The sequence below is a fragment of the Brevibacillus sp. BD137 genome (assembly GCF_041644655.1).
Lineage (GTDB): Bacteria > Bacillota > Bacilli > Brevibacillales > Brevibacillaceae > Brevibacillus > Brevibacillus brevis_D.
In genome coordinates, this window is sequence record NZ_JAOTNO010000004.1 from 288,358 (window position 1) to 519,043 (window position 230,686).

A 230,686-nucleotide genomic window follows, 5' to 3' on the forward strand; every position below is an offset into this window, starting at 1 on the left:
GCGCCAGCTGGGCGATGCTGCTCGTGACGAGGCGAACCGTTATGCGTATGAGCTGCGTGTGAACTCTCCACTCTTGGTAACGACTGTGAAGCCGGAAGGTACGCTGTCTCAAGTAGCTGGTGGTGTCTCCAGCGGTCTGCACTGGTCCCATTCGCCGTACTACATCCGCCGCATTCGCATCAATGCTGAGGATCCATTGGCAAAAGCGGTACAAAATCTTGGCTGGACAGTCAACCCAGAGGTAGGAACACCAGGCGAAACGTATGAAGAGCGCATGGCAAATGCACGTACACTCGTAATCGATTTCCCTGTAGCATCAGGAGCAGAAGAAACGAAGAACGAAGTAAGTGCAAAGCGCCAATTCGATACGTACTTCCGATTCCAGAAAGAATATACGGAGCACAACTCTTCGAACACCATTACGGTACGCAAGGAAGAGTGGGCAGAAGTAGAAGACATCGTTTACGATAACTGGGATAATTTCGTAGGTGTATCCTTCTTGCAATTGGATGGCGGAAACTACCAATTGGCTCCATATGAAGAGTGCACCAAAGAACAGTACGAGGCATTGAAGCAGTCCATGAAGCCATTTGATCCTGCGATTTTGCAGCAGTATGAAACAGGCGGCGAGGCTGACCTGTCCACCGCTGAATCTTGCGAAGGCGGAGCTTGCCCGATTCGTTAAGCGATCTGAATAATAAGAGGCAGACTGAGAAAATCAGTCGGCCTCTGTTTTTTTATGTGGCTGTAGGGGAGAGAAGAATATTTCCAGTCTAGGCTCCAGGCTCCGTCCTGCTGAGGGCTAGGACTGCCCGCTCCGAAGGGATTCGCGGGGAAACGCAAAAGTGGTAGCCGCTACGTCGTATGGGCACGGTTGCGTTTCTTTTACCCGCGAATCCCTTCTCCGCTAAGTAGGACTCCACAAGTCGCTACGTCTGGAAATATTCTTCTCTGTCGTGACTGAGGACATTTCTCCATTCTTTTAAATCTTTAAAAGCCCGTTTAAAAACGGAAAGCTCGTAGAGGAAACAGGAGAAAACAGCGAAGATCTTAGGGACGCCGACCGAGACGCAATGCAAAAAGCGAAACACGCCCTTAAGCGTCCACCTCTGAAAACACATCCTGATAGGACAACTTTGGACGCGGTTTCGCTTTTTGCATGGAGTCGTGCAGTCAATCCCACAGTGGGTGGACCTAGAATCTGAGCGTTTTCTCCTGTTTCCTCCCCACCACTACAGCAACAACTTGATGTTCTTATGTATGTGGCTATGGTGGAGAGAAGAATATTTCCAGTCTAGGCTCCAGGCTCCGTCCTGCTGGGGGTTGGGACTGTCCGCTCCGAAGGGATTCGCGGGGAAACGCAAAAGTGGTAGCCGCTACGTCGTATGGGCACGGTTGCGTTTCTTTTACCCGCGAATCCCTTCTCCGCTAAGTAGGACTCCACAAGTCGCTACGTCTGGAAATATTCTTCTCTGTCGTGACTGAGGACATTTCTCCATTCTTTTAAATCTTTAAAAGCCCGTTTAAAAACGGAAAGCTCGTAGAGGAAACAGGAGAAAACAGCGAAGATCTTAGGGACGCCGACCGAGACGCAATGAAAAAAAGAGAAACAAGCCCTTAGCGTTCACCTCTGAGACACTCCCTGAAAGGACAACTTTGGACGCGGGTTTCGCTTTTTTTCATGGAGTCGTGCAGTCAATCCCCAAGCGGGTGGCCCTAGAATCTGAGCGTTTTCTCCTGTTTCCTCCCACCACTACAGCCACATAGGGGTACTATGGTACAATCATCCTATAGAGAAAGGAGCGATCCAAAATGACTCCGTTTATTCATTCCCACCGATTGCGTGTCCGCTATGGCGAAACCGATCAAATGGGTGTGGTCTACCATACGAATTATTTGAACTGGTTTGAAGTAGGAAGAACAGAACTGATTCGCCATGCGGGAATCACCTATCGTGAGCTCGAGGAAAAAGGCGTACTTCTGCCTGTCACAGATGCGAACATCTCTTACAAACAGCCCGCCCGCTATGACGATGAAGTAGAAATACGGACACGTGTAAAAGAAATCAGTCCTGTCCGTCTCACATTTGCTTACGAGATTGTTAGATTGACTGATCAACAGCTGCTGGTGTTAGGTGAGACGATGCATGTATTTACCAACACAGCTTTGAAGCCGATTCGCTTGTCGCGAACGGTACCTGACATCTATGATTGGTTGGACTCCCAGCATAAAGGAGGGGAATAGGCATGTTCCGCTTTTTTGTCATTCTATTTGTCGTTGCGTTTGGTTTAGAGCTTTGGGGGCTTATTACCATTGGATCATGGATCGGCGGCTGGAATACAGTCGTGCTGGTCATTCTCACGGGGATCTTGGGAGCTTGGCTTGCGAAGCAGCAGGGGATGCAAGTATTCCGCATGGTCCAACACCAGTTGTCGCGTGGCCAAATGCCTACAGATTCGCTCATCGATGGTGTCTTGATCCTGATCGGTGGCATTTTGCTCTTGTTGCCTGGATTCGTCACGGATGTGATTGGACTGGTCTTTCTCATTCCGTACACACGGATGATCATTCGTCATCTATTAAAGCGCTGGCTGTGGAACCTTATCTCGTCTGGTCGTGTTCAATTGTTTTTCCGACGCTAATACAAATATTCCTTATGAAAAAGAACCGCTCCGAGCTACGTACAAGCTGCTCGCAAGCGGTTCTTTTTACATGAGGTCAGGTTTTCCTCCCACGGATGTAGCCCCATACATCTACGAAGACGTTGGCTTTTACCAAAGCGTTGATCATGACGAGTGAAACAGGTCCGATGATCAAGCCCAGGAATCCGAATAGCTGGAGACCAACAAACAGCGCGACTAGCGTGAGGAGCGGGTCGAGACCGACGTTTTCCGCAACGACTTTTGGTTCGATAATTTGACGGAAAATCAAGACGACCCCGTACAAAATGGATAAGCCAATGACCATCGTGTAATTGCCCTTGAAAAACATGTAGATGATCCAAGGAACAAAGACGGTCCCTGTCCCAAGATAAGGCAAGAGATCGACCAAGCCCGTGATCAAGCCAATCGTAATCGCGTACTCGACACGCATGACCAACAGGCCAATGATGACGATGGCAGCGGTTAAGGAGATGAGGGTCAACTGTGCCTTGACGAATCCGAACAAGGCATTGCGCAAATCGATGAAAATTTGATCGAGACGGCTGTTTACCCCAGTTGGCAAAAGACGACGAGCCCGCGCTTCCCAAAGGGCAAAATCTTTAGAGATAAAGAAGGCACCCATGATGGAAATAACGGAAACTGTTGCCATATTAGGGAGTGAGAGAAGCAGGTTTTTCAATCCATCCAGGAATTTGACGATCAAGTTCTGCCCGACATTCGTGATGGTCGAGATTGCACTGCCTACCGTACTGGCGAGCTTCTCTTGATATCCTTGATCAAGCTGAGCATAAAACCACTGAATCTGATTGTACAGTCCCATTAAAAAGTCTTGAGAAATCGTAGTTTGCAAATAATGGGCCAGCTCCTGTGCAACGACTGGCAAACGCTTGGCCAGCTCTCCGATTTCCACGACCGTTTCTGTGATGATCAGTGTGGCCACTCCGCCAGCGAGCAGTATCAAAACCAAGAGCGCGATAATGACCGAAAGCCAGCGGGGAATCCGGAACTTTCTGGTCATAAACGTAACAGGCTTGTTGATGATGAGCGCAATGAGTAAAGCGATTATAAATGGGTACAGTAAAGGTGTTGCGTGTTGGAATACCCAAATCCCTACATAGACAAGCAGGCAGACCCATAACAAGCGAATGATTTGAAAGAGGCGCTCTACCCAGTTTTCCTGATTCAAACGATTTCTCCTTTCCGCCGCGAAGGTGCGAACATAATACTGATGTTTCTATTATGCAGTATGCCTCATAGGTGGAGCAAGAACGCGAAAAAACAAAACTCCGTTTCACCCTTCGAAACATTTTTTCGCTAACCTTATTCACAAAATCGCAATAATCTTTTATAATTGGGTCGTCTTAGTGGATTCTTTTCTCTCGCCTCTCCCCTTGCACGAGCGTCATTTTCATTTACGACCTTGTGAGGATTTGCGTGGATACATTCCCTGTCAAGAGTGGTGGATGAAAGAAACCGCTGCTTACAATTTCATAGATAGGATGTTCAAAAAGTCGTCTATTTTGACTTGATCAGGCCGTTTATCAGTCATGGCGGACAAGCGAAGACTAGATAAGCACTACTACTTGAGTGGAAAAGGAGAGGGAGTTCTATGACAACTACTCGTGGACTTGAAGGCGTTGTTGCCGCTCAATCATCTATCTGTTCGATCGTCGATGGGGTTCTTTGCTATGGCGGGATCAACATCGATGAGCTGGCAGAACATGCAACTTTTGAAGAGGTTGTATATTTGCTCTGGCATGGAGCGTTACCGAAGCGTGATCAGCTGGACGCTTTGAAAAAACAATTGGGTGAAAATGCAGCAGTGGCCAAAGAAGTGCTGGAAAGCATTCGCCACTATCCAAAAGGCGTACACCCAATGGCGGCGTTGCGCACAGCTGTCTCTTCGTTAGCGCTCTACGACACAGAAGCGCAAGATATGTCTCCAGAAGCCAACTATCGGAAATCGATCCGTCTGATGGCACAAACTCCTACCTTGATCGCTGCTTACGAGCGTATGCGTAAAGGTTTGGAGCCAGTAGCTCCACGTGCAGATTTCACGATTGCACAAAACTTCCTCTACATGCTCACAGGCCAGGAGCCAACAGAAACAGCAGTAAAAGCGTTTGACGTTGCTCTGATCCTGCATGCTGACCATGAGTTTAACGCATCTACATTCTCTGCTCGCGTATCTGTTGCGACCCTGACTGATATTTATTCCGGTATCGTGTCTGCAATCGGTACGCTCAAAGGCCCTCTGCATGGTGGCGCTAATGAAGCAGTAGCGAAAATGCTGAACGAAATCGGCGGCATGGCTAACGTAGAATCCTACATCCGCACCAAGCTGGATAACAAGGAAAAAATCATGGGCTTCGGACACCGTGTATACAAAGATGGTGATCCACGTGCGAAATGGCTGAAAGATATGTCCAAAGCACTGACCGCGCAAATCGGTCGCCCTGAGCTGTTTGAGATGTCTGTGAAGATCGATGAAATGATTTCCGGTGAAAAAGGATTGAAGCCAAACGTTGACTTCTACTCCGCATCTGTTTACATTTCACTCGGCCTCGAAACGGACCTGTTCACACCGATTTTTGCTATCAGCCGTATGTCCGGTTGGACAGCACACATCATGGAACAGTATGAAAATAATCGCCTGATCCGTCCTCGCGCGGATTACACCGGTCCGGTCAACCAACACTACGTTCCAATTGACCGCCGCTAAGAACTCGCTATTTTCGAGCGTAGAGGGCAGGTGGTCAGCCAGGCTGATCGCTCCTGAGCGCAAGCTTGAGAACTACCACAAGTGAGTGGTAGTTCTCCTACGTCTGGAAATATTCATAATCACCAAATATATATAACACTGGAGGGATTTTTTGTGTTTAAAAACCTGACGCAACCAACTGTAGGCGAAAAAATTACTGTGGATAACGGTAAATTAGTAGTTCCAAACAATCCAGTCATTCCTTTCATCGAGGGTGACGGTACTGGCCCTGACATTTGGAAAGCTTCTGTTCGCGTTCTGGATGCAGCTGTAGAAAAAGCTTACAAGGGCGAGAAGAAAATCGCTTGGTTCGAAGTATTCGCAGGTGAAAAATCCTTCAACCAATACAGCGAGTGGCTGCCAGAAGATACGCTGACTGCTGTTCGTGAATACCTGATCGCAATCAAAGGTCCTTTGACTACGCCAGTAGGCGGCGGTATCCGTTCTATCAACGTAGCACTGCGTCAAGAGCTGGATCTGTATGCTTGCGTACGTCCTGTTCAATACTTCGATGGTGTTCCATCCCCAGTGAAACATCCTGAATTGACTGACATGGTAATCTTCCGTGAGAACACTGAAGACATCTACGCTGGCGTAGAGTGGGCTGAAGGTACTCCAGAAGTGAAAAAAGTAATCGACTTCCTGCAAAACGAAATGGGCGTGAAGAAAATCCGCTTCCCAGAAACTTCTGGTATCGGTATCAAGCCTGTTTCCAAAGATGGTACAGAGCGTCTGGTTCGTGCAGCGATCAACTATGCGATCGAGAACAACCGCAAATCCGTTACCCTCGTACACAAAGGTAACATCATGAAGTTCACGGAAGGTGCTTTCAAAACTTGGGGATATGCAGTAGCTGAAGCAGAATTCGGCGACAAAGTATTCACTTGGGCACAATACGATCGCATCAAAGCTGAAGGCGGCGACGCTGACAAAGCACAAAAAGAAGCAGAAGCAGCTGGCAAAATCATCGTGAAAGATGTTATTGCTGACGCGTTCCTGCAACAAATCCTGACTCGTCCAGCTGAGTACGATGTAGTAGCAACACTCAACCTGAACGGTGACTATGTATCTGATGCACTGGCTGCACAAGTAGGCGGTATCGGTATCGCTCCAGGTGCAAACATCAACTACCTGACTGGTCATGCGATCTTCGAAGCAACTCATGGTACAGCTCCGAAATACGCTGGTCTGGACAAAGTAAACCCATCCTCCGTGATCCTGTCCGGAGAAATGATGCTGCGTCACCTGGGCTGGAACGAAGCAGCTGATCTGATCATCAACTCCATGGAAAAAACCATCTCTGCGAAAACAGTAACATACGATTTCGCTCGTCTGATGGAAGGCGCAAAAGAACTGAAATGCTCCGAGTTTGCTGACGCTCTGATTCAAAACATGTAAGATAGATTTGGGTACAAATTTTTACACTTACATTTTTGGAGGGGAATAGTTCATGGCATTCAACCGTAAAAAAATCGCTGTTATCGGTAGTGGCTTCACTGGTGCAACAACTGCATTCATTTTGGGGCAAAAAGAACTGGGCGACATCGTATTGGTTGACATTCCGCAACTGGAAAACCCAACAAAAGGTAAAGCGCTCGACATGATGGAATCCGCGCCAGTATTAGGCTTTGATGCAAGCATCACAGGTACTGCGAACTATGAAGACATCAAAGATGCTGATCTCGTCATCATCACAGCTGGTATTGCCCGCAAGCCTGGCATGTCCCGCGATGACTTGGTTAACACGAATGCTGGCATTATGAAATCTGTTGCAGAGCAAGTAAAAACATATGCACCTAACTCTATCGTGCTCGTACTGTCCAACCCAGTTGACGCGATGACGTACACCTTCTTCAAAACGTCCGGCTTCCCGAAAGAGCGCGTAATCGGTCAATCCGGCGTTCTGGACACAGCTCGTTTCCGTACCTTCGTGGCTATGGAGTTGAACGTATCTGTAGAAGACGTAACGGGCTTCGTTCTGGGTGGTCATGGTGATGACATGGTTCCTTTGGTTCGCTACTCTTATGCTGGTGGTATTCCATTGGAAAAATTAATCCCGAAAGACCGTCTGGATGCGATCGTAGAGCGTACCCGCAAGGGCGGCGGCGAGATCGTAAACCTTTTGGGGAACGGTTCCGCTTACTATGCGCCTGCGGCTTCCTTGGTACAAATGGCTGAAGCCATCATCAAGGACAAAAAACGCATTCTGCCATCCATCGCTCTTCTGCAAGGAGAATACGGCTACAACGATCTCTACCTGGGAGTACCGACTCTGCTCGGCACAAACGGGATCGAGAAAGTGATCGAATTGGATCTGACTGCCGAAGAGAAAGCAGCTCTCGACAAATCTGCTGACTCCGTACGCAGCGTAATGGCTGTTTTGAAATAAGATTAATACATGTAAGACGCCTTTCTTTGGGAAGGCGTCTTTTTTATTAAAGTTGCTGTGGTGGTGGAAGAAGCGAATTTCCAGTCTACGCTTCGGCCTACGCCCCGCAAGGGGTATGACTGTCCGCTCCGGAATAAATGGCGGGAGCGCTTCAAACGTAGAAGTTTCGAGGGAGGATTTCATAAAGTGAAGCTGAAATTCCCCGCCATTTTTTCCTACGCTAGGGTGGGCTCCAGAGGCGCTTGGACTGGAAATTCGCTTCTTCTACGTAGCTTTTAGTTTTCTTAAAAAGGGCCAAGGAAAAAAGCGTGTGGTTTTTATCTCTAGAAAACTTCATGAGCCCACTTGAAAAACGTTGTAAAAGCAAGACATACATCCACAGCTGTCCGAAAGCACTGTCACATGTTTGGAAGGAGACCGCCCGAACGCAGAGAGGATACAGGCGACTGGAAAACATGCGGCAGGGCTTCTCCCGACCACTACAGTTTGAAGGCATTTTTAATATAGTACCTTTACCTAAAAGAGGAATACTATTGCCAAGCAACTAAGTTCTATGTACGAACAGCATGTCTTTACAAAAAAATTACTTGTTTTCCGCAATCAGCATTGGCAGACTGAGTATTGTAGAGAGAAGTATTTTTCAGGGGACGTAGGATAGAAAATCGAGCGCAAGCATTGCAACGCTAGGGGGAAACAGACAGATGATTAAAGTATTGGTAGTGGATGACGAAGCTTCTATTGTAAAGCTATTGCAATTTAATCTTGAAAAATCAGGATTTCAGGTCGTAACTGCTTTTGACGGTAAACAGGCCTTGGAAGTGGTTAAAAGCGAGCAGCCTGATTTTATCATTCTTGATTTGATGCTTCCCAAGATGGATGGAATGGACGTATGCAAAACCTTGCGCCAAGAACGCAATAATACGCCGATCTTAATGCTTACAGCGAAAGATGATGAGCTCGACAAGATTTTGGGGCTTGAGCTTGGTGCCGATGATTATTTAACAAAGCCTTTTAGCCCGAGAGAAGTAATTGCCCGCGTGAAAGCCATTCTGCGGCGGTTTCAGAACACGCCAGAAGCGACTACAGGGCCTCAAGAGGTGTTGCTCCAATTCGGAGATATTCGCATTTACCCGGAGAAGTACGAGGTGTTCTGTAAAGACGTTAAGGTCGAGCTGACGCCAAAGGAATTCGAGCTGCTCAACTATTTAGCTAGCCACCAAGGGCGTGTACTGACGCGCGATCAATTGTTGAACGCTGTTTGGAACTACGATTTCATTGGGGACTCTCGAATTGTGGACGTGCATGTCAGCCATTTGCGCGAAAAGCTTGAGGATGACACGAAGAACCCGAAATACATTAAAACAGTTCGCGGATTAGGATACAAACTGGAAGGATAACGGAGGATTTACCTTGACTCGCTTTCGAATCAAACTCACTTTGACTATTTTGGGTTTAATCTCTCTCGTACTATTGGTGATGGGTATGTATTTTGCCAAAGTGCTTGAGAATTCCTACCTCCAATCACTGAATGAGCTATTATCCCGCGAGTCGAAGCTCATCGCTCAGGCGGTCCGATTCCCGGACGTCTTTTCTGATAAGGCGACGTTAGAGGATCGGGTCAAACAAGTAGCGCCAGCAGATGAAGTACGGATCACCATTATCGACAAGGATGGTCAGGTGATGTACGACAACTCCTCCCATTCGGAAGAGATGGAAAACCATCATGACCGACCAGAGATGAAGGCAGCGTTACAAGGAGAAACAGGGATTTCCCGCCGTTTCAGTGAGACGCTCGGCTATGACATGATGTACGTTGCAGTACCTGTTGAACTGAACAACGAAATATTCGGTGTTGTTCGTTCAGCAATGTCGATGAAAGATATTACCGATACGATCCACAAAATGTGGTATAGCTTGCTCACTGGTTTATTGGTTACCTTGGTAGTCGGATCGATTGTCGTTTCCCGCATTTCCTTTTCCATTATTCGTCCGATCGAGGAGATCACCCGGGTAGCCCGCAACATTACACAGCGCCAATATGAGAGCCGTGTGAGAATCAAAGCAAAGGATGAGATCGGTCAGCTTGCAGGCGCGATCAACTTCATGGCATCGAGCCTGGAGCAGCAGATGTACGAAATCTCGGAGAATCAGCAGCGCCTGGCAGGGGTGCTGACTAATATGACGAGTGGCGTGATCTTCATTTCAGAGCAACGTCGGATCATGCTGGTCAATCCAGCCGTTGAAAAGCTGTTGGGGACTGCTGGACATGAGATCGTAGGGAAGCTGCATATCGAGGCAGGCAAAAGCTTTGGGCTTAGCCAATACATCGACAGGTGCCTCGATAGAAGCGAGAAGTTCCGTCAAGAGGTACACATCTATTATCCGCAGGAACGCATTCTTGACGTGAATTTTGCTCCCTATATCAACTTCAAGGGGGAGTCGAGGGGTGTAGTCGTGGTACTGCATGACATCACCGACATTCGCCGCCTGGAGAAGATGCGCAGTGAATTCGTAGCAAACGTATCGCATGAGCTACGTACGCCGATTACCTCGATCAAGGGCTTCACGGAGACCTTGCTTGAAGGCGCGATGCAGGACGAGGAAACATGTCGCAATTTCCTGCAAATCATCTCGGATGAGAGCGAGCGGCTCTACCGAATGATACGCGATATTTTGGATCTCTCCAAAATCGAGCAAAAGCGAATCCCATTGCATCTGGGTCAGGTTCACTTACAGGATTTGATCAGTTCAGCAGTTGCCATCATGCATGACCAGGCACAGCGCAAGGAATTGACGATCACGCTCCCTTCACCGAAGCCAGATATTTGGCTGATGACCGATAAGGATTGCTTGCAGCAGATCATCCTGAATCTGTTGACGAATGCGATCGCCTACACGCAAGAAGGTGGAAAAATCAGCATTAAGACAGAAGCAGACAGCGAAAACATCACTATACAAGTCATGGATACCGGGATTGGCATTCCGGAAAAGGAGCTCACGCGTATCTTTGAGCGGTTTTATCGCGTAGACAAAGCCCGCAGCCGCGATTCAGGTGGAACAGGTTTGGGCCTCGCAATTGTGAAGCATCTCGTGGAAAATTTGCACGGGCATATTAGTGTGGAGAGCAAGGAAGGAAGAGGGACAACCTTCACAGTTACACTCCCCCTTACCTAAAAACAACTGCAAAAAGATTTACACAAACAAAATAGTAGCTTTACTTCTACAATACAATCGCCTTGTACCATTTGACATGTCAGACACAAGAAGGGGGAAGAGGGAAATGTCACGGCATGCTTTTGAAGAACAGCAGGATGTACTGCACCGCAAGCTCATGACGATGGGCACATTGGTGGAAGAAGCCATTCATAAATCGATTAAGAGTCTGGTTGAGCGGGATGCCCAACTGGCTGAACAGGTTATCGCAAGCGATCCTGTAATCAATGAGTTGGAGCAAGAAATACAGAGCGATTGCTTCCGTCTCATTGCATTGCAGCAGCCAGTCGGTGGTGACTTGCGACGCTTGGGAACAATGTTGAAGCTGGTGACGGATTTGGAGCGCATGGGTGATCATGCCGTTTCCATTGCCAAGACGACCCGACGCTTGATGGCGGACCCGTACGTGAAACCCCTCATCGATATTCCGATGATGGCTGATCACGTCAAGGCTATGGTGCGTGATTGTTTAAATGCCTATATTGCACGCAACAAAGAAGCGGCAGAAGAGATTGCCTCACGCGACGACATTGTTGATAAACTGTACTCCACGATTTTCCATGATCTGATTGAATTGATGACGAAAAACAGTCAGGCCATTTCGCAAGGAACGCATTTGCTCTTGGTCGCGCAATATTTGGAACGGATTGCCGATCATGTTACGAACATCTGCGAATGGATTATTTATATGTCTACTGGAAAAATGACGGATTTGAATAAATAATGCCCGAATAACAAAAAGCCGCTGTGAGCTATGAATATTAGCTGGCAGCGGTTTTTTCACGGTTGTAGACAGACGCCTATTTTCCCTTTTGTGCATACAATACATCGATTCAATAGCAGCTAGAAGAAGTACAGGAGGGAAAGGCAATGACCACAAAAGTCCGCCATATATATGCCGCAGGGAATACTGCGCGAGGATACAAGACGTTTTATGACTCCGTATTGGAAGGCTTGGAGCGTGTTTATATTTTGACAGGGACAGTAGAAGGAATTACTTCACCGCTCATAGAGGCGATTGGCAATCAAATAGCACGAGTGACAGATGAAGTGGAGTGGATTCATTCGCCTTTTGTGAACGGGCAGTTTGATGGTGTTATTTTTCCAAAGTATAAAGTGGCGATCATGGATGGAAGCTATCCCCGGATTTGGAGACCCGCTTCTCCGGGTGTAAAGGAAATTCAGGTCAATTTGCAGTCGATGGTCAACATTGATCAGCTGGTGGATGAAAAAGACAAGATTGCCAGTTGGTACGAACAGATTTTTAGGAAGAGTGAAGAGGCATACCAGGCTTTTGGCGAGGCGCTCCGCATCCACGATGAGTGGGAGGCTCCCTACATTGAGCACCTCAACAGAGAAGAAGCCAATAGCGTTACGGAAGAAGTAAAAGCTTTGTTCTTCGGAGGGGAGCAACTGGAAAAGAAAGCAAAGGTAAGGCGTATGTATTTGGGGGCAGCGACGCCGCAAGGGCCCGTAGATCATATCATGAAGCTGACCGATCATTTGGAGAAGCGCTACTTTATCAAGGGCAGACCAGGCTCTGGCAAGTCTACTATGCTGAAAAAGTTGGTGGAGGAAGCCAAAACACGCGGATTTGACGTGGAAGTGTACCACTGTGGACTAGACCCGCACAGCCTTGATATGGTAATTGTTCCTGAGAAGGGCCTCGCTATTTTTGACAGCACCGCACCTCATGAGTATTTTCCAAGCAAAGATACAGATGAGGTTATCGATATGTATGAACGGGCAATTGAACCTGGCACAGATGAGGTATATGAAGAAGAATTAATGGATATTCAGGTCAGATACAAGCAAAAAGTGAAGGAAGCAACGGCGAATCTTCTCGCAGCCAAGGAGCTGCGCGACCAGTTGAACAATGCTTACCAGGAAGCGGTGGACCAGCAGCGTCTCAGGGCAGTTACGCAAGCAATTGTCAGCAGACTGACGAAGATGAGCTAATCGTATTCAAGTCGTAGAATGAAACCCGTTCGACTGCTCATACTACAAGAACGGAAGAGGATCGTTGTTGGAGAATGGAGGTGAGCAGCCGGATGGGTTTTGCTATGACGATGGCTCTGTTACTGTTAATCAATCCCCACGACCCAACGAATTTTTTGCAGGTAGAGATCGAGGGCAAGACAGTAGCTATGCTCAATCGGGCTGATTATGCTCTTCCCTTTGATGGCGTTCCTTTGGTCGATGACAGCAAGCTTGCGCGAATGGTGGAAGAGCTGGCAAAAAAAGCGTACATCGAGCCGATTAATGCAACGATTAATAACGCCGGGGCCATCGTTCCAGAAGCTAAGGGAAGAAAGCTAGATGATCTGGCATTTCACACACGTTTCTACGATTATTTTTACGGTACGGGAGCCGCAAGCATGAATGTCAGCTATAAAGAGATATTCCCGAAGGTAGACAAGGCTCTCATGAGTCAGGTTCGGAAAAAAAGGATCGGGCAATATGCGACCTATTTTAATGCAGGCAACCGGAATCGTGTACACAACATCAAGCTCGCCTCGCAGGCGATTAACAATTACGTGGTGTTACCAGGAGAAGTTTTTTCTTTTAATAAGGTAGTGGGCCAGCGTACGAAAGAAAAAGGGTATTTGCAGGCGCCTATCATCGTTAGAGGAGAGCTGTCGGAAGGCATCGGGGGAGGAATCTGCCAAGTATCGTCTACGTTGTTCAATGCGGTAGATCAGGCTGGTCTGCACATTATTCAGCGCTATTCCCATAGTCGAAACGTAGCGTACGTACCTCCAGGTCGAGATGCAACCGTGAGCTGGTACGGCCCTGATTTTGTGTTTCAAAATAAATACGCTTATCCCGTCTTGATTCGTGCGATCGCGAGCAATGGAAGCATGTACGTGACGGTTCACTCTTTTCCAGAAATGGAGCATGAGCCACGAAATGTACCAAGCGTACGCCGCACGACCCCTGAAGAAGCACCGGATGCTCCATCTATTTTGAATGAAAATGGACCGACAATCCCTTAGAGATGAGAAGGGGTGTCGGTCTTTTGTGTCTTGGGTACGAGGCTGCGGTGGGGAGAAGAATATTTCCAGACTAGGCTCCAGGCTCCGTCCCGCTGGGGGTTGAGACTGACCGCTCCGAAGGGATTCGCGGGGAAACGCAAAAGTGGTAGCCGCTACGTCGCGTGGGCAAGGTTGCGTTTCTTTTGCCCGCGAATCCCTTCTCCGCTTGGTAGGACTCCACAAGTCGCTACGTCTGGAAATATTCTTCTCTGTCGTGACTGAGGACATTTCTTCATTCTTTTAAATCTTTAAAAGCCCGTTTAAACAGGGAAAGCTCGTAGAGGAAACAGGAGAAAAAAGCGAAGCTCTTAGGAACACCGCCCGAGGCGCAATGAAAAAAAGCGAAACATGCCCTTAGCGTCCACCTCTGAGACACCCCCTGAATGGACGACTTTGGACGCGGGTTTCGCTTTTTTTCATGGAGCCGGACAGTCAATCCCCCAGCGGGTGGCCCTAGAAGCTAAGCGTTTTCTCCTGTTTCCTCCCCACCACAGCAGCCCGACCAACACCCGCTTCTAAAAGCTTGCCTAGTTAAAGTTTCACCTAAAGAAATAGTTGCCACGGATAGAAAAACATCGTATAGTTTTCATGTGATAAATTTCGTACACGAAATATTACTTAAGAAAGGAGTGCGTTATGAATAAATCACTGCATATTCGGGACTTGTTAAAACGGTTGAACAAGACTTTTGGCACAATGGCCACAAAAGAACTGTCCCAATATGGTGTGACTGTCCCGCAGCTAATGGTCATTCGAGAAATACATCCTGATCCCAAAACGATCGGTCAGATAAGCAAAGCCGTAGACTTATCCTACAGCACCGTTTCTGGCATCATTGATCGTTTGGAACGAGAACAACTCGTAGAACGTGTACGTGATGAGAATGACCGACGTGTTGTCTGGATTCGTAAAACACCGAAGATTTCCGAGCTGTTCGCAAAAGTTGATTTTTTCTCAGAGAACTTTTACAAGCGTATTTTCCATGGATTTTCCGATGAGGATTTAGACATCATTATTCAGTCGATGGAAACATTGATTGCGAAACTAGAAGAACGAGAAAGTTGAGGAGAAACCATGAAGCGAAAACTGGTTTTGTATGTCATTTTGCTCCTGATCGTGGCAGGTGGTGGAGGAATCGGTTACTACTATTGGTATCAAGGTACACATTATGTGACCACACAAGATGCCCGGATTGCGGGAGACATTTATCGGGTCATGCCCAAAATGACAGGCAAACTGACCGGACTCGCTGTCAAAGAAGGCGACACCGTTATAGCGGATCAAATCGTAGGGCAGCAAGATACAAGCAATGTAGCAACGACAATGCTGGAAAACAGCGTCTTGCGTTCCCCCATTACAGGTACGGTGATTAAAACGCAAGCCAAAGAGGGAGAGATTGTTTCAACAGGGCAATCGGTAGCTCTCGTGATTGACGAAAGCAAATTGTACATCTCCGCCAATTTGGAAGAGACTGAGATCGAACGCTTGAAACTCGGCCAAAAAGTCGATTTTACGATTGACGCTTACCCAGGTAAGAAATTAGGCGGTCATTTGATGGAGATCGGAAAGGCGACGAATTCTACATTTTCCTTGATGCCAGCGGCCAACACGAGCGGGAACTTCACCAAGGTAACCCAGCGCATCCCGATCAAAATCGCCATAGATGACACAGCAGGTCTGGACCTCGTGGCCGGATTGAACGCCGAGATCAAAGTGCACGTGAAGGAGATGTAATGAAGCATGAAAAAGACAGCACAATGGAAAACAATCGCTGCAGTCATGGCAGCCGTTTCGCTTATTGCAGCGGGCTGTAGCGAGACATCTTCAGCAACGCAAACGAGTGAGAACGTCCCTGTTGTGAAGACCTGGAAGGTGACTTCTGGCTCTACGGGTGTCATCGCCAATGGTAAGGTGGCAGCATCTGAGGAGATCCAAGTCGTTTCTAAAGTTTCTGGAAAAGCAGCGAGCGTGAATGTAAAAGAAGGTGCAGTCGTCAAGCAAGGCGATGTTCTGGTCACGCTGGAGGCAGCCGATTATCAGCAGCAGATTAATCAGGCACAGGCAGCCATTGCAGGCGCTCAGGCAAAACTGCGAGATACAAAAGCAGGTGCACGCAATGAGCAACTGACGCAGCTTGGAAGTATTGTCACGCAGGCAGAAGCCAGCCTGAAGGTGGTTGATAGCAACTACAATCGGATGAAAGCACTATTTGATGCAGGCGCATTGTCCCAGGCTGAGTTGGAGAAATCTTCGCTGGAATTGGAAAAGGCACGCACAGGTCTTGAACAGGCGCAAGCCCAATACGATCTGGCAAAAGCAGGTCCAACTGCCGACACCGTAGCGGCTCTGCAAGCAGAAGTGAGCCGTTTGGGCTCCAGTCTCGAACTGGCGAAAAGCAATTATGACAATACCATTATTCGTGCGCCAATCACAGGTATCGTCGCCAAGCGCGCGGTTGACCCGGGAGAAATGGCAGCAGCGGGGACACCTCTCATGGTGCTAGTGAATATGGCAGATGTCAAAGTAGAAGCAAGCGTACCGGAAAACCAAATCAACCAAGTGAAGGTCGGCTCCACTGTTGATGTGAAGGTAGGCAGTCTGGGTGGGAAAGTGCTGAAAGGTACCGTTGAGTTTGTCTCTCCGATTTCGGATACCAACAGCAGTTCGTTCCCAATCAAAGTGAAGGTAAATAATCAGGACGGTTTGCTGCGCGCAGGTATGGTAGCAGAGGTCATGCTCCAAGGACAGGCAACGCCAGGAACAAAATTGCCTACCTCTGCCGTGCTGGAAAAGGAAAGCAAGCATTACATCTATACAGTAGATAACAACGTCGTGCACCAAGTGGAAGTTGCAGTAGAGAACGCAAGCGGCGACTGGACAACTGTCACGAATGGCGTCAAAGACAATGATCAAATTGTGCTGAACCCGACAGACAAACTGTCCGAGGGCAGCAAGGTGATCGCAAACTAACGGGGGTGTTGACACATGGCGGAAGCGGTGGCACACCGAGAGGAGAAAAGCGGGAACGGCGGCATGTGGCTGTCTCTTGTCGCAATCCTCTCAGGAACCTTCGTTGCGATTCTGAACAATAGCTTGATTAACGTTGCCCTGCCTGCCATGGTCAATATTTTTGGTTCGAGTACCGAGACCATGCAGTGGGTATTGACCGGGTATATGCTGGCAAACGCCGTCATGATTCCCATGAGCGGATCGTTGTCTGCTAAATTCGGCGCGAAAAAAATATTTGTACTTTCCTTATCAGCATTTACTTGTTCGTCTATCCTTTGTGCCTTGGCGTGGAGTGACTCTTCGCTGATTGCTTTTCGCGTCGTGCAAGGCGTCAGCGGGGGGATGATTATGCCAATCGGGATGTCGATGATTTACATGATCGTTCCGCGTGAAAAGATCGGAATGGCATTGGGGATATTCGGGATTGCTTCCATGACAGCCCCTGCGCTAGGCCCGACCTTGGGTGGGTATCTCATCGAATTTTTAAGCTGGCAATTTCTTTTTCTGGTCGGTGTACCCTTTGGTATTTTTGCGGTGATCATGAGTATCGTACTGCTCAAGGAAACGCCGAAAAAGCCAGAGTTAAAGTTCGACTTCTTGGGAGCATTTCTTGCCATCGTCGGTTTCGGGACGCTGTTGCTCGCTTTGAGCAAAGGGCAAGCAGAGGGCTGGACCTCCTTTTTCATCGTCAGTTTGTTTTTCATTGCGGTAATGAGCTTGATCCTGTTTGTCTGGGTCGAGCTGGGGAAGGAAAGTCCGCTGCTTGATCTGCGGCTTTTGAAGATTCCTACCTTCACCATCAGTATTTTGACTTCCGGCTTCGTCATGATGGGGATGATGGGCGGTATCTTCCTGATGCCGATTTTCCTCCAAAACATTCAGGGCTTGACGGCTATGGAGTCTGGAATCTTGCTGATGCCGCAATCGATTGCCATGGCGATCATGATGCCAATCAGCGGAAAGCTGATGGATAAATATGGGGTCGGCCCGATTGGATTGGTCGGCTTGACCATTATGAGCATCACGACGTATGAATTGCACAATCTATCTGCTGACAGCATGCATTCGTGGATCGATATGATCCTGACCATTCGCGGGATCGGAATCGGATTGTGTATGATGACGCTGTCCACCGTAGGGATGAACGCCGTTCCACGTACAAGTGTGGGGGATGCCTCTCCGCTGTCCAACGTATTGCGTCAGGTCATGAGTTCGTTTGCCATCGCGATTTTGACAGTGATCATGCAGGCACGTCAAAATTTCCACATGGCCTCAATCTCTGACAACTTGAATACGGATATGGCGACGCAGTTTATCAGTGGCATTTCAGGAATGTATGCACAAGTAGGGGTAGATGCGGCGAATGCGACAGGGGGAGCCAGCGCGATTTTGTACGGAATGATGGCAAAAGAATCGTTGGTCCAAGGCATCGGGGATACTTTCCTCGTCTCAGTAATCCCTATTGTCCTCTCGATTCCACTTCTGTACTTCCTGCATAAAAAGCCGAAGAAAACGCAGCAACAGGTGCCAGCAACCGAGAAGGCAACAGCTTAATAGCAAGGGGCAATTCCGCAAGTCTTATCGAAGACTTCTTTGGAATTGCCCCTTTTCCTGTTAGGACATCATTTTAAATAACCAGTACAAAATCCGTCCTACGATGTAGCCAAGCAGAATTGTCCAGCCAATCTTCGCCCAAATACTCAGTCCCTTGACGAATTCACGCAAGCTTTTGCGCTTCTCCGGTTGCTTGTTCAATGGAGGACACTCCTTTAGCAGGTTGGTTAAAACGAATGAACACATAAATACCGGCGATAATGATCAAGCCGCCGATCCACTGCGGAGGCGTTACCACTTCACCCAAGATGAAGTAAGCGAGAATCGCAGTCCCGATCGGTTCTCCCAAAATCCCCATGGAGATTGTCGTCGTATTGAGCCATTTAATGATCCAGTTAAAAATAGAATGTCCAAGCAAGGTCGGGAACAGGGCGAGACAGAAGAACCAGCCCCAATCCGCCGTAGGGTAACCGACGAGCGAATAACCGAGAGCCAGATCATAGGCGACGAGAATCACGCTGGTTGCCGTATAGACGACGAGTGTATAGGCAAAGGAAGACATATGCTGGCGAACGTACTGCCCGACCAGCCAGTAGCCCGTCACGGTGACAGCTCCCATCAATGCGAGGAAATCCCCCCACAGGGCCATGCCGCCAACTTGAAAATCTCCCCAACCAATCACAAAGCTACCTGCAATCGCCAGAAAGCCGCCGGTTAGAGCAAGAAATCGAACTTTTTCACCAAAAAAGAAGTAGCCGCCGATGAAGGCAAATAATGGCTGTAACGTTACGAGCACAGTAGAACTGGCTACAGATGTGTAGTTCAGTGATTCAAACCACAACAGAAAATGGCTTGCCAAAAAGGTTCCCGATAAAATACAGAGTAGCCACACTTTCTTGGACATTTCTCCAATCTCTGCGAGGGCACCACGATTCCAAAATAAAAAAGGAAGCGTTAAAAGAACGGAAAAAATCAGGCGATACGTAGCAATAATCGGAGCAGGTGCATCCGATAGCTTTACAAAAATCGCAGAAGAGGAAATGGCGATCACCCCGATTAAGAGAGCCAAATACGGGGGGAATAACGGTTTTTCCAAAGATTGATTCATCAGTACACCTTCTTATGCGGGTAAGGTCATGGTTCATTAATTGTAATTGTACAGTCGGATTAAAAAATTCACAATGTTATGTGTACATCACCGCTTGAAAGGTTTCTTTTCAATCCGGTTATCCTACTGGCATGAGAAACTTACAGGCTTTTTTCTGTATAACTGCTTTCATGCTTATCCTCATCTGTATCCCGACGCGAAGTGAGGCATTGCCGCTCACCCCCTTTCATATTTTGATTGATGTTGGACATGGAGGTGTAGATTCGGGAACTTCTTTTGGGGATTTGTACGAAAAAGACATCAATCTGCAAATTGCCAAACGACTTTACCAACAACTCACAGCTGCGGGTTACACCGTGGCTTTGAACCGCCACAAGGATGTTGCCCTGAGTGATGACAATCGTTGGTTGGACAACCGATCCCGCCATATACGTGACCTGGCTCAGCGCAAGAATTTGGCAAAAGAAATTGGCCCGCAGATGATGCTTAGCTTGCATGTAAACTGGTCACCGAGTCCTCGGCGCAGAGGAGCGATTATTTTGCATCAAAACACAGAAGAAAGCTACCTGTTGGCAGGGCTGCTGCAAAACTCGCTGAACAAGCTCTCAGGGTCCAACGAAAAGCCAGTCAAGGGCAAGACGTACTACATGCTCCGACATAACTACTGTCCGTCTGTCATCGTGGAGATGGGGTTTATCAGCAACGCGCAGGACCGCGAAATGTTAACGAATCCCAAAGCACAAGAAAAAATCGCTCAGGCCATTACAGAGGCCGTGAGCGAATACGTAAAGCTATCACAAAATATGAAAACGGAGGCTAGTGTGCAGGAGAGCTGGTGGAGAAAATTAATGAGTAGTTTGCTGGATAAGCTTTGAAATGGTTACAAATTCGGCCTCCTTCTGAATTCGCGGGATGTACTGGCGCAGAAGGGAGGCTGTTTTCTTGCCAGGAGGTCCAACATGACCAATTGCGATACATAGGGGATGGTTATGGATTTTTTTGCAGACGAGCTCCATCTGCTTCGTAATATGTGGGACAGAGTATATGTCATCCAGAAAAATTTGATTCACTGCATGGGGGACGCCCATTTCGGCTGCGACTTTCGCCGCCACGCTTTTATCGGTAGTCTTGCTGTCCAGGTAAAAAAGGCCGCGTTCTTTGACGACCTTCATGATGATGCGCATGATTCGCTCGTCAGCCGTAATTTTTGAGCCCATATGGTTATTCATGCCAATCGCATGTGGCACATCGTCAATCGCTTTCTCCACGCGACTACGAATCTCATCGTCGGACAGGTCAGCCGTAATGGCTCCAGGACCGAGCCAGGAGCGTTTTCCTTTCATTGGCTCCATCGGCATGTGAACGAGTACATCATGACCTTTTTGATGAGCGAGCTCGGCATCCTGCTTTGTGCTGGGCATAAACGGCATGACGGCAACAGTCAGAGGGACTGGCATTGCTAATATTTCCTCCGTCCCTTGCATGTTGTTCCCGAAATCATCAATGACAAATGCCATTAGCTTTTTGACAACGGGTGCAGGGTCTGGGGTGGAGTTAGCAGTCACTGGAATCGCCCCAAGGGAAAGCAAAAGCGTGAGCAAGATCGGAATCAAATTTCTCCCATTCATAAGATCACCTTCCTTGTCCATTTTTTTCATAGTCTGTTCAATCACCTTGTGCTTTACCCGCCATATCTACGGCTTGGCTTTGATGTTTGCCCTATGTTACGATTAAAGATAGTAGTTTTGTAACGAGAGGGGTCGAATTCCTTGAGTCATTTTGTGTTGATTGATGGAAACAGTGTTGCGAACCGGGCGTTTTATGCGCTCCCTTTGTTGTCCACATCGGCAGGACTGCATACGAACGCAGTGCTGGGCTTTACGACTATGCTGTTAAAAGTGTTGGAGGAAATGAAGCCGACGCATATCATGGTTGCTTTTGACGCGGGAAAAGTCGTGTTTCGCCATAGCGAGTATGCCGAGTACAAAGGGGGACGCAGCAAAACTCCGCCGGAGCTGTCTGAACAGTTTCCACTGATTCGGGAGCTGTTGGATGCCTTCTCAATCAAACGCTTCGAGCTGGAAGGCTATGAGGCGGATGACATTATTGGTACGTTGACGAAGCAGGCAGATGAGCAAGCTTGGAAAACGACTGTCATTACCGGAGACAAAGATATGCTGCAGCTCGTGTCCGAGCATGTATCCGTTGCTTTGACGCGCAAGGGAGTTAGCGAAATCGAGATGTACACTCCGGAAGAAATTCACGAAAAGTACGGCCTTAAGCCGCTGCAAATAATTGATCTGAAGGGCTTGATGGGCGATTCGTCTGACAACATTCCAGGTGTTCCTGGTGTCGGGGAAAAAACAGCGCTGAAGCTGCTGCACGAATACGGTTCTGTTGAGCAAGTACTGGAAAACATCGATAAAGTATCAGGTAAAAAGCTGCAAGAGAACCTGCGTGAGAATGTAGACAAGGCGAACATGAGTAAAGCCTTGGCAACCATTTTGCGTGAAGCGCCTGTGGAGCTGGATGTACAAGAGACTGGCTTTGAAGGCTATGATGGCCTACCTGTGAGCGAGTTCTTTAAAAAGATGGAATTCAAATCGCTCTTGTCCAAGATCAAAGTGGCACAGCCAGCAGATGGAAGCGGACAAGCAGACGCCAAGCCATTTTCATTTGAGATGATTTCAGAGGAAAACAAAGCGGCGTACGAGTCCAAGCTGACTTCGCCAATGGCTCTTTACATCGAAATGGACGGGGAAAACTATCATCATGCGCCTTTCCTCGGGATTGGGCTGGCTACGGAAGATACAGTGATGTTCGTGCCGTGGGACGTAGCCAAGGAATGGAAGGTGCTCTGTGAGTGGCTGGCTGATCCGGCAAAGGAAAAGTGGGTATTTGACGGCAAGCGAGATACGGTTGGACTCGCTTGGCATGATTTTGCGATAAAAGGCATCAGCTTTGATGTGTACCTCGCCTCCTACCTGCTAAATGCGGCTGAGAGCAACCCGACCTTGGATAGCATTGCGGCACAATACGCACAGACACGGGTATTGTCAGATGAAGAGGTGTACGGCAAGGGTGCCAAGCGCCTTGTTCCTGAAATGGACGTGCTGAGCGAGCATGTGGCACATAAAGCGGCAGCCATCTGGCAGAGCGTGCCTGTATTGCGCGAGCAGCTGGCGGAAAACGAAATGGAAAAGCTGCTCGGCGAATTGGAAGCACCACTGAGTATGGTATTGGCTCTCATGGAAAAGCAAGGCGTGAAAGTAAACAGTGAGCGTCTCGTGCAAATGGGGGAAGACTTGGATAAAAAGCTCGCGGGTCTGACTGATCAGATTTACGAGCTGGCGGGTGGGGCATTCAACATCAACTCGCCGAAGCAATTGGGTGAAATTTTGTTTGACCGCTTGTCTCTGCCTGTATTGAAAAAGACCAAAACCGGGCCTTCTACCAGTGCAGATGTATTGGAGAAGCTCGCCCCTTATCATCCGATCATCGATGCGATCCTGACCTTCCGTCAGCTCGGTAAGCTCCGTTCTACGTATATTGAAGGTTTAACTAAGGAAATCCATACGAAGACGAGCAAGGTGCATACGCTTTACAACCAAGCGACTACGGCGACAGGACGCCTGTCCAGCACAGACCCGAATCTGCAAAATATCCCGATCCGCATGGAAGAGGGACGAAAGATTCGCGAGGCGTTTATCCCGTCAGAGGATGGCTGGTACATGCTGGCGGCCGACTATTCTCAGATTGAGCTGCGGATTTTGGCCCATATTTCGCAAGACGAAAACTTGATTGACGCCTTCCAAAAAGGAATGGATATTCATACCCGCACCGCGATGGACGTATTTGGTGTGAGTGAGGAAGAAGTGACCTCGCTGATGCGCCGTCAGGCCAAAGCGGTCAACTTCGGGATCGTATACGGCATCAGCGACTACGGACTGTCGCAAAACCTCAATATTACCCGTAAAGAAGCCGGGGACTTTATTGAGCGTTACTTTGATGTCTTCTCCGGTGTGAAGCGCTGGATGGATGAGATCGTTCAGCAGGCGAAGGCGGATGGCCATGTGACGACCTTGTTGAACCGCCGCCGCTACCTGCCTGACATTCGCAGCAGCAACTTTAACCTGCGTTCGTTTGCCGAGCGTACCGCGATGAACACGCCGATCCAGGGGACTGCTGCCGATGTGATCAAGCTGGCGATGATTCGCATGCAGGAAGCGCTAGAGGAGAAAGGTTTGGCTAGCCGCATGCTTTTGCAGGTGCACGATGAGCTTGTATTTGAAGTGCCAGAAAATGAGCTAGAGGTTATGCGCAAGCTGGTACCAGAAGTGATGGAGAGTGCACTGTCCCTCAACGTGCCACTCAAGGTGGACGTCAGTGACGGACGTACTTGGTACGATGCGAAGTAGGCATGCCTAGAACATAAGGATTGATAGACAGCGAGAGGAGGAGGGCATATGCCAGAATTGCCGGAGGTAGAAACCGTCGTACGGACTCTGCGTGGCTTGGTTATGGGAAAAACGATCGAGAGAGTAAGTGTTCATTTGGCGCGTATTGTACGCCAGCCAGATGACGTGGAAGCTTTCAAATCTCTCTTGGTGGGACAAACCATCCAGGATATCCAACGGCGGGCAAAATTCATTCAGTTTTTCTTAAACGAGGACGTGCTCGTGTCCCATCTTCGAATGGAAGGGCGCTATGGCGTGTATCAAGCGGATGATCCCGTTGAGAAGCATACCCATGTCGTCTTCCATTTTACGGACGGAACGGAGCTGCGCTATCGGGATGTTCGCCAGTTTGGGACGATGGATCTGTTCCCCAAGGGGAAGGAAACAACCGTGGGACCTTTGGCAAAACTGGGGGTAGAACCGCTAGATAAGAGTTTTACTCCTGAAGTTTTGGGGAAATTGTTAAAAGGACGGTCAACAAAAATTAAGCCGCTTCTCCTAAACCAGGAATGTATTGTAGGGCTGGGGAATATTTATGTGGACGAGTCACTCTTTAAAGCAGGCATTCATCCGGAGAAACCAGCAGGAAAGCTGACAGATAAAGAAGTTATTCGACTGCACGAAAGCATCGTCTCCACTTTGCAAGAAGCGGTAGAACAAGGTGGTAGCTCCATCAAGTCGTATGTGAACGGACAGGGCGAGATGGGAATGTTCCAGCAATCTCTATTAGTGTATGGACGAAAAGATGAGGCGTGTACGAAGTGCGGAGCCGAAATCATTCGGTTTGTAGTCGGCGGCAGAGGGACGCATATTTGCCCGGACTGCCAAAAGAACCAGTAGTGACCGTTTCTTTTGGCGACCGCAAGCGGTCATTGTATTTTCATGAAAAACTTCGAGAAGTTTTTCACAAAGCAGTTATAACAGTTCGACCAAGGGAGGAGGATGGGCATGATACTAGGGTTAACAGGCGGAATCGCCACTGGGAAAAGCACGGTGACAGGTATGCTTCGAGAGCGTGGAATTCCTGTCATTGACGCTGACCAAATTGCCAGAGAGGTCGTAGAACCAGGTAAACTGGCCTATGAAGCGATCGTGCGCCATTTTGGAAGAGAAATCCTATTGGAAGATGGTCAAATTGATCGAAAAAAACTAGGTGAGATCGTGTTTTCGGACGAGTCCGAGCGTCAAAAGCTGAACGCCATCGTCCATCCCGAGGTACGCCGCGTCATGCGGGAAGAGGCCGAATCAGCGGAAGCGAATGGAGCCGAGATCGTCTTTATGGACATTCCTCTGCTGTATGAGAGCAAGCTTACGCATATGGTAGAAAAAATCGTGGTCGTCTATGCGCCCTACGAGATGCAACTGGCGAGAATGCTGGAGCGCGACGAATTGGAAGAAGAACAAGCACGAAAAAGACTGCGGGCACAGTTTCCCATTGATCAGAAGAAGCAGGGAGCAGACTTTTTGATCGATAATTCTGGTTCGCGTGAAGAAACCGAGCGTCAAGTGGAGGCTGTATTAGCTGCGATTCGATCGGAGCGTCAATCATGAGTTTTGGCAAACGTGCAGCATTGATACTGCTCGTATTGGCGAGTATATTTTTGCTGCTAAACACGCCAGTGGTATGGAAATGGATGTACCCGATCAAATATGAGCAACAGATTGTGACGGCTGCACTGAAATATAAGGTGGACCCTCATTTGGTATTGGCCGTCATTCGTTCCGAGAGTGGATTTGCGACAGATCGCGTTTCGAAAAAAGGTGCGGTCGGGCTCATGCAACTCATGCCGGAAACAGCGCAATGGATTGTCAATGAGGCAGGCTTCCGTCCAAAGGACAGTCAATACTTGTACGACCCTGTCATGAACATCGAGATTGGGACATGGTATCTCGATTTTTTGCTGTCCCGCTATGATGGAGATATCGTCAAAGTCATTGCCGCCTACAACGCTGGTCCGGGAAAAGTAAATGGATGGCTCGCGAGTGAGCAATGGAACGGAACTCGAGACACGGTTGAGGACATTCCATATGGGGAGACCCGTCAATATGTCCAGCGAGTGCTTTATTATCATGATCGTTACAAAAATATATACGACTTTCAATTACGTTAAAAATCATGAAAAGCCGCTTCTCTTACGGGTTAGAGAGCGGCTTTTCCTCTTTTTTTGGGAAGGGTAAATCGTCCAAATATTTATTTTTCAGTAAAACACATTGATAATTGTGTCATACTTATTATAATAAAAGTATCAGATAAGCGTAACTCAATTCGAAAGGGGTTTCTATATATGACAATTAAAATCGGTATTAATGGTTTCGGACGTATTGGCCGCATGGTATTCCGCCGCGCTATCCAGGACCCCAACATTGAAATCGTTGCAATCAACGCCAGCTATCCAGCGGAGACGCTTGCACATTTGTTGAAATATGACACGATCCACGGACGCCTGCAAAATAAAGTGGAAGTCCAAGACAACAAGATTATCGTAGATGGAAAAGCAACAGTTGTACTGTCTGACCGTGATCCGCTGAAGCTGCCTTGGGGTGACCTTGGAGTAGAGATCGTTGTTGAAGCTACAGGTAAGTTCAACAATCGCGAAGGCGCTGGCAAGCACCTGCAAAGCGGTGCGAAGAAAGTTGTGATTACAGCACCAGCGAAAGAAGAAGACGTGACAATCGTAATGGGTGTAAACGAAGGCACCTACGACCACGCCAATCACCACATTATCTCCAATGCTTCCTGCACAACCAACTGTCTCGCACCTGTGGCAAAAGTGCTTAACGATTCATTCGGTATCGAACAAGGTCTCATGACTACCATTCACTCGTTCACAAACGATCAGGTGAATCTCGACAATCCGCATAAAGACCTGCGTCGTGCACGTGCAGCTAGCGAGTCCATCATTCCAACGACGACAGGAGCTGCTCGTGCAGTAGGAATCGTTTTGCCAGAATTGAATGGCAAGCTGAACGGTTTTTCCTTGCGCGTACCGACTCCAAACGTTTCTGTAGTAGACTTGGTGGTCAACACGAAGAAGCCAGTTACATTGGACGAAGTAAACCGCGTCCTGCGTGAAGCGAGCGAAGGCAGCATGAAAGGCTACCTCGAGTTCTGCGACGAGCCGCTTGTATCCAGCGATTTCAATGGCAATGATCACTCCTCGATCATCGATGGTCTGTCTACGATGGTAATGGGAGACAATCAAGTAAAAGTCATTGCTTGGTACGATAATGAGTGGGGCTACTCCTGCCGTGTCGTAGACTTGGTTCGCCACGTATCCGAGCAGCACAATCAAGCTGCAACAAAAGAAGCTGCTGCTGTTGGTGTAAAATAAGGAGCATATACAAAACCCCTTTGCCGATATTTCGAGCAAAGGGGTTTTTCGTTGCTTCGTATTTACGATGAGGGAGGAGAATCTTCTAATGAGTTCACGTTAAATAGATCATCATCTTCAAAGCCGATAATAAACAGTCGGATGTTCGCTTTGAGATCGAGGTCATAAGGACTAGGGACGTCGTTTCCCCGGCCGTCTTTTAACACACGTACAGTAGGACGATGCGAATAATCCGGATCAACCCGACTCACTACCCCAACTTCTCCGGTATTCAAAACGACGCTGCTTCCAATCGGGAAGATAGCAATGTGCTTGATAAAGGCACTTACGAGATGATGCTCGAATAACGTACCGCCAGACCCAAACAGGTATTCCACAGCATCCTGTGGCATGTACCGCTTGCGCCATGGACGTGGGGAAGTCAATGAATCATAAATATCGCAGAGACCGACGATTTGCGCGAATTCGTGAATTTGCTTGCCGGATAATCCCTGTGGATAGCCACTTCCATTTAGCCGTTCATGGTGCTGCAAGCAGACGTGGGCTGACAAAAGCGAGATGTCATGCTGCTTTCGCAACAAATTAAAGCCAAGCATCGTGTGTTGTTTGGCGATTTCCTTCTCTTCGTCTGTCCAACGCTCTGTTTTTTGCAACAGTTCTTCAGGCAGGCTCACTTTGCCGATATCGTGTAGCATGGCCCCTATCCCCAAATTGATGAGCTGTGCGCGATTGTAGCCTAGTGACATGCCGACAGCAGTCGCCAGTACGGCCACATTCACGGAGTGATGGTATAAGGATGGCGAATGAGAAGAGATCGTCGTCAAATGTCCAACCATTTGCTTGTTTTGCATCAGATCGTCCAAGATAGAACTAAAGGCACGCTGAAAATGAAGGCCCATTTCTTTTAAGGAAATTTTCCGGGCCAGCTTGTTTGAGTTTGTAATTTGTTTGATCGTCTTCTCGATGGCTTCCACAGCTACTTGTCTGGTTTGTGGGCGAATCACTTCTTCCACAACGATGTCATTGGTACGGGGATCATCGATATACACCGAATCAACACCAGTTCGCTCTAATCCGGAAATGAGTCGTTCCGTTAATTGCATACCGGTTCCAAGCAGCACCTTTCCATCTTCTGTGAAGACCGTACGTCCCAATTTCATTCCAGGCTGTAGGTGTTTTAAAGATACTAAACGCATGACTATCCCTCCAACAGTACTATAATTGTACTCCATTCGACTTATGCTTTAAATAGGTACAAGGATTGACTTGACTTCTGACAGGAATATGAGGGACACTGTAGACAAGTATTGTCAGTATTGGAGTTGATTCTGATATGCGTTGTCCATTTTGCGAATATAATGGGACTAGAGTCCTGGATTCACGTCCTTTCAATCATAATAAATCCATTCGTCGCCGCCGTGAGTGCGAAGCCTGCGAGCGCCGTTTTACTACCTTTGAAATGGTAGAAGAAACACCTTTGTTAATTGTGAAAAAGGACGGAACACGCGAGGAATTCAGTCGAGACAAGATATTGCGCGGGTTGGTGCGTGCTTGCGAAAAGCGTCCCGTCCCGTTGGAAGTGCTTGAAAATGTAGTGAACGACATTGAAAAAGAATTGCGCAGCTGCGGGCAAGCAGAGATCCCGAGCAATGACGTTGGGGAGAAGGTCATGGAACGTTTATACCATGTTGATGAGGTCGCCTATGTGCGCTTCGCCTCTGTATACCGTCAATTCAAAGATATCAATGTATTTATGAAAGAGCTGGAGGAGCTATTGGCTCAAGCGCGAAACAGCTCGTTTCCGAAAGAATAGATAAGCTTTTTCTGCCAGACTGGCAACTTCTTTCTCGCTCTTGCGGCCAATCCGCCAGGGCTTCTTTGGTTTTCCAACTCATTTTTCCGCGAATGAATGGGTTGTCATGCTATAATAAAAGAATCGAATTTTGTCAGGAAGGAAAGATCTGATGCGTCGTTTAGTTTGGAACGAGTTGTTGCCGAAGGATCGTTATCTGGTGCGGATGGCAAGACCGATTGGCTTTGCCGAAATGGGCTTTGTTACGCAGCTATACTTGCCGATCATCGGTGTCGAATCGTACGCTCTCTACCAACTGCTCGTCCATGGCGTGCAGGAGGTGAGCGGAGCCTCTTCGGAGGGGACCCATCGCAGTTTGATGCTGACGACGTCGCTTTCTCTGGATCGGCTATTGGATGCGCGTGAACGTTTGGAGGCAATCGGGCTAGTCGAGGTGCGCCGCAGGGAAAATCAGCAGCGTGACTATTATTACGAGTATTTGATCAAACCGCCGCTTAGTCCGGCTGAGTTTTTTGCAGACTATGTACTTTCGTTGATGTTGTTAAACAAAATCGAAAACGTTCGCTATTCGCAACTGCGCCAGTATTATGCAGACACGCTTGGCAGTCAGTTGGATCAAGAATACTCCATTGTGGAAAACGTCACGAAAGACTTCCACGATGTGTTCCAGTCGTTGAAACCATCGGAGCTGGAAGTGAAAAAAGGATCGGAGCGGGATCAGTTTTTAACCGAGATGGAGACTAGCTTCCCGCAAGCGCCGATGAAATCTGGCTACGAGGCACAGGTCAACCATTCGCTGAGTGTATCGTCCTTGCGCCTGTACTTGCCGGATAATGCCGACTCGGTCAAAGTGTTGGAAGGCAAGAACATGGAGCTGTTGTTCTCGCTGTGCCATTTCTATCAGCTGGACAGCTGGGGGATGGGGCAGGAGCTGCGTGATTGGACGCTGTACAAATCGGATCGGAGTTTGGACGGAGAAGTTTTGCGCAAGCGTTTGGTACAACGTTACACGGAAGACAAGCTGTACCGGACTACGCCTGCAACTGACCCGACAGAGGATGGATGGGGACCCGGTCGCTTGCCTGAGCCTGGCAGCGAAGCCTTTATTCGTGCTTGTCGCCAGCTATCTCCGGTTACCCTGTTGGAAAAGGTCGTCGGTGGCAGAATTAGCAAGGTGTTTTTGGAACGGGCTGAAACGCTTGTATTTGCGGATGGGATGCAGCCGGATGTCGTCAATGCGCTGCTGCTCCATACGCTAGCCAGCATGCAAATGGAGCTGCCAAAAGCGTACATGGAGACGATTCGTGACAGCTGGAAAGCGAAGCGGATTGCGACAGTGGACGAGGCAGTCAAGCAGATCCTCGAACGTGCGGATCAACGGGCACAAACAGCCGAGAAGGCAAAAACGAGCAAGAAGGAATCTACTCCGGTCAGACGCAACGGTAGAGCGATCTTGCAGGACAAGCTGCCGGCATCTGTCGAGTGGCAGCTGTCACAGGAGAAAACCACATCGGACGCTGAAAAGAAACAGTCCATTCAGGATTTTCCAGACTTGCAGAAAAGACTGGAAACCTTGCGAAAACGGAAATAAGGAGTGTGAGGGAACGTGGAGTCTATCAGTGAGTTTATGCAAGAGCTCGCCAAACGAACACCGCGTCAGTTGCTGACACCGGATCAGCAGTTAGATAAAATGTTCCGTTCGTCAGCGTATTTAAAAGCATTTCAACAAGAGCACCCCGCATTGACCAGGGACGATTACCTACGCTCGCTCTCCAATATCTATACGGCAGTCAAGGAGCAGTATTGGTGTGAGCGTTGTCCGGGTCTTGGCGAATGCCCGAATTTGGTCAAGGGGCATAGCACTCATTTGGAGCTCGCTCACCAGCATATTATCAGCTCGATGACGCCTTGTTCCAAGCAACTGTCTTACGAGGAAGAGATTCGCCGCCGTCGACTGATGCGCAGCTATTACGTTTCCGAAGAGACCTTGAACGCGAGCTTTGAAGGCTTGGTCATTGACTCCGGGAATTTGGCTACCGTAGATGCCGCGATTCAGTTCTGTGAAAAAGTCGGAACAGGCGAGCGGGTAAAAGGGCTTTATTTGCACGGTCCGTTTGGAGTTGGAAAAAGCTACATCATGGGAGCAATCGGTCGCGAGCTCTCGGAGCGCAACGTCGCTTCCTTGCTGGTTTATGTGCCAGACTTTATCCGGGAGATGAAGGACTCTATCTCGGATCAATCGTACGCAGGGAAGCTGGAGCTGCTGAAAGAAGTACCTGTACTGATCCTCGATGATATCGGCGCGGAGAACTTGACGCCATGGGTTCGGGACGAGATTTTGGGCGTTATACTGAATCAGCGGGCAAACAACCATTTGCCTACGCTGTTTACTTCAAACTACGCGCTGAATGAACTGCAAGAGCATATGTCTATCTCCAACGGAAATCGGATCGAACAAACAAAAGCGGCTCGCATCATGGAGCGAATCCGCCATTTTGTCGATGTGTATGAAATTTTACGCGAGAACCACCGTTCCTAGCACGTGTGTAAAGAGGCGAGAGAGCTCCCAGTACGTGAGGGCGAGTACTTCTCTCGCCTTATGATACGGTCCAAACAGGACGTGTGACGTCGTTCCTACAGGCGAGGCGACAATTCCCAGTGAATCAGCCATGACCATGGCACGGGCCAAATGGTAGTCGTGGCTGATGATCAGGGCGTCTTGAATATGATGTTCCTCCAAGACCTGCTGACCGTACAGCAGGTTTTCGTATGTGCTGGTAGACTTGCTTTCTAGCAAAATGTCCTCTTCGGGAATTCCTTTGGCCACCAAGTAATTTCTGCTTACAGCAGCTTCCGTCATCGTTTTGCCTTCACCAAGGCCGCCAGTGACCAACAGCTTCGATACATAACCTTCTTTATACAGGATCGCCGCCTGCTCCAGACGCTCGCGCAGACCAGGACTAGGTCCCTCACCCCAGACAGCTGCACCGAGGACAATGCCGACGGTTGCGTGGCGTGCGTTGGCCTTCTCAATTGTCTGTTCGATGCGGTACCAGTTGTAGCCCGACCATAGTAGACCGAGAAGGATGACAAGCTCCAACAAGATCCATATCCTGCGCCAGTAAGGACGCTGTGCGTTTATCGTTCGATTTTTCATTCTTCGAAATCTCCCTTGTAGTCTCTCTCTATTTAGACGTTTGAAATAAGGTCTAGTTACAAGGTTTGACATCTGCCTGACACGAAAAACTAGTAAATTCTTTCTTGCACTTTGCCGATATAGTAATGGTGGAATGGTTTCGAAGAACAGCAAATTTCATACTTGCGAGGGAGGCTAGCAATGTTCTGGAAAAAAACGATGCTCTTGTTTCTGGCCGTCTTTCTATTAGTGGGGACTGGAAACGCAGGGGTAGGATTGGCTGCCGATGAAATCAGCCGACTCGTTCTGTCCAAGAACGAGGTAACACTGGAAAACGGAGATTCTACTAACCTGACGGCTACCGCTATTTATGTGAGCGGAAAAACGGAAGACGTCACCGTCAAGACAGAATGGACGACACAGGACGCGAATATCGCTACTGTTTATGCCGGACAGATCACAGCCAAATCGGTAGGGAAATCTACCATTACAGCTACTTACATGGGTAAGCCTGTCGTAGTGGGTGTGACTGTAACCAAAAAGGTAAAGGCACTGACAACAGAAGATCAAACGTTGAACGTGAGAATTGGCAGCACGGAAAATGTAAAGCTGACAGCAGTATACAGCGATGGGACAACAGAAGACGTTACCACTAAAGCAGATTGGTCCATCGACAATCCTGCGATTGCGACTGTAGTAAATGGAGCAATCAAAGGTCTAAATTCAGGATCTGGTACAGTGACAGCAAAATTCGGCAGCCAGTCAACAACGATCTCTGTAAACGTCGAGATTGCACACAGATTGGAGCCTAGCAAAAACCAGGTTTCACTCTTGCTGAACGGCGAAGAAACAATCAAACTCAAGGCTATTTTCCCGGATGGAAGTGTAACGGAAGACGTCTCCGACAAGGCTGAATGGTCTTCAGACAATACCGCCGTAGCCGATGCGCTCAAAGGTACGATCAAGGCTTATGGCGCGGGTACAGCAACCATTACGGCGAAGTATGGAACAAAAACAGCGACGATCAAAGTCGATGTGGATACAACGCAAAAGCTGGAACTCAACAAGCAAAACATTTTCATGAATGTAGGCAAGGAAGAAGACATCGAGCTGAAGGCAACCTATGCCAATAATGGCGGTTCCACAGTGGTGAACGATAAGGCCGAATGGTCCTCGGATCGCGAGGATGTTGCTTACTACAGCAACGGAAAAATCCATGCGGTGAAGTCCGGTGAAGCGGTGATTACTGCGAAATACGGAAACAAATCTGTTCAGGTACGTGTAGATGTAGAAGTACCCCGTTCCTTGTATATCAATCCTGCTTTCTTGACGATGAAAAGCGGGGATAAGAAAGACGTAATTGTAAACGCGTCCTTTGCAAACGGTACAAGTGAAGAGGTCACTTCAAAAGTAGAGTGGTCTTCGGATAATGCAGATGTCGTATTTGCAAATGGCAAGACCGTATCCGCGTACAAGTCTGGAACAGCGAATGTAACGGCTAAATACGGCGGAAAAACAGCGACACTGGTTGTCGATGTAGATGTACCGCAAAACTTGACCGCAGATATCACAACAGTAGCAATCCCCGTGGGTGGCGCGAAGCAAGTAACGGTAAAGGCTGCGTATCCAGGTGGAGGCTCTGCTGAAGATGTCACACAAAAAGTCGTTTGGACATCGAGTGCACCTAACGTAGCAAGCGTGCGTCAAGGCTTGATCACGGGTGTGTCCACAGGTTCAGCGACCGTGACCGCTACATACGGAACACGCACAGTGAACATTTCCGTATCCGTTGGCGTCATGCAGACATTGACCGTAGACAAGAAAAAGATCGTGCTCGCCAATGGCAAGTCCGAAACGGTTAAGCTGACTGCAGCTTACGCAGATGGAACGAACAAGGATGTAACAGATACAGCGACATGGAGCACAGCTTCTGCTGCTGTTGCAGAAGTAATGAACGGGAAGATCACGGCGACAGGAGCAGGGAAAACGACCGTAACAGGTACCTTCGATGGCAAGTCGGTTTCAATTGCAGTGGAAGTAGACCAAGCGACGAACCTCTCTGTTGATCCTCGCATGCTGATCTTGAACGTCAATGAATCAAAAGACATCAAGCTGAGCGCAACAAACTCTGCTGGCAATTCGGACAATGTGACCAGCGATGCAGAATGGTCCTCGTCCTCGCTGAAAGTAGCGGATGTGGTAAACGGCCGTGTAACAGGTCTCTCAAACGGCCGTGCGACGATCACCGCGAAATACGGCGGGAAATCGATCAGCATCCCAGTAGAAGTCGGAATCGTGAGCAAGCTGGAGGCAGACAAGCGCTTTGTATCTACGAAGTCGAACAGCAACGTACAAGTAACCTTGACAGCTACCTTCTCTGATGGCCGCACCATGGATGTTACTAATTTGGCTGACTGGAAGACGAGCAACTACAAGGTAGCTGACGTAGCCAAAGGCCTCGTTTCAGGACGTGCTTACGGCAAAACGACAGTTACAGCTAGGTACAACGACAAGAGCGTGTCCATCCCAGTCGATGTTGATATGTTGAAATACTTGAAGACAGATGTCGTTCAGCTCGTGATGAACAAAGGTGAAACGAAGCAAGTGAGCGCCATCGCGACGTACATGGATGGCTCCGAGCAAAATGTCTCCAAGCCAGCTCTCTGGACCACTACTCGCCTGTTGGTAGCCGATGTGAAAGACGGCGTCATCAAGGCCACAGGGTCGGGTAAAGCGACGATTTACGTGCAATATGGTGGGAAGAAGACACCGATTGTGGTGACTGTGAGATAGTGGGTTCGTAGGGAAAAGAGGAAAGCCAATCGGGTGGATCGGTTGGCTTTTTTTCTTTGAGTTTTTTCAGCAGGGACGGGGATTTATCTGATTTTTTCGCTTGCAGTGTACGGCTGGCGTATGCTATACTGATTTCACTGAGGCGGTAAACGCTGGAAGTACCATACATATGGGGCATTAGCTCAGCTGGGAGAGCGCTACACTGGCAGTGTAGAGGTCAGCGGTTCGATCCCGCTATGCTCCACCATAAAAAAAGTTGAAACGCTTGGATTTCCGAGCGTTTTTTGTATTTCTGATAAGAAAATGATTCTTTTGTATTCGGCTGTGGTCACACTGCGTATTTTTTCAGGCTTTTTTGCTCATTATTAGGATATCTATCGACCGATCAGGGATATATAATTTTCGATCATAAAAAAACTCGCTCAGTCCATAATCATGTGACTGAGCGAGTTTTCATGTCATTATCCAAAAAACAAATTGCCAAATTGTTTAGCGGTCTCTTTATGAACAGTTGGTAATACATGAGAATAAGTATTATGGGGTGCACTTGGGGACGGATTGGGGACGAAAGCCACCAATTTCGAACAAACGGCAGCCAAACGGAACCATACGCAAATCGAGAAAACCCTTATAAATCAAGGTTTCAGTTTGCTATGTCAGAGGGGGACCAAATAACCTATGTTCCAGTAGACGTGGCATGTGGAGTGTTGCTCATTAGGGAATAGATATTGAAGCCACATTTACCTGTTTGAAAAAGACTGACTGCCCGAATTCTCTTAAGTTCGGGCTATATTTGTTAGCTTAACCCACGTACTTTAAAGAGCACAAAGTGTCTCCAAAGTTTCAACCCAACAAAAGTAAATGATACTTTGAACGAACATTGGCGAGTAGAGATGGTATCAAGATTAACTTCAACCTGTGGGTCAGTCAATTCGTTTATGTGATGTGGGTTATGGTTGGAGGTCTGGTAGATGGATAAGGTGCTTGTATAAACTATACAATTAAGTCAAGACTCCTAATTGGTAGGAGTCTTTCTATTTGTTTGAATTGGGAAAATTCCGTGGATTTATATTAAGGATTGGACTATCATTATTTTGTAGGTATATTGAACTGTATCACAATCCCTATGCATGGGTTCTCAGTGAGAACGTCACCAGAGCTATTTATACGAAATATTTTTTATATGCCGCAAGCGAGAGAGGCGAAAGGGAGATAAAAATGAGTTTAAAAGCAGACATTGAAAAAATATTTTTAGATAACACCAATTATGCAAATCCTACACAAGCAGTAAACCAAGCAAGTTCACTTAATGCATTATCGGGTGACTTATATACAGATTCAAAGCGATTTATTTATGAACTTTTACAAAATGCAGATGATTCTTCTCAAGAGGGTAAAGAAATTAAAGTATGGATAAAAATATTTGGCGATAACTTAGTCGTTGCTCATTCTGGAAAACCCTTCACTTCTCGTGATCTTCAAGGAATTTGCAATGTAAACAACGGTACGAAAAAATCAGATTTAACGAAAACAGGCTATAAAGGCATTGGTTTTAAATCAGTTTTTGGACAATCTGATAAAGTAATGATATTTACAAAAGATGAATATTTTAGATTTGATTCATCCTATTCATTTGAGTGGAAATGGGAGGAATCAAAGATAATATGGGAAAAAAAAAATGACCGAGAATTTCAATTTCCTTGGCAAATAATCCCGATATATACAGAAAGAAAAGAAGTATCAGAGCCAATTAATCAATTTCTTGAAGATAAAAAGGCAAATGTTGCAACGATAATTCAGATGAAGAGTGTAAGTGAGACAAGTCAAGCTGCACAAAGTCTATCTCAAAACTTAAACATGTTTTTATTTCTTAAAAATATATCGGAAATTAATTTTGATATAACAGAATTAGTTTCTGTTGAAATCAATCGAATAGAAAATGATAGGATAACTTTAAAGAAGGGGAACAGTTCAAAAACCGACTGGATGATAAATACTGTTAGTTTAACTGTTCCTAGAGACGTAAAAGCTGTTCTACAAGATGAACGAAATATTCCAGAGAAATTACTAAATGCTGATTCTATAGAGTTATCGTTAGCTGCCAAATTGGGTAGTAATGGCATTACTAAACTCTCTAGTGAAGAAAACCTTCTATATTCATATTTACCAACTGGTGAGAAAAGGTATCATTTTCCAGTGCTTGTTAACACAAGCTTTCTAACTACTGCAAATCGTGAATCGCTTCATGCTGATTCAAAATGGAACCAATGGATTTTTAAAACAATTGCCATTGAGATTTTCAAATGGATCGCAAATTTAGTGAGTACTAAGGTTCGTTTTCAAGCATATCAATTAATACCTAAAGATACCGCCCTTGACGAGTTGGGGAAAAAATTTAATGAAGGAATTAAAGAAGCTAAAAAAGATATCCCATTTGTTATTTCTAGAGAGGGACACTTAATTAAAATTGAAGAGACAATAGTTGATTTCACCTATTTATCTGAGAAATCCTTTATCGGAGAAGAACCTATTCAAAAATTTATTGATAAGAAAAATACGAAAAAATTCGCTGAAAATTGTAGTTATTTTTCTGAATTAAGAAGTCTTGGTTCTTCATGTTTTGAATGGAAACACCTTGGGTCTTTTTTGTCTTCGACATATTTTACTAATACTCATTCTATATCTTATAATATTGAACTTATAAAACATCTCAAAAAAATTTGTGAATCTGGTCAGGTTAAAGATATTTCAAAAGAAGTGCTCATGAAACTTCCGTTTATTTGGGATCATAAGAATAAGATTAATTACCCATATCAAGTATGCTTTCCAACAGCAGATGATCAAAACTGGGATAATCCTAACAGTGACTTATCATTTTTGCATCGAGATTTGCAGGCTTGGCTCTATGAGGATTCAGAATGTAGGCACTGGCTAGAGAGTTTAGGAGTAAATGAAAAAACAGATATTACTTATATAACTCAGAATATTTTACCAAAAATCGATAATTATATAACACCTGAGAATGCCTTACAAACAGTTCGAGATTTGTTTAGTTTGTATAGAAAGGGAAACCTTAAAGAAGAATTAATAAAACAATTATCGAAAGTAAAACTTCTTACTCAAAGTGATGATCTGTGTCCAGCCCAGGATTGTTTTTTTTCAGATTATTATAAACCAAGGCTAGAAATTGAAGAAATAATAGAAAAAGATATTTTTATAAATGAATCATATTGTGAAAATGTCCTTGAAAAGGATGAATGGAAACGATTTTTTAAGATGCTTGGGGTACGAGAAGGAATTACAACATTACCATACAAAAATAAACTTTCTAAATCAGTATTAATCAATGTGGAGTTTAATAATAAATATTTTGAAACTACGGATAAGAAGTTTACCCCTTGGTATACTACTTTTACAGCGGATGAGTTTAGCAATATAATAACTATGAATTTTATTCAACTAACAGAAAATAACTTTAAATTTGCTTTCAAATTTTGGTCTGATTTTATAGAAAACTATTCACCAAATATAATTAAAGAACCAGCAACGGCATATTGGGGAAATGAGCATAGACCTGGACGAACAAGCGGTGATCCAGTCGAAAACTATGTCCCATGGTTTGTTAACAACATTAAATGTATTCCTACTCTTTCTGGAGAATGTGAAACTGCAGGTTCTGTATTACTTAATACTAAAGAAATCAAAGCAATTTCAGGAAAATATTTGAAAGTATTCAATGGACCGGAATTATCTGCAGATTGGAGAGCTTTTTTTAATTTTCGAACAAACTTCGAGGTATCAGACTACTTAGATTTACTCAGTAAAGTTTCATTAGATATTGACGTTAATGGAAGCATAAAGAATGATAATTCAAAAAAAATCCAAGATGTTTACTCCGCTTTATTGGCACAATGTGCTAATTGGAGCACTGATGATATTTCAAAAGTTGAAGAATGGGCTGATACGGGGCTGTTGTTGAATACGAAAACACAATTCACAGAATGCAACACTCTCAAATATTTCTTAGATGGTAATGAAGCCATTTTTCAAGATCAGTATTGTTTTATCATGCTCAGTGCTGAAAATAAAAAAAATCCTAACCTAGAAAGGTTCTTAAAACACTTTAAAGTACAGTTATTGAGACAAAGTGAATTTGAACTAGTACACACTCAAGAAGAAGTTTGTTCGAACTTGAAAACTCAATTGAAGATTATTATTCCATATTTTAAAATATGGATTGAAAATGAAGATAGTGATATTAATACAAGAGACAGCGTAGAAAACCTACAAGACAAAATTGAAACCTTGAATATCTTTCAGGCTGAAGAACTTAAAATTACCTATAAAGAAATTGAGTTTAGCAAGAACGTCAATATTCATTTTAATGAAACCAGTCTTTATGTAACAAATCCTTGGAATGCTAATAGTGTATTATTAAAGTTATCTGAAGTTTTATGTCGATATTTTAATCTGGTTGGAAATGATAAGAAACTAGACTTTTTACTTAGATCTACTGTTGATGAAATTCAAAAGTACTTTATGCAGGAAGAACTCCACATACCAGAAGAAGTTCTTGAAATAAGACGTAATTTTGAAGTTGAAGCAAAAAATCAAAAAGTAAATTCATTTGCAGATATTGATACTGCAATTAAAGAGAAAAGGATATCCCCTGAATTTTTTCATATGACAAAGCATGATTATAGTCGACGGGAGTATATAAAAGAACTTATTCCAAGAGCGGTAACAAACGTAATAGAACATCTTAAGGGATTACCGGAATACGATTGTTCGCATATTGATGGTATTGCAGAGAGTGTTATCAGTGGTATTAAAAAAAATGGTAATGAAATAACTGTAGTAGCGAGACCCTCTGATGATAATAAAGTATTGATTTTTTATACCTCTGAATTTGATGTTCTTGAATATGTAGATGCTGAACTTTGGTGTGAAGATGGTATCACTCCACCTAAACAAATTACATTTGGGCAACTTCTGAAAATAACTGGCATTAATAGAATTCCTATTAAAAATATTGATGTTAAAGACACCGAACTACAAACATTGCTATGTGAGCCCAAATCTGAAGTATTAGATTTTAATGCTATACCATATGTTCCACAAAAAATAGCAAAAATTATTTCATCTTTTGCTAATACGAATGGAGGAACATTGATTTTTGGACTTAAAGAAATTTCACCTACTTCAAATAAAATCGTTGGACTTAGTGCTGATTTTCAAGTTGCTAAAATTACAAATAAAGCAATTTCCTTACTTTCACCAATACCAACAGTAACTTATGACTGGGTAAAAAGCGGAGAAAAATCCGTTTTTGTAATCCAAACAGAAAAAGCAGTCAATGATATTTTGATAGAAAATCAAAAGTATGTAAGAGAAGGATCAGTTAGTGTCTTAGAAAATAAGTCACTAGCTGATAAAACTACATTAAGTGTGTCTAGTTATAGAAAAACTATAGCAATTATTATTGCAATAGAAAACTATGCACCTAGACAAGAAAATCAAATTTCAAACGTAAAATATGCTATTAATGATGCACGTAAATTTAAAGAAATGTTGATTAACTCGATGAATGTAGATGAAAATGATATTTACATGATTACGGATGAAGAAGCGTTGAAAAGTACTCTAGAGTATGATTTAACTAGTTTATTTTATTCTTTAACAGAGGAAGATCGTTTAGTTTTTTATTATGTTGGACATGGTTTTCATAATGGTATAACGAATTACCTGTCAACTTATGATATGCACCAACACAATATAGCGGAAACTGCGGTTTCATTGCGTAAAATTCTACTAGACCCTTTACGAAAATCTAAATGTAAAAATGCACTTATTTTTATCGATGCTTGTGCCCAAAGCATTCGGGATGAAAATGAGCGTAGTCAAATTACTAATATTAATGATGAGGAGCTAGAATTACTTACTAATGATTTTTCATACTATGCAACATTTCTATCTTGCCAACCAGGACAAAGTTCTTATTCCAGCGATATCTTGAATAATGGAATATGGACTCATCATTTAGTTAATGCAATAAGTGGTGCTGTGTCAGAAGTCATACACAGTAATAAATATATTACAGATAGATTATTGAGGGACTATCTTTCAAGTAGTGTATCTAAATATACAAAAGAAGAACTTGGATATAATCAAAATCCCAAAGCGATTTTAGATGCAAGCCATGAAAATGTAATTGCAGAAATAAAAATTTAATACCTATATATGGAATAGAGTCATAATTTCATCTGTGATAGCCACTCGGGGCATGTTGAGAGTGTTGCGTCCTTGGTTTATAAGGGTTTTGAGTAAGTACAAAGAGTCATTGTGGACGAAAAGGGGACGCGAGCAATTCACGTCCCCTATTTTAATTGTTATTAGGGTGAGCCAGATTAATTTTCATTCGATGCATTTCATTTACCTGTTTTCGGAACGAATACTCATCTCCGCCGATACTGAAGCTTTTTACGAGCTTATCTCCGTTATTGAATTTAATGCCGATCTCAGAGACAGTATCAGAGAATACAAGGGAATGCGCCGCGCCGTTACGAAATAACCCCGAAAAAAGCTCAAATTCTCGACAGAAAGTTTTAGCTTTTTTCATGTCATACACCAAAGATAGCCATTTCTACAAATCAGAATGATCAAGAACTTACCCAGTTTTGATAGAAAGTGATGGTATGGATAAACCCTCCATGTAATATGTTGGGGACGAAAGCAGTCAGTTACTAGCAAATGGCAACCAAACAGAACCAGGCTCGATTGGGGAAGAGCCTTATATATCAAGGTTTAGCCCACCTAGACCGACACGGATCAAATAGGCAATGTACCCGTGGACAGAACATTATCTTGGTCACATTTTTGGTCACACTTTTTCATTTTTGAGCTTCTCGAAAATCTCGATCATAAAAACTACTTAACTTTCGTAAGCCTTGTGGAGCAAGGCTTTCTCCCGCTTTTTCCTTATTTCTCATCCCCACTCTCCCCACACTGGCAGTGTAGAGGTCAGCGGTTCGATCCCGCTATGCTCCACCATATAACGACTTCGGAAACGGCAGAGATGCCGTTTTTTTGTTTTTTAATTGAATTAATCGAGTTCGGCTTACGCTCCTGCTCGTGAGCTTGCTACTATACTCGACCTACAAGTTGAGTGGGACGATCCCAACAGAACTGTAAAGCTGAGCGGAGCTGTTAAATCATGAAAGACTTTCTGAAAAAGCATAAGAAATCTGTGTTGCTTATTATTACGGGAGTGTTAGCTGCTGCGGGTACTTATGTTGGTATCAGCGAGGAAGCACAAATGCAGATTCTAAACGGGATTGAATCTATTCTGCAATAAGTATCTGCATTGCATTTACTTACAAAAGCTTACATAACAGGCGTTTTCGGTAATTGGATTGTAATATTTGGTAAAATAGATATGGGCAATTGAGGGTTGAGGCGTGCCAGTGTGAAACTGGTGCGTCTATTTTTTTGCCTAAAAAACGAACATACGATCTTGTTTGACTGTTTTGTTGTTGTGATCTCAAGTAATTGAAAGCAGGTGAGTGATTGACGAAAGAAGAGTGTAGACAAATACTGCGGCGCATAGCTTGGAACTTGAATTATCGAGAAAGAAAGAGGCTACGTAACGAATGCCCGATTTTGGACGACTTTGGCAAGCAGCAGAGTACAATCGGAAGCGACGATAGTCTCTATGTAGAAGAACTGTTACGGCAACTACCCAATGAAAAAGAAAGATATGTCATCCGCAAGATCATCTTGGAAGGCTTTACAGCAAGAGAGGTTGGGGAAGACCTAGACATCGGGGAAAGAGGCGTGAATCAATGCAAAAATCGGAGTCTAAAGAAACTACACAATTACCTAACCACGCATTCAGTCTAATGGTCGAGCAAGCAAAAAACGGAGACAATGAAGCATTACTCAAAGTCTTGCAGGAAATGCAACCTGAAATTGACTCTTTAGCTGGTTTTCTAAAGCTTCCGAAAGAAGAGGGGATTCAGGAGATTACAGCACAGTTCATCGAGAGAATCAGGGGATGAAAATCTTTTTTAAAATTTTTTAGAAAAGCTGTTCCGTTTTGTCCGTGATTTTTTCCTAGATAGGTGAAAGCGACGATGACCGGTCAGAAAGTCGTTTATCAATTACATTCAAAAAGGAGAAATGTAGAATGGCATATCCATACGGGGAACCATTGGAGAACAAGGGAGATACAAAAGACAAATGGGATTTTAAAGAATTTGAAGGACGAGATAGCGTAGATTTGCTTGCAAGAATGATTTATAGTGAGGCCGAAGACCAAGAGTATGAAGGCAAACAAGGAGTCGCACATGTAGCTAAAAATAGAAAAGCTTATAACAATGGCAAGACTTATGGTAAAACATATGAAGAGGTATTGTTAAAAAGAGGTCAATTTGAAGGTATGACAACGTCAAGGGCACGGAAACCAAAATTAAATTCGCAGGCATGGGAGGATGCACTTTATATCGCGTCGAATTTGGGTACTGAGGATAACCCGATTGGTAATCGGCGATATTTCTTGCCTAATAAACCTAAATCTTCGAAAGCAATAGATATCCTTCAGTTGGGTGACCATTGGTTTTTCAATTATAAATAAAGATAAACACGAGGGAGTGCCCCATACTACTTTTTGTAGTCTGGTGGCACTCCCTTATTGGTTCATATACAGTTGTTTAATTCGTTTGCCATGCTAATTTTGTGAAAATGAAATATTCTTCATTTTGTATTTGCCATCATTAAAATAATATTCAATCGTTATATACCCTATATATTGCAAATAATCACCTTCCACACCAACAGTGGCCTTTATTGTATGATTAAAGATTTCATAATCAATGAAATTTTCATAACTGATTTCAGAAATTTTCTCAGGAGAAGGGGTATTCTTTAAATTTATAGTTGAAATTGTTTCACCTATTTTTATTTCCACTTCAGTATCAGATATTATTTTTGTTGTAACATGGTTTTTCATTATATCTAATGGATTTTCTATAGGATACTCAGTAAAGTTTTCAGGGTTTATAATATGAATGGTTTTGCTAGTAAAACCTGTCCCACGACCTTTACTTAAAAGAATGACCAATTCTTTTTTTTGATCATTATTTAAATCTAAATAAAACAATTCGGGTAAATCTGTAATCATTGCAATGGTTTCCCAATCAAAAACTTTTTTAACCCCATTGATGCTTACAATTAAATCCTTATACATGTTTGTATCTTTATCTTTATTTAAAGCATATAAGTAAATTTCTTCTTCTGGAATAGAAGCGATCATTTTGATATCAGTGTTGATATCAACTGTCTGTTTCTTGTCATCCCAACTTACTTTAGAACCTAGAGATTCCGCCATTAACTTAACTGGTACATACACGCGCCCGTTTATGAATTGGGGATCCCAATCGGTCTTTTGTTTACCATTCAGATAAATAGCTATTTTTTGTTGTACGGCACTACTATCATTCATCCAAAAACTAAAGAAAACGATTGAGAAAAGCGATAAAGCAATAATGAACTTTGTTTTTTTAGGTAACATTCTAGTCCTCCTCTTATTTCTTTGTTCGACTCAACCCATTGAACATGGTGCGTAGCATTATTCCATTCAAGATCTGTAAATTTATGGTACCACTTTTCGTATCCTATTCAAATATCACTTTCTACCTAAAAGGTTTAAGTGAAACGAAAAGACAAAATGTAGGGTTATGGAAGGGAGAATTTGAAAAGGAATATATTTTGGGAGGTGGGAAGGGTGAATAAGTTTGGAATCATTATAAAAAAACTAGTACTGCAGAGGTCTGGGAAAGAGGATGCCACATTAATATTTGATAAGGGGTTAAATGTTGTTGCATGAGCATCTGATCTCGCTTCTATGAAAAACGGAGCGAAAAGATACTCTCCCCCCGCTCCATCCAGCAATCTTCTTCTCCCAAAAACTCACAAATTCATCAACCCCCGAAACGCTTTCATCCTCCCCCTACTAACAGGAATATCCGTCTGACTATCATCATTCATCTTAATCAAATACGTATGATTAAACCACGGAATAATCTCTTTAATATGCTTCACATTCAAAATATAGTTCCGATGACTTCGAAAGAAAGAGCGGGACCGATTCAAAATCTCCTCCAACTCATTTAAGGACAAGTCGCACTTATCGATACCCTCTTTTGTCGCCACATATAAATCTTTCTCCCGCACAAACGCAAAGTAAATCTGCCCTACAGGGATCGGGATGATCTTATTGCTCTTCCGGATGCAGACATGCTCTTCCATCAGGGGAACTGTCGCGATGCGGTCATTCATGGCTGATCGCTTCCTCAGTGTCCTCACTTTTTGGATCACATCGTCCAATTTCGATTCCATGATCGGTTTGGTCAAATAGCCCACAGCCAGCGTGGAAAAAGCCTCCAGAGCGTGTTCATGATAGGCAGTCGAAAAAACGATCAATGGGGGATTGGACATCTGATTCAATGTTTTGGCAAATTCAAGCCCATTCATCCCGGGCATCTGAATATCGAGCATAAGCAAATCAGGCTCGGAATTGATCATATGAGGCAATGCTTCCAGTGGATTGGTATAGATTGCGTCCACCTGGATATCAATATACTTTTTCAGCAAATATTCCAATTCGGAACAAATGGCTGGCTCGTCATCGATGATGATCGTTTTCAGGAGCATCTGGATGCACTTCCTTTTCAAATGCGGATAACGGAGCGACAAAGGATACGACTGTTCCCAAACCAGGCTGGCTTTGAATCGTGAGGCCGTATTTTTTGCCATAAATGGATTGCAGCCGTGAATGGACATTGATAAGGCCGATGCCTTTCAATTGGCTGTTCCAGATTTCGGCCAAACGCTCTTCACTGATTCCAACTCCATTGTCTTCAATGCTGATTTTCACTTCATGGTCGTACGGTTCCACTCGAATCGTGAGCAGACAATCGCTAACTTTTGGAGAAAGTCCATGGTGAATGGCATTTTCCACGATGGGCTGCAAAGTCAGGACGGGCAATTTGCACTCTAGCAGAGATTCGTCGATCTCCATGTTCACCTTTAAACGGTTGCTAAATCTAACCTTCTCGATTTCCAAATACGACTTGATTCCGTCCAGCTCTTCCTGCAAGCTGTGATGATTTTCCTTGCTTTTCAAATTGCGCCTGAAGATGTCGCTTAAATGACCGATTAAGTTTCTCGCTTGATCAGGGTCTGTTCGACAGTAGGACATTATCGTCCCCAAGGTGTTGAACAGAAAATGCGGGTTGATTTGTGCTTGCAGGGCGCTCACTTCAGCCTGCTTCCGCATTTTCGCTTGATGCTCGATCTCCGCCAGTTCAATTTGGACCGACAGGAGTTTAGCTAAGCCGTCCACTAGCTTCTCGTTGGTCTGGGACGTCTTAGAGGAGGAGGTTTTATAGTAGAATTGCAACGTCCCGATTTTCTGGTTTTGATGATACAACGATGCGGCGCTGATCGATTTTAGGCGAGGGGGACGCGGAAGAGCAAAATCTTTGTCGCACCATACCCCAGTAGAGTGGTTCAAAACAGTCTCTGCTACTTGTGCGCACAGCGTCTCTTTCTGCACATGATTCTCCAGTTCATGGCCTTTTGCGCTGAGCAGCTTTTCTCGGTCGGTAATGGCGACTGCATCCACCTTGGCCATTTCACGGATCAGTTCAGCGGTTTTTTTCGCAGAATATTCATTTAGCCCCGTCCGCAGATGAGGCAACGTCTGGCTTGCAATTGACAAGGCAAGGTTTGCCCCCAATGCGCCGGACTGGTCTTGCATCATTTTGAGATTTTGGAAAACGCGCGTGAAGAGCAGCAGACCTGCAATGGTCATGATTGTGGTTGGGATCGCGATTTTTACTTCCAGTTCAAGTGCCGCTGAAAAAGGCTTGGCCATGAGCAGCACCATGACTTTTTGAATGAGCTCGGCTGTAACGCCAATCATTACGATATGCTGCCATTTCAGACGCAGCATATTCATTTTCGTACTGACGATTCCGGCCAAGTAGCCGTTCATTACGGTCGAGATGGCACAGGCGAATGCAGTAAATCCACCGATCGAATAGCGATGAATACCGCCTATAAGGCCAGCAAAAAAACCGACGACAGGCCCCCCGATCAACCCGCCCGCTACGGCACCGACAATGCGCGTATTGGCGAGTGCGTCATTGACCCGTAGCCCATTCTCCGTTCCGATTACCGAGAGGAACCCGAACAGCGTAGAGAGGATCACGATCCGCATCCAGTTGTTTTTCCCGTACATGATGTTCCGAAAGTAATCTAATTGGCCGATGATAAGGGCGATGACTGCAATTACAGAGATGTCTTCAAGCAGTCCCAGAAGCATAGTGATTGTCAAAACAGCCGCCTCCCTATGGAAAAGGGTAGCCCGAACTGGTCGAAAAATCAATGTAACTCAACTGGGTTTTTCGGCAGCTCGGATGCCGTTTTTGCACATCTGGAAGTATTCAATAGATTCTAGCAAAACAAACAACTTAGAATAAAAGCAGTTCTTCGAGAATCCATCCGGGTAAATATGTAAACCCTTTCAAAGCATTGTTTCATTTTGAAAGCGGTTCAACGATCCCAATTGCGAATGGATTCGGGTCAAACATAAGGAGGGGGCAAAACAATGAAGCCATCGAGTGATCGTGAAAATACGCGGCGAATCACAAGCAACATCTTTAAAGGTTCACTGGGGAACCTGATTGAATGGTACGACTGGTATGTCTATGCAGCTTTTGCGGTTTACTTCTCTTCTCAGTTTTTTCCAAAGGGCGACGCTACCAGCCAGTTATTGAATACTGCCGCTGTTTTTGCTATCGGATTTTTAATGAGACCGATCGGGAGCTTGCTCCTGGGCCGATACGCTGACCGTCATGGGCGCCGTGCTGCGCTGACATTGTCTGTTACCATCATGGCGGGTGGTTCTCTGGTGATTGCCGTAACACCAAACTATGAAACGATCGGCGTGTTTGCGCCTATTATTCTCGTTCTTGCCCGTCTGCTTCAAGGTCTTTCGCTTGGCGGGGAATACGGAACATCTGCCACGTACTTGTCCGAGATGGCTTCCAGTGGTCGCCGAGGGTTCTATTCTAGCTTCCAGTACGTCACGCTGATCAGTGGACAATTGCTAGCACTGGGTGTGCAAATTATCCTACAGCAAATGCTTACGGAAGAAGCGATGATGGCATGGGGCTGGCGAATTCCGTTCATCATTGGAGCCTTTGGCGCAGTGGCCGTATTGTGGTTGCGCCGCAGTATGGACGAATCGGAGCAGTATACCAAAATGGAGTCGAAAAACAAGGAGAAGGCGGGTACACTTCGAGAGTTGATGAAGCATCCGAAGGCGGTGCTGGCAGTCGTCGGTCTTACGCTCGGGGGAACCATTGCCTTTAACACCTACACAACCTATTTGCAAAAATTCATGGTGATTACGGTAGGATTGCCGAAAGATATAGTTAGCTGGATTAACTTTACCGCATTGCTCGTATTCGTCGTCTTGCAGCCGCTTGCTGGTATGCTGTCCGACCGAATTGGACGGCGCCCGTTGTTGATTGGTTTCGGTATTCTTGGAACATTGTGGACCGTACCGATGTTTATGCTCCTGGAACAAACCACTAGCCCATATGTTGCTTTCCTGCTGATGCTGTCTGGTCTTATCATTGTTACTGGCTATACGTCCATCAATGCGATCGTGAAAGCCGAGATGTTTCCAACCGCTATTCGGGCTCTGGGTGTAGGCTTTCCATACGGGGTGACCGTTGCGATCTTTGGAGGAACAGCGGAGTTCATCGCGCTATGGTTCAAAAGCATCGGGAACGAGTCTCTCTTCTATTACTATGTAGCAGCTTGTATTGCCATAAGCCTCCTCGTTTACTGGCGCATGGGTGAGTCGTCGAAAAACTCCCAGATCGAAGCAGAGTTGAACACCGAAAAGGACAAGCATGCTTCTAATCAATAGGGAGTGAACTGACATTTTGAAAGCGGTTCGATCCCGTTATGCCCACCTAACTATAAAAAACACGATCCAATGGGTCGTGTTTTTGTATTTGGTAGAGTGCTGAAAAAATCGCCCAAGAGATCTTGTCTCCTGAGCGATTTTTCTCTTTTTAACCCTGCCCAACAATCTTCTTCAAGCGTCCCACCAGCGGGATGACAATAACCGCTGCTACCACCACCTGCAAAACGTTCCCCGGAATAGAGCCAAACGGCTGAATCCAGTTCCCGTAAAGAATAACCTCGACAAAGTAGTAGCCCACGATCTTAATCACCAATGCAGCGACAACTGCGAGTGCGTACACAAATACCCGATTGCCAGGCACCTTTTCGGCGATGAGGCCAGCTACATAGCCCATTGCACCCACGATTACGAAGGTAAACGGTGCCCATGCTGTCCAACCGGAAATAAGGTCAAAGAGGCCCATACCAAAAGCTCCGGCGATAGCTCCTGTTTTTCTGCCATACACAAAGGCTGCGATTAAAAGAGGCACGTTACCGAGATGAATGAGGCCACCGTTACCCATGATCGGGAGTCGTAAATTGATAAACATGGTGGCTGCGAGCGTAAAAGCGATGAAGAGTGCGTTAATAACTAAGGTTTTCGTCTTTGTTGCTTTTCTTGGTGAAAAAGTAGAATCCATATGATAGCCTCTTTCTTATTATTTTTACTATTATCATACTCACAATCAGCTACATAATAAATACACTTTGCACGATTTATTTGCATAGGTAAATCATTCCAATGAATAGATAAGTAAGCGAATAGGAAAAACTCAAGCTGTAATAGGCTTGAGTTTTTGTTTTGTCGCTCTGGTTCGTTTTTTTCATCGTACGCTTAGGCTAGCCTCTCCCCAAGCTGTTTCACTTTCTCCAGCCACTTCTTGCGCTTTTCCTCCGCCGCGGCATTCACCCCACTAATCTCCGTAGTCTTCACTGGCTTAATCCCGCAAAACTTCAAAATGTTGCGTTTCATCACGATATGACCGGCTTGCCAGTAGATCAATCTGTTGTACCAAGATGGGGTATCCATTGTCACAATTACATGGGCGGTTTTGCCTGTTAACAGCTTATCCCAGAGTGACGAACCCTCCCGATATTTATAGGCGAATCCGGATAAAAGGACGCGATCGAAAAACCCCTTCAAGATAGCGGGCATCGTACCCCACCAGGTCGGATAGACAATGACCAGATGATCCGCCCAACGGATGAGGTCCTGCGCTTCTTTTAGGTCATCCTCCAGCTCTGTTCTTTTCCGATATCCGTACTTTAAATTTGGGTCGAAAGCGATTTGGCTCAAATCAATGGTGCGAATCTGTGCTGCTTTGCCTGCGGCTCCTTGCATATAGGCGTGCGCCAACGCGGAGCAATAGCTCTCGGGATCTGGATGTCCGATAATAACGAGAATGTTCATTTTCATATCCCCCTGTAGAGTTGATTCCATAACCGACAGATCGTGGTAAACTGAACTGTATTCAGCATATCGTGTGGAATGGAACAGATGAATGATCGAAGGCGCATAAATGTTGTGGATTCACGCAAAGGAGGTTCCGTACTTGGAAAATGCGCATGGGTTTGCGATTTCGATGGTGTATCCGATTATGAAAACAATTACTCACAAGAAGCTTGATTTTGAGCGTTTTTGTGATCATATTTCTTTCGACAGTAGCTTGCTAAAGGATGTAGAGGCGCGGATTGATGAAGCAGAGCTCGAGCGCTTGATGAAAGAAGCTGCCATTTACACGCAGGATGATCATTTCGGACTGCATCAAGGACAGTTAACGGATATTGCCGATCTGGGCATCCTTGGCTATGTCATGATGCATTCGGAAAAAATCGTCGATGCATGGAAGGCTTATCAGCGGTATCACGTGATTCTTTGCAGCGGGTACGAGCTGGATTGGGAAGAGCGGGGGAAGGATGTTTTCCTGCGGTTTCATAGACAAAGCCCTGGGAGCGTGTCTCGACACTGCATGGAGGATATGGTCAGCTCCTTGTACCACTTAATCGTTCGTATGAGTCATCGCGCTATTCCGTTACAGTCCATACATTTCACACACGACGCTACGGATGATATCGCTCCGTATTTGAAATTGTTCGGGATGGAGCCTCACTTTGGTGAAGAAGAAAATGGGCTCTTGGTAGGCAAGGAAGTTTTGCAATACCCGATCCTGTATTCAGATGTCCGGCTGCGTAAAGCTTTCGAACCAATCGCAGAAGAAATTAGAGAGAGGCTGAACAGGGAGCGGGAATTTTCGGACCGCGTGTTTCAATGGATGATGGGATGTATGCCTGCGGCTTTTCCAACCTTACAGCAGACTGCCGCTGCTTTTCATATGAGTACGAGATCCCTGCAAGCGAAACTAAAGGCAGAGGACACTTCCTATCATGAATTGTCCACGAATGTCCGCAAAGAAATGGCGATGGGGTATTTACAGCAAGCGGAGCATTCCATTGGAGAGATTGCGTATTTGCTGCATTTTTCAGATCCAAGTGCCTTTCAAAATGCTTTCAAGAAATGGACGGGGCTGACACCGGGGCAATATCGGATCAGTCGCCAAGCGCTTGCTATGTAACGGTATGATCGAACACGCTGCGTAAGCGTGTTTTTTTGTGTTGTGGAGCCTCATTGTTTGACAAATTGGAAAATCATGGTGTACACTTTTTTTATTCCGACCGTACAGTATAAATAAACGAGGTAAAATCATGCCCAAATTAGGAATGGAACCAAAGCGCCGAGCAGATGTCATCAATGCGACCCTCACTTGTATTAGCAATCACGGGATTGATGGCATGACGCTGGATAAGGTGGCGGAGTATGCGGACTGCTCAAAGGGTGTCGTCACGTATTACTTTAAGAATAAGGATAATTTGACGAGTGAAGCCTTTCAGGCATTTTTGGCCTATTATGGCTTGAAAATCGAAGCTGACATTGAGAACACCATGACCGCCCAGGAAATGATGGACGTTACGCTTGCGCACATCTTGCCGCCATACGTGAACGACAAGGAAAAACGAATCAATGTTTCGCAGCTGGATGGCATCGCTGAGATGTACATCCCGCATGAAGATCAAGCCAGACTCTTTGTCCAATTCTTCTCCAAAGCCGCATTAGACCCCAAGCTGCAAGAAGTGGTTGCGAAGAGTTATGCGAGAGATTTGCAGGGCATCACCAAGATTTTTGAATACGGCAAGCAAACCGGGCTTATGTCTGTAGAGGATTCACAAAACGCTGCCTATGGACTCATGGCGATGGTTGTAGGCTTGAGCTTCTTTCGAGTGGCGAGCGTTTCGCCAGCAACCGGTGAAGACAACCGATATATTTGTGAGGATTATGTGAGGCAGATGACGACTAAAAGATGAGGAGGATACACATGAATATTACAAAGGTAGAAGCTGGCGGGAAAAATATTGCTATTGTGAGTGGTAGCGAGGTACTTATAGGGGATGTGCAGTCCGCATTGGACCTGATCGCAACGGTACACTATCAAGCAGACAGTGAGCGTATTGTTCTCAACAAATCATTGCTGAACGAAAGCTTTTTCGATTTGAAAACACGCCTAGCTGGTGAAATCCTTCAGAAGTTCATCAATTATCGGGTGAAAGTGGCAATTGTAGGGGATTTTTCGGTGTACACAAGTAAAAGTCTAAAAGACTTCATCTATGAATCGAACAACGGAAACGACATCTTTTTCTTGCCGACCGAAGAGCAGGCGATCGAGAAGTTAAGCCAGGTGAAATAGAGATGGAGCGGCCGTACACCATGGTGAGCATCCCACCAGGGCATATCGAATTACGAGACGATCGAATCAAGGCCAAATGGACAACCGAGGTGAACGCTTTTTACTCGCACCGGTTCCTGTTACGAATGCGTTATACTTCTCGCTTGTACAAAAAGCAGCTGGACCGAGTGACCACCCAGAGGCTCCCGTCGTGAATGTCTCATGGAACGATGCGATTTTGTTTTGCAATCTGCTTTCTCAGCAAGCAGGTCTCACGGAATGTTACTCGATAAGTGAGGATGGTGAGCGTGTTGGTTGGAACGAGGAAGCGGATGGCTATCGTCTGCCGACAGAGGCGGAATGGCAGTACGCTTGCAAAGCAGGGACGGGCGGTTATCGGTACGGCGAGCTGGATGAGATCGCATGGTACCAAGGGAATGCTGAGGGTACAGCACATGCGGTAGGACAAAAGCTGCCGAATGCGTGGGGGCTTTATGACATGCTGGGAAATGTTTGGGAGTGGTGCTGGGATCTTTACGATGTAAACGTCTATGGCTCCTACCGAATTTTTCGCGGTGGCAGCTGGGCAGAAGAGGCCAGAGGTTGTGGGGCGACGTGCCGCAGACGCAGTCACCCCACGTTTCGAATTGATGATCTCGGCTTTCGTCTTGCCAGGGGGGTTGCAAAATCCAAAAAAATCCTTTATATTGATTTTAGTTAGATAATCTAATTATATTCAAGGTGGATTATGAGCAGAAAAAACAAGTGTGAGCATACATCCGATCAATTGCCGAAACTTGGTATTCAGCCATATTTGCATCTGATGGAAACAACTGCTCTGCAAAATACGGATCGCAAATTGGCTCATTTGGGATTATTGATGCTATGGCTGGGGGATAACGCCATAGATGTCATTGATTTGAATTTGGAGAAATTCGGCATAACGGAGTGTAAATGGGACGTATTGCTGTTGCTTACGTTACATAAAGACAGAGAACTTATCACCCCGTCTTCGCTTGCAGACAGGCTGGGGATTCGGCGTGCTTCTGTTACAGCTTTGCTGGACTGGCTGGAAAAAAGGCACTGGATCATCAGGGAGCAAAGCACGCTGGATGGTCGCAAGATTCATGTCAAAATAACACAAGAAGGCAGAGAATTAGTAACCAGCGTACTGCCAGTTTTTTGGTCTGCTTGCTCCTCCATTATGAGCGAATTAGAAGAGGAAGAACGGATGCTGTTGGAAAAAATCTTGATGAAGTTGAATAACAGCATGGAAGAGAAACTGGGGGTGGGAAGATAAGATCATATTTTTTTGTGAATATAATTAGATAATCTAACTAGAATGTGTGTAACTATTTGAAAAAGAGGTGTGCGATGTCACAGCGAAACTACTCACTCATGACGGCAATCCTATGTTGGTCTGGAATCGTCGTCATGTCGAGCTTATACGTTACGATTCCCCTTATGACCCTGTTTGCCGATCTTTTCAATATTACGTTGACACAGGCTGCAGCAGTAGGCAGCGCATTTTCGGTTGGGTTTGCTTTAGGGTGCCTGATTTATGGACCGCTGTCCGAAAAATATGGCCGCAAGAACGTTATTGTGATCGGGATGATTGCCCTGGCTCTCTTTTCATTGTTGCTTGGTAGTGCAAATGATTTCGTATGGATCATTGTACTCAGGGGCTTGCAAGGTGCTGCCGCTGCTACGTTCTCGCCTGTTGCGCTCGCCTATGCTGTGGAAATGTTCCCTGCGGCAAAGCGGGTAACGGCAATCGGATTTATCAGCACAGGATTTTTGGCGGCAGGAATCATTGGTCAAGTGCTCAGCACTGTAATGAGTCAACAATACAGTTGGCACGCCGTATTCTATATGCTTTCTGCTATCTATTTCGTGACGTTGTTTGTGGTGATAAGGTGGCTGCCAAAAGAAGAGAGTTCCCTTGCTACCGTTAATATTTGGGAGCCGATTAAGCGAATTCCCTCCCTGTTCAAACAAAAAAATATCGTCTTGAGCTACATAATCGCTCTTGTATTGCTTATGTCTTTCGTTAATATGTATACAGTCTTGAGCAGTTATTTGGCGGGATCTGATTTTGGGCTTAGCAACAAGGAGATGCTGCTTGTTCGAACGATTGGTGTAGTGGGTATGCTCATTTCTCCGCTGGCGGGCGGGCTAGCAAAACGGTTTGGCTTACGTACCGTGCTCCGCTTCGGGTTAGGTCTGGCAGTGGTCAGTATGGCTTCCCTGGGTATGATATCTAACTTGGCTCTTTTGATTGGTACGAGTGTGCTTTTCGTTGCTGGAATTGCGTTATCCGTTCCTTCCGTGATCTCGCTTGTTGGACAGCTAGGGGGAAAATCGCGGGGAATTGCGGTTTCTGTTTATACGTTTATCCTGTTTTCGGGAACAAGTCTTGGGCCGATATTGTCCATCCGATTAATGAATGTTGGAAGCTATGAACTTACTTTTGTCCTGCTTGCAATCGTACTAGGAATTGGTCTGTTGGCTGCATGCCTGATTCGCAGTGATTCTGCGGTTGAAAGTAGCAGCACAAAACCTCCTTCGCCACTAGCTTAGTGGTTGAGGAGGTTTTGTTGTTAGAAACGATAGCTGCTATTGATTATTTTGTTGATTCAGCAAGCGTTCTCGCCGCTTATGCACGGCAATGAAAGCGGCAAACACGAGCAGGAGACATCCTGTGAACAGAAACCCTTCCTCGATGGAGAAGGGCAGCCAACCTAAAAGGCCTGAGCCGACGACCACACCGAGAGAGAAAAAGGCGTATAGGTAACCGTGTGCTTTCCCCCGCAATTCTTGCGGCGTCGATTGAATGAGCATCGTATTGACAGAAGGAAACAAGAGAGCAAAGCCAATCCCATATAGTACTAAAATGCAGTACAGTGCCAATGTCGTGTTGGATTGACCAATAAGCAGCTGACTCACGCCCATGAAGCCAATTCCGATGGACATCGTTTTGGAAGGGGCCACACGATCAAAAATCTGGTTAGTCGGAAGCACAAAAAGCAAGACGGCAATGATCCCAAAAGTGCTCATTAATGTACCGCTTAATTTCGAATCGTATCCAAGCGATTGCACATGCAAGGGCAAAAGGTAAGCGATCACACCTTGTGAAAACATGAGCAAAAAGGCACCGCCGTAAGCCTTGATTATCCCAGCATTGAAGATCAAGGCTGAGGTCGGAACGTCCTTCTTAAGCTTCTCTTTCTTGCAAGCCTGAGTGGATTTCAGAAAAATGACGGACAGGATGGTTAGGAAAAAGCCCATAACAGCTACACATGTAAAGACAAAAGGCACGGAGGTTTTGCTTGCCATAATGCCGCTGAATGCAGGTCCGATAATCGCTGCGAGTCCCACAAAGGTACCGGTGAAGGCAACCTTTCGTCCTTGCTGCTCATGTGTCGTGTTATTCGCAGAAAAAGTAAAAGCAGCAGGAACGATCAAACCGGCGACAAATCCGTGAATGATTCGCACGATAATCAACAGAAACGGCTGATCGACGATGTGATACAGCAGCAAGGCACAGCTCGATAAAACCAAGCCGATCAACAGTGGTTTGGATGGACCAACCTTATCTGTCAGTATGCCTGAGATAATATTGCCAAAGGTATTGGCTAGCGAATACAGACCGATGACAAACCCTATAACAAATGAGCTGGCACCTACGGAAGCAGCAAATGTACTCATGACCGGCAGTTGCGAGAACAAATCAAAGAACGAGAAAAAAATGATGGCGTATACGAGCAGGGCATTGTTAAACGGCTTCAGAGGATACACATCCTGTGCCGTTTTCAGTCTGCGATCCAGAAAGAAGTTCCCAAACGGTACAAAAGCGGCGATTATTGCAGCAAGAGACCAGAGCAGGCTCCATCTCACGCGAATGGCTGCATAGAGTATCGCCAGAGCATACAAGCAAAATATCCCGCCGTGAATACTCCCTATGATGGTTACCGCTTTGTCTAAGCCCCACACGTATTTCAAGGGCATCGCGATGCCCATCAATACTAATAAAGAAAGGCCATCGAGTAGGCCTGTAAGACGTAAAAAGTAAAGTGGATGTACCCGCACTTGTGACTCTCCTCATTTTTTATGAAGTAATGCCTCTATCCTACCATTTTTTTTGAGGAAGAAAGTGAACAAATTCGGGTCATTCCTGTGTCGATATCATGAGGGCGGTGTATTTCTTTTGCCGTGTTCTTAACTGTAATCTTCAATCAGGGAGACTTTTCCTTCTTTTATCATAAAAATCGATTTCCCTTTTAATTGGAGCGTATCTCCAGCCTTAAGTCCGTTTGGCAAATCAATCGCGAGTGTTCCTTCATAATCAATTTGCACTTCTGCTTTGTCATCCATCACGAGGCAGGCGAGAATCGTCTGACGCCGACTCGAGAAAATTTTCGCAGACTTTTCAGCTAGCTCTCTAAACGCTTCTATTCCTTTTGTTTCTGTGTTCAGTTCACCGTTGGAATAATTCCTGAACACAATATCCTTATGCAAGAGTCTCGCCATACCTTCGACATCAAATAGGAGAACAAACCATCGACGCCCAATCGCGATACTATCGACGTGTTGGTTTTCTGTATAGGAGTGACATTTTATTGGCGATTGTTTACAATTTACTCGTGAAAAGTTCGTCCTAACAAATAGGATTGGCGAGGTGTCCCCGATGAAGAGTCAAAATACCAAATCTAACAAAATCGTTGGTCAAACGGCAGCAACAGGCTTCCAGGTAGGTGTACGCAGGACGATGCCCATTACCCCAGAACAGGCTTGGGCGTTTTTAACCTCGTCCGAAGGGGCGAAGTTATGGCTTGGACATGTATCGAACCTTACCTTTAGCGAGGGAGAGACCTTTACTTCCAGCGATGGAATATCGGGTCAATTTCGTGTTGTGAAGCCGTTTCAGCAGTTTCGTTTAAAGTGGTCGATGAAGGAATGGGAAAAGCCATCCACATTGCAAATCCGGTTGATATCCGACAAGCCTGATCGAACGACCATTAGTTTTCATCAAGAGAACTTGGATCACATGAACACAAGGGAGCAAATGAAGCTTCATTGGGAAGAAGTTCTGAATGAAATCAGGCAAAATGTCTCCATGATGGAGAGGGAATAAGCTAATAAACTGCATCTCCCGTTTCTATGTTTCACAATGGGGTGCAGTTTTTTTGTGATCCTCTATGATGAAAATACAAACCGAATTTTCCTTTTATTGGTATAATCAGGGTAAATATAAAAATCAGGGTGAGATGATGAAATGTTCTCTTTTCATAAAATCAGCAACAATGTTAACAATCATGTGCTGTTATTTTTCCGGCGTACCAACGATGAATGAAAGAACAGGTATCGTGACAACTGCATTTGCATCGGAACCTTCTTCTTATCTTACAAAGGAACAGGCTATCTCACTCATGAAAAAGATACCTATCGATACGAATGGTTACGTTGTGGAAGATATTTATCTTAACGAGACAGTCGCTTTTGGTCAAAACGGAGCGGCTTGGACGAGCTATTGGGTCAAAGATAAAGGCGGGAATGAAAGTCTATTCATAGATGTAGACGCAACAACAGGCAAGTTGGTCCGGTTTACAAAATCTACGGATGATAAGCCCCAGAAAAAGGCTGCTGACTTCATTTCAGAGGAAGAGGCTTTGAAAAGGGCAGAAGCATTCGTAAATATGGTTGCCCCTGAAGTGCAAGGGCATATTTCCAAGGCAGACGAATATCAGGTTGACGATTCCCTTCCTCCGCAGGTAATGGATCATGTTTTTCATTTTGTTCGCGTAGAAAATGATATTCCATTCTTGGAGAACTATCTTCAGGTAATCGTCGATTCTCAAGGTGAAATCGGTTCTTACAGTCGCCAATGGTACAATGGAGAGCTGCCATCTCCTGTTCCAGCCATATCAGCGGAGGAGGCAAATAGACGGTGGGACGAGGCGGTGGAGCCAGCCCTTCATTATGTGTATACAGGGGAGCAGATCGGAAAATATGGATTGTCCCATAGAAAAATGATTTTGGCATATGCTTACGATGAAAAAGCATCGGTCTTCATCGATGCGATGACGAATCAACCCATGACGATTTTGGGGGAGAGTAGTCAGCGGTCGCGAATCCCACTAGGAACATCAACCAGAACATTGGGCCAGGAACGAAAAAGGCTGATGGATGATGAAAAGAGAGAGAAAGCCGACGAGATTGCACGTACGATGTTCCAAGCCATACCTGATCGTCAAACAAAGGTTGGGGGCAGTGCTGGGATATCATGGAATAGATTTGGAGAGGTTAGTTCCAGTAGTGCAAAGTCTTTCTATTATGCTCGTCCAGCCCAAGGAAAAGAAAAGGCAATGAAGTTCCAGTTAGGAATGGATGATTACGGAGAGGTTACGATTTTTTCGGTGGAGGAAGAACATTCTGAAATAGAGGATCGAATCTATCCCAATCCCATTCCTTACGAAAAAGCAGAAGCAGCTGCAATCGATTTTATGAAGAAGCTCTATCCTGATCGACAAGGAGAGCTGTATGCGATCCATCTTCCGCCAACAGAAGAGAGCAAGAAATGGCTGTTTCAGCGAAATGGCGGCTACTACATTACTTTTGGTTGGTTAAAGCAAGGAATACCTATCCAAGGCCTCGAAACGGGGGTAATGGTAGATCCTGTAAATGGAGAGGTAAAGGGGATGCACACTTTTCCAGCCTATCAACCACTCGAGATGATTCAGGTACAAAAACCTAGAATCGATGAACAAAAAGCAAAGCAGGTAGAAAAGGAAAACAAGGAGCTTCGACTCACCTATTTCATGCCATATCCAGAATGGCGACAGGGAACCTATCTGGTTAGTCGTGAGCCAAAGCTGGTTTACAGAATGGTAGGAGACGATGGTGTGGTTGATGCGGATTCTGGAGAATGGGTGAGCTATACGGCTTACAAGCAATCAAAAATTCCAAAGGATATTGCTGCGCACCCTCACTATTTGGCGCTTTTGTATGCTGTGAAAGACGGTTATTTCCCTGTCACAAACAGCAAGCTTGATCCTGATCATCCTGTCTCCCGTGGAGAGTTTCTACGCATTCTGCTCAAAGCCCAGGAGTCCTACGACTTCTTTCCAGACTATTATGAAGTAGCGGGGGAGGAGCAGTTTTTTACGGATATCGATAAAGGTCATCCCCTCTATGAAACCGTGAAAGATGCGATAGAAAGAGGTTTGATACAAGCTGCCACCAACAATAAGCAATTCGATCCAGATCGCAATCTCACAAACGCGGAAGCAAACGAGATGATTGCCGGGTTGCTACAAGGGAATAGAGAAAAGAAAGGCGTTCTGCCAGTAGTCACAACTGGGCAGCCTACTAAGATTTTGACAAAGGCTGATGTAGCGCGTTTATTGATGCAACTGAATTCCTATGCGAAAAGGATAGATAAAGAGTAAGGAGAAATTCATAGAGTATTTTGGAAGAAAGCTCGGTATCGTTACCTGATTCCGAGCTTATTCATTCCTTTGTTCATAATTGGCAAGAGAATGCACATAGCTTATCAGTAGCGAGCGCATAAGTCCTTGCAGGTGAATGAGGTGGGGGGAGACAAATGAGCAATGAATTGATAAGGAGTGAGATAGAGGGCGACCTGAAGGCAAAAGTAGCTTCTGATCCACAACTGCACAATGTCTATCTGTTAATCCACTCCGATAAGCTGGATATCCACTGGCCAATGGCGGCTGGCAGTACAGATGGAGGGACAGCCAACCCGAATCAGCCCTATCACACAGCTAGTGTGGGCAAGGCTTTTACAGCTGTTATCGTATCGATCCTAGCAGAAAAAGGTCTCGTTACGTTTGACGACCCCATTGCCAACTATCTACCCACAGAGATTCGAAAAGATCTCCACATCTGGAAAGGAAAAGATTACACAAACGAAATTCAGATCAAGCATTTACTCAACAATACTTCTGGATTACCAGATTTCTTTGAAGAAAAGCCGAAGCGGGGGAAAGCATTCCTAGAAGAGATTCTTGAGGATTCCTCACGCTATTGGACGCCGCAAGAAACCATACAATGGTCGAAAAAGCACTTACAGCCGCGCTTTGAGCCCGGGAAACGCGTTCATTATACAGACACAGGGTACAATCTGTTGGGGCTCGTTATTGAAAAGGTGACTACGAAACCCTACCCCAAAATTCTCCATGACTACATTTTTAAACCCCTTCAAATGAATCACTCTTATTTATCTCAGTATTCCAATCCCGTCATCAAAAGCGAGCATCCGGTAGCCCATCTCTATTTGGATGGGATAAAAATAGACGTAGAAAACTACCGCAGCTTCAGCAGTTTTTACGCGGGAGGGCAAACTGTAAGTACAATGGAAGATCAGTTGCGTTTCATGAAAGCACTCGTTCACCATCAGATGATCAAAAGAGAAACGCTCGAGACCATGCAGCAGTGGAACAATATGCGGATCGGCATGGATTATGGCTATGGACTCATGCGAATGCGTTTTCTTCCGTTCACGCAAAAGTATACGGGGTGGGGACATTTAGGGGCGAGTGGCAGCTACATGCTTTATTTTCCTAACTTGGAGGTATATCTGATTGGGAGCTTCAATCAGACTTCGTATCAAGCAAAAGGGATGAACTATCTCTTTTTTCATGTGCTGCGCAATTTAGCGAAGGCAAAACCCCGTGAAGGACCCAAAATTGACTAGTAATCTTTACGGAACTGTTTCTGTTTGCTTTTTGTTCATTTCCCCTCTATCTGGAAATTGAAGTAAAATAAATGAGTAATCCTATGATTTGCACAAACCAACAGAAAAAAGAGGTGTGACGATGGTAGAAGAGTTGTCGAATTACCTAAAAGAATGTGACATAAAAGTGGTTGCTGCGGAGGATTTCACGGTACCTGCTACAAAGGAAGATAAGCACAGCATTTTGGTTCTGCCAAGCTATAATATACTAGAGATGATAGAAGAAGCAGTGGACGAAGAGGGATCACTCTCTGATTATGTACATAAACAGCTAGAGGAGGTTCACGGCTTATCTGTGGAGGATGTCTTTCGGCGAATTGTAAAATCTCGCCTTTTGTATACAGACATTGAATCCGAGTTGAAAAGTTTGGAAGGAAAGAACTTTGAAGGCATCTATCAGGCATATTCACTGATATGGGAAGGGGACGAGCTGCTCAATGAACAACTCAGTGAAACAGAGACGGAGTCCTTCCTCATAAGTGAAAAATGGGTGCAGGATCGATTACAAGATGACGCCCTGATTGTCCTAGAATTGCCGAAAGCATCCGGCTATGAAGCACCGTTGTGGGTCCCGATGGGCGGCTATAATGAATGCCCACTGCCCGTTTACCAGTCCGTTATCGTAAAGCACTGGCAGGAGGCTTATGGGATCAAGATTCTCGCTGTGACAGAGGATACGTGGATTTTTCAAGCCGGTTCAAGACCGCAGACCTACGAGGAGGCAATTAAGCTGGCAAAAGAGCATTTCATCTTTTGTCAGTACGTCTTGGATGAGTTTCCTTCATTAGGGCATTACGCGGATTATTTAATGAAAGAGGATGTTTGGCATTTTTGGTGGGATTAACCCGCCATATTCCTGAAATATCTCCCGTGTTCCGACAATAAACATAACAAGATACCAAAGAACACTGGGGGGAGGAATGAGCAAATCATGCCTCAAGGAATACATGATGTGGAGCTGAACCAGCCCATCGGGGCGGTATGGCAGTTTGTGAGTATAGTGGAGAATTGGGTTCCACTGGTACCTGGCTACATCAGCCACGAGGTAATCAATGAACGTCGTGTCGCTTGGACGTTTACAGGCGATATCGGCATCATGAAGAAGACCATCAGCCTGCAAGTGGATATCACCGAATGGACGCCTCCGACCGAGGTGAGGTTTACCTTGACCGGGATTAGTGGGAATTTTACCGGTCATGGCTACTTCAAAGCGAAGGCATTGGGTGAGGCACGGACGAAAATGACGGGGTGTCTGGATATCACCGCACACGGTGTGAAGGGTCCTATGATTAATTCGATTTTAAAATCCAATCTGCCGAAGACAACGAGAGAGCTCGTGGAGGCTATTGGAAAACGTATAACCAAATAGCATCCTTGCCACCAAAACGAAACGAAACACGCCAGCGCGGCGTGTTTTTTTGTGTCATGCACGATTGGGAGATAATAAAGGCATTCACCTCTGATCGAGAAAGGAGACTCCTCCATGAAAGAAACCAAAGTCACGTATGCGTCCATCGATGAATATATTTCGACGTTTGCTCCCGAGGTTCAGGAGATTTTGCAAACGCTCAGGGAAGTAATAAAGGAGATGGCGCCGGATGCGAAGGAAAAGATCAGCTACCAGATGCCTACCTTTGCGCTCCATGGAAATTTGGTGCATTTTGCTGCTTTCAAAAATCATATCGGTTTTTATCCATCCCCAGGTGGCATAGAGGAATTCAAAGAGGAAGTGAAGGAATATCACAAGTCGAAAGGGACATTGCAGTTTCCGATCGATCAGCCCTTACCTTATGATCTGATTAGAAAAATCGTCCAATACCGTGTAGCGAGCAACTTGAAAAAAGCAGAGAGTAAATCAAAAAGTCGGCGGAGTTGACGCTTAGAGACAGCGGTACATATAATTTCTTTATGACGATTCCAATTGTAACCACCAAACTGTATATGCCTCCGCCACGGTTGAAGACCGTTACCCGTCATCGACTAATCGAGCAGTTAAACGAGGGCCTAAATCGTAAGCTGACGGTCATTTCAGCACCAGCAGGCTCCGGGAAAACAACACTTGTCAGTGATTGGCTCGCTAGCGGTGATCGACCCTTCGCCTGGATTTCCTTGGATGAAGGGGATAACGACCCTGCGCGTTTTTTTACATACCTCTTTACAGCGCTGCAAAATATTGGCCCGAATATTGGATCGGGCATATATCCTTTGCTCCATTCTCCTCAACCTCTACCAAACGAATGGATAATCTCGACTCTGCTTCATGAAATAATCGCAATACCCAACCCTTTTGTTCTTGTCTTCGATGATTACCACGTTTTGAAAACGGGGCCGCTTGATGATGCTATCTCATTCCTGCTTGAACGCATGCCACCGCAGATGCATCTGGTAATTGTGACCCGTGAGGAACCACGACAGCCTATTGCCCGCCTACGAGTACGGAACCAATTGAATGAAGTCCGCGCATCCGATTTGCGCTTCACCTATTCGGAAGCAGCTGAATTTCTGGAGAAGGTGATGGAGGTAGAGTTGTCACCGGAAAACATCGCCCTGCTCGAAGCCCGCACAGAAGGCTGGATTGCCGGTCTACAGTTAGCTGCTCTTTCCATGAAAGAACAAATAGATGTCGCAGCCTTCCTTCCATCTTTTTCTGGGAGTCATCCTTTTATTCTCGACTATCTGGTTGAAGAAGTGCTAACCCAGCAATCGGCAAGCACTCAAGCATTCTTGCTGCATACATCCATCCTCGATCGATTATCCGGTCCTCTTTGTGACGCCGTTTTTAGTCAAAATGATATGTGCTCAGGTTCAGGCCAGGAAACGTTAGAATTCCTCGAACGCGCCAATTTGTTTATCGTCCCGTTGGACAGCGAACGGCGTTGGTACCGCTATCACCACCTTTTTGCTGATTTGCTGAGGCAGAGGCTCCGGCAGCGTTTTTCATCGACAATAGGAGAGTGCGAACGAATTCTCGCAGACTTACACACCCGTGCAAGCATTTGGTATGAAGACAATGGATTTGAAATGGAAGCTTTTCACCATGCCGTAGCAGCCAATGATACATCGCGAGCAGCACGACTGGTGGAGGGAGAGAGGATGCCGCTGCTCTTTCGTGGAGGGGTAGTCCCTGTACTGAACTGGCTGGAGTTGTTACCACGCGAGGAGCTGGATGTAAGGCCAGCGCTGTGGGTGATGTACGCCTCGGCTTTGCTGATGACTGGTCAAATAACTGGTGTTGAGCCGAAATTGCTAGCCGCTGAAAAAGCAATGCAAGGTATGGGCCAAGATTCAGGTGCTAGAGATACTCTTGGGCATATCGCTGCTATACGTGCCACATTGGCTGTGAGCATGCATCAAGTAGAGGAAATCATGGCTGAGGCTAAGCGAGCCTTAGCGTACCTGCACCCCGACAACTTGCCTGTCCGCACAGCCACTACATGGTCGCTGGGGTATGCTTATTACCTCCAAGGGAATCGTACCGCAGCCACCAAGGCTTACCAGGAGGCATTATCGATCAGTAAGAAGATTGGCCATGTTGTGATCACCATGATGGCTACGCTTGGACTAGCGAAGCTACAGGAGGCAGATAATCAGCTCCATATGGCGGCTGAGACTTATCAGCATGTACAAAAATTGGCGGGTTCTCCACCATTACCAGCTGCTTGTGAAGCGCATCTGGGTTTGGCCCGGATTTTTTATGAATGGAACGACCTGCATACAGCGGAGCAACATGGTCAACAGTCCATTCAATTAGCACGTCAGCTGGAACAGACGGACAGAGTCGTAGCAGCGCAGGTGTTTCTCGCAAGACTGAAGCTAGCACAGGGAGACGTTAGCGGAGCGGCTACCATGCTTGCAAATGCTGAGTATGTGGCTCGCAAGCAAGGCTTTGTCATGCAGATGCCTCCTATTGCCGAAGTACAAGTCCGTATTTTGCTTCAGCAGGACAACCTGACAGCGGCAGCTCGATTGGCACTGAGGCACGACCTTCCCATACTCCAAGCCCGTGTTCTTCTGGCACAGGGAGAAACGTCCGCAGCACTTGCGGTGCTCGAGCCATTACTCGTGCACGCGGAGGCAAAACAGTTAGAGGATGAACGACTCAAGATCATGCTTTTGTTAGCCGTTGTTCAGCATGCGCATGGTGATCTAGCAAAAGCTGCGCAAATGGTGAAAGATGCTTTGGTACTAGCGGAGCCGGGTGGATTCATTCGCACTTTTGTCGACGAAGCTATCCCGATGAAAAGGTTATTGTGTGATGCGGCAGTTCATGGAAGGATGCCACGCTATATAGAAAAGCTGCTTGCGGAATTCAAGCCCCACTATGTTAATTCCCTGATTGAGCCGCTTAGTGAGCGAGAGCTTGAAATTTTGCAGCTCATCGAAAAAGGATTATCGAATCGTGACATTGCTCAACAGCTGTTCCTCGCACTCAGCACGGTGAAAGGGCATAACCGGAATATCTTTGACAAGCTGCAGGTACAGCGGCGTACGGAAGCAGTCGCACGGGCTCGCCAGTTGGGCTTGTTGTAAATTCCAAAACAATACTTAAGTATCTGTATACCAAACCATGCTCCCGCTATACTCATGGCAAAGTGGATGGGGGAGATGCCAATGAGAGCCGTGATATGTACAAAATACGGATCGCCAGATGTTTTGGAGCTAAGAGAAGTAGAAAAGCCTATGCCTAAGAAGAATGAAATCCTGATAAAAGTTCATGCAACAACGGTTACTTCTGGAGACTGTCGAATACGCGCCTTCAAAAGTCCGTTTTTGCTCTGGATTCCCATCCGCCTCGTGCTCGGCCTCACCAAACCGAGAAATCCGATTCTTGGTGTGATGCTATCTGGAGAAGTCGAAGCGATCGGCAAACAGGTAAAACGATTTAAAATAGGCGACCAAGTCTATGCATTAACCGGGATGCGATGCGGTGCGCACGCGGAGTACATCTGTCTGCAAGAAAACGCAATCGTGGGCTTAAAGCCGACAAAAGTAACACATGAAGAAGCCGCTGCGATTCCTTTTGGGGGAACGACTGCCTTGCATTTTTTTCGAAAAGGAAAGCTGCAAAAGGGACAGAAAGTGCTGATCTACGGAGCTTCTGGGTCAGTAGGGACCTCAGCGGTACAGCTTGCCAAGTATTTTGGGGCTGAGGTGACAGCGGTATGTAGCTCCGCCAATTTCGATTTGGTGAAATCGTTGGGGGCCGATACCGTCATCGATTACACGAAAGAGGATTTTACGAAAAAAGAAGAGCGGTATGACGTTATATTTGATGCGGTTGGGAAAGCAACGAAGTCCCATTGTGTAAAAGCATTGGTGCCCAACGGGATATTCCTGACAGTGGATGGGCTAGGGATTGCGAAGGTGCGGACGGAGGATTTGGTTTTCCTTAAAGAGTTGATGGAGGCAGGACAGATAAAAGCGGTTATTGATAGACGCTATTCGCTGGAACAAGTACCGGAGGCTCACAGATATGTGGAGACAGGGCGGAAGAAGGGGAATGTAGTGATCCAGGTTGGAACATGATGAAATGGTGTCAAAATGACATACAAAAGGGGCAGCTCTTTGCCGAAAAATCGGCGAGTGAGACTGCCCCATTTAACTGCTACTCATTCCGCCAAGCCAGCGCCAACGTCCCCATCCCAGCATGCGCCCCAATCGTAGAACTGATCGGCCCAACCAACACCTCGACATCGGCGTACTTGCTCTGAATTTTCTCTTTCAGTTCCAGCGCTTTGTCCAAGACGTTGCCATGCAAAATCTGCACGTGCTTCACGGAGTAATTCTGTTTGGCGTTCTCCAACTGCTCCAGCATGCGCTTGACCGCTTTACCTTCTGTCCGAACCTTTTCATATACTTCAAACAGTCCGTCTTTTATTTGGAAAATCGGCTTGATCTGAAGCAGATTACCGATGAAATATTGCAAACCGGTCATTCGGCCGCCCTTGTAAAACTGGTCGAGACTGCCGACCAGGATATAGTTCTCGAAAGATTTGTATTCTTCGCGCAAGGAAGCAGCAATCTCTTGGTAGCCTTTTCCTGCCTTGGCTTGTTCGATTCCGTTTAAGATAATCGAGGTAATCGGGTACGACATCAGCTTGGAATCTACCGACTCGACAGGGAAGTCTACCATCTTGGCTGCTGTTGCGCTTGTATTGTAGGTCCCACTCAGATCAGAGGAGAGGTGGACAGCAATCGCGCATTCATACTCTTCCTTTAATCGTTCGTAGAGAGACACAAATTTTCCTAAGCAAGGCTGCGACGTTTTGGGAGCATGATTGGCCTGCATAATTTTTTGATAAAGCTGTTCAGGAGCTAAATCAATGCCGTCTTCATAAGTGCCATCTTCAAAGATAATCTCCAGTGGAACGACGTAGATGTCATGCTCTTCCATGACGTGTTCAGGTATGAGCGCGGTACTGTCTGTAACCCAGGCAATTTTTTTCTTCAAGGAAACATGTCCTCCCCCAATTTAGTAGAAACCTTGCTATCTCTTTACTCTCGAAAGTTTTGTGTCATGGTTGTCCGAACCTGACGATGTATAAGTAAACTCGCATATATGTATCATAATACGGAAACTGTCGTTTTTTGTCGTAAATAGAAGAAGTTTTCTTGAACAAATGAAAAATCCCATGTTTCTTCGAGAGGAAGAGACATGGGATTTAGGATTTGTATCGTCTACTCAACTAACGGCTTGATTTTGGGAAACACCTTCAATGCTGTCTTGTAAAACACATCCTCGTGATATTCCGCTGGGATCAGGTCCTGTACAAACTGGATATACGACTTCACTGGTGCCAACGGCCAGTCTGTTCCGAACAAAAACTTGTCGTAATGATCACAGTAGGTGATCGCGTGGCGCAGATGGGAGAAGAAGAGAGGAGATTCCGCGAGTCGCTTGCAATTGGCTGCGTCACCGACCATTAAGCCGGAGAGATCTGCAAACATATTGCGGTTTTTATAAACAACTTCTGCCCCATCGAGTACCCACGGATCGCCAAAATGGGCCATCATGAAGTTGACGTCTCGATGTTTCACTGCCACTTCGTCCAGTGTGAGAGGGTGGGAGTATTTTAATAGTCCACGCTCTGAGTACGTATCGCCGGTGTGAAAGACGACAGGCACCTGGTATTTGGCAGCGAGTGCATAGACGGGATCGTAGACGCTATCATAGGCGTAGAAGGGATAGTAGCCCAAATAGATTTTTAACCCGACCACATTGGGCTTTTGCAAATCAGCTTCCAAGCGTGCCACTGCTGCTTCATCCAGCTTGAACGGATTGATTCCCAGGCAATAGACGAACTGTGGAGGCACCTCGTCTGTCAGGTCTAGTCCCATGGGAGTGATAGCTTCCACATCGGGAAAGCCGTCTGGCTGAGTCTCTGTCAAGCCCATGCCAATCCCAAGGACCACGCCATTTTCGGCATATTCCTGCAAGAGACCAGCGACAGAGTAATCGACAAACGATTTTTCAGCTGCCGTCCGCTTGAATTCCTCGATATGGGATAAATGCATGTGCGCATCAATGATTTTCATTGTGAAGCCCTCCCTTATTTGGAAAAGCGAATCGCCCGTAAGTCAGATAAGGCATTGGATGGAAGCATGTTGTCGGCAAACAGGAAAAAGACAGGCGGAGTAAAGGTCGTGCTGTTGTTTGGCAGATTCAGTTCGCGTATGACAGAAGCTACGGCCACTTCTTTGTTTGCGTATACTTGGAGGTCCGCGGTTTCGAGGTCAGTTACGATATGCATCTGATCCTTGCTGTTAGCTCGCCCCAGAACATAATCGGAGTCTTCAAGGACATCCAATTCACCTTGTGCCAGCGTGTAGTTGAGCTCCTCGCCGTTTGTACCGACGGTTTTCAGCCATACTGCCTCGTCCTCGGTTCCTGTCTGCAAAAAGATGTCAGTGGCCAATTCTTTGCCAGCAAAGTACGTTCCGGTATTCTGCTCAATTTCTACGGTATGACAGAGGACAGGTACTCCTGGCAGCAGCAAGTAATACTGGTGGCAAGTCAACCCGCGATACTTCTCCTGCTTTTTCACATGGTAGCTCACCTTGATTCCCTGCCACGCATTTTGCTTGTTGTCGATTAGCTCGACAAAGGAAGCCGTACGCTCTTCTTTAACCAATGAAAACGCGCTTAACTCCTCCATATAGTTGCCGATTCCACCTGTCCATGGATTCCACCAAGATTTCGGCTTCCGTTCAGGGAAGGCGCTGTCCAGCCACTCCTGCCCATTGCTTGTGAGCGAGTAGAGTGTGGAGGCAAAATCTGGAGCGGCTTTGATCCGCAATCGTCCATTGTCGGCGATATAGACCTGCTGTCCCTCTTCCACTGTTTGCTCCTGGATGACCTTGCCTTGACCGATTGGGAAAATTGCGCTTTGCAAATGAGACACATGCGTAGCAAAACGTCCCTCTACTTGCACGAGGTCATATGGTTTTTCCGGCGTCTTGAAGGAGAAGCCAGATTCCGTCTCTTCCTCATCTTCTGTAAAGCTCTGTGTTTGTCCGGAAGCTGACTCACTCATAAGAGATGCCATCAGTTCTCCTTCCAAGTACTGCTGCTTGTACTCTTTCACCTGTACATCCAGGTCCGTGCTTGAGACAAACGGATTCTGCCCATTGGCACTCAACTCCAGGTGAGAGGTCAAGATCAGGTCTGCTGGCATAGGTTCCTTACGGGCAAAGGCGCGGAACTCTTTCCAGTCGTTATAGCCACCATGCGAGAAGTGGATCGGGCCGAACGATTTTTTTTCATGTGGGGCAAGCATGCCGAGATTGGTTTCCAGTGTGACGTACCAGCCTTGAATGTCAAAACGGTATTCAGGAGGCCAGCACATTCCCCATGGGGCCGTTTCATCTTGTGTAAACAGCCAGTTTTCACTGACTAACTCAGCATCCCAATAATCCATATCGCTACCATAGGAGGATGCTGTTTCAACATAACGGCCTTGGTACGGCACAATGGGGCGAAGAAAACTGTGATGAAAGCCTTGGTTAAGCCAAAGCTCAGCAGCCAGCTTGTCAGCCGAGTGGTTTTCTATCTCCAATCCGTGTTCTACAGTGCCATCTCCGAACAGGAGCGTTTTGCTAACCAACGCTATTTGCGGGTAGGCACTGGAGTGATACGTCGCAAGGATTCCGATCGCTCCCTTTTCAGCGATAAATGCAACTTTCTCGGCACGTTTCTTCGAGAACTCGCTGGAAAACGGTTTGCCGAGCTTGGGATAGTAGAGAGTAGTTGGGTCTCCGCCTGTCCCGCCGACAACGGTCATCTCATTATCTTCTTTGTTCAAGTAGAGCGAATGGCGGCCATGGTGAACTTGCCAAGCTTGTTCCGTTTCTCCCGACACCATCGCGCCAAGCCCCGTAAAGGCAGCTCCGATTTTTTTAGCAAAAGAAATCGTTCTGCCATCTGCGAGCTTTGTCTCCACCTGTACGTTGGCTTCGTAAAAGCCGTGTTCATACAGGTCAGCGTTAAGCGGAAGCGAAATGCGCTCTTTGCCGGACAGTTTCAGTATGTGAAGGTGCTCTTGTAAGCTGAAAAATGAGCAAGCGGGCAGGTTGAATGAAAATTCCGCTTCTTCCGCAAAGTTGTTTTCCACGTCCAAATAAAACAGTTTTGTCTGTCCCGGATAGGAGATGCCAGGTACATGCAAGGAAAGGGTAGCAGGAAACTTGGGAAGGATTCCTACCTCAAACAGCGCTGCCTTGCCGTTGATCAGCAGGTGGGTGCAGACACGCGGATGCGTGCGCCAGATGCTTTGCTCTTCTGTGATTGGATCGACAAAAAAGGTTGCAGACAGCGTGGTTTCCCCTGTCACAGCCAGCTCGTGCTGATAATCAAAGCGGATCGTGTCGCTCGGTTGCCCGTTTAACGAAATCTGTAACGGCTTACCTGATTTGTTGATGATCCGGTAGTGAATCTGATACTCCCGTCCAAAGACCAGCTCCAGCTTTTCCACTTCGGCGGACACGAGATAATCTTCCGTCTCGATGAGGCGCATGCCTCGACCACGCCGCTCAAACTCCACGCGCAAGCGCTGTTCTCCTTTTGCCCAGGAGTATGTGAAGTAATCGAAACCGTTTTCCTTGCGTCCATCTGGCTCTACGACGATCTCCCGCGTGGAGTCCTGATACCAGTCAAGCTCTTCGAAATAATAGGCGATTGCTTCGGTTCGGAGCACAGAAGGAATCATGTTCATCAGATGGGTGGCGTCGTCCCGGTCTTCCCAGAAAAAGCCGAACTTTTTATACAACGGAACAGCCTTCGTGTTTCCTGCCCACGTATACAGATCAAGTCTCGGCCAGCCGAGCTCAATCGTTTTTTCCAGTGCGCATGAGAGTAGCATCCGGCCAACTTTTTTTCCGTGATAGTCGGGACGTACATTGAGCAACGGGATGTAGAGGGCGCCGGTATCTTCCCGATATTCGGCCAGGCTGCAATAACCAACGACCGTTTCACCTTCCATTGCGAGATAGACAGTGATAGCGTCAGAGGCTGCCTCTTCTTGTCTGATTTGTTCGGCTGTCGTAATCGAATTTCCGCCTCCCCAGCTATCTCGACTGGCATTCCACATATCTGCGACCGCTGCGGCTAGCTCAGGGCGGTAGGTGACAATTGAGATTGATGCTTCCATGCTTGTTCACACCTCGATTACATTGTTAAATGATGGATCTTATAAGAGTTGTACGTATGATCGACAAAATTGTTGCTAGTTTTCGGAAAAAGAATCTGAATATGGGATAATAAGAGTAAGCAGGAAGGAGATAGCTATGAAACGGAAACTTATTATTGGTGATATCCATGGATATTTTCATGTACTTAAGCAGCTACTGGAAAAAGTAAATTATAGGCCTATACAGGACCAAGTTATTTTTATTGGAGATTATATAAGTCGAGGACCTGAATCCCTAAAAGTTGTTTCAGAGATAAAAAGAATGGTGGAGGAAGAAGATGCAATTGCGTTAATGGGGAATCATGAATATTCTTTGATTGAATTTTTAGACTCTCGGAACCCTTCCTTTGATTTATTTTTTCTACATCAAATGGGTGGTATGAACGCAATAGATAGTTTTCTTCAAGGTGTGGATGATACAGTTTTTAACGACATAGAGCTTGTTAAAAGAACAATCAAAGTAGAGCACAAAGAAGAAATTCATTTTATAAATCATTTGCCTTATTACTTTGAAGATGAAGGGCATATTTTTGTACACGCAGGAGTTTCTTCAAGGAATTGGCAAGAAACAACACCTTCTGATTTTGTCTGGATAGGTGAGGATTTTATCGAAAGTCCAACAGGCATTGATAAAGTTGTGGTATTTGGACACACCCCAACTTCGAGAATAAAATCGAATCCAGAACCCAATCAAATTTGGTATTCAACAGAAGGTGATAAAATAGGAATAGATGGCGGGTGTGGCTATTCTGGCGGACAACTAAATGCGTTGGAAATCAATACGGAGGGATACAGGAACCACTTTGTCAAATGTTAAAATACACAGCCCCTACCCTCGTTAAAAGGTGGGGGCTGTTTGACGCTTGCCAACGAAACGACCATTTCCTTACTTTACAATTCCTTTCAAGTGGGGCAGGAGGCATTGGTTTGCTTCAAGTTGGACAAGGTGCAATTGCCGGCGGTAGTAGCTTTTAGGGAAAAATTGGTATACTTGCAGAGAAACCATACAAGGTTTATGATGCGATGTTATATGTGGAGGAATGACTATGAATTACATCATCTTTGATCTGGAAGCTACGTGCTGGGAAAACGACAGGACGAAACAAAATGAAATCATAGAAATTGGAGCGGTAAAGCTGAATGAGAACCTTGCCGTGATGGATGAGTTTCAAACTTTTATCAAGCCAAAGCTAAACCCTATTCTCTCAGACTTTTGCAAAAAATTAACATCCATTTCTCAAAAAGAGGTGGATCAAGCACCGAGCTTTGGTGAAGCAATCAGCCACTTTCAAAACTGGATAGGCAGTGAGTATCACCTTTGTTCATGGGGTTTCTACGATAAAAAGCAATTGAAAATGGATTGTGAATTACACAATGTGCCGTCAAGCTGGATTCGTCACCATATCAGCATCAAGCACCAACACGGTAAAATGATTGGAGCCGAGCGAGGTGTCGGGATGGGGAAGGCATTGCAGATGTTGAATATCCCTCTCGAAGGTACGCATCATCGTGGAATGGATGATGCCAGAAACATCGCCAAAATATTCGTCGAAATATTTGATCGGTTGAAGTTCTCCTGATCGTCTATCATACGCAAGTTACGATAAATGTAAAATTAAGGTAACGGTAAGGCGTGATTTAGAAGCCATTAAGCTTAGCTCGTTACAATCAGGTTTGAGGTGATTGTCATGGAGCTAAAGCAGAACCGCGTTCGCATCATCGATGGCTTGCGGGGATTTAGTTTAGTAGGGATTTTGATGGCGAATATGCTGATTTTCCAGTATGGGATTTGGGGAAGCCAAGAAATGGATTTGTACGCCCTCCCCGATTATGAAATGACTGCTTATCAGCTTGTGAAAATATTTGTGGAAGGCAGCTTTATGCCGATTTTTGCCTTCATGTTTGGTTTTGGCATGATCAAGATGCAGCAAAGCCTGGCTGCCAAAGGCTTGAGACAAAAACGCTACCTTACCCGCAGGTTTTTGATGCTGATCGGACTTGGTCTCCTTCATTCGTACTTCCTGTGGGAAGGGGATATCTTGGGGTTTTATGGCATGATGGGCTTCTTTTTGTTACTGTTCATTAACCGGAAACCGAAAACTCTGCTCATTTGGGGGATTGTCTTACTCTGCCTCGTTAGTTTAATGGGGCTTGCTCCAGATGATCCGAATGATCCTGCGAGTATTACCGATTCAGCCCGTATGGAAGCCTATGTGGTCAAAACCATGACCGTCTACGGCACGGGAACATACGAGGAGATCGTGCATCACAGAAGCAACGAAGATCCGCTTGATTTGCCAGAATACATGATGGTTGTTTTCCTGTTGATCGCGCCGCTTATGAGCGCACCGATGTTTCTTTTTGGGATGTATGCTGCGAAGCGCAGGTGGTTCGAAAAGCCAGAGCAAGAGCGAACCTCGTATCTCCGAAACATGCTGATCTTCTTGCCAGCGGGACTTCTGTTAAAAGCGCTACATGTGTATCTGCCGGGAGCTTGGTGGAGTGGCGTCGGTGATATAACGGGGGAAAGCATCCTTGCCATCGGTTACATTTTCGCCTTTGTTTGGTTCTTTTCCAGAGGCACGGAATCAACTTGGCTGCCAAGATTTGAAGCTGTGGGGAAACTCTCTTTAACCAATTACCTATTGCAAACCGTCATTTGTACGACGATCTTCTATGGATATGGACTCGGATGGTTCGGAAAGATCGGGATATTGGCTGGTTGTGGATTAGCGATCGTGATTTATGTGGCACAGCTTTTCTTAAGCTCACTGTATCTAAAACGATTCCGTTATGGTCCAGTGGAACGACTATTGCGTATGTGGACGAATTTTTCGTTTTCCGGCAAGACAAAGCAACGCCCGGAAAAACCTATTTCTGCATAGCATCAAAAATAAAAACCAAGCAGCTGCTCTATTGGCTACTTGGTTTTTTGTTTGTTTTTTGGCCTCTAAAAATATGAATCCTCTTATCGGTCTCCATCATACAATGTAAATGGTTGGAAAAAAGATGACCAGATAGGTCATCGGAAAGAACGGAGGATGGGAATTGGGACGTTTTCACAGAGCCGTAACGAGTCTGGTTTTCTTTAGCCTCTTTTGCTTGATCTTCCAAGCATCCATATTCGTGCCTGTAAGCCAAGCAGCAAGTGCAGAGGAAACACCTGCCGCGGTAGAAGCCACTGTAGATCTTCGTCACTTACAAGGAAAAGTCAATGAAATTAACGCCGAGAACTTAATCCAGGAAAAATATACGCCAGGCAGTTGGAGCAAGCTTGTGTATGCGTTGGATGCTGCAAAAGCGGTACTGACGAAGCCAAACGTCACCCAAGCAGAAATCGATGGTGCCTTGTCCGTGTTAGTCATAGCAAGAGACGGGCTAAAGAAGCAGGAAGGTACAGTTGACAAGAGTAAACTGCAAACGAAAGTAGAGGAAATTGCAGTAGAAAAGCTGCAAGAAAAAGATTACACGAGGACCAGCTGGAAAGAGCTACAGAATCGACTAGAGAATGCTTACCTTGTGCTGGATGATCCGCAAGCGAGCCAGATTGTCGTAGATGTTGCCCTTGAGAAACTGATCAAAGCAAGACAAGATTTAAAGAAGCAGGATGACGCGGTCTATAAAAGAGAATTGAGAGCCAAAGTCGAAGAGATCGAGGATAAAGACTTGGATAAAGACGACTACACCAGATCAAGCTGGCGTGATTTGGAAGATGCACTCAATCATGCATGGGATGTCATCGACGATCCACATGCCACGCAGTCGGAGGTAGACGATGCTCTGTACGATTTGAAGAAAGCATGGAGAGATCTAGAGGATGACAAACATCGGGACAGAGACCGGGATCGGGACAAAGGCCGTAAAAAAGGTTCCTATACCACGCCGACAAACAGCTTTTTTACTGGAGGCAGCTCCACAGATAAGAAAGAGGAACGCCCGTCAACCAATAAGAAAAGTAAGAGCCAACGTGGCTATATCAACGGCTATCCAAACGGAACGTTTCAACCGGATCGCACGGTGACACGTGCGGAGGTGGCGGCCATTTTACTGAATGCCGGAATGGTGAGCCAGTCTTCTGTGAATACGGGAAGGTTCTTCGATGTAGCCGACAACTACTGGGCAGTAAATCCGATTCATCAAGCAAGTGCGGCGGGTATGATGAGCGGCTACACCGATGGCACATTCCGCCCATCGGCCAACATTACCCGGGCGGAAATAGCCGCGGTCATCTATAAATACAAGGCCTTGCAAGGTGGAGGAGGGGGCACTGCCTTCTTTGATGTGAGGGGAGATCACTGGTCATCTCCAATCATTGCAGCGGTTGTTGCGAAAGGCTACATGACAGGTTACCCCGATGGCACCTTCCAGCCAGAGAAAGCGCTGACTCGTGCCGAAGCCGTAACGATTCTCAATCGCGTGCTGAATCGCGTCCCAGAGAACCAAGCTGGTCCGCAAAGATGGCCGGATGTCGCACCTGGTCATTGGGCGTATAAAGAAATTGAAGAAGCATCTATTCAGTAACGATTTCGAAAAAGGACTCACCCTTCTGTAAAATAGAGGGTGAGTTTTTTTGTGGTGATGAACATGATCCTGACGATCAGAGTGGCTGCTTTTTATGTATAGTGAAAAAGGCCCTGTTTTCTATTCTTTTCTATCATTCGGTTATCTCTTCCAGAAGATTGTGGTATAATCTACCACTAAGATGGAATGGCATAAAATCATTCAGCTTAGAATCGAGAGGAGAAAGTTTCATGAAATTAAACAAACGCTGGAGCAAACTGACTCGCTGGGCAGGTACAGGTGCACTCAGTTTGGCGCTTTTGCTAGGGTATGTGCTTCCGGTTCACGGGCAAGCTCCCGTAATCAGCCCTTGGTCGGTGAACACGTTGAACGAAGGGGAGAAATACGGAATTTTTCCACTGGCGTGGTATGAAGACGGTTCATTTCAACAATCGATTCCTGCTGACAAATTTATTTCGTTGATGGAAGGAACGGCGAAAAAGCTGGATCTTCTGGGACTGAAGAAAAAGAACGCTTCCTTATCCTTTCCGACTGATAAGGTCATTACGAGAGAAGCAGTCATTACTTCTCTGTACAAACTCCTGGCGAACTACGAATTGCCAGCCACATTCGAAATGACCGGGGATAACCCGATTGACTATATGAAGAAAAAAGGCTTGGTCAAAGGAACAACCGCAGGTCTGGAGCTGAACCAGCCAAGCACGCTTGAACAAGCGACGGTGATGGCGAGCCGACTGGTCGAGTTCGCATTCGATACGGTGGGCGGCGGTGCCGAAGGTCTCATGTGGAAAGTGACTAATGGCAAAAATACTATGTACTTACTCGGTTCGATCCACATGGGGATCGCAGATATGTACCCGATGCAAAAAGACATCCGGGAAGCGTATGAAGAATCGGATGAACTGTGGGTCGAAGCCGATATTATCAACGGTGACAATGACTATTTAACACAAAAGATGGTATACACGGATGGCACCACACTGAAGGATCACGTATCCGCTGAGACGTACCAAAAGGTGCAAAAATTGCTTGCAAAGCTGCAACTGCCAGCCAATTCTTTTGATGCCTACAAGCCATTTGCTATTGCGTTGTCTGTGCCAACGCTTGGCTACGCAGACGGTGAAGCGGATCTTCAGTTCGCGATGCTGACTGGCATCGACAGGTACTTCCTGACGAAGGCGATGCTGGATGAGAAGCCGATCAAGGAGCTGGAAGGCATTAAGCTGCAAGCGGACTTGCTGTCAGGTGTACCGGCAGAGCAGCAGGAGAAAGAATTGAACATTATTTTAGATAGTGCGATGACCGAAAAAGGGCTGGAGGAAGGCACAAAGCTCTTAAAAGATATGCAGACGGAATGGGTAGAAGGCGATCTCAATGGCTTTACCCAGATCATGACGACGAATGGCGATTTCGGTGAAGGCGAAGTGAACCAGCGCCTGCTCGGTGAGCGAGACAAAAACATGGCTATTAAACTGGCAGAAGTGTTGGAGAAAAAAGGGGAAACGACTTCTTTTGTCGTGGTCGGTGCTGCCCACTTCTCCATGAAAGGCATGGTTATTGATCATTTGAAAGCCAAAGGCTATCAGGTGCAACAATTGCAATAAGAGCTGGAATAGGAAGTGTCGGCGCGCAGGCTGGCACTTCTTTTTATTGCTCGAAAAACCAGGTTTCAGAGTGAACATTTCCCCAAAAGAGCAATTCAGAAGAAATCTCTGCGCTTAGAATGTGCTACGATCTGCTTAGGAAAAAAATGAAAGGTGGGACCCCCATGCGGAGTCAAATTTCGAAAACACGTCTGTGGATTGCACGGATTATGAGCGGACTTGTCATTCTTTTTATGCTTTTTGACGGTGTATTTAAACTCATCCAGCCTGCTCCTGTAGTAGAGGGAACCCTCGTACTCGGCTATGCGCAGCATCACATTGGTGTGATTGGAATTCTCGCCCTTGTATCAACGGTGTTGTATGCGATCCCCCGGACAGCAGTTTTGGGTGCGCTTCTGTTGACTGGATTTTTCGGTGGGGTCATTGCGACCCAGATCCGTGTCGACGCGCCTCTTTTTACGCATACACTGTTTGCTGTCTACCTCGCGATTTTAATGTGGGGCGGATTGTGGCTGCGGGATGAGCGGGTGCGAAAGCTGCTTTTCGCTGCCAAAGAATAAAAATGACAGCTACGAACAACCGTTGAAACTGCCAATCGTTGACAGATGAAAAAGCATGTGGTAGGATGGGCACAACTTATCAAGAACGGAGGGTTACGTGTGGCAAATTAATTTTTCGATACTTTATTCGCACAACACAATCGATGATATAGCGTAAAAAGGCTATGTTGTGTGCATACGAATCGAAAAATGGATTGCCGCTACGGTAACCCAATTGAATCATGGGCAAATGGGAGTGAGGAAGGCAAGCGTGATGCCCCCCCTCTATTTGCATGATCTGCAAAGAGAATGGAACCCATCTTGTACATCAGATGCGGGTATTTGATGTTCATGGTTTCCGTTTCTCTTTCCTTTTTCGATGACGTAAGCACAGGCAGCCTAGCCTGTGTTTTTTTATTTCAGTTCGTTGAGGGGGAAAACTTACAATGGCAGAACAGATCCTAAAAGTAAACGGTGTGGAAATATGCGCGGAAAGCTTTGGGAAGCCCACAGATCCGGCGATTTTGCTGATTATGGGAGCCCAGATGTCCATGCTTTGGTGGGAGGAAGAATTTTGTCAGCGAATAGCTGACGCTGGACGATATGTTATTCGTTTTGATAATCGGGATGTCGGGCGCTCAACGACGTACGAGGTTGGCCAACCAGGTTATACGTTTGAAGATATGGCGGATGACGCTGTTCACGTCCTGGATGCATTCGGTGTACAGCAGGCACACTTCGTTGGTATGTCGATGGGCGGAATGTTGACACAAATGATTGCATTGCGACATCCCGAAAGAGTTCGCACGATCACATTGCACGCAACGTCGAATTTTGCTCCTGGCCTACCACCAATCGATGAGAAGCTGATGGAGTTTTTCAGCAAGATGGGGGAGATCAATTGGCAGGATGAGAAGGAGGCGTTAGAGGCGGCGGTTGCGAGTTGGAAAGTGCTCAGTGGTTCCAAACATCCTTTTGACGAGAAGCGCGTTCGTGAATTGGCCAAAATCGATATCGCCAGAAGCAACCACTATGCGAGTAGAAACAACCACGCCTTCGTGACGGCCAGTGAACCGTATTTGTTGCGGACAGCGGAAATCGCTGTACCAGCTCTCGTGATTCACGGTACAGAAGACTTGCTCATTCCTTTCGCGCATGCATTACATCTTGCGGACACCATTCCGGGAGCAGTCTTGCTCACGTTGGAAGGGACAGGGCATGAGCTTCCATATGGGGATTGGGATGTCGTCATCGAAGCGATCTTGAAGCATACGCAAGAAAAGGAAGCGTAATGAGACTTCCTCTTCTTTGCAGAGCGCAAGGTTACAAATCGAAGAGGGTAACAAGAAAAAACGGAGCGGAAAACAGGAATGACCCCTGCTTTCTCTCCGTTTTTTTGTAGCGGAATAGCGTATTTCCTTATGTGGAAGGAAACAGCACGATATTTATGGAATCGTTTTCGATTATGCTCTCGGGCTAACGAGAATTTTTACCTGGTTTTTCTCTTTCAGCAGCGCTTCAAAACCATTCTCCATGATGTCGTCGAGCTTGATGCGCTGGGTAACCAGCTTGTCTGCCGGGAAGAAGCCCTTTTCCATTAGGCTGATGACGGCAGGGAATACGTCGCGGTAGCCAATGATGCCTGTCATGTTGCGCTCTTTCATCACGATGTGATTTGGCTTGATTGAAGCTTCTCTTTCGAAGATGCTGACGATCATGATTTGTCCAGCGATTTTGGTAGATTCGATGGCTTGCGTGAGGACAGGAGGCACGCCTGTGACTTCAAAGGCGATATCTGCACCGCCGTTTGTCCGGTTGTGAATTTCCTGGACTACGTCGTATTCTTTTGGATCGATGACGATAGCTCCCAGCTCAGCGGCCTTGTTTTTACGTTCGGGGGACAGCTCCACTGCATAAATCTCAGCTGCACCAGCTGCTTTCAGTGCTTCGATGACAAGCAAGCCGATAGGACCGGCGCCGAAAACGACAGCTTTGTCACCAGCTTTCAACTGACTTGAACGAACGGCATAAAGGGCTACGGCAGATGGCTCCACAAGAGCACCTTGCTCATAGGAGAGACTGTCTGGGATTTTGTGGACCATATGCTCATCGCAAGCCACGTATTCCGAGAATCCGCCACCACCGCCTGCAAGACCGAGGAAGCCCATTTTTTCACAAAGATTGTATTTGCCTTGTCTGCACGCGGCGCATGTTCCGCAAGCGAAAACTGGCTCGACGACGACGCGATCGCCAACCTTGATAGTAGTTACGCCTTCGCCGATTTCCACTACTTGTCCGGAAAATTCATGCCCCATTACGATCGGGGCTTTTTCGCCTGTAAGTGGATGTTCAGCTCCCTGTGGGATGAAGATCGGGCCAGCCACGTACTCGTGCAAGTCGCTTCCGCAAATCCCGCACCACTCGACTCTGATTTTCACTTTACCTTTGGTCGCAACCGGTTCCGAAATGGTTTCCAAACGGAGGTCCTTCAAACCGTGCCAACGTAATGCTTTCATATCTGCCATCTCCTCGTTCGATTTGGGTTCTATATGAAATTCAGCAAGTAAAATAGGAAACGTTTCCGAAAAATAATATGTCATAAGTTCAGCGTCTTGTCAATTTGATTTCCTAGGCAAGAGTCTGTTATGTTTTGCTCACGCCTCGTTACCATTACTTTTGTGTATGCTATAATTGCGGTAGGAAAACACATTTTAGCTAGGAAACATAGAAAACGATTCCGGTATGGAAAGGAAAGCAAGGCGTTGGATACAAAAAAGAAAGTGACAATAGAAGACGTGGCGAAGAAGGCTGGTGTAGGAATCGCAACCGTATCGAGGGCCATCAATGACAGCGGGGGGATCAGTCCGAAGACGAAAGCGTTGATTTTGGACGTGATTGATGAGCTAGGCTTTATTCCGAACACTTCCGCGCAAAGTCTAAAGGTACGGCAAACCTATCAAATCGCATTGGCTGTCCCTGACATTCGCAATGCGATCATTCCAGATATCGCCTGGTCAGTTGAGCAAGCGGCCAAGCAGCATGGCTACCGTGTCGTACAAATTAATACAGCAGGAAATGCCCGAATGGAGCTTGAGACTGTGCGTGAGGTCAAAAAGCTGCATGTAGATGGGTTGATTATCATGCCGCTCGCCTATCCGAAGACGTTGGTCCAGATGATTAACAAAGCGAGTGTTCCCGTTTCGATTATTAACTATGGAAAAAAGCTTGAAGATAGTGTGAAAGCAGATGTGGTCAGCATGGCCCGTCAAGAAGGGCGACTCGTCATGGAGCATCTGATCAAAATTGGCCGTACGCGAATCGCATACGCTGGTGCGCCGAAGGACAAGATCGAGGAGCGGTATTTTGCCTATGAGGCGTCACTTCAGCACGTCGATCCTTCGCTGGTGTATTTTGGTGAGGACTTCTCGTTTGAGACGGGCCTTCGTGCTGCCGATTACTTTTTTAGCCTGAAAAACATGCCGGACGCTATCTATGCGGTCAATGACATGGTGGCAATCGGGATTGTGAATCGGTTCAAGGAGCTCGGCGTCCGCGTACCAGAAGATGTCGCGGTCGTGGGAATTGACAACAATGTGTGGACGACGATTACGACTCCGCAGATCAGTTCTGTTTCGATCATGGGGGAAGAGGTGGCACGGCTGGCGACTGAGCTTTTGCTGAAACGGATTCGTGAGCAGGGGGCAGGAGCGTACGAACGCGTACAGTTCGAGCCCCGGCTGATTGTAAGGGAGTCCAGTGTGGCGGTTATCCGTAAATCGTCATTGGATACGTAGGGCATTTTCAGCTGAAAAGCCGAGTGAAAGACAGGTGATCGGTGATGATACCTGGCGTTTCCTCGGCTTTTGATTTAAGGCAATATGGCAAACGAACGAACCGGAAACCCGGAGGCTTTTTCAGGCTTCGGTGTAATGTTTACTATGACAGCGCCTTTTGCTGGTAGCTTATCGAGATTTTTGAGCAGCTCTACTTGATAGGTGTCTTGATCGAGGACGAAATACTCACCCAGAAGCGCTCCGTTTTTTCGGTAATCAATCGTCGCATCTGTATCAAAGGTTTCGTGACCGACTGCTTTGATTTGTCTTTCCGCGAACAAAAATTGTAAAGCCTCCAAGGACCAGCCAGGAGCGTGGTTGTTTCCATCTGCATCCTTATTGTTGAAGGCCTCCACATCTGGCCAGCGCTTGCTCCAATCTGTGCGCAAGGCGACGAAGGAGCCGTTCTCGATTTGACCATGCTCGTTTTCAAAATGCAAAATGTCTTCCACGGAAAGCGAATAGTCGTTGTTGGCTTCGGCTTCTTTTGATTTGTCGATGACGACGAGCGGCAATACGAGTTCTTTTAGTTCGATTTCGTCCAAGTAACGCTTGTTGCGCACGAAGTGAATGGGTGCATCCAAGTGCGTACCGTACTGCCCAGGAAAAGAGAAGCGCTGGGCAAAGAAGCCGTCGTCATGTGTGAACAGTGTTTGGAATTCGGCGGCGTCAAAGGCGTGGAAGTGCGGAGATTCCGGACTGAATGTGTGCGTGAGATCGACCCATTCTTTTTGTTTTAACAGGGTAATTGCTTGAATCAAATCGTTTGCCATGTGCCCACCTCGTTACTATTTTTAGAATTTTCGCGCTTGTGAAACCGAGTTTATCCATACTTTATCGCTTCTAATTCCGAGTGTCAATATCGGAAATAATATGGATGAATGATTTAACAAAAAATAGCAATCGAGAAGAAGCGTTCGAGCATGATTCTGCTATGCTTTAAAGGAGAAGAATGAGTATCATCCAAACAAAACGCGAAGGAGAAATTCCCATGACAAAAGAGCTTTGGATCAATTTGCCCGTCAAGAACCTCGAAAAGTCCAAATCATTTTTTGCCGCACTCGGATTCTCTTTTCATCCTCGCCATGAGAATAGCAAAGAGATGGCGGGCTTGGTAATCGGCGAAAAAAACATGCTCATCATGTTGTTCCCAGAGGCTACTTTCCAAACCTTTACGCAAAATGAACTGGCAGATACGAAGCGCGGAACGGAAGTGTTGTTTTCGATCGATGCCGAGAGCAGGGAAGAAGTGAATGAATTGGTGAATCAGGTGAAAGAGGCTGGGGGCACTGTTTTCAGTGAGCCGCGGGAGCATGGTCCGGGGATGTACGGGGCAGGCTTCGCTGATTTGGATGGTCATCGGTGGAATGTGTTGTATATGAATATGGGACAGATATCGAGAGAATAGAGGAGCTTGCCCCTGAGAAATCAGGGGTTTTTGCATGAACAAGCAAAAAATTCATGTTCTATTAAGGTTGTATAGAAATACGATTAAGACTGATTGTGTATTCTTCTAGAGAAGGAAATAAGGGTAAAGGAGAGGAGCAATCTTATGAAAATGTTTTCGAAGTTACAGACATTAATGGCGACTGTAATTGTAACTACTATGAGTGTCAGCCTTGTAAGCGGAGTTGTTTCTCCAACCAAAGTGTTCGCATCTTCTGTATCTGGGCCGGATGATCCGAGAGAGGTAGAGCAATTTGCAGATGAATTTTTTAACCAGTCAGAAATTAAGAACAACATGGCAGGAGCTACGTTTGTAGTTGTAAAAGGAGACAAGGTCCTTTTTAAAAAAGGGTATGGATATGCGGATGTAGAGAAGAAGATTCCGGTCGATCCTGATCGAACTGTATTCCGTGTAGCGTCAGTATCCAAGGTTATTACAGCTACAGCCGTTATGCAATTGGCGGAGCAAGGAAAAATAGATTTGAACAAAGATGTATCCGCATATATGGGGGGTGCCCGGATTCCGAATAAGACAGGCGCTCCTCTTACTATGAAACATCTGTTAACGAACTCCACTGGATTTGACTTTGGAGACACTTCTGACAGTTCAACAACCGACTTGAAACGGGAGGTTTCTTTAAAGAAATACGTTATGGACAATCTCCCAAATGTCATTCGCAAGCCAGGAGAGTTTTACAGATATGACAATCTCGGCTTCGACATTCAAGGTTATGTTGTGGAACAAGTAGCAGGAAAACCATTTGGTAAATACGTGAAGGAACGCATCTTTAAGCCGCTTGGCATGAAAAATAGTGATTTTCGACTGACGCCATCAATAGTCAAAGGGTTGGCTGTGCCTTATAATATTATCGGACAGCCGATCCCGACTTATGCAATGGTACCAACTGAGCTTCCTGATGGTGGAATGCTCTCAACTGGTTCTGATATGGCTAAATTCATGATTGCTCATCTCAATAAAGGAAAGCTTGGGAATGCGACGATTATGGAAGAAGAAACGGCGGCAGAAATGCACAGACCTCATCTTTCCGTGCATCCAAAGCTGAATAACATGGCGCTTGGTTTCGAATATGGCAACCAGCAAAATTACAATGGACAATATGTTATTGAAAAAGGAGGGGATTTACAAGGATACCATACCGGGATGTGGTTGATCCCGGAAGAAAAAGTGGGAGTATTCGTTACAGTCAATAAGGACTACGAAATTCGTATACCTTTGATTAAAGCGTTTATGGATCATTACTACCCGGAAAATGAGAAGAAAAAGGAAGCGTTTGAGTTAGAGAAACAAGAACTCACGAAGTTTGAAGGGACATACAGCGATTTGCGAAACCGGATGTGGACGACTCGTATACGTGCTGAAGGCGGCAAACTCATTGTAAAAGACTCGCTGGGAGAACATGTCCTATATGAGGTGGAGCCACTCTTATTCCAGGATGAACAAGGTAGTAAAGCTGCTTTTAAGCTGAACGATCACGGAGATGTGCAGGCTTTCTATTACGAGTTAAAAACAGATAGTTGGGCAGAAAAAATGCCTGAGCCGCAACGTTATCAGGATGTGGAGAATGACCATCCATATGCGTCCTATATTTATCACCTGAGACAGATCGGTGTCTTTGCTGATATGGAAGGAGACAATCTCTTTTCGCCTGAACAACAGATAACAAAAGGAGAGTTTGTTGGCTGGTTCATCAAGTGGAGTGGCGTTGCCCCATCAAAGCATAAACTGATTTACACGGATATTTCAGGTAACAAGTATGCGCGGGAAATTCAAGCAGCTTACGAGTTAGGTTTACTAAGAGCATCTGCTGGTGGCAAATTTTATCCGAACGAGCCATTGACGCGTCAAGAAGCAGCAAACATCGTATGGCGCATGGCATTTGGCTATTTTCATGCAGAGCCGAAAAAAGCCAATTTGAGTGGTAGGACAGATGCTTGGGCTTTAGAGGGAGTCCATTTCGTAGTGGCAAAAGGATTATACGGACCAGAAGTGGTGAAAGACAAAGATGGCAGTCTCGATTATAAATCAGAGCAGCCGATGCTAAGGAAAGAAGCGGCTGCGTTACTATCTCGGTTTGCAGACCAATTATTTTAGTGTACAACAAGCCGTGACTTCTTGTTTGTGCTTCGTTGCGACATGAGGCGATGGAGGGAAGTACAATCAAAACGATATTGATCATCGACGATGAAGTACAAATTCGTGAACTACTCAGTATTTATTTGAAAAATTACGGGTTTGCTACTTATGAAGCAGGTAATGGGGTTGATGCGCTGGCTGTATTCTCAAACGTGCAAATCGATCTGGTTATTGCTGATATTATGATGCCGATGATGGATGGATACGAGTTATTAAAAAAGATGCGACATATTTCCGAAGTTCCGTTTTTGTTCCTGTCCGCGAAATCGGACGATATGGATAAAATTATTGGACTGCAGCTTGGCGCTGACGACTATGTGGGGAAGCCTTTTAACCCCATAGAAGTCGTCAGCAGAGTTCAAGCGTTATTCAGGAGAATGGATGTATTTTCCAAAGGTGAAAAGCAGAACCATGAAATCATACAAATTGGCGATGTCATGCTCGATTTGGTGAGCTGTAAGCTGTACAAAAATGGACAGCAGAAAGAAGTGACATCGTACGAGTTCAAGATTTTGTCTTTACTGATGAAGCATGTGGGGAGAGTTTTTACAAAAGCATCCATTTACGAGCATGTTTGGGGGCAGGAATACATAGGGGATGAAAACCTCATCATGGTCTATATCAGCAAACTCAGGGAGAAGATTGAGGATAACCCAAGAAAGCCAGTTTATCTTATTACGATCAGGGGGTTAGGCTACCGTTTTGAAAAAAAATGAGAGCATCCCCGACAAGCGGCCGTTAAAACAACTTTTTTTTCGGCATTATGTTGTGATAAGCGGTTTGTTCTCATGTGTGATTATGGTTGCTCTTTTGGGGACAGACCTGTTGATGGACAACTTTTTTAATAAAACGCCCGATTTGACCCAAGTGGATGTCAGTAAAATATACCAGTACCCTTTTGAAAAGATTGATGGTCGGTTGTTAGACGAGTACGGCGGCTGGTTCGAGATCGTGGATGAATCGGGGACAGTCATCTATGTAAAAGGCAACAAGGAAGACAATATCATGACATATAGCGATGGAATGCTGTACGCTAAAGTGGACATACTGCGAAATGATGATTCAATTTTCTACCATGCCTATCAAGCGCAAGGGCCAGAGGGTGAAAACTATGTTCTGTTATGGAAATTTCCTGAGCGGTCGGAAATTATATCATTGACGTTTGGAATCTTAATAGCGTTGTTTGTCGTTCTGTTGTTCATCGCCCTTTATTTCTACACCCGGTACTCCGTCTTGAAGATGAAGACGCCTCTCCGGCAAATTGTAGAGGGCATTAAAGAGATGGAAGGCTTCAACTATCAGAAGAGGCTTACATTTTCGGCTGAAATGGAATTTGCAGAAATCCGAGAAGCATTTAACGGAATGGCAGAACGACTACAGCAGACCTCTGCAGAGAAAGAAGCGGTAGCGAACAACAAAAGAAACATGCTGTTGCATTTGTCTCATGATCTGAAAACGCCAATTACCTCTGTATTCGGGTATTCTCAGTTGTTACTGGATAGGCCGGAGCTAGAAGAAGAGCAAAGGCGTCAGTATGTTCAATATATTAACGACAAATCGTCTTATATGGCCCATTTGATTCAAAATTTGTTCGAACTGGCAAAGCTGGAAGACCAGCACGTGAGACTGGATCAAGAAAAGGTCAATATTAGTAAATGGTTTATGCAGCTTGTTGCGGAATTTTATCCGGAAATAGAAGATAGGGGATTTCAGTTGGAAGTGAAAATTCCAGAGGAGCCGCTGTTTGTCATGTTCGACAAAATGCATATGAACCGCGTTATTACGAATTTGATCGGTAACTCGCTAAAACATAATCCGCCGGGAACGCAGCTATTCGTTTCATGCGAGAAAATAGAGACCGGCGTTGTTCTGTGGTTGGGTGATAACGGTATAGGTGTTCAAAAGGATGTTAGGGAACACATTTTTGAAGAGTTCATAAAAGGGAGCAATCCTGTGAAAGATAGCACCGGACTCGGTCTAGCCATTTGTAAAAAAATTATAACGTTACATCAGGGGACCATTCATTTGGAAAGAAATCAACGGTATACGACTCTATTTAAAATAACTTTGCCTCTTGAATGAGCGGTACTGTCCGGGAATGTATGGAGTGGGTTCGCTGATTTGGATGGTCATCGCTGAAATCTGCTTGTATATGGATATGAGCAAAATGCAGATGGAGTACAAGGTGCAATTGCTAAAAAGGAGCCTTCCAAATGGGAGGGCTCCTTTTTCGAAATGAGAGTTTTGGAGAGGGTTATTTACTCGTATAAGTTGAGAGAGAACCGTCTGCCAATAAGACGTTGTAAGTACGGTGTAGCATCACCACAGCCTCCGCTCGTGTGAGGGGATCGTGTATTTCCAATTCGTTTCCCCACGTACTCATGATGTTATTGCCCACAAGCCATGCAAGTGCGTAAGCTTTTAATGCGTCGATGTCACCGTTGGCAAAACTTATTTCTCCAGTGTCGAGGTGACTATAGCTAATTGTGAATTCGTCGTCAGGAATAGCTTTTGAACCAGGATAAGGTGACCGATAGTTAGGTGAATCGATTGACTGTACGGTAATGTCGTCAATTCGAGCGAGGATTTGGAAAACTTGATCGGCGGGCATTTGATACATCTTTTGAGAGAAAAATGTTTGGAAGAAGTACATCGCTTCCCAACGTGTTACTTTTTTTTCGGGATAGATGTAAACTTTGTCCCAGTCCCAATCTACAACACCAAATGAGTTTGCGTCGTACATTTCCATCAATGGCTGATAGGCCCAATGGTTTTTGGGGACATCTTCAAACTTCTGTATTTTCTGTTCGGAGGATTCTTTGTTAAGATTCGGACGAAGCTTATTAAACAGTTTATGAAACATAACGGTGAGCTCAGCTCTGTCAATCGTCTCATTCGGTCTGAAGGCTCCATTGGAATAGCCGCTTAATACACCTTTTTTTACCATGAAATCAACCGATTCCCGAGCCCAATGCCCCTCAGGGATATCGCTAAACTGACTGGCTTGTACATTCATGGGAGTTGAAAAAAGAATAGAAGTGAAAAGAGCTAAGCATAAAATGATATTTTTCATCATGTTCCTCCTTTGCCATCCCTTTCCTTTTCCCATCCATATTTCTGCTTAAACATTGTAGCTATGCACAGGCTGATGTCAGAAAGAGACGCAAATGGTATGCTAGAGGGGTGAAGAAGGGAATGGTGTTATGAAAAGGGCACGCAGAATCACCTCCTAAAATCAGCATGTTTTCTATTTTAGGAGGGATATCCAATGAAGTTTCAGCGAATCGATCTAGATAATTGGAGCAGAAGGTCTTATTTCGAGCATTATCTGAACCGAGTGAATTGCACCTTCAGTATGACTGCCAATATTGATATAACGGAATTGCTCCCCGCTCTACGGAAAAAGGAGCTGAAGCTGTACCCGGCTTTTCTGTATATGGTGACAAACGTTGTCAATGCACACCGTGAATTTCGGACTTCCTTTCATGCGGATGGTGAGTTGGGCTATTGGGAGAGAATGATACCCAGCTATACTTTTTTTCATCAGGACGATCAAACTTTTTCTACGATGTGGACGGAATTCGCAGACGAGTTCCCTGTGTTTTATCAAAATTATGTAGCGGATATGAAACAGTACGGGGACAACAAAGGTCTTGTGGCAAAAGAGTTGGAACCGCCTTATACGTTCCCTGTCTCGTGTATTCCCTGGGTTAGCTTTAGTGGGTTTAATCTGAATATTTCGGGAGATGGGCGATATTTGCTGCCGATCATTACGAGCGGAAAGTATTTCGAGCAAGAAGGCAAAACGTTATTGCCTGTTTCTTTGCAGGTCCATCATGCGGTTTGTGATGGCTATCACGCAAGCCTGTTCATTAATGATCTGCAAAAATGGGCAACAAACTATAAGGAATGGTTAGGTGTCGAGTGAATTGGCTCGTTTGGTATGCTTCTCCTTCCTAATCTCTTCCAATCATTTATAATAACGGTAGGAGAACTGGGAGGAGAAGGAATGAATAAAGAATTGGTAGGAAAAGTCTTCGGCTGTATGGTTTTGGGTGCGATCATTACTGTGATCGGAGTCGTGGCGATGGTAATGACTGCCTTGAACGCACAGGGAAGAGTTTATTCCCTACTTGTCGCTGTCACGACAGTCGTTTTTATCCTTTACATCATCGGGCAAATGTTCGCCCCGCAAAAGAGTCGGTTATGGAACAGAGCCCTCTTTGTCTATTTTCTCTTTTGTACGCTGCCAGTTGCAGGATATGAGATCAGCAGCTATTACCATAATAGCATTCCTATTGTCAGTGAGGCAGAGGTTGATCTGGAACAATATAAACCGTTTCGTACAGGCTCCAAAATTAAAAAGCTTGATCAACCTGCGACACTGTCATTTCAGTCTGATTTGCCCAAAATAGATGGGGCGACCGCCTTGTATCCTCTTTACGCTTCCTTTGTGCAGGCTGTTTATCCCAAGAAGGATTACGACCTTGACGACAGCGAAGTCATGGTAAGCAAAACGCCAAATGCGTATGAAAACTTATTGGATGGCAAAGTCGATGTCATCTTTGCGGCAGCTCCTTCCGAGGAACAGCTCCTAGCAGCCAAAGAAAAAGGCGTTGAGCTTAAGCTGACCCCGATTGGAAGGGAAGCTTTTGTCTTTTTTGTCCATGCAGAGAATTCTGTTCAGGGACTCACTACCCAGCAGATTCAGGACATTTATGCGGGAGACATCAATTCCTGGGATCAAGTCGGGGGCGGGTATGAGTTTATTCGATCCTTTCAGCGTCCTGAAAATAGCGGAAGTCAGACGATGCTCAAGAAGATCATGGGAGGTAAAGAGCTCATGAAAGCACCTCAAGAAGACGTGGTAACAGGAATGGGTGAAATCATCGAGCAAACAGCCAACTACAGAAATTATTCGAATGCCATCGGTTACTCGTTCTTGTTTTATGCCACGGAGATGGTGCAAAACGGAAACATTCGTCTACTCGCAATTGATGGGGTAAAGCCTAATAAGGAAACGATAAAAAACAGAACGTATCCATTTGCAGCGGAGTTTTACGCAGTGACAGCAGGGACGGACAACCCAAATGCGGAGAAACTGATCGAATGGATTTTGTCTCCGCAGGGACAAGAATTAGTAGAAAAAACGGGTTATATTCCGGTGAAATAATAAGTAGCAAGTAAAGGAGACCCTTGGGCAATTGACCCGAGGGTTTCTTCTTCGCTTTTGTGGTTCGTAACGGTAGGAGGGGCGGCACCTCGTCACAGATGGACGCACAGACTGGCAGGTTCATATTGACAGGAAAATCTAAGGCTGTTATAAAAATAGTAAATAGCACTCGTGAGGTGAGAGTGCTAATATTGAAAAAGGAATACATAAGAAGTCCGGAAGGGTGGGTATTTTTTCATGGAAAAAAAGCAGTTTCAAGCAGAATCTACACGTCTGTTGGAAATGATGATCCATTCAATTTACACACAAAAGGAAATCTTTTTGCGCGAATTGATCTCTAATTCCAGTGACGCGATTGACAAAATTTACTACAAATCGCTCGTCGATGATCAATTGGTGTTTGATAAAGAGAACTATTTTATCAAAATAGCGGTTAACAAGGATACCAGAACTTTGACCCTGACAGATACCGGGATCGGCATGACGCAGGATGAACTGGAAAATAATCTGGGTGTCATTGCGAAGAGCGGTTCGTTGGCGTTCAAAAAAGAAAACGACGCAAAGGATGGCTACAACATCATTGGTCAATTCGGCGTAGGCTTCTACTCGGCCTTCATGGTTGCCGACAAGGTTACGGTCATCAGTAAAGCACTGGGCAGCGACACGGGCTACAAATGGGAGTCCAGCGGTGCGGATGGCTACACGATCGAGCCTTGTCACAAAGATTTGGTCGGGACCGAAATCATTCTCGAAATCAAGGAGAATACAGAAGAAGAGAACTACGACGAGTTTTTGGAAGAGTACCGTTTAAAAGCGATTATCAAAAAGTACTCCGACTTCATTCGTTACCCGATCAAAATGGACATTACCCAGCATAAGCCAAAAGAGGGCAGCGAAAACGAATATGAACAAGTGACGGAAGAACAAATCGTGAACAGCATGGTTCCGATTTGGCGTAAAAATAAAAGCGAGCTGACGACTGAGGATTACGAGCAGTTTTATGCGAGCAAGCATTACGGCTTCGACAAGCCGCTGGGACACATCCACATTAATGCAGATGGAGCCGTTGTTTATCAGGCGATTTTGTACATCCCGGAGAGCATGCCATTTGATTACTACTCGAAGGAGTACGAAAAAGGTTTGGAGCTGTATGCGAACGGCGTACTGATCATGAACAAATGCGCGGACCTGCTTCCAGACTACTTCAGCTTTGTGAAAGGGATGGTTGACTCCGAGAGCCTGTCGCTCAACATTTCTCGTGAGATGCTCCAGCATGATCGTCAATTGAAGCTGATTGCGAAAAACATCACGAGCAAAATCAAAAGCCAGCTCCAAAGCTTGCTGAAAACAGAGCGGGAAAAATACGAGCTGTTCTACAAGTCATTTGGCAGACAGTTGAAATACGGCATGTACAGCGACTACGGAACGCATAAAGAAACATTGCAAGACCTGCTGATGTTCTACTCTTCCAAAGAGAAAAAGCTGGTGACGCTACAAGAGTACGTAGAGAGAATGCCAGAAGATCAAAAGTACATCTACTACGCGTCCGGCGAGTCGATCGAGCGAATCGAGAAGCTGCCGCAAACTGAGCTCGTATCCGAGAAAGGCTACGAAATCCTGTACTTCACAGATGACGTCGATGAGTTCGCAATCAAAATGATGATGAACTACAAGGAAAAGGAATTCAAATCCGTATCGAGCGGGGATTTGGGAATCGAACCGGGCGAAGAAGAAAAAGCAGCCGAAGCCGAAAACGAGAACAACAAAGAGCTGTTCGACTATATGGCATCGCTGCTCGAAGGAAAAGTTAAAGCCGTAAAAGCTTCCAAGCGCTTGAAGTCACACCCTGTCTGCTTGTCGACAGAGGGTGAAGTGACGATTGAAATGGAAAAAATCCTGAATGCGATGCCGAACAATCCGAGTGTGAAGGCAGACAAGGTACTGGAGATTAATGTGAACCATGCGGTGTTCCAGTCGTTGAAGGGTGCATTTGACACAGACAAGGAAAAGGTCAATTTGTATACGGCACTTCTGTACAATCAGGCTCTCTTAATCGAAGGCTTGCCGATTCAAGACCCGGTTGAGTTTACGAACGATATTTGCAAAGTAATGGTGTAATCACAAAAAAGGGGATGAGACTTGCTCATCCTCTTTTTTATGCGGAAAACGTCTAGGAGTGACAAAAAACTAGTTGCTTGGCCTCGGTACATACGTGAAGAGTGGATCTCTTAGCTCGAACTCATATGTTGCTCCATTCACGATTCCAACGATCTTCTCACTGTCATATAAATCGAGCAAGAAACCGGCCATTTGTTTAGCTGTATGGAACTTAGGAACTGCACCAGCATATTCAAAGTGATCCATATCAAAGGAACGCTTTGCAAATTCGGTCTCTGTGGCAGCAGGTGCCAACACTTTTGCTTGCATGGCTGCACCGTTTTCCCTCAATTCTTGTGCCAGACCTTCCGTAAAGGCACTAACATAGAACTTCGTCGCGCAATAGGTCACGGCGTTAGCGATGATTCTGTAACCTCCGCCTGAAGAAATATTGATGATTTGCGTTCCTTTCACATGTGCATAGTCACGAGCATAACGAGAAGATAGAATCGTAAGTGCTTCAATATTCAAGTGAAGCATGGACTCAATTTTATTCAAATCTTGTTCCCCGACAGAAGCAAAGTTTCCGAACCCCGCATTGTTAATCCAGGTCTCAATCTCATAAGCCTTTAGACTGTCGTAAAAGTCATGAACGTTTTCACCTACACTTAAGTCAACTGTTCGAATGACCACATCCAATTTTGCGTTGATGTCAGCCACTTTTGCTTGTAGCTTTTCTAATTCCTCCGTTCGACGAGCTGCTAAAATTAAGTTTTTTCCACGAGCAGCAAAAGCCAAAGCAGTTTCAAAACCAATTCCTGAACTTGCTCCCGTAATGACCGTATAATTCATGGATATCCCTCCTGAATTTATTCAATAGCTTCCATTGAGATGGAATGTTTCATTGAGTATACAGATTAGAGTAAACTCTAAGTCAAGGGTGTAAAAACTATTCGGAGGTTTCTATGCGCAAGATTGGTGAAGTGGCACATCTATTAGGGATAAGCACACATACGCTGCGGTATTATGAAAAGGAAAAAATAATGATTCCGGATCGCGATGAAAGCGGTGACAGGCGATATAGCGATTCGCATATTCAATGGCTGCGATTTGTTATCAAGTTAAAAGAAACGCAAATGCCTATCTCGAAAATCAAGAAGTACGCTTCCCTGTTTTTAGAAGGAGAACATACTGCCTCAGCTCGATTGAGTCTTTTAGAAGATCATAAACACTATATTGAGCAACAAATAAAAACTTTAATCGATGTGGATGGTATGCTAGAACGTAAAATTGCTGGTTACAAAGACTACATCAGTAACAGACATTGATTTTCCATTCACAAGTGCCATGTGCGTAATTGTGATTTAAGGGATTCAAATTTGCGTTTCATCCAAAAGCTATCTAGATAAAGTCCAAAGGTTGTATCATGTTTATGAGAGAACTTTAAAATAAAGGTAATGGAACGAGGGTACAACATTTATGTATAGAGTGGCTATTTGCGATGATGAGGAGAAACACAGAGAGTTTGTTAAAAGCATTCTAATTACTTTGTCAATAAAGACAAATATTGAATTTGTAATCGAATCATTCGACTCGGGAGAGCAGTTGGTATCTTATTATGAGCGCCAAGAAACTCCATTCCATATTTTAATTTTGGACATTGAAATGGGTGGAATGAACGGAATTCAAACAGCCCGAACAATAAGAGGGTTAAATAACCTGGATGAACAAATTATTTTTCTGACAAGTTACCCAAAATATATGGTGGAAAGTTTTGACGTCATGACATATCAGTACTTGATAAAACCCATTTCACCTTCGATCTTGGAGGAGAAAATCATCAAGCTACACCAATACTTTCAAGCACTTGATAAAAAGTATATGGTCATCAAGACAGGCTATGAAGAAGTCGTATTAAAATATGATGAACTTATTAGTATTGAAGCTGCCAAAAGCTTAACCATAAAAAGCAAGCTGCATTTTACGACCACGAATCAAACCTATGAAAGCAAAGGCATCATTTCTGATTATGCTCTGGCCTTAAAGGACTGTAACTTCATACAAATCCATCGTTCCATTATTATTAATCTGCTTCATGTGAAGAAATTTGCTAGCGGAGTGGTTCTCATGTCCAATGGGAAGGAATTGCCTATAGGTCGTTCTAAAATGAAAGAGGTTAAAGATACTTACACCAAATTTATGATTATGAAGGTCGATTGATATGATTCAAAATAATTTGATTGTCTTTTGCATTATACTTCTGATGGGTGTGCAAGTTAATTTTTTCTTCAATTCGGTATTTGATAAATCAGCTAAAAAACAAAACCGATTCATTTACTTCATTATCTTTGGGTTGCTCGATTACCTATATCTAGTTATACCAACCTCTCTTATTTTATCTTCGATGCTATCTCTTCTTGTGATATTTAGTTTTGCGCAATCTTATAGAGTAGAATTTAAAACGAAGTTTACTTTTTCTATACTTTACTGTGTTTTAGTATCTCTCTCTAATTTTATATCGCTATATTTATTTTATTCCCTAGATTCAGTAGACTTTAGCGTTAACTCTATAAATGAACAAGATCAAATAGCCAATACGAAAGTTATTTTACTCAGTTCCATGATCATGTTTGCGATCATTCAGATCATACGACTACTTGCAAAACGTAGAAATTTCTCTTTGGATAATCGTTACTACGCATTATTCTTGGTTATTCCTGTCGTAAGTATATACCAGCTGAGTATTCTAACTTATAAGGACGTTTATTCTTTCATTTCCGTCATTGGATTTCTTCTCTTAAACGTTATTCTTTTCTATATTTTTGATAATATCGTTGATAAATTTCAATTTATGCATGAGAATTCGCAATTGCAACACCAAATGGACTATCAAGATGCGAATTACGAAAAAACAGTTCACAGCTTCAAATCGATTAAACGAATCATTCATGATACGAACCAACAGCTTTTGTACATCGAAGAATGTATTAAGCGAAATGAGTTAGAAGCGGCAATGGAACATATCAAGACTACATTAAATAAAGTCGAAGGAGCCTATCATCGCGTTAATACGGGGAATTTGGTTATAGATGCCCTTGTCACAAACACGCTTAATATTGGACAAGCCAATGGCATAAGAATAGATACGAAGATCAACTTATATTCACAGGAAGTTAATATTGACCGTTATGACTTATGTGTAGCTCTAGGAAATATGCTAGATAACGCAATGGAAGCTTCTAAACGAGTAAAAATCGCAGAAGATAGGTACATTCTAATCAAAATATATTCTACCGAGTCTACCCTTCTCATTCACATTTTGAATCATATGGAGAATGAAGTTGCCTATTTGCACAGCCAAAAATCAAACGCGGAATTTCATGGTATCGGATTAACAAACATAGCGAGAATTTGTGACAAGTACGGTGGTCATATGACCATTGAAACGAAACATAAAGAATTTAATAATATGGTCGTACTTCCATATTAAATCAACAATCCTTAGACAACATGTTGTTTAGGGATTGTTTTTTTCGTTTCAGGGTCATTTTTATTCTAGCAGACTTTTTCCTTGTATGATCATTTCAGCCAATCACGAGGAGGAATTAACAATGAAGAAGGTGGTTTCTGTATTCATGACCGCTATTCTTATTGCAATACCGGTCACCCCTGCTTTTGCTCTAACGAATCCTGATACTGTTGAAGAAAAGGCACAGGAGCAGGCTTCGAAGATCGTATCCGAATATGGTGCTAGTGGATTGCAGTATGCAATTAGGGATCATGGATCCATTGTCTTATCAGGCAGTGCTGGTGTATACGATAGAGAGACCAAGAGTCCGATCACCGAAGACACGATGTTTGGAATCGGCTCGGTAAGTAAAATGTACGTGACTGCTGCAACGATGATGCTGGCTGATTCTAAAAAAATTGATATTGATAAGCCGCTAACCACGTATATCAAGGACTTCAAAATGGCAGATAAACGATATAAACAGATTACGCCACGTATGTTGATGAATCATTCTTCAGGAATTTACGGTAGTCAATATGGGAATAGCTTCTTATTTGAAGATAATGATACGAAAAATCATGATGAATTATTGGTAAGATTACAATCAGAAAGCTTAAAGTCAACCCCCGGCGAGTTTTCGGTATATTGCAATGATGGTTTTCAGCTGCTTGAAATATTGATTGAACGAGTGAGCGGTTTACGTTATAGCGAATTTCTTGAAACCTATATTTCTGATCCTCTTCAATTGACCTCTACCAAAACACCACTTGATTCATTTGATAGAGATAGGCTCGCAAAAACTTATTTTTCTGGGTTGGATCAAGCTTTACCCGTTGAGAATACCAATCTCTTAGGGACAGGAGGCCTTTACTCCACGGCTGAAGAAGTAACTGAATTCGCTGAAGTATTAATCGGGAATCGAACGGATATTTTATCTGAGAAGTCAGTAAAGGCTATGCAAAGTCATGAGTATAGAAAAGGCGTGTGGGTACCTGAAGAGACAAACTCGATTAACTATGGTCTTGGTTGGGATGCTGTCCGTTTAGCACCATTTAGTGATTACGGAATAACAGCATTATTTAAAGGTGGAGATACGATTATGTATCACGCTGCTTTGGTGACCTTACCCGAACATGATATTACGATTGCTGTGCTTTCATCGGGAGGCGGTAGTACCTATAATAGTTTAGCTGCATCAAATATTTTATTGGAATATCTAAGAACCAAAGACATCATTAAAGAAATTCTACCTGAAAAAACATTTGAACCTCCAGTGAAAGTGGACATGCCATCCGATATGCTTGCATACTCTGGGTTATACGGTAGTGTAGGTAAAACGGTAAAACTGGAGATAAAGAACGGGGAGATTCACTCACCTGATCTAGCATTTGAAGGGTTACCGCCGCAAAAATATGTATATACCGGCAATGGACAGTTCATAAACAACGATGGGAATGCAACGATAAGCTTTGACCGAGCGAAGAATGGAAAAACCTATTTAAAACTTAACGCTTATATCAATAATCCAGGATTAGGTCAATCGTTTTCGGTATCCTATGAATTGCAAAAGTTAGCTTCCAATCCACTAAAACAGTCAATGAAAACGGTATGGGAAAATAGGGATGGAAAAAAATACTACGCTTTAGATGAAAAGATCACTTCAGTGATGTATCTAAACAATGCGCTTGTGACCAAAACGATATCCGTTGATATCAGCCATGGATACGCTTCAGGCACTAAAATTGTTGACAAGAATAATGCAGTAAATGTAATTCAGATTCCTGCTTTTGCCGGAAGAGACGCTTTTGATTTGAATTTCTATCAAAAGAATCAAAAAGAGTATGTAAAGATCAATGGATTATCCTATATCAGTGAAGATGCTATTCCAACCTTTAATGATGGGAAAGATTCATTATGCATCATACCATCGGATGGTCAGGCTAGATGGTATAAAATCGATGCAAAATCAGCCAACCGAGTCATGAACGTTGCGACTCCGGAAAGCGGCGGATTCGCCGTTTATGACAAGAATGGAATGACTGTGAACTTTTCAAAGGCAAGTAACAAGCATTCGGTAGTACTGCCTGAAAGCGGGATGATCGTTTTTGGTGGGAATGCGGGTGATGTATTTAAAATTAATTTGAAGAATAAATAGATGTAAGCATAAAAGCTCGCATTACTGATAGTATCCTCTTTGAGTAGAAAGTGTAAAAAGCCCGCCCACCTAATGGTGGGGGGTACACTTTACTTGGAGGGGATTTTTCTATGGCTAAAAAAGGTCAAACATTCAAGCGATGTGCCCCGGTCGCGTACCAAAACACACTGGCTGCTTAGGCTTTTTATATTGTGTCTACTTGATAGGGGGAAGACCAAGCTTCAAGGGTTTTTTCGTCCAAACGTGCTAGGCAGGAAGCTGAACCGAGCCACGTATGAGGATTGCCGGCCCAGCACCAGCCTAGCTTCGGTTTATTTTCGCTGATCCACATGGCTGTTATACGTCGGTCGCCACAACGAGAGCCGAGCAGAGAAAAGCCGTTGTTTTTCTTTACCTGATCCGGGAAGTGAGTGATCAGAGCAATCCCTTCCTCCAGCGTGAGCGGAGAACGCTGCTGCTCCAAGAGGATGGGCATCGCGTCATTCGGGGTGACGTTCAGCGTCTCATTTCCTGTATCAATTCCGGTCATCAGGTAAGCCATTCCTGTAGGAATCTCAATGCCCTCGATGGGTGTAAACCGCCGGATTTCTTCTGTATCCATGACACTGAAGCCAGCTTTCTTTTGCCGCTCGATGGCTTGCATCGCTTTTTCTCCGTCGAACCAATCGCCTTTTACCACGAGAACAAAGGGTACGAGGCCCTCTTGCTGCTCGTCTTCTTGAATGGGAAGAGCTTCTGCTAGTGGTTGCAGCGGGGCCAGACTTTTCCTGAACGCTTCTGCTGTCATACCTGCCATTTCAGGATAGCCCTTTTGAATGAGTGTTGTTAGTTGCCGTTCGAATTCAGCTCTGTGCATGGGTTAATGCGCCTCCCTCCACTTTTCACATTCATCTTACAACATTGGTGCTAATTCAAAGGTTTTTCCAAAATAAAAGGAATAAAGCAGATTTGGGTTGAAGTAACTTTACAACTTAGCTTTAATCTTTATGGGAGAAAATCGGGAAGGGGGCTGTCTGCCATACGCCCTATTGATATTGCACGTAAGCTGAAGCTGAGTACAAGCGCCTTGCGAAATTATGAAGCGCATGGGCTGGTTCCACCTGTGGAGCGGTCAACGAGCGGCTACCGGAAGTATACGGAGGAACACGTCGCTTATTTTACTTGTATTCAAGCCATGTCTCCTGGCTTTGGGATGGATGTGACGGCGCAGGTGATGCGGTTGATCCAGGATAAACAGTTGCAGGCTGCTCTGTGGCGTGTGAATGAGGTACAGGCTAATTTGCAGAGGGATAAGCAGTTAGCGGAACGAAATTTGGCGATGCTTGAAGACGGCCGAGCAGGTAAGGTGGAGGAAGCTGGAATTAGCGAATGGATGACGATTGGAGAAGTAGCAACCATGACTTCTTTGCCTAGCTCAACCATCCGCCACTGGGAAAAGGTTGGACTCATTACAACTTCCCGCGATGAGAAAAATGGCTATCGTCTTTTCAATCGCTCGCAAATCCGCAAAATCATGCTGCTTCGTACGCTGCGACCTGCTGTCTATTCTTTATCGGTTGTGGAGTTAAAGGAAGCCATTGCGAGCATGAATGAAGAGGATGTAAAAGAGGCGCGAAACATCGCTTTGGAAACGCTGCGCTATCTGGATCAGATGAATCTTGTACAAATGCGTGGGGTTTTCTATTTCTATCAATTAGGCAAAGTAGTTCAGTTGGTCGATGAATAGGGTAGCGAAATGAGAAAACCCTCTCCTGCACATTCGCAAAAGAGGGGATGTCATCGTTATTCCACAAACAGTGATACTCGCTCAAATCCCGCATCTGAAATGCGAATCAAGCCCGTATCTGATATGTGCAACGTCGGTATGACGACCAGAGCAAGCAAAGACAATGTCATAAAGGCGTAGTTCATCGTGCAGCCCGCCTTCACCAAGGCTTGGCTAATCTCCATGGACTGCTGTACAACTGTTTCATAAGGCTCGGTCGACATCAGTCCAGCTAAACGCAGCGGAAGCTCCACCATTTCGCCGTCTCCAGTCACGACAGCGATACCACCTTGCATGCTGATCACAGCATTGGCTGATTTTGCCATCCGCTCATCGTCGTTTCCAATGACAAGCACGTTATGGCAGTCATGGGCGACAGTCATGGCAATCGCTGCTGGTTGGTTAAATCCGACATTGCCGACAATCCCAATGCCAGAGCCGCCTGTTTTCCCATGGCGTTCGAAAACAGCCATTTTGCACAGCGTGCTCTCAGGTGTAATCTGTAGCTCACTATTTGCGACAGCCACATCGACAAACACTTCGTCCGTCTCCACGTGATTTTCCCGGGCAACAGCCACGCGTGTCTTGATCGTCCCAGACGGAACAGGGGTCTTGATAATGAAGTCAGAGGGAGTGAGCTCAGCCTTGATTTTCACAGAGCTGATGGCAAACGCAGGGTAAGGGAACGGAGAAAGTTCGAGCGTCATTTCACCGTTTTCCGCCACTACTTCACCGCGTGCGATCGTCGTCACGACATTTACATCAGCCAGATTCCCGTCGAGCAAAATGATATCGGCGATGATACCCGGTGCGATCGAACCTACATCTCGTGCGACACCGAATCGTTCTGCTGTATTAATGGTCGCCATCTGGAAGGCAGTCACAGGCTTGACTCCTTGCGAGATCGCATGTCTGACGATGAAGTTCATATGTCCTTCTTCTTTCAACGAATCACAGATGCGGTCATCGGACACGAGCATCATCCGGCGGGAGTCAATGCCCTGTTCGGTGTGTGCTTTGATCGTTGCTGCAACATCGTGCCATGCTGAGCCGCGGCGCATTTTGGCATACATGCCAAGGCGTACACGCTGTGCGACATCTTCGCTGGTCACACACTCATGGTCCCCGGTTACACCCGCAGCGGCATAAGCAGCCAGACGCGGATCACTTGACGGCCATGTATAGTGACCATCCACTACTTTTCCTGCCCGAAGTGTCGCTTGAATCTCTCCAATCATTTTCGGGTCCCCGTACACAACACCAGGGAAATTCATGACTTCTCCGAGCGCGATCATATCGGGTCCCCAGCTCAATGCTTCCGCGACCTCCGCTGGTCCGAATTCTGCCCCAGCCGTTTCAAAAGAAGCATCTGTGGAAGGGACGCAGGAAGCGACCTGCATGTAAGCAGCCATGGGTGTTTGTCTCGCCTCATCCAGCATGATGCGCAAACCAGGTAGACCGAGAACATTCGAGATCTCATGCGCATCGAAAAAGCCGCCTGTGGTACCAAGCGGCAATACCGCATTGGCGAACTGCGTCACGGACAGCATGCTGCTTTCGATATGACAGTGCCCGTCTAACAGTCCTGGTGCCATATACTTTCCTTTTGCATCGATGATCGTGGTTGATTCATCCGTCATTCCTTCCACAAAAGGACCGACATAGGCGATACGGGTGCCAACGACAGCGATGGACATATTCGGCAAGATTTCACCGGAGAGAACATTGACGAGAGTGCCGTTATGGATGAAGAGGGTTGCTTTTTTCTCCCCTCTGGAAAAGGCAACGAGATCAGGAATGCAATCTGCGAGTGGAGGTCTTGCAAAGGACGAATGCTGCTGTGTCATGTTTACTATCACCTCATGCTGGATTTGGTTTTTTACATATCGTACACATCGAAGCCGAAGGAAGCTAGTTTTCTCTTAGAAAAATTTTTGAAAAAGAGGGTGCAGTGGATGACGAGAGTAAAAGTCAAATACCTAAAAATATCGTCCTACCTAAAGCTGTGCGTGGGCGCTGGGGTTTCAATTGGGATTTTGGATGGGGCCTTCCGTTTTCTATTATTACTCGTAATGGGGCAGTTGAGCACTTCGGAAGCATTGCTATTCAGTATGCAGGTTAAAGGATGGGTAGCGGGAATTTTGCAGTTGCTTTTTGTACCGTCGCTGTATGGGGTGGGTGCAGTCTTGTTTGGCTGCGTCTCCTATTTTCCGTTTATGTACTACCTAAAGTGCAAGAAGGGGCTTGTGATCGAAGGGGTATTTGAAAGGGAGCATCACGAGGACATACCAAAATAAAGCACCTCCCATTTTCACCGTTGTTGAAAGTGAAAACAGGAGGCGCCGCTTAGTGTTCTGCTATCTCTATTTCATTTGTCTTTGTTTTCCGCAGTTTGTAAATCGCAACGAGTAAAATAAACCACACAGGTGTGATGAACAAGGCGACTCGTGTATCTTCCGCGAGTGCCAGCACGACCAGAATGAAGGCAAGGAATGCCAGGATCAGGTAGTTGGCAAAAGGATAGAGCGGCATTTTAAACGAATTCGCTTTTGCTAAATCTGGTCTCGTTTTGCGATATTTCAAATGACAGATGACGGTAATACCCCAAATAAAGATAAAGCAAACGGTCGAAACGCTAGTGATCAGTGTAAATACGCCTTCTGGCATGACGTAATTCAAGACAACGGCGATAAGGATAACAATCGTCGAAAAGAGGAGTGCATTTGCCGGAACCTTGTTGGCAGTCAGTTTGGTAAGGGGCACAGGTGCATTCTTTTCTTTAGCAAGGGAGTAGACCATACGGCTTGTACTGAAAATGGCGCTATTACAGGCGGAAGCGGCAGATGTCAGTACGACAAAGTTAACGATACCGGCAGCGGCTGCAATGCCAATCGCTGCGAAGACCTGCACAAACGGACTCTCTAACGGGTTGATCGCGTTCCAAGGATAAATGCTCATGATGACGATGAGTGAGCCAACGTAGAAAATCAAAATCCGAATCGGAATTTGGTTAATCGCTTTTGGAATGACTCGTTTTGGGTCTTCTGTTTCACCGGCTGTTAGACCGACGAGCTCGATTCCAACAAATGCGAACACGACCATCTGGAAGGAGAGAAGGAACCCATTGAAGCCGTTCGGGAACATACCGCCATGACTCCAGAGATTCGTGAAGCTGGACGCACCAGCATTCGTAGAAAAGCCCTTGATGATCATGAAAATACCGACAAAAATCAGAGCGAGAATCGCGATGACCTTAACCAGCGCGAACCAAAATTCCATTTCTCCAAAAAGCTTCACTGTCGCCAGGTTCATGATTAACAAAATCACGAGGGCGATTAAGCCTGGCATCCACTGCGGTATTTCTGGAAACCAAAATTGCGTATAAAGACCAACAGCTGTCAGGTCGGCCATGGCGATGGAAATCCAGCAAAACCAGTACGTCCAGCCCGTGACAAATGCGGCCATATTCCCCAAATAGTCTTTGACGAAATCCACAAAAGAATGGTAGTTCAAATTGCTCAAGAGGAGCTCCCCGAGTGAGCGCATGATTAAAAAGCAGATGATGCCTGTAATCAAGTAAGCAAATAAGATGGATGGGCCGGCCAAATGAATCGATTTTCCTGCGCCCAAAAATAATCCTGTTCCGATTGCTCCGCCGATCGCGATAAGTTGTACGTGTCTGTTTTTCAGACCTCTCTCCAATTTTTGATCCTGCATACGATCCACCTCTCTCTATTTTTAGTTAGTTTTTAATTTTTAGATTTTTACCAAACAGATAATGTTCATATTAACATAACTATTGTTGTTTCACATATGTTTATTTATTTTTATAGAAAAAAAGCTTTTAATTATGAACGAAATAGTAACATTTTGGAAGTGTTGGTTCTTTTAAACAAAGGCCGCACTTTTTTTGTATTTCAGAAAAAAGAAGATATTGACATGAGAATGGAAATCATTTAATTTTGCATTAGGGAAACTTTTTTATACACAACCACATTAGTTTTCTTGGGCAAATATTATTGGTGCAAGACTACATTGTTGTGTGTAGGCATATATGCATAGAGGAATTACCCGTTTCACCATCGTTTTTTGGACGGGATCATACAACGGGCTATGATTTGGAGGGAAGAAGCATGGAATCTGCTATCGCGGTAAGGGACTTGCATGTCTCCTACTTTGGGAACGAAGTTGTTCGGGATGTCTCGTTTGACGTTGAGCTAGGGAGTATGGTTGGAATCATCGGTCCAAACGGGGCAGGGAAGTCAACCTTGATCAAAGCGCTCTTGGACCTCATTCCGAGAGATAAGGGGAATGTGCGGATTTTTGGGAAAGAGACAAATGAATTCCGGAAGAAAATCGCCTATGTACCACAACGGAGCATGATTGATTGGACGTTTCCGATCACCGTCATGGACACCGTACTGATCGGAACCTATCCAAGTGTCGGACTGTTCGAATTTCCGAAAAAAAAGGAAAAAGCGTGGGCGCTGGAATGCTTGAGAAGAGTAGGGCTGGAGGATTTCCGCGACAGGCAGATTGGGGAGCTCTCCGGCGGACAGCAACAGCGTGTCTTCCTGGCAAGGGCACTTGCACAAAAACCGGAGCTACTGCTTCTAGACGAGCCGTTTGTGGGGATTGATGTGGCGAGTGAGGACACCATCATTCGCATTTTGAAAGAGCTGCAATTTCAGGATAAAACAATCGTGGTCGTCCATCATGACTTGTCCAAAGCATATGCGTATTTTGATCAGCTTCTTCTCATGAACAAAGAATTGATCAAGTTCGGTACGGTCGATGAAGTGCTGAATCGAGAAGTCATGTCGAGAGCATATTCCTATCAGCTACCATTTCTCGAAAAGACCGAGGTGCTTGCATAATGGATTTCTTGATGGCAATTGGACAGTATGAGTTTTTGCAAAAAGCATTGTTTACATCTGTAGTGGTTGGGTTAATCTGCGGCGTCATCGGTAGCTTTATCATCTTGCGCGGAATGTCCTTGATGGGGGATGCCATCTCACACGCTGTTTTGCCTGGGGTGGCTCTCTCCTATGCATTTGGGATCAATTTCTTCGTGGGCGCTGTTTTAACGGGTGTACTCACCGCTGTTGGAATTGGCTACGTGAGCCAAAATAGCCGCATCAAGAACGACACGGCGATCGGGATTTTGTTCACGTCTGCCTTTGCGATCGGGATCATCATGGTTACGATGCTGAAAAGCAGTACCGATCTGTATCACATTTTATTCGGGAATGTATTAGCTGTGCGCTCGTCAGATATGTGGGTGACGGTTGGTATCGGGGTCATCGTCATCGTGACAGTCTACGCTTTTTTCAAAGAACTGTTACTGACTTCGTTTGATCCAACCATTGCTGCTGCCTACGGCTTGCGTAACAACCTCATTCATTACTTGCTGATGACCTTGTTGACGATGGTAACGGTCGCTTCCTTGCAAACCGTAGGAATCGTGCTCGTCGTCGCCATGTTGATTACACCGGCTGCTACCGCTTATCTTTTGACGGACCGTTTGTCGATCATGATCTTCTTGGCTGGCGGTTTTGGGATGCTGTCTTCGGTTATCGGCCTTTATTTTAGCTTTACCTATAATTTGGCCTCTGGTGCCACGATTGTCGTGGTTGCAACTGTGCTCTTCTTCCTGGCCTTTCTCTTCTCCCGAAAACACGGGGTGGTATGGAAATCAATCCGAGCTCGGCAAAAACGAATCGAGCTCTTAAAGTAAAGGAGAATTATCGTCATGAAGAAGTGGAATCTGTTTTTCGTTTTCCTACTAGCAACCGTATTAATGGCAGCGTGTGGTGCTCCGCAAAGTGCGAACGAGCCTACGAAATCAGAGAGTGACAAGCTACAGGTCGTAACCACGTATTCGATTCTGTATGACATCGTGAAAAATGTTGGGGGAGATCGGGTAGAGATCCATAGTCTCGCTCCGATTGGCTCCAATCCGCATGAATATGACCCACTGCCTGCTGACGTGCAAAAAACGACGGATGCAGACGCGGTTTTCTACAATGGACTGAATTTGGAAGCAGGTAACTCCTGGTTCGATAAACTGATGACCACAGCAGGCAAAACAGGTCCGGATGCACCCGTGTTCCGTCTTAGTGAAGGCGTAGCAGCCAAGCACTTGACGACCAAAGGCAAGGAGAGCGAAGAAGACCCGCACGCGTGGCTAGATGTACGCAATGGCATCAAGTATGCAGAGAATGCAAAAAATGCCTTGATCAAGGTGGACCCAGCGCACAAGGAAACGTATGAGCAAAACGCCAAAAAGTACATCGAACAGCTGACTGCGCTACACGAGGAAGCGGTTAAGCAGTACAACCAGATTCCGAAAGAACAGCGTTTGCTTGTGACGAGCGAGGGAGCGTTCAAATATTTCAGCGAAGCGTACGATTTTGAAGCGGCATACATTTGGGAAATCAACTCAGAGAACCAAGGAACACCCGAGCAGGTCACACAGGTGGTCGATACAATCCGTGCGAAAAAAATCCCGGCTCTGTTTGTAGAGACGAGTATCGATCCGCGCAGCATGGAGATGGTATCGAATGAAACAGGTGTACCGATTGTCGGGAAAGTATTTACGGACTCGCTCGGAAAGCCCGGAGAAGATGGTGATACGTACATCAAAATGATGGAATGGAATATCAAGACAATTTACGAAGGATTGACCAAGAAATAAGCATCGTAAAAGCAAAGCACAGCTCTCCTAATCAGGGGCTGTGCTTTTAAATTCTTCCACTGCTTAACATCCTTCATCAGATTGAGGTATAATAGGCTAGTGTGCAAAAGGAATCCGGAGTATTCATATTTAATCTGTCATATTGAAAGAGAGTGGGATTATGGGTCGTAAGTGGAACAATATTAAAGAGAAGAAAGCTTCTAAGGACGCGAGCACCAGTCGTATTTACGCAAGGTTCGGGAAGGAAATTTACGTAGCGGCAAAGCAAGGCGAGCCGGACCCAGAGTCCAACCGTGCTCTGAAGGTCGTCCTGGAGCGTGCTAAAACGTACAGCGTACCGAAAGCGATTATCGACCGCGCGATTGATAAAGCAAAGGGCGGCTCTGATGAAACGTTTAGCGATCTGCGCTATGAAGGCTTTGGACCAAACGGTTCCATGATCATCGTGGATGCACTGACCAACAACGTAAACCGAACAGCTCCTGAAGTGCGTGCCGCTTTCAACAAAAACGGCGGTAACATGGGCGTATCCGGTTCGGTAGCTTATATGTTTGACCCAACAGCGGTATTTGGCTTGGAAGGCAAATCCTCTGATGAAGTGCTGGAAATCTTGATGGAAGCGGACGTAGACGTGCGCGACATTTTGGAAGAAGACGGTGCTGTCATCGTTTACGCAGATGCCGAACAGTTCCATGCTGTACAAGAAGCACTTAAAAATGGTGGCGTTTCAGAGTTTACCGTAGCTGAACTGACCATGCTGCCACAAAACGAAGTAACGCTGACAGAAGACGTACAAGCTCAATTCGAAAAGCTGATCGATGCTTTGGAAGACTTGGACGATGTGCAGCAGGTGTACCATAACGTTGATTTAGGTGAATAATGTTTTTAATGGAGAAGACCTTTGTTTTAGGACAAGGGTCTTTTTTATGTGCTGTGTATTGGCTGTGGTGAGGAGAAGAATATTTCCAGTCTAGGCTCCAGGCTCCGTCCTGCTGAGGGTTGAGACTGTCCGCTCCGAAGGGATTTGCGGGGAAACGCAAAAGTGGTAGCCGCTTCGTCGCTTGGGCACGGTTGCGTTTCTTTTGCCCGCAAATCCCTTCTCCGCTCGGCAGGACTCCACAAGTCGCTACGTCTGGAAATATTCTTCTCTGTGGGAACTGAACACGTTCTTCCATCTTTTAAGGATTTTAAAACTCGTTTAACACGAAAAGCTCGTAGAGGAAACAGGAGAAATTAGCGAAGATCTTTGGCACACCGCCCGAGGCGCAATGAAAAAAAGAGAAACAAGCTTTTAGCATCCACCTCTGGGACACTCCCTGAAAGAACTATTTTGGACGCGGGTTTCGCTTTTTTTCATGGAGCCGGGCAGTCAATCCCCCAGCGGGTGGGACCCAAGAAGCTGAGCGTTTTCTCCTGTTTCCTCCCAGCACTACAGCAACTACATAATGTGGCTGCGGTGGAGAGAAGAATATTTCCAGACTAGGCTCCAGGCTCCGTCCTGCTGAGGGTTGGGACTGTCCGCTCCGAAGGGATTTGCGGGGAAACGCAAATGTGGTAGCCGCTACGTCGCTCGGGCACGGTTGCGTTTCTGTTGCCCGCAAATCCCTTCTCCGCTCGGTAGGACTCCACAAGTCGCTACGTCTGGAAATATTCTTCTCTGGCGTAACTGCTTACATTTCATCAATCTTTTAAGGCTTATAAAACCCGTCTTAATCTGGAAAGCTCGTAGAGGAAACAGGTGAAAAAAGCGAAGATCTTTGGCACACCGACCGAGGCGCAATGAAAAAAAGAGAAACAAGCTTTTAGCGTCCACCTCTGAGACACCTCCTGAATGAACGACTTTGGACGCGGGTTTCGCTTTTTTTCATGGAGCCGGGCAGCTTACGCTACCCTGGGGGTGGGACAAGAAGCTGAGAGTTTTCTCCTGTTTCCTCCCCACCACAACAGCCCGATAAACAATTTTTAAAAGAAATAAAAACCGCCTCCATAAAGGAGACGGCATATATCGAGCTCGTTAGTTTTGAGGTGTTACCGATCATCACGTGCGACGCATCTACCTCCAGTATGAAGTTAGAAGCTTAAAGCAGTGTGCGGTTTTCCTTACTCACTAGGTGATCGTGTAAATCATCCATGGCACATCGCCTCCGTAAAGGACTAAGCCTGATTGAGAACACACCACCGAGCTCGATGAGTATAGTATGAGCAAAGCCCATCTTTTTATTCACTCATCTTTAGCATTTGTTTTCGAACAGCATTTAAAAACTGTTGGTTGCTGTAGGCAGTGCCACCAGCTAATCCTGGTTCAACTGCATTCACGTACATTTGATCAGCTTTGACTGCACGTAGATTTTTCCATGCAGGCTGCTCTTGTAACTGCTTGAAAGCGGGCTGGTCTTCTTTTGTGACCATCACAAATAAGTAGTTGGGATCTTCTTTTGCCAAAGCATCCATAGAGAGCGCAGTACGCTCCTTCATATTCGCGACGACATCTGGGACAGGCAGGGCCAAGTCCGTATATAACAGGTTATTGTACCGTTCATCCTTTGGATAGGCGTAAAAGGAGCCTTCTTGGAACCACAGCGTCAGCACTTTCTTTTCCGGGAGTGGAGCGAGCTTGTCGCGGAGTTCCTGTGCATTTTGCTTCACTTTACCTATAAAGGTATCCAAATTGTCATCTCTTCCACGAACATCAGCGAGCAGACGCAAGTTTTCTTGCCAATGAGCTCCGTTCGTGGAGACGGGAATGACGGATGCAGCGGTTTGCAATTTGGCCAAGTCTTCCTTGGAGATCTTGTCAGTTGTCATGATGACGTCAGGTTCAAGGGCAACCAGCTCACTTAGGTTATCTGTTATAGGATAGGGGAGCTGCTTGGCATTTCTGATCATGGCTTGATATTCCGCCGGAAACTTTCCGTTTTTGTCTACCGTAGCAGCGACGGGCGGGATTCCCAGCAAGAAAGAATCTTCGTACGAAGCAGGGAAGCCTACGAAAACAATAGCTTTGGTTCTGGCCGGAATTGTATAAGTGTTGCCTAAGTAAGTGATCGATCTGGTCGGTTTCGATGCCGCTGAATCGCCCGTTTGTCCACCATTTCCGCAGGCTGCCAGGACGAGGAGCAAAGCGGCAATCGGGATAGCTAGTAGCCGTTTATACATACAGGTCACTCCGTTCTTACTTCTTGTGTTATCAGGAAAGTAGCAGGACTCATGTAAATTATAGGCTACCCGATCCATCCGTCGCTGTTACATTCCTGAACATTTTCAAACATTCTGCTGTAACCTTTTTCCTGCTTAAGACACTAATGGGTATCCAAGAAAATTTTCGCATAGGAAAGTAGTCGATCAGCCGACAGCAAGAGAATGGAGGAGCTTCTTTGTATGAAGAAATGAAACATCAGGTCATCATATGGGGGGCTATACAGTTCATTTTGATGTGGACAGGAAACAGGTGATCGGAATCATTCTTCCGTATGCAGAGGATTCTAAACCGCTTCCTAACAAAAGCAAAGCAATGTCACGGGAAGACGCGACTAGTGTATACGTCACCCATCGTCCGCTCCGATTGGTCTACAAGCTGATGGAGAATCCGGCTACATGGCAAAATAGCAATCCATAAGAAGCCTCGGGTAATCCGAAATGCTAGGATATAGACATCAAGGAAAAACAACCCCGAGGAGGAAGTACACATGGCATTGCAATCCAAACAAATTTTCGTTAATTTACCGGTGAAGGACCTCAACAAATCGATCGACTTCTTTACGGCAATCGGCTATGAATTTAACCCGCAATTTACGGATCAAAATGCAGCATGCATGGTGATCGGCGAAAATATTTTTGCCATGCTGCTCGTCGAAGAGTTTTTCCAAACCTTTACGAAAAAAGAGCTGACGGATGCAACCAGAAGTACCGAGGTCATTGTCGCGTTGTCTGCGGACAGCAGAGCGCAAGTCGATGAGATCGTAAACAAAGCATTTGCTGCGGGCGCAACTCCATCGAAAGACCCGGTTGACCATGGCTTCATGTACGGCTGGAGCTTTCAAGATTTGGATGGCCATCTGTGGGAGTTCTTGCATATGGATCAAGGCGCTGTTCCACAGGAATAAAAGACGGAGTATACGAACTAAGGGCAAAAAGCACGGGATCGAAAAAAGATTCCAGCTTTTTGCCCTTTTTTTTCATTCAATACTGGCACATCCCAAGTGGATTCCCGTCTGGGTCAAAAAACGTCAGCACCTTCGTAGACCCAAATCCATCAATCGGGGTTACCCTCACCCCACGCTCTGTTAACAGCTGATGTGCTGCCTCAATGTCCGCGGGAAGAAAATTATAGTATTTGCCTACACCAAATTGATTTTCCGGAAATGTCATCGGCTGATGGTTCTCTACGCGCACGAGACAGATTACGGTGCTTGATTCATCGGAGATCTGCATCGTGACTGCCTCCTCTTCCACAAACAAAGGTCTGCACCCAAGCTTTTCTTCATACCATTTTGCAGAGGCACCGGGGTCCTTCACAGGTATAAAAACCCCTTCCATACCTTTTAACAGTGATTGAGCCATCCTTTCATCTCCCATTCGACCAAAAATCTATCGCCTATCATTTCGACGACAATGGTAGGAAAAACCTGTAAGTTCCACACTTTCATTTTGACAATCACTCGTGACATTTCGCTAGCTAAGCGTTATCTTGTACGTAAGAACACAGATGGGGTGAACGGATGCGCTTCTACAATAAATACATAAAAAAATACGGCGTAGTCGCCGGGATTTCCATGTTTTTCTTAGCGTTGGAGGCGGTATGTGATCTATTGCAGCCGACGATTCTGTCTCACATTATCGATACGGGTATCGCAAACCGGGATATGAACTACGTGCTCAAGACAGGCGGGCTGATGCTGCTCGTTACGGCATTGGGGGCAGTCGCGGCATCGATCCGCAATGTGCTGGCGACATACGTGTCGCAAAACTTCGGTGCGCAGCTGCGCGCAGATTTGTTTTCCAAAGTGCAATCCTTACCCTTTGAAAACCTGAACAAGTTCGATAGAGCCTCACTCGTGACACGTCTGACTAATGACGTCAATCAAGTGCAGATGTTTGTAAACGGCATGATGCGAATATTCGTCAAAGCGCCGTTGATGTGCATTGGTGGGTTGTTTATGGCAACCCAATTGAACGTGGATTTGGCTGTGATTCTCGCTGTTGTCGTGCCCATTGTGGGTCTGTTTATTTTCTTGAATATGAAAATCGGTTTTCCGTTCTTCCTGAAGGTACAGCAGGCGCTTGACCGAGTGAACGGTGCGATGCGTGAGTATTTATCTGGGGTACGAGTCGTTAAGGCATTCAATCGCTTTGATTTTGAGCGTGGCAAGTTTACACGGGCAAACGAAGAGCTGCAGTCCAAATCGGTTTCGGCTACGCGGGTGATGTCCATCTTCAGTCCAGCGATCATGCTGACGATGAACCTCGGAATTGTCGCGGTTCTCTGGCTTGGGGGGCTTGGCGTAGAACAAGGAAGCATCGAGGTCGGTCATATCATCGCGTTTACGAACTACATGACGCAAATCCTGTTTTCACTCATGATGATTTCCCTGGTATTTAATATGTTTGTGCGGGCCAAAGCATCGGCAGGACGCATCGGAGAAGTATTTGCGGAGGAAAACCAAATGAGCTGGAAAGAGGAACAACCTCACGAGCTTCCAGGCAAAAAGGGACGCATCGACTTCGAAGGGGTCAGCTTCTCGTATGATGGAGAAGCCGGTCAGCCAGTACTCAAGCAGATTTCGTTTACTTGTCTGCCGGGGGAGACAGTCGGGATTATCGGGTCGACAGGCTCTGGAAAAAGCAGTTTGGTTGGTTTGATTCCACGGTTTTATGATGTAACGGAAGGCACGATTCGAGTAGATGGCATCGATGTACGCGACATCGAACCGAAGCGATTGCGCGAAAAAATGGCGATTGTGCCGCAAAAAACCATGCTGTTTACGGGCACGGTGATGGAAAACATTCGTTGGGGCAAGGCAGAGGCGACCCACGAGGAGGTCGAGCAAGCGGCACGTATGGCGCAGGCTCACGAGTTCATCTCCGCCACTCCTGAAGGCTATGAGACACGCGTAGGACAGGGAGGAGTCAATTTCTCTGGAGGACAGAAGCAGCGTATTTCCATAGCCAGGGCCATGGTGAAAAAGCCGGAAATCCTCATTCTCGATGACAGTACAAGCGCGGTAGATGTGGCGACAGAAGGGAAAATTAAGGATGCGCTCCGAGCCTATGCGGCTGGCCTTACCTGCATTTTGATCGCCCAGAGAATTACCTCTGTCATGGATGCGGACAAAATCATCGTGCTAGACAATGGAGAAGTTGCGGGCATCGGTACGCATGACGAATTGATGACCTCTTGTCAGGTCTATCAGGAAATCTTTCAGTCACAAATCGGCCGGGAGGTGAAGTAAGGTGAGTCAACAGAAGCAACAACAACCTGTCTTTTCACCGAGACCTGGCCGGGGCTTTGGACATGGTGCTGCCAGAGGTCCAGTCAGTAAGCCCAAAAATTTTTCAGGTACGCTAAAAAGACTCTGGCAAGCTTTTGGCAAAGAAAAGAAGCTGCTGCCGATCGTATTCGCCATTGTATTTGTCGATGCACTCCTCATGCTGTCTGCACCTTATTTGATCGGAAAGTCGATTGATGCGATGACAGGTGGCGAGGAAGCTCTTAGTTTTTTGTCTATCCTCATTCTTGCCTTGCTCGGCTCGTACATCCTCGATGGGGCACTGACGTTTTTGCAAAGCTGGTTGATGGCAGGCATCTCACAACGGATCGTCACGAACCTGAGGCAGGCCCTTTTTGACAAGCTGCAAAAGCTGCCGATTGCTTATTTCGATTCGCGGACGCATGGGGAGTTAATGAGCAGGCTCACGAATGATATCGACAACGTCAGCAGCTCCATTTCCCAATCTACAACGCAATTGATGTCAGGGGGGATCGTGATCCTCGGTTCGCTGGTGATGATGCTCGTCTTGTCTCCGATCCTGACACTCGCATGCCTGATCACAGTGCCACTCGTGTTTCTACTCACACGAACGATTGCCAAACGAACGAGCGTACTGTTCAAAAATCAGCAGATGGAGCTGGGCAAGCTAAACGGGCACATTGAAGAGACGATTTCAGGCATTCAGGTGGTGCAGGCCTTCAATTATGAGCAAAAAGCCATTGAGGACTTTACGACGATCAATGACCGGCTCAGCAAGATCGGGATGAAGGCACAAGTCTGGACGGGCTTTCTCATGCCGATCATGAACGTGATTAACAACCTCGGCTTTGCCATGGTGGCGATTGTCGGAGGTGTTCTCGCTGTCAAAGGATTGATCACAGTCGGTGTGATTGCGAGCTTTCTCAGTTATTCCCGCCAGTTTGTCCGTCCGCTGAACGATCTCGCGAACATTTTCAATGTGCTTCAATCCGGTGTTGCTGGGGCGGAGCGGGTGTTTGAGGTATTGGATGAACAAGAGGAGCCAGTGGATTCTCCGGGTGCCACTGTGCTCGCACAGCCGAAGGGTCACGTTGTTTTCGATCAGGTCAGCTTTGGCTATCGTCCAGATCAGCTGATTTTGAAAAACATCAGCTTCGAGGCACAGGCAGGGAGTACCATCGCGTTAGTCGGACCGACGGGTGCAGGCAAGACCACCATTGTGAATTTACTGACGCGGTTTTATGATGTGACCTCGGGTACGATTTATTTGGACGGAAAAGACATTCGAGAGTATTCGCGGGACAGCTTGCGGCGCAGCTTTGGCTTTGTTTTGCAGGATACGTACTTGTTCTCTGGTACCATCAAGGAAAATATTATGTACGGCAAGCCGGATGCGACAGATACGGAGGTAGTAGCCGCTGCGAAAATGGCAAATGCAGATGTGTTCATCAATCGGCTTCCGATGCGTTATGACACGATGCTGACGGAAAATGGGGGTAACCTGAGTCAGGGACAACGCCAGCTTTTGGCGATTGCCCGCGTCATACTCGCCAAGCCCTCGCTGCTCATACTCGATGAGGCGACAAGCAGCATCGACACACGAACAGAGCTGAATATCCAGGATGCGCTCCTCACCATTATGGATGGGCGTACGAGCTTTGTGATTGCACACAGGCTTAATACTATTCGGGATGCCGACACGATTATGGTCGTGGATCGGGGAGAGATCGTGGAAAAAGGCAGTCACGATGAACTTATTGAGCAAAAAGGTACCTACTATCAATTGTTTTACAACCAGTTTAAAAATCTGGAGGCTTCTGGGGAATAACAGAGCACCCCGTCCAAACACGGAAATGACGTGGAGGACGGGGTGCTTTTTAATAGTTAGGATGCTGTTTTGCTGGCGGCGATCAACAAGAAGATCGGCCGACGGATTTCGTCTGGCATCCCGGGTATATCCAGCATTTCTTCAGGAGGGCCAGGCTCAGCGACTTTTGTAAGGTGAAATCCGGCAGCAAGGAGATCGTTCATATAGCTTGAAAACGTTCGGTGATACTTGACGACTTCATGATCCAGAAAGTTGGTTTGCCGGATGCCCTCCTGCTGATAGTTGTCCACAGGCCAGTGCAAGCGTTCGCCCCTGGGTCCGTAATGCCAGTCCTGTTCAGCCAGAGCAGTGAAGACGGGATGCTCCACGGAGAAAACGAAGGAACCTCCATGAGCAAGACAGTGATAAACACGTTGGCAAAGCAAGTCAAAGCGCTCCACATAATGGATGGCCAAGGAGCTGATAACGACGTCGAATTCCTCTGGAGCAAAATTAATGTCTTCGATCGGAAGATGCAGGTACTCGATGGCGGGATCTGTTGTCGTCTCTTTGGCACGCGCCAGCATTTTTTCGGAAAGGTCCACACCCACAACGGAGCGGGCCTGCTGCTCACGCGCATATCGGCAATGCCAGCCGAAGCCGCAGCCTAGGTCGAGCACTTTTTTCTCGCGAAGGGAAGGCAGTAGCTCTCGAAACGCGTACCATTCTCCCGCGGCGTTCAGTCCCTCAACCGAACGGGCCATTTGACTGTAGGTGGTGAAGAAACTTGGCTCATCGTATTTGTTCTGTTTCATCCGTGCAAAACCTCCTGGGTCGGGTCGTAGGCCTGGAGTAGTTCCCGCAGCGCTTGTTTGACATCCCCCTGAAACGCTCCACCGTGATAGCAAATCAACTGCTCGATGTCATAATCGAGTAAGCGTCGGACAGAGCGAATCGCTTCCTGCATATCCAGCGTATAGGACGGATTGGCGATTTCGAGTCTACCGTTTTCGATGACAACAGCGTCACCGGCAATCAGTGTTTTGCTTGCGATCAAATACAATGAAATATGTCCCGGCATATGTCCAGGTGTATGAATGATCTCGATGCCGCCGCACAAAGGCAGGCGTTCGTGATTCGTTACGGTTCGATCAACCACAGAGGGCTCGATGGACTGCAAAAAGCGAATAAATTCCTCAGCATGCTGCTTTTCACCTGACGCCAGATGGTCCAGTGTTGCTTGCGCCTGTTCCAATCGCAAAGATGTCTTTTGTCCTGCGATGTACGGTGCTTCGGATTCGTAGGCGATGATTTCGAGGTGGGGATAGGTTCTTTTTAACGCTGCCAAAGAACCGATGTGATCCATATCGTGATGCGTCACAATGACCTTCGTAAGGTCGTCGAGCGTAAGCTGTTGCTTGTGTGCGGCCTCCTGAAGCAGTGGCAAAAAGTCCGGATAACCACAGTCCACAAGAATCAGTTCATGCTCATCTTGCAGCAGCACAGGGGTAATGACCTGTGCAGATCCATTGTACATAAACGAAATGGCGAGAAAGTGAATCTGGTTCATACGTTGTCCCTCCTGACTGACTCATCTTAAAAAGGAGTGTAACGCAAGAGTAGAGCAGACACACGGTCGACCTTTTCTCTGTCTCATTTATGTCCACGAATAATGCGCCGAATACTGTGTTCGGTCAAGTAGTGTTTCTGGGCGAGCATTTTGACAGAAGCCCCTTCGCGATAGGCTTGCCAAATCGCTTGATTACGCTCGCTTAGCCATTGCTTTGTGTCTGTGGATGCGCCCCATTGTCGTTTGTTTTCGTGGTGGATCGGGATGTACAAGTAACTTCCTTGTACGTAATGTTGAATTTGCCGCAGCAGATCGTCTGGCAATAGGTCTTGTGCATTTTTGTATCTCATGTGCTGTGCTCCTGTCTATATAGCGTGATGTGCGTATATAGATGAGCAAAGAGATCCTCAACTCAATATGGGAAAGGCTCTGAACCAAGAGAAAGAAGAACTCTTTGCTCAGAGCCGCATTCGGCTCTTCGTACATAAGGGTCTCGCATTTGAATCATCTCCCTTCTTTTCTCTATAGTAGTGAGAAAGGGAAGCTCCTTCAATAAACATCTTTTCCTCGATTGCAAAAGAAAGGGTAAGATGAGAGGGATGCATAGATTGTTTTTGGGATGGAGATGAGAAATAAATGAGTCTTGGCGGCTTTCAAAGCGGCTTTTCCGCTCGCAAGGTATCACGTTCGGAAGTGCGGTGGGGACAGTTTTTAATATGCAATCACGGGTGTGAGGAAGTCATCCAATTGATTTCGCATGTATCTGGTGAAGTCGAATTTGAGCTATGCAAAATTGAGGCAGAGCGCATGGCGCATGTTTTGTTAGAAGCTTCGAAGACAGAGCGCTTATGACATGTACTTTTCATAAATTTCTTGAAACTTATAGCCCCCTCTCTCGTATACATGAATGAGCATGTATAGATAGAGGGAGGACGAGTATGAGCGACAAAAATGTTGTAAAAATGAGTCCCTTTCAAGCAGGAGGAAAGCTGATCGCAACGATTGTGATACTGGTTGCGTTGGTCTTGCTTGGCACGCAATCTTTTACGATTATTTCCGCAGGGCATAGTGGGGTTGTGCTGCAACTGGGAGCGGTACAGCCAAAAGTGTTACAAGAGGGCATGCATTTTAAAATTCCGTTCATTCAAACGGTGGTGCCGATGGAAGTGCGGGTGCAAAAATCAGAAATGAGCCAGACTTCTGCTTCACGTGACCTGCAAACCGTCTCTACGACAATTGCTGTTAACCATCATTTGGATGCAGAAAATGTCAATAAACTGTATCAGCAAGTGGGATTGGAGTACAATAGCCGAATTGTTGATCCTGCCATTGCCGAATCATTTAAAGCCGTGACTGCTCAATACACAGCAGAAGAACTGGTATCCAAGCGTTCCGAGGTCAGCCAAAAGGTAAAAGAAGTCTTGCATAAAAAGCTATCGAATTATAACATCATCCTCGACGAAATCAATATTCGCGAGTTTACTTTCAGTGATGAATTCAACCGCGCCATTGAATCCAAGCAGGTGGCCGAGCAGCAAGCGCTCAAATCGAAGCTGGATTTGGAGCGGATCAAGATCGAGAAAGAGCAAGAAATCACAAGAGCAGAAGCTCAGGCACAAGCGCTGCGTCTGCAAAAGCAAGAGGTTACGCCAGAGCTGATTCAGCTCAGACAGATTGAGGCGCAGCTCGAAGCCATCCGAAAATGGGATGGAAAGCTGCCGAGCGTAACGGGTGGAGCTACTCCGTTTATCAACGTGGGTACTAAGTAACCAAATAAATAAACAAAGCCACTCCCTTGAAGAGGAGTGGCTTTGTTATTAGTTGCGGATGAGATAATCGAAAGCTCCCAAAGCTGCAGTAGCTCCAGATCCCATCGAAATGATGATCTGTTTATAAGCACTGTTCGTGCAATCACCGGCAGCAAAAACACCAGGGATGTTTGTAGAACCATGGCTGTCTACCACGATCTCACCAAAGCGAGTGCGCTCAATCGTTTCGCCCAACCAATCTGTATTCGGTACCAGACCGATCTGTACAAACACACCTTGCAATTCAATGTGCTTGGTTTCACCTGTCTCACGCTCGATGTAAGAAATGCCGTTTACTTTATCCGTACCCGTAATTTCTTTGGTTTGAACGTTTTTGAGTACAGTGACATTTGGCAGACTGTAAAGACGATCTTGCAATACTGCGTCAGCTTTCAGTTCTGGCGAGAATTCCAGAACGGTTACATGTTTCACAATACCTGCGAGATCAATCGCTGCTTCCACACCTGAATTACCACCGCCAACAACTGCGACATCTTTGCCTATGAACAAAGGACCATCGCAGTGAGGGCAATAAGCTACACCCTTGTTCTTGAACTCTGCTTCACCCGGTACACCCAGATTCCGCCAACGAGCACCTGTCGACAAGATGACTGTCTTACTCTTCAGAACAGCGCCGTTTTCGAGTTCGACTTCGATCAGATCCTTCTTCTCCAAACGCTTGGCACGTTGCAGCTTCATGACATCAATGCCATACTCTTTTACTTGCTTTTCCAAGTTGGCTGCGAGCTGAGGACCTTCAATGTATTTCACACTGATGAAGTTCTCAATGCCCAATGTGTCATTGACTTGACCGCCAAGGCGTTCAGCAACGAGACCAGTACGAATCCCTTTGCGTGCTGCATAGATCGCTGCACTAGCACCTGCTGGGCCACCGCCCACAACAAGCACATCATAAGGGTCTTTATTGTCAAACTCGGATGCGTCCGGAGCAGAACCCAGCTTGGCAAGAATTTCTTCCACGGTCATACGGCCGCTTTCGAAAAATTCACCATTGAGGAAAACGCTTGGCACAGCCATCACGTTTTTGCTCTCTACCTCGTCCTTGAATACGGCACCGTCAATCATTGTATGAGTAATACCAGGATTGAAGATACTCATCAAGTTCAGAGCTTGGACAACATCTGGACAATTGTGGCAACTCAAGCTGATGTAAGATTCGAACTTATATTCACCACGAAGGTCTTTGATTTGATCAATGACACTTTGCTCGACCTTTGGAGCTCTTCCGCTAACTTGCAAGAGAGCCAATACCAAGGAAGTAAATTCGTGACCCAGCGGAGTACCGGCAAAAACAACGCCAGTATCTTCGCCGACACGGTTTACGCTAAAGCTAGGTGTGCGAGTGAGTTCTGCTTTCTCCACACTGATCTTCAAAGACATGCTGGCTAGCTCATCAATCAGTGCAAGCATCTCAGCGGATGCCTCATCCGTGCCTGCACTGACTTTGAGTACAATATCGCCTTCCAAGAGCTCGAGATATTGTTCTAGTTGCGCTTTGATTTCTTGGTCAAGGGCCATTTTATATCACACCTTAAATTTTGCCTACGAGATCAAGGCTTGGTTTCAGTGTTTTGCCACCTTCTTGCCATTTAGCTGGGCAAACTTCACCTGGATTGTTGCGAACATATTGTGCTGCTTTGATTTTGTTGATCAGAGCACTTGCATCACGGCCAATGCCACCAGCAGTAATCTCAACAGCTTGGATGACACCGTCTGGGTCGATGATGAATGTACCGCGATCTGCCAGACCATCAGCTTCGATCAATACGTCGAAGTTGCGGGAGATCACATGGGAAGGGTCACCGATCATGATGTATTCTACTTTGCTGATTGCTTCAGAGCTTGCGTGCCATGCTTTATGAGTGAAGTGAGTATCTGTAGAAACGGAGTAGACTTCAACACCGAGTTCTTTCAAAGTTGCATATTGGTTTTGCAGATCTTCGAGTTCAGTAGGGCAAACGAAAGTGAAGTCTGCTGGGTAGAAGCAAACTACGCTCCATTGACCTTTGAAGTTTGCTTCTGTTACTTCGAGGAATTTACCTGTTTGGAATGCTTGTGCTTTAAAAGGCAATACTTCAGTTCCGATGAGTGACATAGTGTTAGCTCCTTTATATGTTTTTTGTATAGTACATATTCAGGACATGCGTAACGAGGCATGCTTGAATATAATTTACAATGATTATTATTTAATAAATGATTCAGTAAGTCAAGTTTTTTATAATGATTATAATGTGATAATTTTTACAAGCCGTTTTCTCCATTATTTAGTATGATTCGAACGGCATAAGAGTATTCGTTTTGCTGCATGAAAAATTGACGATTCGTTCGTAGAAACCAGACGGAATGTTTTACGTATGAAATAAAGGGAGCATGGACAGCGGAATAAACATACAGGAGTGATGATATGCCTTCTCGAATTAGCGCACCACAGAAGAACTTGTCCAAGGATGCGTTCAAAGTACAGCTTATTACTGCGGGGATTACGGTTGTAATCGGGATTGTTATTTTGACCGTTCTTTATTATCTAGATAATCGTTTTGCCTGGAAGGAATGGATGGGATGGTGTTTGCACGGATTGCTCGTTATCGGTGTGATCGCAACGATCTGGTCTTTTGTCGAGCCGTATTTTTTATATAAAAGCTGGCGGTATGATATCGATGAAGATTTCCTGCAAATGAAATTCGGGGTGATCACAGAGAAACATTTCCTTGTTCCCATGACGAAAATTCAAGCAGTCTCAACGAAACAAGGACCAATTTTGCGAAAGTACGGGCTGTACACCATCTCGATTAAAACAATGGGCTCCTCACACGAAATTCCAGGGTTGCCGGGGGATGTCGCTTCTCAATTGAGAGAACAGATTGCACACTACGCCAAATTAAAGGAAGTGGAGTAGTGATGGAAGCAAAACGATACCATCCACTAACGATCCTTTTTGATCTCATCATCCAAGTTAAGCATCTGTTTTTTCCTGCGTTGATTCTGTTTGTGTTCAACCATGACTCGACAAACGCATTCATTACATACGGGAGAATTGTTTTTTACATCTATGTAGGAGGGATGCTGGCCTATCTGCTTATGAAATGGGTTTCGTATAAGTATAGGCTGGATGATACAGCTTTCCATCTTTACGAAGGGATTCTTACGAAGAAAAAGCAAACGATCCCCTTTAGCAAAATCCAAAACGTCAATCGACATACGACGTTGCTGCACCGGATTTTTAAAGTGACTTCTATCCGGTTTGAAACAGGGATGGTTGGCGATGATTCTAGAGTGGAATTCGCGGTGATTTCTGTAAACGAAGCAGATCGACTGGAGGCATTCACGAAACAGGCAGTGCGATTAGAGAAAGAGCCTGAGGCTGAAGGGAAAGCAGGAGTCTCCCCGGAGGAAATCGGTACGCCGTATACCAATCCTGATCGAGTCATTCACTTTACGCCAACGAAGAAAGAGATTATCAAGGCTTCCTTCACTTCTCTCAGCTTCCTCGGGATGATTACGTTACTGATTTGGGCGTACTTCAAACTCACCGAATATATCGACGTGGAGGAGCAAGTAGTAGGTATTTATTCGCTGATTATGAGCTCGTGGATATGGATCACGCTGACAGCCGTTGGACTACTTGTCCTGTCCATCGTATTCGGCATGGTTACGACTTATATTCGTTACGGAAAATACGAGATTTCTTCGGATCATGACCGGATTTACATTGCCAAAGGAGTCATTGAAGAAACGGCTTTTTCGATCGCAAAGGATAGAGTGCAAGCGATTAAAATCAAACAATCCTTGCTAAAGCGCATGTTGGGTCTCGCCGAAGTCAAGCTGACGGTTGTTGGCGGGGACAGTGATTCGGATAAGGATAAACAGGATGTCAGCTCCCTCTATCCATTTCTACCAATAAAACGTGCGTATGAGATGATCGCAGAAATATTGCCTGCGTATGAAGTGACGGAAAAAATGACGAGTCTCCCCAGAAAATCGTTATGGGTTCGCTTGGTCAGATCGAGCTGGATTTGGATGATAGGCACAGGTGCGCTTTTCTATTTCAAGCCGAATATTTTGGGGTGGGAGCAAGCCTGGTGGGTTATATCCATTGCGTTGACACTGATCATCCTAGCCTTCGAAGTCATTGAATTCTACAACACGCGATACACCTTGAATGATCATTTTATTCAGTTCCAAACAGGGAGCCTAACTACAACCTTATATATCTCCAAACGAGAAAAGATTATTGAGGTCAACGTCAAAAGAGGCCTCCTGCAAAAGCAGCTAGGACTTGCTTCGATTAAAACAGTCAATCGTGCCAAACCAGTGAGTCATAGAGGGGTAACAGATGTGCCGATTGAGTTGGCAGAAGGGTTTTATCAGTGGTATATGGGACGTAGAAAAGAGATCAAAGTAAAGTAGAAGAGGGGACGTAGAAGGAAAAGGTGAATCTTTTCCCTCTACGTTCTTGTGCTTTCAAACAGCTCCAGCCACTCCCCATCCGGACCTTTGAAGAACATATAACGTGAGCCGTTCGGCAAGGTGGTTATTTCCTGATCGATAAAGGTTACATGTCGTTGCTTCAAACGGTCGATTTCAGCTTCGAGGTTGTCCACAGCAAACGCCAGGTGGTGGACTTTGCCCTCTGCCGGAAGGGAATCGCTGTATCCATGAATGAGCTCCAGCTCTGTCTCAGTGCTTCCCGGAAATCCAAGAAAAGCAAGCGTAATATCTCCGTTGGAATGAGCGAGCTTTCCTTTTAGCTCCATCCCAATCACTTCGGTGTAAAAGGCAACTGAGGCGTTCAAGTCTTTTACCATCAAGCCCACATGCTCCAGCTTTTTGATCGCCATATCATTTTCATTCCTTTCCATGGGTATGATTTTTTTCTATTGTAGAAGAATTTGTAGGAAATGTCTGTATGCGAAACTGTCATGATAGGTTTTCCAATGATAAACATGGCTATAATTGGGGTATGGTGCAAAATTTCGTCATCCCCGGGGTGGAGCATGGAATCTATTGTGGAAGTAATTGCGAGAGCAGTGCTGGCTTTTGCCATCATGATGATCATTACTCGGATCTTGGGCAAGCAGACGATTGCGCAAATGACGTATCACGATTTTGTCGCGGCGATCACCTTGGGAGCGCTGACGGCAAATCTTGCCTTTAACAACATGGCCAAAATATCGCACATGCTCGTGACATTACTCACTTTTGGTGGTATCGCCTATTTGTTGATGATTCTCTCCCTGAAAAACCGGAAGATGCGAAAATGGTTTTCGGGCCAGCCGACGGTGGTCATCCAGGATGGAAGAATTCTCGAAGATAACATGCGCAAGCAAAAGCTGTCTTTGGATACGCTGAATCAAGAGCTGCGGGAAAGAAACATTTTTAATATCGAAGAAGTTCAATATGCTGTGCTGGAGTTGAATGGGGAGATATCCGTCCTGAGAAAACCGCAATTTTTACCTGTTACTCGCGGGGACTTGAAACTGAAAATGGGGAAGAGACAGATATTCCCGATTGAATTGATCATGGATGGTCAAATCATCCAGAGCAATTTACGTCAACATAGCTTAACCATCGAGTGGCTACTTTCACAGGTGGGCAAAAAAGGCTTGAGTGTCGAGGAAGTGAACTACGCCGTGATTAGCTCCAATGGACAAATTTATTTCGACCCGTATGAGGACCGTATCAGTAACCCGATCGACAAAGAATAAGGTGTCGCAAAAAAACCTCCGTGATGGAGGTTTTTTACTTGCTCGAGTATTGGCGGAGTGTCCCTGTCTGCTTCAAATGGTTATAAAATCTGTGCAAAATAGTGACGGCTTCGGCGCGAGTCAGCATTTCTCCACCCTCGAACTTGCCGTTCCATGCAGTCATGATCCCTGTTCTTTGCAAAAGGGCGAGATTGGTGGCAGTGATTCCGCTAAAGTCATCTGAGAAAAAATATTCATTGCCATCCTGACTGATCAGGATCGGATAAAGAATGTTTGTTCGATCTGACCCATCCTCAGCGTATCGCCCATCCTCCTGTAAAACAGGATTTTCCATCGATTCGTACGGACTAAGAATAAGAGGGATATCTCGCATAGAGGAAAGGATTTGGAAAACTTCCGTGGCAGGCATATCTTGCCTGTCTAACATAAAGACGGGTAGGACGTTAGCTGTACCGATTCGATTGAGTTTGGCGTCCGGGTAAAATTTGTAGCCAGCAGGTGTATAGCTTACGGCATTCCACCAATCTCGTGTAACAATTGAACTGATTTCCTTGTAGGCCCAATGATTTTTCGGTACATCAGAAAAATGTTCGATGTGGTAATTGCTATAGTCCGTCTTCTGATTCGGTTTGTACGGTCTGTATTGATCAAACAGGCGATAGATCATGACGGTCATTTCCGCTTTGTCGACTAATCTTTCAGGCTGAAATCGACCGTCAGGATAACCGCTAACAACCCCCTTATCTACCATAAAGGAGATCGAATTCATGGCCCAGCCGTATTTCTTCGGATCGACATCATGAAATTTCGGTGCAGCATGTGTAACCGCAGGATAAATACCAGATAAACCCAGAATGAGTGCAAGGAATACAGTGATGACTTTCATATACGCTCCTCTTTTTTTTCAATAGAATTGTAAGGATTATCCTTCTAGTATACTATTCGGCGTTTGAAAAGGAAGGTGTTCTGCAAGAATTGATGTGACGATATAGAGCGAGTCAAACTCGCCAGAAGAAGCCGCGATGATCAGCGGTTTAGAAGGAAACAGTTGCTTGTTTATTTCGCGGGAAGAAAGCCCTTGGCTATGCAAACGCAGGATTTCCCCAGACAGATTCTCCAAATGCTCCAGCTTTTGCTGCAAGCGTGTTTTCCCGTCTGGATGATATCCGGAATGGGCACAAAAGATTGATTGGAAGTCACAAGCCAGCACGGTTCGAAGGGAATTCATCAAGGTGGGGATTGATTCTTCTCGTAAAATAACCTTCGTTTTCACACCCATAAAAAGATCGCCACAGAACAAGCGACCGTTCATTTCGTCCAGCAAAACTACATGATCATGGGCATGGCCGGGGGTATCAATCACTTTCCATTCGAGGGAACGAGAGTGATGGACGTCACCCAAAGGGTGGGCCACAAACGGATCGCGAATCCCCCAAGTCAACTGTCGGTAGAATGGGTACAGTGCTTTTTGGGAGCAAATGTTCACGCCTTTATCGTGAATGAAAAGAGGGACCTGCTTGTGCTGGGCAATCCACGAGGCGGTACCGACATGGTCTTCATGACTGTGCGTCAATACGACCGAATCAAACGAGGCTTCCAGAAACCTGTGAATGAGAGCTTGCTCGAGTACTTTCGGGCCCGTATCAACCAGCATGCCATCGGTCATATAAACATAGATTGCCGATTCCCAATCCCCTACGCGAACAATCCCTTCCAGACATGCCACGTCTTCATGGTGATGAATGTGAATCATACCGCACACCTCCCATAGTAATGGCTTCATTATACTATTGAATGATTATTCAGTCATTTTCGTTTACGATCCACACTCATCCTATATTCCTATATCGTGTATGATGAAAAGGGATGATTGCTCGTATGAGGTGAAAACATGAATGCATTGCCGATAAATGAAGTATTGCCCGAGCTGGTAAACACGCTGCGGGAAGAGACAAACGCAGTGTTGGTCGCTGCTCCGGGTGCGGGGAAGACGACGCGGGTACCACTGGCCTTGCGTGAAGAGTCTTGGTTACATAATCGCCGAATTGTGATGCTGGTTCCACGCCGACTGGCCGCACGTCAAGCTGCAGCCTACATGGCTGCCTTGTTGGGGGAAGAAGTTGGACAAACGGTCGGATACCGGGTCAAGCGTGAATCAAGAGTAAGTCCAGGCACACGAATTGAAGTGATGACAGAAGGAATTTTAACGAGAATGCTACAGGATGATCCGGAGCTATCTGATGTTGGTCTTGTTATTTTCGATGAGTTCCATGAACGAAATTTGCACGCGGATTTAGGGCTGGCCCTTACTCTTCAGGCACAAAGCTTGTTTCGAGAGGACCTGCGAATACTCGTGATGTCCGCTACACTCGAGGCAGAGCCCGTGTCAGCCTTGCTGGGGAATGCTCCAATTGTTATTAGTAAAGGCAGGATGTTTCCGGTGGAGACGCACTTTTTGACTTCCCCGATGCAGGGGCGTCTGGAAGAAGCGATTGTCCAGATGATCCTCCAGGCGTTGAGACAAGAACAGGGAGATATGCTTGTCTTTTTACCGGGAGCCAAAGAGATTCACCGAGTGCAAGAGTTGCTTGAACAAAGCGGTGTGGGCACGAACATACGGATTGCGCCTCTTTACGGAAATTTGTCGCAGGAGGAACAAGATAAGGCGATTCAGCCTGGGAAAGCAGGAGAACGTAAAATTGTCCTCGCTACCACGATTGCCGAGACGAGCTTGACTGTCGAAGGTGTGCGAATCGTGATTGATAGTGGATTAAAACGGGTCCCGCGCTTTTCTCCGCGAACAGGGATGACGAGACTGGAGACTGCAAAGGTATCGAGGGCGTCTGCTGACCAACGCCGAGGAAGGGCTGGACGTCTTGCACCCGGGGTCTGCTTTCGATTGTGGACAGAGCAAGAAGATCGCATGCTCATACCACAGCAGGCACCTGAAATCATGGAAGCGGATCTGGTTGTGCTCGCATTAGAGCTGGCTTTGTGGGGAGTCGGGTCGTCGGACGAGCTGGATTGGCTGAATCCCCCGCCGAAGCCAGCGATGGCACAGGCTCAAGAGCTGCTGCTCCAACTGGGTGCATTAGATGAGCGGAAGCAGATCACAGCACATGGACGAGCGCTTGCTGGAATGGCTGTACATCCGAGATTGGGTCACATGATTCAGAAAGCGAATGAGCTGGGGGAAGGTGAGCTAGCTTGCGAGCTTGCTGTTCTCTTGGAAGAAAGAGATATTGTGAGGGGGCGCCAAGCGTCAGCAGATGCGGATATCCGTACGCGTGTTGAACTGCTTCGTCGGGTAGGAAATAAACAGAGTGGTATAACGGAGCTTCCGATTGATGTAGGAGCATGCCAAAGACTTTGGAAGGAGGCGGCTCATTTCAAACGGGTATGGGCAAACAACCAGTCTGCTGGCACTTCCACTCGTACAGAAGCGACGGGAAGACTGCTGGCGTTTGCGTACCCGGACCGGATTGCCCAGCGAAGGGCGGATGGACGTTATTTGCTTCAAAATGGGCGTGGGGCGGCTTTTTCCGTGCAGCAACCACTGGCTGCTTCGCTGTATATTGTGGCAGCAGAACTCGATGATCAAGGTGCAGATAGTCGGATATTACTGGCGGCTAGCGTGGAAGAAAGCGAGCTGTTGAATGATTGTGCGATGCAGATTACTGAACGAATGAACGTATGGTGGGAGCATTCAGTTGGGGCAGTTCGCAGCCGCAAGCAAAAACGGTTGGGCGCGATCCTGTTGGCAGATATGCCTGCGGAGTCTTCTCCAGATGAGGTGTTAACAGCGTTTTTGGACGGAATAAAAGGAGAAGGCTTGGAGATTTTGCCGTGGAATCGGCAGGCGAGACAGTATCGGGAGCGTTTGATTTTTATGCATCGTCTGGAGGAAGGCTGGCCGAATGTGGAAGATGAGGCACTGCTTGCTTCCTTGGAGGAATGGCTCGCTCCCTATGTGTATGGTTTCAAAAGAAAGGAAGACTTACAGTTGCTGTCGGTGACGACGATGCTAGAAAGTATGCTCTCATGGGAGCAGCGCAGACAACTAGACGAGCACGCTCCGACTCATGTGATCGTCCCGAGCGGTTCCAAAATTCCTGTCGATTACAGCGATCCAGCGGCTCCAGTGCTTTCGGTCCGGCTACAGGAGTTGTTTGGTTGGCAAGACTCCCCGCGAATAGGCAGAGGCAGAGTCCCACTGACATTGCACCTGCTTTCGCCAGCACATCGTCCGGTACAAGTGACACGGGACTTGGCGAGCTTTTGGGCACATGCGTATTTTGAGGTGAAAAAGGATTTAAAGGGACGTTATCCCAAGCATTACTGGCCGGATGATCCGCTTGCGGCCATTCCGACAAACCGGACGCGTCCACGCATATAAATCGATTCGCTAGGTATATTCGGGCAGAGAGGAAGAGCTCCGTTTCAGGTGAAATTTCCCATTTTGCTAGTTCGATGTTCGTGAGTCACGTCAATTGTGAAACCTTTCTCGTGTCTGGGCACGTCAGGAAGATACCGTGAATCACGTACTACCCCCTCCATTTCTCTGGGCTGCCTGTGGATCAGGCGGTCTTTTTTTTGTGTGAAAAAAGGGTGCCGCAGTTAGCAGCGCCCTTGCTTTCGTACAGGGTCAAGGCTTACGCTTTATTTCCCCACTGCTCTCGATAAATCAACTGTTGCAGGTCCTCGCGTTGTCTCCATTGGTGCAGCTCCAAGAGTGGACGTTCGGGATAATGATCTGTGTAGCCGATCGACAGCAATGCGACAGGATCGATATGCGGCGGTATGTTCAGGATACGACGTACGTCGGCCTTCTTGTAAAAACTGACCCAGCCCATCGCCAAATCTTCGGCGTAGGCCGCCAGCCACATGTTTTGGATTGCACAGCTGACCGACATAATATCTGTTTCCGGGATGGAATTGCGCCCGAGTACATGGTCTCCGCCACGTGTAGGGTCACAAGTGACACAGATGGTGACAGGCGCTTCCTTGATCCCTTGAATTTTCAACTCCAAAAAGGTCGACTCTCGTCCTGTTCCTTCGTAGTGGATGGCAAGCGCCCGGCGTTCTTTATCCGCACATTCTGCCAGAGCTTGCTTGGTTGCGTCGTCTTCCACCAGGACAAAATTCCAAGGCTGCATAAATCCGACAGAAGGAGCATGGTGGGCAGCGGCCAAGATCATGGCGAGCTTATCCGGGGAGACAGGGTCTTGGCGAAAGGTACGAATATCGCGACGATTGCTGATGGCTTTATACAAACCGTTTTTTTCTTCCGCACTTAAGCGTTTCATGAGAAAAACCTCCCTATTTGCATTCAGGTCTCTTTATTTTACTTACAAAGTATGCTTCGTTCCAGACATCTACTTGACATATTCATGTCCTACGCTAAAGAGAGGATGAGTCCGAGCAGAGGGGAGAGTACGAGCATGCATAACATCTTAATCGTGGAAGACGAACTACCCATCTCTCGGGTATTGAAGGCGTACTTGGAAAAAAACAACTTTCGGGTTGAACAGGCATTTAACGGCGAGGAAGCAGAGCGGAAGTTTGATTCACATAATCCTGCGCTCGTTTTGCTGGATGTGATGCTGCCTGGACGAAGCGGATGGAGTATTCTCGAATATATTCGGGCGAAAAGCTCGTGTCCTGTCATCATGCTGACAGCGTTGGGACAAATCGATAACAAGTTGGCGGGCTTGAACAAAGGCGCCGATGACTATATCACCAAGCCCTTTATTGCCGACGAAGTGGTCGCTCGCGTACATGCAGTATTACGTCGCTCGAAACAATTGATAGAAGGCAATCATGTGAAGCAGTTTGGCAGTCTGAAAGTCGACTTCAAGGCATATTCTGTGATGCTACACGGCATCGAACTGGCGTTTACGCCAAAGGACTTGTGCCTGTTTCTATTTTTGGCGCAGTACAAAAACCAGACTTTCACCAGAGAACAGCTCATCGAGCAGGTGTGGGGGATGGATTACGAAGGAAGTGATCGCGCAGTAGACCTCGCGATCAAGCGCATCCGGCGATCTTTGGAGAATTGGCCGACATCCGAAGGGGAAATCCGTACTTATCGTGGCTTGGGCTACAAGCTGTGCGTATATGAGTGAGAAAAAACGCACCTCTTTGTTTCGCTATTGGACGACGCGATACTTGATCATCTTGTGTATCGGCCTTTTCGTGATCGGGATTGCATCCAGCTACTGGATTTCTTATAGCGAGACTCAAAAACGCCTTGATTTTATGAGACTGATGGCAGCAGAAGTAGCGGATCGGGTCGTTGATATGGAAGGCAAGGTAAAAATGGCTCCGTTCTTGTTTCGTATTGTGGACAGTCGCCAGGAGTCTCTCGGAGTCAATTACAAGCCAATTATGATGATCCTGGATGAACACAAACAACCAGTATTTGGCGTACCCGGTCCTTTTTCTAGTGAACTGAAGCGCCTCGCGCCTGATCTGGTAGACGCGGATGACAGCCTATCACAGTTTGAGCTTGCGCGGGGCGACGAAGTGCTTTTCGTGAAGGAAAGCATTACGGTTGAGGAGCGAGTGGTCGGATGGGTCATGCTGTTCACCCCACAAAAACAGCTGATACGCAGCATGACCGAATTCCAATTGCTTGTGATCATGCTTCTAGGTCTCGGTTTGCTTGGCTGGCTCGTCATTTATTTGCTGACGAAAAAGCTGTCTCAGCCGATTAAGGATGTGGCAGACGCTGCCAAGCAAATCGTAATGGGAAACTACGAGATTCAATTGGATAAAAACAAGCGCGAACAAGAAGTGTATGAACTGATCCATTCCTTTGAAGAAATGGCAGAGCGATTGAAGCAGCTGGAAATGATGCGTACCGAATTGTTGGCAGGGGTAACCCACGAACTCAAAACACCTGTTACGTCCATCAGTGGGCTGGTGCAAGCGGTGAGGGAAGAGGTTGTGAGCGGTGAGGAAGCCAAGGAGTTTTTGGATATTTGCACGAAGGAAACGACACGTCTGATAAAGATGGTAGAGGATTTGCTCGATTTTAACTCTTTTGCAGTCGGTGACATTCGCATTCGCAGGCAACCTCAAAACATGCAGGAGCTAATCCGGGAAATTACGCATCAATGGAGAATTTTGCAAGAAGAAGAGAAGCTCAGCCTGCACATCGAAAGTACCTCTGATCCGATCATGATAGATACCGACCCGTTGCGTGTACAGCAAATCATGTACAATCTCCTAAACAATGCAGCACAAGCGATGGAATCGGAGGGGCGGATCGTCGTGTCACTATCTGCATCAGCAGAGGAGATTCGCATTGACGTGAAGGACAATGGACGTGGGATACCAATAGAAGAACAGTCTTTGATTTTTGAGCGATTCTACCGAGGCGAGGACAAGAAGCACATCGTCCGTGGGCTGGGGCTTGGTTTGTCTTTTAGCAGAATGATTGCCCAAGCGTTAGGAGGTATGTTGATTCTGACGGAGAGTACAGCGTCAGGCAGCACCTTCACGTTGATTTTGCGCAAATAATTCATGCATGATGATCATAAAACGACCTGGTTATCTGGTCGTTTTTTTTGTGTTTCCATCTGACTTTTCCCTGACGTATTCGTTCCGTATAGTGTTCGCAACCATAAAGACAAGTCTTCAATCAAGCAGACAGTAGGAGGACTGAGCGTGACTCACAAGGAGAAAAAGAGAGAGTTGTTTTCGAAGGCAGGAAGCAACAAGAAAAGATGGATCGTTGGGGCTTTGGCTGTCGGGGCCGTGATTGTTTCAGGCGGTATGTTCAGCTATCAGTCGTTTTTTACCGCACAAACGGCGCAGGCCGCTTTTCAAGTGGAGACGGTAAAAAGGGGAGACATCTCAGAAGTCGTGCAGGCATCAGGCACTGTCCAGGCTTCCAAACGCTCGTCTCTCTCGTTTTCTGATGCAGAAGAAGCGAAGGATGCGATCTCTACCATTCAGGTCGGCGTTGGTGATGCTGTGAAGGCAGGACAAGTTCTGGCGACGATGGACGATTCCGTAGCGAGAATCCAGGTGACGAATGCGGAAGCGAATCTATTGTCGGCCCAAGCCAAGCTAGAGGAGGCACAAAAGCGCAAGAGTCCCGCAGAAATCACTTCTTTGCAGGCCGCCGTCAATCAGACCAAGAACGAATGGGAGCTCGCAAAGCAAAACATTGACGGGAAAAAAGCGGCGAATGACGTGGAGAAGGCAAAGGCAAACCTGACGAGTGCCCAGAAGACGTACACTTCCCAGCAGGCCTTGTTAGCGGCCGGTGCGATTGCCAAGAGTGAATTCGACAGTGCCCAGGCCTCGTTGGACCAAGCCCAGCGCGATTACAACTCAGCCGTATTGACAGCCGGACAGACGACAGGGCAGGCCGGTGTGAAGGTAGAGCAAGCACTGGCTGCGTATCAAACAGCGCAAGAAGCGTTACAGGAGGCGAATGAAGGCCCAGATGCTGCCACAGTGTTATCGGCCAAAGCAGCGGTAGAACAGGCAAAAGCGGGGCTGCAACAGGCACAAAAGGCATGGAGGGCAGTCACCTTGAAAGCGCCGATGGATGGAGTGATCGTCCAGGTAAACGGCAATGTAGGCGAAATACCCGGCAATGATTTCATTATCATGGATAATTCCAATAGCGGAGATTTAGAGGTAGTAGCACAAATTAGCCAGAGTGATATCGGAAAAGTGCAGGAAGGCTTGCCTGTGACGTTTACGACGAGTTCTTATGCGGACGAGACGTTCCGTGGAAAAGTAAAGCTGATCTATCCAGAAGCGAGAACCGACGCTGGAGTCACCACTTACGATGTGCTTTTGTCTGTGGCAAATCAGGATAACAAATTGAAGATCGGGATGACGATGAACGTCGCGATCGAACGAGGAACCCATAAAAACGTGCTCGTGGTACCTGCGCAAGCGCTGCAAACGCAAAATGGTAAGGATGGCGTGTATGTGCTACGGGATGCTACTGCACAAAAAGCTGAAGAAGGAGCGGAAGGGAATCAGGCTGAGGCGAAGCAAGCGAATAACCGCACCGGAGGCAAAGCGGGCAGAGCGAATATGCCGTATCGATTTGTTCCGATTAAAATGGGGTACTTCACTGCCGATCAGGTAGAGGTGACGGAGGGGCTTACCGAAGGGGAGCGTGTCGTCATCCTCATGAATACACAGACCTCGTCTGGAACGAGTCAAAATGGAAATCGAATGGGCGGCGGTATGCCAGGATTCGGCGGAATGGGCGGCGTCCAGATAAGGGGACGGTAGGCAGATGAAACCGGTCATTCAAATAGAAGAGCTGAGAAAACAGTACGTCATCGGAGATCAGGAGATTTATGCGCTCAGGGGTGTCAGCTTGTCGATTGAGGAAGGGGATTTCGTGGCAATTATGGGGCCGTCTGGTTCAGGCAAGTCTTCGATGATGAATGTGATTGGCTGCCTGGATAAGCCTACCTCGGGAGAATTTTTTTTAGACGGCTATCCTGTATCACTAGCACATGATGATGAGTTAGCAGTCATCCGCAATCAGAAAATCGGATTTGTTTTTCAAAATTTCAATCTGTTGCCACGTACGACCGCAGTTGAAAATGTAGAGCTGCCCCTTTTATATGGAGGCGCGCCTGCACGGGAACGAAGAGAAAAAGCCATCCGGGCATTAACGAGTGTCGGACTGGCGGAGCGATTGAACAACAAGCCCAATGAGCTGTCAGGTGGACAACAGCAACGGGTGTCGATCGCGCGAGCTCTCGTCAATGATCCTGTCATTCTGCTGGCAGATGAGCCGACAGGAGCGCTGGACACAAGGACGAGTGAAGAGATCATGGGTATTTTTCAAAAGCTGAACGATGCAGGCAAAACGGTTATTTTGGTGACACATGAGCCTGATATTGCGGAGTATGCCAAGAGGATCGTCCGGTTCCGTGATGGGCAAATCATCGCGGATGAAGTGGTGGAGGATCGCAGGAGGGCGTCGATGGAGGGTAGAGCAGATGAGCTTTCTTGAGTGTGTACGCATTTCCTTTCGCAGCATCAGGGCAAATGGCTTGCGCTCTGTTCTCACGATGCTGGGAATTATCATCGGTGTGGCTGCTGTTATTGCGATGGTGGCGATCGGCGAAGGAACTTCCACGTCTGTTGCGTCGCAGATCAATGGTTTAGGGAGCAACCTGTTGATTGTCACACCTGGTCAGGCGACACAAGGCAGGGTAAGCCTTGGGGCTGGCTCTCTGAATACGTTGACGATGGCAGATGCAGAAACCCTGACGCAAAAAGAGTCCATTTCGGGTGTGGCTCCCAGCGTCAATGCGCGGGGGCAGATTGTCTGGGGAAGCAATAACTATTCCAGTATGCTCGAGGGGACGTCAGCCGATTTCCCCCAGGTGAGGAATGTAGAGGTGGGACAAGGGCGCTTCTTTAGCAACTTTGAAGTGAAGATGCAATACAACGTGGCTGTCGTGGGGACAGAGGTGGTTAGCAACCTGTTTAAAGGAGCAAATCCAGTAGGGCAAACCGTTCAGATCAACCGGATTCCGTTTACGATCATCGGCGTATTGCAGAGCCAGGGGAGCTCAGGCATGACAAACAACGACGATCGGATCATCATTCCGATTACCACTGCGATGAACAGGTTGACCGGAGGCAAAAACGTGGGCTCGATCTACGTCTCGGCAGCGTCGTCGGACTTGATGGAGAAGGCGCAACAAGATATTCAGCAAGCCCTTCGTGCCAATCACAAACTACGGCCACAAGCTGCCGATGATTTCCGCATCACGTCCCAGTCAGACATTTTAAGTACAGCACAGTCCGTATCCAGCTCGATGACCGCGCTTTTATCTGGTATTGCCGCGATCTCGCTGATTGTTGGCGGGATCGGCGTGATGAACATCATGCTTGTATCTGTCACGGAACGGACGAGGGAGATCGGAATTCGCAAGGCGATTGGAGCCAAGCGGGGAGATATTCTCCGCCAGTTTTTGATCGAAGCGGTTACGCTTAGTCTGATTGGCGGGGTGATTGGCATTGCCTTAGGGGTTGGGGCTGCGTTTTTGGTTAGCAAGCTCAGTCAGATGGCAACTTCGATTAGTCTGTCGCCGATCATGTATGCGTTTTTGACCTCTACATTGGTTGGTGTCATTTTCGGTGTGTATCCGGCGCGAAAAGCAGCACAGCTCAAACCCATTGACGCACTACGGTATGAGTGAGTGTGTAATTTTACCAATCCGGGGCATACTAGCCGTGAGAGGTGTTGGTGCTGATGGAAAAAAGCGTTCAATTTTCCGTACCATGGCGAGAAGCGACACGCATTGTGCAAAGGATCAAAACAAGCAAATTGCGTTATTTTGTCAGACAACAAGAGGGCAAGACCAGTGTTGCGTTCGTCTTTCCTCGTGTTAGCGTCAGCCAATATGTCTATTTGTATATCATTTTTGGACCAAGAGCTGCTGATGTGCTCAACAACGATAGCAAATAGAATGATCCCTGATGGCCTTAAGCAGGCGTCAGGGGTTTGTAATAATTCACAGGAAAACAAAACCTGACACTTTTCGATAGGACTGTTTCATAGTACAATTCGAATATGAACGAACTTGGGGAAGTTCGGGATGGCGGCACCCAATCTGTGCAGAAGGGCCGCCTCTTTTTTTTACTCATAGGATATAATAGGTACAATTACCTGAATGTACAGCTGGAATGAGTGAGTAGTGGGATATAAAATAAGCTTATTCACGTGAATATAACGTACTACTCTCTCCCAGGATTTGATCTTGGGGCTTTTTTTTGTTCAAAATGCATCAAAAAAAGCCGTTTCTCATGACGGCTCTGTTATCGATAGGGTAGGTTGAAAGCTTCCTTTTAGCAAGGCATCAATCAATTGCTCCTGTGTGAGAGAAATCGTGATGCCCATCCCAGGCAGATCGACAGAAAAAACATTCTCCAGGTACAAATACCAGAGGTTGCCTGTCGGCTCGATGGAATAGACGTGTATATTTTTCTGGGAATGCTGGCCAGCCTTTTGGATTTCCCGCAAAGCTGTAAACAGTTCTCCCCAAATAGGCAGATAAGGCTTCGTTCGGTGCTGCACAATCGCTTGGATCAGTTGGTTTTTCGTGAGAGAAATAGCATCCATGGTTGGGTGGTTCAACGAAAGCATGACCGTTATACTCCTTTTGCATGGCATGGGGCATTAGTCTTTCGTGATGGCGATTTCTGTCGAAGTTATGAATAAGTGTAAAATAGTTAACGGCTCGATGCAAGAGAAGAGAAGGTAGAGATGAGCATTTGGATATTTGACGGTTGCTCTTGATTTGGATAGCATAGGAAAAGCGGTTTTGACAAATGGAAATAGCGAGAAGCGGGAGATGAGATTGTGGCAAAAAAACACCGGTTGATTATCGAGTTTTGCGGTGGATTTGGTCAAGGGTTGGCCTTGCTGTATGCTTTGCGGTCGCCTGATGTTCAAGTGGCAGGAATCATTTGCAGTGACACGCAGTCAAGTTTGGCTAACAAGCTGATTGATTTTGCACAGCCAGGCTATGAAATTCCAATTGTTACAGGTGCCAAGCAGCCCCTTTTCTCAGGAACGATAGAGACGAGCACCTCGGAAGGTGTACGGCTCCTTGCAGAAACGAAGCAGGATGAGGAAAGTGACTTGACGCTCGTGACGTTTGATCGTTTGACGACGTTAGCTTTGGCTGTCACGCGTGATCCACTGTTAGCGCGTAAATTTACGAGAATCGTTGTGCAGGGTGGAGCGATAAGCGTACCAGGAGACGTAACGGCTATTGCCGAAACAAACATGTATCGTGATCCAGAAGCAGCTGCACTCGTTTTGTCGGCCCGCTTGCCACTTGTGCTTGTTCCATTAGATACAACCAGCTCGTTTCGTTTAAAGGAAGAGCAAGTACATACGCTGGGGAGTCTCGCACAAGCAGTTGGCCTGATCGATAGAACGACGATGTCTGACGTGCCATTCGCCGTTTCTGGTGGTGCGCTCCATGCATGGGTAGCGATGTTCGCGGCTCTCTCGCCTGATAAGATACGGACGGAGCAGATGAAGCTCTCAGTCGAGTGCAAAAGCGAATTATCACGCGGTGCCATTTTAGCCGATTTACGGGCAAAACCGAGTGTAGGAACCGATACGGTCGTATGTGTTGAGGTTGAGATGGCAGAGGCAGAGCGCTTTTTGCAAACTGTTTTGGATCAGGGAGGGGTATAAGCGCATGGAAAAAATCATTTTGGATGTAGATACCGGGATTGATGATGCGATGGCGATTGCTTATGCCGTTCACTCGCCTGCGCTTGAAGTGTGTGGAATTACCACGACTTTTGGCAATATCACGGTGGAGGAAGCAACACGCAATACCTTACAGGTGCTCGAGCTGCTGGGTGCGTCTGAGATTCCTGTCTATCAGGGGGCATCGAAGCCGATTGTTCGCGAGCTTACTGGAAAAGCAAGGTTGTTCCACGGTGAAAACGGGTTAGGCAATGTCGTCCTTCCAGATCCATCGACAAAGGCTCAGCCACAGAGTGCCACACAATTTCTCATCTCTACGATAAAGGAAAATCCTCACGAAGTGACACTCGTGACCGTCGGGAGCATGGCCAATTTGGCGCGGGCGATTATGGCTGCTCCAGAAATCGTATCCCTTGTCAAACGAGTGGTTGTGATGGGAGGAGCTGTAACGGTGCCGGGGAATCGCACGCCAGTAGCGGAGGCGAATATTTGCGCTGATCCGGAAGCCGCAGCGTACATCTTCCAGTCTGGTATTCCCGTGACGCTCGTAGGCCTGGATGTGACGATGCAAACGCTGCTTACCCGCGAACACTTGCAGGAATGGAGAGCGAAGGATACCCGCTTAAGTCATTTTTTCGCGGATATGTGTGAGGTGTACATGAATGCCTACGCAACAGTGGGCAATTTGCGCGGCTGCGGTCTGCATGATCCGTTGGCTGTCGGTGTCGTCATTGATCCAACGTTTGTGAAGTCAGTCCCGATGCATGTTGCGGTAGATACATCCGGGGGAGCCAGTGATGCCCGTACGATTGGAGACAGACGGGAACATCCAGCGCAGCAGCCGAATGTGGACGTATGCCTGGAGGTTGATCATGAACGCTTTGTCAGCCATTTTTTACAATATGTTTTAGGTGAGTAAGGAGGAAGTCATTATGTTAAAAGAGTTTAAAGAGTTTGCTTTAAAAGGAAATGTAATGGATCTCGCTGTCGGTGTCGTGATCGGTGGGGCTTTTGGGAAAATTGTTACCTCACTCGTTAATGACATTATTACCCCATTGATCGGATTGCTTCTGGGCAAGGTGGATTTCTCCGGCTTGTTTATAAATTTGAGCGGGGTTCCTTATAAGACGATGGCCGAAGCAAAAGAAGCACATGCTGCGACGCTGAACTACGGGTTGTTCCTCAACTCTGTGATTGATTTTGTCATTATTGCCTTTTCTATTTTTATCGTCATCAAGCAGCTCAACCGTTTCAAACGCAAGCAAGAAGTGGAGCAAGCGCCTGTAACGACCAAAGAGTGCCCGCATTGCATCTCCGCGATTCCGATCAAGGCTACGCGCTGCCCGAACTGCACCTCTATGCTGGAGACAAAAGGAACGACATTGGCACACGAATAAGACATATTCAGGAATCAGACAAACAGAGGAGGGCAATTATGCCTTCCTCTGTTTTCGTTTCAAGCGGTTTTTATACTGATAGTGAAGTCTTTTAATCGTATGATAATAGGTCTTGTCTTTGAGCTTGGCAAACAGTCCATGGGATGGAAAGTCGTAATTGACCTCAATAATGGAGAGGTTTCCAGCTTTATCAATGGCAAAATCGACGCCGATTTGCGCACTGTGCCGATATTTATTAAAGTGGGCACATACACGGTGACTGACTTGGATCAACTGAGAGACGATCCCTTTTATCTTGTCGGGTGTGACAGCTCCAGACTTTTTCAAGGCATGCGGGACTGTGACGGCATATCCGCCGCCGCGAGCGACATTGGTAATAATACTGTCGGCACCAGCTACCTTGGCTAGCATGCCAGCATATTGCCATTTGCCCAAGCCATTGCGCATCATCATGACGCGAATATCAAAGGGACGAGCGTCGATTTCAGCTAAATCCAGCCCTTTTTGTATGACGTAATTTTTTTCTGTGCACTGCGCGGCAAGCCGCTGCTTCAAGTCAGCTAAAGAATTTGCTTGCACAGGCTCTCCGCGCTCCTTTACAAATTGATAGTCCCCACGATCTGTTTTCCAGACACGAATAATGCCTTTCCCCATATGGGTTCTCGTCGGTTTGATATAGACGGTAGAATACTTCGCTAAATACAAGTCCAAGCTTGCGGGTTGATATAAAGCAGTAGGCGGTAGGTAAGGACGAATGTAAGGGCTTTTTGAAAAGAACTGGTGAAGGCTCCACTTGGAGGAGGAGATCACATCATGCACCTCACTTTACGAAAAATCCATTCGTCCCAGCATATGCAGAAGTGTTCGCGACCGTTTTTATTTTGACAGGGGACGTTTTTCAAAAAATGCCAAGGACGTAAGAAGGAGTTAAAGGATTGTGGGGGAATATACGTTCTAATCATAGGAGAAGGATGGCGAAAATCATGCGGCAATTCCGTCCGGTGCAACCTCCGACTCTTCAACGAGCGAGCGCCCAAAATGCCTATCATTATCAGGAGTACATGCCCAGCAAATGTCTGGTGAACGAGATCGCCTGCTACTGGACCTCAGAGTACGACGGTAAAGGGATAGCACCTGCAAGCCGAGTCATACCCGATGGATGCGTCGATATCATTTTCAATCTCGGTGCCACTTCCTATCAGAAGGCGGCATTTCTAACGGGATTGATGAGGACGTATGAGGTAATCCCATTGACTGAACCACAATCCATGATCGGTATTCGTTTTTACGCGGAGGGAGCGGCTCGCTTTTTGCGCTACCCTGTCGCCATGATCAATGGTCATCATCCGAATCTGGAAGACATCTGGGGTAAAGAGGCAGATGAGGTGATAGAAGCCTTGCTCGAAGCTTCCAACACGGCGGAGCGGATCGCTTTGTTGGAGCGGGAGCTTATCAAACGATTGTGGATGGATGATCCAGCAGATCCGTTGCTATTGACCAGCATGAACTATTTATATGAATACAGAGGAAATCTTTCCATGGCAGCACTCGCCGAGAAAGTGAATTACAGCGAGAGAACCTTGCGCAGGACGTTTCAACAACAATTGGGTATGAGCCCGAAGGAACTTGGCCGAATCATTCAGTTTCAAGGGCTGCTGCAAATGCTGGCGAAAGGAATACGCACTTCTTTTACGGATGCCGCCCTCCAGAGTGGCTATTATGATCAGTCGCACTTGATCAAGAGCTTTCATACTTTTTACGGTGTTGCTCCAAGCAAAATGATCTCGCCAGATCGTGCGAATCGATAGTCTTTAAAAGTTGTCCGTTTTTTACAATCTTCTTTTGGTGAGTCCCGTTACCCTAAAGAAAGGATGGTGAATTCATGTGAATGAACAAACATTAGATACATACTGTCGGAAGCAGCCCAGTGTCACCCATGACTATCAGATGGATTGGGAATGCGATCGCTACCATGTCGGTGGCAAAATTTTTGCCATGATCGGAGGCGATTCCAAAGGTGTTCGCATCCTCACCTTGAAATGCGATCCGATGCGTGCAGAGGAATTGCGCGTGACCTACGAAGGGATCGTACCCGGCTATCACATGAACAAGTCCCATTGGAATTCTGTCTACCTGGACGCTGATATTCCCGAAGGCTTATGGGAAAGGATGATCGAGCATGCGTACGAAACAGTGCTCCAAAAACTGCCAAAGCGCGTCCAGCAAGAAATCATGAATAAAAAGGAGTGAGTGATGTGGGAATCAAGCTTGATATGGTAGGGATTGTTGTACAGGACATGAAAAAAGCATTGGATTTCTATCGAGTACTCGGTTTCGATATTCCCGAGGGAGCAAACGAAGAGCCGCATGTGGAGGTAGCGCAGGACGGTGTTCGTCTGGCCTTTGATACAATAGAAGTTGCCAAGGGTGTGTATGGAGGATGGGAAGCACCTGTCGGGCATCGGATTGAGCTGGCATTTTTGTGTGAGAATGCGGAGGCGCTTGATGCGTTGTATACCAAAATCATTTCCCATGGCTACGAGAGTCACCGTGAGCCGTGGGATGCGTTCTGGGGCCAGCGATATGCCATTGTGAAAGACCCGGATGGGAACTTGATCAGTTTGTTTGCGTAATACGATTCTTACATAAGAAGACAAGCCGAGCCTTTCTGAAAGAGGTTCGGCTTGTTTGCGTTTGTAGACAGATTCATTGGCTTCTTAATTATGAAATAAAATTTACTTATAATTAATTGATTTGCGTAATTTTACTGCATATAATAAGGGTGATAAAGGGATTGAATTTTCGGTCAATGAACAAATGGGGGTTTTTGACTATGCATCAACCTCGAAAGAGCATGAAGCTGGAGAACTTGCAAGCATTGACGACCGAAGGAAAAAACGAGAGCAGCAGTGATTTGGATCAATTGAGCGTCCGAGGCATCGTACAAATGATGAACGATGAGGACAAGAAGGTTCCTTATGCGGTAGAGCGCGCCCTCGATCAAGTATCTGACGCGGTAGAGGTCATCACATACGCATTGGAACAGGGCGGAAGACTGTTTTACTTTGGTGCTGGAACGAGTGGACGTTTAGGGATCTTGGATGCGTCCGAGTGCCCGCCGACCTTTGGTACCAGGCCTGAGCTCGTTCAGGGGGTGATTGCAGGCGGACCACCCGCAATGGTACGCGCGGTAGAAGGCGCAGAGGATTCTTTTGAATTAGGTCAAGAAGATGTACATAAATACGGCGTGACCCAAAATGATGTGGTCGTAGGGATCGCAGCCAGTGGACGGACTCCGTATGTACGCGGTGTTTTGGCGGAGGCACAGAAGATCAAGGCCAAGACGATTGCTGTCTCTTGCAACAAGCCTTCGCCCATGAATGAAGGCGTAGATGTAGCAATTAATGTCGTCGTAGGACCGGAAGTATTGACCGGATCGACGAGGCTCAAGGCAGGAACGGCCCAAAAGCTGGTGCTGAACATGCTGACGACAGCGACGATGATTCGTTTGGGCAAAGTGTACGGAAATCTGATGGTCAGCGTGCAGGCGACAAATCTCAAACTAAAGGAACGCGTAAAGCGGATCATCATGGAAGTGACCGGAGCGAGTTACGAGGAGGCGGAGAGGCTGGCTGATCAGGCAGACGGAGATGCGAAGACAGCCATTATCATGAAGCTGACCGGATCAAGCAGGGAAGAGGCCACACGTCTGTTGAATGTTACCAATGGAAGAATCAGGGAAGCCATTCAGCTGTTGGACTAAGACTTTGGGAAAGGGTGGAGAGATTCCATGTTGCCAGCATCCATTCGCGAAGAGCTGCGTGCCATCGTCGGAGCGAAAAACTGTCTCGACAAACAGGAAGCATTAGTCGCCTATTCGTATGACGCGACGCCGATGCAGCAAGCATTACCGGATGTGGTCGTCATGCCGAAGAGCACAGCCGAAATCCAACAGGTCATGCAAGTCGCCGCACGACATCACATCCCGATTGTGACGCGTGGCGCAGGCTCCAATCTATGCGGAGGCACGATACCAGTCGGTGGCGGAATTGTTTTGGTGTTGAGCCGGATGAATCAGATCGTAGAGATTGACGAGCAAAATTTGACGATTACGGTGCAGCCGGGGGTTCGAACAGTCGACATCCATCAGGCGGTAGAGGCACTCGGTTTGTTTTATCCACCAGATCCAGGCAGCATGGTCATCTCCACGATTGGTGGGAATATTGCGCTCAATTCGGGTGGACTGCGCGGGTTGAAGTACGGAACCACCAAGGATTACGTGCTGGGTCTCGAAGCTGTGTTGTCGAACGGAGAGGTCATCCGTACTGGGGGCAAGCTGATGAAGGATGTAGCGGGCTATGATCTGACCAAGCTTTTGGTTGGTAGCGAAGGCACATTGGCGATCATTACCGAGGCGATTCTCAAGCTGATTCCAAAGCCGCAGACACAACGTGTTATGCTCGCGATGTTCGCAGATATGGCACAGGCGGCGAGGTCTGTTTCTGATATCATTGCCAACCGGATTATTCCTGGAACGCTGGAATTTCTCGACCAGGGCACGATCCGTGTTGTCGAGGATTTCAAACAGATCGGGCTTCCAACAGATGTGGCGGCGATCCTCCTGATCGGTCAGGACGGCGAGCCACAGACGGTTGATCGGGATATGGAGCAGATCGCTGCTATTTGCAAGAAGAATGCAGCCGTCCAAATCAAAATAGCGACGACAGCGGAGGAAGCTGATGAGGTGATGACTGCCAGACGCAGTGCGCTCGCCGCATTGTCCCGGATGCGTCCAACGACCATATTGGAGGACGCAACCGTTCCTCGTGCCGCGATTGCGCCCATGGTTGCCGCGATCCAAGAGATTACAGAGCGTTACGGGCTGCAAATTTGCACCTTTGGCCATGCAGGAGACGGCAATTTGCATCCGACCTGCATGACAGACGCTCGCAACACGGAAGAGATCGGGCGTGTCGAGCATGCCTTCGAGGAAATTTTCGCGGCGGCAATCGATTTGGGGGGTACGATTACGGGAGAGCATGGCGTAGGGATCGTCAAGGCACCGTATTTGGAGTGGAAAGTAGGGGCCGCAGGTATGGAGATCATGAAAGGCATCAAGCACGCTTTCGATCCTCACAATCTCCTGAACCCTGACAAAATGTTTGCGAAACAGTCCCGGAACAGAGTGGTGGTCCAGCGTGCTTAAAGAAGCCTTGGTAAAGAAACTCGATTACGATGAACTGTCCAACTGTATGCGCTGTGGCTTCTGTCAGCCAGCCTGTCCGACCTTTCGGGAAACTGGCTATGAGGCGGCTTCTCCACGAGGTCGCATCGCCTTGATGAAAGCCGTAGCGGACGGTGTCATGGAGCCAGACAAGGATTTCGTCGATCAAATGAATCTGTGTCTAGGCTGCCGGGCATGTGAGCCGGTATGTCCAGCAGGTGTGCCGTACGGTCAGCTGATCGAGCAGACGCGAGAAGCGATCGAAGAGGCGCAGGAGCATCCATGGTGGGTCAAAGCCGTCCGCAAGCTCGCGTTTTTCCACCTGTTTCCTCATCAGAAGCGCATGTACCAGCTCGGCGGACTCCTGCGCTTCTATCAGCGCTCAGGTGTGCAAAAAGCCGTTCGCAAGCTGGGGGTGCTGTCCATCCTGCCAAAGCAAATGCGGGAAATGGAAGCGATCATGCCAGAACCAAGCAATAAAGGCATTGTGGACTACTTTGGCGGCACTGTCATTCCGGCCGTTGGAGAGCTCAAGTACCGTGTCGGGATGTTTCACGGCTGCATCATGGATGTCCTGTTTAATGAGACGAATCGCAACACCGTTCGGCTTTTGAGTGAGGCAGGCTGTGAGGTCATTATCGCTCCAGACCAGGTTTGCTGCGGCGCTCTCCATGCACATAGCGGTGAACGTGAACAGGCTCGCCATCTGGCGCGAAAAAATGTGGCTGCTTTTCACAAGGCTGACGTGGATTTCATTGTATCCAATGCAGGTGGTTGCGGGGCGATGCTTCTAGAATACGACCACTTGCTGGCAAGAGATGCCGAGTGGCAGGAGAAAGCACAATGGTTCGCTTCACGAGTAAAGGATATTAGCGAGGTGCTTACACGCCTCGTTGAGCCAAAAGAATGGCAGTCATTGCCGCAACGAATCACCTATCAATCCTCCTGTCACCTGCGCAACGGGATGAAGGTGACCAAAGAGCCAGTGAGCCTCTTGCAAGCCATTCCGGGAGCTACATACGTACAGCTTCGCGAAGGAGATCGCTGCTGCGGCTCTGCGGGTATTTACAATCTGGTGCAGCCTGAGATGGCCGGGAGTCTTTTAGACGAAAAAATGGGTCATGTAGCGGCTACCCAAGCAGACGTTCTTGTGACCTCGAATCCGGGCTGTCTGTTGCAAATGAAAGCAGGCATTCATCGAGCAGGACTAGAAGGAAAGATGGAAGCCGTGCACATCGTCGATTTATTGGCACGTGTGCAGCAGGAAGAAAAGCCCTTGTCGCCCCCTGAGTAAGTGGGGATGACAAAGGCTTTTTCTGCTTAAGAGGGGCTAGCTGTTTTGTCCTTTTTCCTGATCGTAGATATCCAATGCAGCTTGAACGGCGCGCCCAGCGTGTACACGGGCTCCATGCCGAATGAGAACGGCTTCCAACGCCCCTAGCACATGCAAAATGTTTTTCTTCCGGCAGCTGTAGCCCATTGTGCCAATTCGCCAGATTGTTCCTTTTAGCGGCCCAAAGGAACTGGCAATCTCAATATGAAAATCTTCGAGCAGCATAGCACGGACTGACTCTCCGTCGAGCCCGTCCGGAATTTTGATACAGGTCACGACGGGAAGCTTGCAAGCCGGATCGCCATAGAGTTGCAATCCCATTGCCAACACACCAGCGACCAAGGCTTGTTCATGCAAGCGATGTCTGGCAAATCTCGCCTCCAGACCTTCCGTGAGGACGATGCGCACTCCTTCGCGCAAGGCGTACAGCATCGTTGTCGCCTCCGTATGGTGGTTCAGCCGTGCGGGTCCCCAGTAATCCATGAGCTGGCTCAAGTCAAAATAGTTGCTGCGGATCGTTCGGGTTTGAGCAGATTTCGGGGCAGATGGATCAGCGAGTCCACGCTCAATCTTTTTCCGTTGGAGCAAGAGTGCTTCTATACGAGAATTAAACGTGATCGGAGCCATTCCAGAGGGGACCGACAAGCATTTTTGCGTGCCGCCAATACAGGCGTCGATATACCAATCGTCTACCTTCACTTCTGTCCCGCCGATCGAAGCGACAGCATCAACGACAAACAGCACATCCATCCGGCGGCAAGCTTCTCCGATTTCTTTCAAGGGCTGAACACAGCCAGTGGATGTTTCGCCGTGAACCATTGCTACGATTTTGGGCTGAACTCTCTCGATTTCGGCAATGACGTCCTGCGGTTCAAAGACACTTCCCCAGCGCGTTTCCATCGTTATCACATCTGCGCCGTACCTTTCCGCAATCTCCGTGAGCAAGTGCCCGAATCGTCCATAAATGGGTACAAGCACCCGATCTCTTGGTTCAATTATGCTACACAAAACGGCCTCGATGCCCGCACGTGAAGTTCCATCTATAGGGAATGCCCAATGATTGGCTGTCTGAAACAATTTCCGAAGCATTTCCATTGTTTCGTTCATGATGTCTGTGAATTCTGGATCGAATTGTCCCAAAATGGGTGACCCCATCACGCGGAGAACACTAGGCTCGGCCTCGACTGGCCCTGGCGTCATGATTGTCCGTTGTGAGGTGGTCAGTTCTTTGTATGCACACATAAGCTCTCCCCCAGATCTTTCTATATCAACGGCCGCTTTTCCGATTCCATTACCGAAAAACGGCGGTAGCACTACCAAATTCTTTTGTGCCCATCAAAAATCGATTTTGAAATTCAAGAATCCAGCTTTTCTCAGCGCCTCGTAGATAATGACGAGCGCTGGACCAAGTATCAGCCCGAAAAATCCCAGCACCTGAAATCCGAGGAACATGCTGACAAGAGCGGCCAGGGCGCTTATTCCCAGATTAGATGCGAGTATCTTTGGTTCAATAATGCGGCGGACGACCGTAATCACGAGGAAGATGACGATCAGGCCGATTGCCAAAGAAGAGTTACCCATCAAGAAGGTGTAAATAGCCCATGGGACGAGGAACGAGCCTGTGCCTAAGATGGGGAGAATATCGACGAAAACGATCATGAGCGAAATGACGGCTGCATACTTGACCTGCAAAATGAGCAATCCCAATAAGGACAGCGCGAACGTCATCAGACTCAAGATGATTTGGGCACGTAAAAAACCAAGGGTGGCACGGTTCAATTGAGAGATAACCACCTCGACCTTTTCACGAGCAGATACGGTAAACATTCTCATGAACCCAGCACGCAACTTCGGCAAATCGAGACTGATCAAAAACAAGGCAACCAAGTAAATAATCGTGGAGATCAAAAAGCCCGGAATGATGGCTGCCACACCGAGAATCCCTTTGGCAACCATAGAGGCTGAAGTAAGGGCCCAGCTTTTCAGCCCAGCGAAGACACTCTGGATTTCCGATACGGTTTCAGCAGGTAACGACGCATAGTAAGTTTCCCAGCTCATCAAATAGGACTCGACCAACTCAAAAATATGCTGTGAATAAGCCGGTAATCGCTGAGCCAAATCCATTCCCTGAATCACAATCTGCGTACCGATCCAGTACAGTACAATCCCAAAAGAAATGAGAAACAGGAAAAAGGCTGTGATTACCGCACTCATCCGATTCATTCGCAGTCTTTTGATAAGAAACAAGACGAGCGGCTCAACCAGAATTGCAGTTAACAGTGCTAGCAAAAAGGGGACGGAGTAAGGCAAAAGAAACAACCCGACTGCTAGAACTAGTAGCAGGATGATCATTTTCCGAATCGTCATGACTGCGCTCCATTCTGAGTGAAAAGTCGCTGAAAATAGATTCCCTTATTTTATCATTTTTCCAGAAATGAATACAATGAGCCCAATCATATCGCGAAATTGATAGATAATATCAGAAAAAACAAAGAAATGAAAAGAATACAAAAAAGGGGAAAACACAAAAAGTCATGATATGATGCTCACCTATATACCACTCAAGTTTGATGCGTGTAAGCATATCGTCTTGAGAGTCACATCTTAATTCTTTCATAGCGAGGTGTCGGAATGAAGCGGTTTGGATTAGCGATGCAGATTGTCGTCGGTCTCATTCTGGGTATCCTGGTGGGTGCCATTTTTTACGGCAACCCGGCAGTGGCGACCTATTTACAGCCTATCGGTGATATTTTTCTCCGGTTGATTAAAATGATTGTCGTTCCGATCGTTGTTGCCACGCTTATTGTGGGCGTAGCAGGCGTAGGTGACATGAAAAAGCTCGGCAAAATTGGTGGTAAGACAATTCTGTATTTTGAAATCGTTACCACGATTGCCATTATCATTGGTCTTTTGGCAGCCAATATCTTTCAACCGGGTGTCGGCGTGGATCGAACAGTCCTTACCAAGACTGATATCCACAAGTATGTAGACACGGCAGAATCAACACAGAGCCACGGTATGGTGGAAACATTTGTTAAGATTGTACCAACGAATATCTTTGATTCGCTTGCTCGTGGTGATATGTTAGCGATTATTTTCTTCTCCGTTCTGTTTGGACTTGGTGTCGCAGCAGCAGGGGAGAAGGGAAGGCCGGTTCTCAACTTTTTCAATGGAGTCGCGGACGCCATGTTCTGGGTTGTGAACACCATCATGCGTTTCGCTCCGTTTGGTGTTTTTGCACTGATTGGTGTTACCGTTTCCAAATTCGGTTTGTCTTCCTTGATTCCATTGGGGAAACTGGTTATTTTGGTTCACGTTGCCATGTTGTTCTTCATCTTGGTGGTATTGGGCATCATCGCACGTATTAGCGGAATCAAAATCACTTCCCTTCTGCGTGTACTGAAGGACGAGCTGTTGTTGGCTTACTCCACTTCCAGCTCCGAGACTGTACTGCCTAAAATTATGGAAAAAATGGAGAAGATGGGCTGTCCGAAGGCGATCGCGTCCTTTGTTATTCCGACAGGCTACTCCTTCAACTTGGATGGTTCCACACTGTACCAGGCACTGGCTGCTCTGTTCATTGCGCAAATGTATGGTATTCACATGCCAATTAGCACACAGATCACGCTGATGCTCGTACTGATGGTTACGTCCAAAGGGATCGCTGGTGTACCGGGAGTATCGTTCGTAGTACTGTTGGCTACCCTCGGCTCTGTAGGTCTCCCAGTAGAAGGTCTTGCTTTCATCGCCGGTGTAGACCGTTTGATGGATATGGCTCGTACAGTTGTTAACGTAGTAGGTAATGCGTTGGCAGCAATCGTGATCTCTCGTTGGGAAGGTCAGTTCGACAAAAAGAAAGCAGACGATTATGTTCAGGCAGTAAAAGCCGATCCAAGTGCTGCTTAAGATAACCAATAAATAGTGTGTAAGAAGCCTCCTGTCAGTGAATGAGCTGGCAGGGGGCTTTTTGTTTTGTTTTAAAAAGTGGCTAGAGTGGTGGGAAGAAGCGCATTTCCAGTCTACGCTTCGGCCTCCGCCCGCAAGGGGTGAAGACTGTCCGCTTCGTAATAAATGGCAGGAGCGCTTCAAACGTAGAAGTTTCAATGAGGTATTCCATAAGTGAAGCTGAAAACCCCCGCCATTTATTACTACGCTAGGGCGGGCTCCAGAGGCGCTTGGACTGGAAATGCGCTTCTTCTACGCGGCTGTTTTCAACAAATAAACCCCTTACTTGAAAGTGGCGATTTTTTGTTGACACCAAAAACAGGAAAGAGTAATATGATACCAACAACTTGATAATAACATTTTGTTAATAACAAAAAGACAACAACAAATCAGCAGCAAAAAGAGGCGATTGGATGAAAGATAAACCTTCTGTCAATAAACAAGGTCAAACCGAACAGGAGTACTTGGAAGCTTATGATGTCAGCCAATTCGAGCGACCGTCTGTGACAGTCGATATGCTGGTATTCACCGTGATGGATGAGCTAGAGGAGAATTACCGTAAGCTCTCGCCCAAGTCGTTGAAAATATTGCTGGTGAAGCGTGGTGAGCATCCGTATATCGGCCAATGGGCGTTGCCAGGTGGGTTTGTTACACCTGGGGAGAGTCTGGAGGAGGCGGCCAGACGCGAGCTGCGTACGGAAACAAACGTAGACGACATTTACTTGGAGCAGCTCTACACCTGGGGCGATGCGGGCAGAGATCCACGGACATGGGTTATTAGCACGTCGTACATGGCCTTGGTAGACAGCTCGTCTTTACAGCTGCAGGCAGGGGATGATGCAGAGGAAGCGGAGTGGTACCGCATCGAGGACAGGTGGCTAAAAGAAACGAAGACGGCGACGATTGACGGCTCCATTACTGAAAAATGGCTGGAGCTGCGACTTGTACATGAGAGAGAGGAACTGTCTGCCACGATTAAAATTACCAAAACAGTAATGGGCCGCACTGTACGTGAGACCCGCGAAATTGTAGAGACGAAAAACCTTGCATTTGATCACGCCAAAATCATTCAATACGCACTGGAGCGATTGCGTAACAAGATTGAATACACAGATATCGCCTTTGCCTTAATGCCGGAGCTGTTTACCCTAAGCGATCTACAACAGGTGTACGAAGTGATTTTGGGACGTGAGCTGTTGGCAGCGGCGTTTCGCAGGAAGGTAGCCGACAAAGTGGTGGAAACGAATCAATATCGAAAACATGCCGGGCACCGCCCATCCAAGTTTTTCCGCTTTAACCCGGAATGGATGGATCAGACGTAGCCCCGTACCAGGGAGGAAATCACAATGAATCAGGGACACAATCGAAGCGTACGCGTACGAATCGCGCAAGAGACGCTGCAAATCATAGAGCAGGGCTACTACGTAAACAAAGCGGGAGAAAAGAAGAGCATAACGGAGGATCTCGTTGCTGCCATCAGCCAGTCGGTCTTGTATCGTCCAAATGATTTGGCTACAGATACAGTACAACTGCCATCACATCAAACAACAGCTGCACAACTGCGTGCCAAGATCGAGGTCACCTCGGAATCCAGCCTGGATGCAGCCAAGCGCCTTATCGTTTCTGAAAAACGAGCAGATGCCGTATGCTTGAATTTTGCTTCCGCCAAAAATCCGGGCGGAGGATTCCTAGGGGGAAGTCAGGCGCAGGAAGAGAGCTTGGCGCGTTCCTCTGGTCTGTATCCTTGCATCGTGCAAATGCAGGAAATGTACACCTACCATCGCCAGTTGAAAACCTGCTTTTATTCCGACTACATGATTTATTCACCGCGGGTCCCCGTGCTCCGCGATCAAAGCGATCAGCTTTTGCCTGATCCATACCTCTTGTCTTTCGTTACGGCGCCTGCTGTGAATGCGGGGGTTGTTCGTGAGCGAGAGCCTGAAAATATCGCAAAGATTGGTCCTGTCATGATGGAGCGCATCCGGAAAATTTTGCGGGCAGCAGCCATTCACAACCATCGGACGATCATTTTGGGGGCGTACGGCTGCGGAGTATTCCGCAACAAAGCGGAGGACGTAGCAGATTACTTTGCGACTGTTTTGATCGAGGAACAGTATGCACAGCTTTTTGATCACATCGTTTTTGCCGTCTACGACAATTCTGCGCGCCAGGACAACCTGCGAGCGTTCAAGGAGAGATTCGCATGAATGCGAAAAGCACCGGCTTTTTAGCAGACTGGAATTGGTTTGAAAAAATTTGGCTCATCTCGTTTACACTCGTTACCCTCTACTTGTATTTCGCGCTAGATGATACATTCATCGGCTTGATCGCCTCCTTGACAGGGATGCTGAGTGTCGTGCTCGTCGCCAAAGGAAAGACGTGGAGTTACTACCCGGGCATCATCAATGTGGTTTTGTACGCGTTCGTCGCCTATGGGCAAAAGTACTATGGCGAAGTCATGCTGAATCTTCTCTATTTTTTGCCGATGCAATTCATAGGACTCTACCTGTGGCGCAAAAACCGCGTGTCCGAAGTCAAACAAAATGACGTCAAAATTGCGATTTTGTCCAACCGAGCACGCATCTGGTGGACGATCTTGAGCATCATCGCAACCATTGCCTACGGGTTTGTATTGAAGCAAATGGGCGGGGCTTTGCCTTTTGTTGATTCCTTGACGGCTGTTCTCTCCGTCATCGCGATGCTTTTCATGGTGAAGCGCTTGGTCGAGCAATGGGTGGTCTGGATCATTATTGATTTGTTCACGATCTACATGTGGCTGGCAGCGTTTTTGAAGGACGGAAGCGATATCTCGATGCTGGTCATGTGGTCCGCTTATTTGGTGAATGCTGTCTACGGCTTGATGAACTGGGTAAAACAGTATCGCAAGCAAAGGGAGGAGCAAACATGGGGAGCGTAGGCTTCATTGGCGGCAAATTTTTGCCACTTCATCAAGGACATGTATACGCGATTACACAGGCAGCCTGCCGCTGCGACGAGCTGTACGTCGTTCTCTCGCACAGCCCGACTCGCGACCGAAAGCTGTGTGAGGAGGCAGGAATCAAGCCCATTCCCTATGAAGTACGGTTGAGATGGCTGTCCACGCTGGTTAAGGACATGGAAAATGTCCGTGTGCTTGCAGTTGAGGATCTTGCGGATAGCGACGATAGCTACGATTGGGAGGCGGGAGCAGCGGACATTATGCGCAAGATCGGGAAAAAAATTGATCTGGTTTTTAGCTCAGAGTCCGCCTATGATCCGATTTTTCGCCGTTTATACCCGGAGGCAGCACACATCATTCTCGATGAATCGCGCAGCCAAGTACCGATCTCTGCTACCCAGATTCGCAACGAAGGGGTCTTCGCTCATTGGCAGCACATCCCGGCTATTGTTCAGCCCTATTTCGTCAAAAAGGTAGTCGTGGTAGGAACAGAGAGCTGCGGGAAATCGACCCTGACCCGATATCTTGCGAAAATCTACAACACCGTGTTTGTCGAGGAGTATGGGCGCACAATCTGCGAAGAAGTCGGGGGCTGCGATACGATTTTGACACCGGAGTATTTCCCGCACATCGCGTATGGTCACAAAATGGAAGAATACAAAGCGCTCCAGAAAGCCAACAAGCTCTTGTTTATCGATACCGAAGCGATTGTCACCCAGTTTTACTCTGAACTGTACACCGGGCAAACCTTCCCTGTTCTTGACCAGATTGCCAAAGAGCAAGCGTATGATTTGTGGCTATTGATGGAGCCAGATGTCGCATGGGTAGATGATGGACTGCGTGTGCACGGAGAAGAGCAAGTGCGCCTGCACAATCACGAAAAGCTGCGTCAGATGCTGGATGAGCGGGGAATTACGTACGTGACATTGCGAGGAAATTATGCAGAGAGACTGCAAGGAGCTATGCAGCATGTCGATCAACTGTTGAAGACGACTTCTCAACGAGCTGAAATTGGGCTAGACTAAAGTCATCAAACGATTCTGACAGTAGAAGGGAGCCGTGCTGCATGCAGTTGATCGTACAGCCGCTATCCCCCCTTAGCTTGAAGGAATGGGCAGTCGCCGTTAAAGCGCTTGGAGAAGGTGAGCAGATCATCACGATCCGCAAGGGTGGGTTATACGAAGAAACACGAGAATTCCGCTTGGAAAACAATCAATTTTATTTGTATCCAACCTATGAGCACCAGAAGCGCGACATGGTAAAGGTAGACTACCAACACCTGTTAGATGCGACCCTCGAAGGCTGGACAATGGACAAGAAGACCGTGACGATCGAATATTTTGCTGAAGTAACCGACGATGTAGAACTGATGGACGAAGCCAAGCTGCGCGCGCTATCGCCCTTCCACATCTGGACGGATAACTTTGCAGATGTGCGCTTGCATTGGAAGAAAAAACAGCCGCTGCACATTTTGTTCGTGCGGATGTATCGATTAGAGCAGCCGGTAGAAATTCCGATGGACGCCGCTTATCAGGGCTGCAAATCTTGGCATGATCTATTGGTGGATATTCCGCGAGCTGCGTTTACCCCAGTGCTTTCCGACGAGGAGTTCGCAGCGAAAAGAGCTGCGATCATGACGATTCTGCAAAACTAACGTTCCATTTCAATCTTGTCTGGAGGGTTCTCATGAAAGCGATCTTGGTAACGGCATTAGGCGGGCCGGAGACGATGAAATATGCGGAAGTCGAGATGCCGATCATGTCACCTACGCAAGTCCTGATCCGCGTCGAGATGACCAGTGTCAATTTTGCCGATATCAAATCCAGGTATGGAAAAAAGGGAGCAGCCAAGCTGCCGTTTATCCCGGGACTCGATGCGACTGGCGTGATCGAACAGGTAGGGCCAGAGGTGCAAAGCCTGAAGGTGGGACAACGAGTCATTGCGTTTCCGGCCAACGGATCATACGCCGAGTATATCGTGGCGGAAGAGTGTTTGACTTTTGCACTGCCAGATCAAATCAGCACGGAAACAGCAGCCGCTTGCCCAGTCGTGTCATTTACTTCGTACCAGCTACTGGCGAAGGTTGCCCGCATTGCCAAAGGGGAAACCGTACTGATTCACGCTGCGGCAGGCGGAATTGGGACGACGGCAATTCAATTAGCAAAGCTGCTCGGAGCGGGTCGTGTCATTGGCACAGTCGGTAATGAAGCAAAGGCGGAAATTGCCTTGTCAGCTGGTGCCGACCATGTGATTTGCAATGATCGCGAAGATTTTGTGGAGAGTGTACGCGCGCTGACGGATGGTGCGGGAGCCGATGTCATTTTGGACTCGATTTCTGGAACGGTGAGCGAGCGTAGTCTCGAGTGCCTCGCTTGGTACGGCCGACTCGTCCATTTTGGCAATGCCAGCGGCGAAATCGGTCAGATCAAGACAATCGATTTGCACGCAAGCTGCCGTTCTGTATTAGGCTTCAGCTTTGGTACGACACGCAAGCTGCGTCCACACTTGTTACAGGATACTGCCAAGCAAGTTTTGGACTATTTGGCCAATGGACATCTTGACATCAAGATCGGCAAGCATTTTGCATTGGAAGAAGCAGCAAGTGCCCATGCGTGGGTAGAGAGTAGGGAGAGTACGGGAAAAGTACTGCTGGATGTGCGTTCGTAACGATGTAGAGCCCTTGCTGATTCAAAAGCGAGGGCTTATTTTCTATCATTTTGGAGAGGTGAATGCTATGCAGATAATTTCAACAAGTGAACTGGACAAAAACGTCATCACTGAATTTTTTATCAAACATTGGGGAAGTCCGCAAATGGTCATCTCCAGTGGCGTTTTCCAATGCGATGCGCTGGACGGCTACGCAGTAATGGGTGAAGAGGGTGCAATCAATGGATTTATTTCTTATGTGCTCGAAGATCAGGAATGTGAAATCATTTCCTTGGACAGTGTGATCGAAAACAAAGGAATCGGGACCGCCCTTCTCGATCAAGTAGAGCAGACCGCCAAAGAAAAAGGCTGCCACCGCATGAAGCTCGTCACCACCAACGATAACCTGCACGTCATGGGCTTTTACCAAAAAAGAGGCTATCAGTTTCACGAGATGTACATCCATGCTGTGGACAAGGCCCGGCAAATCAAACCAGAAATCCCCCTTATCGCAGACAATGGCATCCCAATCCGCGATGAAATCCTTTTTATTAAAAACCTTATTTAAAAAAGCCCCGCAGAAGTAATAGCTCCGAAAAGCGAAGGTACATGTTTGGAAGGAGACCGCCCAAACGAAGTGAGGAAAAAGGCGACTGGAAAACATGTGCCTTCGCTTCCCCCGACCACCACAGATTGAAAACCTCCGGTTTTAAAAAAGTTTGCCCCCACACAATTGTTGACATTCATAACTGTACGAATTATTATTACAGTACTCTTCGCAAGGAGGCCGTCTGTGACGTGAATAGTGAATTTACCATTGCTGTTCACAGCTTGGCTTTGTTGGCTCATATCCCAGAGCATATGGCAAGCAGTGAGCTCATCGCAAAAAATGTATGTACGAATCCAGCCAGAATTCGCAAAATCATGAGCATTCTGCGTAAGAACGGATTTGTGAAGACAAAAGAGGGAATTGGCGGCGGTTATATCCTCGCATGCGACCCGAATGAGGTCACCTTGGCCGAGATATATCGTTCGATCTCGAATGGTACGCTGAAGCCGCACTGGTGTTCGGGAGATCCGCAAGAAGCGTGTCAGGTTTCTGCGAATATGCACGGAGTTATGGATCAGATTTTTACCGAAGCAGAGATGTACTTTACAAAATATTTGGAACAAATCACGATCCAAACCGTATTAGATAAAGTCCGTCATGGATGTCAGGAGAGTTCGCAACAGTAACCTTACAAATTTTTAACATGGAAACTGTAATGATTTCCGTTACAATTGGGAGGTGCACCAGAATGAATCGAGATGAGTTATTGGAAGTCGGAGAATGGGTATTAGGTAAAACCAAATTCGGCGAGTTAATTCAAGGCTTCGTCGAAACAGATGATTCATTGCGAGGTACCGCGAAAGTATATGTGGTTCAATGCGACAACGAAGAGACGATCGGCAAGCTGGTGGTGATTCCGAGACAGTGGATGGATCGCATTCCAGTAGGCTCTTTTGATGATGAAGAGCATATGCATGATTTGATCGATCTCGCCCTCGCAACCAAAGATAGAGAGTGGTTTATGGACCTGACTGCCAAGGCAAGCACCATGAAACAGTCAGGGAAAGAAGCCCGCAAAACAAGAAGCTCTTCCATTCGCAATCGCTTGGGAACTTCTGCTATTTGGGAGCAATAATTTTTCACTATACAGGAGGAGTACGGAGTATGTCTGTCGTGAATCATAACAGTTGGTTTGAAAAAGGAATGAGCTTTACGGCGTACACAGAAAGCATGAACGTCAATAAAGAAGAGCTGACCCGCGTGTACGATCAGCTCACATTTACTGACGAGGATCTGGTTGTCTGGAAGGATCTCTCCCAGCGCAATTGGAAAGGGGTCGTCCTGACCGCAGACTGGTGTGGGGATGCTTCCTTATGTGTTCCTGTCATTCAGCGAATTGCCGAGGAAAGCAACATCGAATTGCGCTTTCTCATCCGTGACGAAAATCTCGAGCTGATGGATCAGTACTTGACCAATGGCACAGCACGTGCGATCCCGATCTTTATTTTCCTCGACCAGGATGGCTGCGAGGCAAGAGTTTGGGGACCTCGTTCTCCAGAAGTGCAGGAAATGATTACGACTGCCCGTGCTGGATTGCCGGCTGCTGACGCTCCTGATTTTGAGGAAAAGCAAAAGGAGCTGTACCGCAACTTTAAGCAACAGATTTCAACAGACCCTGCCATTTGGCGTACGGTGATTGAGAGTGTGAAAGCGAAGCTGCAAGGCTAAAAAGAAAAATCTACAAGGATAGGACTGGATAAATGAATATGAATGCACAAGAGAATAGTGAGCGACCGATTCTCTTCCTGATGATTAACATGTTTATCGCCATGCTGGGAATTGGCTTGATTATTCCGATTTTGCCCGAGTTTCTTAAAGAGTTCGGCGCGGGTGGGGAGACGGCTGGATACTTGGTGGCGGCTTTTGGTGTGACTCAATTTCTTTTTTCTCCGATTGCGGGGGAATGGTCAGATAAGTACGGTCGTAAAATCATGATTGTAATGGGACTCGTCCTGTTTACGATCTCCAACCTGGTTTTTGCCTTGGCTGAACAGACATGGGTGCTCTACCTTTCTCGTCTGATCGGCGGGATTGGGGCAGCAGCGATGATTCCATCCATGCTGGCGTATGTAGCGGACATTACGACCGAGGATAAACGCGGAAAAGGACTGGGGATGCTCGGGGCCGCCATGTCTCTCGGATTTGTTATCGGACCTGGTATTGGTGGATTTTTGGCAGAGCTTGGCTTGCGTATGCCGTTCTACATTTCCGCGGCAGTTGGTGCGGTAGCTACACTCGGTTCCATCTTCTTCTTGTCAGAATCTCTTCCGAAAGAGAAGCAGCTCGCGTCACGAAACGCCAAAGACAAACAGGAAAACATCTTCTTACAACTCGGCAAGTCGTTCCAATCGTCGTACTTCATCATGCTGGTACTGGTCTTTACGATGACGTTTGGCTTGGCGAACTTCGAAGTTATCTTCCCGCTGTTCGTCGATGCAAAGTTCGCTTATACTCCACGTGATATTTCCATCATTATCACAGTGGGAGCACTTGCTGGTACGATTGTGCAGGCAGCGCTGATCGGTAAGCTCATTACTCGTTTTGGCGAGAAAAAACTCATTAACGTGACGTTCTTCTTGTCTGCTGTTTCGATGGTGATGATGCTATTGTCGGGTAACTTCTGGTATATGCTGATTATGACGGTTCTCTTCTTTACCCTGACATCGATTATGCGTCCAGCAATCAACACGCTGATCTCCAAGCGTGCGGGGGATGAACAGGGCTTCGTAGCGGGGATGAACAATGCGTATATGAGTCTGGGGAATATTTTTGGCCCAGCAGTGGCAGGTACGTTGTACGGGGTGCATTTGAACGCACCGTATTTGTTCGGCGCGATTATCCTGGTTCTTAGCTTGTTCTTGTCGCAGGTGGAAAGCCGTCGCAGCGTGAAGCGCGTCGTGGCCTAACCCTTGACATTTTTTAGAAAACCGTGTAAAAAGTAAAGTAACAAAAATAACACCAACAAATTCATTGACGAGAAAGAGTAAGCTAATCCCCTTGTTCCCCAGAGAGTTGGCCCTGGTGCTGAAAGCCAACGTTCAAGACTTAGCCGAAAATCCTCTCCGAGAAGGAAAGCTGAAGCATTTGGAGTAAGCTGACCCGGAATCCCACCGTTACAAGGGACGCGTATGATGGTACGTAGTAGAGGTGCCGAAATGACATGCTTGCATGAAGATTTCGGAACAAGGGTGGTATCGCGAGATCAAATCTCGTCCCTTAGGGGGCGGGATTTTTTTGCGTTCTATGAACCTACACTTCTACGCAAACTACAGAAGAAGGAGTGTACATGATGAGGAAAGTAGACGTAAAAGAAAAAGCAAGGGCACGAGAGTTACGCGTTTTGGAACAGTGGAGGAAAGACGATACATTCCGCAAGTCGATGGACAATCGGCTGGGAAAGCCAAACTTCGTCTTTTATGAAGGTCCTCCGACCGCCAACGGACAGCCGCATATCGGTCACGTACTCGGACGGGTCATCAAGGATTTTATCGGACGCTACAAAACGATGTCCGGCTACCGAGTCGTCCGCAAAGCAGGCTGGGATACACATGGTCTTCCGGTTGAGCTTGGGGTGGAAAAGCGACTTGGCATTTCCGGCAAGCAGGAGATCGAAAACTACGGGGTGGCCAAGTTCGTTGAAGAGTGCAAAAACAGCGTATTCGAGTACGAAAAGCAATGGCGCGAGCTGACGGAAGGAATCGCCTATTGGACGGATATGGAACATCCATATGTGACGCTGACCAACGACTACATCGAAAGTGTCTGGCACATCCTTTCTGACATTCATAAAAAAGAACTGCTGTACAAAGGGCATCGTGTCAGTCCATATTGCCCGGATTGCCAGACGACGCTCAGCTCCCATGAAGTGGCGCAGGGCTATGAAGACGTGAAGGACTTGAGTGCGACGGTCAAATTCAAAAGCAAGACAAGCGATGACTACTTCCTCGCGTGGACGACGACACCATGGACACTTCCAGCCAACGTGGCTTTGGCTGTTAACAAAGAGCTCGATTACGTGCGGGTGAAGCACAAGAATGAAGTGTACGTCGTAGCAAAAAATCTCGCGGAGAAAGTCTTCAAGGAAGACTACGAGGTTTTGTCCACGCACAAAGGCGCAGAATTGGTCGGTACCCCGTATGAGCCGCCTTTTGGCTATATCAAGGTAAACCATGGGCATATCGTCGTCGATGCGGACTATGTCAGTGATACGAGCGGAACGGGTATCGTGCATACTGCGCCAGCGCATGGGGAGGATGACTATCGCACGACCCGTCAGCATGGACTTGATTTCGTGAACGTCGTGAATTTGGCTGGTCGCTATACTGATCAAATCTCAGATTTCGCAGGTCGGTTCGTGAAGGATTGCGACGTCGATATCGTCAAAGACTTGTCACATCGCGGTCTGCTGTTTTCCAAGGAACGCTACGAGCATAGCTATCCGTTCTGCTGGCGCTGCAAATCGCCCCTGCTCTACTACGCGATGGAGAGCTGGTTCATCAAGACGACAGCGATCAAGGATCAGCTGATCGAAAACAATAGCAAGATCGACTGGTATCCGGGCCACTTGCGCGAAGGGCGCTTCGGGAAATTCCTCGAAGAGCTTGTAGACTGGAATATTAGCCGCAATCGGTATTGGGGGACGCCGCTCAATCTATGGCTTTGTCAGGATTGTGGCAGTGAATATGCACCAGGCAGTGTAAAAGAGTTGCGTGAGAAATCTGTGGCACCAATCGACGAGAAGCTGGAGCTGCATAAGCCGTTTGTGGATGAGGTGAAGCTGCGCTGCTCTTGCGGTGGTACGATGGAGCGGACACCTGAGGTCATCGATGTGTGGTTCGATAGCGGTTCGATGCCGTTTGCTCAATACCATCATCCATTCGGAGACGAAAAGGTGTTCGAGGAGCAGTACCCAGCCGACATCATTTCGGAAGGAATCGATCAGACGCGGGGCTGGTTCTTCAGCTTGTTGGCAGTCTCTACCCTATATAACGGAAAAGCACCCTACAAGGCGGTCATCTCTACCGGTCACGTTTTGGATGAACACGGTCAGAAGATGTCTAAAAGCAAAGGAAACGGGATCGATCCGTGGGAGGTAATCGAGGAGTTCGGTGCAGATGCGTTCCGGTGGGCGCTTTTGTCTGACAGTGCGCCATGGAGCAGTAAGCGGTTCTCCAAGCGGATCGTCGCCGAGGCGAAGTACAAAGTGATCGATACGATCCATAACACGCATGCTTTTTATTCGTTATACGCCTTGATCGATGCATTCAAGTCAGAAGAGCATCCATCGCAACCACCTGTGAACGAGCTGGATCGTTGGATACTTTCCCGCTTGAATACCACCTTGCAGCACGTGGTAAAAGGTCTGGAAACCTACGATTTCATGAATCCGGCGGGGCATATCGAAGCGTTCGTCGACGAGTTGAGCAACTGGTACATCCGTCGTTCGCGGGATCGTTTCTGGAGCAGTGGGATGACGCCTGACAAAGTATCTGCTTACCAGACCCTGCGAGAAGTGTTGCTGACGCTGGCGAAGATGATCGCACCATACGCGCCGCTGATCGCAGAAGATTTGTATGGCAATCTGGGGGGAGAAGGCAGCGTTCATTTGACTGACTATCCGAAAGTGAACACAGAAGCAATCGACGAAACCCTTGAGCGGGACATGGAAACCGCTCGAAACATCGTGGAGCTGGCGCGAAATGTCCGCAACGAAACCGGACTCAAGACCAGACAGCCACTGTCCGAGCTGATCGTAACGATGGAGCAGCCATTTAACCTCGAGCGGTTTGCTGGAATTATCGAAGACGAGATCAATGTCAAAAACATTCGGGTAGAGCAAAGCGACAGCAGCTTTGTGACGTATCATTTCAAGCTCAACCTGAAGGTAGCCGGGAAAAAGTACGGCAAGCTCGTTGGGCCTATCCAAGGGTATCTAAAAGAATTGAACGTAGCCGATACACAGAAGGCAGTGGACAATGGCTACTTGAATGTGGAGGTCGCAGGCGAGAGTATGCTGATTACGCTAGATGAGCTGCTCGTGGAAAAGCAAGGGAAGCAAGGCTTTGCTTCTGCATCCGGCTATCAGCTCCATGTGGCACTGAATACGACACTCACAGAAGAGCTTGAGCAAGAAGGCTTGGTTCGTGAAGTCATCCGTGTCATTCAGGATGCACGCAAAAAGCTGGATTTGCCCATCGATAAACGTGTCCAGCTTACACTGGATGTAGACGATGAGCTACGAGCAGCATTGGAGCGTTTTGATCATGTTTTGCGTGAAAGTGTACTCGTTTCGGGTGTGACTTTTGCGAAAATAACAGATAGGGAGACCGTTTCGTTTAGAGATAAAACATTTGGCTTGCACATTGGGTAACGAAGCAGTTGGATAAAGAAACAGCTAGGGAACATGGTTACTACACCGGTTCTCTAGCTGTTTTGTAATAATGCTGGGTCAAACTAAACATCCTCATAATCGCCCGCAACCAAAAATCTCCAGCCAACAGGTAATCCAAGCAAGTGCTATTTGACACCCCAGCAATATGTATACTATAATTTCCTCCAGAATGAAAATTCATTCCGCACGAGAGGAGTCATGAACTTGTCTGAAACCAAGCGCGAATTAATCTTGGATGCAGCGCTCGATTTGTTTGTAGATCGCGGTTTTGATGGGACGACCGTTCCGATGATCTCCGAAAAGGCAGGGGTCGGTGCAGGTACCATCTATCGTTATTTCGAAAACAAAGAAGCGCTCGTCAATACGCTGTTTCAAGAATGTGTGTGGGAGCTGCTTGAGACAATCAATGATGGTTATCCTCGCACATCTGATGACTTACGCGAGCAATTTCGGCATATTGCGAATCAGGTGATTCGCTACGCCAAAAAGAATTTGAATGCCTTGCTGTTTCTGGATTCCCATACAAACGGTCACTACCTGGACGAAGCCAGCCGCGAAGCATACATGAAGCTGCGAACATTTTTATGCGAATTCATTGAACGGGGACAAAAAAATAAGGTTATCCGTCCATTGCCAGCGGATGCATTGATTGCGATTATGGACGGGGCATTCATCGCATTGAACAAGTGCATCAAGGCTGGCGAAATCGAAGAAACCCCGGAATTGCTTGCCGGTGTAGAGGAAGCTTGCTGGGATGCGATCAGAATTCATTAATTCTGATCCTTCTTTTGAACAAAACGGAATGAATATTCATTCCGGAATACTTTTCTATAAAGCAATAGGAGTGAGGCCTACATGAATAAGACGGGAAGAAAAGTGGTGGGGATGTTGCTGATCATCTCCCTTGCAGTGATTGGGACGGCTTGCAATCAGATGAAGCCGTCAACGGAAAGCGAAGTCCAAGCCGAGGCCAAAATTGTGGAAGCGGAGCCGATCAAGCTGAAAAGCTTCCAATCGAGCAGTGAACTGTCAGGGACACTTGCCCCTATCGAAGAGACGACTGTTTCTTTTGAAGTAGCCGGGGAAATCAAGTCATTGCCATACAAAGAAGGAGATGTTGTCAAGAAGGGAGAAGTGCTCGCCCGCCTCAATGCTACAGACTACTCTCTCCAGTTGGCATTGGCAAATGCTGAGATGCATGGTGCGAGCGCCGAGCTTTCCAAAGTAAAAAACGGAGCCCGGGAACAAGAAGTTCAGCAAGCGAAAGTAGCAGTCGAAGCGAAGAAAATCTCTCGGGATCAAGCACAGAAAGACTATCAGCGCATGGAACAGCTCTATAAAAATGGGGCGATCTCCGAAACCGAATTTGAAAGTGCCAAGAATGCCTTTGAACTAGCAGATAAAGATTATGCAGAAGCGCAAGAGACGTATTCGCTAGTGATAGAAGGCGCTCGGACTGAGGATATCAGCGCGACAAATGCCAGCTACCAAGGGGCGATGGTCACTCGCGATCAGGCTGCAGCTACTTTGGCAAAAACGGAAGTGAAAGCACCTATTCAAGGAACAGTGCTAGCGAAAATGGCTGATGTTGGGCAACTCGCAAGTTCAGGGGCTCCTGTCTATCGAATCGGCAACATCCAACAGTTGAAAACAGTCTTGCCTGTACCGGACAAGGACATCTCAGCGTGGAAGGTGGGAGATGAGGTCGAGATTCGTTTGTATGAAGACAAACGAATCGGAAAGGTTACGACGATTTATCCGGCGACGAACGAGCAGACGGGCACGATTAGCGTGGAAGTCGTCATTGATAACACCAAAAAAGATTGGTTTGCAGGGCAAGTCATCAGCGCAAAGCGAACCTTGTCTCAAAAGAAAGGCATTTTTGTCCCTGCCAAAACCGTTTTTAGCCGTGGTTCTGAGCCTTACGTTTTTTTGCTAGCGGATGGAAAAGCGATCAAGACCACTGTCACGATTGGTCAGTATGTTGACAATCATTTGGAAATTACTGCTGGCTTGCAAGCAGGCGACATGTTGATTACGAAAGGTGCTGATCGTTTGCTTGGCGGGGACTCTGTCACCGTGAAAGGAGGCAATCAGCCATGATCGAGTTTTTCATCAACAAGCGCAAAATCACCCTCGTTTTCTTTTCGATGCTCGTGCTGATTGGTATGTTCATCTCAGTTACGCTTCCGAAGCAAGAGCAACCAGACATTATCGTCAGCATGGCTACCATCACCACCGTTTATCCGGGAGCGACTCCTGAAAAGGTGGAGCAGACAGTCACGAAGAAGCTGGAAGAAAAAATCAACGAGGTGCAAGGAATCAAATCCATTAGTTCGGAGTCCCGATCAGGTGTATCCATTATCAACGTGCAAACAGAGAATGACGTTGAACCAAAAACGGTGTTTGAAGATGTACGGAAAAAGGTAAAGGATGCCGAGGCCGATTTACCCGATGAAGCAGAGCAGCCCTTCATCAATGATGACATGAGCCGGACTTTCATCCAGACCTTTCAAATCACAGCCAACTCTTTTGAAGAAATCCTCCAACTACGCGATATGCTTGATCTATGGAAGGATCAGCTTCGAACCGTGCCAGGCGTATCCGATGTTTCGATCCAAGGATTGCCGGAGCAGGAAGTAAAGGTCGCGGTCGATGCACAGAAGCTGCAACAATACGGCATTTCCTGGGCGCAAGTCATCCATGCTGTCCAAACGAAAAACGAAACAACACCCCTAGGTGATGTCAATATTGATACGCGAAAATATCAGCTCACATTACCAGTCAGCTATGAAGTAGCGACTTTTGAAAAGGTAGTCGTGACACGTACGCAGGAAGGAATGCCCGTCTATTTGAAGGATATTGCCACCATTTCCGACAGTACCAAACGGGTGGAGTATCGAACCTATTACAACGGGAAGCCTGCTGCGACCATTAGCATCAACGCTGAGCTGGGAAGCGATGTTCCAGCTGTGCAAAAAGCGGTGGATACGAAGCTTGCCACGTTGGAAAAGAGTCTCCCGGCGTGGGCGAAAAAAGAGCCTGTGTTTTTGCAAGTGGATCGAATCGGCAGTATTTTTTCCGAATTGTATCTGGAAATGATCATTGCGATCATAGCCGTACTTTTTATTTGCATCCTTGGATTGAATGTAACGACATCCTTGATGGTTGCATTGGCGATCCCCATCTCTTTGGCAGCTGGGATGGTGGTTCTGCCCTTCTTTGGCATTACGCTCAATCAAATGACCGTATTCGGGCTCATCATTGTTCTCGGTATTTTGGTTGACGACGCAGTGGTGGTAAATGACAACATCGAGCGCAGATTATCTGTCTTGGGCGAGGATTCGTACACGGCTGCTGTAGCCGGGACGAAGGAAGTGGCCATCTCCATTGTCACTGCTACCCTTGCTACCATCTCTGCGTTTGGGCCGATCATGTTTCTGCCTGGTGATGCAGGCCAGTTTATTTTTCCGGTACCGCTCATTATCATTTTTACGATGGCGGCCTCGATGTTCATGTCACTTACGATCATTCCGATTTACCGGGAATGGAACGAGCGAAGGAACAAGAAACGGAGCAAATCAGAGACGGACTACCGTAAGCCAGCGGGCTTATTAGGCAAACAAATCGATGCATTGACGAATTGGTATGGCGATCGTGTTCTGAAAGCCATGTTGAAATATCCGCTGAAAACAGGAGTGAGCGGAGTACTGATTGCCACTGCTATCTACGGACTCGCTGCGGTTGTTCCTGTTCAGCTTTTCCCTGATGATGACAGGCCACAGATGGTTGTGAATATAAAGACGCCGATTGGCGGCAATTTACAGGAAACGGATCGAATTGCCCTGGGTGTTTCCGAATGGATCGCGAAACAGGCACACATTCAGAAGGTTTCGTCTTTCGTAGGTGGCAATGCGCCACAGATGATGCCCTCAGCACCGCCGGTTGGTACAGGTGAACATGTAGCGCAATTGATCGTTACTTTTGACAATCACAAAATGGATGCGCGCAAGGTGGTGGCGCGGTGGTCGGAGCAGTTTAAGAGGATGTATCCAGAAGCGAACATCATTCCGTACAGCGTAAAGGCGGGGATGTATTCTGGTAACCCGGTTGGAATTCGGGTGTATGGGGATGATCTGCAACAGCTGTACGCGATCTCTGAGCAAATCAAGCAGCTCATCATGGAGTCAAAAGGAACGTACAACATCAACGACACGCTCGGAAATGAACAGTACTCCCTTCAATTCCATGTGAATCAAGAAAAGATGGACAAGGAGCTGATCAACGAAGCGGATTTGACCAGAACGTTGCGTTTGATCAGCCAAGGCATTCCAATGGGACAATTTGACAATGGGCGAAACTTGATCGATATTACGCTGGTAGCCGATCAGCGGGGAATGACGACAGAGCAAGTCTTCGCGCAACTCACGGTTCCGAATGCACGTGGGCAGCTTATTCCGGTTTCGCAAATTGCAGAAATGAAGCCGGATTTATCGATGCAGAGTATTCCTCGTTACAATATGTCCCGTAGCGTCACGATCACGAGTGATATCCGAGATCGGACGGCTGCAGACGTGATGAGCGAAATAACAGCGAAAATGGAGCAATTGGAATTGCCAGACGGGTATGGCTGGAATGTAACAGGTGAAACAGAGGAGGAGTCGGAAGTTTTGCTCGATTTGGGTGTGCTTGCGATTGTGGCGGTCTTTCTCATCTTTTTGCTGATCGTGCTGCAGTTTAATTCGTTGTCTATTCCTGTCTTGGTCATGAGTACAGTCTACCTCGCCATCGCGGGCAGCTTGATCGGGCTATTTATCACTTCCACACCGATTGGATTCATGACAGTAGCAGGCTTTATCGCATTGGCGGGTATCGTCGTTCGCAACGGGATCGTACTAATCGAGTTTATTGAGGAAGCGAGGCATCAAGGCGTCTCTCTGAACGATGCAGTCATCAGGGCGGGGAAAGCAAGGTTGCGCCCGATTTTACTGACGACCTTTGCCGCAGTAGCCGGTCTGTCACCGATGGCGATTACGGGAAGCGTGCTGTTTCAGCCTCTCGCCATTACGATCATTTCTGGCTTACTGTTCTCGATGCTACTTACGCTGATTGTCGTTCCCTCTCTCTATACAGTCATAGCTATCCAGAAGGAGAAAAAGCGGGTAAAAAAGGAAGCGCAGAAGCAGCTGACAATCTGAGCTTTTCAGAAGGAATGTTCAAATCAATGGAGAAAGGGGTAGAGGCACGAAGACGAACATTCATCAGGAAGCGAGGAAAGGCAGATGGATCAAGTGAAATGGAACGTTGGGGTGATTGGCGCAGGCGTCATGGGCGAACGCATGATGAACGCGATCCGTACCCACGAAAAATTTCGAGTAGCCGCAGTGAGTGATGTATCAGCGGAAAGAGCACAGGAAGCCGCGCAAAAGTCCGGCGATGTGCCTTGGTACACAAATTATAAGGAATTATTGAAAAAGGTAGAGCTGGACGTCATCTATTTGGCAGTTCCTCCGAAATTCCATCACGCGATTGCCCTGGATGTGCTGGCGCACAAAAAGCATTTGCTCTGTGAAAAGCCGTTGGCTAATTCCTTGACAGAAGCGCAAGAAATGTTGGAAGCAGCAAATAACGCAGGGGTTGTCCATGCGATGAACTTCCCGCTCTACTATCAAGGTGTTTTTCCTGAACTATCCCGCAGACTCGAAGCAATCGGAGATGTCCGCCGTATCGATATCCTGACGCATTTTCACCAGTGGCCGCGTCCATGGCAGCAAACACCTTGGCTGGCTGGTCGTGAGCAAGGCGGTTTCATCCGAGAAGTGCTGCCTCATTTCACTCATCTGACTTACGAGCTCTTCGGAGACCTGCATGTAGTCCACTCAGAGGTAGACTATCCAGCAGATCCTGCGCTATGTGAGACAGGTGTATCGGCCTTTCTGCATCTGACAGATGGTACCCCGGTTACGATCAATGGCTTGGCGGGTATCGCGCATGAGGAGCATTTGGATTATCGCGTGTACGGGTCAAAAGGAACGCTGAGTGTCGTGAACTGGAGCAATCTGTTTGTGGGTGGACACGGCGAAGCGCTCGTTCCGGCTGAAGTTCCGCAGCAAGACCGTCTCTCCCTGTTGTTGGATGAGCTGTCTATTGCGATGAACGGTGGCAATGCCAGACTGGTTACATTTGAAACAGGCGTGAAAGTACAGCAAGTGCTGGAAGCATTGCTCGGACATGAAAAAGTACACTACATCAAATAGAAAGTAGCAGGAAAAGTCCACGAAAAAAGAGCAGGTAGGCAGGGGTAGCACATCCTGCGCGACTGCTCTTTTCTTTTTGCTAGGGCCGGTATGACTGTAAAAGCTGCTCAATATGCTTGCTGGCAAAATGGACATGCTTGTTATCGTGTGTGAGTCTGCTTGCCATGATGGCTCCTTCAATGGAAGAAAAGACAAACGAAGCAACTGCTTCTGCGTCCATTTCGGAGCGAAATTCTCCCTGGGCGATTCCTTCTTCCAGCAATCTCTGCATGAACGAAATGACCTCTTGGTAAGCGGTGAGGGCATAATCGCGAAGAACAGGGAACGAATGGTCACTTTCGATGGCTGTGTTGAGAAGCGGACAGCCACCTTGGAGCGGGGGATTGTTTACCGCATCAGAATACACCTTTGCCATGGCTACGATTTTTCCAGTGGCTGTGTCCTGTTTTTCTAGTGCAGCTGCAAAATGTTCTTGTAACACTTCACCCGCATATTTGAAGGCCTCTATTGCAATTTCATCTTTACTGGCAAAACCTCTGTAGAGGGCACCTTTTGTAAGTCCCGTGGCATCCATGATGTCTTGCATGGAGGTTCCTGTATATCCGTATTGATTAAATAGCTCTGCTGACTTCTGGATAATATACAGCTTTGTTTTTTCGCCTTTTCGCATCGCGATAGTCCTTTCATTCGGCCAACACGGTCTATATTCGTCCAAGTTATTGTAACATTTCTCTCGTGTACGAAAGAAGGAAATCATGTAAAATCAAAAAGAGACCGAACCGTTCGGTATCAAAAAATCGAACAAAGGGTTGTGTGACAGGATGAACCGTATCAAACCGTATTCGATTGTCATTTTCGTCGCCTGTATAGCGATCGCGTATGCACTCGTGCAAAACTTTATCATCGATCCAGAAGCAAAAGGCTTTCTCAGTCACAAGTCTGATTTCAACAAAGAGCGAATGAACACATCGATCTGGCTTACGGTCATGTACGTCCATTTGTTTTTCGCCCTGATTGCCCTAATCTGTGGGGTGGCTAACTTTTCGGACAAGCTGCTCGCCCAGAAGCGCAAGCTACATAAAGTAACAGGTTATGTTTATCTTTTTAGTGTGTTGGTTGTGGTAGTCACATCGGGGTATATGGCTCCTTATGTAACGGGAGGAAAAGTGGCGAGTTGGCCCTTCCACCTGTTGAACATTATCTGGCCGGCAATCACTATTACGGCGCTCGTCAAAATTAAAAAGCGCCAAGTCATAAAGCATAAAGAATGGATGGTCCGGAGTTTCGTCTTCTTATTTACCAACATGCTGATTCATCTCATGAAGCTGATCGTAGAGAAGGTGGTAGGCTTGCCGTATGAGCTCAGCTACACAATCGGTGTATATGCCGCCCTGATTGGACTTGTCGTGACGGCAGAGATCATCATTCGTACAGAATTGCGAGCACGGAAAAAAGCATGAGAGAGACGCAGTGCCTCCTTAAAAAAGCTTCGCATCAGAACCCACGTGGTTGGGGTGATGCGAAGCTTTTTGAATGGCTACTTCTCTTCGACGCTCTGGCTTCCTTGTTTTGGGGGAGATAGTCTTTGTAACCCTCGTTTTTGGTAATATTCATTTTGCAGAAGAGTGGGTTCAACTGCGTAGGCTAGCTCGGGGCTTTGCGGTGCAACAGATTCCAATGTGATGTGGATGCTTTTAATGGGGGGCTTGGTTGCAGCTTTGGGGACCTTTTTCTGATTCCTCTTTTTGTTTTTCCTTTTGTGTACTGGTTGGGAGTTCGCTACAGGTTCGGCGATGTTTTGCACTTCCTCCACGACTTCCATATTTCCTTGGAAGAACAAATGGTGTGCTGTTTCGTTTATTGGATATTTATCGCCCTCTTGCAACGCACGTAATTGGAGTGTCGATCTTTCGATGAGAAGGTTGATCTCGGGCTCTAGGAGCTCTTGGGTAATTTTCTCATGTGGATCGTCCTTCCAAAATGTATTGATCGCCTGCACATCGCCCGCAAAGTATTCCAGCTTATGCCGAGCGTAAATGTGCTTCCAGCATTTTTCTGAAATGACTACTTTCACTTTGATTTTTTCATCAAATTCGGTTAGCTGGTAATCCCAGGTAAAGGTCACTTCCTTGAAAGAATCATGTGGGACTTGCGTGTTTGGTTTCGCTTCTTTGTCTTTTCCATACCCTAATAAATGCTGCTTTGAGCCCAAATCCTCTAACTTGCCTGCTCCCGGTTTTAGCCATTCCGCAGGGACGCGCTTCACATTTTTCGTTGCAGATTTGTACCAGATGGTTTCATCATAGCCTGGTTCCTGTGGAAACTCTTTACGTACTTTCTTCAAGCATGTCTTTATGTCATTCAATATTTTTGAAAGCACTTCATTCATCTGTTCGGCCAGATCAGTATTCCTTTTTGTATTTGGAAACAGCTCGGTCAAATGGTAGAGCTTACGTATATACGAATCGATTTCTCTTAGTACTACAGAGACTTCCTTTTCTCGGGCGATGATTGACGACTCCTCATCCATGTCTACCATCTCAATTTGTGGATCGAATTTTGAACCTGGATTCCCAGTCGTACCTTGAAATCCAGGCACCAAGTTTTTATAGAAATTCACCAATTGAATCCGCGTGCATTTTTCTTCGTTATCGGACACCATTTTTATTTCGTTGATAAGAGTAGCGTAGGATTTCTTGGTTGCCTCAAATGGTTTATTCGGCAATTGCTGAATTTCTCCTAATAACTCGCTGAAGGTGATAAGGGAATGCTGTGAGATGGTATGATCCATTTGCATCTCATTATTTTGAAAAGCTTCGCCTCTAGCTGTTTCTGCGTTTACTCGACGACGCGTATTAAGCTCATCCTCTTCCTTAAAGCGTTGGATAGGCAGTTTGTTATGCGCGATTCCTTGTTTTTGTGATTTCATTAACTGAATCAGTGCACGATTTCCAATCGACTTCTGCAGCTGGATAAGGCGTGACGGGCTATCTTGCTTGATGGATGACGAAGGTGGGGGAATAGTTTTTTGGACGGGCTGCTGCAGAATAGATGTTTTGGCTGCGTGTTCGAATAGTTGAGACGACATGGGCAATCACCTCCAGAGGATCTGAATGAATAGAATGTGGCAGATAAGGGGCGTCCCAATGGCATCCTTTTCCCTTTACTGCTGCAAGGCTTTGCACTGCATCAAAAAGTCGATAAACGTACGCATAATCCCGTGAACAGGTGTATCCTTGAGGTAAATCAGCTCGAAGTTCCGGTTGATTTGTGGCAGATTCAAGACGTCTACTTCCTGGAGCTCCCCTTCGTCCAAGTCTTTGGAAATGGCAAACCGAGGCAAAAAGGCGATGCCCAGCCGTTGTTTGACCATCCGCTTCACGACCTCGATATTGTCAGCCTCCATGATGACGTTATTTTGTAGCTGAAAATGGCTGAACGCATTGTTGATCAGCTTCCAGTCGAGCGAGCCCCGATTGAACAAGATCAATCGTTCACGTGCGACTTCTTCAATGGAAACCTGGTGGCGGAATCCAAACGGATGGTCAGGATAAATCGCTAAGACCATGTCATCCGGCATCAGTTGAATCCGGTTAATCTGTGGATGGGTAACGGCACGAGCAATTCCAAACGACACCTCATGGTTTAGAACCATATCGAGCACCTGATGAGAATGTCCGGTGAGGATCGTCAGCTTGATTTTGGGGTACAACTGCTGGAACTGCTGGACGAGGTCAGGCAAAATGTAAAAGGCGGAGACAAAAACGGTGGAGATGGTCAATTCTCCCTCTACATCGCCTTGCGATCGCTGAATGGCTTGCTGTCCCTCTTGTAGCATATGCATGATGTTTTTGGCATAAGGAAGGAACAGATCGCCTTCCTTTGTAAGAGAAATCGTATGACTCGTACGTTGAAACAGCTTACAGCCCATAGTCGTTTCAAGTGCCTTGATTCGCATGCTGACTGTGGGCTGTGACAGATAGAGCAAATCAGCCGTTTTGCTGAAGCTCCCGGTCAGGGCGACAAAGATGAATGCTTCCATTTGCTCCATATTCATGAGTAGTGGCTCCATTATGTGAATTTTTAAAGTGGCCTATTGCAAATTTTAATTGGAATCGCTTATAAAATTACATTAACGTAAAATTAGCAGAATAGGTAGAGTTATCAAAAGAAAATAGCCCAAGGGATGGATGAAAATGGCCAGAATGCCGATTATCGATTTACACTGTGATGCACTTCTGAAAATTTGGGAGAAAAATGGGGCTCTGTCCTTTGCAGATGCGGACGAGCTGGACGTCAACAGGAAACGGCTACACGATGGCGGGGTGAAGCTACAGTGCTATGCGATCTGGACATCACCTGAATTGTCCACGGAGCAACGTTTTCAAAAAGCTTTGGATCAAATTCATTACTTTTATACAGAGGTTCTCGGAAAACATCCAGAAATGAAACAGATCCGTGATTGGAGCGATCTCGACCGTTTGCAAGAGGGAGAGATCGGAGCGTTGCTGACGTTGGAAGGGGTTGAGCCAATCGGTAACGATTTGAAGAAGCTGCACATTTTTTATCAGCTAGGGGTTCGCTCTGTGGGCCTCACCTGGAACTTCGCGAATCTCGCTGCGGATGGTGCGCTGGAACCGAGGAATGCCGGACTGACGACCTTTGGCAAGGAAATCATTCAGTTCCACAATGAGCATAAAATGTTGACGGACGTCTCGCATCTAGGAGAGGGCAGCTTCTGGGATACGATTGAGCTGGCTACATATCCGATCGCGAGTCATTCAAATGCACGAGCAATCTGCGACCATCCACGCAATCTGACGGATGAACAGGCAAAAGCGTTATTTGCCAAAGGCGCGAATGTACATGTCGTTTACTGCACCCAGTTTATCAACGAAACGACACCAACCACGATAGATGATCTAATCAAGCACATCGATCATTTTTGTTCACTCGGTGGCGTGCGTCATATCGGGCTCGGCTCTGACTTTGACGGCATTACCGCAAAGGTCGTGGGCTTGGAGCATGCGGGGCAGAGCCAAAACCTGATCAACGAGCTGCTCAAGCATTATAAGGAAGAAGAAGTGCGCGGGTTTGCCTATGAGAACTTTCTGCGCAATCGTCCCGTGTAAGCAATCGGCATAGATGCACGAAAGGAATGGAATGTATGACGAAAAAAATGCGGCAGCTTGGTGCGACAATTGGTAGACTGCCGGTTGGTGAGAAAAATGACATTACGGATGTAGCCGGAGTCCGTGTCGGACACGTGACGATCCAGCATGAGCTGGACAACGACGACTATGCATGTACAGGAGTGACAGCCATTTTGCCACATGGCGGCAGCTTGTTTCGGGAAAAGGTAACCGCAGCCAGCTATGTGATCAACGGCTTCGGCAAAACGACGGGACTCGTGCAAGTAAATGAGCTGGGGGTGCTGGAATCGCCGATCATGCTCACCAATACGTTTTCCGTCCCTGCGGTTACACAAGGGACTCTGCAATACATGCTGGATACGAATGAAGAGATCGGGGACACGACCGGGACGATCAACATAGTCGTAGGCGAATGCAACGATGGTCATCTCAATTCCATTCGCCGCTGCGTCGTGCGTCCGGAAGATGCTAGAGAAGCGATTCAGAACGCAACGGATCAGGCCGTAGAAGAAGGAGCTGTCGGGGCAGGGACGGGGATGATTGCCTTTGGTTATAAGGGTGGTATCGGCTCTTCTTCTCGTATCGTAGTGGCTGAGGAGCATGCCTATACATTGGGGAGTTTGGTACTCAGCAACTTTGGCAACAAAAATGATTTCTTGGGAGCAAACTTGTTCACAAGCTGCAAAAGCTATGAAAACGCAGTAGAGAAGTCCGAGGACGGCTCCATCATCATCGTACTGGCGACAGATGCGCCGCTCAGCGATCGACAACTGCTTCGGGTAGCAAAGCGCGCAGGAATCGGCTTGGGACGAACGGGCAGCCATTTTGGGCATGGAAGCGGCGACATCGTCATCGCTTTTTCCACAGCACAAAAAATCCCCCATCAGACAACAACCATTACGGAAACGCGCGTGCAGCTACGCGAGGATCATCCGATCATGAACGAACTGTTTGTTGCTGCGGCAGAAGCGACAGAAGAAGCCATCTACCATTCCCTTGCACAAGCAGTCACGACCACGGGAAGAAAAGGACGCATCGTTCATGCGTATCCAAGTCAGGGCTTAGGACAGTAGTAACATAACCCTACAACTGGTGACATACTTTGAGTGTAAAGAGGTGCATGGTGCGATACAGGAGGTAGGGTTATGTACATTGAAGTCGAAAAGGGTGTCACGGTTTTCGTTGAAGACCTCAATCCTGGTCCGAATAGTAAAACGATTTTTTTTGTTCACGGCTGGCCGCTCAACCATAACATGTTTTCCTACCAATTCAACGTACTTCCCCAGCACGGTTTCCGCTGTGTTGCCATGGACATACGCGGCAACGGCCAATCGGACAAACCATGGAGCGGGTATACGTATGATCGCTTGGCAGATGACATCTTTGTCGTTTTGGAAGCATTACAGAGTAGGGATGCTGTCTTGTTAGGCTTTTCGGTGGGTGGAGCCATTTCCATCCGGTATATGTCTCGTTATGAGGGGCGGCATATTTCCAAGCTAGCGTTAGTGGATGCGGTTTCTCCTTCCTTTGTGAAAATGCCGGGTTCTCCATACGGCGTCTCGAAGGAGCAAGCGGAGGGGCTGATCAGTCAGATGTACGCCAATTTGCCTGAGTTATTAAACACAGTTTCTTTGCAGTTTTTCAATCGCAATTTAGGGACGGCTACGCTCCAGTGGTTTGTCAAAATGGGGCTGGATTCCGCTTCCTATGCGCTCATCAAAATCATGCAAGCAGCAGTGAGAGAGAATGTCATCAATGAGTTGGGTCAAATCCGCGTGCCGACTGGAATTTTTCATGGGATTCACGATCAATTGATTCCATTCAAAAGCGCCGAGCTCACCCAGCAGCAAATCAAAGGGTCGAAGCTGTTTCCGTTTGATAATAGTGGACACGGCTTGCCGATATGTCAGGCGGATGACTTTAATAAGAAGCTGATGGAGTTTGTTCAATCCTAATTCGTAAGGGAACTGACAGCCGATTCTCTGCCTTACGTGCAGGACATCGGCTGTTTCTGATAGAATTTACCAAATTATCATTTTCAATAGCACTGGAAAAACACCGAGTAAGGATGGGAAAATTGAAGAAAAGATTGTGGGTTTCTATAGTACTTCTATCAATCGTTGTGGGAGGTTTTTATTCCCTTGTAAAAGGTAATCCGCCATTGGATATTGGCACCCGTGCTTCAAGCGAAGATCATAAATCTGTTGTTGTGGGCATGGGTAATAAGGGCTTTGGTGAAGTGAAAATCATAGATGTTTCAGTGAATAACGATGAAACACCATCAAAAACAAAAGTGCAGGTTAGTAATGCTTTACAAGGGTTCATCATAACGGATGATTTTGATAATCCGGGCTCCAAGCCGTATGGATTTCAGAATCTAGAGGACGTAGCGATAAAAGCTGGCACATCTCCTTTTGCTTATTTTAAAAAAATGGATGAGGGTACTGCTACGAAAAACGATGAAATTTATGGACTAAGTGTCGTTCATCATGAAGCAATAGACAGAGTGCATGTAAAGTACAGCTATCTTGGGATGACATTTGATGAAATCGGGATTTTACAGTAAAAGAAGCATTTGGCTTTACGTCCCATAGAGTCAAGCATTGGGTATTATGCGCGCATGACTCATGTATCGATGTGTTGGCCTATTCTTTTGAATGGGAAGAAGTCGAATGACTTTTGGAACACTCTTTTTGCTAGCTAGAATCTTTCAACTAAAGGCAGGAGAATGGAATGGACCACGCAAGCGTTTCAGCTCTGGAAGCATTTGTGCAACAGTTCATACAGAAGGAAAAGGTACCGGGGCTCTCCATTGGCATCTCTCGGGATGGTGAGACCATCTATCAAAAAGGCTTTGGTGTTACCGATCTGGGGACGAATCAGCCAGTAACACCCGAGACCATTTTCGGCATTGCTTCGGTTACCAAATCGTTTACGTCTGCCGCTATCATGCAGCTCGTGGCAGAAGGCAAGCTGTCTGTTGACGACCCGATTCGCAACTATTTGCCTGATTTACAAGGAAAGGGAGACATACATACGGACAAAATCACGATCCATCATTTGCTCTCTCACACTTCAGGTGTTCCACCACTACTACGCCGGGAAGAACTGAGGAAACTCCCCGAGCATATTGCCTATTTGAACGAAGTCCAATTTGCTCCACTTGGTATGCCGGGTGAGTATATCAGTTACAGTAACGACATGTTTCTCCTGCTCGGAGCTATTATCGAGCGTGTCACTGGGCAACGCTACCGTACCTATGTAACAGAACACCTGCTAGCGCCGCTCGAAATGAATCGCTCGACCTATAACCTGGAAGAAGTGGCTGGCTTTGCCGATGTCTCCGTCCCTTATGTCAAAGGGGAGGAGCAGCAACTGAAAAAGGTATCGTGGCCCACGCTCGGCAACTATGAAGTGGGGGGAGGCATCCGCTCCTGCGTCGTTGATTTGCTGAAATACGGCCAGCTCTATGTCAATGCCGGGCGCTATCAAGAGAAGCAGGTAGTAGATGGGGCCTCTCTTAGAGCCATGTGGCAGCCAGTTCATCGACTGACAAAAGACACCTGGTATGGCTATGCGCTCAAAACAACGCCTAGGTATGCAGGAATAACGCTAGTTGAGCATGGCGGAGGTCAGCCCGGGGTGTCGTCGAACTTCGGATTCGTTCCGGAAAAAGGGCTAGTCGTCACCGTTCTTTCCAATTTGGAAAATGTGCCGATTCGGGGCGTATGGTTGGCTGCTGTAAATGCTGCCCTTGGTTTACCGTTTACACACAAAGAAGACGAAGCCCCGCTCTATACGCCAACGAGAGAAGAGCTAGAAAAGCTCGTCGGGACGTACACGTCAAGAGAAGGCGGAAGATTGCGGCTCTTCCTTCGAGAGGATGCTCCTGTAGCAGAGGTAGCTGGTATGGAGTACGCGTTACGGGCCAGTAGCCACGATACGCTGATCGATGTACAAAACGGTCAACCGCTCCGTTTCTTTTTCAAAAAACAGCAGCAAGCATGGGCGGTCCTCATGGGGCTGAGGATGCTCTGTAGGAGCGAAGCCAAGTTCTAGACGGACTCCATAAATGAAACAGCGGCGACCGAAGACATGATCATGAAGTCTTGGGCTCGCCGCTGTTATGATTGTATGGGTATTCCCCTGTCTAGGCTAAAAATGATACGTCGAGATGAAAAAGGAGAGAATGCAAAGAACGAGTGCCGGTAGTGCTTTCGGAAAAGGATCTCTAGCAATTACGAGTAGAATGAAGGCAGCTACCAACATGGTCACGCCTAAAAGCAATCCAGATAATAGTGCCGCGATTGAAAACCATATCCCAATAATCAAGCCAATGGAACTGATGATCTCGATAAAGCCAGTTAAGAAGTTAAAAATGGGTGGGAGTCCAAAGCGGTCAAATTCATTCGCCATTTTACCGGAAATAATTTTTGTACCTGTAAACATAAAGAAAATCGCTACCACGACTTGCAAAACGATTAGGAACATGATGGCTTCCTCACTTTCGTTATTCATTATCAAACTAAGTATATGCTATAGCATGTATTTGGTGGAGAAAGTATATGACCTCTATTTATTCATCTTTTACGACTTGATAGAGTTTGTCGAGCAAAGCATGCAATTCCGCAATCTCTCCATCGGTAAGGTTTTGCGTTACATGGTGATGCGCATCGGTAACGACGGGTAGAAGCTTTGATTTTAGCTCCATCCCTTTGTCACTGAGTAACAAGTTATGTGAGCGCCGATCCGCGTCATTTAATGTGCGAATGACGATTCCCTTTTTTTCAAGCGAGTATATCATTCTGACGACGGTGGTTTGATCGCGGTCAATCGCATCCGAAAGTTCCTTTTGTGTGATCGCTCTTTCTCCATCCATGACACTAAGAATGCCCCATTGCTCTGGCGTGATCTCTAATTGCTTCAACCTCTTCTTAAAATAGTTCGTCATTTTCATATCGGTACGGTGAAGAAGAAAGCCGGTCAGATTGAATAATTCCATAGAGAATTCAAACCCCTTTATTTATATGCTATAGCATATAAAATGCTAACGTATTTTTTCCCGTTAGTCAAATAAAGAGTGTCGGGAAAGCCGCACTGAAAAAAGAGTAAAGAAAACGAAAAAACTGGTAAAGAAATTAAAACTTATAATTCAGAATATTTAATATAATACGAACTGTCCAATAAAAAACATGAGGGGGTTCGTGTATGGGATTTCGTTCCTGGATTTCTGTGGCGCTCCAATTAACGATGGCGACAGCATTGCTGGTAGGCTGTAGTCAGCCGACGGCCACTCCTGACTCAGTATCGCCGTCAGGTGCGAATGGCGTCACGCTAAAAATGGTCGAGAGCATTACTAGCCCACAACGAACTGCGCTGTTAAAAGACATGCTAGCCCAGTTTGAAGCGAAGAATCCGGGGATCAAAGTCGATCTAATTTCACCTCCATTCGAAGGAGCGGATCAGAAGATCACTCAAATGCTGATGGCAAAAGAAGAGCTGGACGTGCTAGAAGTTCGTGAATTCAATGCCAAGCAGTTTTCGATGAACGGCTTTATTGAAAATTTGAAGCCCTACACAGACAAATGGCAAAATTACGATCAGCTGACTGACGTCGCCAAACGGCGTGCCACCTGGGTGGACAAGACTCCTTATTACATTCCGAATGGACTGTACCAGCGCGTCTTGTATTATCGGACGGATTGGTTTAAGGAAGCAGGGATCGAGGTGCCGAAGACGTGGGATGAGCTCTTGTTCGCAGCCAAAAAGCTGACGGACCCTTCCAAAAACCGCTACGGGTACAGCTTCCGGGGAGGAGCGACCGGGTGGGATTACGCGCTGATCACGATGTGGGCCTACAACGGGACGGAGGTCGACCCTGACTCTGCCTTTTTCATGAAGGATGGACGCACGCTCTTCTCCACACCGCAATCATTGGAAGCCATGCAGTATTACAAACAGCTTTACAAGGAAGGCTCCCCAAAAGATTCCGTGAGCTGGGGCTTTCAGGAGATGGTACAGGGCTTTGTAGCGGGTTCGACTGCCATGCTGATTCAAGACCCTGATGTCATTGATGGAGCCAAGGAAAAGATGCAGGAAGGGACGTGGGCGACCGCTCTGATTCCGATTGGTCCTTCGGGTGTTGCTCAGCAAGTAGTCGGTGGACCGGGGTGGGGGATGACTGCGTACTCGAAGCACAAGGAAGAGGCGTGGAAGCTGATTTCATTCCTCTCTGATCCTGAACAGAGCACTCATTTTGCGAAAAAGACTTCCACGATTCCCGTCGTGAAAAGCGCAGCAGAAGATGAATTTTACAAGACAGGTTACTTCCAGCCGTTTATTGAGATGAGCCAGCAGCCGACGAAGTTCCTCGATGTTTCACGTCCTGTGGATTACAAAGGCTGGGGAGCCTGGCAAAGCACGGCGGATAAAGATATTCAGAGCTTTTTGCTCGATCAGCTCACCGCAGAGGACCTGTTGGAAAAATGGGATCAATACTGGACCAAAGAAAAAGCCGAGCGAAAGTAGACGTGGGGGGATGGTAGCTTGGACACACAAAAACCCATCGTCATGATGACGAAGCAGGTTGTGCCGGAAGGGAAGAAATCGTTCCGGATTTCCAAAGAAGGTCGTTTTATATTTTTGTGCCTCTTGCCCGCCATTTTGTTTGTTTCGGTCTTTACGTATTATCCACTCGTGCGTGGAATCATCATGTCTTTTCAGAACTACACGCTCTTTGATTTGATGAATATTCAGTTCATCGGGCTGGACAATTTTGTGAATGTACTGACAAGCCCGGACTTCCCGCGTGTTGCTATGAACAGCTTTTACTGGGTGTTTTTCTCCCTTGTCTTTCAATTGCTGTTTGGCTTCATGCTGGCCCTTATGATGCGGAAAAAATTTCGCGGGAGAGGGATTTATCAGGCATTTATCTTTTTTCCGTGGGCGATGTCCGGCTTTCTGATTGGGCTGATTTGGCGGTGGATGTTCAATGCCCAGTTTGGCGTTATTAACGATTTGCTCTTGAAAACGGGGCTGATCGATGCGCCGATCTCCTTTTTGGCGGACGGAACTTGGGCGATGGCTGCCGTCATTATCGCGAATATTTGGTATGGCGTCGCGTTTTTTGCCATCATGATTCTGGCTGCCCTGCAATCGATTCCAGAGGAGCTGTACGAAGCGGCGGCGATGGATGGAGCGGGGAGGATTCAGCAGTTTTGGCGGGTGACACTGCCGTATATCATGCCTACGATGCTGGTGACGATCCTGTTGCGGGTTATCTGGATTCTTAACTTTCCGGACATTATTTACGCGATGACGAATGGAGCTCCTGCAGGCTCCACGCATATATTCGCTACCTATATGATCGATAAAGTCATCTTTGGACAAGACTACGGGCAAGCCTCGGCTGTGGGTGTCATCATCGTGGTGATTTTGATGTTATTCACGATCTTCTACGTGAAAGCGACCAAAGTAGAGAAGGGAGGGGACTTCTGATGCATCGTGATCATCTAGGGTGGAGGACTGGCAGAGCGATTGTCTTGACCTTGTTTCTTGCGTTCGCGATTTTCCCGCTGTATTGGATTATCATTACGTCGCTCAAAGGTCAAAAGGAAATCTTTTCGCTGCCGATTCAATATTGGCCACAACAGGTGACGTTGAACAATTACCTGGAGATCTTTCAGATTTCCCACTTCCAGGTGTATATCTGGAACAGCTTTCTCGTTTCCTTGGTCGCTTCGGCAATGGTCGTGTTCATCGCGATGCTCGGCGGTTACGTGTTGGCTCGCTTTTCGTTTAAAGGAAAGCGTCAGGTGATGTTCGGATTTCTCGTCACCCAAATGATTCCGATGTTCATTGGCATGGCGCCGTTGTACGTGATGATGTCCAACATGCACATCTTGAACAGCCTGTTTTCATTGATGCTCATTTACACGGTCATGCTGATTCCTTTTTGTACGATTATCATGTCGGGCTTTTTCCAACGGATACCCAATGCCTTGGAGGAAGCAGCGATGATGGACGGCTGCTCCCGATTGAGTGCCCTGTTTCGCGTCATCGTGCCGATCATGCTCCCCGGAATTGCGGCCACGTTTATTTTCGCCTTCGTTCAATGCTGGAACGAGCTGATTATGGCCGTTCTGTTCATTGATGAAGAGTCGGTCAAAACGATTCCCGTTGCAATGAACGCCTTTATCAAAAAATACGATATCGAATGGGGAGCGATGTCGGCAGCTACGGTGCTGTCAGTCATCCCGACGATGCTATTGTTTGCCTTTTGCCAAAAGTACTTGGTGGAAGGGCTGACACAGGGTGCTGTAAAAGGCTAGAGGTAGTCCCGCATGCCAGCTTGGTACGCTGTCTCATCGTCGTTTTCCAGGCCAAACAAGGCTTCTTCCAAGGCAAATGTACTGCGGTAAAATCTCATCCGGGTCATCACCTGCTCAAGCTGGGGATACACCGGGGTGAAATGCTGCAAAAACGCTTCCCCATAGCTCGCGCAGAGTCCTGCGAGGTCGTAAGCAGGATCGCCTACACCAGAGCCGCCAAAGTCGATGATGCCTGTGATGCGTTGTTTTGTGGGGGAGTACAAGATATTTCCTGTTCCAAAATCTCCGTGAGTCAAGCAGGGCTGAAAATCAAAGTGGGCTGGGTCTACCAGGTATGCTTCAAAGCGCTCAGCTACATCCCTTTTCACTTGCTCACGCATGGCAGGGAACAACTTCGAAGCAATCTGTTCATACAGCTCAGTCAACTGCTTGGCCATGTCAAAATCGCCAGGGAGAAGCTCTGGGAGCAAGGAGGAGACGGGAAGCTGATGCAGCTCATGAAGAAATTGTGCCAGCTGGGTAGCGACAGTCGATACCGCGTTTTGACGAGAGGCTGCTTGAAAAGCTTCTCGGGTAAAAGGCTCACCTTCAAGTAGCGGATATCCGGCAAACACCCGCCCAGGGGCTTCCTCGGCAAAGGACAAATAGATCGGAGCCGGAATCGGCAGGGAGAGATATGGTTTTACCGTGCGTAAAATTCTCGTTTCGATCTTTAGTTGCACGATTCCGGCGGTGTACTTCGGAAAACGAAACACGTACGCGTCATTGACGATGAGTACATCATTGTTTTGGCCCATCTCGTTAAAGTAGGCGGAAGTGATGGTCAACTCTGGATACATTGCTTGAATGTGTTGGATATACGTTTGCGTTGTCGTTGTCATCATGATTCTCCTTCCAATACCCCGCATTTTGAAAAAAGAGCACTCTCCCCTGAGGAAAGTGCTCTTTCGTATTTACGATGCTGCCAGTTCGAATCTGACGAGCGTTTCTTTGGTGTCTGCGAGCTTTTCTAGTTCAACAATTCGCCAGTTAAGGGAGATTGTCCTGCGCATCCACGCCAACGCATCGTCTGGTAAACGAACGTGGTGCAGCGCTGTCTCCTCGACTTGATAGTCATGCTCCGCTTGGATGTTGTAGCGTTTGTTCAGCAAAAACTTGATCCCGTTAAAAGTGGTGAACTTGATCTGGTAGCCTTCGCGAATCGCAGCTTCCAGCGTAAGGGGATCATTTTTGGACAGTTCAAACAGAGGGGTGTAATCGTACTTGCCGCCCTCCACGTCCGAAAAAGGTGCAGGGTCACCTGTTCTCAGCTTGTGGATGATTTCTTCATCGACGAATCCATGGGCACGGGCTGCCTCTAACAGCATCGTTTCCCACTGGGATAGCTTTACGGTAGACATGGACTGTCCCTCCTCTTATCACGATGTAACGGCACAGACATCGCCAGCCTTTCTTCTAGTATAAAACAATGAAATTGTACTTCTCAACTACAATTCCGACTGTTTTACTATGAAAAGTGCAGCGAGCTGTTTTGCTCAGGATGAAAGCGAGGAGGGGTTCTTCTTTTTACGCGGTTCCTTGGAGGTTGTGGTCAAGGTCACGCCCGCGATGATGAGAATCGCACCGAAAAACTGTACGCCTGTAACAGGCTTTGCCAGCAATAACAAGCCGAAAAGCATGGCAATAAACGGTTCCAGGTTGGCAAACATCGCGGCTTTGGCAGCGCCTACCTTCTGTAGTTGGCTGTTCCAGATTAAGGTCACAATGCCGTGCATGACGACAGCGGTGACAAACAAGAGAAGCCAGGATGAAAGGCTTGTGCTTACCGTGGCCGTAGGGATGCTGATCAGGACAAAAGGCAGCATCGATCCGAAGCCGATCAAATTGGATACGAGCGTCGTCACGAGTGGAGGGAGTCGATGTCCCAACAACCTGACGAGGATGATCGAGGTAGCGAACGTCAGCATCGTCAATACAATCCAGAGGATACCGACATCAAAATGCAGCTCTGCCCCTGTATAAATGACGAATATAACCCCTGATGTACCGATTACCGAACCGATTGCCATGCGACCAGTCAGCGACTCTTTCAAGAACAAGGCAGCCAAGAGTGCGGTTGTAATCGGCGTCAGCGCCAGGATCAGGGCCGAGGTGGTCGGATCAGCTGTAACGAGTCCTTTGTAGAAGGACCACTGGTTAATGAATACGCCAACAACTCCCAGTACCGCGAGCAAGAGCCAGTCCGTACGAGAGAGCTTTGGCATTTTCAGCCGCCCTCTGGACCAGATGAGCAGAAACAACACGATAAACAAGAGACGCATAGCCGATAAAAAGAGCGGAGAAAACTCGGCGACGAGCATTTTCCCGAAGACGAAATTGCTGCCCCAAGCGGTTACGCAAAAAATGAGCAGCAAGTAGGAGCGTAGCATAGGATTCGTTCCTTCCTGTGGGTCAGCGAGTGTGATCCGGCGTTCGGATGTACCGTTTCCATAGCCAGGTCATGCACAAGTAGGCGGTTAAGACCAGAGCTGTACATAAGGAGGCAATCCAGATTGCCATCATCGGATCGACGTACATCCGGCTGCTATAGCCTGCGACGAATCCCATTACTGCGCTGATCAAAATGAAAGTAGGTGCTTTGCCCTTCGTCAACACGATGACGACGACAGGCAAAAACAGCGAGGCGTACATAATGCCAAAGAAGAACAGCAAATCCAGCAAGGTCGGCTGGAAGTAGATCGTCAAACCATACGAAAGCGCACCGATGGCAATGGCAAGGATGTAGCCCAAACGGATTTTTTGCCGTTCCGAAGCGTTTGGGCGGAACAGCTGATAGACGTTGTTGACCATCAGACTGATCATGGAATGAAGACCCGCACCGAAAGCGGACATGATCGCACCAAAGGCACAGAGGACAAATAATACAAGTAAAATCATCGTGTCAATCTTGCGTACGAGATCAAACAGCAGCGAGTAAATATCATCAAAGCCGCCCGTAAAAAGGACGATGATGATCAGCGAGGAAAACGCCAGTGGTACGGTAGCAAAAATGAGTCCAGACACCAGAAAGGTAGGGACGATCTTTTTCTCTTCCATCATATAGAGCCGCTGCCACGATGCCTGATCGACAAACACTTGTCCAAAACCAATCAACAGCCCGGTAATGATAAAAAAAAGACCCTCGTTGTTGTTGAGCACCAGAAGGTAAGGATGGTAAAGGCGCAGTCCGTTATAGACGTGCTCGACACCTTTTCCGACGAAAAAGTAGACGGGAATCAGGATGACGGCCGCAAACGTAATGACAATTTGCACGATGGCAAAACGATGGATCGAGCGGATTCCCCCGATGCCTGCAAACAGCACACAAAATACGAAAAAGCAGAGCAAGCCGAGCGGGATCGGGAAGCCAAACAAGATGTTCAGCAATACGCCCCCAGCCATTCCCTGAACGAACATCGCTTCAATCGTCGTAATCAAAAGGATGATGATCATCAGCCAGTAACCAAACGGGTGTAGCTTGTCCCGCATGTAATCCCCGATGGTCATCCCTTCTGATAACTCACGCCGGACCTTTCGCCCAAGTAGTCCAAACATACTGAGGGCAAATGCTCCCATCAAAGCGAAGCCGATCCCGCCAAATATCCCGTATTTGACGAGTGCTTCCGGTGAACCGAAGATCGTGTTTCCGGTCACCCAGCGGGCGAGGATCGAGACGACCCCAAGCCCGATGCCGATCTTTGCTGCACCGACCACATATTCGCGAAAAGATAAGTAGGTCAAGATGCATTCCCCTTGTCCCGGTATTCTTTCGGGGTTTTCCCCACTACCTTGCGAAAAATGGTGCTGAAATAGTGTTGGCTGTTGAAGCCAGTCCGCTCTGCAACCGTCGATATGCTCCAATCAGGATGAGCGATCAGGAACTTCTTCGACATTTGAATGCGGTACTGCATTAAATACTCAGAGAATGAGACGCCTACTTCTTCATGAAAACGGCGGCTCAAATACGTCGGATTGATATGGACCTCTGCGGCCAGATCAGCTAAATTCAGCTTCTCCGCGAATTTTTGATGAATGATGTTCATCGCATCAGAAATAATTCGGGTGTAAGCAGAGAGGGCAGGGCTCTTCTGATATTTTTTCAGAATGTCGACCAGCTCGCTCTCAATGACGGGCTTCGTGATGTAATCCACGACACCGAGGCGGATCGATTGCTTGGCATAATGAAAATCTTGATAAGCCGTTACAATGATGAGCTCGATGTCTTTGTGCTGGGCTCTCAGCTCTTCGCCAAGCACCAGCCCGGATTTCCCCGGAAGATTAATGTCCAGAAAGGCAAGATGAAGAGGAACCTTCTGGCTGATCGCCATGGCCCTGCTGCCATCTGCGGCCTTGTAGAATTTCCACAAGGGGAACATGGGCTGAATCAAATACTCGAGTTGGTCCAGCTCCAACGGTTCGTCATCCACGAGTAGTACGTTCATCTTCTCACCTCAGATCGATTTGTTCATACGTGCAGGGCCACCTGACAGACACAAGAGTTCCTCCTTCAGCTATCGGAGCAAGCTCCAGATGTGCATGATCACCAAAACAAAGGTGGAGCCGCCTGCGGATGTTGTCCAACCCATGACCGCTCTCCTCATGTGGCTGTTCAGATTCGATCTCACTTTCATTCTGGAATGCTGTGAGTCCGGAAGAACCGTTGTCGATGACCGTAAGCAGGACATCGTCATCTTTTCGGCTTATGCGGATGTCTAAGATAGCTTCGCCCATTTTTCGTTCCAATCCATGCTTAAATGCGTTTTCCACTATCGTCTGCAAGACGAATGGCGGAATGGATGCTTGCAAGAGATCATCTGCACAATCGAGCTGAATTCGGAGCCGATCACCGAAACGCAGCTTTTGAATCTCCAAATATTGCTCCGTGTACGTAATCTCCCGCGCCAATGAAATCAACGGCTCTGTGGATTTGTATTTGAATTTGAGAAACTGGGAGAGGACTTCGAGCGCTCTCACCAGTTCCTTCGTTCGGTTCAATCGCGCCAGACTCAGAATGACATTTAGCGTATTAAACAAGAAGTGAGGCTGGATTTGTTGATTCAATTGATTGTAGAGCGCTTGCTGCAGCTCTTTTTCCAGCTCGATCTTCAGATTCTTGTTTTCTAACAGATCAATCCGCTTCTCGAAAATGAACAGAAACAATAAAGCAATAGCTCCTATGATAGGAGCCAAAATAAACAGCAGAATGAGTAATGTGAAACCTTCGAAGCTTATCATGAGATCCCTTCTGTATGGAGAGATTTTGCAGTTACCATCATATCATGCTGCTTCTTGATCTCTTGCGTTTTTAGAAAATTTTAATCTCTCTATGATTAGACTTGGACGATGTGGCACGCTACTTGGTGCGTGTCGTGCAGGCTCGTCAGTCCAGGTACTTCTGTTTTGCAGCGATCAATCGCATACGGGCAACGCGTATGGAAGCGGCAGCCCTGCGGAGGATTGATCGGAGAAGGTACATCTCCGCGCAGAATGATTCGCTCCTGCTTCTTATTGATGTCCGGCACCGGGATCGCAGACAAAAGTGCCTGTGTGTAAGGATGCTGCGGGTTGTCGAACAGCGACTTTTTATCCGCGATCTCTACCACTTTACCGAGGTACATCACCATGACGCGATCCGAGATGTGACGAACGACGCCGAGGTCATGGGAGATGAACAAATAGGTCAGCTTGAATTGCTTCTGCAACGATTTCAGGAGATTCAGCACTTGAGCCTGAATGGATACGTCGAGTGCCGATACGGCTTCGTCACAAATGATCAGCTTCGGCTGCATTGCGAGGGCACGGGCAATCCCGATCCGTTGGCGTTGACCACCACTGAACTCATGCGGGAAACGGTCAATTTGATCCGGGCGCAAGCCTACATAGCCGAGCAGCTCGATTATGCGCTCGCGGCGTTGATGCGCCGGTACAATATTTTGGATCGCCAACGCTTCCCCGAGAATAGCGGATACAGATTGGCGCGGGTTGAGCGAAGCAAACGGGTCCTGGAAAATGACCTGCAAATGCTTGCGCATGTCGCGCATTTGCTTCTTGGACATCGCCAGCAGATCCTGTCCCTCGAATAGTACCGTTCCGCTCGTCGGTTCGTCCAAACGGAGGATGGCACGACCGGTAGTGGATTTACCACAACCGGATTCGCCTACAATACTCAGTGTTTCTCCTTCATGGATCGTGAAGCTGATGTCATCCACGGCTTTTACGTGGTTGACGGTACGACCCAATAAGCCGCCTTTGATCGGGAAGTGCTGCTTGAGATTTTTTACTTCCAGCAATGGTTTTTTCGTTGGATTCGCTTGTGTCGTCATCATGGTCATACCCCCACTTCCGTAGCAGTCTTGGTGTCGCCGTCCCACTCAGACGTATACATCCAGCAGCGTACTTTGCTTCCGTCTGCATACTCCGAGAGTTCAGGAAGCTTTGTATGGCACAGCTCTGTTGCATGCGGGCAACGTGGAGCGAATCGGCATCCAACTGGCATATTGAACGGACTTGGTACATTTCCTTTAATTGCTTGCAGCTCTTCCACGTCCTCATCCAGACGGGGGAGGGAGTTCATCAGCCCTACTGTATAAGGATGGCGTGGATTTGCGAACAGGTTTTGTGCAGTCGTGTACTCTACGACTTTTCCTGCGTACATGACCGCGACCCGATCGCATGTTTCTGCAACAACGCCAAGATCGTGGGTAATCATGATAATGCTCATGCCCATTTCGACTTGCAGCTTTTTCATCAGCTCGAGAATCTGAGCCTGAATGGTAACGTCCAAAGCTGTCGTCGGTTCATCCGCGATCAAAATTTCCGGGCGGCAGGCGAGAGCCATCGCGATCATGACACGCTGGCGCATACCCCCAGACAATTCATGCGGCTCTTGCGTCGCGCGCTTTTCCGGGGAAGGAATACCGACTAGACGCAGCATGTCTACTGCTTTGTCCCAAGCCTCCTTCCGTCCCATGTTTTGGTGCAGGCGCAATACCTCTGCGATTTGCTCCCCAACCGAATAAACCGGATTAAGCGAGGTCATTGGCTCTTGGAAAATCATCGAAATCTCGTTGCCACGGATCGCACGCATATCTACTTCTGATTTTTTCGTCAGGTCTTGCCCTTTGAAAAGGATTTCTCCTCCTACAATTTTTCCCGGAGGACTGGCAATCAAACGCAGGATCGAGAGGGAAGTGATACTTTTTCCACAGCCCGATTCTCCTACCAGCCCGAGTGTCTCTCCTCTATTTAGAGAGAAATCAACGCCGTCCACTGCTTTACTGACGCCATCTTCTGTGAAAAAATGCGTTTGCAGATTGCGAACGTCCAGGATGATATCTTGTTGTTCCGCCATGGTGATCCCTCCTTAGTTCAGATCAATTCGTTTATTGAAGTAGCGATACAATACATCGACGAGCAGGTTCACAAACACGAAGATAATGGAAGCGATCAGTACGCCGCCTTGCACGACAGGTAAATCACGCATGCGAATCGCATCGACGATCAGACGACCCAAGCCGTTGATGGCAAAGACAGATTCTACGAGAACCGTACCGCCCAAAAGGAAACCGAACTGCAAGCCAACGACGGTAATAATCGGGATCAAGGCGTTTTTCAAAGCATGCTTGTAGATGATGACTGTTTCACGCAAGCCTTTTGCTTTTGCTGTGCGGATGTAGTCCTGACGTACGACGTCGAGCATACTGGAGCGGGTCATACGAGCAACGATAGCAGCTCCGGCGGTACCGAGTGTGATCGCTGGCAAAACCATGTGCTTCCAGGTGCCCCAGCCTGCGACCGGGAAGAGTTGCAGCTTGACGGAGAACGTGTAGATCAAGCTCAAACCGAGCCAAAAGCTTGGCAAGGATACACCGAGCAAGGCAATAACCATGATCGTAATATCAGCAGCAGAGTATTGCTTGGTAGCAGAGATGATCCCTGCGATCATTCCGAGGACAACCGTTACAAAAATACTGGCAACGGCGAGCTCAATAGTAGCAGGCAAGCGTGCCATGATCTCATCCCACACGGGGAGGTTGGAGCGAAGTGATGTCCCAAGATCGCCTTGGAACACGTTGACGACATATTGTGCGTATTGAACCATAATCGGCTGATCCAAGCCGAGCTGTGTACGCATTTTCGCAATCGTTTCTGCAGAAGCGCCTTCACCAGCAAGCAATACTGCCGGGTCGCCAGGAACCATTTGCATGATCAAAAAGACGACCAGAACGACACCGAGCAGGACGGGAATCATTTGCAGCAGGCGACGAGTAATGTAAACAAACATGTAGCATTCCCTCCTATTGTTTCATTCGTGGATCGAGAGCGTCCCTGAGGCCGTCCCCAAAGATGTTGAAGCCGAGAACAAGAGTTGCAATAGCGAAACCAGGGAACATGGCCAGATGCGGAGCGGTAAACAAGAAGTCGCGTCCGTTACTGAGCATGGCGCCCCACTCCGGCAGAGGAGGCTGTGCTCCCAGTCCGAGGAACGAAAGGCCAGCGGCGGAAAGAATCGCGGTAGCAAGGCGCATCGTTGCCTGTACGATAATAGGAGACAAAATGTTTGGAAAAATGTGTCGAAAGATAATCGTGAAGTCATTGGCACCGAGTGAGCGGATCGCATCGATGTACTCCAGTTTTTTCACCGTCAAAGTAGAGCCGCGGACGATCCGTGCAAATACAGGAATCGAGAAGATACCAACGGCGATCATAACGTTAAACAGACTCGGCCCTAAGGCACTGACAATGGCTAGAGAAAGCAGGATTCCCGGGAAGGCGAGGAGGACATCGATGATACGGGAGATGATCGTATCTACCCAGCCGCCGTAGTAACCGGATAATAAGCCGAGAATAATTCCGAAAAATGCACCAATAAAGACGGCGACAAATCCGACGGACATCGAGAGCTGTGTTCCGTATAAAAGACGGCTCAGTACATCCCGACCTTTGTCATCGGTACCCATCCAGTGTTCAGAAGATGGTGGTTTCAACTTGTTAACCAAGTCAATCTCATATGGATCGTGGGGAGCGATAAAAGGTGCCAGCAGGGCAATCGCGATGTAAAAAATCACGATACAGCCGCCTACCATGGCGAGTTTGTTTTTTCGTAGTTTCCTGTAAAAAGTCCGCCATCTGCTAGGGCGTGTAACCGCTGCTTTCGGCGGAAGAGCTTGATTGGTTGGTGCGATCTTAACCTTCATGGTGTAACCCCTCCTTTGCTTACGTCAAAGTTATCAGAAAAATGTACGAAGTAAAGGCAATTTGAACAAGTCGTAAAAATAGTGAAAATAGACGTAAAGATTGTGCAAATCAAGTCTTTCGGCTTCCTAGATAATGGGGGAGAAAGGAATGGAGAGAGACAAAGAGAGGGTGGATAATGGATGGGCGTTACCTATTGGTTGACCAATGTTCGTTTGGAGACGGGCTACCGTCGGGAAAACGGTGTCGTCACGGGGACAGAGGCATCCTTGTTTCACATTTTGGTTAAAGACGGAAAATTCACGCGTATTGTATCAGCGACAGAGAAGCTTACAGACGGTATTTTGCAAAAGGATGCAAAAGGCTTATTGGCACTCCCATCTTTTGTAGAGAAGCATGTTCATTTGGACAAGACGCTTCAGGGAGAGCCATGGCGGGCTGTCATTCCTGTATCTAATATCATTGAACGCTGCGAAATTGAAAAGCGTACACTGCCGGGATTGCCGTCAACGACACAAGAGCGTGCGGAGAATCTGTTGGAGATCCTCTTGTCCTATGGCTCGACACACGTGCGTACACATGTGGACATTTACCCGGAAGTGGGCATCTCCAATTTGGAATCAGTAAAAGCAGCATTAGCATCCTACGCGGATCGAGTCACCTACGAGATCGTGGCATTCCCGCAGCATGGCTTGTTGCGTACAGATGCAAAAGCACTCTTGCGTGAGGCGTTGCGCCAAGGTGCGACTCATGTCGGGGGTGTAGACCCAGCTAATGTAGATGGCGATATAGAAGAATCCTTGCATCAAATGATGGAGCTGGCGGTAGAAGCAAACGCAGGTGTGGACTTGCATTTGCATGACCCAGGCCATTTGGGGACCTACACGATGAAGCGATTGGCAGCTATGACCGTAGACACTGGCTGGCAAGGCCGCGTGGCAGTCAGCCATGCGTTTGCGCTCGGAGACATCTCCGTGCAAGAAGCTGAAGAGATGGCGACGATCCTGCGGGAAGCAGGCATTACGATTATCACCAGCGTGCCATTTAGTCGCGTGATCCCACCTGTTCAGCTACTGCACCACAATGGTGTAGACGTTGCGGTCGGCTGCGACAACATTTTTGACACATGGCAGCCTTACGGAAATGGCGATGTACTGGAGCGCCTCTGGCGACTGGCAGAACGCAATCGTTGGCTGGACGAGCTGTCTTTGTCTCAATCGCTGCGTTTTATCACAGGGGGCAAAACGACGCTGGATGCCAATGGAACACAGCTGTGGCCTGTACAAGGGGAAGACGCGAGCCTGATCCTCGTGGATGCGACCTGCTCGGCAGAAGCGATCGCACGCCGTGCAGATCGACACGCTGTATTCTTCAAAGGCAACCTCGCTTCTGGTCAAGTGGAAGAAGTGAACGTTTAAGAGGGGGGAAAAGCCGGTGAAATCTTCTCCTTATTGGATCGTCAACGCTCGATTGGAAATCGGGTATGACTGGGAAGAAGGCGTGATCAGTGGAACGCGGACAGAGCTGTGCGATTTGCTCATTGAGCATGGAAAAATCACACGCATTGTCCCTTCTAGTGAAATTTTGGAGGATGGGCTGCCTAAAAAGGACGCGAAGGGCTTACTGATTTTGCCGTCTATGGCCGAGAAGCACATTCATCTAGAAAAAACGTATTACGGCGGCCCATGGAAGGCAACAACTCCCGTAAAAAACTTGTTCGAACGCCATGCTGAGGACAGAGGGCTGTTGCCGATGTATCTCAAGCAGGCACAGACAGGAGCAGAAAATATTCTCTCGCTGCTGGTGGAAACAGGGGTTACGCATGTAAGAACGCATTGTCATGTGGACCCACAGGTTGGGCTAGGGTTTTTGGAAGGAATGAAAAGTGCGTTTGAGACTTATGCAGACCGCGTCTCCCACGAAATCGTTGCTTTCCCGCATTATGGCATGCTGCGGACACAAGCACGCGACACGGTACGTGAGGCACTGCGTCAAGGCGCCACTCATGTAGGCGGCGTCGATCCGGGTGGAGTAGATGGCGACATCGAACGTTCCCTGCAAACGATGCTAGAGGTGGCTGTAGAAGCGGATGCCGACATTGACATGCATTTGCATGATCCAGGGCATCTCGGAGTATTTACGATGAAGCGTCTTGCTGCTCTGACGGAAGAGGCAGGTTGGCAGGGACGTGTCACGATTAGTCACGCGATGGGATTGGGCGATGTTTCGCAGGAAGAAGCCAGAGAGATGGCGCAACGCCTAGCCTCGCTTGGCATCTCCATCGCATCGACCGTTCCGATCAATCGCCCGACTATTCCGATTCCGTTGCTGCATCAAGAAGGCGTAGCCGTCATGCTCGGCAACGATAGCCTGACAGACAACTGGACCCCCTTTGGCAGTGGAGACCTGTTGGAAAAAGCAGGACGATTGGCTGAACGCTTCCGCTTGACGGATGAAAGATCGTTAGGCGTAGCACTCGGCTTTGTGACAGAGGGGCGGATCACTCTCGATGAAACCGGGAATCGCCTGTGGCCATTGGTTGGCGATGAGGCGAGCCTGATGGCGGTCGAAGCGACATGTTCAGCAGAAGCAGTTGCGAGACGTGCGAAGCGCAAGGTCGTTCTTTTCCAAGGCAACCGGGTTACAGGTGAGTGGTAGTACTACTTTTAAATAGAAAGGATGTCATGGATAGATGTCTACAGCCTATTGGATTACCAACGTCCGCTTGGAGAGCGGATACCGCAAAGAAAATGACAAGGTGGTTGCTACAGATACTGAAGTGGCGCATCTATTAATCGAAGACGGACGAATTGCACAGATTGTGAGTGGCGCAGCTCCACAAACCGAGCTGCCAACGAAGGATGCCAGCGGTCTATTGGCATTGCCGTCATTCAGGGATATGCACATCCACATCGATAAAACGTACTATGGTGGCCCTTGGAAAGCCGTGACGCCAGTAAAAAGCATCCTGGGTCGACTGGAAGAAGAGAGCCAGCTCATGCCGAAGCTGTTGCCAACAGCACAAGAGCGCGCAGAAAAAATGCTGGAATTGCTGCTGTCCGCAGGCTCCACCCATATTCGCTCCCATTGTAATATCGATCCGTACATCGGACTCAAAAACCTGGAAGCGACCATGGCTGCACTGGAGACATTTAGCGGTAGATTGCAGTGCGAGGTCGTTGCCTTCCCGCAGCAAGGTCTTTTGCGAAGCAACCAAGTGGAAAACATCCGCCAAGCCTTGAAGATGGGCGCGACCTACGTTGGTGGTGTAGACCCGGCGACAGTGGATCAAAACATCGAGAAATCGCTCGCAACCATTTTTGAGCTGGCAGTCGAAGCGAATGCACCTATCGACGTTCACTTGCATGATCCAGATCATCTCGGGGTGTTTACATTCAAACGTCTGGCCAAAATGACCGAAGAAGCAGGGTGGCAAGGTCGCGTTACCATCAGCCATGCCAACTCCCTTGCTGACATCAGCCTGGAAGAAGCAGGGGAAGTAGCAGAAATGCTAGCTGGCTTGGGCATTTCGATCACTTCCACTGTACCAGTGAACAGAGGAACAATTCCAATCCCATTGCTGCATGAGAAAGGCGTGTCTGTTTCCCTCGGAGACGACAGTATTACCGATCACTGGTCGCCATTTGGTCAAGGCGACAGCTTGGAAAAAGCAGGCCGCTTGGCTGAGCGCTTCCGCATGCAGGATGAGCGTTCCCTGTCCCAAGCACTGGGCTTCATTACAGGCGGGAAGACGCCGTTGGATAAAGAGGGCAACCGCCTGTGGCCGAATGTTGGCGACGAAGCGGATATCGTATTCGTTCATGCATCCTCGGCAGCAGAAGCAGTTGCACGCCGTGCGAAGCGCCAAGCAGTCATGTTCCGAGGGAATGTCGTTTCTGGGGCTTTGTAATATCGAAAAGGAAATAAGAAAAAGGCAGAACCACAGGGTTTTGCCTTTTTTCTTTTTGTAAGTGGTTATAGTGGTCAGTTGTTTATTTTTGTTTATCTTAATTTATTCCAGTTTTATTAAATAATAGTTTCTAATTGAGTTACTATAAATAAATATTGTATTTTTCAGATATTTATTCGGGGGTGTCATTTTGTCGTTCATTGCAGAGACAAAAAACGTAGAGCGCACGTTTGGTAGAGGGGCAGCTGCCATTAGAGCGCTTGCGGGTGTAAAAATGCGCGTAGAATCAGGAAAATTGCTCGTACTAAAAGGCAGATCAGGATCAGGAAAAACGACTCTATTAAACCTTTTGGGTGGACTCGATCGTCCGACGGTAGGAAGTGTGTACTTTCAGGGGCGAGAAATCGGCCAGCTATCGGATTATGAGCGAACGAGGATCAGGCAAAAGAACATGGGCTTTATCTTCCAGTCGTTTGGCTTGCTTCCGCTGATGTCAGCCGCTGAAAACGTCGAGTTTGGGCTCCGCCTGTCAGGTGCGCCTGCTGCCGAATGGAGGGAGCGTGTTCGCGAATCGCTCGATTTCGTTGGGCTGTCCAAACGGGCGCATCATCGGCCGTTTGAGATGTCCGGTGGAGAACAGCAACGCTGTGCGATTGCAAGGGCTGTTGCGAACAGACCGACACTACTATTGGCAGATGAGCCGACAGCTGAGCTGGATAGTAAAACGGGTCTGCAAATTAGCCGTTTGTTTCGCCAATTGGTCGATGAAGGTGCGATGAGCATTGTCATGACGACACATGATCCTGGTGTAATGGAGGTGGCGGATGATGTCTATGAATTGGAGGACGGTCGTATCAAGGAATAGCAAAATAAAATGGGCGTACTTGAGCGTTTTCCTCTTGTTGACGGGCTGTTCCCTATTCCCTAAGGAGGAGGAGGTTCTGGCTCCGCCATTAGTAGAGCCGTCGCCTATCAAATATGAAGTAGCAGAAGTTTTACAAGGGCCAATCGTAAAAAGTGTGAAAGGAAACGCTTCCTTCACGACCGTGAAAACGGCGGAGCTCTCTTTCCCAGAGACGAAGGGACTGCGGCTGAAGTCGTTCTCTGTCCAAGGGGGCGATAAGGTGAAAAAAGGACAGGTACTTGCTGAATTGGATGCGGCTGAAATGGAGAGGGAGATCGAGTCGGCCAAGTATGAAGTGGAGAAGGCAAAACTGGAGCTGCTTGAAGCCCAGCAGGATAATCACTACGAAGTCGAATCCGCGAAGCTGGACGTTTTGAAGGCAGAGATGAACGCCAAGGTAAACGAGACCAAGCTAGCCAAGATCGAATTGGAAAAGGTTAAGCTAGACTTGGCGAAATTACAGGATCCCAAGAAGCAGCAGTACGTGGTGGAGCGTGCCCGACTAAACGTGAAGCAAAAAGAGATGGACCTGAAGAACCTGCAACAGCGTTGGAACGAGACCAAACTGACCGCGCCCTTTGACGGCATCGTGCTGTTTACAAGCAACGGGCAGGTGGGAGATGAGGTGGAAGCGCATCAAAAGTTGGTAACGATAGGCGACCCGAACAAGCTGTTCGTCATGTATATCGCGCCCGAGAAAGAGGCGCTGCAAGATGTTAGAGAAGGGATGAAAGTGATTCTCACCGGAAAAGACGGCGAAAAAGGCGAGGGGACAGTTGTTCAGACGCCCCTGCATGTCCCTTCCAATTTACCAGAGGATTTGACGAAGCTGTATCAGAGAAGTCTACTCATTACACCGAAAATCCCTCCAAAGGGCCTGGAGATCGGGACAGGAGTCAGTATGGAAGTGATTGTGGACAAGCAGGATCAGACGCTTTTTATACCGAGAAAGGCACTTCATGATTTATCGGGCAGGAAGTACGTCCGGGTGCTCGACGGGAATAGCAAGAAGGAAGTGGACGTGGAAACTGGGATCATGACCCAGACGGAGGTTGAGATTCGCAAGGGTCTTTCGGCAGGCCAACTGGTTATTTTGGAATAGGGGGACAATGTCGTGGCGATGCTGCAAATGATCCTGCGGAAAATGATGAATAACCGCTGGCTGGTCGGCAGTCTGTTGATCGGGCTGGTCGTCGCTGTCGGATTGGTATCGAGTATACCGGCGTTTACGTCAGGGGTACTTCAACGTATGTTGATCAAGGATATGGAGGAATACCAGAAGAATGTGAAGCGCTTCCCTGGTGGCTTACTGATCTCGGTCAATCAAAACAAACTGGGGGAGAATGGGGCGGTTCTTGTAGACGAAATGACCGCTCATTTGCAAAACGAAGTAATCGCTCAACTGAATGTCCCGGTGTATGCAGAAGTGACAGTTTTGCGGACCATTCCGTTTAATGCCATTCAGGAAAACATACAGGAGAAGAGCCCACTCAGTTCCGACAGCTCGCGGATCTATTCGCTGAGTGGACTTGCGCAGCATATGACGCTCGTTGACGGTCGCTTGCCTGCTGCAACCCCCGTTGATGGCGTGTACGAGGCGCTGGTAACGGAAAAAGCGCTAAAGGACCGCCGGATGGTGCTAGGTAGCTTGTATGAGTTGACCACGAGCCAGGTAGAAGGACTCAAGGTGCGAATCAAGCCGGTCGGTGTTTTCAAGGAAAAAGAGGGGAACGATCCTTATTGGTTTGCTTCGATGAGTGAATATTCCAGTGGCTTCGTATTGGATGAACGGCTTTTTCGGCGTGTGTTTTTGGAAGAGAAAAATCTGGTCATTTCAAGCCAAATGTATACGGCCCTTCACTACCAATCCTTTCGGATCAGCGATACAGAGAAGCTGAATTCATTGGTGACTGGAATTGAAGGGAAGCTGCAACAGCATGGATTGAAAAAAGCGGAGATCAACGTTCAGTTTCCGGCGGCTAATCTCGTCGGCAAGTACAATGAGCAAGAGAAGCAATTCAAAACCATTCTCTGGTCGCTCTACATCCCCATTTTCATTATGCTGGGCATTTATCTCGTGATGATATCGGGATTAATTGTGGAAAGGCAACGAACGGAAATCGCTGTGCTGGGCAGCAGGGGAGCCAGCAGAATGCAGATTTTTTCTATTTATTTCATGGAGATCGCCATTTTGGGGTTATGCGCTTTTCTGATCGGTCCATTTGTGGGGATACAGCTTAGCAAGATACTTGGCATCTCGAATGGATTTCTCGAATTCGTCGATCGCAAAGGTTTGGATGTCACCATGAGTCGCGAAGTTTTCGTGTATGCTGCGTGGATGGTGCTTGCCTGTATCACACTCGTTTTGATTTCTGTATTTCTGGCAACCAAGCAAAATATCGTCACGCACAAGCAAAACATGGCGAGAATGAGTGGACATGCCATTTGGCACCGACTGTTTTTAGACGTATTGCTGCTTACGGTCTCGTGGTATGGATGGTATTCCTATCAAAACGCCGCTGAAACCGCAGCAAAAACGAGCGAAGGGGCTTCGGCCGTCTCGATCGATTTCCTTCTCTTTTTTGTGCCCGTTCTGTTCTCGCTCGGTTTTGGCCTGCTGCTTCTCCGATTGTACCCGTGGCTCCTGCGTCTGATGTTTTGGGCAGGACGTTCCTTCTTCCCGCTTTCTCTGCATACGACGCTGGTTCAGGTAGGGAGAGCTCCACGGCAGTATCATTTTCTCATGCTATTTGTGACGATTACGGTCGCAGTAGGAATGTTCAGTGCAAGCATGGCACGGACGATCAATCAAAATGCAGAGGAGAGAATCCGTTACCAAATCGGCGCGGATATTCGTTTGAAGGCCGAGTGGCAGAGCGACAAACCGGAAGTAACGGTCTATCGGGGAGGATTGAATGCGGAAGAAGGTGAGGGGGCAGAAGTGGTACAAGCGCCCGTAGCTCCTCCGGTTCAGTATGTAGAGCCGGATTTCGAAATGTACAGTCGGCTGCCTGAGGTTGAGCATGCAACAAAAGTCTTTGTGAACGGCTTGGCGGAGGCTTCTTTTCAGGGCGATCCTGTGAAGGACATCACCTTGATGGGGATCGACCCCAAAGGGTTTGCAAAGACCGCTTGGATGAAGTCTGACTTGTTGCCGCATCACTTCCACGATTATTTGAATTTGATAGCAAAAGAACCACGTGCCCTCTTGCTGTCTCGCAGCCTCGCTGACAAACTGCACGTGGTGGAGGGACAAACCATTCTGCTCGGTTGGGGGGATTCGCGCAGGGTTGAAATGATTGTGTATGCCATCGTAGATTACTGGCCGGGCTGGAACCCTACTCCTGTAAAAAGCACATACGGAAACAGCGTGGAAGAACAGTATTTGGCAGTCGCCAACTTACCGTTCGTGCAAGACAAGATTCGCATGGAGCCGTATGAGGTTTGGATCAAAATGAAAGAGGGATCGTCTTCTGAATCGCTTTACAAGGGTCTGTCACAAGAGGGAGTCAAGCTCGCCTTGCTGAATAATGCCAAACAGCAAGTCATCCAGATGAAAAACAACGCATTTTATTTGGGGCTGAACGGATCGCTGACGCTTGGGTTCCTGCTTTCCATGCTGGTCACCTTTATCGGCTACGTGTTGTACTGGGTGCTTACACTTGGAGCCAGAAAATTGCAATACGGCGTGTTCCGCGCGATGGGAATGCCCTTCAGACAGCTTCTTGCCATACTCGCGTGGGAGCAGCTCTTGACGTTTGGCGTCGCTTTTGCGATGGGAATGACAGCTGGCAAACTGGCAAATAGCCTGTTTTTGCCTGCACTCAGTCTCTATTTGCATGCCGATAAGCAAGTTCCTCCCTTTACCGTCATTTCGATGCCGCAAGATGAGCAAATCATTTATACGTTCATTGCTGTGACACTGGTTATCGGAATCGGGGTCGTCGGTATTCTGCTGTCACGGATGCAGATCCATCAAGCCGTAAAGCTGGGGGAGGACTAATCAAATGATCGTATGCGAAAATTTGGTGAAAATCTACAAGGCAAATGATCTGGAAGTGGTGGCGCTGCAAGGGTTGGATTTGCGGGTAGAGACCGGAGAGCTGATGGGAATCATCGGGAATAGCGGCAGCGGAAAATCAACGCTTCTGAACATGCTGGGAGGGCTAGACCGTCCCTCGGCAGGAAAGCTTTCCGTCGCGGGAGCTGATTTATTTCGATTGACGACTTCCGAATTGGTTCAGTACCGCTTGCAGACCGTAGGCTTTGTCTGGCAGAACAACGCCCGCAATCTGATCCCTTATCTATCTACTTTGCAAAATGTAGAGATGCCAATGCTTTTGCGGGGCAAGCGAAAAAGGGAGCGCGCCCACGAGTTGTTGGAACTGGTGGGGCTGGGCCACCGAAAAAAGAACAAGCTAAGCGAACTTTCCGGCGGGGAGCAACAGCGGGTAGCCATTGCAATCGCGTTGGCGAACGATCCCAAGCTGCTTTTGGCAGATGAACCGACTGGCAGTGTAGACACTCGAACGGCAGCTATCATTCTCGATTTGTTTCAAGAGCTGAACCGATCGTTTGGGCTAACCGTCGTCATCGTGACGCATGATTTGGAGCTGGCGCGAAAAGTGGATCGCGTCGTAGCCATTAGGGATGGGAAAACGTCCAGCGAGTTGTTGCGGCGAAAAGGAACGGAAGAAAACACTTCCGATTCGTTGGAAGAGTCAGCTAACACGGACACACATGAGGAATTGGCGGTGCTTGATCAGGTGGGGAGGCTGCAGATCCCAATGGAGTACCTCCAGGCGATTCAGGCGGACGGCAAGCTGCGAATCGAGCTGGAAGAAGATCGCATTATCCTAAGGGCTCCTGTAGCCAACAAAAAAACAGACACGCGATTGTGACGTGTCTGTTTTTTTGTTCATTTGCCTGCACCTAAAATGCATGGCACCAGCATAAAGGATCATCTCCCCCACAATGAGGGCAACAACCACCTGTATAGCGAAGTCGAATTTGATCTGAATGTAGCACACCATAGTCGGTAATCGGTTCGACACCCGGGATTGGTTCGTCTGGAATCTCGCGCACTTTCATGTCCGACCACTTTCCGCTCCAGGAACATTTCCTGCACGTTAATCTCTCTGCTGTAGGGTGCAACGCATTCTCGATGACGATCATACATTCTTGACTGTTGGTATTACAAGTAGGACAATCGTGAAATTTCATGATTCATCACCCCTCAAGTTTGCAAACATTTCCAAAATAATCGACAACAACCTCACGGAATTCTTGGGCAGCTCGCGAAATGTACCGACTCTTGTTCCATAATAATGCGATTTCCCGAACCAATTCGTGATTCTCGACTCTTAGATACGTGATTTGTTCACGAGAATCTCTTGCCGTGCTGGGGATGAAGGCTATGCCAATTTCTGCTTCCACCAGCTGAATCAACCGTGCAGGTTCATCTCCCTCATACACATAGGTAGGTACAAATCCAACCGACTTGCATATAGCGTCTACGAAATCGCGTGTACCGTACCCTTTTTTTACACCGACAAACGATTCATCCTTCAGCTCTGTCAAAGATACGATACTTCGGTCTGCTAGTCGATGTCCCCTTGGAACAGCTACGAGGATAGGGTCAATGAACACGATTTCACATTCAATGTCATCGTCTTGGATAGGAGGGGAGGACAAGCAAAAATCGACCTCTCCTCTATGAAGAAGCGTAACCATTTCCTGCGTGGTGAGCATTTGTACATGGAATTGGATATCGGGCCGCTTTTTCCGAAATTCGCGAAGGATATTGGGCAGCGTGCTTGCCGTAGTCACCGCTAATTCAAGCGTACCATGCTCCGGGTTGGACAAATCGTGAAGCTCCAGTTTCCCTTGTTCCAATTCAAACAAGGCTCTTTCCACCCTGCTGAGGAATTTGCTTCCGAACCCATTCAGACGCAGCTTTCTCCCTGTACGATCAAAGAGAGGGACTCCCAGATCCTCCTCTAATCGTTGAATCGTTTTGCTTAGAGACGATTGAGTCACGTGCAGACTTCGTGCAGCTTCGGTCACATGCTCCATACGAGCTACGGTAAGAAAGTATTGCAGTTGAAGAAGTTCCATGTAGCTCCTCCATTCATTCCTTTCAATCCATGAAATCATAACACGAAATGCGTTGGAGTAAATGTTTGATTTCCAGTACGATATCATCAAAACGCTTTAAGGAGGGCTGGAAATGGGGGCTCACAACAGGTGGTTGATGATTTCCGTTGGACTAGGGATATTGTTGAACCCATTAAATTCTTCGATGATTTCTGTTGCGATTGCAAGGCTGCAAAATGTGTACCGTCTTGATTTCACGGTTGTTTCGTGGATGATTTTCTCGTTCTACATTGCGAGTGCAATCGCTCAACCTGTCATGGGAAAGGCAAGTGATTTGTTCGGCCGCAAGAAGATATTTCTTACCGGGCTTGTCGTATCTTTCGTTGCTTCCTTATTGGCTCCATTATCACCAAGCTTCGGGTGGCTCATTGTATTCCGAATTGTGCAATCGATCGGAACAAGCATGATGGTTGCCGTTGGAATGGCGATTGTACGAATTCATATTACGGAGAAGCAAGCGACTGCGCTTTCCGTACTGTCCATATTCCTATCTGGAGCAGCAGCGATTGGACCTTTTATTGGCGGAGTATTGCTTCATTATTGGGATTGGTCTGCGATCTTTCTCATTAATCTTCCGTTCGTGGTGGCGAGCTTCCTCTTAGCCTGGAGGATGATTCCAAAGGATGAATTGACAGCATCTGTTGCACAAAACATGTCCTTTCGAAAATGGTTGGAGCTGATTGATGCAACAGGGATCGTGCTCTTCGCAGTCGGTCTGGTTGCACTGCTCGTTGGATTATTGTCAGCAAAATCATCGGGGCATGTCTCTTGGTGGCATATCATGGTTGGAGGGATCGGCCTCGTTGCATTGGGGGCTTTCGTACGACATGAGTTAAAAACAACTTCTCCGTTTATTCCTCTAAGGACATTCGCGAAGTACCCTGCGATGACGTGGGTCAATATCGAATTCATGCTCGTTAACGTCCTTTTTTATTCGCTTTTTTTCGGGCTTCCGTCCTACTTGCAAATGGTTCGTCATATCAGCGAGTTTCATACTGGAATGCTCATGCTCAGCTTAGGTTTATGCTCACTCATTGTGTCTCCACTAGCAGGACGATGGATTGATCACTCAGGACCTCGGCCAGCATTGTTAGCATCCGCCATACTGATGACATTTGGGTCATTGTGGCTCGTGATGTTCAACCAAGATGCACAGGTCGTCAGTGTTTGTGTGGCGTTAGCGACATTCGGCATTAGTAACGGGTTAAACAATGTCGGAATGCAAGCAGCCTTGTTCAAAAGCTCTCCAAAAGAAATCATTGGCGTCGCATCCGGATTATTTAATACATCGAGATACCTGGGAACCATTCTCTCCTCATTATTGATTAGCATTGTAATGGGAGATACGTTTAGCACCGAGGGTTTGCAAGTGCTTGGCATGATCCTCACGACAATCTCATTGTCTTTGGTACTCATGAGTTGGCGACGGCAATCAAGGCAAGCGGGGGAGTCGTAGATTCACCCATTCCTATTCAAAATCGCAGGCATGATCCATAACAAATTGTTGAAATTTTTCAGTGGCAGGTGATAAATATCTCCCTTCTACCCAAGCAATTCCAATTGTCCGTTGGCACTTCGGGCTTTTGACAGGGATTTGTGTAATCTTACTCTGGTCCGTTCCCTTTAAATTGGGCAAAAGGGAGATTCCCAATCCAGCAGCGACCAGCCCTGCAACGGTATCTGCTTCCTCTCCTTCAAATGTAATGGGAGGTGTAATTCCCGCTTCTTGAAACAATTGCTCGACAGTGATACGAAGGGAGTATCCTTCTTTTAAATGGATAAAGGATTCATCTGCAATCTCTTTCAAAGTAATGGAGGTACGATTTGCATATTTGTGGTCTTTGGGGACAATCACAAAAAGCTCTTCATCCCAAAGCGGCTTCCATACAAAGGGAGATTTCATATCCATAGGAGCAAGTAGACAAAGATCAAATTCTCCTCCTTGCAACTGATTCATAAGCGTATGGGAGGGACCTTGTCCGAGTCGAAAATGAATGTTTGGGTAGTGGGAGCGAAAAGAAGCAAGTAAATCAGGGATTCGACTCGTACTTAACGTGTGCAGAAATCCAAGAGACACCTCTCCCTAATCTGGATCAAGTAAATCCATGATTTCTTGTTTTCCTTCATGAAATTCCTTCATCATATTTTCGACTCGCTTTAAAAAGAGCTGACCATATTTATTGAGTCGAATCGAACGTCCCTGACGGTCAAATAGAGGCACGCCTATTTCATCCTCAAATCGGGCAATCGAACGACTGAGGGCAGGCTGGGAAATCGAAAGAGCTTCGGCAGCATGTGTCACGTGTTGGATTCTTGCCAGGGTTTGAAAATATTCGAACTGTTGCCATTCCATTCGAAAGCACCACTTTCCGTTCGGATTTTTCATTACATGAATGCATGAAAAACATGATTATAATGAATTATACATCATAAATAAATGGTGGTACCATGAAACCATAATCATCCTGAAATGATATGGTGATCACATGATACAACAAGGCACATCACTCTTCCGCAAGACAAGCTTTGCTTTTTTTGCCGCTGGTTTCAATACGTTTGCGATTCTTTACTGCGTACAGCCTTTGATGCCAGAATTTTCAAAGGAATTTGCGGTTAGTCCAACGACAGCAAGCCTTTCCCTCTCCATTACGACAATGGTTCTTGCTGTCAGTATGCTCATTTTTGGTTCGTTGTCTGAAGTATGGGGACGCAAGCCAATCATGATCGTTTCCATGCTCGCTTCGTCTGTGTTTTGTATTCTCACAGCATTCAGTTCGAATTTTCATGTTCTCTTGGTAATGCGAACGATTGAAGGTATTTCATTGGCGGGTTTACCCTCCATAGCAATGGCCTATCTTGGAGAAGAAATCGAATCCAAAAGTTTGGGAGCGGCTATGGGTCTCTATATATGCGGCAATTCAATTGGTGCTGTGTTTGGCAGGGTTTTCTCAGGCATGATGAGTGACTACTTCGGCTGGCAGATCGCAATAGGGGGAATTGGCCTCATCAGTTTGGCTGCCACACTGGTTTTTTGGAACACCTTACCGCCTTCACAAAATTTCGAAGCACGCCCATTCGTCATGCGAAAGTTAGGTCTGTCTTTAATGGACCATCTAAAGGCTCCAAGTCTTATTTGTTTATTTGTCATCGGCTTTATCCTTTTAGGGAGTAATGTAGCGTTGTTCAATTACATCGCTTATGTATTGCTCGAGAAGCCCTATTCACTGAGCCAATCACATATAAGCTGGACATTTTTCATTATGATCATCGGGATGTTCAGCTCCGTCTGGACAGGAAAATTAATAGATCGTCACGGTAAGCAAAGGCTGTTATTCACAAGCTTATTCCTTGCCTTGATTGGTGTCTGTTTGACGTGGGAAGCGAATCTTATGATGAAGATCGTAGGACTTGGATTTTTTACTTTTGGATTTTTTGGAGCGCATGCGGTTGCAAGCAGCTGGGTAGGACAGCTTGCTTTACAGAACAAAGCACAGGCCTCTTCTTTGTATTTATTTTTCTACTACACGGGTTCAAGTGTAGGAGGAACACTCGGAGGAATGTTTTGGTCCGCATACGGATGGGGAGGCGTCATCAGCATGAATGTCGGCTTTCTCCTTATTGGGATTATACTTTGGGCGTGTGTCTCAAAAATGGTACAGAACGCGAAGAAAGTGACGAAAATCGCCTAGACTTGTGCCTCAACATAAAGAAACGGAAAAACTCAGTATCGTTTGGTGATACGAAGTCTTTCCGTTTTTTTATAAGTCATAGGTCAAACAGCAAGCCGATTGCCAGCGCCAATAAGACGGCGAAAGCACCACCTGCAAGTGAGCCAGCGACATTGACGGCATCGTTGTTCCAACCAGCGCGACCGCGGATTCGCACGGCTGGCTTGCCGCAGTGACGGGCCTGCTCGATTTCACGACCGCAAACGCTGCAACGGTACATTTGTTGCCATGTTGCACCGATCCATGAATCGACCAGTGACCCTACCAGGCCCGCCAGTCCTGCTATGCCGATCCACGCTACCAGTCTAAGGGCAGGTGTGATCACATCCGGTGCGGGTTGACCGGCTACCGCAAGCAGTAACCAAGCTACACCGCCGATAAATAGTCCACCGACAAGCGAAGCACCCATGCCCAGACTAGAAACACCGCCAGAAGTACCAGGCGGAACACGCTGCCCCGTCTTGATCGATCGCGGAGGCTTCCGGCTTAAGCCGCCGATTTCTGTCGCCCATGTATCGGCTGTGACCGCCGCCATCACGCCGAGGAACGCGTACCACCATAGCGGATGCGGCCACGCCCAATTTGCCATACATACCAGCAACCCGAGCCCGCCGTTTGCGAGCACCTGGCCAGCATCGCGTCTCCCTGTTTTCTCATAACCGCTCTCGGCCTCTTCCTTTTTATGCTTTTTCCACTTGGATAATAAGGTGGACGAGACAAAAAAAGCGATGAGGGAGCCGAACCAGATAGGGCTTCCGAGTGCGTACATCACGGTGCCCAATATCACCGCCGCCAAAAAGCCGGAACCAGACAGCGACCGTTTTACATAAGCCGCCCCCGCAATCCCAGCGCTACAGGCCAGACCGATTAACCATGCCACAGCTTCCCGCCCCCTTTGCCTTGAACCATTATACCTCAACGTAGCAGGCAAGATGAGCGGTTTCCTCTAGAAAATGGTAATGACAGAATAGATGAGCAACAAACACATGACCATGTTGATTTGCTTATCGTATTTGGCGAAAACCTTTTGAAAGGCCGCCCCGCATATGGCCCACAATAATAACGCTGCGCACCCAATCAGTATGGTTATACACATGAAAAAAAGCATAGCTGCTTGTGAATCATGGTACGGAAGAATAAAGGTAGACATTGCCGTTAAAAAATACAAAATGCTCTTTACATTGAGGAGTTGAAAAAACAGCCCAGAGAAAAAAGATGACTCGCTATCGGTAGCAAGATGATTCTTCTTCTTTGAAAATACAATTTGCCATGCCAAATACAATAAATACGCGGCACCTACGACCTTAAAGTAAGGTTCTACTGTCGGAATCCACTGATACAGACTCGTTGTTAATAGAGAAGTGGCTACACCAAGAATAATAAACCCGGTCATAATTCCAAAAAAGAAGGGGATCGCACCTTTGATTCCATATCTTCTTGCTTCATTCATCACCAAAAGATTACTAGGGCCGGGGGTAATCGAAGTAATTAGGAGATAGGAAAGGAAGGCTGCAACATTCATAGAGGAAATCTCTCCTTTCAATCGTGAGCAGTTGAATACGTTCCATGATTGATTGTAATATAGGTCGTATCTATCGGTAAAAACGAAATAAATGAAGGAATCCATTGATTTTTATGATAGTAAAGATTGTTTTCGGGGGAAGGCGGGTAAGAGTATGGAAATACGCCATTTTGTCACATTCAAAAAAGTCGTGGAATCGGGAAGCTTCACTCAGGCAGCAGAGCAACTAGGTTACACGCAATCTACTGTGACTTCTCATATTCAAGCGCTCGAAGAACATATAGGGGCACCTCTGTTTGATCGTATGGGGCGAAAAGTAAAGCTGACGGATGTGGGGAAAAGGTTAATTGGGTATACCGAAGAAATACTAAATACGTATGGCAAGATTGAAAGCATAGCAAGTGACGCGGAGGACGTGCGAGGAGAGTTGAAAATAGCGGCTCCTGAGTCGATAACGGTCTATCGCTTGGAACCTATCTTGCGTGAATATCGGAAGAAATATCCCCAAGTGAGTATCCAGCTAAGCAATGCCTCCTGTGGAGATAATCAAAAAGCGCTACTGAATGGAAGTGCGGATGTCGCGTTTGTCATGCTACCAGAATTACGTGATCCGAATTTCATCGCTCATTCTTTAAAAGAAGAGCCTGTGGTTGTAGTGGGAGGTCCTGAAACTCCAATCAATGCGCTAGGTAAAAACGGCAGTGATCAAAAGCTTGGGGAGGTCTTTATTGCGAATGGGAAAGACTGTATTTATCGTGCGATGTTCGAAAAATACCTGGAAGAACACGGGCTTGCCTTTTCACAAATGATGGAACTGTGGAGCATCGAGGCAATCAAACGATGTGTAAGGAGCGGGCTTGGTATCACTTGTTTACCGTTAATGACGGTAAAAGAGGAAATTGATCAAGAAAAGGTAAAAATCATTCCCTGTGACAGTAGCTTTCCTGCTATTATCGCGCAAGTCGTTTATCACAAAAACAAGTGGATTTCTCCGGCGATGACGGAGTTTATTGCGATAACGTTACAACATGCAAAAAGTTGGGCATAGATAGATGTGTCGTACGAACGGGTGTGTTTATTAAAGAAAGGATGATTTGTTATGAGGACTACTCTCAAAGAGAATGCGGTGTCGTTTTTGCAACTGGTAGCGTCGGGGAATGTGCGAGAAGCATACCAAAGATACACGAGTCCGAATTTCCGCCACCATAATCCCTTTTTCCGTGGCGATGCTCATTCTCTCATGCTGGCAATGGAAGAGAACGCCGCAAAGAATCCACATAAGATTCTCGAAGTGAAACGTGCCATCGAAGAGGGGGATATCGTTGCCGTTCATTCTCATGTGAAGCAAAACCAAGAGGATCTTGGGGGAGCTGTGGTTCATATCTTCCGTTTCCATAACGACCAAATCGTTGAAATGTGGGATGTAGGCCAACCCATACCGGCTGATTCCCCCAATGAGAATGGAATGTTCTAAAGTCAGGATATGGTTATTAAGCTAACCGGCATCGTTAGTTGAATAACAGGCTGAAACAGTAGCGGTAGTCTTAGACTTAATTTTCAGGTCTTAAACCACTGCTTTTTTTATTATGGGCTGCGTCTTAAATATAGTTATGTTTGGCAACATGGTGGAATTATTTTTATGCAATGCTCCACTGACGATAGGCTGAACCGAAGAGAAAAGTGGGTACAATCCAGAGAATGCAGTTGGGAATTTATCCATTTCATCGAAATCCCGTTCGTATGCGTAATCCCCTCCAGTAGTCACAAAGTAGGAAGATTCAGGAAAAAGGCTGAATGAAGGCGTGCTTCCGTGTTATTGCCTAGGAATAAGGTTACTGTACAAGATTGCCATGCTCTTATATAAGTAGTAATAGGTTGGAAAAACATTTCCAATATCTCTAAAAATGGAGTGTGGAAAACATGAGAACAAGGGAAAAGAATCATTTCCGTTGCCGGCGGTTCTTGATCCGGATGTTTGCCTTCTCGTTGGCGGCATCGCTCTGTCTGATCGGACAAGCTTCCGCTGCCGATGATGAAATCCAACTGAAATGGGAACAGCGTTATACCAAAGAGGAGACGCGGGAATTGGTCCAAAAGGTCGTCCCGACGAAAGATGGCGGTGGGCTGGTCTGGGCAAACGGGACGAACAGTGCTTATCGCATACTCCCCCCTTTGCTGGTGAAAGCAGATGGAACGGGACGGGAAGAATGGTCAAAGCGTATGCCGGAAGAGTTCTTTATCGCCGACGTGGAGCAGGCGAAAGAAGGCGGATATCTAGTGATGGGAGTGCTGCGCTCGGAGCCGGATAAGTTGCAGCTGATCAAATTGAGTGAAACCGGAGATGAGGAGTGGACGAAAGCAATTGAGGTAGAAGGAGGGGCGATGATACCGGATAGATACTTCCTGTTGTACAGCGATTTCGCCGAAACATCCGACGGTGGTGTGGTCGCAGTTGGACATAAATACCTCGAAGAGAGCGGACAGAGCCTGTACAATATCGTGAAGATTGCAGCATCAGGTGAAATCGAATGGGATAAGCCGTTGAGCAACTCGGCTCATCGGATTTATGTTACCAAAAGCGGGGAAATGTTTGTCCAAGGCAGTGTGTTCTCCGGTGATGCTCATCTGTATGTGGCAAAGCTGTCCAAAGAAGCGGACAAGCTTTGGGAACATACCTACGAACAGAAAGGTTCGATCACAATCAAATCAGTCCTCCCTGCGACCGATGGAGGGCTTCTCGTCACCGGATACACCAACCGCTTCAACTCTGACCCGAGTTTCGATGACATCGTTGCGTGGCATATCGATGCGGAGGGGAAAGTTGTTTGGCAGAAGCTTTACGATACCGAAGTGGGAAACGGAGAAGTGTCGGACGGAGAAAGAGGCTTATCGTTGTCCGAGACAGCGGATGATGGCTATATGCTGATCGGGATGACGGATTCGATAAACGCTGACCCTTCCAAATGGAATTTCAAGAAGTTGGATCAATCTGGCGACCTTTTGTGGGAGAGAACGATCTCGTTCCCGCAAATACGCGTTGCTAATGCGGTTCCCCAGGGAAATGACCAGTATTTGTTACTGGGGGAATATTGGGAAAAAAGCACAACAATGGCAGACAAGCGAGACATCTATCTGATCAAATACGGCAAAACAAAAACCATCGTCTCCCTTGAGCCGCAAATGCAAATACACAAACTGAAACTGGATAAAGGCGATACGGAAGAACTTAAGGTTACGGCCGTTTATGATGACGATACCAAAGAAGCTCTGACGAACGGGATTCGATGGACCTCTTCCAACGAAGCAGTGGCCGTGGTTGACGAGAATGGACGAGTTACGGCCAAAGAGAAGGGAAAAGTGCAAATCATCGCAACCTTTCAAGGAAAAAAAGCAGTATTCCCGGTTCAGGTAAAAGGGTAGATACTCAAATTGCGTCAATGGATAACGTACGTAACCTCCTGTCAAAGAGATAGGAGGTTCTTCTCGTTAAGGAGGGGACAGGAAGTTATTACTAACTGTCCCAATTGTTCATTGAAAATAAAGTTGGATAATAAAGTTCTAGACTGGAGCCACGCTAGGCCCTGTAGCCAGTGCATTTGGCTGCCATTTGACCTTAATCAAAGATGGTCATTTCCTTATGATTGATATCGAACACTTCCAGCTTCACCTTACCACCAAGATGATGTGGCACGAGATCAGATAATTCTTTTAGTGCCATATGGAATTCATCGATTCTTGTTTCATCGATTAATTCTATACAGAGGAATGCATTTTTCGTGTTTTCTGTTAGCATCGTCCTCTGAGCTTCACGCCAATTCCAGCATCTGCATATGGCACCGTCATCATCTTTATAAACAATTTCCCCTTCATATGGCGAAGCATTTTCACTACTTCCCAATGGGAGAAACGGTTCGTTGCCTTTTGCTTGTGTCAGCCGAATATCGCCTACAAAAGTGTCGATATCTTCTCCACCACAGGGAAATCCATAACGCAAGGAAATGGAATTATAGATGTCAACAAGCGGGTTTATGCTTCCGATCGGATTGCCATTTTTCACTCTTTTTAATAAAGCTTCAATGGAACTCCTTGCCCCTTTCTTGGTCTTGAATTTCTGAAAAGCTTCTCGCCAAACGGAAATGACAGGATTACTGCTAAATTCCTCCACGTGTAAAAATTTGTGTGCTTCTTTTTCTGCCTCCTGCAGCAGTTGCTCGTATTTTTCAACGTCCCTCCTTGAATTATCAATCCCCTGACATATCACGATGCCTATTTTTGCATGCGGAAATAACGACCAAAAATCATCTTCAATAATAAATCTGGACATAACCTATCTCTCCGTTTCATTTCGTCGATTATGTTTTGGAGGGGCTCGCAAAGGCGGAGAAAATCCCGAGAGCAATATAAAAATAACCAGTGATCCGATTCATTACCTTTGAACTCGCTGTACTACCCACAATCCGCTTTCTCATGCTTGCTGCGAGAACGGCATACAGACCATCGCTAATAAAAGCGAGGATAATAAATATCGTTCCTAACAGCAAAAATTGAACGGTGACTGACCCAGCAGTAGGTGATATGAATTGTGGAAAGAAGGCTAAAAAGAAGAGTGCTGTCTTGGGGTTCATTATCTCCACAAGCGCTGATTCGTAAAAAATCTTACGTAATTTTTTGCGAGGGGCTTTTGGAGTTTCGGAAGCCGTGCTATCAGATTTTGAAAATAATGCCTTGCACCCCAAATAGATAAGATAAGCAGCGCCCAAGTATTTCACGATATGAAAGGCTGTTGCTGATGTCATAAGGATCGCAGAAACTCCGATTGCACCAGCTAAAACGTGAACAGAACCACCAAGAGACACTCCAAGAACTGATACGAGACCTGCTTTCTTCCCTTGATCGATACTTCTTGCCATAATATAGAGCACAGCTGGTCCAGGTATGAGTAACAATGTAGAAGCGGCAACGACAAATAGCCAAATAGTTGAAAACTCCATAAGAAGCAACTCCTTGTTGTATCTATAGGCTGATCACTTAAATAACTCTTTTCGTTGCTCACGCATCCACTGAGCAACCTGAATTTCCTCTTGATCCTTTGATTTTTCAAGCTCTGTCACAATCGATTGATAATCGGTGTTGTTGCGATTTTGGCTCATTTTGGCTGCCCCTTGGATCGAGGTGATTTCAATTTCAAAACCAACGATTCCTTTCATTTCTCTCTCAAGCCATTCAGGATCAAATGTCTCCCAGAGCCGACCATTTTCTCTGTGAGATTCATAGTGTGTCAGCATCGTATCCAAAGCCGACTTGAGTTCATCCTTCGTGAGAATACGTGCTGTCCCATACGCATGTACAGCGAGATAGTCCCATGTGGGAACCTGTTCACTCTCATACCAGCTTGACGAAATATAAGCGTGTGGTCCTTGAAAAATCAGCAAAACATCTTGATTGTTATCCAACGTTTTTTTCTGCATGTTTCCGTATGCGATATGCCCAGTTGCATAGATTTTCCCTTCCTCTTCACGAATTTCCAACGGGATATGTGTAGCCAACGGGCGATGTTCATCAACGGTAATCAATAGGGCAAACGGGTTAGCCTTCATCATTTGAACGGCCTCATCATGTTCCATGCGATATAGCTTAGGAATGTACATAGTAACCATCCTTTCAACTTGTATTTGAACCAAGCGTATTATACAAACTGACATAAAAAAAGATACAATAACAAACAAATATACATGTCAGAAGGGTTGCAAATGAAAAATACCATTTTTACATTCAAGGATAGCTCTCCTAAATACAAACAAATCTATGAGAAATTTAAAGCATTTATTGAACAAGGCGACATAAAGGCGGATGAGCCATTGCCCTCCATTCGTCAACTCGCAGATTCCTTACATGTAAGCCGTAATACAACGTTAATGGCGTATGAACAGCTGGTTGCGGAAGGGTATATTCGTGGAGAAGGCCGAAAAGGTTATTTTGTGAATGAGTTAGAGCCCGTTTTATTTCATGAGGCCCGCAGCTCTTCTACTCACAAGCAAACAGAGCCGGTACCCTCTGTGCGCATTGATTTTCGCGCAGACGTTGTCGATCAATCGCATTTCCCTTTAAAAACGTGGCGGAGGATTTCGAATCAGGTATTAACGGAAAAGGACAGCTTTCGGTACGGGGAACCTTTTGGTGAATGGGGCCTGCGTGAGCAGATTGCAGCCTATTTACTCCAGTCTCGTGGGGTGAGAACAGAACCAGATGCCATTATTATCGGCAGTAGTACCCAACAAATGCTGGTGTATCTCGGTCTTGTCCTGAAACATGATTTTTCTAGCGTGATTGTGGAGGACCCTGGTTATGATGGCGCTAGGAAAGCTTTTCAATTAAATCGTTTTACACTGGAAACGTTACCCGTTTATGAGACAGGTGCTGATTTTTCACACCTGGAACAAATGAAATCACGATTGATTTATGTAGCGCCGTCCCATCACAGTCCATATGGGGTAAGTATGCCCATTCAGCAAAGGCACGCACTCATGCATTGGGCAAAAAATAGGCAAGGGTATATTATCGAAGACGATTATGATAGTGAATACCGCTATACCCAACAACCATTTCCGGCTCTCGCTTCCATCGATTCAACGAGGGTTATTTATCTCGGAAACTTCTCGAAGTGCTTTCTGCCAGGGATTCGTTTAAGCTATATGGTATTGCCACAGCCACTGATCAACTGTTATAAAAATCAATTCGCACATTTCGAGAGCACCACTTCACTCCTTAGCCAATTCGCCATGGCGAAATTTATGGAAGAAGGGGAATGGAATCGCCATATTAAACGCATGCGTCTTGTTTATAAACGAAAAATGCAGCACTTCGTCTATGAATTAAGGAAGCATTTCAAACACCATATTTCAATCATTGGGGAGCAGTCTGGTCTGTACGTATTAGTCAAAGTTCACCTGGAGCGTTCAGAAGAATGGCTCATTCAACAAGCGTTCCTTCAGGGAGTTAAAGTCTATCCGACTTCACTCTTCTTTATAAAAAACAAAACGGAAGAACCGATTATTAAACTTGGTTTCAGTAATTTATCAACTGATGAAATCCAGCTTGGTGTGAAGCTCTTAAAAAAGGCTTGGGTATAAAAGACGGGTTCAATAGCTCAAGCTTTTAGTCGCGAACAAACACCCAAGCTGGCAAGAGAAAAAAGAAGAAATAAGCGAAAGTCTTTGGGATACCAACCGAAGCGCAATGGAAAAAAAGAAACCTGCCTTTAGCGTCCACCTCTGAAATACTTCGCAGAGGCGCGACTTTGGACGCGGGTTTCTTTTTTTCCATGGAGCTGGGCAGGGATGACCCCATAGCAGGTAGCCCAAGAACTTGAGCGTTTTCTTCTTTTTTCTCCCCACCACCAAAGGCTCGATTTAAACCCAAAGAAAAAAGGCTCCCCTGAAAAATCAGCGAAGCCCTCGTATCTAACTGGCTACTTTGTTTCTTCCATTCTCTCCAAAGCACCATGCACAATTTTCCCCTTAAACATAACAGCAGCCCGACGAGATTTTCTCGCAATCGCTTCCGCAGAGCAGGAGCTTTCTGCAAACACGATGCTCGCCTCGTCGCCAACCTTTGGCCATGCACGGTTGCCATCTTTATCGAGCGTTGTTTTTCCTCCGGTGATGAAGTACAACGATTGCACCAATGATTTCTCATCGACCCAACGGTAGCGCTCCACCAGACGGTTTAGCTTATCCAGCATATCGCCTGTACCATATGGCGACCACGAATCGTAGAACCCATCATAACCAAGTGCGACTTGTACGCCTTTGGCATGAAGCATCGGAACAGGTGGCATTGCACGATTAATCGGAACGGTTGTCATGATCATCGTTCCCAGCTGGGACAATCGGTCTGCCATGTCCGAGGACTCCTCCAGCGACACATCTCCGAGCGCAAAGGCATGACTGATTGCCATACGGTTCTGCCAGCCAGCTTCCTCGGTTAGATCAAGCAGTCTTTTGATCGTATAAAAGCCGAGTGTCCCCGGATCATGCAGGTGAATATCGACATCCGCATCTGCTTCCACCGCAATGTCCATCATTTCACGCAAGGAGCCTTCCAATTCATTATCAATCCCAGCCGGGTCCAAGCCCCCAACCAGTGTAGCGCCCTCCTTCATTGCTTGTCTCATCAAGGAGCTTGCTTGTGTGCGTAGGAGCCCCTGCTGTGGGAAAGCAACGATTTCATACGTCAGACGATCGCTGTACTCTTCCAGGGCTGTACGCACACCCTCCAGGTTTTTCAGCCCGATGTATGGATCGATGTTCACGTGTGTGCGCACATGTGTGGCACCGCCTCTGATATGGAGCTGGAGCATCGCTTGTGCGCGCTCTTTGGTCGTCCCCGTCATCAGCGGCATTTCTTTTGCTTCGAACTCCAAGCGATCGATCAGTTTTTTCGGAGGAAGGCAGGATTTCCAGGTTGCGCCTGCATACGTTTTATCCAGATGATTATGCTTTTCAACAAAAGAGGGGAGGGCCAATAAACCTTTTGCATCTTCTTGCGGTAAAGGGGTGTCGAGTGGTTCGGTCGCGGATACGATCTCTGCGATTTTGCCGTCTTCGATTTTCAAATGACAGATCTCCGAGATTGTGTGAAAGACGCCGTCGTCTCCTGTTTCAAATCCTTTATCGAGACGGACGTTGGTTAACCAAAAAGCTTGTATCACTAGAAATCAGCCCTTTCTCTATCTTTAAAGTAGTGGATGAGAGTCCAGTCTAGCTGTCTCTCTTAATTGTAGTGAATATTTTGAACAAGGGTTTTCATCTTTTTTACTAGTTTTTGCATGATCTTTACGTATTGTATGGAATCTTGCCTGTTTTCGAAAAGGAGTAAAGATTGTGCAAATACACGTAAAGGTTTTGAAACAAATTTTACAGAATATTTCCTATAATAACGAAGGATACAACCGAGTGGAGAGGTCGGAACGAGAAAGAGTAGGGAGGATCATCATGAAAAAGAAAATAACCGCAAAATATGTCATCGGTTTTGACGGCGAAGATCATGTGATTATCAAAGATGGGGAAGTCGTTTACGAGAATGACACCATTTTGTATGTGGGGCACCATTTTGATGGCGAGGTAGATGAAGTAATCGATGCGGGCAATGCAGTAGTCAGTCCGGGCTTCATTGACCTGAATGCGTTGGGTGATATTGATCACGACATCGTACATTTGGAGCAAGCCTCTGCTCGAAACAAAAACATGCTCTGGTCGGAAGACTACTACCGTAAAGGCTACCATGAGGTAATGACCCCTGAGGAAGAGGCATTCAAATCCCTTTACGCCTATAGTCAACTGATTCTAAATGGAGTAACGACTGCGATGCCGATTACATCCGTTTTCTACAAGCGCTGGGCGGAAACGTATGAGGAGCTGGCAGCTGCAGCTGTTCATGCAGGACGCTTGGGATTGCGTATGTACATGGGGCCGAGCTATCAGTCCGGCATGCGTGTCGTGAAGGCAAATGGAGAGATCGAAGTACTGTGGAACGAAGCGGAGGGCCAAGCAGGGCTGGAGCGGGCTGTCCAATTTGTCAAAGATTTCGATGGGGCTCACGACGGACTCATCCGTGGAATGCTGGCACCAGAGCGAATCGAGTCACAGTCTGTAGAGAACCTGATCAACACAAAGCACTACAGCGAGGAGCTCGGATGTCCGATCCGTCTGCATGCTGCACAAGGTCTCTATGAATATACGGAAATCCATCGTCGTCATAACAAATCACCGATTCAGTTCCTGAATGAGATCGGCTTCCTCGGAAAGAAAACGGCAATTCCGCACGCACATTTTATTCCAGGCTTTAGTAAAGCGAAATTCGGCGAGGGAGACGATTTGGCAATCCTGCAAGAGACAGGTACGACCGTGATTCACTGCCCGCTCGTAGTCGGCCGCCACGGTGAGGCCCTCGAATCGTTTGCCCGTTACAAGCGTCGCGGCGTCAACATCGCGATTGGAACAGATACGTTCCCGCCTGACTTCATCCAAAACATTCGCACAGCCAGCATGCTGTCCCGTTTGGTGGAAGGCGATGTTGCGGATTCCAGCTACGCGGATATTTACCGCGCAGCGACATTGGGCGGTGCACGCTTCCTTGGCAGGGATGATTTGGGACGATTGGCGCCGGGGGCAAAAGCAGATATCATTGCCATCGATCTGGATGGTTTTCACATGGGTGCGGTTGATGATCCAATCCGTACGATCATCACGTGTGGCTCAGGCCGTGATGTAAAGCTCTCCATCATCGCCGGGCGCACCGTGATGAAAGACCGCCTCCTGCCAGGAGTTGATCTGGAAGAGATCAGATCGAAAGGACAGCGTTACTTTGACAAAATGCGTCTAGGCTACGTCGAGCGCGACTATCAACAGATGGGCGAAAAAGAGCTGTTCAAGCCATCTTTCCCAATCGTAAGCAAACCATAGCCTGTATAAATAGAAGAAGCACAATCTGCTAGAAACGGCGGATTGTGCTTTTTCACTTACCGAATGAACCCGCCTTCAGAATGCATGATTTGTCCCGTAATCCACTGCGCTTCGTCACTTGCCAGAAAAGCGACAAGACGCGCTGCATCCTCGGGCTGTCCGATCCGGCCGAATGGAGATTGCTGCAAAAGGGAATGCTTGATTTCGTCATTCATCCAGCCTGTATCGGTGGGTCCTGGATTTACAGCGTTGACCGTAATCCCTCTCGTAGCTACTTCGGCAGCAAGTGTCGTCGTCAGGGCATCCACGGCTCCTTTTGTTGCCGCATACGCGATCTCACCGACCATCGGGCCTTTGGACTGACCAGATGTCAGGTTGATGATTCGGCCTCCGCGTTGTTGGGAGAAGCGACGTGCAAATTCCACACTGAGCATTGTGGTTGCCCGCACATTGATGGCATAATGTGCGTCCAAACTGGCGATATCCAGCGCCTCGAAGCCGTCATTTGTTGAATAACAAGCGTTGTTGACGAGGATGCTCGGAGCGCCCAATTGTGCTGTAGCTGCGTCGAGCACCTCCTTGTAGCCATCAGGCTGTGACAGGTCAATCTCGATCGCGGCGCATCTGACTCCGTAGCGTCTGATCTCTTCTTGCAAGATGGCGGGTTCATCCTTTTGAATCCCATGCGTCATGGATTGGTCATAGGCGGTCCAATACGTGTGGAAAATATCGGCCCCATGTGAGGCAAGCATTTTACAAATAGCAGCCCCAATCCCTTGAAGGCGGCTGGCTCCTGTTACTATGGCAATTTTTCCGTGCAAGCGAAGCTGCGTGGTCATACATATCCCTCCTCATTCTGTCACTATCCATTCCTTTCGGGATACCTATTCCTTTCATCCTGCCTGCGAAGAAAAAAATCGATCGCGAAATTTTTGCGAAGTTTTCGCTAAATAACAAGAGAAATTGTAGGGGGAGGACAAACTTACGCTGGAAATCATGCAAAATTGTTGCTATTTTGTATATATAGCAAGTTTCAAATCGCGGATTTAATACTAAGGGAGATGTAGAAGATGGAGTGTCAGTTAACAATTACCCGGACAGAACAGAAAAAAGAGAAACCAGCTTCTGACAAGCTGGGGTTCGGTGTGCATTTTACCGATCATATGTTCATCATGGATTATACTGAAGGTAAAGGATGGCATGATCCACAAATCGTCCCTTACTCTCCGCTGACATTGGACCCGGCAGCAATGGTGTTCCATTACGGACAAGCTGTCTTTGAGGGCTTGAAAGCTTATCGCAATCAAGAGGGCAAGGTTCGCTTGTTCCGTCCTGATCAAAATTTCAAGCGTATGAACCGTTCGCTAGAGCGTATGAGCATGCCGCTGATCGACGAGGAATTCATGGTTGAGGCATTGAAACAGCTGGTGGCGGTAGATAAAGAATGGATTCCAACAGAAAGCGGACAGTCTCTCTACATTCGTCCCTTCGTAATCGCGACAGAGCCATGCTTTGGTGTGCGCGCTTCGTATACGTACAAATTGGTGATCGTGCTCTCTCCAGTTGGAGCGTACTATGCGGGTGGCATGAAGCCCGTGAAAATTTACGTAGAAAACAACTATGTTCGTGCGGTAAGAGGCGGAACAGGAAACGCAAAAGTGGCAGGTAACTACGCAGGCGGTCTGAAAGCACAAGTGGAAGCAAAAGAAAAAGGCTATGAGCAAGTGCTCTGGCTGGATGGCGTAGAGAACAAATATATTGAAGAAGTAGGCAGCATGAACGTTTTTTTTAAGGTAAAAGGGGAAGTGTGGACCCCAGCATTGAACGGCAGCATCCTGGAGGGTATCACGAGAGATTCGACCATCCAATTGCTCAAGGACTGGGGAATTCCAGTTGTAGAGAAGCGGATTTCCATGGAAGATCTGCATACCGCTTACGTCAACGGTGAGCTGGAAGAAGCATTCGGCACGGGAACAGCCGCTGTTATTTCCCCAGTCGGTGATCTGAACTGGAACGGACATCAGATGATCATCAACGGTGAAAAAACAGGGGAACTGACTACGAGACTGTACGACGAGATGACAGGGATCCAGTACGGTGAGCGTGAAGACAAGTTCGGCTGGTCGGTAAAGGTGACAGAATAGTCACGCCAGCAATATAAGAGGCATAGCCTTCTCTTTTTCGGGAGAGGGCTATGCCTTTTTTGATTATGTCTGAGGTATTAATGATCGTGATCTCGGCTATGGATAGCCTCCCATTCTTTCTTTAAGATCCCCATCATGATACGATCATAGCTTTTCCCGTCACGAAGCACCGATTCACGCAAGCGACCTTCTTCTCTAAAGCCTGCTTTTTTATAAGCGCGGATAGCAGGTTCGTTATACTGGATGACATCCAAACCAACACGGTTTAAATTTAACTCGTGAAAGGATATAGCGTAAAATCATTTTCAAAGCCTCAGTACCATACCCTTTGTTGCGATTTTCAGGCTCACCGATACCGATGGCTAAACTGGCTGCTTGATTATTCCATTCAATCTTGAATAAAAGAATAAAACCGATTAGCTTGTTGTCTCCTACGGTTCTTAACATGAACACGACTTTTTTATTGCTTGAATTTTCGAAGTTATTGAAGCGCTTGGAATTTTGCGGCACCGCAAAATCGGTGTCTACCATCCGTAGATAATCATAATCCTCTGTACACCGTGCCAACTGTTCCACATCTTCTGGGTATAGGGAAGTAAAGCGAAGAAGCTCGCCTTGGAAAAAATTGTTTGATAACAAATTCAAAATAGATTCTCCTTTTTTCTAATAAATTTTCACCTCTTTAAAACTGCCCGAAATGAAGTATGCCCGAATCATTGGCGCACCCCTCTGGTCATTATTAGATTTACTTTACTACATGAGGAATATTATTGAAACATAGGGGATCAATCACCCCAGTCTACAAGGAGAAACCGAACCGTGTTGGAACAAGACAAGTGAAGGAACACAAGAGGAGGGCGTTTTTGTTGAAGGCAAAGTATCTAAAGGAATTCTTTACGTTTCCGGATATTCTCATCATGAGCATCCTATTTCTGATTAGCTTGTCTATCACTCTTTCTGAATGGTACGTGTTGAAAACATGGGTGGCACTCGTGGCGGGGATGATTGGATATGCGGCAAGCGAATACTTGATTCATCGATTTCTCTTTCACCTCAAACCGCCTCGAAATCCATTTTTTCTCCAAATGCTAAAGCGCCTCCATTACGATCATCACGCCGATCCCAACAACTTGCACCTGTTATTCTTGCCCGTGTGGTACAGCTTGCCTCTCATTGCAGGAACGGGAGCCATTTGTTATCTGCTCACTTCCGACGTAATTGTGACCATTGCCTTTGCTACAGGCGTGATCGGATTTCTGCTATTTTATGAATGGTCGCATTATATCGCCCACCGCCCGGTTCAACCCATATCTCCATGGGGGCGCTGGATGAAAAAGCTCCATCTATGGCATCACTTCAAAAACGAACATTATTGGTACGGTGTTACCAGCCCTGTTTTTGACGTCATGCTGGGAACTTACAAGAATGAACAGGATGTCGAGAAAAGTTCGACCGTGAGGGATCTGGAAAGACGGTGGGATAAAGATGTTGAACTGTAAATGGTCTTCCATGCACGGCCATCTCTTTTGAGGGATGGTTTTTTTATCTTTTTAAGTTTTGAAGGTACCGATGAACCAGCAAAACTGGTGAGAAGAAAAAGCACAGGGCTCGCAGACCTTGACAAAGCCTGCCCAGTCGGAACTTCAAAAAGGGGATCACGCTTGTCGAACACTTCTTCCTTGAGAAACGTCCGCCCGTAGGGTGGCTTTGGCTCGACGGTCCCCTTTTTTAAGTGGAGACGGACAGTCAATTCGCCTAGCTGGCGTGTCAGAGTCGAAGAGACCTGTGCTTTTTCTTCTCCTCCACTATGGCAGGTAGCTCCAATAGAGTTATTTTGAACATTCAAAAACGACATAGTAAAGAAAGTGAAAAGAAAGGTAAAGATAATGAAAAGATTAATAGTAAGAAAATTAGTAATATTTAGTCATGTCATATTCTTTTCATTCTATCATCCAGAATAAGGGGGCATTCACAGTGAAGAAGAAGCACATGCTACGATCCATTCTCGCCCTGTCTGTCTTGGTTTCCACAGTCTTGACAGGCTGTGGTGGCAGTCAGACATCCAGTGGGACGAATTCCGCGCCCAACTTCAATCAAGCTTCGACTAGCCCCGCGTCTTCATCCGCCGCAGCGGGTGGAGGTGGTACCCTGATTATTGCGCGCTTGTCCGATGCCAATAATCTGGACCCGCATTTTAGTACCCAGATTAACTCCATGGCGGTGACGCAGCACAAGCTCTATGAAGGTCTGGTCATGATGGATCGGAATAGCGAGTACAAACCTCTTTTGGCAAAAGAATGGAAACAAAAAGACGATGTCACCTGGGAGTTCACACTGCGTGACAGTGTTACCTTCCACGACGGGGAGCCTTTTAATGCGGAAGCGGTGAAAAAGACGATCGACCGCATTTTGGACAAAGACAATCCGACTCCTAAAGCAAACATGTTTGGCATGATTAAAGAAGTGAAGGTCATTGACCCACTGAAGGTAGAGATTATTTTACATTATCCGTTCGCAGGACTCCTATCCGTTCTGGCGAGTGCCGAGGGTGGCATCATCAGTCCGAAGGCGATGAAGGAATTTGGCAAAGAGTTGTCCAAGAAACCAGTAGGGACGGGGCCGTTCATCTTTGAATCATGGACACCTGGACAAGAAATCGTCTTAGTGAGAAACGAGAAGTATTGGGGAAACAAGCCGAAGCTGGAAAAAGTCGTTTTCAAGACCATTCCTGAGGACGCAACACGTGTAGCCATGGTGGAGACAGGGGAAGCTCATGTCGCAGAACAGCTACCGGTCACTGAACTCGAAAGGGTACAGAACTCGCAGAGCATGTCTTTGGGGCGGTTTGAATCATTCGCGGTTGACCATATCGGGATGAACGTCAAGCAGAAGCCTTTTGACGATGTTCGCGTTCGTCAGGCCATCGCCCATGCGATTGATAAGGAAGCAATTATTAAAGGGGTTTATAACAATGTCGGAAAAGTAGCGATCTCGTCATTAGGGCCAAAAGTCATCGGCTACAGCCCGAATATTAAAACGCCAGACTACGATTTGAATAAAGCGAAGCAATTGCTCACCGAAGCAGGCTACGCCAACGGATTCAAGGCAACCATCTATCTCAATGACAACAAGGCACGAATCAATGTGGCAGAAGTACTGCAATCCCAGCTGAAGGGAATTGGCATCGACTTGCAGATTCAAGTGATGGAGTTCGGCGCGTATTTGGAATTGGCGGCAAAAGGGGAAGCGCAAATGTTCATTAGTGGCTGGGGTAATGCGACCGGGGATGCCGATTACAACCAGTACAACCTCTTCCACAGCACGTCAGCAGGTGTGCCAGGCAACCATTCCTTCTACAATAATCCGAAAGTCGATGCGCTGATCGAGGCGGGGCGTAAGGAAAAAGATCCAGAGAAGCGCAAGGAAATCTACGCAGAGGCGCAGCAAATCGAGATGGAGGAGGTGCCGTTGCTGCCATTCCGCAGCAGTGAAAACCTCGCAGCCATTGCAAAAAATGTACAGGGTGTGTACATCAGTCCATCAGGGTACATTGACGTGAGCCAAGTCACGATTCAATAGCAGTAGCTAGAGACCTTCTCCACAAATGGAGAGGGTCTTTTTTAGTAGATAAGTATTTATAAAAATTCATATCGACATGGAAGACTTTTGCCCTTTGGGTACGAAGGCTTCACCAAAAATCTTGGCGAAGCCAGTATTGTGGCTGCGGTGGGGAGAAGAATATTTCCAGTCTAGGCTCCAGGCTCCGTCCTGCTGAGGGATAAGACTGTCCGCTCCGAAGGGATTTGCGGGGAAACGCAAAAGTGGTAGCCGCTTCGTCGCGCGGGCATGGTTGCGTTTCTTTTGCCCGCAAATCCCTTCTCCGCTTGGTAGGACTCCACAAGTCGCTACGTCTGGAAATATTCTTCTCTGGCGTAACTGATGATCTTCTTCAATCTTTAATTGTTTAAAAACCCGTTTAAGCACGGAAAGCTCGTAGAGGAAACAGGAGAAATAAGCGAAGATCTTAGGGACACCGACCGAGACGGAATGCAAAAAGCGAAACACGCTCTTAAGTGTCCACCTCTGAAAAACCTCCTGAATCGACTACTTTGGACGCGGTTTCGCTTTTTGCATGGAGTCGTGCAGTCAATCCCCCAAGGGGTGGCCCTAGAATCTGAGCGTTTTCTCCTGTTTCCTCCCCACCACTACAGCAACATATTCTCCAAGTCTATTTTTATTGCATGATTCGCATAAAAGTAGAAAAAGTGAAAAAAAGAGTAAAGAAAGTGAAAATACAAGTAAAGAGAGTGAAAACACCGTGACAGAATAGTGGGTAAAATGAAATATGCGCGAATGCTCAAAATATTCAAGTACATCTGGCGCAAAAAGCGGTCACGACCGTTTTTTTGACCGCAAGCGGTCACATCAACATTGATGAAAAACATCGAGACGTTTTTCACAAAAGAGGGGGATAACTACATGAAAAAGACGCGCTTTTTCCAGACGCTGCTTGCCATGACCGTTGCGGTTTCTACAGCGTTGGCAGGCTGCTCACAAGCACCTGAAGCAGGAGGGACTTCCAATTCTTCAGGGCAAACCAATGCTTCATCACCAGCTGGCAAAGAAGGCGGGACACTCGTCATCGCCCGCTTGTCTGATGCGAACAACCTTGACCCACATTTTCTAACGCAAATCAATTCCGCCGCCATCATTCATCACAAGGTATACGAGGGTCTCGTTCGGATGGACAAAGAAAGCAAATATGTAGGCTCACTCGCTTCTGAATGGAAACAGCTCGATGATGTGACATGGGAATTCAAGCTTCGCTCTGGTGTGACGTTCCACGATGGCACACCGTTCAATGCGGAAGCTGTGAAAAAGACGATTGCTCGTGTCCAAGACCCGGCAGTAGGCTCTAACCGCGCCAACTTGTTTGAAGCCATAAAAGAAGTACAGGTGGTGGATGATACAACGGTTCGATTCATCCTGCACTATCCATATGCACCACTCTTGTCTGTGCTCGCCAGTGCAGAGGGGGGAATTTTGTCACCAAAAGCGATTGAACAGTATGGGAAAGATTTGACCAAGCATCCAACGGGAACAGGGCCTTATAAATTCGAATCATGGACACCTGGTCAAGAAGTCGTCCTGGTGAAAAATGATAATTATTGGGGCGACAAACCGAAGCTGGATAAAGTCGTCTTCAAGACCGTTCCAGAGGATACGACCAGACTCGCGATGGTCGAGACAGGAGAGGCGAATGTAGCTGAGCAATTGCCAGTGACAGAAGTCGATCGGGTGAAAAATTCTCCGAGTATGACACTTGGCCGTTACCCTGCTTTCGCTAGCGATCATATCGGGATTAACAACTCGAAGAAGCCATTCGATGATGTACGCGTTCGTCAAGCGATTGCACATGCAATCGATAAGAAAACCATCCTTCAAGGGGTCTACAACGATGTCGGGACGGTTGCCCATTCCTCCATTACCCCGTCCATGGTTGGTTACAGCCCGAATGTAAAAGACTTGCCTTACGATCTGGAAAAATCCAAAAAGCTGTTGGCGGAAGCTGGATACGGAAACGGCTTCAAAGCAACCATTTACTTGAATGATAACAAGGCACGAGTAAGCTTGGCAGAGGTGCTACAGCAACAGCTGAAACAAATTAACATCGATTTGGAAGTGAAAGTGCTAGAGTTCGGTGCTTATATTGAAGCAGCTAACAAAGGCGAAACAGAATTGTTCCTCAGCGGTTGGGGAAATGCCACAGGAGATGCAGACTACAACCAATACAATCTGTTCCACACGAAGTCGCAAGGGGCAGCCGGCAACCATGCTTTCTACAGCAATCCGGAAGTGGACAAGCTGATCGATGAGGGCCGCAAAGAGAAAGACGAAGAAAAACGGAAGCAAATCTACGAAAAAGCACAGCAAATCGAAATGGACGAAGCGGCAATGGTACCCTATCGCTTCTCAGAAAACCTCGCAGCGATTCAAAAAGGCGTAGAAGGAGTTTGGATCAGCCCAGCAGGACACATTGAGATCGACGATGTAACCATGCCATAATTTCAGCAAAAAAGTGCTTCACGATCAGCATAGTCTCGCCCATTGGGAACGAGCTATGCTGATTGATTATACACAGAAAGAATAAAATGGGGGCGAGTCTAGTGAAAAAACAGAAGATGCTAGGTTCAATGCTGGTAGGTATTCTGAGCGTTGGCCTCGTGCTTACAGGCTGTTCATCGGGTACAGAGCAAGGTACGGCAGGGACTCCGACTGCGAAGGAAGCTCCGGCAACAGATCAGACGCTGGTGATTGCACGGCAGTCTGACGCAAACAATCTGGACCCGCACTTTATTTCAGCGATCAATGCAGCGAGTGTGGTCCATCACAATGTGTACGAAGGTCTTGTCCAGCGAGATGATAACATGGCGTTCAAACCAATGCTAGCCACGGAATGGAAGCAGTTGGACGACATCACCTGGGAGTTCAAGCTACGTCAGGGAGTCAGCTTTCACGATGGTACGCCATTTAACGCCGAAGCGGTGAAAGCAACATTCGCACGCGTACGCGATGAAAAAGTCGCCTCTCCACGCGCGTCTCAGTTTAAGATGCTTTCGGACATAAGAGTAGTGGATGATTACACCGTGCAATTCAAGTTAGCTTACCCGTACTCCCCATTACTGTCGATTCTCGCCAACCACGAAGGCAGCATCATCAGTCCAAAAGCAATAGAGCAATACTGCAAGGACCTGAGCAAACATCCCGTCGGTACAGGACCGTTTGTATTCGAATCGTGGACACCTGGCCAAGAGATTGTCCTCGTGAAAAATGACAATTACTGGGGAGAGAAGGTAAAATTCAAGAAGGCCGTCTTCAAAGTCGTACCGGAGGACACGACCCGCGTAGCCATGGTAGAGACGGGAGAGGCGCACATCGCTGAACCATTGCCGGTAACGGAAATTGACCGCGTCAGTAATTCCCCTCATATGAGCTTGTACCGAACAGAGGGTTTAGGGACAGATTTCATCGGGTTCAATACCAAGAAAAAACCGTTTGACGACATCCGTGTTCGTCAGGCGATCAACTATGCGATTGAGACAGATGCGATCATCAAAGGTGTGTACAACGATGTCGGAACGAAAGCGAATTCAGCAGTGAGTCCGAAGGTTCTAGGATACGATGGGGCGTTAAAAGGATACGAGTTCGATCCGAATAAGGCGAAGGCCCTGTTAAAAGAAGCAGGCTACCCAGACGGCTTCAAGACAACCCTGTGGACAGGCGATCGCAAGGAACGGATTAATGCTGCGGAAGTCATTCAGTCCCAGTTAAAAGGAATCGGCATTGAAGTAGAGGTAAAAGTGCTTGAGTATGGAGCTTATTTGGATGCAGAAGACAACGGTGAAACAGAGCTGTTCATCAGTGGCTGGGGCAATGCCACTGGAGACGCTGACTACAACCAGTACAATCTGTTCCACTCCAGCTCTTTGGGCAAAGGAGGTAACACAACATTCTATGTGAATAAAGAAGTGGACAAGCTGATCGAAGAGGGGCGCCGCGAGCAGGATACGGAAAAACGCAAGCAAATTTATGCGAAGGTGTTGGAGATTGAAAAGCAAGAAGCACCAATCGTCCCGATCCGCAATCTTGAACATGTCGCTGCAGTCAGCAAAAACATCAAAGGCTTCTGGATCAGCCCTTCTGGGTATATGATGATCAAAGGCATTACGATCGAATAACGCAAACATTTAGAGAGAAAAGGATGGGAGACGAAGCATGAAAGCAAGCTTGTGGATCAAAAATGCGAGTCTGGAATGTGGGTATATAGAGGAGAATGGCATCGTGAAGGGAACAAAGACGGAGCGTTTCCACGTCTTGCTCACGGACGGTCGCGTTGAGAAAATCGTACCTGCGCTGTCAGATATACCTGACGGGGTATCTGTATGGGATGCACAAGGCCTACTGATGCTTCCTTCTTTCCGGGAAATGCACATTCATTTAGACAAAACATTTTATGGAGGTCCGTGGCAAGCTGTTCTTCCTGCTCCCAATCGTTTTTTTCGAATCGAGCAAGAGCAGGAACTGCTACCCCTCCAGCTTCCCGTTGCCCGTGAGCGTGCAGAAAAGCTGCTGGAGTTAGTGCAATCGCACGGCGCTACTCACGTGCGGACGCATTGCAACATTGACCCGGTCATTGGGCTGAAAAATCTGGAAGCCACATTGGAGGCATTGGCGACTTACCGTGAAAAACTTTCCTGGGAAATTGTCGCGTTTCCCCAACATGGCTTGCTGCGCAGTGATTCTGTTTCCCTCGTTCGTGAGGCGATGAAGCATGGAGCCGGACTCGTCGGTGGTGTCGATCCTGCCACGTTTGACGATGATATCGAGAAATCTCTTGATACGATGATGGATATAGCGGTTGAAGCGAATGCGGATGTGGACATTCACCTGCACGAGCCTGGTCATTTGGGTGTTTATATGATGAAAAAATTGGCTGCAATGACGAAGGATGCGGGTTGGCAAGGTCGAGTCACTGTCAGCCATGCTTACGGGCTAGGAGAGGTACCGACTGCGGTGGCGGAAGAGGTCGCGGAGCTTTTCGCCGAGCAGCAAATCGCTGTCATGTCGGCTGTTCCCATTGATATGCCAACCATCCCAATTCCGTTGCTTCATGCAAAAGGCGTCCATGTTGGATTGGGCAATGACAACATTACTGATCATTGGGACCCATTTGGAACCGGAGATATGTTACAGAAAGCAAACCGTCTGGCTGAACGGTTCCGGTGGATCGATGAGCGATCTCTATCGCGTGCACTGGGATTCGTTACTGGTGGCGTGACTCCACTAGATCAAGCTGGCAATCAAGTTTGGCCGAAAGTCGGAGATGAGGCAAATGTGGTTTTCGTCCGTGCCAAATGCTCCGCTGAGGCTGTGGCTAGACAATCTCCGAAGGAAGCAGTGGTTTTCTCGGGCAAGGTGGTTTGGCAGAAACAATAAAGAGTAGGAAACGTAATCCGATCTTCTTAGGGAGGTCGGATTTTTCATTTGCTAGTAATAGTAGCCGTAGTGAAGGAAGAAGTTCATTTCCAGTCTACGCTTCGGCCTCCGCCCCGCAAGGGGATTGACTGTCCGCTTCGGAATAAATGGCGGGAGCGCTTCAAACGTAGAAGTTCGAGGAGGTAGTTCATAAGTGAAGCTTAAATTCCCCGCCATTTATTCCTACGCTGAGATGGGCTCCAGAGGCGCTCGGACTGGAAATGCACTTCTTCTGGCGTAGCTTTGTTTAATTATTTGAAAGTCGATTCAAGATGATAAAATATTACTTAGCTAACTAAAATATGATTTTTATATCAAACCCATTTATTAGAATGCTAAAAAAGGACAATCATGAAGAACCTTCAATCATTCTCTTCTTGTCTTTCAATATACAGATCGGAAAATCAAGAAGAGCAACGCCAAAGAAGCGTGTTTCCAGTCGTAGCGCCTCTGGAGCCCGACCAAGCGGAGGGATGAATGACGGGAGCGTTTTTAGCTTCAACGTGCGAACACCTCCTCGAGGCTACCACTTTTGAAGCGGCTCCCGTCATTCATTCCGAAGTGGACAGTCTTCACCCCTTGCGGGGCGTAGGCCGAAGCGAAGACTGGAAACATGCTTCTCCACCCGAAGCTACGAAATCGAGTGTTTTTTCATATCTTTCATCTGCGTGAAATTAAATAAAAGTAAAAATATTATAAATTGATGTAAAGATGCTGAAAGGTTCGGTTGGGAATCTACCGTATAATGCAAATAAGAAATACATTCAGAATTTTCGACAGTATTCTACAGGGGGTAGA

General features: G+C 47.0%; 204 protein-coding genes, 1 tRNA gene, 3 pseudogenes and 1 other annotated feature (1 of these 209 cut by a window edge). Of the genes and pseudogenes, 142 read left to right on the plus strand and 66 right to left on the minus strand.

Going from position 1 to position 230,686, the window contains the following annotated elements; all coding sequences use genetic code 11:
* The 3 genes from nrdJ to ODZ53_RS11395 form a co-directional block, all read left to right on the plus strand.
* Window positions 1-685, plus strand: partial view of a ribonucleoside-triphosphate reductase, adenosylcobalamin-dependent gene (nrdJ, locus tag ODZ53_RS11385; RefSeq protein WP_372677069.1) — the final stretch only. The gene continues 1,577 nt to the left of window position 1, outside the view; 685 of the gene's 2,262 nt are visible here — the last part of the coding sequence; the start codon falls outside the window, past its left edge; the stop codon is at window positions 683-685.
* Window positions 686-1,812: 1,127 nt separating this feature from the next.
* Window positions 1,813-2,244: an acyl-CoA thioesterase gene (locus ODZ53_RS11390; RefSeq protein ID WP_372677071.1), complete on the plus strand. Its 432-nt coding sequence runs from the start codon at window positions 1,813-1,815 to the stop codon at window positions 2,242-2,244.
* Between the two features lie 2 nt (window positions 2,245-2,246).
* The gene (locus ODZ53_RS11395; protein WP_016738718.1) at window positions 2,247-2,642 is read left to right on the plus strand and encodes an FxsA family protein; all 396 of its coding nucleotides are present in this window, start codon (window positions 2,247-2,249) and stop codon (window positions 2,640-2,642) included.
* Between the two features lie 76 nt (window positions 2,643-2,718).
* Here the strand turns inward: ODZ53_RS11395 and ytvI (ODZ53_RS11400) are convergent, their stop codons facing one another.
* Complete coding sequence (gene ytvI / locus ODZ53_RS11400; protein WP_372677073.1) at window positions 2,719-3,849, minus strand: sporulation integral membrane protein YtvI; 1,131 nt, start codon at window positions 3,847-3,849, stop codon at window positions 2,719-2,721.
* 423 nt (window positions 3,850-4,272) lie between these two features.
* On the opposite strand from ytvI (ODZ53_RS11400), the gene citZ reads away from it, so the two are divergent.
* The 12 genes from citZ to ODZ53_RS11460 all read left to right on the plus strand — a co-directional run bounded on the left by citZ (window position 4,273) and on the right by ODZ53_RS11460 (window position 18,624).
* The gene (gene citZ, locus ODZ53_RS11405) at window positions 4,273-5,385 is read left to right on the plus strand and encodes a citrate synthase (protein WP_087349851.1); all 1,113 of its coding nucleotides are present in this window, start codon (window positions 4,273-4,275) and stop codon (window positions 5,383-5,385) included.
* 153 nt (window positions 5,386-5,538) lie between these two features.
* Entirely contained in the window at window positions 5,539-6,822 is a 1,284-nt protein-coding gene (gene icd, locus ODZ53_RS11410) for an NADP-dependent isocitrate dehydrogenase (RefSeq protein ID WP_012685116.1), read from the plus strand.
* 52 nt (window positions 6,823-6,874) lie between these two features.
* Entirely contained in the window at window positions 6,875-7,813 is a 939-nt protein-coding gene (mdh, locus tag ODZ53_RS11415; RefSeq protein ID WP_173607445.1) for a malate dehydrogenase, read from the plus strand.
* Between the two features lie 701 nt (window positions 7,814-8,514).
* A complete protein-coding gene (locus ODZ53_RS11420; protein ID WP_064201329.1) occupies window positions 8,515-9,210 on the plus strand; it encodes a response regulator transcription factor in 696 nt (231 codons plus the stop codon).
* A 13-nt stretch (window positions 9,211-9,223) separates the two neighbouring features.
* Window positions 9,224-10,987, plus strand: coding sequence for a two-component system histidine kinase PnpS (gene pnpS / locus ODZ53_RS11425; RefSeq protein WP_012685120.1), 1,764 nt, complete (start codon window positions 9,224-9,226; stop codon window positions 10,985-10,987).
* A 106-nt stretch (window positions 10,988-11,093) separates the two neighbouring features.
* Window positions 11,094-11,750 carry a phosphate signaling complex protein PhoU gene (phoU, locus tag ODZ53_RS11430; protein ID WP_016738714.1) on the plus strand — a complete coding sequence of 219 codons (657 nt, stop codon included), beginning with the start codon at window positions 11,094-11,096 and terminating at the stop codon, window positions 11,748-11,750.
* A 146-nt stretch (window positions 11,751-11,896) separates the two neighbouring features.
* Window positions 11,897-12,985, plus strand: a complete 1,089-nt coding sequence (locus tag ODZ53_RS11435) for a PRK06851 family protein (protein WP_372677077.1) — start codon at window positions 11,897-11,899, stop codon at window positions 12,983-12,985.
* Window positions 12,986-13,077: 92 nt separating this feature from the next.
* Window positions 13,078-14,022 carry a VanW family protein gene (locus tag ODZ53_RS11440; RefSeq protein WP_372677079.1) on the plus strand — a complete coding sequence of 315 codons (945 nt, stop codon included), beginning with the start codon at window positions 13,078-13,080 and terminating at the stop codon, window positions 14,020-14,022.
* A 675-nt stretch (window positions 14,023-14,697) separates the two neighbouring features.
* Window positions 14,698-15,126 carry a MarR family winged helix-turn-helix transcriptional regulator gene (locus tag ODZ53_RS11445; protein ID WP_012685124.1) on the plus strand — a complete coding sequence of 143 codons (429 nt, stop codon included), beginning with the start codon at window positions 14,698-14,700 and terminating at the stop codon, window positions 15,124-15,126.
* Window positions 15,127-15,135: 9 nt separating this feature from the next.
* A complete protein-coding gene (locus ODZ53_RS11450) occupies window positions 15,136-15,795 on the plus strand; it encodes an HlyD family secretion protein (protein WP_199930257.1) in 660 nt (219 codons plus the stop codon).
* A 6-nt stretch (window positions 15,796-15,801) separates the two neighbouring features.
* A complete protein-coding gene (locus ODZ53_RS11455; RefSeq protein WP_372677081.1) occupies window positions 15,802-17,031 on the plus strand; it encodes an efflux RND transporter periplasmic adaptor subunit in 1,230 nt (409 codons plus the stop codon).
* Between the two features lie 15 nt (window positions 17,032-17,046).
* Window positions 17,047-18,624 carry a DHA2 family efflux MFS transporter permease subunit gene (locus ODZ53_RS11460; protein WP_172140971.1) on the plus strand — a complete coding sequence of 526 codons (1,578 nt, stop codon included), beginning with the start codon at window positions 17,047-17,049 and terminating at the stop codon, window positions 18,622-18,624.
* Window positions 18,625-18,684: 60 nt separating this feature from the next.
* On the opposite strand, the gene ODZ53_RS11465 is transcribed toward ODZ53_RS11460, so the two are convergent.
* Together ODZ53_RS11465 and ODZ53_RS11470 are read right to left on the minus strand one after the other, a co-directional pair.
* Window positions 18,685-18,825 (minus strand): hypothetical protein, encoded by a 141-nt coding sequence (locus ODZ53_RS11465; RefSeq protein ID WP_155801074.1) that lies wholly within the window; start codon window positions 18,823-18,825, stop codon window positions 18,685-18,687.
* Window positions 18,788-19,732 (minus strand): DMT family transporter, encoded by a 945-nt coding sequence (locus tag ODZ53_RS11470; RefSeq protein ID WP_173625506.1) that lies wholly within the window; start codon window positions 19,730-19,732, stop codon window positions 18,788-18,790. Before ODZ53_RS11470 ends, ODZ53_RS11465 begins: the two co-directional genes overlap by 38 nt.
* Before the next feature lie 131 nt (window positions 19,733-19,863).
* Here ODZ53_RS11470 and ODZ53_RS11475 point away from each other — a divergent pair, with 131 nt between their 5' ends.
* Window positions 19,864-20,607, plus strand: a complete 744-nt coding sequence (locus ODZ53_RS11475) for an N-acetylmuramoyl-L-alanine amidase family protein (RefSeq protein WP_372677084.1) — start codon at window positions 19,864-19,866, stop codon at window positions 20,605-20,607.
* On the opposite strand, the gene ODZ53_RS11480 is transcribed toward ODZ53_RS11475, so the two are convergent.
* A complete protein-coding gene (locus ODZ53_RS11480) occupies window positions 20,578-21,360 on the minus strand; it encodes a divergent polysaccharide deacetylase family protein (protein ID WP_372677086.1) in 783 nt (260 codons plus the stop codon). The genes ODZ53_RS11475 and ODZ53_RS11480 overlap by 30 nt on opposite strands.
* 141 nt (window positions 21,361-21,501) lie before the next feature.
* Here ODZ53_RS11480 and polA point away from each other — a divergent pair, with 141 nt between their 5' ends.
* From polA to ODZ53_RS11505, 5 genes are all read left to right on the plus strand, one after another.
* Complete coding sequence (gene polA / locus ODZ53_RS11485) at window positions 21,502-24,150, plus strand: DNA polymerase I (RefSeq protein ID WP_064201320.1); 2,649 nt, start codon at window positions 21,502-21,504, stop codon at window positions 24,148-24,150.
* Between the two features lie 48 nt (window positions 24,151-24,198).
* Window positions 24,199-25,029 (plus strand): DNA-formamidopyrimidine glycosylase, encoded by an 831-nt coding sequence (mutM, locus tag ODZ53_RS11490; RefSeq protein ID WP_007717226.1) that lies wholly within the window; start codon window positions 24,199-24,201, stop codon window positions 25,027-25,029.
* A 102-nt stretch (window positions 25,030-25,131) separates the two neighbouring features.
* Entirely contained in the window at window positions 25,132-25,740 is a 609-nt protein-coding gene (gene coaE, locus ODZ53_RS11495; protein WP_012685133.1) for a dephospho-CoA kinase, read from the plus strand.
* Window positions 25,737-26,300, plus strand: a complete 564-nt coding sequence (locus tag ODZ53_RS11500) for a lytic transglycosylase domain-containing protein (protein ID WP_372677088.1) — start codon at window positions 25,737-25,739, stop codon at window positions 26,298-26,300. Before coaE ends, ODZ53_RS11500 begins: the two co-directional genes overlap by 4 nt.
* Before the next feature lie 174 nt (window positions 26,301-26,474).
* The gene (locus tag ODZ53_RS11505; RefSeq protein ID WP_087344730.1) at window positions 26,475-27,521 is read left to right on the plus strand and encodes a glyceraldehyde-3-phosphate dehydrogenase; all 1,047 of its coding nucleotides are present in this window, start codon (window positions 26,475-26,477) and stop codon (window positions 27,519-27,521) included.
* 62 nt (window positions 27,522-27,583) lie between these two features.
* Here the strand turns inward: ODZ53_RS11505 and ODZ53_RS11510 are convergent, their stop codons facing one another.
* A complete protein-coding gene (locus ODZ53_RS11510; RefSeq protein ID WP_372677090.1) occupies window positions 27,584-28,717 on the minus strand; it encodes an HD-GYP domain-containing protein in 1,134 nt (377 codons plus the stop codon).
* A 137-nt stretch (window positions 28,718-28,854) separates the two neighbouring features.
* Between ODZ53_RS11510 and nrdR the strand changes: the two genes are divergently transcribed.
* From nrdR to dnaI, 3 genes are all read left to right on the plus strand, one after another.
* The gene (nrdR, locus tag ODZ53_RS11515; RefSeq protein ID WP_012685137.1) at window positions 28,855-29,334 is read left to right on the plus strand and encodes a transcriptional regulator NrdR; all 480 of its coding nucleotides are present in this window, start codon (window positions 28,855-28,857) and stop codon (window positions 29,332-29,334) included.
* A 151-nt stretch (window positions 29,335-29,485) separates the two neighbouring features.
* A complete protein-coding gene (locus ODZ53_RS11520; RefSeq protein WP_372677092.1) occupies window positions 29,486-30,925 on the plus strand; it encodes a replication initiation and membrane attachment family protein in 1,440 nt (479 codons plus the stop codon).
* Between the two features lie 15 nt (window positions 30,926-30,940).
* A complete protein-coding gene (gene dnaI, locus ODZ53_RS11525; RefSeq protein WP_372677094.1) occupies window positions 30,941-31,873 on the plus strand; it encodes a primosomal protein DnaI in 933 nt (310 codons plus the stop codon).
* Here the strand turns inward: dnaI and ODZ53_RS11530 are convergent.
* Window positions 31,850-32,491 (minus strand): YdcF family protein, encoded by a 642-nt coding sequence (locus tag ODZ53_RS11530; RefSeq protein ID WP_372677096.1) that lies wholly within the window; start codon window positions 32,489-32,491, stop codon window positions 31,850-31,852. The genes dnaI and ODZ53_RS11530 overlap by 24 nt on opposite strands.
* Window positions 32,492-32,671: 180 nt before the next feature.
* Here ODZ53_RS11530 and ODZ53_RS11535 point away from each other — a divergent pair, with 180 nt between their 5' ends.
* The 7 genes from ODZ53_RS11535 to ODZ53_RS11565 all read left to right on the plus strand — a co-directional run bounded on the left by ODZ53_RS11535 (window position 32,672) and on the right by ODZ53_RS11565 (window position 43,895).
* Window positions 32,672-35,263 (plus strand): Ig-like domain-containing protein, encoded by a 2,592-nt coding sequence (locus tag ODZ53_RS11535; protein ID WP_372677098.1) that lies wholly within the window; start codon window positions 32,672-32,674, stop codon window positions 35,261-35,263.
* 171 nt (window positions 35,264-35,434) lie between these two features.
* Window positions 35,435-35,510, plus strand: a tRNA-Ala gene (locus tag ODZ53_RS11540).
* Window positions 35,511-36,481: 971 nt separating this feature from the next.
* The gene (locus tag ODZ53_RS11545) at window positions 36,482-41,494 is read left to right on the plus strand and encodes a sacsin N-terminal ATP-binding-like domain-containing protein (RefSeq protein WP_372677100.1); all 5,013 of its coding nucleotides are present in this window, start codon (window positions 36,482-36,484) and stop codon (window positions 41,492-41,494) included.
* Between the two features lie 982 nt (window positions 41,495-42,476).
* On the plus strand, window positions 42,477-42,617 hold the full coding sequence (locus ODZ53_RS11550) for a hypothetical protein (RefSeq protein WP_372677102.1): 141 nt from the start codon (window positions 42,477-42,479) through the stop codon (window positions 42,615-42,617).
* 422 nt (window positions 42,618-43,039) lie between these two features.
* Entirely contained in the window at window positions 43,040-43,162 is a 123-nt protein-coding gene (locus tag ODZ53_RS11555; RefSeq protein WP_372677411.1) for a hypothetical protein, read from the plus strand.
* Window positions 43,105-43,320: a hypothetical protein gene (locus ODZ53_RS11560; protein WP_372677428.1), complete on the plus strand. Its 216-nt coding sequence runs from the start codon at window positions 43,105-43,107 to the stop codon at window positions 43,318-43,320. The genes ODZ53_RS11555 and ODZ53_RS11560 overlap by 58 nt, the downstream gene beginning before the upstream one ends.
* 128 nt (window positions 43,321-43,448) lie before the next feature.
* Entirely contained in the window at window positions 43,449-43,895 is a 447-nt protein-coding gene (locus ODZ53_RS11565; protein WP_064201311.1) for a cell wall hydrolase, read from the plus strand.
* Between the two features lie 93 nt (window positions 43,896-43,988).
* Here ODZ53_RS11565 and ODZ53_RS11570 read toward each other — a convergent pair whose 3' ends face one another.
* The 3 genes from ODZ53_RS11570 to ODZ53_RS11580 all read right to left on the minus strand — a co-directional run bounded on the left by ODZ53_RS11570 (window position 43,989) and on the right by ODZ53_RS11580 (window position 47,660).
* A complete protein-coding gene (locus ODZ53_RS11570) occupies window positions 43,989-44,831 on the minus strand; it encodes a stalk domain-containing protein (protein ID WP_372677104.1) in 843 nt (280 codons plus the stop codon).
* Window positions 44,832-45,229: 398 nt separating this feature from the next.
* Window positions 45,230-45,973 (minus strand): LytR/AlgR family response regulator transcription factor, encoded by a 744-nt coding sequence (locus tag ODZ53_RS11575; protein ID WP_372677106.1) that lies wholly within the window; start codon window positions 45,971-45,973, stop codon window positions 45,230-45,232.
* On the minus strand, window positions 45,945-47,660 hold the full coding sequence (locus ODZ53_RS11580; RefSeq protein WP_372677108.1) for a LytS/YhcK type 5TM receptor domain-containing protein: 1,716 nt from the start codon (window positions 47,658-47,660) through the stop codon (window positions 45,945-45,947). Before ODZ53_RS11580 ends, ODZ53_RS11575 begins: the two co-directional genes overlap by 29 nt.
* 273 nt (window positions 47,661-47,933) lie before the next feature.
* Here ODZ53_RS11580 and ODZ53_RS11585 point away from each other — a divergent pair, with 273 nt between their 5' ends.
* On the plus strand, window positions 47,934-49,265 hold the full coding sequence (locus ODZ53_RS11585) for an MFS transporter (protein WP_064201308.1): 1,332 nt from the start codon (window positions 47,934-47,936) through the stop codon (window positions 49,263-49,265).
* A 148-nt stretch (window positions 49,266-49,413) separates the two neighbouring features.
* Here the strand turns inward: ODZ53_RS11585 and ODZ53_RS11590 are convergent, their stop codons facing one another.
* Window positions 49,414-49,944: an ECF transporter S component gene (locus ODZ53_RS11590; RefSeq protein ID WP_012685152.1), complete on the minus strand. Its 531-nt coding sequence runs from the start codon at window positions 49,942-49,944 to the stop codon at window positions 49,414-49,416.
* Window positions 49,945-50,138: 194 nt separating this feature from the next.
* The gene (locus ODZ53_RS11595) at window positions 50,139-50,714 is read right to left on the minus strand and encodes an NAD(P)H-dependent oxidoreductase (RefSeq protein ID WP_372677110.1); all 576 of its coding nucleotides are present in this window, start codon (window positions 50,712-50,714) and stop codon (window positions 50,139-50,141) included.
* A gap of 142 nt (window positions 50,715-50,856) precedes the next feature.
* Here ODZ53_RS11595 and ODZ53_RS11600 point away from each other — a divergent pair, with 142 nt between their 5' ends.
* From ODZ53_RS11600 to ODZ53_RS11625, 6 genes and pseudogenes are all read left to right on the plus strand, one after another.
* A complete protein-coding gene (locus ODZ53_RS11600; RefSeq protein ID WP_372677112.1) occupies window positions 50,857-51,876 on the plus strand; it encodes an AraC family transcriptional regulator in 1,020 nt (339 codons plus the stop codon).
* 130 nt (window positions 51,877-52,006) lie between these two features.
* Window positions 52,007-52,663 (plus strand): TetR/AcrR family transcriptional regulator, encoded by a 657-nt coding sequence (locus ODZ53_RS11605; protein WP_372677114.1) that lies wholly within the window; start codon window positions 52,007-52,009, stop codon window positions 52,661-52,663.
* An 11-nt stretch (window positions 52,664-52,674) separates the two neighbouring features.
* Window positions 52,675-53,043 (plus strand): DUF4180 domain-containing protein, encoded by a 369-nt coding sequence (locus tag ODZ53_RS11610; RefSeq protein WP_012685156.1) that lies wholly within the window; start codon window positions 52,675-52,677, stop codon window positions 53,041-53,043.
* 2 nt (window positions 53,044-53,045) lie between these two features.
* Window positions 53,046-53,743, plus strand: a pseudogene (locus ODZ53_RS11615) (formylglycine-generating enzyme family protein).
* Between the two features lie 27 nt (window positions 53,744-53,770).
* Window positions 53,771-54,322, plus strand: a complete 552-nt coding sequence (locus ODZ53_RS11620; protein ID WP_012685158.1) for a MarR family transcriptional regulator — start codon at window positions 53,771-53,773, stop codon at window positions 54,320-54,322.
* A gap of 74 nt (window positions 54,323-54,396) precedes the next feature.
* Window positions 54,397-55,602, plus strand: a complete 1,206-nt coding sequence (locus ODZ53_RS11625) for an MFS transporter (protein ID WP_372677117.1) — start codon at window positions 54,397-54,399, stop codon at window positions 55,600-55,602.
* Window positions 55,603-55,638: 36 nt separating this feature from the next.
* Here the strand turns inward: ODZ53_RS11625 and ODZ53_RS11630 are convergent, their stop codons facing one another.
* Both ODZ53_RS11630 and ODZ53_RS11635 read right to left on the minus strand, forming a co-directional pair.
* Window positions 55,639-57,111 (minus strand): MFS transporter, encoded by a 1,473-nt coding sequence (locus ODZ53_RS11630; protein ID WP_372677119.1) that lies wholly within the window; start codon window positions 57,109-57,111, stop codon window positions 55,639-55,641.
* 129 nt (window positions 57,112-57,240) lie between these two features.
* Window positions 57,241-57,552 carry a nuclear transport factor 2 family protein gene (locus tag ODZ53_RS11635; protein ID WP_372677121.1) on the minus strand — a complete coding sequence of 104 codons (312 nt, stop codon included), beginning with the start codon at window positions 57,550-57,552 and terminating at the stop codon, window positions 57,241-57,243.
* A 157-nt stretch (window positions 57,553-57,709) separates the two neighbouring features.
* Here ODZ53_RS11635 and ODZ53_RS11640 point away from each other — a divergent pair, with 157 nt between their 5' ends.
* From ODZ53_RS11640 to ODZ53_RS11675, 8 genes are all read left to right on the plus strand, one after another.
* Window positions 57,710-58,156, plus strand: a complete 447-nt coding sequence (locus tag ODZ53_RS11640) for an SRPBCC domain-containing protein (protein WP_372677123.1) — start codon at window positions 57,710-57,712, stop codon at window positions 58,154-58,156.
* Window positions 58,157-58,367: 211 nt separating this feature from the next.
* Complete coding sequence (locus ODZ53_RS11645; RefSeq protein WP_372677125.1) at window positions 58,368-60,470, plus strand: S-layer homology domain-containing protein; 2,103 nt, start codon at window positions 58,368-58,370, stop codon at window positions 60,468-60,470.
* 155 nt (window positions 60,471-60,625) lie between these two features.
* Window positions 60,626-61,738, plus strand: coding sequence for a serine hydrolase domain-containing protein (locus ODZ53_RS11650; RefSeq protein ID WP_372677127.1), 1,113 nt, complete (start codon window positions 60,626-60,628; stop codon window positions 61,736-61,738).
* A gap of 121 nt (window positions 61,739-61,859) precedes the next feature.
* Window positions 61,860-62,621 carry a DUF4253 domain-containing protein gene (locus tag ODZ53_RS11655; protein WP_372677129.1) on the plus strand — a complete coding sequence of 254 codons (762 nt, stop codon included), beginning with the start codon at window positions 61,860-61,862 and terminating at the stop codon, window positions 62,619-62,621.
* Between the two features lie 87 nt (window positions 62,622-62,708).
* Window positions 62,709-63,146: an SRPBCC family protein gene (locus ODZ53_RS11660; protein WP_012685170.1), complete on the plus strand. Its 438-nt coding sequence runs from the start codon at window positions 62,709-62,711 to the stop codon at window positions 63,144-63,146.
* Window positions 63,147-63,260: 114 nt separating this feature from the next.
* Window positions 63,261-63,653, plus strand: a complete 393-nt coding sequence (locus ODZ53_RS11665) for an iron chaperone (protein ID WP_372677131.1) — start codon at window positions 63,261-63,263, stop codon at window positions 63,651-63,653.
* 32 nt (window positions 63,654-63,685) lie between these two features.
* Window positions 63,686-66,307: a winged helix-turn-helix domain-containing protein gene (locus ODZ53_RS11670; RefSeq protein ID WP_372677413.1), complete on the plus strand. Its 2,622-nt coding sequence runs from the start codon at window positions 63,686-63,688 to the stop codon at window positions 66,305-66,307.
* An 81-nt stretch (window positions 66,308-66,388) separates the two neighbouring features.
* The gene (locus tag ODZ53_RS11675) at window positions 66,389-67,303 is read left to right on the plus strand and encodes an NAD(P)-dependent alcohol dehydrogenase (protein WP_372677133.1); all 915 of its coding nucleotides are present in this window, start codon (window positions 66,389-66,391) and stop codon (window positions 67,301-67,303) included.
* A 79-nt stretch (window positions 67,304-67,382) separates the two neighbouring features.
* Here ODZ53_RS11675 and ODZ53_RS11680 read toward each other — a convergent pair whose 3' ends face one another.
* The 3 genes from ODZ53_RS11680 to ODZ53_RS11690 all read right to left on the minus strand — a co-directional run bounded on the left by ODZ53_RS11680 (window position 67,383) and on the right by ODZ53_RS11690 (window position 72,423).
* Window positions 67,383-68,228 (minus strand): DegV family protein, encoded by an 846-nt coding sequence (locus ODZ53_RS11680; protein WP_372677135.1) that lies wholly within the window; start codon window positions 68,226-68,228, stop codon window positions 67,383-67,385.
* Window positions 68,229-68,455: 227 nt separating this feature from the next.
* Window positions 68,456-69,313, minus strand: coding sequence for an amidohydrolase family protein (locus ODZ53_RS11685; protein WP_372677137.1), 858 nt, complete (start codon window positions 69,311-69,313; stop codon window positions 68,456-68,458).
* Window positions 69,314-69,327: 14 nt separating this feature from the next.
* A complete protein-coding gene (locus tag ODZ53_RS11690; RefSeq protein WP_372677139.1) occupies window positions 69,328-72,423 on the minus strand; it encodes a GNAT family N-acetyltransferase in 3,096 nt (1,031 codons plus the stop codon).
* 136 nt (window positions 72,424-72,559) lie between these two features.
* Here ODZ53_RS11690 and ODZ53_RS11695 point away from each other — a divergent pair, with 136 nt between their 5' ends.
* The 7 genes from ODZ53_RS11695 to mleBRB all read left to right on the plus strand — a co-directional run bounded on the left by ODZ53_RS11695 (window position 72,560) and on the right by mleBRB (window position 80,418).
* The gene (locus ODZ53_RS11695) at window positions 72,560-73,279 is read left to right on the plus strand and encodes a metallophosphoesterase family protein (RefSeq protein ID WP_372677141.1); all 720 of its coding nucleotides are present in this window, start codon (window positions 72,560-72,562) and stop codon (window positions 73,277-73,279) included.
* A gap of 229 nt (window positions 73,280-73,508) precedes the next feature.
* A complete protein-coding gene (locus tag ODZ53_RS11700; RefSeq protein WP_142495396.1) occupies window positions 73,509-74,042 on the plus strand; it encodes a 3'-5' exonuclease in 534 nt (177 codons plus the stop codon).
* A 108-nt stretch (window positions 74,043-74,150) separates the two neighbouring features.
* A complete protein-coding gene (locus tag ODZ53_RS11705; protein WP_372677144.1) occupies window positions 74,151-75,347 on the plus strand; it encodes a DUF418 domain-containing protein in 1,197 nt (398 codons plus the stop codon).
* A gap of 163 nt (window positions 75,348-75,510) precedes the next feature.
* Window positions 75,511-76,983, plus strand: a complete 1,473-nt coding sequence (locus ODZ53_RS11710; RefSeq protein WP_372677146.1) for an S-layer homology domain-containing protein — start codon at window positions 75,511-75,513, stop codon at window positions 76,981-76,983.
* A gap of 230 nt (window positions 76,984-77,213) precedes the next feature.
* Window positions 77,214-78,587 carry a TraB/GumN family protein gene (locus tag ODZ53_RS11715; protein WP_372677148.1) on the plus strand — a complete coding sequence of 458 codons (1,374 nt, stop codon included), beginning with the start codon at window positions 77,214-77,216 and terminating at the stop codon, window positions 78,585-78,587.
* A 164-nt stretch (window positions 78,588-78,751) separates the two neighbouring features.
* On the plus strand, window positions 78,752-79,147 hold the full coding sequence (locus ODZ53_RS11720) for a DoxX family protein (RefSeq protein ID WP_372677150.1): 396 nt from the start codon (window positions 78,752-78,754) through the stop codon (window positions 79,145-79,147).
* 425 nt (window positions 79,148-79,572) lie between these two features.
* Window positions 79,573-80,418, plus strand: coding sequence for a BRB family alpha/beta fold macrolide esterase (gene mleBRB, locus ODZ53_RS11725; protein WP_372677152.1), 846 nt, complete (start codon window positions 79,573-79,575; stop codon window positions 80,416-80,418).
* A 171-nt stretch (window positions 80,419-80,589) separates the two neighbouring features.
* Here the strand turns inward: mleBRB and ODZ53_RS11730 are convergent, their stop codons facing one another.
* Window positions 80,590-81,642 (minus strand): 2,3-butanediol dehydrogenase, encoded by a 1,053-nt coding sequence (locus tag ODZ53_RS11730; RefSeq protein ID WP_372677154.1) that lies wholly within the window; start codon window positions 81,640-81,642, stop codon window positions 80,590-80,592.
* Between the two features lie 246 nt (window positions 81,643-81,888).
* On the opposite strand from ODZ53_RS11730, the gene ODZ53_RS11735 reads away from it, so the two are divergent.
* Entirely contained in the window at window positions 81,889-82,920 is a 1,032-nt protein-coding gene (locus ODZ53_RS11735) for a LacI family DNA-binding transcriptional regulator (protein WP_372677156.1), read from the plus strand.
* Between the two features lie 74 nt (window positions 82,921-82,994).
* Here ODZ53_RS11735 and ODZ53_RS11740 read toward each other — a convergent pair whose 3' ends face one another.
* On the minus strand, window positions 82,995-83,732 hold the full coding sequence (locus ODZ53_RS11740) for a cyclase family protein (protein ID WP_372677158.1): 738 nt from the start codon (window positions 83,730-83,732) through the stop codon (window positions 82,995-82,997).
* Between the two features lie 218 nt (window positions 83,733-83,950).
* Here ODZ53_RS11740 and ODZ53_RS11745 point away from each other — a divergent pair, with 218 nt between their 5' ends.
* From ODZ53_RS11745 to ODZ53_RS11760, 4 genes are all read left to right on the plus strand, one after another.
* Window positions 83,951-84,367, plus strand: coding sequence for a VOC family protein (locus ODZ53_RS11745; protein WP_372677160.1), 417 nt, complete (start codon window positions 83,951-83,953; stop codon window positions 84,365-84,367).
* A gap of 144 nt (window positions 84,368-84,511) precedes the next feature.
* Window positions 84,512-86,518 (plus strand): serine hydrolase domain-containing protein, encoded by a 2,007-nt coding sequence (locus tag ODZ53_RS11750; RefSeq protein WP_372677162.1) that lies wholly within the window; start codon window positions 84,512-84,514, stop codon window positions 86,516-86,518.
* Window positions 86,519-86,568: 50 nt separating this feature from the next.
* Window positions 86,569-87,276, plus strand: coding sequence for a response regulator transcription factor (locus ODZ53_RS11755; RefSeq protein WP_372677164.1), 708 nt, complete (start codon window positions 86,569-86,571; stop codon window positions 87,274-87,276).
* Window positions 87,263-88,642, plus strand: a complete 1,380-nt coding sequence (locus ODZ53_RS11760) for a HAMP domain-containing sensor histidine kinase (protein ID WP_372677166.1) — start codon at window positions 87,263-87,265, stop codon at window positions 88,640-88,642. Before ODZ53_RS11755 ends, ODZ53_RS11760 begins: the two co-directional genes overlap by 14 nt.
* Window positions 88,643-88,814: 172 nt before the next feature.
* Here the strand turns inward: ODZ53_RS11760 and ODZ53_RS11765 are convergent, their stop codons facing one another.
* Window positions 88,815-89,636 carry an S-layer homology domain-containing protein gene (locus tag ODZ53_RS11765; protein ID WP_372677168.1) on the minus strand — a complete coding sequence of 274 codons (822 nt, stop codon included), beginning with the start codon at window positions 89,634-89,636 and terminating at the stop codon, window positions 88,815-88,817.
* 192 nt (window positions 89,637-89,828) lie between these two features.
* On the opposite strand from ODZ53_RS11765, the gene catA reads away from it, so the two are divergent.
* The 3 genes from catA to htpG all read left to right on the plus strand — a co-directional run bounded on the left by catA (window position 89,829) and on the right by htpG (window position 93,851).
* Window positions 89,829-90,488: a type A chloramphenicol O-acetyltransferase gene (catA, locus tag ODZ53_RS11770; RefSeq protein ID WP_372677170.1), complete on the plus strand. Its 660-nt coding sequence runs from the start codon at window positions 89,829-89,831 to the stop codon at window positions 90,486-90,488.
* 81 nt (window positions 90,489-90,569) lie between these two features.
* Window positions 90,570-91,733 (plus strand): PstS family phosphate ABC transporter substrate-binding protein, encoded by a 1,164-nt coding sequence (locus tag ODZ53_RS11775; protein ID WP_372677172.1) that lies wholly within the window; start codon window positions 90,570-90,572, stop codon window positions 91,731-91,733.
* Window positions 91,734-91,970: 237 nt separating this feature from the next.
* Window positions 91,971-93,851, plus strand: coding sequence for a molecular chaperone HtpG (htpG, locus tag ODZ53_RS11780; RefSeq protein ID WP_372677174.1), 1,881 nt, complete (start codon window positions 91,971-91,973; stop codon window positions 93,849-93,851).
* Window positions 93,852-93,920: 69 nt separating this feature from the next.
* On the opposite strand, the gene ODZ53_RS11785 is transcribed toward htpG, so the two are convergent.
* Entirely contained in the window at window positions 93,921-94,682 is a 762-nt protein-coding gene (locus ODZ53_RS11785; RefSeq protein WP_372677176.1) for an SDR family NAD(P)-dependent oxidoreductase, read from the minus strand.
* A 113-nt stretch (window positions 94,683-94,795) separates the two neighbouring features.
* Here ODZ53_RS11785 and ODZ53_RS11790 point away from each other — a divergent pair, with 113 nt between their 5' ends.
* From ODZ53_RS11790 to ODZ53_RS11805, 4 genes are all read left to right on the plus strand, one after another.
* Window positions 94,796-95,158, plus strand: a complete 363-nt coding sequence (locus ODZ53_RS11790) for a MerR family transcriptional regulator (RefSeq protein ID WP_372677178.1) — start codon at window positions 94,796-94,798, stop codon at window positions 95,156-95,158.
* Window positions 95,159-95,309: 151 nt separating this feature from the next.
* On the plus strand, window positions 95,310-96,050 hold the full coding sequence (locus ODZ53_RS11795) for a LytR/AlgR family response regulator transcription factor (protein WP_372677180.1): 741 nt from the start codon (window positions 95,310-95,312) through the stop codon (window positions 96,048-96,050).
* A gap of 1 nt (window position 96,051) precedes the next feature.
* Window positions 96,052-97,320 carry a GHKL domain-containing protein gene (locus ODZ53_RS11800; RefSeq protein WP_372677182.1) on the plus strand — a complete coding sequence of 423 codons (1,269 nt, stop codon included), beginning with the start codon at window positions 96,052-96,054 and terminating at the stop codon, window positions 97,318-97,320.
* 121 nt (window positions 97,321-97,441) lie between these two features.
* The gene (locus ODZ53_RS11805) at window positions 97,442-99,496 is read left to right on the plus strand and encodes a serine hydrolase domain-containing protein (RefSeq protein WP_372677184.1); all 2,055 of its coding nucleotides are present in this window, start codon (window positions 97,442-97,444) and stop codon (window positions 99,494-99,496) included.
* Window positions 99,497-99,680: 184 nt separating this feature from the next.
* On the opposite strand, the gene ODZ53_RS11810 is transcribed toward ODZ53_RS11805, so the two are convergent.
* Window positions 99,681-100,352, minus strand: a complete 672-nt coding sequence (locus tag ODZ53_RS11810; protein WP_372677186.1) for a DUF5701 family protein — start codon at window positions 100,350-100,352, stop codon at window positions 99,681-99,683.
* Between the two features lie 162 nt (window positions 100,353-100,514).
* Between ODZ53_RS11810 and ODZ53_RS11815 the strand changes: the two genes are divergently transcribed.
* The gene (locus tag ODZ53_RS11815) at window positions 100,515-101,222 is read left to right on the plus strand and encodes a MerR family DNA-binding transcriptional regulator (RefSeq protein WP_372677415.1); all 708 of its coding nucleotides are present in this window, start codon (window positions 100,515-100,517) and stop codon (window positions 101,220-101,222) included.
* Window positions 101,223-101,278: 56 nt separating this feature from the next.
* Here the strand turns inward: ODZ53_RS11815 and ODZ53_RS11820 are convergent, their stop codons facing one another.
* Complete coding sequence (locus ODZ53_RS11820) at window positions 101,279-103,108, minus strand: adenine deaminase (protein ID WP_372677188.1); 1,830 nt, start codon at window positions 103,106-103,108, stop codon at window positions 101,279-101,281.
* 108 nt (window positions 103,109-103,216) lie between these two features.
* Between ODZ53_RS11820 and ODZ53_RS11825 the strand changes: the two genes are divergently transcribed.
* Window positions 103,217-103,558 carry a hypothetical protein gene (locus ODZ53_RS11825; RefSeq protein WP_372677190.1) on the plus strand — a complete coding sequence of 114 codons (342 nt, stop codon included), beginning with the start codon at window positions 103,217-103,219 and terminating at the stop codon, window positions 103,556-103,558.
* A gap of 49 nt (window positions 103,559-103,607) precedes the next feature.
* On the opposite strand, the gene ODZ53_RS11830 is transcribed toward ODZ53_RS11825, so the two are convergent.
* Window positions 103,608-104,978, minus strand: a complete 1,371-nt coding sequence (locus ODZ53_RS11830; protein ID WP_372677192.1) for an amino acid permease — start codon at window positions 104,976-104,978, stop codon at window positions 103,608-103,610.
* 416 nt (window positions 104,979-105,394) lie between these two features.
* Here ODZ53_RS11830 and ODZ53_RS11835 point away from each other — a divergent pair, with 416 nt between their 5' ends.
* The 4 genes from ODZ53_RS11835 (at window position 105,395) to ODZ53_RS11850 (ending at window position 108,838) form a co-directional block, all read left to right on the plus strand.
* Window positions 105,395-106,138, plus strand: coding sequence for a metal ABC transporter ATP-binding protein (locus ODZ53_RS11835; protein ID WP_372677194.1), 744 nt, complete (start codon window positions 105,395-105,397; stop codon window positions 106,136-106,138).
* Entirely contained in the window at window positions 106,138-106,998 is an 861-nt protein-coding gene (locus ODZ53_RS11840; protein ID WP_012685205.1) for a metal ABC transporter permease, read from the plus strand. Before ODZ53_RS11835 ends, ODZ53_RS11840 begins: the two co-directional genes overlap by 1 nt.
* Window positions 106,999-107,013: 15 nt before the next feature.
* Complete coding sequence (locus tag ODZ53_RS11845) at window positions 107,014-107,958, plus strand: metal ABC transporter substrate-binding protein (RefSeq protein WP_372677196.1); 945 nt, start codon at window positions 107,014-107,016, stop codon at window positions 107,956-107,958.
* A gap of 160 nt (window positions 107,959-108,118) precedes the next feature.
* Window positions 108,119-108,838 (plus strand): YebC/PmpR family DNA-binding transcriptional regulator, encoded by a 720-nt coding sequence (locus ODZ53_RS11850; protein WP_012685207.1) that lies wholly within the window; start codon window positions 108,119-108,121, stop codon window positions 108,836-108,838.
* A 1,337-nt stretch (window positions 108,839-110,175) separates the two neighbouring features.
* On the opposite strand, the gene ODZ53_RS11855 is transcribed toward ODZ53_RS11850, so the two are convergent.
* A complete protein-coding gene (locus ODZ53_RS11855) occupies window positions 110,176-111,114 on the minus strand; it encodes an ABC transporter substrate-binding protein (protein ID WP_372677198.1) in 939 nt (312 codons plus the stop codon).
* Window positions 111,115-111,364: 250 nt separating this feature from the next.
* Here ODZ53_RS11855 and ODZ53_RS11860 point away from each other — a divergent pair, with 250 nt between their 5' ends.
* Together ODZ53_RS11860 and ODZ53_RS11865 are read left to right on the plus strand one after the other, a co-directional pair.
* Window positions 111,365-111,574: a hypothetical protein gene (locus ODZ53_RS11860; protein ID WP_372677200.1), complete on the plus strand. Its 210-nt coding sequence runs from the start codon at window positions 111,365-111,367 to the stop codon at window positions 111,572-111,574.
* A 70-nt stretch (window positions 111,575-111,644) separates the two neighbouring features.
* Window positions 111,645-112,061 carry a VOC family protein gene (locus ODZ53_RS11865; protein WP_016741012.1) on the plus strand — a complete coding sequence of 139 codons (417 nt, stop codon included), beginning with the start codon at window positions 111,645-111,647 and terminating at the stop codon, window positions 112,059-112,061.
* Window positions 112,062-112,137: 76 nt separating this feature from the next.
* Here the strand turns inward: ODZ53_RS11865 and ODZ53_RS11870 are convergent, their stop codons facing one another.
* Complete coding sequence (locus ODZ53_RS11870) at window positions 112,138-112,518, minus strand: VOC family protein (RefSeq protein WP_372677202.1); 381 nt, start codon at window positions 112,516-112,518, stop codon at window positions 112,138-112,140.
* 158 nt (window positions 112,519-112,676) lie between these two features.
* Between ODZ53_RS11870 and ODZ53_RS11875 the strand changes: the two genes are divergently transcribed.
* Both ODZ53_RS11875 and ODZ53_RS11880 read left to right on the plus strand, forming a co-directional pair.
* Window positions 112,677-114,407 carry an ABC transporter ATP-binding protein gene (locus tag ODZ53_RS11875; protein WP_372677204.1) on the plus strand — a complete coding sequence of 577 codons (1,731 nt, stop codon included), beginning with the start codon at window positions 112,677-112,679 and terminating at the stop codon, window positions 114,405-114,407.
* Window position 114,408: 1 nt separating this feature from the next.
* On the plus strand, window positions 114,409-116,253 hold the full coding sequence (locus ODZ53_RS11880) for an ABC transporter ATP-binding protein (protein WP_372677206.1): 1,845 nt from the start codon (window positions 114,409-114,411) through the stop codon (window positions 116,251-116,253).
* Between the two features lie 56 nt (window positions 116,254-116,309).
* Here ODZ53_RS11880 and ODZ53_RS11885 read toward each other — a convergent pair whose 3' ends face one another.
* The 3 genes from ODZ53_RS11885 to ODZ53_RS11895 all read right to left on the minus strand — a co-directional run bounded on the left by ODZ53_RS11885 (window position 116,310) and on the right by ODZ53_RS11895 (window position 118,152).
* Window positions 116,310-117,047: a class I SAM-dependent methyltransferase gene (locus tag ODZ53_RS11885; protein ID WP_372677208.1), complete on the minus strand. Its 738-nt coding sequence runs from the start codon at window positions 117,045-117,047 to the stop codon at window positions 116,310-116,312.
* A complete protein-coding gene (locus ODZ53_RS11890) occupies window positions 117,044-117,802 on the minus strand; it encodes an MBL fold metallo-hydrolase (protein ID WP_372677210.1) in 759 nt (252 codons plus the stop codon). The genes ODZ53_RS11885 and ODZ53_RS11890 overlap by 4 nt, the downstream gene beginning before the upstream one ends.
* Before the next feature lie 83 nt (window positions 117,803-117,885).
* Window positions 117,886-118,152: a CD3324 family protein gene (locus tag ODZ53_RS11895; protein ID WP_372677212.1), complete on the minus strand. Its 267-nt coding sequence runs from the start codon at window positions 118,150-118,152 to the stop codon at window positions 117,886-117,888.
* 286 nt (window positions 118,153-118,438) lie between these two features.
* On the opposite strand from ODZ53_RS11895, the gene ODZ53_RS11900 reads away from it, so the two are divergent.
* Entirely contained in the window at window positions 118,439-118,654 is a 216-nt protein-coding gene (locus ODZ53_RS11900) for a hypothetical protein (protein WP_372677214.1), read from the plus strand.
* A gap of 86 nt (window positions 118,655-118,740) precedes the next feature.
* Entirely contained in the window at window positions 118,741-119,571 is an 831-nt protein-coding gene (locus ODZ53_RS11905) for a prohibitin family protein (RefSeq protein ID WP_012685219.1), read from the plus strand.
* Between the two features lie 48 nt (window positions 119,572-119,619).
* Here the strand turns inward: ODZ53_RS11905 and ahpF are convergent, their stop codons facing one another.
* Both ahpF and ahpC read right to left on the minus strand, forming a co-directional pair.
* Complete coding sequence (gene ahpF, locus ODZ53_RS11910) at window positions 119,620-121,149, minus strand: alkyl hydroperoxide reductase subunit F (RefSeq protein ID WP_372677216.1); 1,530 nt, start codon at window positions 121,147-121,149, stop codon at window positions 119,620-119,622.
* Window positions 121,150-121,162: 13 nt separating this feature from the next.
* Window positions 121,163-121,726 (minus strand): alkyl hydroperoxide reductase subunit C, encoded by a 564-nt coding sequence (gene ahpC, locus ODZ53_RS11915; RefSeq protein ID WP_199929254.1) that lies wholly within the window; start codon window positions 121,724-121,726, stop codon window positions 121,163-121,165.
* 309 nt (window positions 121,727-122,035) lie between these two features.
* Here ahpC and ODZ53_RS11920 point away from each other — a divergent pair, with 309 nt between their 5' ends.
* Together ODZ53_RS11920 and ODZ53_RS11925 are read left to right on the plus strand one after the other, a co-directional pair.
* The gene (locus ODZ53_RS11920) at window positions 122,036-122,527 is read left to right on the plus strand and encodes a PH domain-containing protein (protein ID WP_372677218.1); all 492 of its coding nucleotides are present in this window, start codon (window positions 122,036-122,038) and stop codon (window positions 122,525-122,527) included.
* Window positions 122,527-124,038 carry a PH domain-containing protein gene (locus ODZ53_RS11925; RefSeq protein WP_372677220.1) on the plus strand — a complete coding sequence of 504 codons (1,512 nt, stop codon included), beginning with the start codon at window positions 122,527-122,529 and terminating at the stop codon, window positions 124,036-124,038. Before ODZ53_RS11920 ends, ODZ53_RS11925 begins: the two co-directional genes overlap by 1 nt.
* A 38-nt stretch (window positions 124,039-124,076) precedes the next feature.
* Here the strand turns inward: ODZ53_RS11925 and ODZ53_RS11930 are convergent, their stop codons facing one another.
* Window positions 124,077-124,469, minus strand: coding sequence for a VOC family protein (locus tag ODZ53_RS11930; protein ID WP_372677222.1), 393 nt, complete (start codon window positions 124,467-124,469; stop codon window positions 124,077-124,079).
* 156 nt (window positions 124,470-124,625) lie between these two features.
* Between ODZ53_RS11930 and ODZ53_RS11935 the strand changes: the two genes are divergently transcribed.
* Entirely contained in the window at window positions 124,626-125,336 is a 711-nt protein-coding gene (locus ODZ53_RS11935; RefSeq protein WP_372677224.1) for a DUF421 domain-containing protein, read from the plus strand.
* A gap of 34 nt (window positions 125,337-125,370) precedes the next feature.
* Here the strand turns inward: ODZ53_RS11935 and ODZ53_RS11940 are convergent, their stop codons facing one another.
* On the minus strand, window positions 125,371-126,222 hold the full coding sequence (locus tag ODZ53_RS11940) for an S-layer homology domain-containing protein (RefSeq protein WP_372677226.1): 852 nt from the start codon (window positions 126,220-126,222) through the stop codon (window positions 125,371-125,373).
* Between the two features lie 36 nt (window positions 126,223-126,258).
* Window positions 126,259-127,089, minus strand: coding sequence for an MBL fold metallo-hydrolase (locus ODZ53_RS11945; RefSeq protein WP_372677228.1), 831 nt, complete (start codon window positions 127,087-127,089; stop codon window positions 126,259-126,261).
* Between the two features lie 138 nt (window positions 127,090-127,227).
* Here ODZ53_RS11945 and hrpB point away from each other — a divergent pair, with 138 nt between their 5' ends.
* Window positions 127,228-129,732, plus strand: coding sequence for an ATP-dependent helicase HrpB (hrpB, locus tag ODZ53_RS11950; RefSeq protein ID WP_372677230.1), 2,505 nt, complete (start codon window positions 127,228-127,230; stop codon window positions 129,730-129,732).
* A 256-nt stretch (window positions 129,733-129,988) separates the two neighbouring features.
* Here hrpB and bluB read toward each other — a convergent pair whose 3' ends face one another.
* The gene (bluB, locus tag ODZ53_RS11955) at window positions 129,989-130,642 is read right to left on the minus strand and encodes a 5,6-dimethylbenzimidazole synthase (protein WP_012685229.1); all 654 of its coding nucleotides are present in this window, start codon (window positions 130,640-130,642) and stop codon (window positions 129,989-129,991) included.
* 135 nt (window positions 130,643-130,777) lie between these two features.
* Here bluB and ODZ53_RS11960 point away from each other — a divergent pair, with 135 nt between their 5' ends.
* The 6 genes from ODZ53_RS11960 (at window position 130,778) to ODZ53_RS11985 (ending at window position 136,806) form a co-directional block, all read left to right on the plus strand.
* The gene (locus ODZ53_RS11960; protein WP_372677232.1) at window positions 130,778-131,461 is read left to right on the plus strand and encodes a response regulator transcription factor; all 684 of its coding nucleotides are present in this window, start codon (window positions 130,778-130,780) and stop codon (window positions 131,459-131,461) included.
* On the plus strand, window positions 131,427-132,860 hold the full coding sequence (locus tag ODZ53_RS11965; RefSeq protein WP_372677234.1) for a HAMP domain-containing sensor histidine kinase: 1,434 nt from the start codon (window positions 131,427-131,429) through the stop codon (window positions 132,858-132,860). Before ODZ53_RS11960 ends, ODZ53_RS11965 begins: the two co-directional genes overlap by 35 nt.
* Window positions 132,861-133,007: 147 nt before the next feature.
* On the plus strand, window positions 133,008-134,603 hold the full coding sequence (locus ODZ53_RS11970) for an efflux RND transporter periplasmic adaptor subunit (protein WP_372677236.1): 1,596 nt from the start codon (window positions 133,008-133,010) through the stop codon (window positions 134,601-134,603).
* A gap of 4 nt (window positions 134,604-134,607) precedes the next feature.
* A complete protein-coding gene (locus ODZ53_RS11975; RefSeq protein ID WP_372677238.1) occupies window positions 134,608-135,339 on the plus strand; it encodes an ABC transporter ATP-binding protein in 732 nt (243 codons plus the stop codon).
* Window positions 135,326-136,537 carry an ABC transporter permease gene (locus ODZ53_RS11980; protein WP_142495442.1) on the plus strand — a complete coding sequence of 404 codons (1,212 nt, stop codon included), beginning with the start codon at window positions 135,326-135,328 and terminating at the stop codon, window positions 136,535-136,537. Before ODZ53_RS11975 ends, ODZ53_RS11980 begins: the two co-directional genes overlap by 14 nt.
* A gap of 53 nt (window positions 136,538-136,590) precedes the next feature.
* Window positions 136,591-136,806 (plus strand): hypothetical protein, encoded by a 216-nt coding sequence (locus tag ODZ53_RS11985; RefSeq protein ID WP_012685235.1) that lies wholly within the window; start codon window positions 136,591-136,593, stop codon window positions 136,804-136,806.
* A gap of 336 nt (window positions 136,807-137,142) precedes the next feature.
* Here the strand turns inward: ODZ53_RS11985 and ODZ53_RS11990 are convergent, their stop codons facing one another.
* Window positions 137,143-137,484 carry a hypothetical protein gene (locus ODZ53_RS11990; RefSeq protein WP_372677240.1) on the minus strand — a complete coding sequence of 114 codons (342 nt, stop codon included), beginning with the start codon at window positions 137,482-137,484 and terminating at the stop codon, window positions 137,143-137,145.
* Between the two features lie 216 nt (window positions 137,485-137,700).
* On the opposite strand from ODZ53_RS11990, the gene ODZ53_RS11995 reads away from it, so the two are divergent.
* The 3 genes from ODZ53_RS11995 to mscL are packed head-to-tail and all read left to right on the plus strand — an operon-like array spanning window position 137,701 to window position 139,964.
* Window positions 137,701-138,549 (plus strand): nucleoside hydrolase, encoded by an 849-nt coding sequence (locus tag ODZ53_RS11995; RefSeq protein WP_372677242.1) that lies wholly within the window; start codon window positions 137,701-137,703, stop codon window positions 138,547-138,549.
* A 4-nt stretch (window positions 138,550-138,553) separates the two neighbouring features.
* The gene (locus ODZ53_RS12000) at window positions 138,554-139,486 is read left to right on the plus strand and encodes a nucleoside hydrolase (protein WP_372677244.1); all 933 of its coding nucleotides are present in this window, start codon (window positions 138,554-138,556) and stop codon (window positions 139,484-139,486) included.
* 13 nt (window positions 139,487-139,499) lie between these two features.
* Window positions 139,500-139,964: a large conductance mechanosensitive channel protein MscL gene (gene mscL, locus ODZ53_RS12005; RefSeq protein ID WP_372677246.1), complete on the plus strand. Its 465-nt coding sequence runs from the start codon at window positions 139,500-139,502 to the stop codon at window positions 139,962-139,964.
* Window positions 139,965-140,000: 36 nt separating this feature from the next.
* Here mscL and ODZ53_RS12010 read toward each other — a convergent pair whose 3' ends face one another.
* A complete protein-coding gene (locus tag ODZ53_RS12010) occupies window positions 140,001-140,783 on the minus strand; it encodes a YheC/YheD family protein (RefSeq protein WP_372677248.1) in 783 nt (260 codons plus the stop codon).
* Window positions 140,784-140,935: 152 nt separating this feature from the next.
* On the opposite strand from ODZ53_RS12010, the gene ODZ53_RS12015 reads away from it, so the two are divergent.
* From ODZ53_RS12015 to ODZ53_RS12040, 6 genes are all read left to right on the plus strand, one after another.
* Window positions 140,936-141,772 carry an AraC family transcriptional regulator gene (locus ODZ53_RS12015; RefSeq protein ID WP_372677250.1) on the plus strand — a complete coding sequence of 279 codons (837 nt, stop codon included), beginning with the start codon at window positions 140,936-140,938 and terminating at the stop codon, window positions 141,770-141,772.
* A gap of 76 nt (window positions 141,773-141,848) precedes the next feature.
* Window positions 141,849-142,214 (plus strand): MmcQ/YjbR family DNA-binding protein, encoded by a 366-nt coding sequence (locus tag ODZ53_RS12020; RefSeq protein ID WP_199929242.1) that lies wholly within the window; start codon window positions 141,849-141,851, stop codon window positions 142,212-142,214.
* A gap of 5 nt (window positions 142,215-142,219) precedes the next feature.
* Window positions 142,220-142,597 (plus strand): VOC family protein, encoded by a 378-nt coding sequence (locus tag ODZ53_RS12025; RefSeq protein WP_012685244.1) that lies wholly within the window; start codon window positions 142,220-142,222, stop codon window positions 142,595-142,597.
* Between the two features lie 221 nt (window positions 142,598-142,818).
* Complete coding sequence (gene murQ / locus ODZ53_RS12030; RefSeq protein WP_372677418.1) at window positions 142,819-143,727, plus strand: N-acetylmuramic acid 6-phosphate etherase; 909 nt, start codon at window positions 142,819-142,821, stop codon at window positions 143,725-143,727.
* A gap of 27 nt (window positions 143,728-143,754) precedes the next feature.
* Window positions 143,755-145,170, plus strand: a complete 1,416-nt coding sequence (locus ODZ53_RS12035) for an FAD-binding oxidoreductase (protein ID WP_372677252.1) — start codon at window positions 143,755-143,757, stop codon at window positions 145,168-145,170.
* A complete protein-coding gene (locus tag ODZ53_RS12040; RefSeq protein ID WP_372677254.1) occupies window positions 145,163-146,482 on the plus strand; it encodes a (Fe-S)-binding protein in 1,320 nt (439 codons plus the stop codon). The genes ODZ53_RS12035 and ODZ53_RS12040 overlap by 8 nt, the downstream gene beginning before the upstream one ends.
* A 36-nt stretch (window positions 146,483-146,518) precedes the next feature.
* Here the strand turns inward: ODZ53_RS12040 and ODZ53_RS12045 are convergent, their stop codons facing one another.
* On the minus strand, window positions 146,519-147,763 hold the full coding sequence (locus tag ODZ53_RS12045) for a pyridoxal-phosphate-dependent aminotransferase family protein (protein WP_372677256.1): 1,245 nt from the start codon (window positions 147,761-147,763) through the stop codon (window positions 146,519-146,521).
* Between the two features lie 93 nt (window positions 147,764-147,856).
* The gene (gene ytvI, locus ODZ53_RS12050) at window positions 147,857-148,888 is read right to left on the minus strand and encodes a sporulation integral membrane protein YtvI (protein WP_372677258.1); all 1,032 of its coding nucleotides are present in this window, start codon (window positions 148,886-148,888) and stop codon (window positions 147,857-147,859) included.
* A 264-nt stretch (window positions 148,889-149,152) separates the two neighbouring features.
* Between ytvI (ODZ53_RS12050) and ODZ53_RS12055 the strand changes: the two genes are divergently transcribed.
* The 17 genes from ODZ53_RS12055 (at window position 149,153) to ODZ53_RS12135 (ending at window position 169,308) form a co-directional block, all read left to right on the plus strand.
* Entirely contained in the window at window positions 149,153-150,427 is a 1,275-nt protein-coding gene (locus ODZ53_RS12055) for a cation:dicarboxylate symporter family transporter (RefSeq protein WP_372677260.1), read from the plus strand.
* Between the two features lie 452 nt (window positions 150,428-150,879).
* Complete coding sequence (locus tag ODZ53_RS12060; RefSeq protein ID WP_372677262.1) at window positions 150,880-151,788, plus strand: NUDIX hydrolase; 909 nt, start codon at window positions 150,880-150,882, stop codon at window positions 151,786-151,788.
* 24 nt (window positions 151,789-151,812) lie between these two features.
* Window positions 151,813-152,673: a TIGR02452 family protein gene (locus ODZ53_RS12065; protein ID WP_372677264.1), complete on the plus strand. Its 861-nt coding sequence runs from the start codon at window positions 151,813-151,815 to the stop codon at window positions 152,671-152,673.
* On the plus strand, window positions 152,670-153,383 hold the full coding sequence (gene pnuC, locus ODZ53_RS12070; protein WP_012685253.1) for a nicotinamide riboside transporter PnuC: 714 nt from the start codon (window positions 152,670-152,672) through the stop codon (window positions 153,381-153,383). Before ODZ53_RS12065 ends, pnuC begins: the two co-directional genes overlap by 4 nt.
* Complete coding sequence (gene nadR, locus ODZ53_RS12075) at window positions 153,371-154,429, plus strand: multifunctional transcriptional regulator/nicotinamide-nucleotide adenylyltransferase/ribosylnicotinamide kinase NadR (protein WP_372677266.1); 1,059 nt, start codon at window positions 153,371-153,373, stop codon at window positions 154,427-154,429. The genes pnuC and nadR overlap by 13 nt, the downstream gene beginning before the upstream one ends.
* A gap of 41 nt (window positions 154,430-154,470) precedes the next feature.
* On the plus strand, window positions 154,471-155,058 hold the full coding sequence (locus ODZ53_RS12080) for a DUF1802 family protein (RefSeq protein WP_372677268.1): 588 nt from the start codon (window positions 154,471-154,473) through the stop codon (window positions 155,056-155,058).
* A gap of 32 nt (window positions 155,059-155,090) precedes the next feature.
* Window positions 155,091-156,071, plus strand: a complete 981-nt coding sequence (locus ODZ53_RS12085; protein WP_372677270.1) for a quinone oxidoreductase family protein — start codon at window positions 155,091-155,093, stop codon at window positions 156,069-156,071.
* Window positions 156,072-156,138: 67 nt separating this feature from the next.
* Window positions 156,139-156,618, plus strand: a complete 480-nt coding sequence (locus ODZ53_RS12090) for a GNAT family N-acetyltransferase (RefSeq protein WP_372677272.1) — start codon at window positions 156,139-156,141, stop codon at window positions 156,616-156,618.
* A 230-nt stretch (window positions 156,619-156,848) separates the two neighbouring features.
* Window positions 156,849-157,286 carry an RrF2 family transcriptional regulator gene (locus tag ODZ53_RS12095; RefSeq protein WP_016741060.1) on the plus strand — a complete coding sequence of 146 codons (438 nt, stop codon included), beginning with the start codon at window positions 156,849-156,851 and terminating at the stop codon, window positions 157,284-157,286.
* 62 nt (window positions 157,287-157,348) lie between these two features.
* Window positions 157,349-157,735, plus strand: coding sequence for an IDEAL domain-containing protein (locus tag ODZ53_RS12100; RefSeq protein ID WP_064201213.1), 387 nt, complete (start codon window positions 157,349-157,351; stop codon window positions 157,733-157,735).
* Window positions 157,736-157,764: 29 nt separating this feature from the next.
* Complete coding sequence (locus tag ODZ53_RS12105; protein ID WP_372677275.1) at window positions 157,765-158,328, plus strand: thioredoxin family protein; 564 nt, start codon at window positions 157,765-157,767, stop codon at window positions 158,326-158,328.
* A 32-nt stretch (window positions 158,329-158,360) separates the two neighbouring features.
* On the plus strand, window positions 158,361-159,566 hold the full coding sequence (locus ODZ53_RS12110) for an MFS transporter (protein WP_012685261.1): 1,206 nt from the start codon (window positions 158,361-158,363) through the stop codon (window positions 159,564-159,566).
* A 55-nt stretch (window positions 159,567-159,621) separates the two neighbouring features.
* Window positions 159,622-159,880 (plus strand) — a binding site (T-box leader).
* Between the two features lie 69 nt (window positions 159,881-159,949).
* Window positions 159,950-163,030, plus strand: coding sequence for an isoleucine--tRNA ligase (gene ileS / locus ODZ53_RS12115; RefSeq protein WP_372677420.1), 3,081 nt, complete (start codon window positions 159,950-159,952; stop codon window positions 163,028-163,030).
* Between the two features lie 225 nt (window positions 163,031-163,255).
* The gene (locus tag ODZ53_RS12120) at window positions 163,256-163,825 is read left to right on the plus strand and encodes a TetR/AcrR family transcriptional regulator (RefSeq protein WP_372677277.1); all 570 of its coding nucleotides are present in this window, start codon (window positions 163,256-163,258) and stop codon (window positions 163,823-163,825) included.
* 81 nt (window positions 163,826-163,906) lie between these two features.
* Window positions 163,907-165,154 (plus strand): efflux RND transporter periplasmic adaptor subunit, encoded by a 1,248-nt coding sequence (locus ODZ53_RS12125; RefSeq protein ID WP_372677279.1) that lies wholly within the window; start codon window positions 163,907-163,909, stop codon window positions 165,152-165,154.
* Window positions 165,151-168,249, plus strand: a complete 3,099-nt coding sequence (locus ODZ53_RS12130; protein WP_372677281.1) for an efflux RND transporter permease subunit — start codon at window positions 165,151-165,153, stop codon at window positions 168,247-168,249. Before ODZ53_RS12125 ends, ODZ53_RS12130 begins: the two co-directional genes overlap by 4 nt.
* Before the next feature lie 84 nt (window positions 168,250-168,333).
* Complete coding sequence (locus tag ODZ53_RS12135) at window positions 168,334-169,308, plus strand: Gfo/Idh/MocA family protein (RefSeq protein ID WP_372677283.1); 975 nt, start codon at window positions 168,334-168,336, stop codon at window positions 169,306-169,308.
* A gap of 79 nt (window positions 169,309-169,387) precedes the next feature.
* Here ODZ53_RS12135 and ODZ53_RS12140 read toward each other — a convergent pair whose 3' ends face one another.
* Window positions 169,388-169,978 carry a TetR/AcrR family transcriptional regulator gene (locus ODZ53_RS12140; RefSeq protein ID WP_173605405.1) on the minus strand — a complete coding sequence of 197 codons (591 nt, stop codon included), beginning with the start codon at window positions 169,976-169,978 and terminating at the stop codon, window positions 169,388-169,390.
* 151 nt (window positions 169,979-170,129) lie between these two features.
* Here ODZ53_RS12140 and ODZ53_RS12145 point away from each other — a divergent pair, with 151 nt between their 5' ends.
* Window positions 170,130-170,768: a DUF2306 domain-containing protein gene (locus ODZ53_RS12145; RefSeq protein WP_372677285.1), complete on the plus strand. Its 639-nt coding sequence runs from the start codon at window positions 170,130-170,132 to the stop codon at window positions 170,766-170,768.
* 77 nt (window positions 170,769-170,845) lie between these two features.
* On the opposite strand, the gene ODZ53_RS12150 is transcribed toward ODZ53_RS12145, so the two are convergent.
* The gene (locus tag ODZ53_RS12150; protein WP_372677287.1) at window positions 170,846-172,396 is read right to left on the minus strand and encodes a hypothetical protein; all 1,551 of its coding nucleotides are present in this window, start codon (window positions 172,394-172,396) and stop codon (window positions 170,846-170,848) included.
* 75 nt (window positions 172,397-172,471) lie between these two features.
* On the minus strand, window positions 172,472-173,365 hold the full coding sequence (locus tag ODZ53_RS12155; protein WP_372677289.1) for a LysR family transcriptional regulator: 894 nt from the start codon (window positions 173,363-173,365) through the stop codon (window positions 172,472-172,474).
* Window positions 173,366-173,504: 139 nt separating this feature from the next.
* Between ODZ53_RS12155 and ODZ53_RS12160 the strand changes: the two genes are divergently transcribed.
* The 5 genes from ODZ53_RS12160 (at window position 173,505) to ODZ53_RS12180 (ending at window position 178,520) form a co-directional block, all read left to right on the plus strand.
* Window positions 173,505-174,440: a dipeptidase gene (locus tag ODZ53_RS12160; RefSeq protein ID WP_372677291.1), complete on the plus strand. Its 936-nt coding sequence runs from the start codon at window positions 173,505-173,507 to the stop codon at window positions 174,438-174,440.
* Between the two features lie 35 nt (window positions 174,441-174,475).
* Window positions 174,476-175,534 (plus strand): DmpA family aminopeptidase, encoded by a 1,059-nt coding sequence (locus ODZ53_RS12165; RefSeq protein WP_372677293.1) that lies wholly within the window; start codon window positions 174,476-174,478, stop codon window positions 175,532-175,534.
* Between the two features lie 72 nt (window positions 175,535-175,606).
* The gene (locus ODZ53_RS12170; protein WP_372677295.1) at window positions 175,607-176,416 is read left to right on the plus strand and encodes an alpha/beta fold hydrolase; all 810 of its coding nucleotides are present in this window, start codon (window positions 175,607-175,609) and stop codon (window positions 176,414-176,416) included.
* 113 nt (window positions 176,417-176,529) lie between these two features.
* A complete protein-coding gene (locus ODZ53_RS12175) occupies window positions 176,530-177,027 on the plus strand; it encodes a hypothetical protein (RefSeq protein WP_372677297.1) in 498 nt (165 codons plus the stop codon).
* A 167-nt stretch (window positions 177,028-177,194) separates the two neighbouring features.
* Entirely contained in the window at window positions 177,195-178,520 is a 1,326-nt protein-coding gene (locus ODZ53_RS12180) for a serine hydrolase domain-containing protein (protein ID WP_372677299.1), read from the plus strand.
* Window positions 178,521-178,616: 96 nt separating this feature from the next.
* Here the strand turns inward: ODZ53_RS12180 and ODZ53_RS12185 are convergent, their stop codons facing one another.
* A complete protein-coding gene (locus tag ODZ53_RS12185) occupies window positions 178,617-178,952 on the minus strand; it encodes a DoxX family protein (RefSeq protein WP_372677301.1) in 336 nt (111 codons plus the stop codon).
* Window positions 178,953-179,037: 85 nt separating this feature from the next.
* Entirely contained in the window at window positions 179,038-179,463 is a 426-nt protein-coding gene (locus tag ODZ53_RS12190) for a MarR family winged helix-turn-helix transcriptional regulator (RefSeq protein WP_372677303.1), read from the minus strand.
* Window positions 179,464-179,669: 206 nt separating this feature from the next.
* Here ODZ53_RS12190 and ODZ53_RS12195 point away from each other — a divergent pair, with 206 nt between their 5' ends.
* From ODZ53_RS12195 to ODZ53_RS12205, 3 genes are read left to right on the plus strand one after another with little or no spacing between them, the layout of a single operon-like run.
* The gene (locus ODZ53_RS12195; RefSeq protein ID WP_372677305.1) at window positions 179,670-180,989 is read left to right on the plus strand and encodes an ABC transporter substrate-binding protein; all 1,320 of its coding nucleotides are present in this window, start codon (window positions 179,670-179,672) and stop codon (window positions 180,987-180,989) included.
* Between the two features lie 18 nt (window positions 180,990-181,007).
* Window positions 181,008-181,958, plus strand: coding sequence for a carbohydrate ABC transporter permease (locus ODZ53_RS12200; RefSeq protein WP_199929210.1), 951 nt, complete (start codon window positions 181,008-181,010; stop codon window positions 181,956-181,958).
* Window positions 181,958-182,791, plus strand: coding sequence for a carbohydrate ABC transporter permease (locus ODZ53_RS12205; RefSeq protein WP_372677307.1), 834 nt, complete (start codon window positions 181,958-181,960; stop codon window positions 182,789-182,791). Before ODZ53_RS12200 ends, ODZ53_RS12205 begins: the two co-directional genes overlap by 1 nt.
* On the opposite strand, the gene ODZ53_RS12210 is transcribed toward ODZ53_RS12205, so the two are convergent.
* The 10 genes from ODZ53_RS12210 to nikC form a co-directional block, all read right to left on the minus strand.
* The gene (locus tag ODZ53_RS12210; RefSeq protein WP_372677422.1) at window positions 182,788-183,672 is read right to left on the minus strand and encodes a phosphotransferase family protein; all 885 of its coding nucleotides are present in this window, start codon (window positions 183,670-183,672) and stop codon (window positions 182,788-182,790) included. The two genes, ODZ53_RS12205 and ODZ53_RS12210, sit on opposite strands and share 4 nt — an antisense overlap.
* A 72-nt stretch (window positions 183,673-183,744) precedes the next feature.
* Window positions 183,745-184,191, minus strand: a complete 447-nt coding sequence (locus tag ODZ53_RS12215; RefSeq protein WP_372677309.1) for a hypothetical protein — start codon at window positions 184,189-184,191, stop codon at window positions 183,745-183,747.
* Between the two features lie 135 nt (window positions 184,192-184,326).
* Window positions 184,327-185,220, minus strand: coding sequence for a DMT family transporter (locus ODZ53_RS12220; RefSeq protein WP_372677311.1), 894 nt, complete (start codon window positions 185,218-185,220; stop codon window positions 184,327-184,329).
* A 22-nt stretch (window positions 185,221-185,242) separates the two neighbouring features.
* Window positions 185,243-186,571 (minus strand): sodium:solute symporter family transporter, encoded by a 1,329-nt coding sequence (locus ODZ53_RS12225; RefSeq protein WP_199929206.1) that lies wholly within the window; start codon window positions 186,569-186,571, stop codon window positions 185,243-185,245.
* The gene (locus tag ODZ53_RS12230; RefSeq protein ID WP_012685281.1) at window positions 186,568-187,272 is read right to left on the minus strand and encodes a response regulator transcription factor; all 705 of its coding nucleotides are present in this window, start codon (window positions 187,270-187,272) and stop codon (window positions 186,568-186,570) included. Before ODZ53_RS12230 ends, ODZ53_RS12225 begins: the two co-directional genes overlap by 4 nt.
* Window positions 187,273-187,276: 4 nt before the next feature.
* Entirely contained in the window at window positions 187,277-188,065 is a 789-nt protein-coding gene (locus ODZ53_RS12235) for a sensor histidine kinase (RefSeq protein ID WP_372677314.1), read from the minus strand.
* Between the two features lie 95 nt (window positions 188,066-188,160).
* Window positions 188,161-189,156, minus strand: coding sequence for an ABC transporter ATP-binding protein (locus ODZ53_RS12240; RefSeq protein ID WP_372677316.1), 996 nt, complete (start codon window positions 189,154-189,156; stop codon window positions 188,161-188,163).
* A 2-nt stretch (window positions 189,157-189,158) separates the two neighbouring features.
* Entirely contained in the window at window positions 189,159-190,181 is a 1,023-nt protein-coding gene (locus ODZ53_RS12245) for an ABC transporter ATP-binding protein (protein ID WP_372677318.1), read from the minus strand.
* 12 nt (window positions 190,182-190,193) lie between these two features.
* A complete protein-coding gene (nikB, locus tag ODZ53_RS12250; protein ID WP_012685285.1) occupies window positions 190,194-191,114 on the minus strand; it encodes a nickel ABC transporter permease in 921 nt (306 codons plus the stop codon).
* 13 nt (window positions 191,115-191,127) lie between these two features.
* Window positions 191,128-192,027: a nickel transporter permease gene (nikC, locus tag ODZ53_RS12255; RefSeq protein ID WP_372677320.1), complete on the minus strand. Its 900-nt coding sequence runs from the start codon at window positions 192,025-192,027 to the stop codon at window positions 191,128-191,130.
* Between the two features lie 180 nt (window positions 192,028-192,207).
* Between nikC and ODZ53_RS12260 the strand changes: the two genes are divergently transcribed.
* The 7 genes from ODZ53_RS12260 (at window position 192,208) to ODZ53_RS12290 (ending at window position 201,740) form a co-directional block, all read left to right on the plus strand.
* Window positions 192,208-193,443 carry an amidohydrolase gene (locus ODZ53_RS12260; RefSeq protein WP_372677322.1) on the plus strand — a complete coding sequence of 412 codons (1,236 nt, stop codon included), beginning with the start codon at window positions 192,208-192,210 and terminating at the stop codon, window positions 193,441-193,443.
* Window positions 193,444-193,459: 16 nt separating this feature from the next.
* On the plus strand, window positions 193,460-194,683 hold the full coding sequence (locus ODZ53_RS12265) for an amidohydrolase (protein ID WP_372677324.1): 1,224 nt from the start codon (window positions 193,460-193,462) through the stop codon (window positions 194,681-194,683).
* Window positions 194,684-194,717: 34 nt separating this feature from the next.
* Window positions 194,718-195,935, plus strand: a complete 1,218-nt coding sequence (locus ODZ53_RS12270; RefSeq protein ID WP_372677326.1) for an amidohydrolase family protein — start codon at window positions 194,718-194,720, stop codon at window positions 195,933-195,935.
* A gap of 190 nt (window positions 195,936-196,125) precedes the next feature.
* A complete protein-coding gene (locus tag ODZ53_RS12275) occupies window positions 196,126-196,800 on the plus strand; it encodes an ABC transporter ATP-binding protein (protein WP_372677328.1) in 675 nt (224 codons plus the stop codon).
* Window positions 196,760-197,941 (plus strand): efflux RND transporter periplasmic adaptor subunit, encoded by a 1,182-nt coding sequence (locus tag ODZ53_RS12280; RefSeq protein WP_372677330.1) that lies wholly within the window; start codon window positions 196,760-196,762, stop codon window positions 197,939-197,941. The genes ODZ53_RS12275 and ODZ53_RS12280 overlap by 41 nt, the downstream gene beginning before the upstream one ends.
* 18 nt (window positions 197,942-197,959) lie before the next feature.
* Window positions 197,960-200,842 (plus strand): ABC transporter permease, encoded by a 2,883-nt coding sequence (locus ODZ53_RS12285; protein WP_372677424.1) that lies wholly within the window; start codon window positions 197,960-197,962, stop codon window positions 200,840-200,842.
* 4 nt (window positions 200,843-200,846) lie between these two features.
* Window positions 200,847-201,740, plus strand: coding sequence for an ABC transporter ATP-binding protein (locus tag ODZ53_RS12290; protein WP_372677332.1), 894 nt, complete (start codon window positions 200,847-200,849; stop codon window positions 201,738-201,740).
* Between the two features lie 328 nt (window positions 201,741-202,068).
* Here the strand turns inward: ODZ53_RS12290 and ODZ53_RS12295 are convergent, their stop codons facing one another.
* Window positions 202,069-202,956, minus strand: coding sequence for a LysR family transcriptional regulator (locus ODZ53_RS12295; RefSeq protein ID WP_372677334.1), 888 nt, complete (start codon window positions 202,954-202,956; stop codon window positions 202,069-202,071).
* A 112-nt stretch (window positions 202,957-203,068) separates the two neighbouring features.
* On the opposite strand from ODZ53_RS12295, the gene ODZ53_RS12300 reads away from it, so the two are divergent.
* Window positions 203,069-204,451, plus strand: a complete 1,383-nt coding sequence (locus ODZ53_RS12300) for an MFS transporter (RefSeq protein ID WP_372677336.1) — start codon at window positions 203,069-203,071, stop codon at window positions 204,449-204,451.
* A 12-nt stretch (window positions 204,452-204,463) separates the two neighbouring features.
* Here the strand turns inward: ODZ53_RS12300 and ODZ53_RS12305 are convergent.
* Window positions 204,464-205,348, minus strand: a pseudogene (locus ODZ53_RS12305) (LysR family transcriptional regulator).
* 133 nt (window positions 205,349-205,481) lie between these two features.
* Between ODZ53_RS12305 and ODZ53_RS12310 the strand changes: the two are divergent.
* The gene (locus ODZ53_RS12310) at window positions 205,482-206,684 is read left to right on the plus strand and encodes an MFS transporter (RefSeq protein ID WP_372677338.1); all 1,203 of its coding nucleotides are present in this window, start codon (window positions 205,482-205,484) and stop codon (window positions 206,682-206,684) included.
* Window positions 206,685-206,760: 76 nt separating this feature from the next.
* On the opposite strand, the gene ODZ53_RS12315 is transcribed toward ODZ53_RS12310, so the two are convergent.
* Both ODZ53_RS12315 and ODZ53_RS12320 read right to left on the minus strand, forming a co-directional pair.
* Window positions 206,761-207,603 carry a DUF92 domain-containing protein gene (locus tag ODZ53_RS12315; RefSeq protein ID WP_372677340.1) on the minus strand — a complete coding sequence of 281 codons (843 nt, stop codon included), beginning with the start codon at window positions 207,601-207,603 and terminating at the stop codon, window positions 206,761-206,763.
* 66 nt (window positions 207,604-207,669) lie between these two features.
* The gene (locus ODZ53_RS12320) at window positions 207,670-208,245 is read right to left on the minus strand and encodes a LysE family transporter (RefSeq protein WP_372677342.1); all 576 of its coding nucleotides are present in this window, start codon (window positions 208,243-208,245) and stop codon (window positions 207,670-207,672) included.
* Between the two features lie 154 nt (window positions 208,246-208,399).
* On the opposite strand from ODZ53_RS12320, the gene ODZ53_RS12325 reads away from it, so the two are divergent.
* From ODZ53_RS12325 to ODZ53_RS12335, 3 genes are all read left to right on the plus strand, one after another.
* Window positions 208,400-209,293 (plus strand): LysR family transcriptional regulator, encoded by an 894-nt coding sequence (locus tag ODZ53_RS12325; RefSeq protein ID WP_372677344.1) that lies wholly within the window; start codon window positions 208,400-208,402, stop codon window positions 209,291-209,293.
* A gap of 51 nt (window positions 209,294-209,344) precedes the next feature.
* Window positions 209,345-209,719: a nuclear transport factor 2 family protein gene (locus ODZ53_RS12330; protein WP_372677346.1), complete on the plus strand. Its 375-nt coding sequence runs from the start codon at window positions 209,345-209,347 to the stop codon at window positions 209,717-209,719.
* Between the two features lie 446 nt (window positions 209,720-210,165).
* Window positions 210,166-211,665: an Ig-like domain-containing protein gene (locus tag ODZ53_RS12335; RefSeq protein ID WP_372677348.1), complete on the plus strand. Its 1,500-nt coding sequence runs from the start codon at window positions 210,166-210,168 to the stop codon at window positions 211,663-211,665.
* A 193-nt stretch (window positions 211,666-211,858) separates the two neighbouring features.
* Here the strand turns inward: ODZ53_RS12335 and ODZ53_RS12340 are convergent, their stop codons facing one another.
* Genes ODZ53_RS12340 through ODZ53_RS12350 form a run of 3 tightly spaced genes read right to left on the minus strand, consistent with a single transcriptional unit; the run spans window position 211,859 to window position 213,893 of the window.
* Entirely contained in the window at window positions 211,859-212,569 is a 711-nt protein-coding gene (locus ODZ53_RS12340; protein ID WP_372677350.1) for a B3/B4 domain-containing protein, read from the minus strand.
* A 28-nt stretch (window positions 212,570-212,597) separates the two neighbouring features.
* Window positions 212,598-213,236 carry a LysE family translocator gene (locus ODZ53_RS12345; RefSeq protein ID WP_372677352.1) on the minus strand — a complete coding sequence of 213 codons (639 nt, stop codon included), beginning with the start codon at window positions 213,234-213,236 and terminating at the stop codon, window positions 212,598-212,600.
* A 33-nt stretch (window positions 213,237-213,269) separates the two neighbouring features.
* Window positions 213,270-213,893 carry an FMN-binding negative transcriptional regulator gene (locus tag ODZ53_RS12350; RefSeq protein ID WP_372677354.1) on the minus strand — a complete coding sequence of 208 codons (624 nt, stop codon included), beginning with the start codon at window positions 213,891-213,893 and terminating at the stop codon, window positions 213,270-213,272.
* Between the two features lie 102 nt (window positions 213,894-213,995).
* Here ODZ53_RS12350 and pdxR point away from each other — a divergent pair, with 102 nt between their 5' ends.
* Window positions 213,996-215,375 (plus strand): MocR-like pyridoxine biosynthesis transcription factor PdxR, encoded by a 1,380-nt coding sequence (gene pdxR, locus ODZ53_RS12355; protein WP_372677356.1) that lies wholly within the window; start codon window positions 213,996-213,998, stop codon window positions 215,373-215,375.
* Between the two features lie 25 nt (window positions 215,376-215,400).
* On the opposite strand, the gene ODZ53_RS12360 is transcribed toward pdxR, so the two are convergent.
* Window positions 215,401-215,748, minus strand: coding sequence for a hypothetical protein (locus tag ODZ53_RS12360; RefSeq protein ID WP_372677358.1), 348 nt, complete (start codon window positions 215,746-215,748; stop codon window positions 215,401-215,403).
* Window positions 215,714-216,955, minus strand: coding sequence for an amidohydrolase family protein (locus tag ODZ53_RS12365; protein WP_372677360.1), 1,242 nt, complete (start codon window positions 216,953-216,955; stop codon window positions 215,714-215,716). Before ODZ53_RS12365 ends, ODZ53_RS12360 begins: the two co-directional genes overlap by 35 nt.
* Window positions 216,956-217,238: 283 nt before the next feature.
* Here ODZ53_RS12365 and ODZ53_RS12370 point away from each other — a divergent pair, with 283 nt between their 5' ends.
* Window positions 217,239-218,708 (plus strand): amidohydrolase family protein, encoded by a 1,470-nt coding sequence (locus ODZ53_RS12370; RefSeq protein ID WP_372677362.1) that lies wholly within the window; start codon window positions 217,239-217,241, stop codon window positions 218,706-218,708.
* A 56-nt stretch (window positions 218,709-218,764) separates the two neighbouring features.
* Here the strand turns inward: ODZ53_RS12370 and ODZ53_RS12375 are convergent, their stop codons facing one another.
* Window positions 218,765-219,547: an SDR family oxidoreductase gene (locus tag ODZ53_RS12375; protein WP_372677364.1), complete on the minus strand. Its 783-nt coding sequence runs from the start codon at window positions 219,545-219,547 to the stop codon at window positions 218,765-218,767.
* 231 nt (window positions 219,548-219,778) lie between these two features.
* Between ODZ53_RS12375 and ODZ53_RS12380 the strand changes: the two genes are divergently transcribed.
* Entirely contained in the window at window positions 219,779-220,852 is a 1,074-nt protein-coding gene (locus ODZ53_RS12380; protein ID WP_372677367.1) for a branched-chain amino acid aminotransferase, read from the plus strand.
* A 77-nt stretch (window positions 220,853-220,929) separates the two neighbouring features.
* On the opposite strand, the pseudogene ODZ53_RS12385 reads toward ODZ53_RS12380, so the two are convergent.
* Window positions 220,930-221,497 (minus strand): annotated as a pseudogene (locus ODZ53_RS12385) (GNAT family N-acetyltransferase).
* A 221-nt stretch (window positions 221,498-221,718) separates the two neighbouring features.
* On the opposite strand from ODZ53_RS12385, the gene ODZ53_RS12390 reads away from it, so the two are divergent.
* Together ODZ53_RS12390 and ODZ53_RS12395 are read left to right on the plus strand one after the other, a co-directional pair.
* Window positions 221,719-222,351: a sterol desaturase family protein gene (locus ODZ53_RS12390; RefSeq protein WP_372677369.1), complete on the plus strand. Its 633-nt coding sequence runs from the start codon at window positions 221,719-221,721 to the stop codon at window positions 222,349-222,351.
* 475 nt (window positions 222,352-222,826) lie between these two features.
* On the plus strand, window positions 222,827-224,431 hold the full coding sequence (locus ODZ53_RS12395; protein WP_372677371.1) for a glutathione ABC transporter substrate-binding protein: 1,605 nt from the start codon (window positions 222,827-222,829) through the stop codon (window positions 224,429-224,431).
* Window positions 224,432-224,497: 66 nt separating this feature from the next.
* On the opposite strand, the gene ODZ53_RS12400 is transcribed toward ODZ53_RS12395, so the two are convergent.
* Window positions 224,498-224,917 (minus strand): hypothetical protein, encoded by a 420-nt coding sequence (locus ODZ53_RS12400; RefSeq protein ID WP_372677373.1) that lies wholly within the window; start codon window positions 224,915-224,917, stop codon window positions 224,498-224,500.
* Window positions 224,918-225,331: 414 nt separating this feature from the next.
* Between ODZ53_RS12400 and ODZ53_RS12405 the strand changes: the two genes are divergently transcribed.
* The 3 genes from ODZ53_RS12405 to ODZ53_RS12415 all read left to right on the plus strand — a co-directional run bounded on the left by ODZ53_RS12405 (window position 225,332) and on the right by ODZ53_RS12415 (window position 229,849).
* Entirely contained in the window at window positions 225,332-226,918 is a 1,587-nt protein-coding gene (locus tag ODZ53_RS12405; RefSeq protein ID WP_372677375.1) for a glutathione ABC transporter substrate-binding protein, read from the plus strand.
* 101 nt (window positions 226,919-227,019) lie between these two features.
* Window positions 227,020-228,591, plus strand: a complete 1,572-nt coding sequence (locus ODZ53_RS12410) for a glutathione ABC transporter substrate-binding protein (protein WP_372677377.1) — start codon at window positions 227,020-227,022, stop codon at window positions 228,589-228,591.
* Window positions 228,592-228,628: 37 nt separating this feature from the next.
* Window positions 228,629-229,849, plus strand: a complete 1,221-nt coding sequence (locus ODZ53_RS12415; protein WP_372677379.1) for an amidohydrolase family protein — start codon at window positions 228,629-228,631, stop codon at window positions 229,847-229,849.
* 388 nt (window positions 229,850-230,237) lie between these two features.
* On the opposite strand, the gene ODZ53_RS12420 is transcribed toward ODZ53_RS12415, so the two are convergent.
* Window positions 230,238-230,390, minus strand: a complete 153-nt coding sequence (locus ODZ53_RS12420; protein WP_372677381.1) for a hypothetical protein — start codon at window positions 230,388-230,390, stop codon at window positions 230,238-230,240.
* Window positions 230,391-230,686: the final 296 nt, after the last annotated feature.

Coding starts and splice junctions, on each gene's coding strand:
- ODZ53_RS11390 (WP_372677071.1), top strand. CDS start 1,813: ATGACTCCGTTTATTCATTCCCACCGATTGCGTGTCCGCTATGGCGAA.
- ODZ53_RS11395 (WP_016738718.1), top strand. CDS start 2,247: ATGTTCCGCTTTTTTGTCATTCTATTTGTCGTTGCGTTTGGTTTAGAG.
- citZ (WP_087349851.1), top strand. CDS start 4,273: ATGACAACTACTCGTGGACTTGAAGGCGTTGTTGCCGCTCAATCATCT.
- mdh (WP_173607445.1), top strand. CDS start 6,875: ATGGCATTCAACCGTAAAAAAATCGCTGTTATCGGTAGTGGCTTCACT.
- ODZ53_RS11420 (WP_064201329.1), top strand. CDS start 8,515: ATGATTAAAGTATTGGTAGTGGATGACGAAGCTTCTATTGTAAAGCTA.
- phoU (WP_016738714.1), top strand. CDS start 11,094: ATGTCACGGCATGCTTTTGAAGAACAGCAGGATGTACTGCACCGCAAG.
- ODZ53_RS11435 (WP_372677077.1), top strand. CDS start 11,897: ATGACCACAAAAGTCCGCCATATATATGCCGCAGGGAATACTGCGCGA.
- ODZ53_RS11440 (WP_372677079.1), top strand. CDS start 13,078: ATGGGTTTTGCTATGACGATGGCTCTGTTACTGTTAATCAATCCCCAC.
- ODZ53_RS11445 (WP_012685124.1), top strand. CDS start 14,698: ATGAATAAATCACTGCATATTCGGGACTTGTTAAAACGGTTGAACAAG.
- ODZ53_RS11450 (WP_199930257.1), top strand. CDS start 15,136: ATGAAGCGAAAACTGGTTTTGTATGTCATTTTGCTCCTGATCGTGGCA.
- ODZ53_RS11455 (WP_372677081.1), top strand. CDS start 15,802: ATGAAAAAGACAGCACAATGGAAAACAATCGCTGCAGTCATGGCAGCC.
- ODZ53_RS11460 (WP_172140971.1), top strand. CDS start 17,047: ATGGCGGAAGCGGTGGCACACCGAGAGGAGAAAAGCGGGAACGGCGGC.
- ODZ53_RS11470 (WP_173625506.1), bottom strand. CDS start 19,732: ATGAATCAATCTTTGGAAAAACCGTTATTCCCCCCGTATTTGGCTCTC.
- ODZ53_RS11475 (WP_372677084.1), top strand. CDS start 19,864: ATGAGAAACTTACAGGCTTTTTTCTGTATAACTGCTTTCATGCTTATC.
- ODZ53_RS11480 (WP_372677086.1), bottom strand. CDS start 21,360: ATGAATGGGAGAAATTTGATTCCGATCTTGCTCACGCTTTTGCTTTCC.
- mutM (WP_007717226.1), top strand. CDS start 24,199: ATGCCAGAATTGCCGGAGGTAGAAACCGTCGTACGGACTCTGCGTGGC.
- coaE (WP_012685133.1), top strand. CDS start 25,132: ATGGGCATGATACTAGGGTTAACAGGCGGAATCGCCACTGGGAAAAGC.
- ODZ53_RS11500 (WP_372677088.1), top strand. CDS start 25,737: ATGAGTTTTGGCAAACGTGCAGCATTGATACTGCTCGTATTGGCGAGT.
- ODZ53_RS11505 (WP_087344730.1), top strand. CDS start 26,475: ATGACAATTAAAATCGGTATTAATGGTTTCGGACGTATTGGCCGCATG.
- ODZ53_RS11510 (WP_372677090.1), bottom strand. CDS start 28,717: ATGCGTTTAGTATCTTTAAAACACCTACAGCCTGGAATGAAATTGGGA.
- nrdR (WP_012685137.1), top strand. CDS start 28,855: ATGCGTTGTCCATTTTGCGAATATAATGGGACTAGAGTCCTGGATTCA.
- ODZ53_RS11520 (WP_372677092.1), top strand. CDS start 29,486: ATGCGTCGTTTAGTTTGGAACGAGTTGTTGCCGAAGGATCGTTATCTG.
- ODZ53_RS11530 (WP_372677096.1), bottom strand. CDS start 32,491: ATGAAAAATCGAACGATAAACGCACAGCGTCCTTACTGGCGCAGGATA.
- ODZ53_RS11535 (WP_372677098.1), top strand. CDS start 32,672: ATGTTCTGGAAAAAAACGATGCTCTTGTTTCTGGCCGTCTTTCTATTA.
- ODZ53_RS11545 (WP_372677100.1), top strand. CDS start 36,482: ATGAGTTTAAAAGCAGACATTGAAAAAATATTTTTAGATAACACCAAT.
- ODZ53_RS11550 (WP_372677102.1), top strand. CDS start 42,477: ATGAAAGACTTTCTGAAAAAGCATAAGAAATCTGTGTTGCTTATTATT.
- ODZ53_RS11560 (WP_372677428.1), top strand. CDS start 43,105: ATGCAAAAATCGGAGTCTAAAGAAACTACACAATTACCTAACCACGCA.
- ODZ53_RS11565 (WP_064201311.1), top strand. CDS start 43,449: ATGGCATATCCATACGGGGAACCATTGGAGAACAAGGGAGATACAAAA.
- ODZ53_RS11570 (WP_372677104.1), bottom strand. CDS start 44,831: ATGTTACCTAAAAAAACAAAGTTCATTATTGCTTTATCGCTTTTCTCA.
- ODZ53_RS11575 (WP_372677106.1), bottom strand. CDS start 45,973: ATGCTCCTGAAAACGATCATCATCGATGACGAGCCAGCCATTTGTTCC.
- ODZ53_RS11585 (WP_064201308.1), top strand. CDS start 47,934: ATGAAGCCATCGAGTGATCGTGAAAATACGCGGCGAATCACAAGCAAC.
- ODZ53_RS11590 (WP_012685152.1), bottom strand. CDS start 49,944: ATGGATTCTACTTTTTCACCAAGAAAAGCAACAAAGACGAAAACCTTA.
- ODZ53_RS11595 (WP_372677110.1), bottom strand. CDS start 50,714: ATGAACATTCTCGTTATTATCGGACATCCAGATCCCGAGAGCTATTGC.
- ODZ53_RS11605 (WP_372677114.1), top strand. CDS start 52,007: ATGCCCAAATTAGGAATGGAACCAAAGCGCCGAGCAGATGTCATCAAT.
- ODZ53_RS11610 (WP_012685156.1), top strand. CDS start 52,675: ATGAATATTACAAAGGTAGAAGCTGGCGGGAAAAATATTGCTATTGTG.
- ODZ53_RS11620 (WP_012685158.1), top strand. CDS start 53,771: ATGAGCAGAAAAAACAAGTGTGAGCATACATCCGATCAATTGCCGAAA.
- ODZ53_RS11625 (WP_372677117.1), top strand. CDS start 54,397: ATGTCACAGCGAAACTACTCACTCATGACGGCAATCCTATGTTGGTCT.
- ODZ53_RS11635 (WP_372677121.1), bottom strand. CDS start 57,552: ATGGCGAGACTCTTGCATAAGGATATTGTGTTCAGGAATTATTCCAAC.
- ODZ53_RS11640 (WP_372677123.1), top strand. CDS start 57,710: ATGAAGAGTCAAAATACCAAATCTAACAAAATCGTTGGTCAAACGGCA.
- ODZ53_RS11645 (WP_372677125.1), top strand. CDS start 58,368: ATGAATGAAAGAACAGGTATCGTGACAACTGCATTTGCATCGGAACCT.
- ODZ53_RS11650 (WP_372677127.1), top strand. CDS start 60,626: ATGAGCAATGAATTGATAAGGAGTGAGATAGAGGGCGACCTGAAGGCA.
- ODZ53_RS11655 (WP_372677129.1), top strand. CDS start 61,860: ATGGTAGAAGAGTTGTCGAATTACCTAAAAGAATGTGACATAAAAGTG.
- ODZ53_RS11660 (WP_012685170.1), top strand. CDS start 62,709: ATGCCTCAAGGAATACATGATGTGGAGCTGAACCAGCCCATCGGGGCG.
- ODZ53_RS11665 (WP_372677131.1), top strand. CDS start 63,261: ATGAAAGAAACCAAAGTCACGTATGCGTCCATCGATGAATATATTTCG.
- ODZ53_RS11670 (WP_372677413.1), top strand. CDS start 63,686: ATGACGATTCCAATTGTAACCACCAAACTGTATATGCCTCCGCCACGG.
- ODZ53_RS11675 (WP_372677133.1), top strand. CDS start 66,389: ATGAGAGCCGTGATATGTACAAAATACGGATCGCCAGATGTTTTGGAG.
- ODZ53_RS11685 (WP_372677137.1), bottom strand. CDS start 69,313: ATGAAAATCATTGATGCGCACATGCATTTATCCCATATCGAGGAATTC.
- ODZ53_RS11690 (WP_372677139.1), bottom strand. CDS start 72,423: ATGGAAGCATCAATCTCAATTGTCACCTACCGCCCTGAGCTAGCCGCA.
- ODZ53_RS11695 (WP_372677141.1), top strand. CDS start 72,560: ATGAAACGGAAACTTATTATTGGTGATATCCATGGATATTTTCATGTA.
- ODZ53_RS11700 (WP_142495396.1), top strand. CDS start 73,509: ATGAATTACATCATCTTTGATCTGGAAGCTACGTGCTGGGAAAACGAC.
- ODZ53_RS11705 (WP_372677144.1), top strand. CDS start 74,151: ATGGAGCTAAAGCAGAACCGCGTTCGCATCATCGATGGCTTGCGGGGA.
- ODZ53_RS11715 (WP_372677148.1), top strand. CDS start 77,214: ATGAAATTAAACAAACGCTGGAGCAAACTGACTCGCTGGGCAGGTACA.
- ODZ53_RS11720 (WP_372677150.1), top strand. CDS start 78,752: ATGCGGAGTCAAATTTCGAAAACACGTCTGTGGATTGCACGGATTATG.
- mleBRB (WP_372677152.1), top strand. CDS start 79,573: ATGGCAGAACAGATCCTAAAAGTAAACGGTGTGGAAATATGCGCGGAA.
- ODZ53_RS11730 (WP_372677154.1), bottom strand. CDS start 81,642: ATGAAAGCATTACGTTGGCACGGTTTGAAGGACCTCCGTTTGGAAACC.
- ODZ53_RS11740 (WP_372677158.1), bottom strand. CDS start 83,732: ATGGCAAACGATTTGATTCAAGCAATTACCCTGTTAAAACAAAAAGAA.
- ODZ53_RS11745 (WP_372677160.1), top strand. CDS start 83,951: ATGACAAAAGAGCTTTGGATCAATTTGCCCGTCAAGAACCTCGAAAAG.
- ODZ53_RS11750 (WP_372677162.1), top strand. CDS start 84,512: ATGAAAATGTTTTCGAAGTTACAGACATTAATGGCGACTGTAATTGTA.
- ODZ53_RS11755 (WP_372677164.1), top strand. CDS start 86,569: ATGGAGGGAAGTACAATCAAAACGATATTGATCATCGACGATGAAGTA.
- ODZ53_RS11765 (WP_372677168.1), bottom strand. CDS start 89,636: ATGATGAAAAATATCATTTTATGCTTAGCTCTTTTCACTTCTATTCTT.
- catA (WP_372677170.1), top strand. CDS start 89,829: ATGAAGTTTCAGCGAATCGATCTAGATAATTGGAGCAGAAGGTCTTAT.
- ODZ53_RS11775 (WP_372677172.1), top strand. CDS start 90,570: ATGAATAAAGAATTGGTAGGAAAAGTCTTCGGCTGTATGGTTTTGGGT.
- htpG (WP_372677174.1), top strand. CDS start 91,971: ATGGAAAAAAAGCAGTTTCAAGCAGAATCTACACGTCTGTTGGAAATG.
- ODZ53_RS11785 (WP_372677176.1), bottom strand. CDS start 94,682: ATGAATTATACGGTCATTACGGGAGCAAGTTCAGGAATTGGTTTTGAA.
- ODZ53_RS11790 (WP_372677178.1), top strand. CDS start 94,796: ATGCGCAAGATTGGTGAAGTGGCACATCTATTAGGGATAAGCACACAT.
- ODZ53_RS11795 (WP_372677180.1), top strand. CDS start 95,310: ATGTATAGAGTGGCTATTTGCGATGATGAGGAGAAACACAGAGAGTTT.
- ODZ53_RS11800 (WP_372677182.1), top strand. CDS start 96,052: ATGATTCAAAATAATTTGATTGTCTTTTGCATTATACTTCTGATGGGT.
- ODZ53_RS11805 (WP_372677184.1), top strand. CDS start 97,442: ATGAAGAAGGTGGTTTCTGTATTCATGACCGCTATTCTTATTGCAATA.
- ODZ53_RS11810 (WP_372677186.1), bottom strand. CDS start 100,352: ATGCACAGAGCTGAATTCGAACGGCAACTAACAACACTCATTCAAAAG.
- ODZ53_RS11820 (WP_372677188.1), bottom strand. CDS start 103,108: ATGACACAGCAGCATTCGTCCTTTGCAAGACCTCCACTCGCAGATTGC.
- ODZ53_RS11825 (WP_372677190.1), top strand. CDS start 103,217: ATGACGAGAGTAAAAGTCAAATACCTAAAAATATCGTCCTACCTAAAG.
- ODZ53_RS11830 (WP_372677192.1), bottom strand. CDS start 104,978: ATGCAGGATCAAAAATTGGAGAGAGGTCTGAAAAACAGACACGTACAA.
- ODZ53_RS11835 (WP_372677194.1), top strand. CDS start 105,395: ATGGAATCTGCTATCGCGGTAAGGGACTTGCATGTCTCCTACTTTGGG.
- ODZ53_RS11840 (WP_012685205.1), top strand. CDS start 106,138: ATGGATTTCTTGATGGCAATTGGACAGTATGAGTTTTTGCAAAAAGCA.
- ODZ53_RS11845 (WP_372677196.1), top strand. CDS start 107,014: ATGAAGAAGTGGAATCTGTTTTTCGTTTTCCTACTAGCAACCGTATTA.
- ODZ53_RS11850 (WP_012685207.1), top strand. CDS start 108,119: ATGGGTCGTAAGTGGAACAATATTAAAGAGAAGAAAGCTTCTAAGGAC.
- ODZ53_RS11855 (WP_372677198.1), bottom strand. CDS start 111,114: ATGTATAAACGGCTACTAGCTATCCCGATTGCCGCTTTGCTCCTCGTC.
- ODZ53_RS11860 (WP_372677200.1), top strand. CDS start 111,365: ATGGGGGGCTATACAGTTCATTTTGATGTGGACAGGAAACAGGTGATC.
- ODZ53_RS11865 (WP_016741012.1), top strand. CDS start 111,645: ATGGCATTGCAATCCAAACAAATTTTCGTTAATTTACCGGTGAAGGAC.
- ODZ53_RS11870 (WP_372677202.1), bottom strand. CDS start 112,518: ATGGCTCAATCACTGTTAAAAGGTATGGAAGGGGTTTTTATACCTGTG.
- ODZ53_RS11875 (WP_372677204.1), top strand. CDS start 112,677: ATGCGCTTCTACAATAAATACATAAAAAAATACGGCGTAGTCGCCGGG.
- ODZ53_RS11885 (WP_372677208.1), bottom strand. CDS start 117,047: ATGAAACAGAACAAATACGATGAGCCAAGTTTCTTCACCACCTACAGT.
- ODZ53_RS11890 (WP_372677210.1), bottom strand. CDS start 117,802: ATGAACCAGATTCACTTTCTCGCCATTTCGTTTATGTACAATGGATCT.
- ODZ53_RS11895 (WP_372677212.1), bottom strand. CDS start 118,152: ATGAGATACAAAAATGCACAAGACCTATTGCCAGACGATCTGCTGCGG.
- ODZ53_RS11900 (WP_372677214.1), top strand. CDS start 118,439: ATGAGTCTTGGCGGCTTTCAAAGCGGCTTTTCCGCTCGCAAGGTATCA.
- ODZ53_RS11905 (WP_012685219.1), top strand. CDS start 118,741: ATGAGCGACAAAAATGTTGTAAAAATGAGTCCCTTTCAAGCAGGAGGA.
- ahpF (WP_372677216.1), bottom strand. CDS start 121,149: ATGGCCCTTGACCAAGAAATCAAAGCGCAACTAGAACAATATCTCGAG.
- ahpC (WP_199929254.1), bottom strand. CDS start 121,726: ATGTCACTCATCGGAACTGAAGTATTGCCTTTTAAAGCACAAGCATTC.
- ODZ53_RS11920 (WP_372677218.1), top strand. CDS start 122,036: ATGCCTTCTCGAATTAGCGCACCACAGAAGAACTTGTCCAAGGATGCG.
- ODZ53_RS11930 (WP_372677222.1), bottom strand. CDS start 124,469: ATGGCGATCAAAAAGCTGGAGCATGTGGGCTTGATGGTAAAAGACTTG.
- ODZ53_RS11935 (WP_372677224.1), top strand. CDS start 124,626: ATGGAATCTATTGTGGAAGTAATTGCGAGAGCAGTGCTGGCTTTTGCC.
- ODZ53_RS11940 (WP_372677226.1), bottom strand. CDS start 126,222: ATGAAAGTCATCACTGTATTCCTTGCACTCATTCTGGGTTTATCTGGT.
- ODZ53_RS11945 (WP_372677228.1), bottom strand. CDS start 127,089: ATGATTCACATTCATCACCATGAAGACGTGGCATGTCTGGAAGGGATT.
- hrpB (WP_372677230.1), top strand. CDS start 127,228: ATGAATGCATTGCCGATAAATGAAGTATTGCCCGAGCTGGTAAACACG.
- bluB (WP_012685229.1), bottom strand. CDS start 130,642: ATGAAACGCTTAAGTGCGGAAGAAAAAAACGGTTTGTATAAAGCCATC.
- ODZ53_RS11960 (WP_372677232.1), top strand. CDS start 130,778: ATGCATAACATCTTAATCGTGGAAGACGAACTACCCATCTCTCGGGTA.
- ODZ53_RS11975 (WP_372677238.1), top strand. CDS start 134,608: ATGAAACCGGTCATTCAAATAGAAGAGCTGAGAAAACAGTACGTCATC.
- ODZ53_RS11980 (WP_142495442.1), top strand. CDS start 135,326: ATGAGCTTTCTTGAGTGTGTACGCATTTCCTTTCGCAGCATCAGGGCA.
- ODZ53_RS11985 (WP_012685235.1), top strand. CDS start 136,591: ATGGAAAAAAGCGTTCAATTTTCCGTACCATGGCGAGAAGCGACACGC.
- ODZ53_RS11990 (WP_372677240.1), bottom strand. CDS start 137,484: ATGCTTTCGTTGAACCACCCAACCATGGATGCTATTTCTCTCACGAAA.
- ODZ53_RS12000 (WP_372677244.1), top strand. CDS start 138,554: ATGGAAAAAATCATTTTGGATGTAGATACCGGGATTGATGATGCGATG.
- mscL (WP_372677246.1), top strand. CDS start 139,500: ATGTTAAAAGAGTTTAAAGAGTTTGCTTTAAAAGGAAATGTAATGGAT.
- ODZ53_RS12015 (WP_372677250.1), top strand. CDS start 140,936: ATGGCGAAAATCATGCGGCAATTCCGTCCGGTGCAACCTCCGACTCTT.
- murQ (WP_372677418.1), top strand. CDS start 142,819: ATGAAGCTGGAGAACTTGCAAGCATTGACGACCGAAGGAAAAAACGAG.
- ODZ53_RS12035 (WP_372677252.1), top strand. CDS start 143,755: ATGTTGCCAGCATCCATTCGCGAAGAGCTGCGTGCCATCGTCGGAGCG.
- ODZ53_RS12045 (WP_372677256.1), bottom strand. CDS start 147,763: ATGTGTGCATACAAAGAACTGACCACCTCACAACGGACAATCATGACG.
- ytvI (WP_372677258.1), bottom strand. CDS start 148,888: ATGACGATTCGGAAAATGATCATCCTGCTACTAGTTCTAGCAGTCGGG.
- ODZ53_RS12055 (WP_372677260.1), top strand. CDS start 149,153: ATGAAGCGGTTTGGATTAGCGATGCAGATTGTCGTCGGTCTCATTCTG.
- ODZ53_RS12060 (WP_372677262.1), top strand. CDS start 150,880: ATGAAAGATAAACCTTCTGTCAATAAACAAGGTCAAACCGAACAGGAG.
- ODZ53_RS12065 (WP_372677264.1), top strand. CDS start 151,813: ATGAATCAGGGACACAATCGAAGCGTACGCGTACGAATCGCGCAAGAG.
- pnuC (WP_012685253.1), top strand. CDS start 152,670: ATGAATGCGAAAAGCACCGGCTTTTTAGCAGACTGGAATTGGTTTGAA.
- nadR (WP_372677266.1), top strand. CDS start 153,371: ATGGGGAGCGTAGGCTTCATTGGCGGCAAATTTTTGCCACTTCATCAA.
- ODZ53_RS12080 (WP_372677268.1), top strand. CDS start 154,471: ATGCAGTTGATCGTACAGCCGCTATCCCCCCTTAGCTTGAAGGAATGG.
- ODZ53_RS12085 (WP_372677270.1), top strand. CDS start 155,091: ATGAAAGCGATCTTGGTAACGGCATTAGGCGGGCCGGAGACGATGAAA.
- ODZ53_RS12090 (WP_372677272.1), top strand. CDS start 156,139: ATGCAGATAATTTCAACAAGTGAACTGGACAAAAACGTCATCACTGAA.
- ODZ53_RS12100 (WP_064201213.1), top strand. CDS start 157,349: ATGAATCGAGATGAGTTATTGGAAGTCGGAGAATGGGTATTAGGTAAA.
- ODZ53_RS12105 (WP_372677275.1), top strand. CDS start 157,765: ATGTCTGTCGTGAATCATAACAGTTGGTTTGAAAAAGGAATGAGCTTT.
- ODZ53_RS12110 (WP_012685261.1), top strand. CDS start 158,361: ATGAATATGAATGCACAAGAGAATAGTGAGCGACCGATTCTCTTCCTG.
- ileS (WP_372677420.1), top strand. CDS start 159,950: ATGAGGAAAGTAGACGTAAAAGAAAAAGCAAGGGCACGAGAGTTACGC.
- ODZ53_RS12125 (WP_372677279.1), top strand. CDS start 163,907: ATGAATAAGACGGGAAGAAAAGTGGTGGGGATGTTGCTGATCATCTCC.
- ODZ53_RS12130 (WP_372677281.1), top strand. CDS start 165,151: ATGATCGAGTTTTTCATCAACAAGCGCAAAATCACCCTCGTTTTCTTT.
- ODZ53_RS12135 (WP_372677283.1), top strand. CDS start 168,334: ATGGATCAAGTGAAATGGAACGTTGGGGTGATTGGCGCAGGCGTCATG.
- ODZ53_RS12140 (WP_173605405.1), bottom strand. CDS start 169,978: ATGCGAAAAGGCGAAAAAACAAAGCTGTATATTATCCAGAAGTCAGCA.
- ODZ53_RS12145 (WP_372677285.1), top strand. CDS start 170,130: ATGAACCGTATCAAACCGTATTCGATTGTCATTTTCGTCGCCTGTATA.
- ODZ53_RS12150 (WP_372677287.1), bottom strand. CDS start 172,396: ATGTCGTCTCAACTATTCGAACACGCAGCCAAAACATCTATTCTGCAG.
- ODZ53_RS12155 (WP_372677289.1), bottom strand. CDS start 173,365: ATGAATATGGAGCAAATGGAAGCATTCATCTTTGTCGCCCTGACCGGG.
- ODZ53_RS12160 (WP_372677291.1), top strand. CDS start 173,505: ATGGCCAGAATGCCGATTATCGATTTACACTGTGATGCACTTCTGAAA.
- ODZ53_RS12165 (WP_372677293.1), top strand. CDS start 174,476: ATGACGAAAAAAATGCGGCAGCTTGGTGCGACAATTGGTAGACTGCCG.
- ODZ53_RS12170 (WP_372677295.1), top strand. CDS start 175,607: ATGTACATTGAAGTCGAAAAGGGTGTCACGGTTTTCGTTGAAGACCTC.
- ODZ53_RS12175 (WP_372677297.1), top strand. CDS start 176,530: ATGGGAAAATTGAAGAAAAGATTGTGGGTTTCTATAGTACTTCTATCA.
- ODZ53_RS12180 (WP_372677299.1), top strand. CDS start 177,195: ATGGACCACGCAAGCGTTTCAGCTCTGGAAGCATTTGTGCAACAGTTC.
- ODZ53_RS12185 (WP_372677301.1), bottom strand. CDS start 178,952: ATGTTCCTAATCGTTTTGCAAGTCGTGGTAGCGATTTTCTTTATGTTT.
- ODZ53_RS12190 (WP_372677303.1), bottom strand. CDS start 179,463: ATGGAATTATTCAATCTGACCGGCTTTCTTCTTCACCGTACCGATATG.
- ODZ53_RS12195 (WP_372677305.1), top strand. CDS start 179,670: ATGGGATTTCGTTCCTGGATTTCTGTGGCGCTCCAATTAACGATGGCG.
- ODZ53_RS12205 (WP_372677307.1), top strand. CDS start 181,958: ATGCATCGTGATCATCTAGGGTGGAGGACTGGCAGAGCGATTGTCTTG.
- ODZ53_RS12210 (WP_372677422.1), bottom strand. CDS start 183,672: ATGACAACGACAACGCAAACGTATATCCAACACATTCAAGCAATGTAT.
- ODZ53_RS12215 (WP_372677309.1), bottom strand. CDS start 184,191: ATGTCTACCGTAAAGCTATCCCAGTGGGAAACGATGCTGTTAGAGGCA.
- ODZ53_RS12220 (WP_372677311.1), bottom strand. CDS start 185,220: ATGCTACGCTCCTACTTGCTGCTCATTTTTTGCGTAACCGCTTGGGGC.
- ODZ53_RS12230 (WP_012685281.1), bottom strand. CDS start 187,272: ATGAACGTACTACTCGTGGATGACGAACCGTTGGAGCTGGACCAACTC.
- ODZ53_RS12235 (WP_372677314.1), bottom strand. CDS start 188,065: ATGATAAGCTTCGAAGGTTTCACATTACTCATTCTGCTGTTTATTTTG.
- ODZ53_RS12240 (WP_372677316.1), bottom strand. CDS start 189,156: ATGATGACGACACAAGCGAATCCAACGAAAAAACCATTGCTGGAAGTA.
- ODZ53_RS12245 (WP_372677318.1), bottom strand. CDS start 190,181: ATGGCGGAACAACAAGATATCATCCTGGACGTTCGCAATCTGCAAACG.
- nikB (WP_012685285.1), bottom strand. CDS start 191,114: ATGTTTGTTTACATTACTCGTCGCCTGCTGCAAATGATTCCCGTCCTG.
- nikC (WP_372677320.1), bottom strand. CDS start 192,027: ATGAAGGTTAAGATCGCACCAACCAATCAAGCTCTTCCGCCGAAAGCA.
- ODZ53_RS12260 (WP_372677322.1), top strand. CDS start 192,208: ATGGGCGTTACCTATTGGTTGACCAATGTTCGTTTGGAGACGGGCTAC.
- ODZ53_RS12270 (WP_372677326.1), top strand. CDS start 194,718: ATGTCTACAGCCTATTGGATTACCAACGTCCGCTTGGAGAGCGGATAC.
- ODZ53_RS12280 (WP_372677330.1), top strand. CDS start 196,760: ATGATGTCTATGAATTGGAGGACGGTCGTATCAAGGAATAGCAAAATA.
- ODZ53_RS12285 (WP_372677424.1), top strand. CDS start 197,960: ATGCTGCAAATGATCCTGCGGAAAATGATGAATAACCGCTGGCTGGTC.
- ODZ53_RS12290 (WP_372677332.1), top strand. CDS start 200,847: ATGATCGTATGCGAAAATTTGGTGAAAATCTACAAGGCAAATGATCTG.
- ODZ53_RS12295 (WP_372677334.1), bottom strand. CDS start 202,956: ATGGAACTTCTTCAACTGCAATACTTTCTTACCGTAGCTCGTATGGAG.
- ODZ53_RS12300 (WP_372677336.1), top strand. CDS start 203,069: ATGGGGGCTCACAACAGGTGGTTGATGATTTCCGTTGGACTAGGGATA.
- ODZ53_RS12310 (WP_372677338.1), top strand. CDS start 205,482: ATGATACAACAAGGCACATCACTCTTCCGCAAGACAAGCTTTGCTTTT.
- ODZ53_RS12320 (WP_372677342.1), bottom strand. CDS start 208,245: ATGAATGTTGCAGCCTTCCTTTCCTATCTCCTAATTACTTCGATTACC.
- ODZ53_RS12325 (WP_372677344.1), top strand. CDS start 208,400: ATGGAAATACGCCATTTTGTCACATTCAAAAAAGTCGTGGAATCGGGA.
- ODZ53_RS12330 (WP_372677346.1), top strand. CDS start 209,345: ATGAGGACTACTCTCAAAGAGAATGCGGTGTCGTTTTTGCAACTGGTA.
- ODZ53_RS12335 (WP_372677348.1), top strand. CDS start 210,166: ATGAGAACAAGGGAAAAGAATCATTTCCGTTGCCGGCGGTTCTTGATC.
- ODZ53_RS12340 (WP_372677350.1), bottom strand. CDS start 212,569: ATGTCCAGATTTATTATTGAAGATGATTTTTGGTCGTTATTTCCGCAT.
- ODZ53_RS12345 (WP_372677352.1), bottom strand. CDS start 213,236: ATGGAGTTTTCAACTATTTGGCTATTTGTCGTTGCCGCTTCTACATTG.
- ODZ53_RS12350 (WP_372677354.1), bottom strand. CDS start 213,893: ATGTACATTCCTAAGCTATATCGCATGGAACATGATGAGGCCGTTCAA.
- pdxR (WP_372677356.1), top strand. CDS start 213,996: ATGAAAAATACCATTTTTACATTCAAGGATAGCTCTCCTAAATACAAA.
- ODZ53_RS12360 (WP_372677358.1), bottom strand. CDS start 215,748: ATGGTGCTTTGGAGAGAATGGAAGAAACAAAGTAGCCAGTTAGATACG.
- ODZ53_RS12370 (WP_372677362.1), top strand. CDS start 217,239: ATGAAAAAGAAAATAACCGCAAAATATGTCATCGGTTTTGACGGCGAA.
- ODZ53_RS12375 (WP_372677364.1), bottom strand. CDS start 219,547: ATGACCACGCAGCTTCGCTTGCACGGAAAAATTGCCATAGTAACAGGA.
- ODZ53_RS12380 (WP_372677367.1), top strand. CDS start 219,779: ATGGAGTGTCAGTTAACAATTACCCGGACAGAACAGAAAAAAGAGAAA.
- ODZ53_RS12405 (WP_372677375.1), top strand. CDS start 225,332: ATGAAAAAGACGCGCTTTTTCCAGACGCTGCTTGCCATGACCGTTGCG.
- ODZ53_RS12415 (WP_372677379.1), top strand. CDS start 228,629: ATGAAAGCAAGCTTGTGGATCAAAAATGCGAGTCTGGAATGTGGGTAT.